Annotated in this window: 240 protein-coding genes, 5 tRNA genes, 1 other RNA gene and 5 pseudogenes (2 of these 251 running past the window's edge); 150 read left to right on the top strand and 101 right to left on the bottom strand. The window is 40.2% G+C overall.

The window, feature by feature from the left end:
* The 9 genes from ung to pyrF form a co-directional block, all read left to right on the top strand.
* A protein-coding gene (ung, locus tag MST16_RS10200) for a uracil-DNA glycosylase (RefSeq protein WP_078193660.1) crosses the window boundary here: on the top strand, positions 1 to 391 show its 3' portion. The gene continues 323 nt to the left of window position 1, outside the view; the window shows 391 of its 714 coding nt (coding positions 324–714); its start codon lies beyond the left edge, outside the window; the stop codon is at positions 389 to 391.
* Positions 388 to 1,509, top strand: coding sequence for an enoyl-CoA hydratase/isomerase family protein (locus tag MST16_RS10195; RefSeq protein ID WP_180010307.1), 1,122 nt, complete (start codon positions 388 to 390; stop codon positions 1,507 to 1,509). The genes ung and MST16_RS10195 overlap by 4 nt, the downstream gene beginning before the upstream one ends.
* Before the next feature lie 7 nt (positions 1,510 to 1,516).
* The gene (gene tadA / locus MST16_RS10190; protein ID WP_111885055.1) at positions 1,517 to 2,068 is read left to right on the top strand and encodes a tRNA adenosine(34) deaminase TadA; all 552 of its coding nucleotides are present in this window, start codon (positions 1,517 to 1,519) and stop codon (positions 2,066 to 2,068) included.
* 26 nt (positions 2,069 to 2,094) lie between these two features.
* On the top strand, positions 2,095 to 2,526 hold the full coding sequence (locus tag MST16_RS10185; protein WP_180010308.1) for an SRPBCC family protein: 432 nt from the start codon (positions 2,095 to 2,097) through the stop codon (positions 2,524 to 2,526).
* Between the two features lie 17 nt (positions 2,527 to 2,543).
* Positions 2,544 to 3,227, top strand: a complete 684-nt coding sequence (gene cmk / locus MST16_RS10180) for a (d)CMP kinase (protein WP_168378902.1) — start codon at positions 2,544 to 2,546, stop codon at positions 3,225 to 3,227.
* A gap of 107 nt (positions 3,228 to 3,334) precedes the next feature.
* Positions 3,335 to 5,014: a 30S ribosomal protein S1 gene (gene rpsA / locus MST16_RS10175; protein ID WP_078188933.1), complete on the top strand. Its 1,680-nt coding sequence runs from the start codon at positions 3,335 to 3,337 to the stop codon at positions 5,012 to 5,014.
* Positions 5,015 to 5,176: 162 nt separating this feature from the next.
* Entirely contained in the window at positions 5,177 to 5,479 is a 303-nt protein-coding gene (locus tag MST16_RS10170; RefSeq protein WP_067767464.1) for an integration host factor subunit beta, read from the top strand.
* Positions 5,480 to 5,503: 24 nt separating this feature from the next.
* Positions 5,504 to 5,869, top strand: coding sequence for a lipopolysaccharide assembly protein LapA domain-containing protein (locus MST16_RS10165; protein WP_078188931.1), 366 nt, complete (start codon positions 5,504 to 5,506; stop codon positions 5,867 to 5,869).
* 240 nt (positions 5,870 to 6,109) lie between these two features.
* A complete protein-coding gene (gene pyrF, locus MST16_RS10160) occupies positions 6,110 to 6,790 on the top strand; it encodes an orotidine-5'-phosphate decarboxylase (RefSeq protein ID WP_180010309.1) in 681 nt (226 codons plus the stop codon).
* A 79-nt stretch (positions 6,791 to 6,869) separates the two neighbouring features.
* Here pyrF and MST16_RS10155 read toward each other — a convergent pair whose 3' ends face one another.
* Positions 6,870 to 7,778: a lysine exporter LysO family protein gene (locus MST16_RS10155; RefSeq protein WP_180010310.1), complete on the bottom strand. Its 909-nt coding sequence runs from the start codon at positions 7,776 to 7,778 to the stop codon at positions 6,870 to 6,872.
* Between the two features lie 49 nt (positions 7,779 to 7,827).
* Complete coding sequence (locus tag MST16_RS10150) at positions 7,828 to 9,357, bottom strand: NAD(P)/FAD-dependent oxidoreductase (RefSeq protein WP_180092077.1); 1,530 nt, start codon at positions 9,355 to 9,357, stop codon at positions 7,828 to 7,830.
* A gap of 157 nt (positions 9,358 to 9,514) precedes the next feature.
* On the opposite strand from MST16_RS10150, the gene MST16_RS10145 reads away from it, so the two are divergent.
* The 5 genes from MST16_RS10145 to MST16_RS10125 all read left to right on the top strand — a co-directional run bounded on the left by MST16_RS10145 (position 9,515) and on the right by MST16_RS10125 (position 16,565).
* A complete protein-coding gene (locus tag MST16_RS10145; protein WP_111885051.1) occupies positions 9,515 to 10,522 on the top strand; it encodes an AraC family transcriptional regulator in 1,008 nt (335 codons plus the stop codon).
* Positions 10,523 to 10,606: 84 nt separating this feature from the next.
* On the top strand, positions 10,607 to 11,758 hold the full coding sequence (gene zapE / locus MST16_RS10140) for a cell division protein ZapE (RefSeq protein ID WP_111885050.1): 1,152 nt from the start codon (positions 10,607 to 10,609) through the stop codon (positions 11,756 to 11,758).
* 525 nt (positions 11,759 to 12,283) lie between these two features.
* Complete coding sequence (locus MST16_RS10135; protein ID WP_180010311.1) at positions 12,284 to 14,446, top strand: malate synthase G; 2,163 nt, start codon at positions 12,284 to 12,286, stop codon at positions 14,444 to 14,446.
* Positions 14,447 to 14,534: 88 nt separating this feature from the next.
* On the top strand, positions 14,535 to 15,011 hold the full coding sequence (locus MST16_RS10130) for a hypothetical protein (protein ID WP_180010312.1): 477 nt from the start codon (positions 14,535 to 14,537) through the stop codon (positions 15,009 to 15,011).
* Between the two features lie 111 nt (positions 15,012 to 15,122).
* Entirely contained in the window at positions 15,123 to 16,565 is a 1,443-nt protein-coding gene (locus tag MST16_RS10125; RefSeq protein ID WP_180010313.1) for an aldehyde dehydrogenase family protein, read from the top strand.
* An 82-nt stretch (positions 16,566 to 16,647) separates the two neighbouring features.
* Here MST16_RS10125 and MST16_RS10120 read toward each other — a convergent pair whose 3' ends face one another.
* Complete coding sequence (locus tag MST16_RS10120; protein WP_180010314.1) at positions 16,648 to 17,193, bottom strand: hypothetical protein; 546 nt, start codon at positions 17,191 to 17,193, stop codon at positions 16,648 to 16,650.
* Between the two features lie 12 nt (positions 17,194 to 17,205).
* Positions 17,206 to 17,682 (bottom strand): hypothetical protein, encoded by a 477-nt coding sequence (locus MST16_RS10115; protein WP_180010315.1) that lies wholly within the window; start codon positions 17,680 to 17,682, stop codon positions 17,206 to 17,208.
* On the opposite strand from MST16_RS10115, the gene MST16_RS10110 reads away from it, so the two are divergent.
* Positions 17,672 to 18,331, top strand: a complete 660-nt coding sequence (locus MST16_RS10110) for an SOS response-associated peptidase family protein (protein WP_180010350.1) — start codon at positions 17,672 to 17,674, stop codon at positions 18,329 to 18,331. The two genes, MST16_RS10115 and MST16_RS10110, sit on opposite strands and share 11 nt — an antisense overlap.
* Positions 18,332 to 18,352: 21 nt before the next feature.
* On the opposite strand, the gene MST16_RS10105 is transcribed toward MST16_RS10110, so the two are convergent.
* Entirely contained in the window at positions 18,353 to 18,817 is a 465-nt protein-coding gene (locus MST16_RS10105; protein WP_078193646.1) for a MarR family winged helix-turn-helix transcriptional regulator, read from the bottom strand.
* Between the two features lie 617 nt (positions 18,818 to 19,434).
* On the opposite strand from MST16_RS10105, the gene MST16_RS10100 reads away from it, so the two are divergent.
* The 4 genes from MST16_RS10100 (at position 19,435) to MST16_RS10085 (ending at position 23,477) form a co-directional block, all read left to right on the top strand.
* The gene (locus MST16_RS10100) at positions 19,435 to 20,955 is read left to right on the top strand and encodes a transporter associated domain-containing protein (protein WP_180010316.1); all 1,521 of its coding nucleotides are present in this window, start codon (positions 19,435 to 19,437) and stop codon (positions 20,953 to 20,955) included.
* Positions 20,956 to 21,335: 380 nt separating this feature from the next.
* A complete protein-coding gene (locus MST16_RS10095) occupies positions 21,336 to 22,064 on the top strand; it encodes a hypothetical protein (protein ID WP_180010317.1) in 729 nt (242 codons plus the stop codon).
* 19 nt (positions 22,065 to 22,083) lie between these two features.
* Positions 22,084 to 22,635 carry a hypothetical protein gene (locus MST16_RS10090; protein WP_180010318.1) on the top strand — a complete coding sequence of 184 codons (552 nt, stop codon included), beginning with the start codon at positions 22,084 to 22,086 and terminating at the stop codon, positions 22,633 to 22,635.
* A gap of 95 nt (positions 22,636 to 22,730) precedes the next feature.
* Positions 22,731 to 23,477, top strand: coding sequence for an IS5 family transposase (locus MST16_RS10085; RefSeq protein WP_180010319.1), 747 nt, complete (start codon positions 22,731 to 22,733; stop codon positions 23,475 to 23,477).
* A 114-nt stretch (positions 23,478 to 23,591) separates the two neighbouring features.
* Here MST16_RS10085 and thiM read toward each other — a convergent pair whose 3' ends face one another.
* The 3 genes from thiM to MST16_RS10070 form a co-directional block, all read right to left on the bottom strand.
* The gene (gene thiM / locus MST16_RS10080) at positions 23,592 to 24,461 is read right to left on the bottom strand and encodes a hydroxyethylthiazole kinase (RefSeq protein ID WP_180010320.1); all 870 of its coding nucleotides are present in this window, start codon (positions 24,459 to 24,461) and stop codon (positions 23,592 to 23,594) included.
* 11 nt (positions 24,462 to 24,472) lie between these two features.
* Positions 24,473 to 25,630 carry a hypothetical protein gene (locus MST16_RS10075; RefSeq protein ID WP_111885041.1) on the bottom strand — a complete coding sequence of 386 codons (1,158 nt, stop codon included), beginning with the start codon at positions 25,628 to 25,630 and terminating at the stop codon, positions 24,473 to 24,475.
* A gap of 149 nt (positions 25,631 to 25,779) precedes the next feature.
* Positions 25,780 to 26,043, bottom strand: coding sequence for a hypothetical protein (locus MST16_RS10070; protein ID WP_180010321.1), 264 nt, complete (start codon positions 26,041 to 26,043; stop codon positions 25,780 to 25,782).
* 494 nt (positions 26,044 to 26,537) lie between these two features.
* Between MST16_RS10070 and MST16_RS10065 the strand changes: the two genes are divergently transcribed.
* From MST16_RS10065 to MST16_RS10040, 6 genes are all read left to right on the top strand, one after another.
* Positions 26,538 to 26,813 (top strand): hypothetical protein, encoded by a 276-nt coding sequence (locus tag MST16_RS10065; RefSeq protein WP_168378916.1) that lies wholly within the window; start codon positions 26,538 to 26,540, stop codon positions 26,811 to 26,813.
* A 352-nt stretch (positions 26,814 to 27,165) separates the two neighbouring features.
* Positions 27,166 to 29,775 carry an aminopeptidase N gene (gene pepN / locus MST16_RS10060; protein ID WP_180010322.1) on the top strand — a complete coding sequence of 870 codons (2,610 nt, stop codon included), beginning with the start codon at positions 27,166 to 27,168 and terminating at the stop codon, positions 29,773 to 29,775.
* A gap of 332 nt (positions 29,776 to 30,107) precedes the next feature.
* The gene (locus tag MST16_RS10055) at positions 30,108 to 30,320 is read left to right on the top strand and encodes a hypothetical protein (RefSeq protein WP_078193638.1); all 213 of its coding nucleotides are present in this window, start codon (positions 30,108 to 30,110) and stop codon (positions 30,318 to 30,320) included.
* Between the two features lie 227 nt (positions 30,321 to 30,547).
* Positions 30,548 to 31,324 carry a Rossmann-like and DUF2520 domain-containing protein gene (locus MST16_RS10050; RefSeq protein ID WP_180010323.1) on the top strand — a complete coding sequence of 259 codons (777 nt, stop codon included), beginning with the start codon at positions 30,548 to 30,550 and terminating at the stop codon, positions 31,322 to 31,324.
* Between the two features lie 62 nt (positions 31,325 to 31,386).
* Positions 31,387 to 32,070 carry a class I SAM-dependent methyltransferase gene (locus MST16_RS10045; RefSeq protein ID WP_180010324.1) on the top strand — a complete coding sequence of 228 codons (684 nt, stop codon included), beginning with the start codon at positions 31,387 to 31,389 and terminating at the stop codon, positions 32,068 to 32,070.
* A 218-nt stretch (positions 32,071 to 32,288) separates the two neighbouring features.
* Complete coding sequence (locus MST16_RS10040) at positions 32,289 to 33,806, top strand: GMC family oxidoreductase (protein ID WP_180010325.1); 1,518 nt, start codon at positions 32,289 to 32,291, stop codon at positions 33,804 to 33,806.
* Between the two features lie 104 nt (positions 33,807 to 33,910).
* Here the strand turns inward: MST16_RS10040 and trmB are convergent, their stop codons facing one another.
* From trmB to MST16_RS10025, 3 genes are all read right to left on the bottom strand, one after another.
* Positions 33,911 to 34,627 (bottom strand): tRNA (guanosine(46)-N7)-methyltransferase TrmB, encoded by a 717-nt coding sequence (trmB, locus tag MST16_RS10035; RefSeq protein ID WP_078188891.1) that lies wholly within the window; start codon positions 34,625 to 34,627, stop codon positions 33,911 to 33,913.
* 175 nt (positions 34,628 to 34,802) lie between these two features.
* Entirely contained in the window at positions 34,803 to 36,743 is a 1,941-nt protein-coding gene (locus MST16_RS10030; protein ID WP_257224597.1) for a sensor histidine kinase, read from the bottom strand.
* A 289-nt stretch (positions 36,744 to 37,032) separates the two neighbouring features.
* A complete protein-coding gene (locus MST16_RS10025) occupies positions 37,033 to 38,475 on the bottom strand; it encodes a SulP family inorganic anion transporter (protein WP_180010327.1) in 1,443 nt (480 codons plus the stop codon).
* Positions 38,476 to 38,690: 215 nt separating this feature from the next.
* On the opposite strand from MST16_RS10025, the gene MST16_RS10020 reads away from it, so the two are divergent.
* Positions 38,691 to 39,302 carry a glutathione binding-like protein gene (locus MST16_RS10020; RefSeq protein WP_078188886.1) on the top strand — a complete coding sequence of 204 codons (612 nt, stop codon included), beginning with the start codon at positions 38,691 to 38,693 and terminating at the stop codon, positions 39,300 to 39,302.
* A 393-nt stretch (positions 39,303 to 39,695) separates the two neighbouring features.
* On the opposite strand, the gene MST16_RS10015 is transcribed toward MST16_RS10020, so the two are convergent.
* From MST16_RS10015 to MST16_RS09990, 6 genes are all read right to left on the bottom strand, one after another.
* Positions 39,696 to 40,268 (bottom strand): hypothetical protein, encoded by a 573-nt coding sequence (locus tag MST16_RS10015; RefSeq protein WP_180003022.1) that lies wholly within the window; start codon positions 40,266 to 40,268, stop codon positions 39,696 to 39,698.
* A 180-nt stretch (positions 40,269 to 40,448) separates the two neighbouring features.
* Positions 40,449 to 41,234, bottom strand: coding sequence for a thiazole synthase (locus MST16_RS10010; RefSeq protein ID WP_078193631.1), 786 nt, complete (start codon positions 41,232 to 41,234; stop codon positions 40,449 to 40,451).
* 12 nt (positions 41,235 to 41,246) lie between these two features.
* The gene (thiS, locus tag MST16_RS10005) at positions 41,247 to 41,444 is read right to left on the bottom strand and encodes a sulfur carrier protein ThiS (protein ID WP_111885686.1); all 198 of its coding nucleotides are present in this window, start codon (positions 41,442 to 41,444) and stop codon (positions 41,247 to 41,249) included.
* A gap of 57 nt (positions 41,445 to 41,501) precedes the next feature.
* Positions 41,502 to 41,867 carry a DUF423 domain-containing protein gene (locus MST16_RS10000; RefSeq protein ID WP_180010328.1) on the bottom strand — a complete coding sequence of 122 codons (366 nt, stop codon included), beginning with the start codon at positions 41,865 to 41,867 and terminating at the stop codon, positions 41,502 to 41,504.
* Between the two features lie 169 nt (positions 41,868 to 42,036).
* Entirely contained in the window at positions 42,037 to 42,906 is an 870-nt protein-coding gene (rpoH, locus tag MST16_RS09995) for an RNA polymerase sigma factor RpoH (protein WP_078188879.1), read from the bottom strand.
* 143 nt (positions 42,907 to 43,049) lie between these two features.
* On the bottom strand, positions 43,050 to 43,244 hold the full coding sequence (locus MST16_RS09990) for a sulfurtransferase TusA family protein (protein WP_168378952.1): 195 nt from the start codon (positions 43,242 to 43,244) through the stop codon (positions 43,050 to 43,052).
* A gap of 415 nt (positions 43,245 to 43,659) precedes the next feature.
* Here MST16_RS09990 and MST16_RS09985 point away from each other — a divergent pair, with 415 nt between their 5' ends.
* Entirely contained in the window at positions 43,660 to 43,872 is a 213-nt protein-coding gene (locus tag MST16_RS09985) for a cold-shock protein (protein ID WP_005014923.1), read from the top strand.
* 99 nt (positions 43,873 to 43,971) lie between these two features.
* Positions 43,972 to 45,123 carry an ATP-dependent RNA helicase RhlB gene (rhlB, locus tag MST16_RS09980; RefSeq protein WP_180003018.1) on the top strand — a complete coding sequence of 384 codons (1,152 nt, stop codon included), beginning with the start codon at positions 43,972 to 43,974 and terminating at the stop codon, positions 45,121 to 45,123.
* 129 nt (positions 45,124 to 45,252) lie between these two features.
* On the opposite strand, the gene MST16_RS09975 is transcribed toward rhlB, so the two are convergent.
* Positions 45,253 to 45,642 (bottom strand): hypothetical protein, encoded by a 390-nt coding sequence (locus tag MST16_RS09975; RefSeq protein WP_078188876.1) that lies wholly within the window; start codon positions 45,640 to 45,642, stop codon positions 45,253 to 45,255.
* 212 nt (positions 45,643 to 45,854) lie between these two features.
* On the opposite strand from MST16_RS09975, the gene MST16_RS09970 reads away from it, so the two are divergent.
* The 14 genes from MST16_RS09970 to MST16_RS09905 all read left to right on the top strand — a co-directional run bounded on the left by MST16_RS09970 (position 45,855) and on the right by MST16_RS09905 (position 59,413).
* Complete coding sequence (locus MST16_RS09970) at positions 45,855 to 46,445, top strand: nitroreductase family protein (protein WP_171525909.1); 591 nt, start codon at positions 45,855 to 45,857, stop codon at positions 46,443 to 46,445.
* A gap of 60 nt (positions 46,446 to 46,505) precedes the next feature.
* Positions 46,506 to 47,579 (top strand): NAD(P)H-dependent glycerol-3-phosphate dehydrogenase, encoded by a 1,074-nt coding sequence (locus tag MST16_RS09965; protein ID WP_180010330.1) that lies wholly within the window; start codon positions 46,506 to 46,508, stop codon positions 47,577 to 47,579.
* Between the two features lie 79 nt (positions 47,580 to 47,658).
* On the top strand, positions 47,659 to 48,114 hold the full coding sequence (locus MST16_RS09960) for a histidine phosphatase family protein (RefSeq protein WP_078193626.1): 456 nt from the start codon (positions 47,659 to 47,661) through the stop codon (positions 48,112 to 48,114).
* 27 nt (positions 48,115 to 48,141) lie between these two features.
* Positions 48,142 to 49,281, top strand: coding sequence for a type II secretion system protein GspL (gene gspL / locus MST16_RS09955; protein ID WP_180010331.1), 1,140 nt, complete (start codon positions 48,142 to 48,144; stop codon positions 49,279 to 49,281).
* The gene (gene gspM / locus MST16_RS09950) at positions 49,281 to 49,760 is read left to right on the top strand and encodes a type II secretion system protein GspM (RefSeq protein ID WP_168378926.1); all 480 of its coding nucleotides are present in this window, start codon (positions 49,281 to 49,283) and stop codon (positions 49,758 to 49,760) included. The genes gspL and gspM overlap by 1 nt, the downstream gene beginning before the upstream one ends.
* 90 nt (positions 49,761 to 49,850) lie before the next feature.
* Positions 49,851 to 50,852, top strand: a complete 1,002-nt coding sequence (locus MST16_RS09945; protein WP_180010332.1) for a quinone-dependent dihydroorotate dehydrogenase — start codon at positions 49,851 to 49,853, stop codon at positions 50,850 to 50,852.
* 5 nt (positions 50,853 to 50,857) lie between these two features.
* The gene (locus MST16_RS09940; protein WP_180010333.1) at positions 50,858 to 51,445 is read left to right on the top strand and encodes a CvpA family protein; all 588 of its coding nucleotides are present in this window, start codon (positions 50,858 to 50,860) and stop codon (positions 51,443 to 51,445) included.
* Positions 51,446 to 51,469: 24 nt separating this feature from the next.
* A complete protein-coding gene (gene purF, locus MST16_RS09935; RefSeq protein ID WP_078193623.1) occupies positions 51,470 to 53,008 on the top strand; it encodes an amidophosphoribosyltransferase in 1,539 nt (512 codons plus the stop codon).
* 91 nt (positions 53,009 to 53,099) lie between these two features.
* Positions 53,100 to 54,989, top strand: a complete 1,890-nt coding sequence (locus tag MST16_RS09930) for a M48 family metalloprotease (RefSeq protein ID WP_180003010.1) — start codon at positions 53,100 to 53,102, stop codon at positions 54,987 to 54,989.
* Positions 54,990 to 55,163: 174 nt separating this feature from the next.
* A complete protein-coding gene (locus MST16_RS09925) occupies positions 55,164 to 55,811 on the top strand; it encodes a hypothetical protein (RefSeq protein WP_180007307.1) in 648 nt (215 codons plus the stop codon).
* A gap of 20 nt (positions 55,812 to 55,831) precedes the next feature.
* A complete protein-coding gene (locus tag MST16_RS09920) occupies positions 55,832 to 56,803 on the top strand; it encodes a D-glycerate dehydrogenase (RefSeq protein WP_180010335.1) in 972 nt (323 codons plus the stop codon).
* An 85-nt stretch (positions 56,804 to 56,888) separates the two neighbouring features.
* The gene (locus tag MST16_RS09915) at positions 56,889 to 58,328 is read left to right on the top strand and encodes a M48 family metalloprotease (RefSeq protein ID WP_180010336.1); all 1,440 of its coding nucleotides are present in this window, start codon (positions 56,889 to 56,891) and stop codon (positions 58,326 to 58,328) included.
* 121 nt (positions 58,329 to 58,449) lie between these two features.
* Positions 58,450 to 58,809 carry a hypothetical protein gene (locus MST16_RS09910; RefSeq protein WP_111885700.1) on the top strand — a complete coding sequence of 120 codons (360 nt, stop codon included), beginning with the start codon at positions 58,450 to 58,452 and terminating at the stop codon, positions 58,807 to 58,809.
* 46 nt (positions 58,810 to 58,855) lie between these two features.
* Positions 58,856 to 59,413 (top strand): GNAT family N-acetyltransferase, encoded by a 558-nt coding sequence (locus tag MST16_RS09905; RefSeq protein ID WP_180007304.1) that lies wholly within the window; start codon positions 58,856 to 58,858, stop codon positions 59,411 to 59,413.
* 103 nt (positions 59,414 to 59,516) lie between these two features.
* On the opposite strand, the gene MST16_RS09900 is transcribed toward MST16_RS09905, so the two are convergent.
* Positions 59,517 to 59,963 (bottom strand): GatB/YqeY domain-containing protein, encoded by a 447-nt coding sequence (locus tag MST16_RS09900; protein WP_180010337.1) that lies wholly within the window; start codon positions 59,961 to 59,963, stop codon positions 59,517 to 59,519.
* A gap of 39 nt (positions 59,964 to 60,002) precedes the next feature.
* Positions 60,003 to 60,218, bottom strand: a complete 216-nt coding sequence (gene rpsU, locus MST16_RS09895) for a 30S ribosomal protein S21 (protein WP_001136722.1) — start codon at positions 60,216 to 60,218, stop codon at positions 60,003 to 60,005.
* Positions 60,219 to 60,364: 146 nt separating this feature from the next.
* Here rpsU and tsaD point away from each other — a divergent pair, with 146 nt between their 5' ends.
* Both tsaD and MST16_RS09885 read left to right on the top strand, forming a co-directional pair.
* Positions 60,365 to 61,381, top strand: coding sequence for a tRNA (adenosine(37)-N6)-threonylcarbamoyltransferase complex transferase subunit TsaD (tsaD, locus tag MST16_RS09890; RefSeq protein WP_180010338.1), 1,017 nt, complete (start codon positions 60,365 to 60,367; stop codon positions 61,379 to 61,381).
* A 132-nt stretch (positions 61,382 to 61,513) separates the two neighbouring features.
* Complete coding sequence (locus tag MST16_RS09885) at positions 61,514 to 61,903, top strand: hypothetical protein (RefSeq protein WP_180010339.1); 390 nt, start codon at positions 61,514 to 61,516, stop codon at positions 61,901 to 61,903.
* A gap of 249 nt (positions 61,904 to 62,152) precedes the next feature.
* Here MST16_RS09885 and MST16_RS09880 read toward each other — a convergent pair whose 3' ends face one another.
* Positions 62,153 to 63,031 carry an ATP-binding protein gene (locus MST16_RS09880; protein ID WP_180010340.1) on the bottom strand — a complete coding sequence of 293 codons (879 nt, stop codon included), beginning with the start codon at positions 63,029 to 63,031 and terminating at the stop codon, positions 62,153 to 62,155.
* A gap of 189 nt (positions 63,032 to 63,220) precedes the next feature.
* On the opposite strand from MST16_RS09880, the gene MST16_RS09875 reads away from it, so the two are divergent.
* From MST16_RS09875 to MST16_RS09850, 6 genes are all read left to right on the top strand, one after another.
* A complete protein-coding gene (locus MST16_RS09875; RefSeq protein WP_180010341.1) occupies positions 63,221 to 64,732 on the top strand; it encodes a DUF3336 domain-containing protein in 1,512 nt (503 codons plus the stop codon).
* Positions 64,710 to 65,534 (top strand): protein kinase, encoded by an 825-nt coding sequence (locus MST16_RS09870; protein WP_180010342.1) that lies wholly within the window; start codon positions 64,710 to 64,712, stop codon positions 65,532 to 65,534. The genes MST16_RS09875 and MST16_RS09870 overlap by 23 nt, the downstream gene beginning before the upstream one ends.
* Before the next feature lie 107 nt (positions 65,535 to 65,641).
* Positions 65,642 to 65,726 (top strand) — tRNA-Leu (locus tag MST16_RS09865).
* 37 nt (positions 65,727 to 65,763) lie between these two features.
* Positions 65,764 to 65,837 (top strand) — tRNA-Trp (locus MST16_RS09860).
* Positions 65,838 to 65,873: 36 nt separating this feature from the next.
* Positions 65,874 to 65,958 (top strand) — tRNA-Leu (locus MST16_RS09855).
* Between the two features lie 73 nt (positions 65,959 to 66,031).
* Positions 66,032 to 66,116 (top strand) — tRNA-Leu (locus tag MST16_RS09850).
* A 307-nt stretch (positions 66,117 to 66,423) separates the two neighbouring features.
* Here the strand turns inward: MST16_RS09850 and MST16_RS09845 are convergent.
* Positions 66,424 to 66,627 (bottom strand): hypothetical protein, encoded by a 204-nt coding sequence (locus MST16_RS09845; RefSeq protein ID WP_078188846.1) that lies wholly within the window; start codon positions 66,625 to 66,627, stop codon positions 66,424 to 66,426.
* Positions 66,628 to 67,067: 440 nt separating this feature from the next.
* Here MST16_RS09845 and MST16_RS09840 point away from each other — a divergent pair, with 440 nt between their 5' ends.
* Entirely contained in the window at positions 67,068 to 67,334 is a 267-nt protein-coding gene (locus tag MST16_RS09840) for a hypothetical protein (RefSeq protein ID WP_257222679.1), read from the top strand.
* Positions 67,335 to 67,425: 91 nt separating this feature from the next.
* On the opposite strand, the gene gloB is transcribed toward MST16_RS09840, so the two are convergent.
* Both gloB and MST16_RS09830 read right to left on the bottom strand, forming a co-directional pair.
* On the bottom strand, positions 67,426 to 68,157 hold the full coding sequence (gene gloB, locus MST16_RS09835) for a hydroxyacylglutathione hydrolase (RefSeq protein WP_180010343.1): 732 nt from the start codon (positions 68,155 to 68,157) through the stop codon (positions 67,426 to 67,428).
* A 109-nt stretch (positions 68,158 to 68,266) separates the two neighbouring features.
* The gene (locus MST16_RS09830) at positions 68,267 to 68,875 is read right to left on the bottom strand and encodes a flavin reductase family protein (protein ID WP_180010344.1); all 609 of its coding nucleotides are present in this window, start codon (positions 68,873 to 68,875) and stop codon (positions 68,267 to 68,269) included.
* Positions 68,876 to 68,979: 104 nt separating this feature from the next.
* Between MST16_RS09830 and MST16_RS09825 the strand changes: the two genes are divergently transcribed.
* Entirely contained in the window at positions 68,980 to 69,801 is an 822-nt protein-coding gene (locus tag MST16_RS09825) for a PhzF family phenazine biosynthesis protein (RefSeq protein ID WP_180010345.1), read from the top strand.
* A 149-nt stretch (positions 69,802 to 69,950) separates the two neighbouring features.
* Positions 69,951 to 72,719, top strand: coding sequence for a pitrilysin family protein (locus MST16_RS09820; RefSeq protein ID WP_180010346.1), 2,769 nt, complete (start codon positions 69,951 to 69,953; stop codon positions 72,717 to 72,719).
* 80 nt (positions 72,720 to 72,799) lie between these two features.
* Here the strand turns inward: MST16_RS09820 and MST16_RS09815 are convergent, their stop codons facing one another.
* Both MST16_RS09815 and MST16_RS09810 read right to left on the bottom strand, forming a co-directional pair.
* A complete protein-coding gene (locus tag MST16_RS09815) occupies positions 72,800 to 73,864 on the bottom strand; it encodes an amidohydrolase (protein WP_180007295.1) in 1,065 nt (354 codons plus the stop codon).
* A gap of 172 nt (positions 73,865 to 74,036) precedes the next feature.
* The gene (locus MST16_RS09810) at positions 74,037 to 74,438 is read right to left on the bottom strand and encodes a DUF3144 domain-containing protein (protein WP_078188837.1); all 402 of its coding nucleotides are present in this window, start codon (positions 74,436 to 74,438) and stop codon (positions 74,037 to 74,039) included.
* Positions 74,439 to 74,545: 107 nt separating this feature from the next.
* Between MST16_RS09810 and MST16_RS09805 the strand changes: the two genes are divergently transcribed.
* The gene (locus MST16_RS09805; protein WP_180010347.1) at positions 74,546 to 75,178 is read left to right on the top strand and encodes a hypothetical protein; all 633 of its coding nucleotides are present in this window, start codon (positions 74,546 to 74,548) and stop codon (positions 75,176 to 75,178) included.
* A 35-nt stretch (positions 75,179 to 75,213) separates the two neighbouring features.
* Here the strand turns inward: MST16_RS09805 and MST16_RS09800 are convergent.
* Positions 75,214 to 75,759 (bottom strand): annotated as a pseudogene (locus tag MST16_RS09800) (MFS transporter); the annotation flags it as partial.
* Between the two features lie 86 nt (positions 75,760 to 75,845).
* On the opposite strand from MST16_RS09800, the gene MST16_RS09795 reads away from it, so the two are divergent.
* Both MST16_RS09795 and MST16_RS09790 read left to right on the top strand, forming a co-directional pair.
* Positions 75,846 to 76,241, top strand: a complete 396-nt coding sequence (locus MST16_RS09795) for a transposase family protein (protein WP_257245628.1) — start codon at positions 75,846 to 75,848, stop codon at positions 76,239 to 76,241.
* Positions 76,189 to 76,659, top strand: coding sequence for an IS5/IS1182 family transposase (locus MST16_RS09790; RefSeq protein WP_039254797.1), 471 nt, complete (start codon positions 76,189 to 76,191; stop codon positions 76,657 to 76,659). The genes MST16_RS09795 and MST16_RS09790 overlap by 53 nt, the downstream gene beginning before the upstream one ends.
* A 7-nt stretch (positions 76,660 to 76,666) precedes the next feature.
* On the opposite strand, the pseudogene MST16_RS09785 reads toward MST16_RS09790, so the two are convergent.
* Positions 76,667 to 77,377: pseudogene (locus MST16_RS09785) on the bottom strand (MFS transporter); the annotation flags it as partial.
* Between the two features lie 120 nt (positions 77,378 to 77,497).
* Between MST16_RS09785 and MST16_RS09780 the strand changes: the two are divergent.
* Positions 77,498 to 78,184: a TetR/AcrR family transcriptional regulator gene (locus MST16_RS09780; RefSeq protein ID WP_180012257.1), complete on the top strand. Its 687-nt coding sequence runs from the start codon at positions 77,498 to 77,500 to the stop codon at positions 78,182 to 78,184.
* A gap of 67 nt (positions 78,185 to 78,251) precedes the next feature.
* Here MST16_RS09780 and MST16_RS09775 read toward each other — a convergent pair whose 3' ends face one another.
* Positions 78,252 to 78,683, bottom strand: a complete 432-nt coding sequence (locus MST16_RS09775; RefSeq protein WP_180012250.1) for a hypothetical protein — start codon at positions 78,681 to 78,683, stop codon at positions 78,252 to 78,254.
* Between the two features lie 225 nt (positions 78,684 to 78,908).
* Positions 78,909 to 80,369, bottom strand: a complete 1,461-nt coding sequence (locus MST16_RS09770; protein WP_180012259.1) for an inorganic triphosphatase — start codon at positions 80,367 to 80,369, stop codon at positions 78,909 to 78,911.
* Between the two features lie 321 nt (positions 80,370 to 80,690).
* Between MST16_RS09770 and MST16_RS09765 the strand changes: the two genes are divergently transcribed.
* The 5 genes from MST16_RS09765 (at position 80,691) to MST16_RS09745 (ending at position 85,237) form a co-directional block, all read left to right on the top strand.
* Positions 80,691 to 81,074, top strand: a complete 384-nt coding sequence (locus tag MST16_RS09765; protein ID WP_168378946.1) for a DUF962 domain-containing protein — start codon at positions 80,691 to 80,693, stop codon at positions 81,072 to 81,074.
* Positions 81,075 to 81,668: 594 nt separating this feature from the next.
* Positions 81,669 to 82,289, top strand: coding sequence for a thiamine phosphate synthase (thiE, locus tag MST16_RS09760; protein ID WP_078188828.1), 621 nt, complete (start codon positions 81,669 to 81,671; stop codon positions 82,287 to 82,289).
* A gap of 35 nt (positions 82,290 to 82,324) precedes the next feature.
* Positions 82,325 to 83,623: a glutamate-1-semialdehyde 2,1-aminomutase gene (gene hemL / locus MST16_RS09755; RefSeq protein WP_180012251.1), complete on the top strand. Its 1,299-nt coding sequence runs from the start codon at positions 82,325 to 82,327 to the stop codon at positions 83,621 to 83,623.
* Positions 83,624 to 83,726: 103 nt separating this feature from the next.
* Positions 83,727 to 84,140 carry a heme-binding protein gene (locus tag MST16_RS09750; protein ID WP_180012253.1) on the top strand — a complete coding sequence of 138 codons (414 nt, stop codon included), beginning with the start codon at positions 83,727 to 83,729 and terminating at the stop codon, positions 84,138 to 84,140.
* Positions 84,141 to 84,823: 683 nt separating this feature from the next.
* The gene (locus MST16_RS09745) at positions 84,824 to 85,237 is read left to right on the top strand and encodes a hypothetical protein (RefSeq protein ID WP_180012255.1); all 414 of its coding nucleotides are present in this window, start codon (positions 84,824 to 84,826) and stop codon (positions 85,235 to 85,237) included.
* A 93-nt stretch (positions 85,238 to 85,330) separates the two neighbouring features.
* On the opposite strand, the gene MST16_RS09740 is transcribed toward MST16_RS09745, so the two are convergent.
* Complete coding sequence (locus MST16_RS09740) at positions 85,331 to 85,801, bottom strand: IS5/IS1182 family transposase (protein WP_039254797.1); 471 nt, start codon at positions 85,799 to 85,801, stop codon at positions 85,331 to 85,333.
* Complete coding sequence (locus MST16_RS09735) at positions 85,749 to 86,144, bottom strand: transposase family protein (protein ID WP_257245627.1); 396 nt, start codon at positions 86,142 to 86,144, stop codon at positions 85,749 to 85,751. The genes MST16_RS09740 and MST16_RS09735 overlap by 53 nt, the downstream gene beginning before the upstream one ends.
* A gap of 174 nt (positions 86,145 to 86,318) precedes the next feature.
* Here MST16_RS09735 and MST16_RS09730 point away from each other — a divergent pair, with 174 nt between their 5' ends.
* From MST16_RS09730 to rapA, 5 genes are all read left to right on the top strand, one after another.
* Positions 86,319 to 86,567, top strand: a complete 249-nt coding sequence (locus tag MST16_RS09730) for an Imm41 family immunity protein (RefSeq protein WP_180012332.1) — start codon at positions 86,319 to 86,321, stop codon at positions 86,565 to 86,567.
* 127 nt (positions 86,568 to 86,694) lie between these two features.
* The gene (locus tag MST16_RS09725; protein WP_180012333.1) at positions 86,695 to 87,027 is read left to right on the top strand and encodes a hypothetical protein; all 333 of its coding nucleotides are present in this window, start codon (positions 86,695 to 86,697) and stop codon (positions 87,025 to 87,027) included.
* A gap of 161 nt (positions 87,028 to 87,188) precedes the next feature.
* Positions 87,189 to 87,893: a phosphopantetheine-binding protein gene (locus MST16_RS09720; RefSeq protein WP_180012335.1), complete on the top strand. Its 705-nt coding sequence runs from the start codon at positions 87,189 to 87,191 to the stop codon at positions 87,891 to 87,893.
* A 133-nt stretch (positions 87,894 to 88,026) separates the two neighbouring features.
* The gene (locus tag MST16_RS09715) at positions 88,027 to 88,671 is read left to right on the top strand and encodes an RluA family pseudouridine synthase (protein WP_180003800.1); all 645 of its coding nucleotides are present in this window, start codon (positions 88,027 to 88,029) and stop codon (positions 88,669 to 88,671) included.
* Between the two features lie 141 nt (positions 88,672 to 88,812).
* Complete coding sequence (gene rapA, locus MST16_RS09710; protein WP_180012337.1) at positions 88,813 to 91,650, top strand: RNA polymerase-associated protein RapA; 2,838 nt, start codon at positions 88,813 to 88,815, stop codon at positions 91,648 to 91,650.
* 112 nt (positions 91,651 to 91,762) lie between these two features.
* On the opposite strand, the gene MST16_RS09705 is transcribed toward rapA, so the two are convergent.
* Entirely contained in the window at positions 91,763 to 92,143 is a 381-nt protein-coding gene (locus MST16_RS09705) for a hypothetical protein (protein WP_180012339.1), read from the bottom strand.
* 28 nt (positions 92,144 to 92,171) lie between these two features.
* Between MST16_RS09705 and MST16_RS09700 the strand changes: the two genes are divergently transcribed.
* The 4 genes from MST16_RS09700 to MST16_RS09685 all read left to right on the top strand — a co-directional run bounded on the left by MST16_RS09700 (position 92,172) and on the right by MST16_RS09685 (position 94,759).
* On the top strand, positions 92,172 to 92,477 hold the full coding sequence (locus MST16_RS09700; RefSeq protein ID WP_180136461.1) for an IS630 transposase-related protein: 306 nt from the start codon (positions 92,172 to 92,174) through the stop codon (positions 92,475 to 92,477).
* 47 nt (positions 92,478 to 92,524) lie between these two features.
* Positions 92,525 to 93,010, top strand: a complete 486-nt coding sequence (locus MST16_RS09695) for a transposase (RefSeq protein ID WP_227554803.1) — start codon at positions 92,525 to 92,527, stop codon at positions 93,008 to 93,010.
* 581 nt (positions 93,011 to 93,591) lie between these two features.
* Positions 93,592 to 93,855, top strand: a complete 264-nt coding sequence (locus MST16_RS09690) for a PAAR domain-containing protein (RefSeq protein WP_078193592.1) — start codon at positions 93,592 to 93,594, stop codon at positions 93,853 to 93,855.
* Between the two features lie 106 nt (positions 93,856 to 93,961).
* Positions 93,962 to 94,759: an alpha/beta fold hydrolase gene (locus tag MST16_RS09685; protein WP_180012247.1), complete on the top strand. Its 798-nt coding sequence runs from the start codon at positions 93,962 to 93,964 to the stop codon at positions 94,757 to 94,759.
* Positions 94,760 to 94,823: 64 nt separating this feature from the next.
* Here the strand turns inward: MST16_RS09685 and fabR are convergent, their stop codons facing one another.
* Positions 94,824 to 95,522, bottom strand: coding sequence for an HTH-type transcriptional repressor FabR (gene fabR / locus MST16_RS09680; RefSeq protein ID WP_078188804.1), 699 nt, complete (start codon positions 95,520 to 95,522; stop codon positions 94,824 to 94,826).
* 144 nt (positions 95,523 to 95,666) lie between these two features.
* Between fabR and MST16_RS09675 the strand changes: the two genes are divergently transcribed.
* Together MST16_RS09675 and MST16_RS09670 are read left to right on the top strand one after the other, a co-directional pair.
* Complete coding sequence (locus MST16_RS09675; RefSeq protein ID WP_180003808.1) at positions 95,667 to 96,734, top strand: ferredoxin reductase; 1,068 nt, start codon at positions 95,667 to 95,669, stop codon at positions 96,732 to 96,734.
* A gap of 12 nt (positions 96,735 to 96,746) precedes the next feature.
* A complete protein-coding gene (locus MST16_RS09670; protein ID WP_180003810.1) occupies positions 96,747 to 97,841 on the top strand; it encodes an acyl-CoA desaturase in 1,095 nt (364 codons plus the stop codon).
* Positions 97,842 to 97,923: 82 nt separating this feature from the next.
* On the opposite strand, the gene MST16_RS09665 is transcribed toward MST16_RS09670, so the two are convergent.
* From MST16_RS09665 to MST16_RS09655, 3 genes are all read right to left on the bottom strand, one after another.
* Entirely contained in the window at positions 97,924 to 98,127 is a 204-nt protein-coding gene (locus tag MST16_RS09665; protein ID WP_180003812.1) for a hypothetical protein, read from the bottom strand.
* A 176-nt stretch (positions 98,128 to 98,303) separates the two neighbouring features.
* Positions 98,304 to 98,933: an HAD-IB family hydrolase gene (locus MST16_RS09660; protein WP_180003814.1), complete on the bottom strand. Its 630-nt coding sequence runs from the start codon at positions 98,931 to 98,933 to the stop codon at positions 98,304 to 98,306.
* Positions 98,900 to 100,105, bottom strand: a complete 1,206-nt coding sequence (locus MST16_RS09655) for a DUF1615 domain-containing protein (protein WP_180003816.1) — start codon at positions 100,103 to 100,105, stop codon at positions 98,900 to 98,902. Before MST16_RS09655 ends, MST16_RS09660 begins: the two co-directional genes overlap by 34 nt.
* 275 nt (positions 100,106 to 100,380) lie before the next feature.
* Here MST16_RS09655 and MST16_RS09650 point away from each other — a divergent pair, with 275 nt between their 5' ends.
* Complete coding sequence (locus MST16_RS09650; protein ID WP_168377709.1) at positions 100,381 to 100,563, top strand: hypothetical protein; 183 nt, start codon at positions 100,381 to 100,383, stop codon at positions 100,561 to 100,563.
* A gap of 93 nt (positions 100,564 to 100,656) precedes the next feature.
* A complete protein-coding gene (locus MST16_RS09645; RefSeq protein ID WP_257223033.1) occupies positions 100,657 to 100,893 on the top strand; it encodes an acyl-CoA thioesterase in 237 nt (78 codons plus the stop codon).
* 91 nt (positions 100,894 to 100,984) lie between these two features.
* Here MST16_RS09645 and MST16_RS09640 read toward each other — a convergent pair whose 3' ends face one another.
* Both MST16_RS09640 and MST16_RS09635 read right to left on the bottom strand, forming a co-directional pair.
* On the bottom strand, positions 100,985 to 101,155 hold the full coding sequence (locus MST16_RS09640; RefSeq protein ID WP_180003818.1) for a hypothetical protein: 171 nt from the start codon (positions 101,153 to 101,155) through the stop codon (positions 100,985 to 100,987).
* Positions 101,156 to 101,469: 314 nt separating this feature from the next.
* Positions 101,470 to 101,844 (bottom strand): hypothetical protein, encoded by a 375-nt coding sequence (locus MST16_RS09635; protein ID WP_180003820.1) that lies wholly within the window; start codon positions 101,842 to 101,844, stop codon positions 101,470 to 101,472.
* Positions 101,845 to 102,407: 563 nt separating this feature from the next.
* On the opposite strand from MST16_RS09635, the gene MST16_RS09630 reads away from it, so the two are divergent.
* Positions 102,408 to 102,755, top strand: a complete 348-nt coding sequence (locus MST16_RS09630) for a hypothetical protein (protein ID WP_180003822.1) — start codon at positions 102,408 to 102,410, stop codon at positions 102,753 to 102,755.
* Between the two features lie 16 nt (positions 102,756 to 102,771).
* On the opposite strand, the pseudogene MST16_RS09625 reads toward MST16_RS09630, so the two are convergent.
* Positions 102,772 to 103,127 (bottom strand): annotated as a pseudogene (locus tag MST16_RS09625) (site-specific integrase); the annotation flags it as partial.
* 172 nt (positions 103,128 to 103,299) lie between these two features.
* Between MST16_RS09625 and dusB the strand changes: the two are divergent.
* Positions 103,300 to 104,277, top strand: coding sequence for a tRNA dihydrouridine synthase DusB (gene dusB, locus MST16_RS09620; protein WP_249738736.1), 978 nt, complete (start codon positions 103,300 to 103,302; stop codon positions 104,275 to 104,277).
* Positions 104,278 to 104,496: 219 nt separating this feature from the next.
* Here dusB and MST16_RS09615 read toward each other — a convergent pair whose 3' ends face one another.
* Positions 104,497 to 105,540: a nitronate monooxygenase family protein gene (locus MST16_RS09615; protein WP_180003826.1), complete on the bottom strand. Its 1,044-nt coding sequence runs from the start codon at positions 105,538 to 105,540 to the stop codon at positions 104,497 to 104,499.
* A gap of 213 nt (positions 105,541 to 105,753) precedes the next feature.
* On the opposite strand from MST16_RS09615, the gene MST16_RS09610 reads away from it, so the two are divergent.
* The 3 genes from MST16_RS09610 to MST16_RS09600 all read left to right on the top strand — a co-directional run bounded on the left by MST16_RS09610 (position 105,754) and on the right by MST16_RS09600 (position 108,389).
* A complete protein-coding gene (locus MST16_RS09610) occupies positions 105,754 to 107,013 on the top strand; it encodes a putative DNA modification/repair radical SAM protein (protein WP_078193581.1) in 1,260 nt (419 codons plus the stop codon).
* A 9-nt stretch (positions 107,014 to 107,022) separates the two neighbouring features.
* Positions 107,023 to 107,802: a TIGR03915 family putative DNA repair protein gene (locus tag MST16_RS09605; RefSeq protein ID WP_180003828.1), complete on the top strand. Its 780-nt coding sequence runs from the start codon at positions 107,023 to 107,025 to the stop codon at positions 107,800 to 107,802.
* 65 nt (positions 107,803 to 107,867) lie between these two features.
* A complete protein-coding gene (locus MST16_RS09600) occupies positions 107,868 to 108,389 on the top strand; it encodes a hypothetical protein (RefSeq protein WP_180003830.1) in 522 nt (173 codons plus the stop codon).
* Between the two features lie 39 nt (positions 108,390 to 108,428).
* Here MST16_RS09600 and MST16_RS09595 read toward each other — a convergent pair whose 3' ends face one another.
* The 5 genes from MST16_RS09595 to metK form a co-directional block, all read right to left on the bottom strand.
* On the bottom strand, positions 108,429 to 109,640 hold the full coding sequence (locus MST16_RS09595; protein WP_180010155.1) for a YeeE/YedE family protein: 1,212 nt from the start codon (positions 109,638 to 109,640) through the stop codon (positions 108,429 to 108,431).
* 135 nt (positions 109,641 to 109,775) lie between these two features.
* A complete protein-coding gene (locus MST16_RS09590; protein WP_180010154.1) occupies positions 109,776 to 110,477 on the bottom strand; it encodes a VIT family protein in 702 nt (233 codons plus the stop codon).
* Positions 110,478 to 110,623: 146 nt separating this feature from the next.
* Positions 110,624 to 110,935, bottom strand: coding sequence for a hypothetical protein (locus MST16_RS09585; RefSeq protein ID WP_180010153.1), 312 nt, complete (start codon positions 110,933 to 110,935; stop codon positions 110,624 to 110,626).
* A gap of 151 nt (positions 110,936 to 111,086) precedes the next feature.
* Positions 111,087 to 111,527 (bottom strand): SMI1/KNR4 family protein, encoded by a 441-nt coding sequence (locus MST16_RS09580; protein WP_180010152.1) that lies wholly within the window; start codon positions 111,525 to 111,527, stop codon positions 111,087 to 111,089.
* Positions 111,528 to 111,696: 169 nt separating this feature from the next.
* Positions 111,697 to 112,863, bottom strand: coding sequence for a methionine adenosyltransferase (metK, locus tag MST16_RS09575; protein ID WP_078188779.1), 1,167 nt, complete (start codon positions 112,861 to 112,863; stop codon positions 111,697 to 111,699).
* A gap of 445 nt (positions 112,864 to 113,308) precedes the next feature.
* On the opposite strand from metK, the pseudogene MST16_RS17525 reads away from it, so the two are divergent.
* From MST16_RS17525 to MST16_RS09550, 5 genes and pseudogenes are all read left to right on the top strand, one after another.
* Positions 113,309 to 113,405: pseudogene (locus MST16_RS17525) on the top strand (prepilin-type N-terminal cleavage/methylation domain-containing protein); the annotation flags it as partial.
* A 32-nt stretch (positions 113,406 to 113,437) separates the two neighbouring features.
* Positions 113,438 to 113,734, top strand: coding sequence for a pilin (locus MST16_RS09565; protein ID WP_252725787.1), 297 nt, complete (start codon positions 113,438 to 113,440; stop codon positions 113,732 to 113,734).
* Positions 113,735 to 114,193: 459 nt separating this feature from the next.
* Entirely contained in the window at positions 114,194 to 116,182 is a 1,989-nt protein-coding gene (gene tkt, locus MST16_RS09560; RefSeq protein ID WP_180010150.1) for a transketolase, read from the top strand.
* Between the two features lie 182 nt (positions 116,183 to 116,364).
* The gene (locus tag MST16_RS09555) at positions 116,365 to 116,580 is read left to right on the top strand and encodes a hypothetical protein (protein WP_180010149.1); all 216 of its coding nucleotides are present in this window, start codon (positions 116,365 to 116,367) and stop codon (positions 116,578 to 116,580) included.
* A 178-nt stretch (positions 116,581 to 116,758) separates the two neighbouring features.
* Complete coding sequence (locus MST16_RS09550) at positions 116,759 to 117,211, top strand: N-acetyltransferase (protein WP_180010162.1); 453 nt, start codon at positions 116,759 to 116,761, stop codon at positions 117,209 to 117,211.
* 66 nt (positions 117,212 to 117,277) lie between these two features.
* Here MST16_RS09550 and MST16_RS09545 read toward each other — a convergent pair whose 3' ends face one another.
* Positions 117,278 to 117,793, bottom strand: a complete 516-nt coding sequence (locus MST16_RS09545) for a nuclear transport factor 2 family protein (RefSeq protein ID WP_257222614.1) — start codon at positions 117,791 to 117,793, stop codon at positions 117,278 to 117,280.
* A 294-nt stretch (positions 117,794 to 118,087) separates the two neighbouring features.
* Here MST16_RS09545 and MST16_RS09540 point away from each other — a divergent pair, with 294 nt between their 5' ends.
* Entirely contained in the window at positions 118,088 to 118,684 is a 597-nt protein-coding gene (locus MST16_RS09540; protein ID WP_078188771.1) for a YceI family protein, read from the top strand.
* A gap of 81 nt (positions 118,685 to 118,765) precedes the next feature.
* On the opposite strand, the gene MST16_RS09535 is transcribed toward MST16_RS09540, so the two are convergent.
* Both MST16_RS09535 and MST16_RS09530 read right to left on the bottom strand, forming a co-directional pair.
* Entirely contained in the window at positions 118,766 to 119,395 is a 630-nt protein-coding gene (locus MST16_RS09535; RefSeq protein ID WP_180010148.1) for a LysE family transporter, read from the bottom strand.
* Between the two features lie 66 nt (positions 119,396 to 119,461).
* Complete coding sequence (locus MST16_RS09530) at positions 119,462 to 120,169, bottom strand: glutamine amidotransferase (RefSeq protein WP_180010147.1); 708 nt, start codon at positions 120,167 to 120,169, stop codon at positions 119,462 to 119,464.
* A gap of 417 nt (positions 120,170 to 120,586) precedes the next feature.
* On the opposite strand from MST16_RS09530, the gene MST16_RS09525 reads away from it, so the two are divergent.
* Positions 120,587 to 120,862 carry a hypothetical protein gene (locus tag MST16_RS09525; protein ID WP_078193570.1) on the top strand — a complete coding sequence of 92 codons (276 nt, stop codon included), beginning with the start codon at positions 120,587 to 120,589 and terminating at the stop codon, positions 120,860 to 120,862.
* Between the two features lie 85 nt (positions 120,863 to 120,947).
* Here the strand turns inward: MST16_RS09525 and MST16_RS09520 are convergent, their stop codons facing one another.
* The 3 genes from MST16_RS09520 to cysS all read right to left on the bottom strand — a co-directional run bounded on the left by MST16_RS09520 (position 120,948) and on the right by cysS (position 125,194).
* Positions 120,948 to 123,047: a TonB-dependent siderophore receptor gene (locus MST16_RS09520; RefSeq protein ID WP_180010146.1), complete on the bottom strand. Its 2,100-nt coding sequence runs from the start codon at positions 123,045 to 123,047 to the stop codon at positions 120,948 to 120,950.
* A 587-nt stretch (positions 123,048 to 123,634) separates the two neighbouring features.
* Positions 123,635 to 123,710 (bottom strand) — tRNA-Gly (locus tag MST16_RS09515).
* A 62-nt stretch (positions 123,711 to 123,772) separates the two neighbouring features.
* Positions 123,773 to 125,194 carry a cysteine--tRNA ligase gene (gene cysS, locus MST16_RS09510; RefSeq protein WP_180010145.1) on the bottom strand — a complete coding sequence of 474 codons (1,422 nt, stop codon included), beginning with the start codon at positions 125,192 to 125,194 and terminating at the stop codon, positions 123,773 to 123,775.
* A gap of 355 nt (positions 125,195 to 125,549) precedes the next feature.
* On the opposite strand from cysS, the gene MST16_RS09505 reads away from it, so the two are divergent.
* The 11 genes from MST16_RS09505 (at position 125,550) to MST16_RS09455 (ending at position 136,240) form a co-directional block, all read left to right on the top strand.
* A complete protein-coding gene (locus tag MST16_RS09505; protein ID WP_168377848.1) occupies positions 125,550 to 126,527 on the top strand; it encodes an SIS domain-containing protein in 978 nt (325 codons plus the stop codon).
* A gap of 4 nt (positions 126,528 to 126,531) precedes the next feature.
* Positions 126,532 to 127,071 carry an HAD family hydrolase gene (locus MST16_RS09500; RefSeq protein ID WP_078188762.1) on the top strand — a complete coding sequence of 180 codons (540 nt, stop codon included), beginning with the start codon at positions 126,532 to 126,534 and terminating at the stop codon, positions 127,069 to 127,071.
* 35 nt (positions 127,072 to 127,106) lie between these two features.
* Positions 127,107 to 127,649: an LPS export ABC transporter periplasmic protein LptC gene (gene lptC / locus MST16_RS09495; protein WP_078188761.1), complete on the top strand. Its 543-nt coding sequence runs from the start codon at positions 127,107 to 127,109 to the stop codon at positions 127,647 to 127,649.
* A complete protein-coding gene (lptA, locus tag MST16_RS09490; protein WP_180003844.1) occupies positions 127,639 to 128,205 on the top strand; it encodes a lipopolysaccharide transport periplasmic protein LptA in 567 nt (188 codons plus the stop codon). Before lptC ends, lptA begins: the two co-directional genes overlap by 11 nt.
* Positions 128,205 to 128,948 (top strand): LPS export ABC transporter ATP-binding protein, encoded by a 744-nt coding sequence (lptB, locus tag MST16_RS09485; RefSeq protein WP_078188759.1) that lies wholly within the window; start codon positions 128,205 to 128,207, stop codon positions 128,946 to 128,948. Before lptA ends, lptB begins: the two co-directional genes overlap by 1 nt.
* A gap of 166 nt (positions 128,949 to 129,114) precedes the next feature.
* Positions 129,115 to 130,638 carry a TolC family protein gene (locus MST16_RS09480; protein ID WP_180003893.1) on the top strand — a complete coding sequence of 508 codons (1,524 nt, stop codon included), beginning with the start codon at positions 129,115 to 129,117 and terminating at the stop codon, positions 130,636 to 130,638.
* Positions 130,635 to 132,761 carry a type I secretion system permease/ATPase gene (locus MST16_RS09475; protein ID WP_180003846.1) on the top strand — a complete coding sequence of 709 codons (2,127 nt, stop codon included), beginning with the start codon at positions 130,635 to 130,637 and terminating at the stop codon, positions 132,759 to 132,761. Before MST16_RS09480 ends, MST16_RS09475 begins: the two co-directional genes overlap by 4 nt.
* Before the next feature lie 3 nt (positions 132,762 to 132,764).
* Entirely contained in the window at positions 132,765 to 133,955 is a 1,191-nt protein-coding gene (locus MST16_RS09470; RefSeq protein ID WP_180003848.1) for an HlyD family type I secretion periplasmic adaptor subunit, read from the top strand.
* A gap of 102 nt (positions 133,956 to 134,057) precedes the next feature.
* Positions 134,058 to 134,657, top strand: coding sequence for a YigZ family protein (locus MST16_RS09465; RefSeq protein WP_180010144.1), 600 nt, complete (start codon positions 134,058 to 134,060; stop codon positions 134,655 to 134,657).
* Positions 134,650 to 135,267 carry a DapH/DapD/GlmU-related protein gene (locus tag MST16_RS09460; protein WP_180010143.1) on the top strand — a complete coding sequence of 206 codons (618 nt, stop codon included), beginning with the start codon at positions 134,650 to 134,652 and terminating at the stop codon, positions 135,265 to 135,267. The genes MST16_RS09465 and MST16_RS09460 overlap by 8 nt, the downstream gene beginning before the upstream one ends.
* 130 nt (positions 135,268 to 135,397) lie before the next feature.
* On the top strand, positions 135,398 to 136,240 hold the full coding sequence (locus MST16_RS09455) for a universal stress protein (protein ID WP_078188753.1): 843 nt from the start codon (positions 135,398 to 135,400) through the stop codon (positions 136,238 to 136,240).
* 209 nt (positions 136,241 to 136,449) lie between these two features.
* Here the strand turns inward: MST16_RS09455 and MST16_RS09450 are convergent, their stop codons facing one another.
* The 16 genes from MST16_RS09450 to MST16_RS09375 form a co-directional block, all read right to left on the bottom strand.
* The gene (locus MST16_RS09450; RefSeq protein WP_180010142.1) at positions 136,450 to 137,115 is read right to left on the bottom strand and encodes an O-methyltransferase; all 666 of its coding nucleotides are present in this window, start codon (positions 137,113 to 137,115) and stop codon (positions 136,450 to 136,452) included.
* A 131-nt stretch (positions 137,116 to 137,246) separates the two neighbouring features.
* On the bottom strand, positions 137,247 to 137,969 hold the full coding sequence (locus MST16_RS09445; protein WP_078188751.1) for a D-Ala-D-Ala carboxypeptidase family metallohydrolase: 723 nt from the start codon (positions 137,967 to 137,969) through the stop codon (positions 137,247 to 137,249).
* A gap of 138 nt (positions 137,970 to 138,107) precedes the next feature.
* A complete protein-coding gene (gene fdxA, locus MST16_RS09440) occupies positions 138,108 to 138,431 on the bottom strand; it encodes a ferredoxin FdxA (RefSeq protein WP_004651686.1) in 324 nt (107 codons plus the stop codon).
* Between the two features lie 385 nt (positions 138,432 to 138,816).
* Complete coding sequence (gene mutS, locus MST16_RS09435) at positions 138,817 to 141,447, bottom strand: DNA mismatch repair protein MutS (protein WP_180010141.1); 2,631 nt, start codon at positions 141,445 to 141,447, stop codon at positions 138,817 to 138,819.
* Between the two features lie 517 nt (positions 141,448 to 141,964).
* Positions 141,965 to 142,063, bottom strand: a complete 99-nt coding sequence (locus MST16_RS09430; protein ID WP_257222568.1) for a hypothetical protein — start codon at positions 142,061 to 142,063, stop codon at positions 141,965 to 141,967.
* A 189-nt stretch (positions 142,064 to 142,252) separates the two neighbouring features.
* Entirely contained in the window at positions 142,253 to 142,468 is a 216-nt protein-coding gene (locus MST16_RS09425; protein WP_257224588.1) for a hypothetical protein, read from the bottom strand.
* A 54-nt stretch (positions 142,469 to 142,522) separates the two neighbouring features.
* Positions 142,523 to 142,735 carry a hypothetical protein gene (locus MST16_RS09420; RefSeq protein WP_257222565.1) on the bottom strand — a complete coding sequence of 71 codons (213 nt, stop codon included), beginning with the start codon at positions 142,733 to 142,735 and terminating at the stop codon, positions 142,523 to 142,525.
* A 250-nt stretch (positions 142,736 to 142,985) separates the two neighbouring features.
* Positions 142,986 to 144,953, bottom strand: a complete 1,968-nt coding sequence (locus MST16_RS09415; RefSeq protein WP_373683922.1) for an esterase/lipase family protein — start codon at positions 144,951 to 144,953, stop codon at positions 142,986 to 142,988.
* 167 nt (positions 144,954 to 145,120) lie between these two features.
* Positions 145,121 to 146,035: an ABUW_2363 family tetratricopeptide repeat lipoprotein gene (locus MST16_RS09410; RefSeq protein ID WP_180003856.1), complete on the bottom strand. Its 915-nt coding sequence runs from the start codon at positions 146,033 to 146,035 to the stop codon at positions 145,121 to 145,123.
* A 105-nt stretch (positions 146,036 to 146,140) separates the two neighbouring features.
* Positions 146,141 to 146,950, bottom strand: coding sequence for a serine O-acetyltransferase (cysE, locus tag MST16_RS09405; protein ID WP_180003858.1), 810 nt, complete (start codon positions 146,948 to 146,950; stop codon positions 146,141 to 146,143).
* Positions 146,943 to 147,785 (bottom strand): RNA methyltransferase, encoded by an 843-nt coding sequence (locus MST16_RS09400; RefSeq protein ID WP_180003859.1) that lies wholly within the window; start codon positions 147,783 to 147,785, stop codon positions 146,943 to 146,945. The genes cysE and MST16_RS09400 overlap by 8 nt, the downstream gene beginning before the upstream one ends.
* 51 nt (positions 147,786 to 147,836) lie before the next feature.
* Positions 147,837 to 151,409 carry a DNA polymerase III subunit alpha gene (gene dnaE, locus MST16_RS09395; protein ID WP_180003861.1) on the bottom strand — a complete coding sequence of 1,191 codons (3,573 nt, stop codon included), beginning with the start codon at positions 151,407 to 151,409 and terminating at the stop codon, positions 147,837 to 147,839.
* Between the two features lie 233 nt (positions 151,410 to 151,642).
* Complete coding sequence (locus tag MST16_RS09390) at positions 151,643 to 152,044, bottom strand: hypothetical protein (RefSeq protein WP_257222563.1); 402 nt, start codon at positions 152,042 to 152,044, stop codon at positions 151,643 to 151,645.
* A 364-nt stretch (positions 152,045 to 152,408) separates the two neighbouring features.
* A complete protein-coding gene (locus MST16_RS09385; RefSeq protein WP_078188742.1) occupies positions 152,409 to 153,104 on the bottom strand; it encodes a methionine ABC transporter permease in 696 nt (231 codons plus the stop codon).
* A complete protein-coding gene (locus MST16_RS09380) occupies positions 153,101 to 154,126 on the bottom strand; it encodes a methionine ABC transporter ATP-binding protein (protein WP_180003863.1) in 1,026 nt (341 codons plus the stop codon). The genes MST16_RS09385 and MST16_RS09380 overlap by 4 nt, the downstream gene beginning before the upstream one ends.
* Before the next feature lie 75 nt (positions 154,127 to 154,201).
* The gene (locus MST16_RS09375; RefSeq protein WP_168377622.1) at positions 154,202 to 155,074 is read right to left on the bottom strand and encodes a MetQ/NlpA family ABC transporter substrate-binding protein; all 873 of its coding nucleotides are present in this window, start codon (positions 155,072 to 155,074) and stop codon (positions 154,202 to 154,204) included.
* Between the two features lie 656 nt (positions 155,075 to 155,730).
* On the opposite strand from MST16_RS09375, the gene MST16_RS09370 reads away from it, so the two are divergent.
* On the top strand, positions 155,731 to 156,051 hold the full coding sequence (locus tag MST16_RS09370) for a pyrimidine/purine nucleoside phosphorylase (protein ID WP_180003865.1): 321 nt from the start codon (positions 155,731 to 155,733) through the stop codon (positions 156,049 to 156,051).
* Positions 156,052 to 156,299: 248 nt separating this feature from the next.
* Here the strand turns inward: MST16_RS09370 and MST16_RS09365 are convergent, their stop codons facing one another.
* The gene (locus MST16_RS09365) at positions 156,300 to 156,857 is read right to left on the bottom strand and encodes a GNAT family N-acetyltransferase (protein WP_180010139.1); all 558 of its coding nucleotides are present in this window, start codon (positions 156,855 to 156,857) and stop codon (positions 156,300 to 156,302) included.
* Between the two features lie 171 nt (positions 156,858 to 157,028).
* On the opposite strand from MST16_RS09365, the gene MST16_RS09360 reads away from it, so the two are divergent.
* Complete coding sequence (locus MST16_RS09360) at positions 157,029 to 158,195, top strand: hypothetical protein (RefSeq protein ID WP_180010138.1); 1,167 nt, start codon at positions 157,029 to 157,031, stop codon at positions 158,193 to 158,195.
* Positions 158,196 to 158,301: 106 nt separating this feature from the next.
* Here the strand turns inward: MST16_RS09360 and purD are convergent, their stop codons facing one another.
* The 8 genes from purD to MST16_RS09320 form a co-directional block, all read right to left on the bottom strand.
* Positions 158,302 to 159,585, bottom strand: a complete 1,284-nt coding sequence (gene purD, locus MST16_RS09355) for a phosphoribosylamine--glycine ligase (protein WP_180010137.1) — start codon at positions 159,583 to 159,585, stop codon at positions 158,302 to 158,304.
* A 132-nt stretch (positions 159,586 to 159,717) separates the two neighbouring features.
* A complete protein-coding gene (purH, locus tag MST16_RS09350) occupies positions 159,718 to 161,292 on the bottom strand; it encodes a bifunctional phosphoribosylaminoimidazolecarboxamide formyltransferase/IMP cyclohydrolase (RefSeq protein WP_180010136.1) in 1,575 nt (524 codons plus the stop codon).
* 95 nt (positions 161,293 to 161,387) lie between these two features.
* Positions 161,388 to 161,657, bottom strand: coding sequence for a DNA-binding transcriptional regulator Fis (gene fis, locus MST16_RS09345; protein WP_001086304.1), 270 nt, complete (start codon positions 161,655 to 161,657; stop codon positions 161,388 to 161,390).
* A gap of 392 nt (positions 161,658 to 162,049) precedes the next feature.
* Complete coding sequence (locus tag MST16_RS09340) at positions 162,050 to 162,934, bottom strand: DUF3426 domain-containing protein (protein ID WP_180010135.1); 885 nt, start codon at positions 162,932 to 162,934, stop codon at positions 162,050 to 162,052.
* A gap of 18 nt (positions 162,935 to 162,952) precedes the next feature.
* Complete coding sequence (gene prmA / locus MST16_RS09335) at positions 162,953 to 163,855, bottom strand: 50S ribosomal protein L11 methyltransferase (RefSeq protein ID WP_168377617.1); 903 nt, start codon at positions 163,853 to 163,855, stop codon at positions 162,953 to 162,955.
* Between the two features lie 126 nt (positions 163,856 to 163,981).
* Positions 163,982 to 164,869: a bile acid:sodium symporter family protein gene (locus MST16_RS09330; protein WP_180003877.1), complete on the bottom strand. Its 888-nt coding sequence runs from the start codon at positions 164,867 to 164,869 to the stop codon at positions 163,982 to 163,984.
* A 75-nt stretch (positions 164,870 to 164,944) separates the two neighbouring features.
* Positions 164,945 to 165,823 (bottom strand): bile acid:sodium symporter family protein, encoded by an 879-nt coding sequence (locus MST16_RS09325; RefSeq protein ID WP_180003878.1) that lies wholly within the window; start codon positions 165,821 to 165,823, stop codon positions 164,945 to 164,947.
* A gap of 147 nt (positions 165,824 to 165,970) precedes the next feature.
* Entirely contained in the window at positions 165,971 to 166,321 is a 351-nt protein-coding gene (locus MST16_RS09320; protein WP_078188731.1) for a hypothetical protein, read from the bottom strand.
* 253 nt (positions 166,322 to 166,574) lie between these two features.
* Here MST16_RS09320 and mnmG point away from each other — a divergent pair, with 253 nt between their 5' ends.
* The 3 genes from mnmG (at position 166,575) to MST16_RS09305 (ending at position 170,442) form a co-directional block, all read left to right on the top strand.
* Positions 166,575 to 168,455, top strand: coding sequence for a tRNA uridine-5-carboxymethylaminomethyl(34) synthesis enzyme MnmG (gene mnmG / locus MST16_RS09315; protein WP_180003879.1), 1,881 nt, complete (start codon positions 166,575 to 166,577; stop codon positions 168,453 to 168,455).
* A gap of 340 nt (positions 168,456 to 168,795) precedes the next feature.
* Complete coding sequence (mhpT, locus tag MST16_RS09310; RefSeq protein ID WP_180010134.1) at positions 168,796 to 170,001, top strand: 3-(3-hydroxy-phenyl)propionate transporter MhpT; 1,206 nt, start codon at positions 168,796 to 168,798, stop codon at positions 169,999 to 170,001.
* Between the two features lie 114 nt (positions 170,002 to 170,115).
* On the top strand, positions 170,116 to 170,442 hold the full coding sequence (locus MST16_RS09305) for a hypothetical protein (protein WP_078193710.1): 327 nt from the start codon (positions 170,116 to 170,118) through the stop codon (positions 170,440 to 170,442).
* A gap of 70 nt (positions 170,443 to 170,512) precedes the next feature.
* On the opposite strand, the gene glnG is transcribed toward MST16_RS09305, so the two are convergent.
* On the bottom strand, positions 170,513 to 171,988 hold the full coding sequence (gene glnG / locus MST16_RS09300) for a nitrogen regulation protein NR(I) (protein WP_168377613.1): 1,476 nt from the start codon (positions 171,986 to 171,988) through the stop codon (positions 170,513 to 170,515).
* Positions 171,978 to 173,084: a nitrogen regulation protein NR(II) gene (glnL, locus tag MST16_RS09295; RefSeq protein ID WP_078188727.1), complete on the bottom strand. Its 1,107-nt coding sequence runs from the start codon at positions 173,082 to 173,084 to the stop codon at positions 171,978 to 171,980. Before glnL ends, glnG begins: the two co-directional genes overlap by 11 nt.
* 352 nt (positions 173,085 to 173,436) lie before the next feature.
* Between glnL and rimO the strand changes: the two genes are divergently transcribed.
* The 12 genes from rimO (at position 173,437) to lpxA (ending at position 185,750) form a co-directional block, all read left to right on the top strand.
* Positions 173,437 to 174,780 carry a 30S ribosomal protein S12 methylthiotransferase RimO gene (rimO, locus tag MST16_RS09290; protein WP_078193536.1) on the top strand — a complete coding sequence of 448 codons (1,344 nt, stop codon included), beginning with the start codon at positions 173,437 to 173,439 and terminating at the stop codon, positions 174,778 to 174,780.
* Between the two features lie 45 nt (positions 174,781 to 174,825).
* Entirely contained in the window at positions 174,826 to 175,554 is a 729-nt protein-coding gene (pyrH, locus tag MST16_RS09285; RefSeq protein WP_078193535.1) for a UMP kinase, read from the top strand.
* Between the two features lie 79 nt (positions 175,555 to 175,633).
* Complete coding sequence (gene frr / locus MST16_RS09280; RefSeq protein WP_078188724.1) at positions 175,634 to 176,188, top strand: ribosome recycling factor; 555 nt, start codon at positions 175,634 to 175,636, stop codon at positions 176,186 to 176,188.
* Between the two features lie 6 nt (positions 176,189 to 176,194).
* Positions 176,195 to 176,950 (top strand): polyprenyl diphosphate synthase, encoded by a 756-nt coding sequence (uppS, locus tag MST16_RS09275; RefSeq protein ID WP_111883757.1) that lies wholly within the window; start codon positions 176,195 to 176,197, stop codon positions 176,948 to 176,950.
* Positions 176,951 to 177,775 (top strand): CDP-archaeol synthase, encoded by an 825-nt coding sequence (locus MST16_RS09270; protein ID WP_078188722.1) that lies wholly within the window; start codon positions 176,951 to 176,953, stop codon positions 177,773 to 177,775.
* Positions 177,776 to 178,972 (top strand): 1-deoxy-D-xylulose-5-phosphate reductoisomerase, encoded by a 1,197-nt coding sequence (gene ispC, locus MST16_RS09265; protein ID WP_180003881.1) that lies wholly within the window; start codon positions 177,776 to 177,778, stop codon positions 178,970 to 178,972.
* Positions 178,973 to 178,975: 3 nt separating this feature from the next.
* Positions 178,976 to 180,331, top strand: coding sequence for an RIP metalloprotease RseP (rseP, locus tag MST16_RS09260; RefSeq protein WP_078193531.1), 1,356 nt, complete (start codon positions 178,976 to 178,978; stop codon positions 180,329 to 180,331).
* Positions 180,312 to 182,858 (top strand): outer membrane protein assembly factor BamA, encoded by a 2,547-nt coding sequence (bamA, locus tag MST16_RS09255; protein WP_373683921.1) that lies wholly within the window; start codon positions 180,312 to 180,314, stop codon positions 182,856 to 182,858. Before rseP ends, bamA begins: the two co-directional genes overlap by 20 nt.
* Positions 182,859 to 182,899: 41 nt before the next feature.
* On the top strand, positions 182,900 to 183,400 hold the full coding sequence (locus MST16_RS09250) for an OmpH family outer membrane protein (RefSeq protein ID WP_180003883.1): 501 nt from the start codon (positions 182,900 to 182,902) through the stop codon (positions 183,398 to 183,400).
* Between the two features lie 3 nt (positions 183,401 to 183,403).
* A complete protein-coding gene (gene lpxD / locus MST16_RS09245) occupies positions 183,404 to 184,474 on the top strand; it encodes a UDP-3-O-(3-hydroxymyristoyl)glucosamine N-acyltransferase (protein ID WP_180003885.1) in 1,071 nt (356 codons plus the stop codon).
* A 5-nt stretch (positions 184,475 to 184,479) separates the two neighbouring features.
* The gene (fabZ, locus tag MST16_RS09240) at positions 184,480 to 184,965 is read left to right on the top strand and encodes a 3-hydroxyacyl-ACP dehydratase FabZ (RefSeq protein ID WP_180010159.1); all 486 of its coding nucleotides are present in this window, start codon (positions 184,480 to 184,482) and stop codon (positions 184,963 to 184,965) included.
* Positions 184,962 to 185,750 carry an acyl-ACP--UDP-N-acetylglucosamine O-acyltransferase gene (gene lpxA, locus MST16_RS09235; protein ID WP_180003887.1) on the top strand — a complete coding sequence of 263 codons (789 nt, stop codon included), beginning with the start codon at positions 184,962 to 184,964 and terminating at the stop codon, positions 185,748 to 185,750. The genes fabZ and lpxA overlap by 4 nt, the downstream gene beginning before the upstream one ends.
* A gap of 61 nt (positions 185,751 to 185,811) precedes the next feature.
* Here lpxA and MST16_RS09230 read toward each other — a convergent pair.
* Positions 185,812 to 186,673: pseudogene (locus MST16_RS09230) on the bottom strand (YbgF trimerization domain-containing protein).
* A gap of 291 nt (positions 186,674 to 186,964) precedes the next feature.
* Between MST16_RS09230 and ffs the strand changes: the two are divergent.
* An RNA gene (gene ffs / locus MST16_RS09225) (signal recognition particle sRNA small type) lies at positions 186,965 to 187,061 on the top strand.
* 108 nt (positions 187,062 to 187,169) lie between these two features.
* On the opposite strand, the gene MST16_RS09220 is transcribed toward ffs, so the two are convergent.
* The 4 genes from MST16_RS09220 to MST16_RS09205 all read right to left on the bottom strand — a co-directional run bounded on the left by MST16_RS09220 (position 187,170) and on the right by MST16_RS09205 (position 190,218).
* Positions 187,170 to 187,814: a regulatory protein RecX gene (locus tag MST16_RS09220; RefSeq protein WP_180004627.1), complete on the bottom strand. Its 645-nt coding sequence runs from the start codon at positions 187,812 to 187,814 to the stop codon at positions 187,170 to 187,172.
* A gap of 80 nt (positions 187,815 to 187,894) precedes the next feature.
* The gene (gene recA / locus MST16_RS09215) at positions 187,895 to 188,938 is read right to left on the bottom strand and encodes a recombinase RecA (protein ID WP_078193524.1); all 1,044 of its coding nucleotides are present in this window, start codon (positions 188,936 to 188,938) and stop codon (positions 187,895 to 187,897) included.
* A gap of 145 nt (positions 188,939 to 189,083) precedes the next feature.
* Positions 189,084 to 189,524 (bottom strand): RNA-binding S4 domain-containing protein, encoded by a 441-nt coding sequence (locus MST16_RS09210; RefSeq protein WP_168377604.1) that lies wholly within the window; start codon positions 189,522 to 189,524, stop codon positions 189,084 to 189,086.
* Positions 189,517 to 190,218 carry an HAD-IA family hydrolase gene (locus MST16_RS09205; RefSeq protein WP_180004628.1) on the bottom strand — a complete coding sequence of 234 codons (702 nt, stop codon included), beginning with the start codon at positions 190,216 to 190,218 and terminating at the stop codon, positions 189,517 to 189,519. The genes MST16_RS09210 and MST16_RS09205 overlap by 8 nt, the downstream gene beginning before the upstream one ends.
* A 13-nt stretch (positions 190,219 to 190,231) precedes the next feature.
* Here MST16_RS09205 and MST16_RS09200 point away from each other — a divergent pair, with 13 nt between their 5' ends.
* Both MST16_RS09200 and MST16_RS09195 read left to right on the top strand, forming a co-directional pair.
* The gene (locus MST16_RS09200; protein WP_180004629.1) at positions 190,232 to 191,083 is read left to right on the top strand and encodes a 3'(2'),5'-bisphosphate nucleotidase CysQ; all 852 of its coding nucleotides are present in this window, start codon (positions 190,232 to 190,234) and stop codon (positions 191,081 to 191,083) included.
* A 69-nt stretch (positions 191,084 to 191,152) separates the two neighbouring features.
* Positions 191,153 to 191,896, top strand: a complete 744-nt coding sequence (locus MST16_RS09195) for a histidine phosphatase family protein (protein WP_078188709.1) — start codon at positions 191,153 to 191,155, stop codon at positions 191,894 to 191,896.
* A gap of 88 nt (positions 191,897 to 191,984) precedes the next feature.
* On the opposite strand, the gene MST16_RS09190 is transcribed toward MST16_RS09195, so the two are convergent.
* Positions 191,985 to 192,428 (bottom strand): hypothetical protein, encoded by a 444-nt coding sequence (locus MST16_RS09190; RefSeq protein WP_180004630.1) that lies wholly within the window; start codon positions 192,426 to 192,428, stop codon positions 191,985 to 191,987.
* 444 nt (positions 192,429 to 192,872) lie between these two features.
* Between MST16_RS09190 and MST16_RS09185 the strand changes: the two genes are divergently transcribed.
* Together MST16_RS09185 and MST16_RS09180 are read left to right on the top strand one after the other, a co-directional pair.
* Positions 192,873 to 195,467: a M66 family metalloprotease gene (locus MST16_RS09185; RefSeq protein ID WP_180004666.1), complete on the top strand. Its 2,595-nt coding sequence runs from the start codon at positions 192,873 to 192,875 to the stop codon at positions 195,465 to 195,467.
* Positions 195,468 to 195,695: 228 nt separating this feature from the next.
* Positions 195,696 to 196,646, top strand: coding sequence for a site-specific integrase (locus tag MST16_RS09180; RefSeq protein ID WP_180091855.1), 951 nt, complete (start codon positions 195,696 to 195,698; stop codon positions 196,644 to 196,646).
* On the opposite strand, the gene MST16_RS09175 is transcribed toward MST16_RS09180, so the two are convergent.
* From MST16_RS09175 to MST16_RS09105, 15 genes are all read right to left on the bottom strand, one after another.
* On the bottom strand, positions 196,621 to 196,872 hold the full coding sequence (locus MST16_RS09175) for a hypothetical protein (protein ID WP_180091856.1): 252 nt from the start codon (positions 196,870 to 196,872) through the stop codon (positions 196,621 to 196,623). The genes MST16_RS09180 and MST16_RS09175 overlap by 26 nt on opposite strands.
* A gap of 58 nt (positions 196,873 to 196,930) precedes the next feature.
* Positions 196,931 to 198,325: a DEAD/DEAH box helicase gene (locus MST16_RS09170; RefSeq protein WP_180091857.1), complete on the bottom strand. Its 1,395-nt coding sequence runs from the start codon at positions 198,323 to 198,325 to the stop codon at positions 196,931 to 196,933.
* Positions 198,322 to 198,525 carry a hypothetical protein gene (locus MST16_RS09165; RefSeq protein WP_180091859.1) on the bottom strand — a complete coding sequence of 68 codons (204 nt, stop codon included), beginning with the start codon at positions 198,523 to 198,525 and terminating at the stop codon, positions 198,322 to 198,324. The genes MST16_RS09170 and MST16_RS09165 overlap by 4 nt, the downstream gene beginning before the upstream one ends.
* Positions 198,522 to 199,121 carry an HNH endonuclease signature motif containing protein gene (locus tag MST16_RS09160; protein WP_180091861.1) on the bottom strand — a complete coding sequence of 200 codons (600 nt, stop codon included), beginning with the start codon at positions 199,119 to 199,121 and terminating at the stop codon, positions 198,522 to 198,524. The genes MST16_RS09165 and MST16_RS09160 overlap by 4 nt, the downstream gene beginning before the upstream one ends.
* 3 nt (positions 199,122 to 199,124) lie before the next feature.
* A complete protein-coding gene (locus MST16_RS09155; RefSeq protein WP_180091863.1) occupies positions 199,125 to 199,376 on the bottom strand; it encodes a hypothetical protein in 252 nt (83 codons plus the stop codon).
* Positions 199,373 to 199,636, bottom strand: coding sequence for a VRR-NUC domain-containing protein (locus tag MST16_RS09150; RefSeq protein WP_180091865.1), 264 nt, complete (start codon positions 199,634 to 199,636; stop codon positions 199,373 to 199,375). The genes MST16_RS09155 and MST16_RS09150 overlap by 4 nt, the downstream gene beginning before the upstream one ends.
* Positions 199,637 to 199,638: 2 nt before the next feature.
* Positions 199,639 to 200,217, bottom strand: a complete 579-nt coding sequence (locus MST16_RS09145) for a hypothetical protein (protein ID WP_180091867.1) — start codon at positions 200,215 to 200,217, stop codon at positions 199,639 to 199,641.
* A gap of 73 nt (positions 200,218 to 200,290) precedes the next feature.
* Positions 200,291 to 202,357, bottom strand: coding sequence for a DNA polymerase (locus MST16_RS09140; RefSeq protein ID WP_180091869.1), 2,067 nt, complete (start codon positions 202,355 to 202,357; stop codon positions 200,291 to 200,293).
* Positions 202,357 to 202,656, bottom strand: coding sequence for a hypothetical protein (locus MST16_RS09135; protein WP_180091871.1), 300 nt, complete (start codon positions 202,654 to 202,656; stop codon positions 202,357 to 202,359). Before MST16_RS09135 ends, MST16_RS09140 begins: the two co-directional genes overlap by 1 nt.
* A 97-nt stretch (positions 202,657 to 202,753) precedes the next feature.
* Positions 202,754 to 203,584 (bottom strand): DUF2303 family protein, encoded by an 831-nt coding sequence (locus tag MST16_RS09130; protein ID WP_180091873.1) that lies wholly within the window; start codon positions 203,582 to 203,584, stop codon positions 202,754 to 202,756.
* A gap of 50 nt (positions 203,585 to 203,634) precedes the next feature.
* Positions 203,635 to 203,961, bottom strand: a complete 327-nt coding sequence (locus MST16_RS09125) for a hypothetical protein (RefSeq protein ID WP_180091875.1) — start codon at positions 203,959 to 203,961, stop codon at positions 203,635 to 203,637.
* Positions 203,962 to 204,023: 62 nt separating this feature from the next.
* Positions 204,024 to 204,578: a DUF2815 family protein gene (locus MST16_RS09120; protein ID WP_180091877.1), complete on the bottom strand. Its 555-nt coding sequence runs from the start codon at positions 204,576 to 204,578 to the stop codon at positions 204,024 to 204,026.
* A gap of 17 nt (positions 204,579 to 204,595) precedes the next feature.
* Complete coding sequence (locus tag MST16_RS09115) at positions 204,596 to 205,852, bottom strand: DUF2800 domain-containing protein (protein ID WP_180091879.1); 1,257 nt, start codon at positions 205,850 to 205,852, stop codon at positions 204,596 to 204,598.
* Between the two features lie 181 nt (positions 205,853 to 206,033).
* Entirely contained in the window at positions 206,034 to 206,468 is a 435-nt protein-coding gene (locus MST16_RS09110; protein WP_180091881.1) for a hypothetical protein, read from the bottom strand.
* A 179-nt stretch (positions 206,469 to 206,647) separates the two neighbouring features.
* On the bottom strand, positions 206,648 to 207,586 hold the full coding sequence (locus tag MST16_RS09105) for a LexA family transcriptional regulator (RefSeq protein WP_218951703.1): 939 nt from the start codon (positions 207,584 to 207,586) through the stop codon (positions 206,648 to 206,650).
* Positions 207,587 to 207,783: 197 nt separating this feature from the next.
* Here MST16_RS09105 and MST16_RS09100 point away from each other — a divergent pair, with 197 nt between their 5' ends.
* The 5 genes from MST16_RS09100 to MST16_RS09080 all read left to right on the top strand — a co-directional run bounded on the left by MST16_RS09100 (position 207,784) and on the right by MST16_RS09080 (position 212,273).
* Complete coding sequence (locus MST16_RS09100; protein ID WP_180091883.1) at positions 207,784 to 208,041, top strand: hypothetical protein; 258 nt, start codon at positions 207,784 to 207,786, stop codon at positions 208,039 to 208,041.
* A gap of 1 nt (position 208,042) precedes the next feature.
* Positions 208,043 to 208,450, top strand: a complete 408-nt coding sequence (locus tag MST16_RS09095; RefSeq protein ID WP_257225721.1) for a dATP/dGTP diphosphohydrolase domain-containing protein — start codon at positions 208,043 to 208,045, stop codon at positions 208,448 to 208,450.
* Positions 208,443 to 211,043 carry a phage/plasmid primase, P4 family gene (locus MST16_RS09090; protein ID WP_180091884.1) on the top strand — a complete coding sequence of 867 codons (2,601 nt, stop codon included), beginning with the start codon at positions 208,443 to 208,445 and terminating at the stop codon, positions 211,041 to 211,043. Before MST16_RS09095 ends, MST16_RS09090 begins: the two co-directional genes overlap by 8 nt.
* Before the next feature lie 207 nt (positions 211,044 to 211,250).
* The gene (locus MST16_RS09085; RefSeq protein WP_180091886.1) at positions 211,251 to 211,700 is read left to right on the top strand and encodes an antiterminator Q family protein; all 450 of its coding nucleotides are present in this window, start codon (positions 211,251 to 211,253) and stop codon (positions 211,698 to 211,700) included.
* 399 nt (positions 211,701 to 212,099) lie between these two features.
* Entirely contained in the window at positions 212,100 to 212,273 is a 174-nt protein-coding gene (locus MST16_RS09080) for a hypothetical protein (RefSeq protein ID WP_171406959.1), read from the top strand.
* On the opposite strand, the gene MST16_RS09075 is transcribed toward MST16_RS09080, so the two are convergent.
* A complete protein-coding gene (locus MST16_RS09075) occupies positions 212,250 to 212,531 on the bottom strand; it encodes a hypothetical protein (protein ID WP_257245623.1) in 282 nt (93 codons plus the stop codon). The genes MST16_RS09080 and MST16_RS09075 overlap by 24 nt on opposite strands.
* Here MST16_RS09075 and MST16_RS09070 point away from each other — a divergent pair.
* From MST16_RS09070 to MST16_RS08950, 25 genes are all read left to right on the top strand, one after another.
* Complete coding sequence (locus MST16_RS09070; RefSeq protein WP_180091890.1) at positions 212,530 to 212,838, top strand: HNH endonuclease; 309 nt, start codon at positions 212,530 to 212,532, stop codon at positions 212,836 to 212,838. The two genes, MST16_RS09075 and MST16_RS09070, sit on opposite strands and share 2 nt — an antisense overlap.
* The gene (locus MST16_RS09065; protein WP_180040758.1) at positions 212,835 to 213,107 is read left to right on the top strand and encodes a hypothetical protein; all 273 of its coding nucleotides are present in this window, start codon (positions 212,835 to 212,837) and stop codon (positions 213,105 to 213,107) included. The genes MST16_RS09070 and MST16_RS09065 overlap by 4 nt, the downstream gene beginning before the upstream one ends.
* A gap of 429 nt (positions 213,108 to 213,536) precedes the next feature.
* Positions 213,537 to 213,989: a terminase small subunit gene (locus tag MST16_RS09060; RefSeq protein WP_180091892.1), complete on the top strand. Its 453-nt coding sequence runs from the start codon at positions 213,537 to 213,539 to the stop codon at positions 213,987 to 213,989.
* A 23-nt stretch (positions 213,990 to 214,012) separates the two neighbouring features.
* Positions 214,013 to 214,372, top strand: a complete 360-nt coding sequence (locus tag MST16_RS09055) for a Gp49 family protein (protein WP_180091894.1) — start codon at positions 214,013 to 214,015, stop codon at positions 214,370 to 214,372.
* 107 nt (positions 214,373 to 214,479) lie between these two features.
* Positions 214,480 to 215,463, top strand: a complete 984-nt coding sequence (locus MST16_RS09050; RefSeq protein ID WP_180031675.1) for a GIY-YIG nuclease family protein — start codon at positions 214,480 to 214,482, stop codon at positions 215,461 to 215,463.
* Positions 215,464 to 215,494: 31 nt separating this feature from the next.
* Positions 215,495 to 217,162 carry a terminase large subunit gene (locus MST16_RS09045; RefSeq protein WP_180091896.1) on the top strand — a complete coding sequence of 556 codons (1,668 nt, stop codon included), beginning with the start codon at positions 215,495 to 215,497 and terminating at the stop codon, positions 217,160 to 217,162.
* Positions 217,163 to 217,216: 54 nt separating this feature from the next.
* A complete protein-coding gene (locus tag MST16_RS09040; RefSeq protein ID WP_180004048.1) occupies positions 217,217 to 217,834 on the top strand; it encodes an HK97 family phage prohead protease in 618 nt (205 codons plus the stop codon).
* Entirely contained in the window at positions 217,828 to 219,159 is a 1,332-nt protein-coding gene (locus tag MST16_RS09035; RefSeq protein WP_180073742.1) for a phage major capsid protein, read from the top strand. Before MST16_RS09040 ends, MST16_RS09035 begins: the two co-directional genes overlap by 7 nt.
* A gap of 76 nt (positions 219,160 to 219,235) precedes the next feature.
* Complete coding sequence (locus MST16_RS09030) at positions 219,236 to 219,403, top strand: hypothetical protein (protein WP_180091898.1); 168 nt, start codon at positions 219,236 to 219,238, stop codon at positions 219,401 to 219,403.
* Positions 219,404 to 219,413: 10 nt separating this feature from the next.
* On the top strand, positions 219,414 to 220,850 hold the full coding sequence (locus MST16_RS09025; RefSeq protein ID WP_180091900.1) for a phage portal protein: 1,437 nt from the start codon (positions 219,414 to 219,416) through the stop codon (positions 220,848 to 220,850).
* Entirely contained in the window at positions 220,847 to 221,137 is a 291-nt protein-coding gene (locus MST16_RS09020) for a head-tail connector protein (RefSeq protein WP_180091902.1), read from the top strand. Before MST16_RS09025 ends, MST16_RS09020 begins: the two co-directional genes overlap by 4 nt.
* 148 nt (positions 221,138 to 221,285) lie before the next feature.
* Positions 221,286 to 221,615, top strand: a complete 330-nt coding sequence (locus tag MST16_RS09015; RefSeq protein ID WP_180091903.1) for a phage head closure protein — start codon at positions 221,286 to 221,288, stop codon at positions 221,613 to 221,615.
* A 7-nt stretch (positions 221,616 to 221,622) separates the two neighbouring features.
* Entirely contained in the window at positions 221,623 to 222,090 is a 468-nt protein-coding gene (locus MST16_RS09010) for an HK97-gp10 family putative phage morphogenesis protein (protein ID WP_180091905.1), read from the top strand.
* Positions 222,087 to 222,443 carry a DUF3168 domain-containing protein gene (locus MST16_RS09005; protein WP_180091907.1) on the top strand — a complete coding sequence of 119 codons (357 nt, stop codon included), beginning with the start codon at positions 222,087 to 222,089 and terminating at the stop codon, positions 222,441 to 222,443. The genes MST16_RS09010 and MST16_RS09005 overlap by 4 nt, the downstream gene beginning before the upstream one ends.
* Positions 222,444 to 222,511: 68 nt before the next feature.
* Complete coding sequence (locus MST16_RS09000; protein WP_180091909.1) at positions 222,512 to 223,000, top strand: phage tail tube protein; 489 nt, start codon at positions 222,512 to 222,514, stop codon at positions 222,998 to 223,000.
* Between the two features lie 3 nt (positions 223,001 to 223,003).
* On the top strand, positions 223,004 to 223,447 hold the full coding sequence (locus MST16_RS08995; protein WP_180091911.1) for a hypothetical protein: 444 nt from the start codon (positions 223,004 to 223,006) through the stop codon (positions 223,445 to 223,447).
* 89 nt (positions 223,448 to 223,536) lie between these two features.
* Entirely contained in the window at positions 223,537 to 223,665 is a 129-nt protein-coding gene (locus MST16_RS08990) for a hypothetical protein (RefSeq protein ID WP_306669528.1), read from the top strand.
* Positions 223,666 to 223,740: 75 nt separating this feature from the next.
* Positions 223,741 to 224,406: a hypothetical protein gene (locus MST16_RS08985; protein ID WP_180091915.1), complete on the top strand. Its 666-nt coding sequence runs from the start codon at positions 223,741 to 223,743 to the stop codon at positions 224,404 to 224,406.
* Positions 224,407 to 224,486: 80 nt separating this feature from the next.
* Entirely contained in the window at positions 224,487 to 224,921 is a 435-nt protein-coding gene (locus MST16_RS08980) for a zinc ribbon domain-containing protein (protein WP_180091917.1), read from the top strand.
* 57 nt (positions 224,922 to 224,978) lie between these two features.
* Complete coding sequence (locus MST16_RS08975) at positions 224,979 to 227,471, top strand: phage tail tape measure protein (RefSeq protein ID WP_180091919.1); 2,493 nt, start codon at positions 224,979 to 224,981, stop codon at positions 227,469 to 227,471.
* 36 nt (positions 227,472 to 227,507) lie between these two features.
* Positions 227,508 to 228,650, top strand: coding sequence for a hypothetical protein (locus MST16_RS08970; RefSeq protein WP_180091921.1), 1,143 nt, complete (start codon positions 227,508 to 227,510; stop codon positions 228,648 to 228,650).
* The gene (locus tag MST16_RS08965; RefSeq protein WP_180091923.1) at positions 228,647 to 229,747 is read left to right on the top strand and encodes a phage BR0599 family protein; all 1,101 of its coding nucleotides are present in this window, start codon (positions 228,647 to 228,649) and stop codon (positions 229,745 to 229,747) included. Before MST16_RS08970 ends, MST16_RS08965 begins: the two co-directional genes overlap by 4 nt.
* Before the next feature lie 2 nt (positions 229,748 to 229,749).
* The gene (locus tag MST16_RS08960) at positions 229,750 to 229,965 is read left to right on the top strand and encodes a hypothetical protein (protein WP_180113475.1); all 216 of its coding nucleotides are present in this window, start codon (positions 229,750 to 229,752) and stop codon (positions 229,963 to 229,965) included.
* Positions 229,962 to 230,183 (top strand): hypothetical protein, encoded by a 222-nt coding sequence (locus MST16_RS08955; protein WP_180004828.1) that lies wholly within the window; start codon positions 229,962 to 229,964, stop codon positions 230,181 to 230,183. The genes MST16_RS08960 and MST16_RS08955 overlap by 4 nt, the downstream gene beginning before the upstream one ends.
* Positions 230,149 to 230,686, top strand: partial view of a phage tail protein gene (locus tag MST16_RS08950; protein WP_180091925.1) — the 5' end (the start) only. It continues 2,252 nt past the right edge of the window; only the first 538 of its 2,790 coding nucleotides appear in the window; the start codon lies at positions 230,149 to 230,151; its stop codon lies beyond the right edge, outside the window. Before MST16_RS08955 ends, MST16_RS08950 begins: the two co-directional genes overlap by 35 nt.

Genomic DNA, 230,686 nt, shown 5'->3' with positions numbered 1-230,686 from the left:
GTTAAATACCGACCTTGGGGTACCTGTGTCAAAACATGGGGACTTAACACGCTGGGCAGAACAAGGTGTTTTGCTTTTAAATGCGGTACTGACTGTTGAGGCTGGGCAACCAACTTCACATCAAAAACGTGGCTGGGAAGATTTTACAGACCATGTGATTGATGTTTTAAATGAACAACGTGAGCATATTGTCTTTATTTTATGGGGGGCATATGCACAGCGTAAGGGACAACGCATTGACCAAAATAAGCACTTGGTGCTAAAAGCCGCGCATCCATCTCCTTTGGCTGCAAACCGCGGTGGATTTTTTGGTTGTAAGGTGTTTTCAAAAAGTAATAATTATCTTAAACAAAATGGCATTGAGCCAATAGACTGGCAGCTGGACGCATGACTTATTCTCCCGTTTCAAAAAATTATCACCCGGATCTGATTGTTGAAGAAGCGAAAAAGGGCTGGCGCATTGTTCGCTTGAATCGCCCAAAATCGCTTCATGCATTAGATGAATCAATCTGCACAGCGTTGCTTGAAGTGTTTCAGGACTTTCAACACGATGATGCTGTAAAAGCGATTTGGTTAGATTCCACTACGCCGAAAGCATTTTGTGCAGGTGGTGATGTACGCAAATTGCGACAATTGGTGGTCAATGATGAAGTTGAAACGGCGAATAAATTTTTTGAACAAGAGTATGCCCTAGATTTGCTGCTGCATAATTATGCAAAGCCGATTTTGGTTTGGGGCGAAGGTTATGTGATGGGTGGTGGTCTAGGTCTATTTATGGCCGCACCTTTCCGTTTGGTGACACCTTATTCACGTTTAGCAATGCCTGAAATTAATATCGGTTTGTATCCAGATGTGGGTGCGACGCGTTTCCTTGCTGACCGTGGTGCCATTGGGTTGTTTACTGGGTTAACGGGCTCAATTATGACCGCAGCAGGTGCTTATGGTATCGGTTGGGCAACGCATATTTGTGATGCACAGCGTGATAACGTACTTGAAACTGTCATCAATATTGATTGGGATCATTATCCAGCAGGCGATTTTCGTGCCATTGATGACACTTTAAATAGTATGCATCGTCCTGTGGGGCCGGGGCCATTACAAAATTCATTGGATGTGATTCAAAGTGTGTGCCGTGGGCATAATTTTGAACATGACTATGAATCAATTATTGGTTTAAGCGATGCGCGCAGTGATTGGCTACGCCAAGCCAGTGAAAATCTACAAAAAGGTTCACCTGCAACCGCAGCATTAACATGGTTGTTGTGGCAGTGGGGCAAGCAAGTGCATTCTTGGAATGAAGTGTTTGAACTAGAAACCCAAATTTCGGATTGGAAAATTCGTCACGCGGACTTTGTTGAAGGTGTGCGCGCCCGTCTAGTCGATAAAGACCTCTCTCCAGAATGGAAAAAAGGTACAGATCTTTCCCTCAAAGGAATTCTGGCTGATGAGCCTCCTGTAACCAATATTGACAGTTGGAATGTACTGTTAAGACAGTATGGTGTAATTTAATTAATTGATGTCTGAACAAAATCTATATAGTGATGAACATTGGATGCAGCTTGCTTTCGAGCAGGCTGCACAAGCTGCCGAATTGCAAGAAATTCCTGTAGGCGCAGTCATTGTGAGTCAAAATCAAGTCATAGGTGCAGGGTTTAATGCGCCGATTTCTCTGAAAGATCCCACCGCACATGCGGAAGTACAAGCTTTGCGACAAGCTTGTTTGAATATCGATAATTACCGATTACCTGACGACGCAACTTTATATGTAACTTTAGAGCCATGCACAATGTGTGTGGGTGCTTTGGTACATTCAAGAATAAAACGAGTGGTATTTGCGACGACTGAGCCTAAAGCAGGTTCTTTGGTCAGTTCGCGTCAATTATTAAATTCAGGCTACTATAATCATATCTTTGAGTTTGAGCATGGTTGCCTACAAGAGCAATGCTCCCAACAATTAAGTGATTTTTTTAAAATGCGTCGTGAACAAAAACGACTGATGAAGTTACAGGAAAAAGCCACTTTGACTGAACTTAATTTAAAAAATCAAGTAAACTCTACTGACAATTAATATTGTCAAATAATATAGGGTACACCATGAAATCCATTCAAGTAAAAAAAGAATTTAATGCACCGGTCAAGCAAGTTTTTGACTTACTTTCAAAACATTCGACCTATAACGTGGCTTTTGCACCGATTCAAGTGGTGCGCGTCAAAGATTCTGCAGATCCTGAACGTCCTGATGGTGTGGGTTCTGTACGTCGTATGGGCTTTGGGCCAGTGAAGCCGTTACAAGAGCAAATTACCTTGTTTGAGCCAAACCAACGCATTGAATATAAGATTATTAAAAACCCACTGGTGAAACATCATTTGGGTGTGATTCAATTCGAAGCGATTGATGCTGCGCGTACTTTAGTCACTTATACGATTGAATTACAGGCGCGTGCGCCATTCGTTAGTCAATTAATCCTTGCGCAACTGAAGTCAGCGATTAAAATTGGTTTTTCAAAACTTGCAAAAACCGTATAAACAAAAGTGGAAGAGCAATGACAGTTCAAATCATTACAATTGATGGCCCAAGTGGCTCAGGTAAAGGAACATTGGCAGCAAAAATTGCGGCACATTATCAGTTCCACTTACTCGACTCAGGTGCGTTATATCGTCTGTTGGGATTGTCATTGCATAAGCAAGACTTAATTGATGCATTAGACTCAAAGCTCGATGAATGCGTAAAAATTGCAACAAATTTAGACATACAATTTGTGACAAATGAAGCAGGTGTTTCGGTGCTTTTAGATGGTGAAGATGTCTCAAAAGTTATCCGTACTGAGAGAGTCGGAGAGTTTGCCTCAAAAGTTGCTGCAATTCCTGCACTTAGAACTGCGCTTTTAGAACGTCAGCATGCCTTTGCCCAAGCACCTGGTTTGGTTGCAGATGGCCGTGATATGGCAACAACGATTTTTCCAAATGCCCAAGCCAAGATTTATTTAACGGCTTCTGCTCAGTCCCGTGCGGAGCGCCGTGTAAATCAGTTGCAGGCTATGGGCGTGGATGTTAAAATAAACGACATTTTAGCTAATATCGAAGCGCGTGATAAGCGAGATATGGAACGCACAGTCGCTCCACTCAAGCCTGCGCCAGATGCTTATTTCATTGATAGTTCAACTTTGAGTATTGATGAAGTATTCACGCTGATGACGAATTACATCGATCAGCAATTAGCAAACTAAAGAATTTTCAGCAGAAGCATAGCTTGATCAGTCTTATATGGACTATGTAGACGCTTAATTAAACCGGCCTTGTCTGATCCAAGACCGCTGACTTTACTAGGTATATCATGACCGAATCTTTTGCAGCCCTCTTTGAAGAAAGCGAATTAAACCTCAACGTTGAAAAGGGTGCTGTCATCCAAGGCGTTGTAGTAAATATCGACTCTGACTGGGTAACAGTTGACACTGGCCTTAAATCAGAAGGTATTGTTGACCGCGCTGAATTCTTAAATGAACAACGTGAACTTGAAGTTCAAGTTGGCGACACTGTTGACGTAGTTGTTGAAGCTCTTGACAACGGTATGGGTCAAACAGTTTTATCACGTGAAAAAGCGAAACGTGCTGAAACTTGGACTAAACTTGAAAAAATCTTTGAAGACGGCGAAATCGTTACTGGTGTTATCTCTGGTAAGGTTAAAGGCGGTTTCACTGTTGACATCGGTCCAGTTCGTGCGTTCCTTCCAGGTTCTTTAGTTGATACTCGTCCTATTCGTGATACTACTCACTTAGAAGGTAAAGAGTTAGAATTTAAAGTAATCAAACTTGATGCTAAACGTAACAACGTTGTTGTATCTCGTCGTGCTGTTATGGAAGCTGAATCTTCAGCTGACCGTGAAGCTCTTCTTGCTCAGCTTGAAGAAGGTCAAACAGTTACTGGTACTATTAAAAATCTTACTGACTACGGCGCGTTCGTTGACCTTGGCGGTATTGATGGTCTTCTTCACATCACTGACATGGCTTGGAAACGTATCAAGCACCCTTCAGAAGTTGTTGAAGTTGGTCAAGAAGTTACTGTTAAAGTACTTAAATTCGACCGCGAACGTAACCGCGTATCTTTAGGCCTTAAACAATTAGGCGAAGATCCATGGTTAGCGATCATGAACCGTTACCCTAAAGGTTCTATCGTTAAAGCTCGTGTAACTAACTTAACTGACTACGGTTGCTTCGCTGAAATCGCTGAAGGCGTTGAAGGCTTAGTACACGTTTCAGAAATGGACCACACTAACAAAAACATCCACCCATCTAAAGTTGTTCAGATCGGTGACGAAGTTGACGTTATGGTTCTTGAAGTTGATGAAGAGCGTCGTCGTATTTCTCTTGGTATCAAACAAACTCGTGCTAACCCATGGGAAGAGTTTGCTAAAGAACACGACAAAGGTGAAAAAGTTTCAGGTACTATCAAGTCAATCACTGACTTCGGTATCTTCATCGGTTTACCAGGCGGTATCGATGGTCTAGTTCACTTGTCTGACATTTCTTGGAACGAACAAGGCGAAGAAGCTATCCGTCGTTACAAGAAAGGTGACACAGTTGAAGCGGTTATCCTTTCAGTAGACGCTGAAGGCAACCGTATCAGCCTTGGCATCAAACAAATGAACAGCGATCCGTTCAACGATTTCTTAGCTGCTAACGAACGCGGTGCGCTTGTTAAAGGTACTGTAACTGCAGTTGACGCTAAAGGCGCTACTGTTAAGTTAGCTGACGAAGTTGAAGCGACTCTTAAAGCATCTGAAATCAACCGCGACCGCGTTGAAGATGCAACTAAGTTCCTTGAAGTTGGTCAAGAAGTTGAAGCTAAAATCATCAACGTAGACCGCAAATCACGTTCTATCAACTTGTCTATCAAAGCGAAAGACGAAGCTGAAGAAAAAGAAGCAGTAGCTAACTTGAACAAGACAGCTACAGCAACTTCAGACAATGGTCCTAAGACTATTGGTGATTTGATCAAAGCTCAAATGAACCACTAAGTAAGTGTTTGAATTGTATTATTAATGTAAATTAATTAATATATTTTACACAATTACTGTAACGGTAGCGTAGTAAGTGATTATTACGCTACCGTTTTGTATTTAAACAGGTTATTATCAGGAAACTGATCCTAGGTAGCTTGATAATTAAAGAGGTCGCAGATGACTACTGAAGCACTTAATAAGTCTGACTTAATAGAGCGTATTTCTCTTAAAAACCCACACTTAGCTGAACCCTTAGTGGAAGAGGCCGTTAAGATAATGATCGATCAAATGATCGAAGCTTTGTCTACAGACAACCGAATTGAAATCCGTGGTTTTGGTAGTTTTGCATTACATCACCGTGAACCACGTGTGGGTCGTAACCCAAAAACAGGTAAATCAGTTGAAGTGGCAGCAAAAGCTGTACCACACTTTAAACCTGGTAAAGCATTACGTGATGCGGTAAACGAATCTGCAAACTAATTCAAAACATTGTTAGGGGTGTTTATGCGTTACGTATTGGTCGTAATTCTACTGGTCCTATTTGGATACTCATTGGCTTTGGTTCTGCAAAACGGAACTGAACTTTCAGTCGATTTGTTGTTTACACAAGTGCCTGCAATGCGTTTAGGGCTTTTATTGCTATTAACCTTGTCATTAGGTTTGGTGTTAGGTCTTTTATTGGCAGTGCAAGTATTTCGAGTATTTCAAAATAACTGGGAAATTAAACGTCTACGTAAAGATATTGACCGCCTACGTAAAGAGCAAATTCAAACTGCTCAACTGGCTGCTGCTGAAGCGGCTGCACATACGCGTCATGAAAAGACAGTTTTAGATATTGATGCGAATGAGCGTCCTTCTAACCCGTTATAATTGGGTTTTAGAAGTAAATTAACTACTTTTATGAGTAGATTTAAATTTTATATTTAACACTCCGGTGGATCATCGGGGTGTTTTTTTATGGGCTGAAAAAATAATACGCTTATCTCAAATAAAATAATGAGATAGCTCAATTCAAATTAATCATTTCAAATAACATGAGTTTTATGACTTTCTGATCAAGTTGAATACATCTATAATGCACTAATTTTGTCAAAATGAAGGGTAAGTCTCTTGAGTATCATCGTTGCACTAGATGCTAAAAGCCAATATGACGCACTTACAATTGCAGAGCAGTTAGATCCTGCATTATGTCGAGTTAAGGTTGGTAAAGAGTTATTTACCCATGAGGGTCCAAGTGTCGTTAAGGCCTTGCATGATAAAGGTTTTGAAGTATTTCTAGATCTAAAATTCCATGATATTCCAAACACCACAGCGCAAGCAGTTTGTGCAGCTGCGGATATGGGTGTGTGGATGGTCAACGTTCATGCATCAGGTGGTCGTAAAATGATGGAAACCTGTGTAGAGCGCCTAAAAGCAGGCAATTACAATACTCAGCTGATTGCTGTTACTGTTTTGACCTCGATGGGTCGTGAAGATCTTGCGGATTTAGGTTTAGATGTTGAACCCTTTGAACATGTGAAACGTCTTGCGACTTTAACGAAAGAAAGTGGTTTAGATGGTGTAGTGTGTTCGGCACAAGAAGCAAAAATGCTGCGTGAGACTTTGGGTGCTGAGTTTGCTTTAGTGACACCGGGTATCCGTCCTGCGGGTTCTGCTGCTGATGATCAAAAACGAATTGTGACACCTAAACAAGCCATGCTCGATGGTTCTACACATTTGGTGATTGGTCGTCCGATTACCAAATCGGAGAATATGCGTCAGACTTTAAAAGATATTTTAGCGACACTTTAATATTTACCTTCTCTCTCTAACTCTCTCCCAGAGGGAGAGAGAAAGTCCTCTGCCTTTGGGAGAGGATTTAGGTGAGGGGTTAGATAGCCGCCAATATACTCACCAATATTGGTGCGAGTACAGAAAGGATAAAGCCACTGACCATGGCATGTGGAATAAAATCATTACCACAGGCTTGTTTGACCATAGGTAGGGTGACATCCATAGCTGTTGCACCCGCAGATGAAATTGCAGAGCGTGGGTAACGCCAGCCAATAATATACATAAACACAATCGCAAAAATTTCTCTGAATAAATCATTCATCAGCGCGATACTGCCGAGATGTGCATTTTTTAATTCTGTCACGACGATGCCTGTCATCGAATAGAAACCGTAGCCTTGTGACAGCATGATCAAATCTTTCAAACTGATTTGTGGCAATAGGTATGCAGCAGCAAAAGCGCCCAAAAGTGAACCGACGATACAACCGAGTGGAACAAGTAGAATTTTCCAATTTAACCAAGAGCGATCCAGTGGTGAGTAGGCGAGATCAAGCCCAATCAGAAACATGAAGACTAAAAGTAGATCCCAAGTACTAATATGTGGCTGAAGACTAAAATGTGCTGCCATTTCGGCAAAAGCATAACCTAAACCTAATGCAATAAAAGCATAGCTAATATTGATGAGCGAGCTTGTCACTAACTGCATGGACACTTTGCCATGACTGGGTTTATAGCCTAAAAGCTTAAATAAAATATAGCAGCAAATAAAAGCACCCACTGAGGTCAATAGTGCAATAAGTACTGATGAAGAAAGGATTTGCAGAGGTGCTGAAATAGTGTGTAATGTTTCAGAAAATTCGATCGCAATCGCAAATAACAAAATATAAGTAAAATACGGCAGCAGTTTAAAGGCGATTTTTTCAAGCCAAGTGGGTAGGCGACGTGCAAGAATAAAACCAAGCCCTAAACAGGTCAAGAGCTGGAAAATCAGCCAGAAAGATTGCATACAAAAATAGGCAGATAATGAATACCTGCCTATTATGACCTGTTATTGCTTAAGCTGCATGACTAGATTTTGTTTTACTGAGGAGTCGAAAATCGGCTGGATTTATTTTTCGAGTAGCGAGCCAATATTTCCATGTATAAGTTGGCCACAGTGCAAAATTTTTACCGCCATTTTGCTGATACCAACTCACGCAGCCTGATTGCCATACCGTACCATCAAGCATGTCTTGTACATGCGTGTTAAATTGATCTTGCACCTGATCTTTGACAGCGATGGCTTGAACATTAGATTTTGAAACCAATTGCATCATTTGTAAGATGTAATCGACTTGTGCCTCAATCATAAATACCACTGAATTATGGGCAAGTACGGTATTGGGGCCTAATAATTGGAACAGATTTGGAAAGCCTTTGGTGCAAATGCCATAAAAGCTTTCTGCGCCAGCTTGCCAAACTTGTTTGAGTTCTTGAGCATTTTCACCAATACATTCAAAGGACTTGAGATAAATACGTGGGTCAGTAATAAAGCCAGTCCCATAGATTAAGCAGTCAATTTCACGGGATTTTCCATCTTTGGTAATAATGGCATTTTCAGTGATTTCTTGTATTGCATCACTGACCAATTCCACATTCGGTCGATTAAACGTTGGAAAGTATTTATTAGAAATTAAAATGCGTTTACAGCCCATGATGTAGTTTGGGGTTAGTTTCTTGGCAAGTTCAGCATCTTTCGCTTGATACTTAATATATAGTTCTGCCAGTTTTTGCGCATATTTCATGGTGGTTGGTTTAACAATTGGCACGACACGTGATTCGTTGGTCCAATACAGGCGAGCACGGTGAATTTTTCGAAACCAATCATATTTTTTAAATAGTGATTTTTCTAAACCATGATAACTACGCTCATCTCGTGGAATGACCCAAGCCGCTGTACGCTGAAAAACATACAGTTGCTTTGTTTGTGGTGCGATTTCAGGAATGTATTGGATGGCACTGCCGCCTGTACCAATAGATGCGACTTTTTTACCTTCTAATGGATATTGATGATCCCATTGCGAAGAATGGAACACTTTACCCTTAAATTTTTCAATGCCTGGAATATGTGGAATTTGTGGGACATGTAACGGGCCAGATGCAAAAATCACATATTGAGCGGTAATTTTAACGCCATCTTTGAGTTCTAAATGCCAGTCACAGGTTGATTCATTGTATTGGCTTGAAAGCACTTCACTGTTAAAGCGACAGAATTGTTTTAAATTATATTCACGGGTAACGTGTTGGATATAGTCAAATATTTCCGGCGCTTCAGCATAACGTTTTGACCAATCTGTTTTGGGTGCAAAAGAAAGCGAATACATATGTGATTGCACATCACACGCAGCGCCAGGGTAGCGGTTTTCACGCCAGGTTCCACCAAAATCATTGGCTTTTTCGAGGATCAGAAAATCTTGATTGCCTTGTTGTAAAAGTCGTATCGCCATAGCGATACCACCAAAACCACCGCCAATGATGGCGATTTGTGTATGTATTTCAGAATTGGCGTTTGGGGTTTGCACTGTTTTTGTTTGCGCTTCCTGCATCATTTTTTTAATTCCAAGCGAGATTACAAGCTAAGCATACTTGAGTTCATGATCAGAACAATATGATTGAGATGACAGAAAAATTGATCGAAACGGCAATGTTCATAATTGCAAATTTGTAGTAAAAAAGAAGAAATTTAATGTCATTTTACGATTTATGAAACGATCCATTCTAAGCCTGATGTATCTTGTACAAGGAATGCGTAAAGCAGGCGTAGATGTCGATCAACGTTTGCAAACTATCGGGCTGCGTGTCGATGCACTCGATCCTACTTCGGTGATTCATCCGAGTTTGGAGTGGGATGTACTGAAAGTCATTGGTAAAGATGTAGAACCTGAGCAAGGGTTATTTATTGGTCAGCATTATACGTTGGCGGGTTATGGTCCGTTGCTGATGTTATTGGTCACCAGTGATACTTTACGCCAAGCTTTAAATCAGGGGATTCGATTTCAACAGTTGACGCATCTAACTGGGCGTTTGAGTTTGCAAATCAGTCAGCATAAAGTGGCCTTATGTTATCAACCCCAAGATGTGTATGCACCACTGGGTGCATTATTGGCACAGTCGGAAATTTCTGGAACGTATAAATTCATCCGTGATCTGTACAAAATGATGGGTCTATCTACACCGCAAGTTCAAATTGATTTGCCGTTTGCTGAACCCAAAGATCCTGAAAAATTAAAAATGTTTACTGATTATTATGGCTCTCAAGTTCGATTTGGTGCGCCATTTGCGGCATTTTGGTTCGATGAAGATGTTTTAGATATTCGGATCCCTTCCGCAGATATTATTACTTTTCGATTATATGAGTCGAAATGTATTGCGGAGTTAGAACGTTTAAGCGCCGATGAAGATGCGCCATCATTGGTTCAACGTGTGCAAGATTATTTGGAATTACAAAGTGGTGCGATGCCAAGTATGGCAGCAACTGCTCAAGCGTTGAACTTGCCTGAAAGAACTTTGCGTCATCAACTGCAACAGTTAAATACCAGTTATAAGCAAATTCGTGAAGATATTATTAAAGATAAAGCACTCCGTATGATTGAATATAATGAATATTCAATTGAAATGATTGCAGAATTGCTGGGCTATTCAGAACCTGCGGCGTTTAATCATGCGTTTAAACGTTGGTTTGGGCATAGTCCGAGACAATATAATAAATAGCCAATGCGCTTTACTGCCAAAGTGTTATATCTTCGAGTTTATTCTTCGTTATAATTCATTTAGCCCAAAAAAGTATTTAATGATATGTCAGATTTTCAGTCACCACACAACACCGCATTTACTCCGATTTCACCGGCTGAGCGTTATGCTCAAGCCTTAGCATCTGGTCAGTTTTTACCAGATCAGGAACAGGCGCAAGCGGTGCATGAGTTGGATCGAGTTTGGCAAGAATTAATCCAACGTTTTAAGGCTTCTAAAAAAGCGTTTCGTCGTTTCCGTCGTCAAACTGCACCGAAAGGGGTGTATATGTGGGGCGGTGTAGGACGTGGTAAAACGTGGCTGATGGATCAGTTTTATGATTCTGTGCCATTTCGACGCAAAACTCGTATGCATTTCCATCACTTTATGCAGTACGTACACCGTGAATTAAATAAGCTTTCAGGTCAGCGTAATCCACTAGACCTTGTTGCCGACCAAATTTATAAAGAAGCAGTCGTGATCTGCTTTGATGAATTCTTTGTATCCAATGTCACGGATGCAATGATTTTGAGTGATCTATTCCAAAAATTATTTACGCGTGGGATCACCCTTGTTGCAACATCTAACATCGCACCAGATGGTTTATATAAAAACGGGATCCACCGTGACCGTTTTATCCCAACCATCGAAATGGTAAAAAAGAACTGTGTGATTTTAAATGTAGACTCAGGCGTAGACTATCGTTTACGTGTATTGAAACAAGCGCAGTTGTTTAAGTCGCCTTTAACACATGAACATAAGTTGTGGATGGCACAGCGTTTTACAGCATTAACGCAAACCCAAACGGTTTCACAAGAGCCAATTATTATTAATCAGCGTATTGTAGAAACCATTGGTCATACGGAAGATGTACTGTGGTGTGAATATTCTGAGCTTTGCCTAAAACCACGTAGTCCAGCGGACTTTATTGAAATTGCCAATATTTATAATACGGTCTTGGTAAGTAATGTGCCGCACATGACCGATTATTTGTCTGAAGGGACACGTCGTTTTATCTACTTGGTTGATGAATTTTATGACCGTGGGGTGAAGTTGTTGCTTACTTCAGAAGATACGATTATTGAATTATATCAAGGTGAAAAATTGGCATTTGAAATTGAGCGTACACGTTCGCGCTTATTGGAAATGCAATCTGATGATTATCTACATACATCTCACCGTCAAATCAATGCACCAGAATCTACGGCAGAAAATTAAGCGTTTCTGTTGGAATGAAAAAAGAACGTCTTGATGGCGTTCTTTTTTTTGATTTTTAGTTTTAGAAAACATGTATAAATTAAGAAAAGCTGTGGAACGAACAATAGAAGTTAAAGCAAAGTCTCATGATAAAAGCATCATTAAATAAGAAGTATGGCTGTTTAATAATTCATCGATAAAAGCGTTAAATTTAAACTGATTGGTTGAAGTTGTAGCATCGACATTGGCAGCATTTCATGGCTTAATCGAGTGAGTTTGTTTGAGGCTTGGGTCTATTTGTTCAGTTTTAGAACAAAATTCTGCACTTAAGTCTAATTTCGACATTTCAAAAACTTTATACACTGTAAAAAGGTATTCAGGCTGATGATGACGTCGTATTTCTGATCTTTATTATGTTGAATGATGAGGGTATTTCATTACATAGAAAATGATCATTATTTAGGAATGTGATAGTACTATTCAGCAAAGTATAAATGGGTATACTAGAATCTCTTGTTATAAAAAATAGCAATATCAGGAAAGACAATGACTGCACGTATTCAAAAAGGCAAGTTAGCGATTGCTAAAGAACTTTACGATTTCATCGAAAATGAAGCACTACCGGGTTCAGGTTTAGACAGTGAAACTTACTGGAAAAACTTTGAACAAGTCGTTGTCGATCTTAGCCCAAAGAACAAAGCACTATTGGCTAAGCGTGACGACATTCAAGCGAAAATTGATGAATGGCACCGCAACAACAAATTTGAACTCGAAGCTTACAAAGCTTTCCTTACTGAAATTGGCTACTTATTACCAGAAGTAGAAGATTTCCAAATCAGCACAGAAAATGTAGACGAAGAAATCGCATTATTGGCTGGTGCGCAATTAGTAGTGCCTGTACGTAATGCACGTTACTGCTTAAACGCTGCGAACGCACGTTGGGGTTCACTCTACGATGCTCTTTACGGTTTTGACGTGATCTCTGAAGAAGACGGCGCGGAAAAAGGTAAGGGCTATAACCCAGCTCGTGGCGCAAAAGTTATCGAATTTGCTAAAAACTTCTTAAATGAGACTTTCCCGCTAGCTAATGGTTCCCATGCAGATGCAACTAAATATGCGGTAGAAGGCAAAAAGTTAGTTGTAAGCCTAAAAGATGGCTCAACTGCAACTTTAGCGAAAGAAGCTCAGTTTGTTGGTTTTAATGGTGACGAAGCTGCACCAACTGAAATCGTACTTTTAAACAATGGTTTACATGTAATCATTGAAGTTGATGCGACGAGCCCAATTGGTTCAACAGATGCTGCTGGCGTGAAAGACTTAGTTCTTGAAGCTGCGGTAACGACAATTCAAGACTTGGAAGACTCAATTGCAGCAGTTGATGCTGAAGAGAAAGTTGAAGGCTACCGTAACTGGTTAGGCTTAATGAAAGGTACGCTTTCTGAATCTATCGAGAAAAATGGTAAAACCGTTACTCGTACATTAAATAAAGATCGTACGCACAAAAACTTGATCGGTGGTGAAACTACACTTCACGGTCGTTCATTGATGTTACTTCGTAACGTGGGTCATTTGATGACAAACCCTGCGATCCTTGTAGATGGTGCTGAAATCTACGAAGGTATTATGGATGCATTGATCACACCGTTATTGACGTTTGCAGACATTAAAGGCGAAAACGAAAACAAGAACTCTCGTAAAGGTTCTATGTACATCGTTAAGCCAAAAATGCACGGTCCAGAAGAAGTTGCATTTGCAGTTGAATTATTTGAGCGTGCTGAACAAGCGCTTGGTTTGCCTGCGAAGACTTTGAAAATCGGTATCATGGACGAAGAACGTCGTACCTCTGTGAACTTGAAAAACTGTATCGCGCAAGCGAAAGATCGCACGATTTTTATTAATACAGGTTTCATGGACCGTACGGGTGACGAAATTCATACGTTCATGGAAGCAGGTCCATTCGTTCGTAAAGGCGAAGTGAAGTCTCAAATCTGGTTCCCAGCGTATGAAAACCGTAACGTGATGATCGGTCTACAAGCAGGCTTACGTGGTAAAGCGCAAATCGGTAAAGGCATGTGGCCAAAACCAGATATGTTGCTTGATATGTACAAAACTAAGATTGAGCATCCAGAAGCTGGCGCAAGCTGTGCATGGGTTCCGTCTCCATCTGGCGCTGTAATTCACGCGATTCACTATCATCAGTGCAATGTTTCTGAACGTCAAAAAGAGTTGTTGAATACTCAACCGCTATCTTTAGATGACTTGTTAACACCGCCTTTAGCGACAGATACAAACTGGTCTGAAGAAGAGAAAACCAAAGAACTCGAAAATAACCTTCAAGGTATCTTGGGTTATGTGGTTCGTTGGGTTGATTTGGGTGTAGGTTGTTCAAAAGTTCTAGACATCAACAATGTTGGTTTGATGGAAGACCGTGCAACTTTACGTATTTCTTCTCAACACGTTGCGAACTGGTTACGTCACGGTATCGTAACTGCTGAGCAGGTTGAAGAAGTATTTAAGCGCATGGCGAAAGTTGTAGATGAGCAAAATGCCAACGATCCACTTTACACGCCAATGGCACCAAGCTTTGATGGTTATGCATACAAAGCTGCTTATGACTTAGTATTCAAAGGTGGCGAGCAGCCTTCTGGTTATACAGAGCCGCTTCTTCATGCTTACCGTTTAAAATTAAAAGGTTATACAGGTGACTAATCTGTAAATCAAAAAAAGCCTCTTCGGAGGCTTTTTTTATTGCTTGAGAAAGTTAGAATGTCGACATAAAAAATCAAAAGGAAACGCCATGTATTTATGGAATGTAAATCGGTTGGTGGATGATATAAGACTGAATAAAGTCTCTGAAACCCATTATAAAAACTACTATATTGCCAGCTCAATATTGATTTTCTTTAGCTACTTAGCACTGACGTTAACCCCAGAATCCAAACCTACAGAAGCTTGGGCTTCGTTTGTTTTACAAGTTGGTCTGCTGATTAGCTGGGTGAATGCCATATTTAAAGCCAATGGCGGCGAGCAAGGCCGAGATTTTTTAAAGCGCTTTATCGCATTGTATCTACCCGTGACCATTCAGAGTTTAGTTCTCTTTATTGCCATCGGCATTGTCATCGAAGCGCTACTACCCATGTTGACCGTAAACATGGATGAGGCTGCACTTGAGCAACTCACCACAGTTAAAGATCTGAGTTTTGAAGTCGTCATTAGCTGTTATATTTATTGGCGCATCTATAAAGCGATGCGGCAGATTCATCAGCCTGTTTAAAGTATAAGGTTGTAAAAGAAATTAATTATAAAGTTTTATCCTGTTTTTCTCATAGCTTTTCAATGCTGAAGCCTTTACATTGGGATGAATGATAAAAATAGGATGGAAGCGATGTCAGCATATACAGCATTAGATTTGCAATATATTGGTGGACAGTGGAGAGCAGGGACTTCAACGCGCCACATCAAGAATATCAATCCCTTTAGCCAAGCAGAGATTTTTGAATTGCAGGCAGCCAGCAGTGTCGATGTAGACAGTGCTTATAGTGCGGCAGAAGCTGCCTTTAAATCAGAAATGACTAAGTCCATTGAAGTACGTCAGCAAGTTATCAGCAAATTAGCTCAAACCATTCAGCAGCGCAGAGAAGAAATTATTCAATGGCTGATAGATGAATCTGGTAGTACACGTTTAAAAGCCAATATTGAAGTTGATGCAGCGCTTGGCATTATCCAAGAATCGCTGAGTTTTTCTGAAAAAATGCAAACTACTCAATTGGAAAGTAAAGACCCGAGCCGAAAGAGTTTTGTACTGCGTAAACCCTTGGGTGTCATTGCGGTGATTAGCCCGTGGAATTTTCCATTTCATTTGTCGATGCGTTCTGTGGTGACTGCGATTGCCTGCGGCAATAGTGTAGTGCTGAAGCCTGCAAGTGACACGCCTGTGACAGGTGGAACGTTGCTCGGAAAATTATTTGAAGAAGCGGGTTTGCCGCATGGCGTATTAAATGTCGTTGCAGGCAGTGGCAGTGAAATTGGCGACTATTTTGTAGAGCATCCTGTACCTAAAATGATTTCATTTACAGGTTCAACTGAAGTAGGTCAACAGGTGGGGGTGAAAGCTTTGGCAAGTTCACGAATTAAGCGTTTAGCGCTGGAACTTGGCGGCAATGCGCCTTTGGTCATTTTAGATGATGCAGATTTAAATTTAGCCGTTGAACTGACCGTGATGGGGCGTTTTTTGCATCAAGGACAAATCTGCATGAGTACCAATCGAGTGATTGTGGATGAATCCTTGCACGATGCTTATGTTGAAAAATTAATTAAACGGGTAAAAAGCATTGTGGTCGGTAATCCGAATGATACTGAAACCCTGATAGGGCCTATCATCAACAAGGCACAAGTCGATAAATTAAAAACCATTATTCAAAATGCCATTCAGCAAGATGCGATTTTAGCCTATGCAGGCGGCATTGAGGGTCAATTGATTGCACCGCATATTTTCACCCATGTCGATGCGCACGCTGATATTGCATTAGAAGAAAGCTTTGGGCCAATCTTGCCAATATTAAAAGCGCGAGATGAAGCGCATGCACTTGAATTGGCGAATTCAACCCGATTTGGTTTATCGAGTACGGTATGTACGTCAAACTTAGCGCGCGGCGGAGAGTTTGCTGCCAAACTCGATATAGGCATGACGCATATCAATGGCATCAGTGTGGCGGATCATTCTAATGCACCCTTTGGTGGTGAACGTAATTCAGGCCTTGGCCGTTTTAATGGTGAGTGGATATTTGAGGAATTTACCCGCACCCATTGGCAGACTTTCCCCGCTTAAAATACACAAAATGAAGTCTATTTTATCTTGTGCAATAGACTTCACAACAGGTTCTGTTGCGCAGGAGCAGGACCTCTCTAGTTTATTTCCATGAAATATCAGGAAGTATATAGTCCCAAAAACGACTCCAACGTGTTTTGTAATACAGAAAAGCGCCAATATCCTGACTTGAACAATTATTCTGATAGTACATTTGCTGATTCATCAACAGCATAGGCTTACGTTGCAAGGTCGTTATATACAGCTTTACCTGCACTTTATAATTGTAGATTGAATAATTAGAAGAAATAGTCTCGGTTTTCATTTTTTGGATATTGTGAATATACACATCAAACTTCAAGCCATTTTTGTAATCCGTTGCCTCATGAATTGTTCGATCTTCGATTGGAATAAGCGGATTGTTATCACTAAACGCTAAATATGCATTATGTTTTTGTTTTCCTTGTTGATAATTAAACTGAAGAGCTGAATTTGCAGTAGTGAAATAGGGGAGCGCATCCAGAGGATTGATCTTAAAAGTGCCTGTACAATCTGTCCTGACACGGCCTTCATCTGCGTTCACTGTAAACCAGCCAAATTGATCTTCTAATTCTGTCGTGTGGGCTTCATCTGCGTCAGGAAGAATCACGCCAAATTGATCTCATTGTCTTTGCTGATTTTGCATCAAGCGATAACTATTTTGAGCATGTTTTGCAAAACGGATTTCAGGAAACATTTCTGGAGATGTAATTTTAAAGTCAGAGACATTGATCATTTCACCATCAGGCAAGATGACGAATGAAAATTGTTGTTCTTGAGTATTGGGATGATTTTTGACCGTAACCCAATGATGTGTACTGATCATTTGCTGATTGCGAAAATGCTTATATTGAATACGGTACTTGCCAGCAGGGATGTCACTTTCATTGATCAGGCCTTGTTTAAATGGATATTCATTGAGATAGAGCGCGTCGAGACTAAAAGGTAGAAATGAAACGGTATGTACAGAAACTTTTGCTGCTTTGCAGTTGGATATAGACTTAAACTGAGAATTAAAACGATAAAGCGACTTCGGTCTAGATTTTTCATTTATTATAAAGATTGAATTTTTGCGGATTATGGCAAATATGTGTGCCAATTTCAAACCGATTAGCTTAGCGCAATTAAAGTCTCAAAACTTGCCTGAAATCAGTTTTGAATATCCTGAGGAAGTCTATCCTAATTATGATTTGCCGCTGCTCTTTAAGTCTGAACAAGGGCTAGAGTGGCGAAAAGTGGGTTTTGGCATGGTGCCTAAATGGGCTGAAGACAAATCTATTGCACTAAAAACCTATAATGCTCGTAATGAAACTTTGTACCAAAAGCCTACGTTTATTAATGCAATCTCAAAATGTAAATTTGGTGTAATTCCCGTGTCTGAGTTTTATGAGTCAATGTATATCGACAATAAGCCACAGCGTTGGAGCGTTAAACGCAAAGATGGAGAAGCGTTTTACATCGCTGCCTTATATGACAGTTGTAGACAAGGTGATGAGATTGTACGTTCAAGTACCATGATTACGATGGACGCTATTCAGCATGAGATGATGAAACACTTTCATGAGCCGGGCAATGTAAAACGCTCAGTGATTGTGATTCCGCATGCGCGATTAGAGGAATGGTTAAGTTGGAAATCACCGAACATCCAAAGTTTTGTACAAGGTTTTCCTGTTGATGAGTTTGAATGTGCACACGCACCCAAAATAAAAATCGAAAAAATCAGTCCCCAACTGAACTTTTTCGATTGATATTTCGGTGATGCAGAATGCTTAGCGCGCTAAGTTTTTGAAAATATGCTTTAAGCTTTCCATGGTTTTTTCAATTTGTAGCGGTGTTAAGCCTTCAAAAGATTGCTCTAGAACGACATTCGTTAGATCGTTAATCTTCTGCGTCATAGCAGTGCCTTTATCGGTTAACACGACGCGGGTAATACGCGCATCATCTTCACAAGAATAGGTATCTACTAAGCCTTCATCTTTTAAACGATAAACGATCTTGGTTGTCGTCGACATTTTAGACACGACCATTTCAGATAAATCCGAAACACTCGCATGAGGTTTAGACTTGAGTGCGAGCAGGATGCGACGACGTGAATTATCAACGCCATACTTTTTTAAGGCATGGTCGACGTTTAAAACATATTGTGAATGCACCTGAGTAACCCAGTAGAAAGGAAAATTTTCTAAACTAAAGTCATCGGTGGATGGTAAAAATTTTGAATACTTTTTTGTCATGAAGGAGTCCCCTGAATATTTGTTTTAATTTTATTTAATGTTTTAACATTCTATTGAAAAATAGAGGGTAATAGCAAGAGTTCACAATAAAAAAATAGAAAGTATAAGATATCTCATTTTTAGATTATCTTAATAGATTATATTGATATTCTGTCCAAATGATTAAAAGAGAATAAAAGCAAAGTTGGGTATACAGATAGTGTAGTGAAAATAAATAAGTTTTTAATTTAAATTGAATATTAATATATTTTACCAAAAGGTTGAAATAAATAATTCATTAGATTTGTCATACAATCTCATACAACGTATTTAATTACATTTAATTAAAAGTCAGGTGAATTCAAGCTTTTTTTAAAGTGGAAGCGGATATCTCAAAAAGTAGGTTTTAACATCTAGAAGTGTATTTTATATCGGCCATTCAAACTGTAACGCATTCAGCGTTTTTTAACATTTTGTCATATTGTTGATGCGAAAAAATATGCTTGAATACATTACAAATGCGCAAGATTGTGCATAATGGAATGGTCTATAGTTACACAGGTTAAATTTATGGATCCGTCGCCGTGCGTTGGTCTGATTAAAGATATTCTTACAATCCAGAATGAGGAAGAGAGCTAATGGAATTTTTGTTAGATCCTGGAATCTGGGTTGGTTTACTTACATTAATTATTTTAGAAATTGTACTAGGGATTGATAACCTAGTCTTCATTGCCATTTTGGCAGAAAAACTCCCTCCAGAACAACGTGACAAAGCCCGTATACTTGGTCTTTCACTCGCATTGTTAATGCGATTAGGATTGTTATTTGCAATCTCTTGGTTGGTCACATTAACAAAGCCCCTGATTACCGTTTTTGATTGGACATTCTCTGGTCGAGATCTCATATTATTGTTCGGTGGATTGTTCTTAGTCTATAAGGCGGTCACAGAGCTGCATGAGAAATTAGAAGGTAAACCAGAAGTTCAAGTGACAACAAAAGTGGCTTATGCGAGCTTTACGGCAGTCGTGGCGCAAATTGTTGTCTTAGATGCAGTTTTCTCTCTTGATTCTGTTATTACAGCAATCGGTATGGTCGACAACATTTATGTCATGATGGCTGCAATGATTGTGGCAATGGCAGTGATGTTACTTGCATCTAAACCGTTAACGGCCTTTGTGAACCGACATCCAACCGTCGTGATTCTATGTTTAAGCTTCTTATTACTTATCGGTATTAGTTTGATTGCAGAAGGCTTTGGTTTCCACATTCCGAAAGGCTATATCTACTCAGGTATTGGAGTTGCGATTATCATCGAAGCCTTTAACCAGTTTAGTCAGCGTAATGCTCAAAAACACGAAGCGAAAATTCCATTACGCCACCGTACTGCGGACAGTATTTTAAAGCTGATGGGTGGGCGCTTAGAAGCCGATCAAGTCGGTAATCAAGCGCAAGAAACCTTTGCAGACGAAGAGCGTTACATGATTGGTGGTGTATTGACGCTTGCAGAGCGTTCAGTTGCATCGATCATGACTCCCCGTAATCAAATTTCTTGGGTGGATTTAAATGACACACCTGAGCAAATTCGTGAGCAAGTCCTTTCAGTGCCGCACAGTTTATTCCCTGTGTGTCGTGGTAGCTTGGATAAAGTGATTAGTATTGTCCGTGCGAAAGAGCTTATTGATGTTTTAGATAGTGAAGATGATCTAAAAGCATTGATTAAACGTCATCGTCCGATCTTTATTTTCCAAAAGATGAAGGTGATTGATGCGATTAATACCTTGCGTACCTCTAAAGGCTCTTTGGTACTGGTTACGGATGAGTTTGGTGCGGTACAAGGTCTGATTTCACCACTCGATGTGTTTGAAGCGATTGCTGGTGAATTCCCTGATGCGGATGAACAACTTGATTTGATTAAAATCGATGATGAACATTGGAAAGCTTCAGGCATGCTCGATCTGTATCAGTTAGAACTTGAATTGGAAATGCTGGATTTGATCGAAGAAGATGATGGTTACATCAGTGTTTCAGGCCTCATTTTGGATCAGACTCATGGCAATGTTGAAGTCGGAACTGTGGTTGAATTTAAAGGCATCCAATTTAAAGTTACGGCAATGGATGAAAACCGCATTAAAACGGTTGATATCTATTACCAAGCTTAATGCTTAAATCTTAAAATAACTCAAAGACAGCTTTTAGAAGCTGTCTTTTTTGTATGACTAGAAAGTATAAGAAATCCTATCCAAGGGGGCTGTAATTCACGATGTTAAAACGTATTATATTTACATGATGTAACAGTAAAAAAACGCTGCAACTTTTGAGCTTTTAGAGGGTTAAAGCGGTTCAAAAGTAAAAAATATTGATAGGGTTGATTTTAAAAAAGCATGAGGGTAAATAGCGATTCATTTTTAACTTTGGGTTTTAATCATCATTGATGATCTATGAATAATTTTATTTCATTTAAATATCGCTTCGGAAAACTTTATAACTAGGGACTTTGAAAAAACATCAAAGTTAATCCATTAAGAAAATGGGTGTTGGTATGGCGATCACTGAGAATATCATTGATTTTTGCAAACTCACGACTGAAGAAAAACATGAGTTGTTTCAACGGCTCTGGGAGTTTGATCAACGTATTTTCCCGACATCGAAAATTGAGCAACTTTATCAATACATGCATGACCCCGATATTGTAGCATTACCAATTATTCAGTATTTTGAGCAAGATAAACTGATCGGGCAAAACATTGTGCGTATATTAAAAATTATGCATAACAATCGGCCGATTTTTATTTTTAATTCACGGGCAGGGGTATTGGTAGATTACCGGCGGAAAAACCTGACCTTAAATTCGGCGATTAAAGTGGCGATGCAGCATCAGATTCGATTTCCAGCGATTCCGATGTGGTTTGTGGCTACATTGGCACAACCAAAGGTATATACATTATTTGCCTCGCGCTCTGTTAAGTTTTATCCAAGGCATGGTGTCCCGATGCCCACTGAGTATGCGGATGTTTTAAACAGTTATAAAATCCGTCAGCATGATGTGCAGCATCGGGCTGAGGATATTTTTGTTCATCGTTGTGATTTACCGAAGGTGACGCCTGAGCAATTGGTTCGGCTACGGAAAAAATCTGATGAACATGTTCAATTTTTTATGCAGCACGTGCCAGATTATTTTGATGGCATGGGTTTAATGTGTATTTGTAAATTAAATGTTTCAACTATTTTTGAAGCAAGTATGAATCTGGCAGTTGGGCGGGCAGTTTAATGATGGACATGGATGTGTTATGCGACAAATGACGATATATCGATTATTCGGTTTCGGCGCGGCGATCTTTTTAACGGCTTGTCAGCCAGCAGAGCAAAAAGTACAGGAGCAATCGCAGAAATGTGTTGCCCCCGAAAAACTGGTCAAACAAATTTATGATCAAGAGTTGAAATTGCATGCTTTGAGTAAAGATCAACTTACTGCCTATTTTGAGCCATCGTTAGCGGAACGTATGCAAGCAGAAATTAACTGTAAGCAGTCGCAACAAGCGTGTAATGTGGATTTTGATATTTTCACGGATAGCCAAGATCCGCAGCAAGATTCGAAAAAAGGTGTTCAGCCTAAACTGAGTTTTGATGAAAATAAAAACGTCGTTCGTGCTGAGTTTAAAATTGGCGATGAAGCCAAAGTATTAAATTATGAAATGAGTGATGGCGACTGTTCAAAAATCAAAAATATTGTCTATGCGGGGGACTATGACCTCGACATGATTTTGAGTAATCCAACAGAAACGATCGAAAATTCAGAAATGTTTGATGCCAATGCTGCAAGTGACAGTACGGCACAGTAAAATTTTTGTCGCATATTAGGGTCTGTTGACATTTGTTGATTAAAAAAATAGCGAGATAGTAAAATTAAATCGCCAAACCCAATTTTACACTCGCTATGCCTCGAACAATGCTAAATGATCAACACTGGTCCAAGTTACTTGCTATTTTCCGTCACTTTAATATTTATCTCAAATTAAATTTACGGAATTTTATTGAAGCGATTTTATTTCGAATTAGAACAGGCTGTCCTTGGCGAGATTTACCTCAAGAGTTTGGTAAATCAAATTCTATTTTTAAGAAATATAATCGATGGTCTAAAAATAGTAAGTTTATGAATATTTTTGAATTATTCAGCCAGCATGCTGATAAAGAGTGGATTTTTATCGATGGGAGCCATGTACGAGCGCATCAACATTCAGCTGGTATTAAGAATCAAAGTATTTCCAAAAGTATTGGTGGTAATAGTTCAAAAATACATTTAGCAATCGATTCAAATGGTAATCCTATTGAATTTATTATTTCAGATGGAACTCCACATGATATTAAGGTTGCACCTGATCTTGTATCAAAATTAGATTTAACAGAGTCAGAAATGCTATGTGCAGATAAAGGCTATGATTCAGAAAGTTTCAGAAAGAAAATTAGAGAAAGTAATACGAAAGCAAACATTCCTCGAAGATCAAATGCCAAATCTAGCAATGATGATATGGACTGGTATATATATAAAATCAGACATTTAGTTGAAAATGCATTTTGTAGATTAAAACAATTTAGAGGAATTGCCACAAGATACGATAAGCTAAAACGTAACTATCAAAGCGCTGTTGCTTTAGCTTGTATATTTATATGGTTGCCTCTTTAGCTCAATTTATCGGCTGTAAATGTCAACACACCCTAATTAGTACAAAACAGTATGAATCCCTGAACAGCTTGAGCCTTTTACTCAAGCTGTTTTTTTTCTCAAGCTATCATAGCTTCATAGTGCATAAATTTGCATGTTGGCAAGTTGATTGAAATCGTCTTCATTGAGATTATAAATTTCATCTAAAAATGCAACATTAAAACTGCCGACACTTGAGCTAATTTCATAGGCTTTTTGACCCGCAATCGCAAAGTGCAAATGTGCTGCGACCGTGCCAGCAGTTAGCGTTTCACTCACGGCGCAATAAGCCGCTGTTAACGCACCTAAAGCGCAGCCAGAAGCCGTCACTTTGGGTTGTAAGTAAGATCCACCATTAATCTGTATCACCGCATTCATTTCTTTCGATAAGATGAAATCTGATTCGCCTGAAATTGCCACACATTCACAGTGTTCTAACAAGGGCACAGCATTTAAATAAATTTCTGCACTATTGAGCGTGCTATCGACACCGCGGGATTCACCTTGGTTACCTGCAAGACCGCTAATTTCTGATGCGTTGCCGCGAATAATACTTGGCTTGTATTGGAGTAATTGGTCAACCATTTCAGATCGCCATGGCAAAACGGGGCCATAACCGACAGGGTCAAGCACCCAAGGTTTATTTAAATTTTGTGCTGTTTGTGCAGCAATTTGCATGGCCTGCATTTGTTCAGACGTTGGCGTACCTAAATTGATATTCAATGCACTGGCAATAGAGGCAAAGCTTTCGGCTTCAAAGGGATTATCAATCATTGCAGGAGAAGCACCCGCAGCTAAAAGGACATTGGCGACATAATTGCTCGCAACTGCATTGGTGAGGATATGCACCAAAGGTTGTTTGGATTGAAGTTCAATCCACGCATTAATGACGCTTTGTAAAAGCGGGCTATTTAAGTCAGTTAATTCACTGTTCATGGTCGTTTCAAAATTTTCAGATTGATTCATCGTTTTCTCCCTTAGCGGGTGAAGTAATGGTCTTGATGTTTACAATTACGGCAGAACAGGGTCACATAATCTGCGGCATCATAATCGACAGAGAGCTCTTGTGAACCACAGTACATGCAGCGCTTTGTGGAATAAAAATTTAATCGTGGTTCGATTTTTTTCCAAGCATGGCGTATCGGTTGCACAAAGATACTTTCATCGAGTCCTAAAAAGTTAAAGAGCAAAATTTCACTCATTTTACTAAACGGTAATTGTGGCGGACGAGGGAGGGTAAAGGTTTCCCATTTTTCCTGTAAGCCACGTTCACGGTATTGCTGTAAGGTCTTTTTTAACAGATTAGTATTAATGAAGTTTTCATTACGTACTTGCAGAGCTTTTTGTTTATGTAGATATTCGAGTGCTGACTGAATCATATAGTAAATCTGCCCAACCGCTAGATGGTCGAGTAGGCGATAACAGAACACTTGAAAGCTTTTATTCCCTGCAATTTGAATGCCCCATGTCTTACAGTAAAACTGCATGAATTGGACAATTTCTTGAAACAGTAGGAGATACAAGCACTCTTTCACTTCGTCAGCGCTTTTAAAAGGAACACCCAGAGCTAAATTTTCATAAAACCAATGGCGCAGTTGCTGTGCTACGCTAAAAAGGCTGGGCTCTGAATATCCATCCAAACGGACATTGATATAATACTGTTCAGCTTGTAGTGCATCATCTTTCACAATCAAAATTTGCTCATGCACGAGATGCTTTTTGAGTGATTGTTGGAAGAAATAATTCGGGCTGATGTTATGATACTTAATAGCGTCCCAGTCGATAAATTCTTGATGCGCCGTATGTTCTTGGACGTGATTATCCAATAAAGCCAGCAAAAAGAGTTTCTGTAAAAAACTCAGTTCACTTAATTCACGTTCAACGATATCTTTATTTTTGAGTTTACGCTGTTCTTGTAAACGGGTTTCTTTCAGTAGTTTTTTTCGCGCAGCCTGACAGTTTTCACAATGACAGTTGTATTGCTGTTCTGGAAATATTTGATGATGACAGTGGCTACACTGATAAAAATTAAATTCTTGCTCATCTAATTTTTCAGCATCTACCCAATACATAGATGCACGACACAACGGGCATTGCGTACTTTCATCCATTTGTTTGCGTAGAATATTGAACATGTTGCCAGCGTTTCTTGAAAGGTTAAATTGATTATACACATCTCTGTTTAAAGACGGGTTTGCAATTTCAGTTGCAGCAGCTCAGGCGAGAAGTCGACAAATAAAAAAAGCTGCATAGTGATGATGCAGCTTTTAGTCAGAATGGATTATTAATAGGCGGCTGGGCATGGGATCGATTCGTCCTCCTCTCCAAGTTGTTTGGCTTGTATTAAAGCTTGCACTTTTTTAGGCGCAACTTTTTTAGTGCCTAATGCACTATATGAGTTAAGTAATGAACTGACCTCAAAGGCTTTGAGTGGAATCCCTTCGCAGGTCATAAACATTGCAATCACCTGATGGTCGATATTTACAGCATCAAGTGCTTGCAGTGTCTTCATATTTTCAATACGGATGATGTGTTCTTTAATAAACATAATGCACCTCTTTTTGTTTTATTCTGAATATTTTGCTTTTGGCAATTAAGTAGATGCAAAACGCATGCTCAACTGTTTTGAGTAGAGATTTTAAAGCAGATAAACTGTATATTTACTTACTAAGGTATTGAAAATAAATTATTAATTTAAAAGTAACAAAATAATATTGATGAGTGTTTCTATCCCAGATGCATTCTCAAAATGCTTAAACTGTTGAAAAAGAAACATCTTGGTGCAAGGTTTAAACAGAAGTATGCAATCAAATCCAAATGAGAAGATTGATATGAATTGCTTACTAAGGTGCTTTTTGGAAGGAATCACCTAAGCGATTAGATTTGAAAAGTATATTTGTATATATTGAGCTTATAATTTTTAATGATCTAGGCTTCTCGAAATGAAACCAAGCGGAATCTACTGAACTTGATACACAGCATGATTCAGCTTGATTTCTAAAGGTTTTGATCTTTTTTATCCTTTCTTTGTATGGAATACACATGTCAGACGCACTTAAAAACAGCAATATCACTCGCATGCAATTATATAAGCAGCCACAGGGTACGGTTGGCGCGCTGATTATTGGGCATGATCAAACTTTAGAAAAGACGATCGAGTTACTGGGCCTGGCGCAGCAACATCAAGTATCTAAAATTTATGTGGCTGGTGTGACGGAAGAAATTCAGCAATTCCTCACCTCCAAAGTCACGGCATTTCAATTTTACTTTGCTGCAGACTACGACAGCGCACTCGATTTAATTTTTGCAAATCAATAATCCTCTAAATCTTAAGCTGGAAAGTTTGAGCGCAATAATTTGAACGTACAGATGGATAAAGCATTTGTACTTTCTCTTTCTAGTATATAGGTGCTTTATTTATTTGATGTAGTTAATAATTTGCATATTGCAGTAGCTGTGCTCAACTCAGGCATTTATTTTGCTTAAACATGGCGAAAATATGTGCCAGCCTTTAAATTATTCAATAAAGATGATTGAAAACAACATGCGCTGAGCCCATATATAAATCATTGTAAATGCGAAGACAGCTTATGCATCTTGTCGTATGATCAAGTCATTCACAATGTGTTCAAAAAGCTGATAAAGCAATAACTAAGGAATAGGACGAGATATGAACATTGCGGCAAATCCAGTGGTCGAAGCAGACCAAACTGTTTATTTAAAAGATTATCAAAAACCATCATTTGTCGTAGATAGTATCGATCTAGATATTCAAGTCTTTGATGACCATACCAATGTAAATGCAAAATTAGTGATGCAGCGTCAAACAGCAGGGGATTTGGTGTTATTGGGTCGTGATTTGGAACTCAAATCAATTCGCTTAAATGGTCAAGTCTTGCCGGCAGATGCCTATGTTGTAGATGCAGAACAACTGGTGATTTCAAATGCACCTGACCAAGCTGTCATTGAAACCGAAGTCGTGATTCATCCTGAAAGCAATACTCAACTCGAAGGTTTATACCAAGCGGCAGGCGATCTATTCGTCACCCAAAACGAGCCTGAAGGCTTCCGTAAAATTACCTATTATCCTGACCGTCCTGATGTGCTATCGGTATTTACCACACGTGTCGAAGCGGATAAAAAATTCCCTGTATTACTTGCCAATGGTAATTTGATTGAAGCGGGTGAAACCGGTGAAGGTCGTCATTATACCGTTTGGCAAGATCCAACCAAAAAACCATCGTATCTATTTGCCTGTGTGATTGGTGACTTGGCTGTACTCAAAGATTCTTATGTGACGTCTGAAGGTCGTAATGTTGCTTTAGAAATCTATGCAGAAGAAAAAGACATTCCAAAATGTCATATTGCGATGGAAGCTTTAAAACATTCGATGCGTTGGGACGAAGAACATTATGGTCGTCCTTATGATTTAGACAATTATATGATCGTGGCAACCAGTGCATTTAACATGGGTGCAATGGAAAACAAAGGTTTGAATATTTTCAACACCTCTTGTGTGCTTGCTGATGAAGAATATACGACTGATGCTGCGATCATGCGCGTTCAGTCTGTGATTGCACATGAATACTTCCATAACTGGACGGGTAACCGTATTACCTGTCGTGATTGGTTCCAACTCTGCTTAAAAGAAGGTTTGACAGTATTCCGTGATCAGTCGTTCTCAGAAGATTTACAATCTGCTGCGGTACAACGGATCGATGATGTTGCAGTGTTAAAAGCACATCAGTTCCCTGAAGATTCAGGCCCGCTTTCACATCCACCGCGTCCAGATCATTTTGTTGAAATTAATAACTTCTATACCGCAACAGTGTACGAAAAAGGTGCGGAAATTAACCGCATGATGGCGACATTGCTGGGCAAAGAAAAATTCCGTGCAGGTACTGACGAATATTTCAAACGCCATGATGGTCAAGCTGTGACTGTTGAAGATTGGGTGGCAGCACTAACAGCAGGTTCAGGTGTAGATTTATCGAGTTTCTTGATTTGGTATAACCAACCGGGCACACCAAAACTTGAAGCAAAAGGTGAGTACGATGCTGCAAATCAAACCTATACTTTAAGTTTGAAACAAAGCTTAAAAGCGCATCCGAAATATCCAAATTTAAAAGCAGTGCCAATTCCTGTGGCTTTGGCATTGTTTGATGCGACGAGTGGTGAACAGTTAGTTCTCAGCTCAGATGCATTGGTTGAAAATGGCATCAAAGATGGCGTGTATTTATTTGATACCGATACTGCAACGATTACATTTAGCGGTGTAAAAACCCAGCCTGTTGTGTCTTTACTGCGTAATTTCTCTGCACCTGTTAATCTTGAATTTAACTATTCAGATGAAGAGCTTGCTTTCCTGATGCAGTACGAGCCGAATGGTTTTAACCAATGGCAAGCCAGCCAAACCTTGTTAGAACGTATTTTGTTAAATGGCCATGATGCTGACATCTATGTCCAAGCTATACAAAATACATTACCAGCATTGGTTGAGCGTGATCCACTACTTGCTTCACGTTTATTCGATGTACCGACAGAGGGTTATTTAGGTAGCCGTATTGATGCCGACTACAGTCCTGCCCAAGTGCAAGAACAGCGTGAAGCACTTTTAAGTCGTGTGGCACGTGAGTTAGGTGCTTTCTTTAAAGAGACTTATGCAACTTTAGACCCTGATGCGCAGAAAGAGTTTTCACAAGCCATGGGTGTTCGTGCATTGAAAAACATCATGTTGAGCATGATGGCACGTCAAGGCGATGCATCCGTATTTGAATTGGCCTATGAACAATTTAGCTCTACAGGCAATATGTCTGAACGTCTTGGTGCTTTAAAAGTATTGGTTTGGAATGATGCACCACAAGCACAGCAAGCTTTAGAAACTTTCTACACACGCTTTAAAAATGAAGCCTTGTCGATGGACCAATGGTTTATGCTGCAAGCAGCACATCCGAAAGCAACTGCGGAAACCATCAATGCACTGACTGCTCATCCTGACTATGACTTGAAAGTACCGAACCGTATTCGTGCGGTTACAGGCGGTTTAAATAGCAATCCTGTCAACACATGGAGTTTTGGTGTGCAGCACATTGTTGAATTGGCAAAATTCCTCGATGAGAAGAATCCAATTGTCGGTTCACGTTTACTGCAAATTTTGTCCCGTTGGTACACTTTGGCAGAACCGCAGCGTAGTGAAGTCAAAGCAAAACTTGAAGCACTTAAACCTGTTGTGAAATCGAAGAATGTGTCAGAAACATTAAACAGTATGTTGAGTGTTTAATCATTCAACCTCTCTGTACGATTGATTTGAGTTAAATCAGTCCTACTAAAATGAGTCTGTTGTCATAGGTATGGCAGCAGGCTTTTTTATATCCAGTCTTTTTTATCTAAACTTTAGTTAGGATTGAAAATCAATCATGTTTAGATGACTGAAACTCAAAAAATTTCTCTGAGCATTTATTTAAATTACATAATAATTGCAATATAAATCACATAATGGCGCTACAATAAAATAGGTCTAACACATGAATGACTGTATGCGGTAAGGCATCCAAGTTCATGAATGTTTAGATTTTTTTATCTATTTCATTGTGCAAGATTTTGAGGCGGGTCATGTTAGTTAAGGTTGATGAAGGTTTTTATTTAAACTCACATCATATTATTGCAATTCGAATTAATAGAGATTTGCTTGATACCTTTGTTGTTTCGGTAGAATACACACCCAATAGTGTGCAAAACACAGGTGTATTTGAAAAGAAATTCAATGCGCGCCGCGATGCAGAACAATACCTACAGACTCTGAATCAGATCATTGGTAAATCGTAAAAGCTAAAGTGCATATCGTGGATATTGTCTAGATTGAAATGGACATGACATGAATCAGACGCAGATTGACGTCTAGCAAAAGGGATGAAGTGCATCCCTTTTTTTGTGCTTATCTGAGCGAAACTGATGCGAAGAATTGAAAATAAATCATTCTATCGATACGACTCGATTTGCACGTCGGATATTTTCCTGACATGCTGTAGCCATCCAAAATGAGTTAAAACTATATGCGAATCAGTATTGTGGGTGCAGGTCGTGTTGCACATCATTTGCTCAATGTGCTTCATCCACAACATCACATTGTGCAAGTTTATGCGCGAAATCTTGATAATGCAGAAAAACTTGCGGCAACTGTAGGTGCAGAAGCCATTCATACCCCAACTAAGTTGAATGCTGAGATTGATCTTTTGATCATTGCGGTGAGCGACCAATCGATTGCAACCGTTATTCAGCAAGTCAAAGCCTATCTGCCACAAGTTTTGATTGTGCATACGTCAGGTAGCACCAATATCACGGTACTGACCCAACAGCATTCGCGAGCAGGGGTGTTTTATCCTTTACAAACCTTTAGTTTAGATCGAGATGTGGACTGGATGTCGACACCGATCTTTGTAGAAGCGGCCGACTCTGCAGATTTGACGACACTTACAGATTTAGCAAACAGCATGAGCCAAAGGGTTTATCAATATGATTCGGCACAGCGCTTGAGTCTGCATCTTGCTGCGGTGTTTGCCTGTAATTTTAGTAATTATTGTTATGACATGGCAAAGCAGATTGTTGATGCAAAACAAGTCGAATTTAGCTTACTTTATCCTTTGATTTTAGAGACAGCCAATAAAGCTACTCAGGCTGAACCACGTAACATGCAAACAGGTCCTGCAATGCGTGGGGATCAAAATATCATGTTGATGCATGCCAATATGCTTGAGCAAGCTGATCAAGTCGATCTGAAAGCGGTCTATGAAATGTTGAGTCAGCAGATTTTTGAGCATCATCAGAAATAAACAATCCATAAAGAACAATGAATATTTATTAGCTTAGACATACATGTCAAACAGGATGTTACATGGCAAAAGATTTTAATAGCCCACAAGTGGTCGAAAGTTATGATGCACATATACGTAAATTAATTCCCGGTTATGAACTTGTCCATCAACAGATTCAGGCGGTGTTAAATTGCTATGTCGCTGAAGATGCCCATGTACTGATTATTGGATGTGGGACGGGCTATGAATTGGGCTATCTCATGGCCTTGAATCCAACATGGTCATTTACCGTTACAGAATTATCTGAAAATATGCTGAATCAAACACGGCAAAGTGTTGAAGCTGCTGGACAGTTGCATCGCGTCAAATTTGTTTTGGGCAGTCACACTACTTTTGAGCAGGCGAGTTGTTTTGATGCGGCGCTGAGTATCTTGGTGACGCACTTCATTGCGTTGTCCGAAAAAAATGAATTTTTAACAAAAGCTTTTGAATTGCTTAAACCGCAGGGCATTTTTTTAAGTTTTGACTTGATGCAAACTCATTCGAATTTTGAGCAGCGTGTCCTGCCTGAGTTTTGCCAAATGCAAGGTTTATCTGCTGCACAAGCGACAAAAATGATGCAGCGTTTAGAGGATGATTTTGAACTGATTAGCCAGCAGTATTATCAAAGCTTACTGAGGGAAATAGGCTTTGATCAAATCCATTGTTTCAGTCAAATCTTTAGCTATGCAGCTTACTGTGCTTTTAAAACGTCGATTAATTGAAAAAAATAATAGAGTCCACGATTGGGCGTATGAAGTTCATCGATCAATTTGACAGATATTGATGCCACCTTGCAAGAGTGAAGCATGAAACAAAATTTCGATCATCAGTTTCATCCTTCTTGCACGGTAGCGTGTTCATTTTTTTAAAAAAGAAACTTTTCAGTCAGCGTTAAATCACTTATTGTGCATTTATAAAAAGAATCAATTGGATGAAAATAATGTCAAAAATGGAATTTGATTATATTGTGATTGGTGGCGGAAGTGCGGGATGCGTACTGGCTGCACGCCTCAGTGAAGATCCACATATATCTGTGTGCTTACTAGAAGCAGGTGGGCAAGGTGATCAGTGGACGGTCAATATTCCAGCTGCGTGCGTCGTGAGCTTACCGACTAAAATCAATAATTGGGCCTTTGAAACTGTGCCTCAAGCTGGCTTGAATGGTCGTAAAGGCTATCAACCACGTGGAAAATGCCTTGGTGGTTCATCCAGTATTAATGCCATGATTTATATTCGTGGACATAAAAATGACTATGATCAATGGGCAGCACAGGGCAATACTGGCTGGTCATACGACGAGGTCTTGCCCTATTTTATTCGCTCAGAAAATAACAATCGAATACAGAATGAATTCCACGGTAATGACGGCCCTCTATCCGTCACAGATGTGCAAAGCGACAATATTTTCCATCAACGCTATACCGAAGCGGCTCGTGCACAAGGCCATAAAGTCCTCGATGATTTTAATGGTGCAGAACAAGAAGGCTTAGGGGTTTATCAGGTTACGCATATCAATGGAGAACGTTGTAGTGTGGCGCGTGCGTACTTATTTCCACATTTAGATCGGCCAAATTTAACTGTATTAACCAAAGCAACGACACATAAAATTACCATAGAGCATCAAGTTGCGACTGGTGTAGAAGTACAACATGCAGGGCAAATGAAACACCTAAAAGCCAGACGGGAGGTCTTATTACCGGGTGTAGGAAAGAACTTCCACGATCATCCCGATTTCATTTTTGGTTATAAAGTCAAAGAATACCAAGGCACATTTGGCGTGTCCTTACCTGGCTCAATTGATATGTTCAAGCAGATCAGTCGCTATCGTAAGGAACGACGAGGTATGATTGCTTCAAATTTTGCAGAATGTGGTGGTTTTCTAAAGTCTTCACCCGATTTAGCCATTCCAAATTTGCAATTACACTTTGTTGTGGCGTTAGTAGATGACCATGCACGTAAATTTCACGCAAGCCATGGTTTATCTTGTCATGTGTGTCTGCTCAATCCAAGAAGTCGTGGCACGATCAAACTAAGTGGTTCCAGTGTAAATGATCCATTATTGATTGATCCAAACTTTTTAGGGAATGAGCAGGATTTAGAAGATTTGGTACAAGGCTTTAAGTTGACGCAGCAATTAATGATGTCTCCGTCTTTATCGAGTCATTATCAGCAAGATTTATTTACCTCACTGGTCAAAACAAATGATGATATACGTGCAATCTTACGTCAGCGTGTGGATACAGTTTATCACCCTGTCGGTAGTTGTAAGATGGGCGTGGATGAGATGTCTGTGGTTGACCCTGAATTAAAAGTCTACGGGATTCAAAACCTTCGTGTCGTCGATGCCTCTATTATGCCTTCTGTGGTGAATGGCAATACCAATGCGCCGACAGTGATGATTGCTGAAAAAGCCGTGGATATGATTCGACAAAGTCAGCTCCAAGCGCAAGTAGCCTAGTGGTTATTCGTTTTTATGTGATTTGATACAACACAGATAAATCTCAGATCAAAAACAGCAATAAAAAACCACCGCTAACGGTGGTTTTTTATTTCATTCAAAAATTAGTTTACTTTTTTGAAGATGAAGTCATTAATTTTATGGCCTGCTTCAATTCCGCGACGTTCAAATTTAGTTTGTGGACGCCAGTCTGGACGAGGGTAGCTATTGCCTTTACCCGCAAGGTTTTCAAGACGTGGACGTTCTTCAAGAACTTCGATCATCCATTCAGCATACGGTTCCCAGTCAGTTGCTGAGTGGAATGTGCCGCCGATTTCTAATTTTTCTTCAACCAATGGCATACGGTCATGAGATACAAAACGACGTTTGAAATGACGTTTCTTCTGCCATGGATCTGGGAAGTATAATTGCACAGTATTAATACTGTTATCTGGCATTTCACGTAGCACTTGGATGGCATCAGCATCCAATACTCGAAGGTTAGTTAAACCTGCAAGACCTGCTTCATAAACACATTGAGCGATACCCGGAACATGCACTTCAATGCCGACAAAGTTTCGCTCTGGGTTTGCTTTTGCCATTAGCACCAAAGAGCGACCCATACCAAAACCGATCTCTACAGTTAATGGGCGTTCAGGGTGTTCAAAATGCTGACGCAAATCACCAACGGGGTATTCCAAAATTAGATGACCATATTGTTCCAGCGCAGTACGTTGCGAAGTATTAAGTGGCGCAGAGCGGCGCATAAACGTCACGATTTCACGGTGTTCGTTTAGGTTATCCAGATCTACTGCGTGCTGGTCTAATTGATCGTTCGACATAACTTTGGCAAATGTAAAAAATTCGAATGCGGTATTTTAAGTCCTGAGATGCACAAGTCAAATTTTTTACCGTGAATAAATCCGCTTTTTGCTCAATCTCACCGACTGAAGCCGTGCTGAGCATTTGCAATGAGCAGTCAAATGCTCAGCTCAAAAGTGATGAAATAACATTAAGCTAGGCGTTTTTATCGTCAAGATCTTCATTATCAGCACCGTCAAGCTTAAACGGCAAAATGGCCTCAAGCACGGTACAACCCGGCTGTGACTGTATTTTAAATTCACCACCAATACGATGGATTCGCGTTTGCATACTGTGAAGGCCGACATGTAGGCCTTGCTCAACTTCGTCAGGGTTGAAGCCGATACCGTTATCTTCAATACGTAAGATCAGCTGAGTCTCTGTTTCGCACAAACTGACCTGAACTTTGCTTGCTTGACTGTGCTTTAAAATATTGGTCAGGGTTTCTTCTGCGACACGAGTCAAATTGAGGCATTGGGTCGCAGAGGGTGAGTGAATCCATTCGGCAGCAAATTTCCAGCTCGAGCTCATGTCTAATTCTTCAAAGAGCTGTACAAAGCGATGGCGAATCGGCGCCGCCCATTCGATCGGGGTGTCTGGAACTTTCGTCCCTATACTTGAACCCGAATCGATAACTTGTCTTAAATCATTTCGGAACAGTTTAAGCATCGACATGATTTGTGGTTTTTCAATTTTGTCATTTTGTTCTAACAGTAAAATTGAACGGACAATAGATCCGCCTAAACCATCATGCAAGTCATGAGATAAATGAATTCGTTCTTGAAGTCGTGCATTTTCAAGTGCGAGTTGATGTTGTTGACCGAGTGAGGTAGCAAGTTTCAGTTCTGCACGTTGTACATTTTCAGTTAAGGTCTTATTAAAACGTTCAATTTGACGGGTGTGTCGAGCTAAACGCAAAGCCAGTACGCCACCCAAGACGAGGGTGGTCAGTGGCCCAGTATACGGTGAGAGCGCATGACCCTCCATGGTCATCATAAAGTGCGCATCATGTACCGCAATCGGTAAATAAATCAGATACAGCGTTGCAAGCAAATAGGTTTCGGCCATTTTGGCTTTATACGCCAAGTACGGATAGCTAATACATTTGGCCACAAAGACCAAAACAAAGAAGCTAAAACAAATTTGGATGACGGTTTTTAAATAAGCCTCTGGTGCAAAACCAATACAGAGCGCTGCGATAGTGGCAAGGCTTAATAACAGCTTTTGAATTTTTGGGAAGGGGTGGTTTGCAAAATACCACGCACCAATACAGCCAAAAACCGTATAAAAACAGAAAATAATATTTTGTAGACGATCGACCTGTACGGTGGTTAGAAATGCAATTGGCCCATTAAAAATAATACACAGGCTATAAAATACCCAAGCCATGCCTGTAATGGTTAACCATAAGTAAGCTCTTTCATTACGATTGGCGAGCCATGCTAAAAAAAAGAACACGGCCACGACGAAATTAATCATCGTATTCAGTTCGACTAATTGTCGTTGTTCGAGTAACCAAATTTTAAAGGTGTCATAGACTTGCTGGTAATCCCCAATTTGAACTGAACTGAGTCCTGATTTTTGGGTCACCGAACCATACACTTGCACCCAAATGGTATTTACACCTTGCTTTAAACTCGAGCTAGGTAAGTTCAACAGTCTAGGTTGATGTTGGCTTCGCGAAAAATGTTCTGCTGAAATGTAATCTTGCCAAAGTAGGGCTTCGTTGATATAAACCCGTCCACTTTGGGTGATGCCTTGTATAGCGATAGCAATGGGCTGATTTAACTGATGGAGGTCACAGTTCAACTTAAATTGGATTTTGTACCAAGCGATACCATGATAATCCGGCCAACGTTTATTCCAAGTGTCTGGAAGCTTTTGCAGATTTTGCCAACCTGTACGTGGGCGCTCTTGCTCGACAGCGCTTTTAGCTGTGGCAATATGGGTAATTTCAACAGGACAATGACTGCTTGAGATCTGTGGGGTGGCATTGGCAAAACTGGGTATAGCGATACAACATAGCAGGCAAAATAGACTCGCTAAGACCAGCAGCCGATTTGCTTGAATGCAGTGTCGTGACCAAAACCATACCATCAAAATTCCCCCAATTTTGTGTATCCACAATTTAAAAAAATAAATAGAAAGTCAGATCAAATCTTTGTTTTATTATTGATAGTTATAATTTTATGAGATGAATTATACAGTTAAATCGAATGAATGGTGAATTTTTCTCTTTTTTATAGGCTTGGTATTTGATGTAATGTCATTACAAATGAGACTTTGATTATTGAAACCCTTTGCTATATACATCCTGCATAGGGTTTCAATAGGTCACACTTTATTGAAAATTGATTTGATTCAAAGTGAATATTTCAAAAACCCATTAGTCACTGACACGGTCAAGTAAAGTACTACTTGCTTCATTTAAGCCAAAAACGTCTACTTGTATCTGTTTTGACTCAAATTTTTGCACGACATTTTTTAAAATATTAACGGAGGTAATATCCCAAATATGGGCATGACTCAGATCAATTCGCACATGACGAACCGTCTCCTGAAAATCAAAAAATTGATAAAAACTCTCAGAGCTACTAAAGAAAACTTGTCCATAGACCGTGTAATTACGGATATTGTCTTTAAGTTCTGATGTGACTTTTACCGAGCTTTCCAGTTGATTAATAATAAACAACGCAGAGAGGAGCACTCCAACCAATACGCCAAGAGCTAAATTATGCGTTGTAAGCACCACGATCACCACAGCAATCATCACGACATTAAAAGACATCGGATGCTTTGAAAATTGCTTGACTGAATTCCATTGGAAAGTAGTGAATGACACCATGACCATAATCGCAACTAAGGCCGCCATTGGGACATAGGCCAACCAGTCTTTTAAGAACACCACTAAGCACAACAAAAATACACCTGCAACCAAAGTGGAGAGGCGAGTTCGCGCGCCAGAGCTGACATTAATAATCGACTGACCAATCATGGCACAACCTGCCATGCCGCCCATAAAACCACTGACAATATTGGCAATCCCTTGACCACGACATTCCTGATGACGATCTCCTTCAGTTCCAGTGACTTCATTGATCACTGTCGTGGTCATCATGGTTTCTAATAGGCCAACTGTTGCTAGGGTGATGGAAAAGGGGAAAATAATCGTGAGGGTTTCAAGATTGAAAGGAATGTCAGGAATCAAGAACATGGGTAAAGTCTCTGGAAACTTGCCCAAATCACTTACAGTACGCAGGTCAGCACCCAAAAATAATGCCAAGCTACTGAGGACAATAATGCAAATCAGCGGTGATGGAATAGCTTTGCCAATTTTAGGTAGATATGGAAAAAGATAAATTATTGCAAGTCCTAAAAGCATAAAGACATAGCCCAAACTATCCATCTTTGAAATTTCAGGTAGCTGTGCGACAAAAATCAAAATCGCGAGTGCATTTAAAAAACCATACACCACTGACTGCGAGACAAAGCGCATGAGTTTTGCCACTTTAAAATAGCCAGCAATGATTTGTATGACACCAGTTAAAACCGTGGCAGCCAAAAGGTATTGCAAACCATGATCTTTGACCAATGTGATCATAAGTAAGGCCATCGCACCCGTAGCAGCTGAAATCATTGCTGTACGACCACCAAATAAGGCAATGGTGCCGGCGATACAAAACGAAGCGTACAAACCAACCTGAGGGTCAACCCCAGCAATAGCTGAAAAGGCGATCGATTCTGGAATTAGCGCCAGTCCAACTACTAAGCCAGCGAGCACATCGGTACGAATATTGGAAAACCATTGTTCTTTTTTAAGTTGTAACACGGTAACTTTTCATCAAATCTTAAACGCGGCTATGTTAAAACAACTGAGTATAAAAATGCATAACAGATTGACTTGAAATCTTCTTGATTATGGACAATAGTCAATGAGTATATGTGTTTCAGCATTTACGCTTTTTTGCAATTTACAGGTTTGATCACTTGAAAGTTTGACAGAAGAGATTTAAAACATTGAATAGTACATAACAAGGATCAGATATGAAGCTTTATTATTCTCCAGGTGCATGTTCATTAGCATCACATATAATTTTAAATGAAATTAATGTCGATTTTGATTTGGTCCGTGTTGACCTAAAAAACCATAAAACAGAAAAAGGGGTGGATTATTACGAGATCAACCCAAAAGGTTATGTACCTGCATTAGAAATCAACCCAGGTTTGATCCTGACCGAGAACGTGGCCATTTTACCGTTCCTTGCACAACATGATCCTAAACAAGACTTAATTCCTCCATCAGGTTTAGGTCGTGCCAAAGTTTTAGAATGGCTTGGCTATTTGAACTCAGAATTACATGATGCTTATGCCGTATTCTTTGGTGCTCCACTAGATGCAGACGCTAAAGAAAAAGCCTATGCAGAAATTGATCGTTTATTGACATATATCGATAAAGCGATTGGTGAATCGGATAACGACTACTTGGTCGATGATAACTTCGGCCCAGCAGATGCCTATCTCTTTGTACTGACAAATTGGTCAAATGGCATCGGACATGATTTAACGCCATATAAAAATATCATTGCATTACGCAACAAAGTTGCAGAGCGCCAATCAGTTCAAATTGCGATGCGTGATGAAGGATTGATTCCTTAAAAGATGTTTCGCCCGTAAAAGTAATTCGCATTTTTTAAATGATTTTTAAGCCGATTCGACGGAGTCTTACATTTAGCGTTTGAATAAAGGGTTTAGCCTTCGGCTGGAGGTACTTTTGTTTAGGCAAAAGTACCCAAAACCATTGTCATCCGCAAAACTCGTTCACTACCGTCTAATTTTTCAAAGTATCGCAAAAACATTTTTATTAGAAGTAGCTCTGTCTCAAACAATTACGGATGACGATACCGCGTATCATTCTTTTATTTGAATCAAATTACGTTTCTGATTTTACTGCGTAACATCAGTTCTTTAAATTCAGTTTTGAAATTGAATAAACAAACCGCCGAAATTGGCGGTTTGTTTATTGCTAGATTGGCATTGCTCAGGTTCAACTTAGTACTCGAACTGTGTATAGAAATCATCAAAGTTAATATTTTTAAGCGTCAGTTGCTGTGGTGCTTTGAAGGTTGACCATTTGGTTTGAGTTTTGGCATCTTCAAACATATTGCCGCCTACAATTTCCTTACGTTTTAAGGTCGAAAAATTATAGCTTTTCGATGTTTCTTCACCAGAAGCTCGGTGAAAGCTACTGTAGTCAAAACCAATCAGGTCAAAGCGTTGATTTTGCCAACGGAAGGTGTAACTATGTCGGGGCCATTCCCAGCCACCACAAGCCATAAAATAACTAAAATGAACGAGTAAATTGCCTTTACTGATTTGGATGTCTTCTGCTTCAGCAAGTGGATCAAGTAAGCATGAATTCGGCTGCTGAGCGACTGGGATACTATGGTTTTCAACGATACGTTGATATCCCTTTGCGGTTTTAAAAAACACGATGAGTTTTCGTGGATGGTTATGAACGACTTTTCCATCGTCATCATAGGTCACCACATCGACTTTTTGTTTTTCCACGATCATCGCAACATCTGGCATTTGATCTTTGTTTAGGTCGCCAGTCGTAGCCATCAAAATGTTCCAACCTTGCGGTGCAAGTGATTTGGCTGTGCTGGGCACTTGGGCTGACAGCCAACTAGATGCGGCACAAAGACTAAAAGTACAAAATATATGGGATATTTTCATTGTTATTAGGTTTTAAAATCAAAAAAAGGACTCTATAGAGTCCTCTTTTATACCGTGATTGAGTTCTTATTTAAAGAAGTATCCGGTTTCAGGTGAACTGGCATTTGCCATGCGTTTACGCGGCATACGTCCTGCTAGGAACGCTTCACGACCGGCTTCAACTGCTTTTTTCATCGCTGAAGCCATCAGAACAGGGTGTTGAGCTGCTGCAATTGCTGTATTCATTAATACGCCATCACAGCCCAATTCCATCGCTATCGCTGCATCACTTGCTGTACCTACACCCGCATCGACCAAGACAGGCACTTTGGCATTGTCTTTAATGATCGAAATAGTATGTGGGTTGAGAATGCCTAAACCTGAGCCAATGAGACTACCTAAAGGCATAATGGCTACACAGCCCATGCTTTCCAGTTCTTGTGCCACAATCGGGTCATCTGAGGTATAAACCATGATTTCAAAGCCATCGTCAATCAATGTACGTGCAGCTTTTAAAGTCTCGGTAATATTTGGATATAGGGTTTTCTCATCGCCTAAAACCTCAAGTTTAACCAGATTGTGACCATCTAATAGTTCACGCGCCAACATACAAGTACGAACCGCGCTGTTCGCATCGAAACAACCGGCTGTATTTGGCAAAATCGTATATTTCTCAGGTGGAACTACAGAAAGCAAGTTCGGCTGGTCTGGATGTTGACCAATATTCACACGGCGAATGGCAACGGTCACAATTTCAGCACCACTAGCTTGAATGGCCTGGTCAGTTTCCGTTAAGTCCTTGTACTTACCTGTACCAACTAAAAGTCGTGAATTAAATGTACGTGAACCAATGATTAGGGGTGTATCTTCCATGGGAGCTCCATTTTAGCCGCCACCTACGGCATGAATAATTTCAATATGATCTTGCTCTGCAATTGGGGTTTGTTCCAATTTACTTTTCGAGATGATCATTTCATTTTTTTCAACAGCGAAGCGTTTGCCTTCCAGTTGTAATTGTTGAACCAATTGCAAGAGGTTGACACATTCGGTTTGTGTAGCTTCGCCGTTTAAATAGATTTGCATTTTTGGATTCCGTTCTTGCTGCCTTACCTATTGAATAAGGCCAAAATCTGTTGTTAATTATTTTGCGTATTTAAATGCATTCCAGGCCAATATGAGCCATCCAGCAATCATCAGCGCTCCACCAATTGGGGTAATGGCACCGAGACCACGTGGTAAGCCTAGAGCCATCACATATAAAGAACCACAGAAGAAGAAAATACCAACTTGTATAAGGAGGAAACTAGCTTTAATTGGAAGTTGGGGAATGACTTTGGATAAGATCGCGAGGGCAAGTAAGCCTAGTGCATGGTAAAAGAAATAGTCCGTTGCAGTTTGCCACCAAGCCAATTGGGCTTCAGTCGCGCGCGCTTTTAATCCGTGTGCACCAAAGGCACCAAGCATCACAGCAAAAGCTAAGTTAAGTGCGGAAATGGCAATCCACATGTGCATTCACCTTAACAAAATTTGCGCATAACCATAGCATATTTAGCGCGCAGGGTTAAAGCAAAAATGCCCAAAGTTTTTGTGTTGTAGTTTGTCATTCAATACTATTCAGACATAAAAAAGAGCATCGAAATGCTCTTTTTTAGAATGACTGGGAAAAGTCTTCAACTTAGTTTGAAGACATTGCGACTTTAATTTTTTCCATCGCATTTTTTTCCAACTGACGAATACGTTCAGCAGATACATTATATTCCGCCGCCAATTCATGCAGTGTCGACTTTTCGTCATCTAACCAGCGACGTTGTAAGATGTTACGTGAACGATCATCCAGCTGATCCATGGCTTCATGTAAAGCTGAAGTGCTTTGTTCTTCGTAGTCTTCATCTTCCGCTAAACGCGCAGGGTCGTAACGGTTATCTTCGAGATAAAGGGCAGGAGCGACATGGGTCGAACCTTCATCGTCGTCATCACCTTGAGCTTCAAACGCAGCATCATAAGCGGTTAAACGGCCTTCCATTTCCAAGACTTGTTCAGGTGTCACATTTAAGTCATTGGCAATCGACTGTGCTTCAGCCAAAGTTAATTTTTTAGATGACTTTTTTAAGCTACGTAAATTAAAGAATAATTTACGCTGCGCTTTAGTGGTCGCAATTTTGACAATACGCCAGTTACGAATCACATATTCATGAATTTCTGCTTTAATCCAATGCACAGCAAAAGATACGAGACGTACGCCCATATTTGGGTCAAAACGTTTTACCGCTTTCATTAAGCCCAAGTTACCTTCTTGAATCAGGTCACCTTGTGGCAAGCCGTAGCCTGCATAGCTACGTGCGATATGCACAACAAAACGAAGATGCGACATCACCAGCATTTTAGCTGCGTCTAAATCTTGGTCGTAATAATAACGCTCGGCCAGCTCTTTTTCTTGTTCGGCCGATAAAATTGGAATCTGATTAACAGTACTAATATAAGCACCAAGATTCACCCCAGGTGCCGATAATGACAGGGGCATCAATTGATTGCTGCTGTCACTCATGTTTTCTCCTTGAGAACTAAAAATGGGTAAGCCCAATAACTAAGATTCATCTTAATCCAATATTTCCGTAAATTATGGAAAATTGGGTATAGAAATGTAAACTTTTATTCAATTATGAAGCAATTTAGTTTAACTGAATCTTTTTAAGATTCAATTAAGTAATGAAACTCAGAATCTGAAATTTTGCGCATTTCACAGTTTAACTGATGTATTTGACAGTATCGTGATACATCTTGTTGGCTGTGCGGATCCGATGACATTAACAATAAAGATTGGTCTGGACTTTTCTTTAAAGCTTTTTTGAGCATCAATAGTGGCATCGGGCAGGGTTTACCCATTGCATCTACAGTTAAAAGCGAATTTTGGCTGTCACTCACGAAGCAGATCCAACATGTTTACATTTCAATGGAAATATTAGCAAATACAGTGCCAAATCCCAACCTAAAATAGGTAAAAATCCTCTGTAATTTATAACTCAAACGATGTGAAAAAATAAGAATATTCAAAAGGAAAATAGATCAAAAAAATCTATTAATTGCGGTAAACCCGTGTTAAGCTCGTTGCGTTGTTAAGATTTTTGTTGGCTGTGAAGCCTCTTAACTCTTGATATATTTGGATGTAACCGGGATTTTGTTGATAGTTTTACAGAATGATTACAAGCTTAGAAATAAAAATATTTTTTTTAACCTTGTTTGGTCTGCTGTTTGCAACACCGGGTGGTCCTTCTTTTTTAAATACGATAAGGATTAACTTATGACAGCTCGTGAACAAGGCGTTGTTAAATGGTTCAACGACACTAAAGGCTTTGGCTTTATTCAACGTAACGGCGGCGACGACGTATTCGTTCATTTCCGCGCAATTATGGGCGAAGGCCACCGTTCACTTCGTGACGGCCAACGCGTAGAATTCAGCGTTGTTAAAGGTCAAAAAGGCTTCCAAGCTGAAGAAGTACAACCTTTAGACTAATCGTCTGAATGTACTCAAAAACGCTCCAATGTAAATTGGGGCGTTTTTTGTTTATAATGCTTCAGCAATTTTGTGATTATTCAATTAGGGCACATCTATATGTCATCAGGTTTTGAAACCTTAAATTTACATCCGAACCTTAAAAAAGCCATTGATGCTTTAGGTTTTAAGGATATGACGCCTATTCAGCAAAAGGTTTTAAAATTTACATTGGCTGGACATGACGCTATTGGTCGTGCTCAAACTGGTACTGGGAAGACTGCGGCTTTCTTGGTCAGTGTGATCAATGACTTGTTGAATAATCCAATTAAGGAACAGCGTTATCGTGGTGAACCGCGTGCATTGATTCTTGCACCAACCCGTGAGCTTGCATTGCAAATTGAAAGTGATGCTAAAGAATTAGTGAAATACACTGATCTCAATGTCATGACTTTGCTCGGTGGGGTAGATTTTGATAAGCAAAAAAATCTATTAAATCGTAATTTTGTCGACATTATGGTTGCAACCCCAGGTCGCTTAATTGACTTTGTGGAACAAAAAGAAGTTTGGCTCGATCAAATTGAATTTTTAGTGATTGATGAAGCTGACCGTTTATTAGATATGGGCTTTATCCCATCTGTAAAACGTATCGTGCGCTTTTCACCACGTAAAGAACAACGACAAACTTTGATGTTCTCTGCAACATTTAGTTATGATGTTTTAAATTTGGCACAGCAATGGTTGTTTGAACCAGTAACTGTTGAAATTGAACCTGAGAAAAAAACCAATGCAGATGTAGAGCAACGTGTCTACATGGTGGCGAAGTCTGATAAATATAAATTATTGGAAGACATCTTACGTGATGAACCAATTGAAAAGGTCATGATCTTTGCCAACCGTCGTGATCAAGTGCGTAAACTTTATGATCATCTCAAAAAAGACGGTTATAAAGTGGTGATGTTGTCAGGTGAAATCGCTCAAGATAAGCGTTTGAAAATGCTTGATCAGTTTAAAAATGGTCAACATAACATCATGATTGCAACAGACGTTGCAGGTCGTGGTATCCATGTCGATGGCGTTTCTCATGTCGTGAACTTTACACTTCCTGAACAGTCTGATGATTATGTACACCGTATCGGTCGTACAGGTCGTGCAGGAACACGTGGTGTCAGTATTAGTTTCTTGTCTGAAGATGATGCTTTTTCACTACCTGAAATTGAAAAAGCCATTGGTCAAAAATTACCTTTAACCCGTTTAGACGGTTATTGCTAATTTTTGCTTCAAAAAAAGCCTGCAGATTTGCAGGCTTTTTTTATTTCATCTCGACTATTTCATAACAATTATTTCATGACGATAATTTCATTTTGAGTTAATGACAAAACGACATCACAGACTAACGTTTTAGTTGGCACGGCAACTAAAGGTCAGTACAGTTTGGTAATCATCATCTTTGCTGATACTGCCGCTATTTCCTGTAATGGTGCCAAGTACGCCAGCCGCAGCCTGAATCATTTGACCTGTCTTTTCATCGACCACGCCTTTTAATACACCGTTGTATTCTTGCTTTTCATCTACCACGACAGGGGTCGCATTTTTACCACAGGTACTATTTGCAGCTGCAATTGCATTATTTTTTGCCGCTAAACTGGTTTTACCTACGGCGGTCACTTCATATTGATTATTTGGTTTTTGAATCGCTAAAGATTTTGTTGGCGTAGATGTACATGCAGCTAAAAGCACAGTTGCGCTTAGCGTGCTAACAATGGCAACAGTTTTGTTGAATTTTTTCATGCGGTGCCCCGAGTTAGAAATAATTTGATTTATTTGAACATAAAATTTCTTATAGAACAGGGAACTGCTGTACAAGTTATGCGGTTTTTTTATAGTAAATCTGTGAATAAAGCTGACTTAACAAATAAGCACCGAGTCTGACGTAAACATTCTAGAGTAAGTTATTGAGAATATGCTAATCTTGAGCAAACGTTTTAAAGTACAGTGTATAGATGTCAATTCTAAAATCAGCAGTTGATACAGTTCATCAAAATATTCATCAGCGTCAGTCGATTGGTCATTTAATTGAACCTGCGCCGAATGCTGAGCAATTGGAAAATGCGTTTCAAGCCGCTTTAACGGCGCCAGATCATCATCGTCTTAAGCCTACGCGTTTCGTGATTATTCCTGAAACTGAACGTGAAGCATTTGGTGAGTTGCTTTCACATGCTTTAGCCGATACTGGACAAACAGAAGAAGCGCAGTTGGAACGTGTGAAACACCATCCATTTCGTGCGCCACTCTTGGTTTTGGCTTTAACTCAATTACAAGATCATCCCAAAGTTCCGCATTTCGAACAAATTTTAAGTTCAGGCGCAGCAGTACAAAACTTTTTGCTCTCTTTACAAGCACAGGGCTTTTCAACCATGTGGCGTAGTGGGGCGGTGGTTGAATCTAAATTGTTTAAACAAGCCTTAGGCTTAACGGAAAACGATTTGATTTCAGGCATTATTTATATCGGTACAGCAGTGAAAGCAATTCCACCGCGTGCTGAAATACAGTCTGCTGACTTTGTAAGCCATTGGCATAAAGCAAACCAATAAAAGTGAAAAATAGGTCGATTGAACAAGATCGATCAGTAAAGAAATTAGGATAAAAGAACAATGTCAGAACTTGATTTTGCAAGTCTTGTTAGCCCTGTGTCAGTTGATCAAAAAACTGCACTGCGTGTTACGGTGCTGGGTGGTGGGAGTTTTGGTACTGCGATGGCTAATACTGCAGTACGTAATGGCTGTGACACCATGATATGGATTCGTGATGAGGCGGTAGCTGCGGACATCAATGCAACACATATTAATAAACGTTACTTGCCAGATTTTCAATTAGAAGCAGGTTTGCTCGCTGTTTCAGATTTAGAAGAAGCAGTATGTAATCGTGACATTATTTTGGTAGCCATTCCGAGCCATTCTTTCCGTAGTGTTTTACAGCAGATCAAGCCTTTTATCACGTCACAAGCAGTGGTGTCTTTAACCAAAGGTATTGAAGCCAATACCTTTAGCTTTATGAGCGATATTATTCGTGAAGAACTTCCTGAAGTCCCTTATGGTGTGCTTTCAGGGCCAAACTTGGCGAAGGAAATTGTTGCGGGGCAACCTGCGGGGACTGTGATTGCAAGCCAATCTGAACTGGTTCGTTATGCTGTTCAACAAGCGCTGCACAGTGCATTATTCCGTGTATTTGCAAGTGATGATGTGCATGGCGTGGAATTGGGCGGTGCTCTGAAAAATATCTATGCAGTCGCGATGGGTCTAGCTGCGGCTTATGGTGTCGGTGAAAATACCAAGAGTATGATTTTGACACGTGCTTTGGCAGAAATGAGCCGTTTTGCAGTGAAATTAGGCGCAAACCCATTAACATTCCTAGGTTTATCTGGTGTCGGTGATTTATTTGCAACTTGTAGTAGTCCGCTCAGTCGTAATTACCAAGTCGGTTTTGCACTCGGCAGTGGTAAAAGCTTAGAACAAGCGACCAAAGAACTAGGACAAACTGCGGAAGGGATTAATACTATTGTGCAAGTACGCGCACGCTCTGAAGAGCTCGGTGTGTATATGCCAATTACCAGTGCATTGTATGAAGTGATTTTTGAAGGTGCGCCGGCCCTGAACATTGCTTTGTCATTGATGAAAAATGGACATCGCAGTGACGTTGAATTTGTCTTGCCACATCAGCAAGTTTAAGTTTGCTGATTAATATGCAATACACATAGCTTTGTCATACTGGCTGTATATAATGTGCGGAATAGAATAAGGAAATTTTATGCAACTGACATTGGTTAGGCATGGCGAAGCTGCTCCGCCAGTAATGGGGAATGATGAAAAGCGTCCTTTAACAGCGCGCGGACAAACTCAAGCGGCAGAAACTGCAGCATATTTGAAAGATATAATTCAACCAGACGTTTTTGTGGTGAGTCCGCTACTGCGGGCGCAGCAAACACTTTCATCTTTGCAAAAACATTTTCCACATGTACCTGTGGTTATTTGTAATGCCATCAAACCTGAAGATGATGCCAAAGTTGCAGTGGAATGGTTGTCACATTTACCGTATGAGTCTATTGTTGTGGTGTGCCATATGAACGTTGTGGCACATATGGCCAGTGTTTTGGTCTCAGAATATTTTAATCCCTATGCTTTGGCAGAAGCGCGTATTTATGAACAAGCGGTCATTGCTCCAGGGTTATCGACACAAATTAAAACGTTTATACCATCAACATAAAAACCAATTAAAACGGCAGAAAAATTAATGTTGTATTTATGGATGCCCGAAGCCAATGGGGTTTGGCAATGGTCAGAAGGGGATTTCTGGAAGCAGTCATCGACACTTGAACAGTTGATTCAGGAAATTCAGCCGCATGCGGGAAAGGAAGCGGTTGTTTTCTTTCCGAGTCGTGATGTACAAATCATTCAGCAAAATTTTCCAAAAAACCAATATAAAAAACTTGGCCCAGACGGCGTAAAATATTTACTTGAGGAATATGTCATTTTGCCTTTGGATGCAATGAAAGTATTGCATCATTTTCAAAGTCCAGATGAATTAACGGTCATGGGGATTGCACATAGTGCAGTCGAAACGATGCAGCATGCTTTGACGCTAATTCCTGTAAAAGTTATTTCGTTATTACCTGACTTTTTGGTCTTGCCAAGTCCAGAAGCAGGGCAACATGTTTTGGCAAATGTCAGCGGTCATTTATTGGTCCGAAATAGTGAATATGTCGGTCAGTCTGTTGATGATTTGGCATTGTATTTAGATTATCAAATTGGTCAGCCGAACTATAAGATTTCAAATCTAAGTTCAGATCAGACGCATAGTCTTGAAGCCGCTGTAACGCATGATCACATTGAATCTTTTCATTATGAACTACCCAATATAAAAAAACCGAAACAACATCCACTCAATGTTTTGCCGAAAGCCAAAGCCAATAGTGGTGTGGGTGGCTATTGGAAAGCATGTGCAGCAGTTTTGGTCGCGGCTTTAATTACACAGTTTAGCTATGATACAGTTCGTTGGTATCAATACAAAAAAGTGGCTAATATCACTGCGGCACAAGCGATTGATCAGTTTAAATATTGGTTTGGGCAAAGCTATCCTGTCACTGAACAAACGCTGAAAAGCCAGTTCGAGTCACAATTGCGTCAGAGTCAAACAGGCAATGCGCAGGCGCTGTCCTTACTGAGCCGTGTTGGTCCTGTTCTAATGCAAAACCAAATTTCTGCAAATCGTGTGAGCTATGAAGCCTCGATGTTAAATATGGAGCTAAAAGCCAATTCGGCAGAAGTACTGCAAACCCTAACCAATCAATTAAAACAACAAGGTTTTAAAGTTGAATTAGGGAATATTCAACCAAGTGCCAACGGCGCGATTGGATTGGTGAAAATACAATAATGATAAAAATGGAAAACCTACAGCAACGTATAGATGGGCAAATTGAGCGCATCACTGATTATTTAGACCAACTTTCTACTCGTGAACGAGTCATGGTGATCTTTACCACGATTTTTGTTGTAGTGGCAGCGATTGGTTCGGCACTGTTTTATATGAACAAAGCTGCAAATTTTCAACAAAAGCGCGTGAATGAACTCAAGGATACTGTTGTTTGGATGCAAAGTAATGCTGTCACGATGAAACCAGCAGGTGATACACAACTGAGCGCGTTGGAAAAAGTTCAGCGTGTATCGCAACAACAGGGCTTGTCAGTAGCATCTCAACAAGTCGGCGAGCAAATACAGATTGCTGTGATGCATGAAAATTATGCAATTCTGGCCAATTTTTTGACGCAATTGGTTCAAATGGGCTTAAGTATTGAAAAGATGGAATTAAGTTCTGAAGCGGGACAGGTCAAATTAACAGCGAGTGTGCAATAATCGGTAAAAATAAAGATCTGCTAAGCATGGTGTTTTATTTGTGCTGTGCCTATAATATGCCGACTTAAAAAGCAGTAGACTTTTATAGATATGTTGTATTCTCTAGCCCGCCCTTTGTTGTTTACTTTAGCACCAGAGCGTGCACATGAGCTGACATTATCGCTGTTGAAATCTTCTCACAAGATGGGAATGATGCGTCAAAACGTGGCGTCTAAACCAGTGACATGTATGGGAATCGAATTTCCGAATCCAGTTGGTTTAGCAGCCGGTCTTGATAAAAACGGTGCTTATATCGATGCGCTGGCGAGCCAGGGCTTCGGCTTTATTGAAATTGGTACAATTACACCACTTCCACAATCAGGAAACCCTGAACCTCGTTTATTTCGTTTACCGAAAGCAAAAGCCATTATTAACCGTATGGGTTTTAACAACGATGGCGTGGATCGGCTGATCGAAAATGTCAAAGCTGCAAAATTTAAGGGTGTACTTGGGATCAATATCGGTAAAAATGCAGTCACACCTGTTGAAAAAGCAGTTGACGATTATCTGATTTGTCTAGAAAAAGTTTATAACTACGCTTCTTATATTACGGTTAATATTTCATCTCCTAACACAAAAAATCTTCGCAGCTTACAAAGCGGTGATGCTTTGACTGAACTGTTAGAGACGCTCAAGAAACGTCAACTCGAGTTGGCGGATGAAAATCAACATTATGTACCCTTAGTACTTAAAGTTGCACCAGATCTAGAACCAGAAGACATTAATTTTATTGCACAACAATTGTTAAAATTTAAAATTGATGGTCTGATTGTCACCAATACGACTTTGTCACGTGAAGGTGTTGAAGGCCTTCCATTTGGTGATGAAGCTGGTGGTCTATCCGGCGCGCCAGTCTTTGAAAAAAGTACGGCATGTTTGGCGGCTTTTGCTAAAGTATTAAACGGTCAAATTCCATTGATCGGTGTGGGTGGTATTTTGTCGGGCGCGGATGCTGTTGCGAAACAAAAAGCAGGAGCAAGCCTTGTACAAGTGTATAGTGGCCTCATATATACAGGTCCGACACTTGTAAAAGACTGCGTAGACGCATTGTAAATATCATGAATACCATTGATATCTTTATACTGATTATTTTGCTCATTGGAGGGCTTAACGGTTTGCGTCAAGGATTTGTAAAAGCCTTTGCGAACTTCATTGGATGGATTCTTGCACTTGTCATTGCGGCAAAGTATGCAACCGTCCTTGCACCTTCGATGACATCTTTAAGTACAGATCCAGTGGTACAAAAGATTGCCGCGTTCGCATTTATTGTATTGTTGATTGTAGTCATGACTTGGGTCGCTACATGGTTATTGAACAGTATTTTGAAAACATTAAAGCTCGGTCCGTTAAATCGACTGGCGGGTGGTGTTTTTGGAAGCTTAAAAGGATTGTTGGTGGTGCTGATCACTATGCAGGGACTAGGTCCTTGGGTAGAAAGTTCACCACATTGGAAACAATCTAAAATGGTTCAGTCATTATTACCATACGCGCCTTGGGCAACCGAATTGTCCAAAGATGCTGCAAATCAAGCACTTCATCATATTCAGTCTGAAGATGCTCAGAAATCTTCAGACCTCCCATCTGATTCACAGAACATGCACGGACGTTCTGGATCGGGTGATTCAACAAATAATCCTTTTTATTAACCCTAGCTTGTCTGCGAGGTTGCTATGTGTGGAGTAGTTGGTATAGCTGGTAAATCACCTGTTAACCAAATGTTGTTTGATGCGTTAACGATGTTACAACATCGTGGACAGGATGCAGCCGGGATCGTAACTTGTCAGGATGGTCGTTTATTCCTGCGTAAAGATACGGGTATGGTACGTGATGTGTTCCACACACGTCATATGCGTGCATTACAGGGTAATTATGGTATTGGCCATGTTCGTTACCCAACTGCTGGTTCTTCTAGCAGTGCTGAAGCTCAGCCATTCTATGTAAACTCACCTTATGGCATCACGCTTGCACATAACGGTAACTTAACCAATGCTGCTGAAATTCATGATGACTTGTTCAAGACTGACTTACGTCATATGAACACTGATTCAGACTCAGAAGTATTATTAAACGTATTTGCTCACGAATTGCAAAAACGCGCAAAACTTACACCAAGCGCTGAAGATGTATTCCACGTGGTTTCACGTGTGCATGAACGTTGCAAAGGTGGTTATGCGGTTGTTGCTATGATCACCGGTCAGGGCCTTGTGGGTTTCCGTGATCCAAATGGTATTCGCCCATTGATCTACGGTTCGCGTGAGACTGAAAATGGTATGGAATATATCATTGCGTCTGAATCTGTCGCAATTACAGCGCTCGGCTTTAAGGTTGAGCGTGATATTGCACCGGGTGAAGCAATTTATATTACTGCTGATGGCGTGATGTCGACCAAGCAGTGTGCAGTAGCCCCTGAATATCGTCCTTGTATCTTTGAATACGTATATTTTGCGCGTCCAGATGCAACCATTGACGGTATTTCAGTTTACAAAGCACGTTTGAAAATGGGCGAAAAACTTGCTCAGAAAATTCTACGTGAATGGGGTGATGAGCACGATATCGATGTCGTGATCCCAATTCCTGATACTTCACGTACTTCTGCGCTCGAGCTTGCAAATACCTTAGGTGTGAAATTCCGTGAAGGCTTCATGAAGAACCGTTATATCGGTCGTACCTTCATTATGCCGGGTCAGCAACTTCGTAAGAAATCTGTGCGTCAAAAGCTAAACCCTGTAGAGCTAGAGTTCCAAGGCAAAAACGTACTATTGGTCGATGACTCGATTGTACGTGGTACGACTTGTAACGAAATCATTCAAATGGCGCGTGACGCGGGTGCGAAAAAAGTATTCTTTGCGTCTGCTGCACCGATGGTGAAATATCCAAACGTGTACGGTATCGATATGCCAGCCAAATCTGAACTGATTGCGTCTGAACGAAGTGTAGAAGAAATTCGTGAAATCATTGGTGCTGATCGCCTAATTTTCCAAGATTTGGAAGATTTGAAATCTGCAGTACGCACCAAGAAAGTCCCTGAGTTACAGGACTTTGATTGCTCGGTATTTGATGGTAAATATGTGGCAGGCGGTATTGATGCTGAATATTTAGCAGCATTAGAGCGTAAGCGTAATGACTCTGCAAAAAATGAAAAGCCAGCTTATATCGATGTTAACATTGATGCAGCTTCTGTGGATTTAACAGGTGTTCGTGAAGAATAATCTGCTGAAAACATACTGAAAAAGCGGGAATTTCCCGCTTTTTTCATTTATGATGAGCAAACAAAAGACAATGTAGCTTAAGGGTATTACATTGAGACGTGTGGGTTATGATTTTATAAAAAACAAAAATATGTTTTGGCCTGTCACCATGTGTATGGCGGCAGTGTTTTTGACCGTCGCAATTATTAATGTAATTGTCGGTTTAATTGTGGATTATTATGATTCCACTCAGTCTATCTATTGGCATGTTCTTAGCCCATTTTTAGTGGCTGCTGTACTGCTGATTATGTTGGTTTCAGTTCTCTATGATTTTTACACCTTTCGCTTAGGTGGTTATTCACTTGCTAAACAGTTGGGTGCGCGTCGTCTGAGTCTGATAGAAAGTATTCCTGAAGAAAGTGTTGCACTGCGTATGACTGAGCAGCTGGCAGATACCTTTCTAATCGATACTCCTGCACTTTATGTCTTACCCGATGAAGTGGGTGTAAATGCACTCACCGCAGGTTTTAGCCCTCGAGATACATCGATCATTTTAACCTGGGGTGCCTTACAAACCTTAGATGAGATGGAAATGTATGGTTTGCTGAGCCATGAATTTAATAAAATCTTGTCAGGGGAAGCTGCGGAAAATACCCGTTTGAAAATCTTATATAGCGGTTTGACGACCTTTAGTCAGTGGGGTAGTAAAATTGCAAAACGTGGTTTCTATAAAAATGGACAAGCACGGGACAATAAGTTTGAAACCCTCTTTGTAGCGATTGGCGCGGTCATTTGGTTGATCGGAAGCTTGGGTGTATTGATTTCCCGCTTTATTAAATATATCTCTTTGGGTTCTCGAACCTATCGTAATGACCAGAAAACCAAACGTCTGATTCAAAATGATGCCAATATTCAAACCTTATTAAGGATTTATGTGCATCATTCAGGTTCGCAAATTCATAGTGAATATGCGGAATCGATTTCTCATATGTGTTTTGCAAACTCACTCAGTCCGCAAAACTGGATGAATATTCATCCGAGTATTGAACAGCGCATTTTTGAATTAAATCCAGCGCTCATTCATGATTTACAACTAGAAAATTTAAAAAAACTGCGAAACCAACCGCTATTTTATTTATTCCGTTCACTAGAAGAAGCTAATCCAGATGTTGCAACACCATGGAACTCGCCACAACCATTACCTTTACTGCGCTTGTCACCGATTAGTTTTGCGATACGAGATGCAATTAAACCGTTGAACCCCGAGATTCGTGAAAATTGGCAGCGGCCTGAATTGATCCAACGTGCCTTGCAAACAGCAACGGGTTCGCGTGAGGTGATGGTTGCTATTTTAATGATTCGTCAGTATCGAGAGTTTATTCCGACTGAAGCTGAAGTGAGTCGTGCGATTGTGGATGCCTTATTGAATCTTGATGGTCGTGTGCATATCTCAATTTTTCATGAGGCATGTAAAAATATTGGTACCATGCCAGCAACAATTTCACGGCAGTTCTTAACCAAGCTGGCCAAAATTATTCAGGAAGATGGTGAAATTGGTTTGCTCGATGCATTACTACTTGAAACAGTCAAATATGAGTTAAATCTGTTGCCTGCACATACACCTACATCTTTAGAAGATGTAAAACCGAGTATTGTGCGTTTGATTGATGCCTTGTTGCATGTGCAACAAATTAACAGTGATAACCAACTCGAAGTACGTGAAAAAATCCTCAATCGAATCTTAACGAAAGAAGAACTAGAGTTTTATCGTGATATTTCTGATGAGCCAATAGACTTGGCTGAAATCCTAAATGATATTTCAGGATTGTTGCTGCGTGAGCGTTTAAGCATCCTTGGGGTTGCAGAAGTATGTCTATGGAATGATCGAATTATCACGCAAGATGAGTTGGATGTTTTGCAGTTGCTATATTGGCGTATTGGATTTGAATCAGCTGAGATAGTTGAACTAATGCAAAAGAAAAATAGTTTGATGATCGTATAATTATTTATAGCGGCTTGATTTATGAATAAATTGTTTAATTTTAAGTCAAAATTAGTCTGAGCAATTCTAAAGAATCTTTAAAGAAATAGTATGATCTAATTGATTTATAAAAGTTCAGCAAAACAGAGTGAATCCCGTTAGAATATCAAGCCTTGAATAGGTGAAAATGAAAGCATGATTGGGCATCAGCGAAGCATAATGGCGGCAATGGGAATTGATGTATGGATTCCTCAGGCGGCACCGTGTCAGCAATTTAGCTCAAATATCTGGCGAGATCAGGCGGCTCCTGAAATAGTCTCTGAAATTCTACTCAAAAATGAGCCTCAGCCAACGCCTGTTTCATCACAGACTGAGCTTAAAAACAACGTTGATGTTGTTGTAAATCAACCTGTAGAAGCACCTAAGGATGAACCAAAGGTTTTTGAACATGTTGAAGTTCGTCCGATTGTTCAAATCCCTTCGTTTAACTTAGAAGCCATCTGTTTAATGCACTGTGTCATTGTCATTGATGCCACCGAATTAACTGCAGAGCAGCAAGTTTTGTGGAGCAATATTCAGCGCGCAGTCAGTGCCGATTTCTTTGCTTTACAGTGGCCATTTGGTTGGGTGAATTTGCAAGATGGTCGTGGTGCAGCATCTTATGTGCAGGGCTTTATTGATGCGATGAGCTTGGATAAAAATGTTATTTGCTTAGGCGATATTCCGCATTTAGAGCATGCGAAGGTGTATCCATTGGCATCTTTACAGCAAATGATTGAACAGCCTTTATTGAAAAAACGCTTATGGCAATTTATGCAAAATAAGGCAGGACAAAATACTTAAATTACGTAAATGGAAAATTTATGCAAAAAAAAGTAGTGGTTTTTAGTCAAATAGATCAAGAAATAATTCAACGTTTAGAACAGCAATTTAAAGTTTTCCAAATTAGCCCTAAATTGGGTGATGTGAATCAGCAAATTCTTGAGCATTCAAAAGATGCTGACGCCATGATCGGTGCGGGACGTTTGTTGAATGCTTCGAATTTAGAGCATGCATCACAATTAAAAGTCATCTCAAGTGTAAGTGTCGGTTATGATAACTATGATCTTACATTTTTAAACCAAAAAAATATATGGTTGAGCCATACTCCGCATGTATTGACGGAAACTACAGCAGATTTAGCCTTTACCTTGCTGATGAGTGCAGCACGGAAAGTGCCTGTATTGGATCAATGGACCAAACAAGGGCAGTGGAAGCGTACAGTGGGCCCTGAGCAATTTGGCATGGATGTCTTTGCTAAAACCATCGGAATTATTGGCTTAGGACATATTGGAGCAGCGATTGGGCGTCGTGCTCGCTACGGCTTTAATATGAATGTGCTCTATCATAATCGCCGGGAAAAAATTGAATTGGCTGAATCTTTATCAGCGCAATATTGCGATTTGGATGATTTGTTGCAACGTGCTGACTTTGTGGTCGTTGCAGTGGATTTAAATGCAGAATCCAAAGCTTTAATTGGTGAACGTGAGTTGGCCTTGATGCAATCGCATGCGGTATTGGTCAATATTTCACGGGGTTCAGTGATTGATGAAGCCGCATTAATCGATGCATTAAGTCGTGGTCAAATTTTTGCAGCAGGCTTAGATGTGTATGAGCAAGAGCCACTTCAAGAATCCCCATTATTTACATTAGCCAATGTCGTGACATTACCCCATGTGGGTTCAGCAACAGCGGCAACCCGTAAACGTATGGCAGAGTTGGCTTATCAAAATTTAGTGGATGTTTTGGTACATGAGCGCGCGCCACGCTATGTGGTTAATCCAAAATTTGAATAAACAATCACAACAGTTTTCTCCATAATTCACCAAAATTCAATGCTATATTCGATGAAGTACGAATATGAAATTTAGAGAATAGACTTTGAAAAAGATTTTACTGGCATGTGGTCTCGGGCTTTGTTCGACATTGGCGCAGACGCAGTCCGTAGATTTTAGTTCATCCCCACAATTTTCTGTGCCTGAAATTGGTAGTGGCGTCGGCTTGTTGGATCAACAAAAAGAGCGTGCCATTGGCGAGAAGGTGTATCGTGAGGTGCATCGTCAACTTCCTGTGACTGAAAATCCGTGGATGGAAGATCGTCTTTTATCTGTCTTTACGCATATTTTGAGCCAAACTCAACTTAATCAACCGGTCGGATTGTTATTAATTAATGATCCACAAATTAATGCTTTTGCTGTACCGGGTGGTTTATTTGCATTAAATGCGGGATTAATTAATTCAGCACGCAACATGGATGAAGTGGCAGGGGTGATGGCGCATGAAATTGCACATGTATCACAACGTCATTACAGTCGTTCACAAGAAGCCTTTAAAGGGCAAGGTTTATTGTCACTAGCCGGTATTTTGGTCGGAGCCTTAGTGGCCTCACAGGCAGATGGTGATGTCGGTGCGGCTGTAATGATGGGCTCACAAGCCGCTTTGATGGATAAGCAATTAACCTATAGCCGCAACCAAGAACGTGAAGCAGACCGTATCGGGATGCAGTATATGTATCGTGCTGGATACAATCCGCAGAGCATGGCTGACTTCTTTGAAGTGATGCATCGTTCTACGAGTCGAGTGAGCTTTCTGCCTGATTTTTGGTTGACGCATCCATTAACCACGGAGCGTATGAGCGAAGCGCGCTTACGCGCCAATCAGTTGCCTCAAGTTAAAACCAGTTTGGTTGATCAAGATTTTGAAATTCTGCGTTGGTATAGTCGAGTACTGTCAGGTCAGGCAACTGAATTGCAATTAAATGCGATGGTGGCGCAAAAGAATTATGCAGCTGAGTTGGCTTTAGTGAGCTTACATATTAAACAAGGTGACTTTAGTGCTGCTCAAAAGTTATTAAATGAAGCGGCAAAACAAAATTCATCGCATGCACTTTTTATTATTTTACAGACCGATGTGCTGTTGGGTCAAAACAAAGCGGCCGCTGCCGTGAACGCTGTGAAAAGTTCGGCAATCATCATGCCTGAAAATCGGGCATTAAATTATAAATATGCAGAGGCTTTGATTCGAAACAAAGAATATACGCAAGCACAACTGATTCTACAGCGATTTTTACAAGCAAATCCGCGTGACTTGAGTGGTTGGCGACTGATGTTGCAAATGGCTGATGCAGACAAAGATGCAAGCTTCCGTTCGGTCAATGTGCTGCGATATCGAGCTGAAGTAGAGTATTGGGGTGGGGATGAAGAGCGCGCGATTAAATCTTTGCTACAGGCGCAGCGCATCGCCAAAGACTCGAAAAGTCTTGCTGCGAAAATCAAGCAACGTGTAGACGAAATGCAAATTGAACGGAAATTAAAAATATAAAGATTTCAAATGTGATGCACTTATCTATGTCGATTATAAAGTGCAAATTGTAGTTTTAGTGGTTTAGATTAATCAGTGTAAACTAGCTGGATGTAAAATGTTTATGATTAAGAACTTACAAGTGAAAAATATGATTTTGGCGGCCTGTCTGTTGGGTTTAGCAACGAATATTGCAGCAGCTAGCGCAGAACAATATGTGATTGCTGTGAATGATATTAACGAAAAATATAAAACCGATGTACGCCAATTTTTTAGTCAGTTAGATCCGCAGCAACAGGGATTTAAAGCAGACCAGCAAGTGAAATACTGCGGTATTGTTCAGACTTATGTAAATGATCTATATCGTGCTGCAGACGAAAATCGTGCATTTTTAGATCGTGAGTACCGTAATATGAATAAGCAGGATGTGATTCAGCAGGTGATCGCATCAAAAGAGATGCAATTATTAAAAAAATATAATGTGCAGTGTGCCCTAAATTAAAATTGGTTTTACAAACATTTTAAATCATTGCGAGAAACTGAAAAAAATGAAACTCGATGATTTTGATATAAGTCATGGCAGAATCACGCTTCAGTTGATTCAGCGTCACGATGCAAAAGCACTTTATGAAGCGATCTGTCAAAGTATAGAGACCTTACGAATGTTTCCTGCAAGTTTGGCTTGGTCCTTACAAGAACCTAATTTAGATGCTTCATTGGCATTTTGTGATTCGAGAGTGTTGGCTGCGTTAAATCAGGAAAATTTTGTTTATGTGATTCGTGAGCAACAGTCGCATAACTTTCTAGGTGTCATGGATATTCATCAAATCAATTGGATGGAAAACCAAGCTAACGTTGGGTTTTGGGGAAATGTTGAATTTAAAGGGCAGGGTTTGATGACAGAAGCTTTGCAGTTATTTGTGGATCAATTATTGAATGATCTAGGATTTCAGCAATTAAACGCTTTTGTAGATGTAGAAAACAAGCAAGCACGACGTCTATGTGAACGAGCAAATTTTAAATTGATTGAAATCGAACAAGCTGCAATTCAAAATCCAGTAGATGGAAGTTGGCGAGATATTTGTAAGTATGAAATCGTTAGATAAGAAAGAAAATTATAAATGATGAATAAATTTGAATTTGGATAATTTGGCTATTTAAGTCATTAGCGTACTTAAATAGACCAAATCAAACAATATAGATGAAAGATTAAGAGAGTTTCGCTTTAATTTTAGCTGAAACTTGTGCAGGATCGGCACGTCCGGCTATGAGCGGACGTAGAGAGTTCATCACCTTACCCATATCTTTCATGCTAGTAGCTTCTTGCGCAGTAATTGTTTGCGCAATGATGGAATCAAGTTCTTCCTCAGTCATAGCTTCTGGTAGAAATTGAGATAACACCTCAATCTCGGCTTGTTCCTTACTAGCTAAATCATCTCGGTTTGCACCTAAAAAGGCTTTAACCGATTCTTTGCGTTGTTTGATTTGCTTTTCAATGACCGCAAGAACTTGGTTATCGTCAAGCTCTATGCGCTCATCGACTTCGATTTGCTTGATTGCTGCCTGTAGACTACGTATTACCGTTAACTTATCCATTTCTTTAGCACGCATTGTTGCTTTCAAAACTTCAGTTATTTGGTTTTTTAAAGTAGTCATTTATCTTGTCCAGGTTAGTCAATCAATCACAAATTAATCTTAGTAAAGGCGAGTAGTACGTACTGATTCGCGAGCCAATTTCTTTTGGTAGCGTTTAACAGCAGCAGCTTTTTTACGTTTACGTTCTTGAGTTGGTTTTTCGTAGAATTCACGTTTACGAACGTCAGCAAGAACACCTGCTTTTTCGCATGAACGTTTGAAACGACGGATAGCTACGTCTACTGGTTCGCCTTCTTTCAATTTAACTTGTGGCATGAAGAATCCTCATTAAGTTATGGATAAGATCTCGGGTCGAATTACCCTTGATCACAAGTGAAGGTCAGTATTTTACTCATTTACATCTCATATCACAAGTCTATAATAGGTTTCGCAATATTTTGAAATGGGCAAAAGGCAGTTTAATGATCGTTTTAGGCTTGGAAACTTCGTGTGATGAAACAGGACTCGCACTCTACGATAGTGAGCAAGGATTACGCGGACAAGTATTGTATAGCCAAATCAAACTGCATGCAGAATATGGTGGTGTGGTACCTGAATTAGCTTCACGTGATCATGTGCGCAAGTTAATTCCTCTAATAAAACAATTGCTTGAAGAAAGTCAGATAGATAAATCTGAAATTGATGCCATTGCATATACCCGCGGACCGGGCTTGATGGGTGCCTTAATGACTGGCGCATTGTTTGGTCGCACATTGGCATTTGCACTGAATAAACCTGCTATTGGCGTGCATCATATGGAAGGTCATATGTTGGCGCCTTTGTTGTCTAAAACTCCACCAGAATTTCCATTTGTGGCACTTTTAGTCTCTGGCGGACATACTCAATTGATGGCTGCTTATGGAATCGGTCAATATGAATTATTGGGTGAGTCGATTGATGATGCAGCAGGTGAGGCATTCGATAAAGTCGCTAAAATGATGGGGCTACCATACCCAGGTGGTCCAAATATTTCGAAATTGGCGATGAATGGCGACATCAATGCCTTTGAATTTCCACGTCCAATGCTACACCAAGGCTTAGATTTTTCATTTAGTGGTTTAAAAACTGCCGTTTCAGTTCAATTGAAAAAAGTTGAAGGCGAAGGTCGTGAGGCGGATATCGCTGCATCTTTCCAAGAAGCGTTGGTTGATACATTGGTGAAAAAATCAGTTAAAGCCTTAAAACAAACCGGTTTAAAACGTTTAGTTATTGCCGGTGGTGTAAGTGCGAACAAACGTTTACGTGAGCGCTTAGAAGCTGACTTGGCAAAAATCCGTGCAAATGTGTTTTATGCAGAACCTGCGCTTTGTACAGATAATGGTGCAATGATTGCGTTTGCTGGTTATCAGCGTTTAAAAGCGGGTCAGCATGATGGTTTGTCTGTTACGACTACACCGCGTTGGCCGATGACGGAATTAAGTAATCCAAACGAAGCGTAAAAATCGGTTAAAAAGGAGGCTAAATTAGCCTCTTTTTTTTGGGGAAATGAAAAAAAATTATAGTGAATGTTATGTTCATCTATCTGAGTCTTTTGTTATGCTAAGTTTTAAACTTAACTAAAAAAATTAAAGATGAATAAATTATTAGCACTAGGATTTATGGTTATTTCTTTGTCTGCTTGTAGTACGAAACAAGAAACAGCAACTGAGCTAAAGAGTACTTTTAAGAACTCTGTTGAATGTCAGACATTGTTAAAGGAAATTGTAAATCAGCATTTTAATTTACGTGGTATTCCAACAAGTGCATTGAAATTTACTGTATCAGCAAAATCTGAAAATGAAGAACAAATTCAAATAGATGTCTTGAAAAATGACGTATCAAAAGCAACCTCAATTGGGAAATTCAAAGTCTTAAAAAATGAAAAGCAAATTTTTGATTCAACTTTTGAAGATACAAATATGATTAAAGTTAATTTAAAGGAAAATATAAGTGTAATTGATATATGTTTTTCACAAGCATAGCGCAATTATAAACTCAAAATATTAGGCATCAGAACCTTATATGTGAATCGCTCAACTCAATTTAGCGCCATAAGCGGTGTGTTCTTAATGATTTTCAAGCAATTGATTTAATCAAGAGTTTGAATCGAGTTTGCTAAATTCTTAGATTAGCATTTAAAAGCAGCCAACGAGGATGTGGCTGCTTTTTTTGAAATAATCTGACTGGCTTTGCAGAACTTATATTTTCAGATCATAAAAATATTGTAGACGTTATTTTTCCAAAGCCTTTAGATTTTCAGACCCAATCCAATGCTTTGAAAACTGATAAGCAGCACGGCCTGAACGCTGCCCACGAGACTGACACCATCTTAAGGCTTCAGCACGAACTTCGCTGGTCATGGCTAAATCAGCCTTGGCAAGATAGTGTTCCACAATTTCGAGATATAAATTTTGATCCATTGGGTAAAACGACAGCCACATCCCAAAGCGGTCAGAAAGAGATATTTTTTCTTCGATCGCTTCTTGTGGATGGAGCTCAGTATATTGAGGCACATCTACCTTGGTTACAGGTGTGTTTTCATGCATGAATTCTGGCAATAAATGACGACGGTTACTGGTAGCATAAATAATAAAATTACTCGAACCTGATTGTAATGAACCATCTAAAACACTTTTTAAACTGCGATAGTTTTCATCTTCAGCATTGAATGCCAAATCATCACAATATACGATAAATTTTTCAGGGCGATGTTCAATCAACTTTTGGATTTCTGGCAAATCAGATAAATCATCACGCTCAATTTCAATTAAACGTAAACCTTGGTCTGCATAATGGGTGAGCAGAGCACGGACGATGGATGATTTACCTGTACCACGAGAGCCAGTGAGTAAAACATCGTTGGCAGGTAAGCCTTTTAAAAACTGTAAAGTGTTTTGAATCACTTTTTCTTTTTGACGCTCAATTCCTTTTAAATCTTCTAAATACATGACTTTGGGCTGTTGAATGGCTTTAAGCTGTTTATCTTGCCATTTAAAAGCGATACTCGAAAAATCGGGTGCTTGTTTAAGCTCAGGCAAACTGTGCTGTAGTTGTAAGAGTACAGTAGATAGTGATTGAAGGATGTTGTCAGGTAAATCAATTGTAGCCATGATAAGTCAGCTTGTCGTGTCTTGTTGTTGGTTAGTATATGACAGCAGTGTACATCAATAATGCAGTTATAATCGCCTAAATATGTCAAAGTTAAATGATTGTTCTGGCAGATCAGCGCTATTCGAATAACCAAAAAGTTGTTATAAATCTAGCTGAGTGAACAGTTTAAAGTGTGCTGAGGGATAGTCATGTTGTTTACAGGGTTTTCAAAAAGTATTAATCCACATCAGGCATATCGGATAAAAAAATTAAAGCGTCAGCTCGACCGTGCTGAATGTTATGAAGAATGGAAAGATATCGCACTTAAAATAGATGAAGAATCGGGTGCGCAAGAATGGAAATTCGATAATAGTTCACCGTATTTTGATGCAGAAATTATTACTCATCGTTTAGGGTTACTGAGACGATATCGTGCTCAGAAACGTACTCGAGATTTGATGTACATTTTAAGTGAAGGTTTAACTTATGATGTTGGCAATATTGCTCATCCTTTACTGTTTACAGAAGCCTACGTCGGCACCAAAAAAATTATTGAAGACTATGTTGATGAGGTGAGTAAAAGTTTGGCATTTATCACATCTGAAGAATGCGTTTGTCTTGATGCTGCACAAAAAATTGAATTCTTTGAACAAAGCCAAAAAGCCTATGGTCAACCTGTTTTGATGTTTTCAGGCGGTTCAACTTTAGGTTTGTTTCATACCGGTGTGTGTAAAGCACTGATGGAACAAGATTTGATGCCAAAAGTTCTGTCTGGTTCCAGTGCTGGCGCAATTATGACCGGGATGTTGGGTGTATCTAAACCGTCAGAGTTTACCAATTTATTAAACGGACAAAATTTCTTTAGTGAGGCATTTCATTTTCGTAAATTGACTGAGTTAGTGCAGGGTAATGGCGGTTTGGCAGATGTAAAATATCTGAAAAAGTTTTTGGTTGAAAACTTAGGTGACTTAACTTTTGCCGAAGCTTATAAGCAATCTGGTCTGCATATCAATGTGGCAGTTGCGCCTTATGATGCATCCCAAGATGCACGAATTATGAATGCGTATACATCACCCGATTTGTTGGTTTGGAGTGCAGTGTTGGCATCTTGTGCAGTGCCCATTCTATTTCCACCGGTACGACTGACCAGTAAGCGTTATGACGGGCAATTTACGCCATATATGTCGGCAACGCGTTGGGTGGATGGCAGTGTGCGCAGTGATTTCCCACAGGAGAAAATGGCGCGTTTGTATAATATTAATTACAGTATCGCTAGTCAGGTCAATCCGCATATTGTGCCGTTTATGCAGGATGATGCTTCACGCTTTCGTAAAAGCATGTTGAGTTGGCCTGAGCGGATCGTTCGTCGTCAAGGTAAGGTGATTAGTAAAGGGGTGATGGATTTTGCCCGTGAGCGTGCAGGAAGTATCCCACCTGTAAGACGTTTGCTTGATCATGGTTATGGTGTGGTGGATCAGCGTTATTATGGTGATGTCAATATTGTTGGGAAATATGGCTTAAGACACTATAGTTATATGTTGCAAAATCCGCGACCTTATCTGTTTAAGGTCTTGCAGCGTGAAGGTGAAAGAGCCACATGGCCGAAAATTTCATTAATCGAAACGCAAGCCCGCATCGGTAAGACCATTCAGCATTGTTTGGAATTATTAAATTATCAAAATGAACCCAGTCAACGACATGCAGAGTTTATTGCAGTTTAAGTCCACAGATTTAACGCAAATCATTTATGAGCCAAAAACCAAATCTAAAAGTTTGGTCTTTGGCCGTCGTCTATATCAATTTCAATTTTACCAACAACGTTATTGGCTCAAGGCACAAGTCAGTGACAGCAGCCCTGAACATGTAGCTAGTTTTGGTCGAGAAATTGAGCTGTACCAGCTATTCAATCAAGCGTCTACACAAAACAGCATCACGCTACCTTTTCAAGTGATAAAACAGTCGCATCTCAGTATTCAGCAAGAGTCTATTGACCAACTATTAATATTGCCGAATGCTGAGCCTTGGTTCGTACAGCCTGCATCGAATTTGAGCATTGAGCAGGTGAGGCAAGTGCTATGGCAAGCACTCGATGTGGTTGAACGATTAAGCTTGCACGGTTGGATACATGCAGATTTAAAACAAGAGCATTTTGTGGATTGGCAAGGGCAGTGCAGACTCATCGATTTTGAGCAAGCGCTACCTTTAGAATTTGATCAGTTAGATGCCTTAACTGCGACACCACGTTATATGGCTCCCGAACTTTTCCATGGACAAGCGAAATCTTTGCATAGTGATATCTATGCTTTGGGGATTATTTTCTTGGAATGGCTGACATCACAGCGTTTAGAGGCGAAAAACTATGAAGATTGGGCTTATTTACATTGCCAACGCTTAAAGCTTGATCTGCCAATGCAATATCAAGGGTTTACTCAGCTATTGCAACACATGTTGATGAAGCAAAAAAATGACAGATTGGTGGATTTTTATCGCTTAAAAAGCGACTTAGTTGCTGAATTTGCTTAAGAAAAATACAAAAAAAGCACTATTGTTTTTTATTTAAACAAACAAGATGCTTTTTTATAAAAAAGGCTTGTCATGTAGGGGGGATCTCTATAATATACACAGCCATCGGGGACGTGGCGAAATTGGTAGACGCACTGGATTTAGGTTCCAGCGCCGCGAGGTGTGAGAGTTCGAGTCTCTCCGTCCCCACCACTGAATTACTAAACATGAGTTTGGTAATGAAGATCACAGAGGATTGGTGTAATGGTAGCATGACGGTCTCCAAAACCGTTCGTCAAGGTTCGAATCCTTGATCCTCTGCCAAGTTTTAAAAAGTCTGACATTGTCAGCAACCCTGTTGGGGACGTGGCGAAATTGGTAGACGCACTGGATTTAGGTTCCAGCGCCGCGAGGTGTGAGAGTTCGAGTCTCTCCGTCCCCACCACTTAATTTATTAAGTTGCCAAATAAACAGGTTTTTAAAACAAATTAAAGTCTGACATTGTCAGCAATCCTGTTGGGGACGTGGCGAAATTGGTAGACGCACTGGATTTAGGTTCCAGCGCCGCGAGGTGTGAGAGTTCGAGTCTCTCCGTCCCCACCATTAGATTAAGCAAGGTTTTATACCTTGCTTTTTTGTTTTTGAAATTCGAAAAAAATCAGTGTCTCAAACGTGGTTTTTTTGAAGACATAATCTAATGAAATAAATCTAATGAAAGATGATGAACCAAGAGATACAGCAAGATGTCTAATCTTGCTTTTTTATTGTCTGAAATTTAAATCAATAAAAATGTGTCAGTAAAACAAAGGTGAAAAAAAGCCCGCATATACGGGCAAATTTAGAAATGTGGATTCGAATCAATCGAATTAAATCATTTATTTCAAATCGTTCGAATAAATTATAGAGCAGATTATGCCTTTAAATGATCTTCAAACTCTTCACCGAGCTGCATGGCCAAAGCATTACCAGACAAGTCTACAGTCACTAGACCATATTCTTTTTTAAAACTGAATGTAAATCCACGATTATCTGCCAGTGTGCGAACAGAATATCCTAACTTTTCTAACCAAAGACGGAAGGCAACTAAATTTTTTGCTTTAACCACTTTTTTCACGAGCGAACTCCTTATCAATCATTAAAATATTAAATAGGGGTGTCAAAATATTTTTTAAAGGGGAAATGGAAAACTTTTATTTAAAATATGAAATTTTGATGGATAAATAAACAGATTATCGGCTTGTAAACGGTATAAACTTATTTAACTCTCTGTTTTATAACAAGATAAACTTAATGTAAGTAAATATAACGTATTTTAAAAATTTGGGTTTTAACTGCTGGCTTAAAATCTGAACTATGTTTATAGAGAAGCTGTGCGCAAAATAAACGATTGTTTGGCTTAGAATGCACATCTGTTTGGGCATGCAATATTGATTGCAAATAAATAATTATTCACAGCCTAAATGGCTCGATAGGTGAGCATGCAAAGCTATTTCTCATCAAGATTTATCGAAAAGCTTTTATACTATGTCCCATCGATATGAATAGATTGAACGCATGCAAAACATTGAGCACGCTGTCAAAGCAAAAATTGAACAGATGCAACAAGCAGGGCAGACGCCTGTTGCGATGATGCTTGGACATGAAGATTGGTTGGTCTTTTCGGAGCAATCCAAAGTGGCATATACGCCTTTTGGCAGTGCGCGACGTTATCAGCCGGCATTAGGTGGTTTATTGATGGTACGTATCGATGAAATGCAAGCCGTTCTAGTTGTAACACAAGCTGAATTGGATGAGTTTGCTGCCACCAATCAAATTTTATAAATATAAAATGATGAATCGGCCCGAAACATTCATCACAAATAAAACAGTATATTTGTGATGAAATCTAAAATGCTTATAACTCGCAATCCAATTAAAAATTGTCTTTGAGTTCTCTTAAGCGTTGAAATGCTTCAACACTTTCTGCGCGTAAAAATGGATTGGTTTCTAGTTCTAATTCAATGCTGCTTGGCAAAGTACATTGTCCGAGCATGCGTAGGGATTCAACCTCATCAAACCGCTGTTGTATGGCAAGGTTGTCAGGTTCAACATGCCGCGCAAACTGCGCATTCGATAGGGTGTATTCGTGAGTACAATACACTTGAGTTTCAGCAGGGAATGCGGCTATACGGTTCAATGAATCGTACATTTGTTGAAAGGTGCCTTCAAAAACACGTCCACAGCCCATAGCAAATAATACATCGCCACAGAAAAGCGTATGAATGTCATCGATAAAATATACGATATGACCGAGGGTGTGGCCGGGCGTTGCTGTAATTTCAACTTCAAGCCCATGAAATTCAAAACGGTCATTATGATCGAGAGGATAATTCACCCATGGAATACGGCTTAATTCTGCACGGGGACCGTAAACGGCAATGTTTTTATCCTGAATAAGTTCTGGTACGCCACCAACGTGATCTTTATGCCAATGCGTTAGCCAAATTTGCGTAAGATTGAGCTGATGTTCCTGACAATAGCGCTCGACCAAGGCAGCTTCAGTAGGATCTACTGCAATGACATCATAACTTTCGGTGTGCTCAAGCAGCCAAATATAATTTTGCAGTGAATTTTTGACATCCAATGTATGTATTTTAAACGCCATATCCATTCATTCAATATTTTAAATTAAGTTAAAGTTAGCATGAAAATGCTCAAAAGGTATGATTATCCATTTTCAACCCTAAATAAACGACAGAGTTCATAGCGCTATTTTAGTCTGGTGTCTCATCTACAGATACAGGATTACCAATGGTATAAAAGTGCCCGCCAGCAACATGATGTAGGCTTTTCCATTCATCTTCTACTTCATGATAATACCAATGTTCGTTACGGAAGACGCGGTCGTCTGCATAGGCAGCAATGACTTCACCAATAAACAGATCGTGCGCTTGTTGATTGTGAGGTTCGGGAATAAGTTTGCACAGTAGCCAAGCAGCACAACCTTCAACCACAGGAATATCTGAGGCATTAAATTGAAATAATTCCACGCCACATTGGCGTAATTTTTCTGGCGCATCACGTTGGCTCATCATACCAAGTGCATAGACCAGTTTGAGTTGTTTCAGTGTCGGTACTTGTAAGGCGAAATAGCCTGAATTCTCAATAATCTCACGTGTTTTAGTTGATTTATCCAGTACTACCGTCACTTTTGCTGGGTTGAACTCTAAGGCGCATGCCCATGCTGCAGTCATCACACCAGTATGGGTTTGATCCTGAGCAGAGACGAGCACAGTCGGTCCATGATTTAAAAGTCGGTATGATTTTTCTAAAGGAACGGGGTGAATATGCGTTTTCAAAATTATGCCTATAGTTAAGTTCATCTATAACTTAGATGTTTTATTAAAAAGTGTAGCTACATAGCATATAACGCATGAAATATTTTCAAAAGCCTTTAATATAAATCACTAAATCAGGAGTTCTATCAATGAAAATGTATCAAGTGGACGCATTTACCCAAGTGTTATTTAAAGGCAACCCAGCGGCGGTTTTGGTGTTGGATGAATGGTTAGATGAACACTTGATGCAACAGATTGCTTTGGAAAATAATCTGTCTGAAACTGCATTTGTGAAAAAAATCGACAGCAGCAATTATGAAATTCGTTGGTTTACACCGACCACTGAAGTGGACTTTTGTGGACATGCGACATTGGCCAGTAGTTATGTGCTTTTTGAGTTTTATACGGCTGAAAAAAATATCCAATTTCATGTCAAAAATCTCGGTATTTTTAGCGTAAATAAAGCTGAAGATGGAAAAATTCTGATGAATTTCCCTGTGCGTCGGGCACAGGTCGTGAGCGAATATCCTGAAGAGCTACGTCTAGGGTTGAGTCAACCTTTTAAGCAGGTTTATCTGAATGCGCAGGCGTATATCGTAGAATACGAAACGACTCAACAAGTCTTGGACGAACAACCGAATTTTGAAATCTTAAAACGTCTTGGCAAAATTCGCACCGCAATTACAGCGCCGGGTACGATTACTGATGTTGCAATCACTGCGGCAGCCCAGCAATATGACTGCATTTCACGCTATTTTGCACCGGGCAATGGCATCAATGAAGATCCTGTTACGGGTTCTATTCATACTGGAATCGTGCCTATTTGGGCAGAACGTCTAGAAAAACGTCAAATCTTGGCGTATCAAGCATCGAGTCGTGGTGGTGAGTTACACTGTCAAATGCTTGAAAATGACCGTATAGAAATCTCAGGCTATGCGTGTTTGTATATGCAGTCTGACATTTATATCTGAACATAAATCAAATACATGCTGTCTCATTCTGCAGCATGTATTTAATAAAAAGTAACTATTAATCCAGAAAAGCTCAGCATAAAATCAAAACCAATCTGATCGACAGCACTGCGCTGATCGATGCTAAATATAGAGGACACTTGAATTACATGCGTATTAAACATTTAACGCTTTCACTTTTTTTTGCAGGTTTAAGTACAAGCCTCTTTGCTCAACCTGTATTGGTTAAAACTGAACAAGCCATTGAAGAATATAAATTAGACAACGGTTTTCGTGTGGTTTTGGCGCAAAACGATAAAGAAAGCAAAGTGTTTATGAATACGGTGTATTTCACGGGTTCATTAAATGACCCTGAGGGCAAAGGTGGTTTAGCGCATTTGCTTGAACATTTGGCCTTTAAAGGCACTGAAAATGTCAAAGGTGATGAATTTCAGCGTCGCCTAGACCAATTCACGCTGATGACCAATGCCAGTACGGATTATTATTCAACGAAATACACCAATGTGATTCGTCCTGAACAAAGTTCAATCGATCAAGTTTTGCATTTAGAAGCAGAACGGATGGATAAATTGGTACTTCAGGAAAAATTTGTACCGACAGAAATTGATATCGTTAAGCGTGAACGTGAAATTCGTTTAGATCAGCCATTTTCAGTGTTAATCGACCAAGTTTTAAAAGAAGCCTATGGCAATCAATCTTTAGGCCGCTTACCGATAGGTGATTTGAAAGAACTTCAATCCATCAATATGAACGAATTAAACCAGTTCTATCGCCGTTGGTATGCGCCAAATAATGCAGTGATGGTGATTTCTGGTAAGTTTGATAAAGCGGCTGTATTAAAACAAATTGATCAACAATTTAGCCCAATTGCCGCACGCCAAATTCCTGAACAGGCCAAAGTCCCTAAATTAGATGGAACGAAATTAAAGCAACGCGAATTTACAGTTCATAAGGGCAGTGACTTTGGTAAATTTAATATTTATTTAAATGGTGCAGTCGAACCGATTAAAACTGCTTTGGCGGTATCTCCAACTTTGTATACCTTACAGCCAAGTGGGCATTTGTATCAAAGCATGGTGGAAACAGGGACAGCAACCGCAGTTCAATCCACCACATGGTTAGATAAAGATTTTAATTTGGTGTTTATGGGGGCGATATATGGCCCAAGTCATGATGCTAACAAAGTGGCAACCAGTCTGGCACAAGGTGTAGAGCAGAATAAAGCCTTTAATGACGTCGAGCTAAACCGTGTTAAAAGCCTGACTAGAAATATGGCTGACAATGTCAAAAATAGCGCAACAGCACTTGGCGAGCGTCTTAGTTCTTATACTGTGGCTTATAACGGGGACTGGTCTCAATATTTCCGTGACTTAGATAAAGTGCAAAAGCTGAATGTAAGCGAGGTGAATCAGGTGTATAAGGACTTTCTAAAGCCTGAATACCGTGTCACAGGAAATATTCTGCCTACACCTGAAGATCAAAAGAAAGCACAGCAACAAGCCGCGTCAAAACCTGCTGAAACTTTAGATCAGCAAGCGCCTGCAGAAGAGCCATTGAAAGATGCGAGTGTTTATCGAGCTGAAGTGAAGCAATACGTTGCAGAGTCTAAGCAATATCTAAATCAGAAAGAGAAGCAGATTCAGCGGGCTAAATTTAAAAACGGCATTCAGTATGCATTGTTCCCAACCAAAACTCGTGATGACAAGACCTATGCCACGATTGCATTGGATTTTGGTACAGCACAAAGCTTAATGAATAAAGGGGAGTTGCTAGATTTAACAGCTTATCTCATGTTCCGTGCATCTAAAGATCAAAGCTTACAGCAAATTGCCGATAAAATTATTGATGTCGGTGGCGGTGCAACGGTTAGTGCAAATGATAATGGCCTCATGATTCAAGTGGTTGCTCGTAAAGAAAAATTTGCAGAATTTTTGCAATATGTCATTGATGTTATTAAAGCTCCGGCATTTGAGCAGTCACAATTTGATTTAATCAAAGCGCAAAGTTTATCGAGTTTGGATCGACCTTATACAGAGCCGGATACCGTTGCTGCAATGACGCTGTCGCGTATTGTCGAGATCTATCAGCCGGGGGATATTCGTTATCACTTCGAACCTGAACTTGCGAAAAAACAAATTGAGTCGGCTACACGTGATCAAGTGCAGCAGTTACATCAAAAATTCTTTAAAACACAGCATGCACAAATTGCGGTAACTGGTGATTTTGATACTAAGCAAATTGAAAAAATTCTGAAAAAAGAATTTGCAGATTGGAAAACCAGCGAGCCATATCAACGCTTAGAGTCTACGTTTACGGCATATCCTGCACAGAAAGTGCATGCATTGTCTGAACAGCGTGAGTTTGGTAGTTACCAAGCGATTATGACTCTACCTGTAGGTGTGGAGCATACTGATTCTCCTGCACTACAAGTATTACGCCACATACTTGGTGATTCACAGTTGTCTTCACGTTTAGCTCAAGAGTTACGTGAAAAGAATGCACTGGTTTATGGTTTTAGTGCAGACATTAATTTTGATGAATGGGTGAATTCGGGTGTACTGAGTATTGATGCAAACTACACTGCGGGTAAATCAGCACAAGTTTCTCAGTCTGTTCATAAAGTGTTGCAAAACTTATTGAAAAATGGCGTGACGGAACAGGAAGTAGAAGCGGCCAAAGCCAGTATTTTGAAAAAGCGTTTAACTGCACTTGAAGATGACCGTCGCATTCATAGCATGTTGATTCCACAGTTAGAAAAAGGTCGTGACCTAAACTATCGTGAAAAGCGTGATCAACGCATTGCTGCTTTGACCAAGGCGGATGTTGATGCTGTCATTAAAAAATATATTCAACCTGAACATTTGGTTGAAGTGATGTCTGACCAATATGGTCAAGCCGCAAAATCTACTCAAAAATAAACCGAATAAAAAAATCCTCCAGATGGAGGATTTTTTTTGAGCCGCAATGGATAGCTTGATAGCAAAATAGCTTAATGAACTTATAGGCGGTAGAACTGACGCGCATTTTGTTGGAAGACTAAAGTCAGCGCATCAGGATCATAACTCGCGACCGCATCTGAAAAGGCGTCAATAATATTCACCAAGGATGCACTCACACTATCCATCGGGAAGTTAGAGCCAAACATCACACGGTATTTCCCAAAGCATTGTAGAGCATGAGAAATAAGCGGAAAGGCGCAATCGAAAATCTCTTGTTTGGATGCAAGGCGTTGTTCTTTATGAAACTGATGACCCAGCACCGGCATGAATAATCCAGACATTTTGGTATAAACATTTGGGCAACTTGCCAGTTCAGCTAAATCATCTTTCCAACGAAACAAGATATTGTCACGTGAAGTTTGGGTTAAGCCTGTATGTGAGCCGACAGGTCCAAAGGCACCGACAGGTGTCCCAAAATGATCCAGAACGATAGATGTTTCAGGGAAAGCACGTGCTAAAGCGGTTAAATCACGAATTTGGTCTGAATAAACCCATGCATCAAAACTTAAATTCATTTGAGCAAGGGCTTCAAAACCTTTCATAAATTTTTTATTGGTATAGAGATGGGGCTCATTGGTCCATGCGTGAACTTTTGGGTCTTCATGTACAGCTGCCATTTTTCGTATGCCACGAAAATGTGGGGAGGCTTGTTTATGCATTTTAAGAATTTTCTTAAAACTACTGTCACATGGGTCTGCAGTGCCGACTATGGCGCCAAGTTTAATCTTTTGAGCATTAAAGTCTAAAGATTCAATAAACTTTGTTTCACCAACCACCCCTTTGCCTTTATGGTCATGCCAGCTCGCTTCTACATGTACGATTTGATCGACCAGATAATGTCCTGCATCTTGCTTATAATTTTCAGGCAAATACGGTGTCGTCACATGTTTGGTTAAACCAACTGTGTCAATTAACTCTTGCGGCTTAACTAAGCGCATCATTTTGTCGAGCAAGTAGGGATGTTTACCCAATAATTTCACGGCAAGTGAAGCGGCATGTGGGGTATTGTATGGATCCCATTGATGTATATGTGAATCCACGATGGCAAAATCGAGCGTCTGCATTGCTATCCTTGTCCTTAAAACCATGTCCATTTCTTGCGTATTTCATTGTATTTCCGAATACGCGAGGCACTGAAAATAGCATGAATGATGAAAATACAACGTTATGACTAAATATTAAATCAAAGCTTTGTGAAAGAGAAGTTGTATAAAAAAAGCCCCGAAGGGCTTTTGATTAATGCTGATGATCGTGGTCGTGATCATGCTTGTTTGCATGGAATTCTTCGTTATGACGGAAGCGAAGATAGTTTTCAAACTGTTCGCAATATTCATCATAATTATCTTCAAGCATCATTTGAAATTGTTGAAGAATATAAGACATCACTTGATCTTTGGCATCACGCATTTCTTTGCCATCTTTGAAGCCATTTGCAGCAACCCAAGTATTAAAGCGAGCAGTACCAAATAACATGGCAGCACTCACTTGGCCGCGCATTTCTGCAGGTTTAACTTGAGAACCTTTTTCAACACGACAAAATTCATTGGCTTGTTTAATAAATTCATCCGCACGTTCAAAGAAAGCTGCATTCAACGCTTCTTCTTCGGTTACATCAGTAGCTTCAATCTTTTGAACCATGAATGTGTCCTAGCATAAAAATCTAATGCAGTATTATAGGCAAAGCCTTGCAGAAACTAAACCTTTGACTTAATCTAAAAAATAGCCTAAGTAAAATGGAATGCTTCATGCAAGACGCAATCGCAGTGCAAAGTCTGAAAAGTGATATTGGATTACTTCGACAAAATGTTTGGCCGCCCTCAACCTTAGCCAATGTAGAAGGGCTGCCCATTTATTATGGTACACAATCTGAAGTAGCCGAATATTATGCGCAGTGGACTGGCTTAATTGAACGTGCTCAGGAATTATTTCAGCCCTTTATGGAAGATGAAGTCCTCGATGCAGTCCATTTGCCGAGTCATTTGAATCTGCCGCTTTTTTATTTTCACGTGGATCGTATTCGAATCAACAAAACACGGGCGAAAGAATCTAAAACCTTTCGTGGTATTGCTAGCTTAGTTGAAAAATGTGGGCAATTTGAAGCAGATCAAATTCAAGCGATGCGACTATGGCTAGACAGCGATGATACGGCAGCTTTGGTCGCACACCGTGAATTTATTGACCTCAGAACCTATGTATTTCAACATGGACAAAGTGAATACACCCGTACCCGTTTTTATGTGAATGGCATTGTTCTCAGTGTCGAAAACGACTTTAAATTGGTGGATGCCCGTGATAAACCACGTAAAGCCCGTAGTGATAGCTATAGCGACCCTTTAGCCGATAACAATACGTGGAAAATCTTTGGGAAATATCGTTAATCAAATGTATTGACGATATCACTTAGAGCGTGGACTTAGTTCGCTGTACAAGGAAGCTTCGGGTTATTTAATCCACGCCCTAAAGTGAATATAGCCACTATGGCAAATGCGACAAAGATCATCACCGAATACAATAAGGTATTGGCATTAAAATGATCGACAATATAGCCGCCAAACAGTGAGCCACACGCAATCATGAGTTGGAAAATACCAATAAACAGTGGCATGCCTTTTTCAACAGCTTCAGGGGCATGTACAAACATCCAGATATTGGCCGTTGTAGGAAATGCCCCAAAAGCGAATCCCCATAATGCCGTTAAAAGATATGCACCGAATAAATGAACTGCAAAGTGTGGAAAGCTAAAAAATACTACGATAAAACTGAAGGCAACAAAAGCAAGGGTATAGCGGACATTGATGTTACTGCTATAACCCGCAAATAAATTACCAAAGAAACCGGCTATACCGTAGATCAATAATAATGAACTGATGGTGGTCGCATCAAAGCCTGCATGATTCTTAAAAAATGGGGCGAGATAGCTATAAGAAGAAAAATGAGCAAAACCAATTAATAAAATAATAGATCTCTTTCATAAATCAAAAAACGATCTTATTTTTGGTTAATATTTGCACTCCGGATTTCTTAGCATTCGTGCATAATCTGCGGATGAAATACATCGATTCAAACAAGCTTTCTGATCCTCAGTTCAAGCGATACACAGGCATCTCATGGTCAACTTTCTATTTGATGGTTGAGCAATTGAAGAAACATGTCCCTGCCAAAGGCAGACCGCCCAAGTTAAGCCTGGAAGACCAGGTTCTGCTCTGTCTAAGCTATTGGCGGGAATACCGAACCTTATTTCACGTTGCGACGAGCTACGGGGGTTCAGAGCCCACAGCCTCAAGAATTGTCCATCATGTTGAAGACTGCCTGATTCGGTCCAATCTCTTTAATTTACCCAAAGATTTACCCGAGGGCGAAGGCATCGATTGGAATGTTGTGATCGTGGATGCCACAGAAATTCCAATCCAAAGGCCTAAAAAAACAGAAGAAAAGCTATAGCGGCAAGAAAAAGACCCACACTTTCAAAGTACAGGCCATCATTCATTATCAAACTCAAAAAATCCTGAGTTTATGTACGAGTCGTGGTGCCGTACATGATTTCGAACTCTTCAAACGTAACTTGAATCAGATTCCTGCAGGTGCATTTATCCTTGCGGATAAGGGTTATCAGGGAATTTATACAGTGTATCCAAATAGCTTGTTGCCATTAAAAGCAAAGAAGCGCTGTAAACTGGATTCCGAACTAAAAATCTATAATCAGGAAATCAATAAAAGAAGAATTGGAATTGAGCATGTATTTGGCAGTTTGAAAACCTTCAAAATTCTTGCTGAGCGATATCGCAATCGAGGCAAAAGACTAGCATTGAGATTCAATCTAATTGCTGGAATTTATAACTTAGAGCTGAGTGAAAAATGACTTATGAAAGAAATCTAATAATCAGTCCTTTACGTGCTTTATCATGTTGAATCAGTGCAGGTAAATCACTAAATCGAATAGCTGATGTTGGTGGAAGTTTTGGCAGGAATTTGATTTCTAAAACTAAAATGATGATTCCGATTGCTGCAATGATTTGAAATGCACTACGCCAACCTAACCAGTCACTTAGCCAAGTGCCTAATGGAACACCTAATACCGTCGCTAAAGTGACGCCCGCCATGACGATTGCAGTGGCTTTGGCTATGGCGAGATGACTGGGTGCGACACGTCCACTCAAAGCTATGGCTGTTGCCCAAAATCCACCGATAGCAATACCCAGTAGAAAACGGCTAAACAACAACAGTGCAAAGCTTTCTGCGAAGCCAGTTATAAAATTAGAAATGACCATAATCACGGTTAAAGCAATCATTAAGATACGACGGTCAAGTTGCTTCACAGCAACAGAAAGCAGGGGCGCTGCGATCGCACCCATAATGCCAGGGAGGGTAATCACCCAACCTGCGGTACCTACACTAATCTTTAAATCAAGAGCAATGGCATTTAACACACCAATAGGTAAAAACTCACTGGTGACTAGTGCGAAAGCTGTAATGGCAACTGTGAGGATTGCAAACCAATTCCCTTGATTAGGAGAAGATTCATCAGGCTGCTGCGTCAACTGTTTATCTGGTTTTAAAGCTGTAGCATGCGGATTCATAGCGTTACACCTTAATTATTTAATTTAATAGTGACTGTTATAAAAATAAACTATTTGATTAATTTATGAGCGTCAATTATTTTATTAGTGAACGTTATAAAATATAAATGTTAGCTTATGATGAATGATTCAAAGCAGGAAAATATGCACGCTAATTCAGCTGATTTGGTCAAGAAGCGTGGACGACCTAAATGTTTTAATGAACAACAAGCTTTAGAAAAAGCCATGATGTTATTTTGGCAATTTGGCTATGAAGGAACATCCATCAGTGATTTAACTCTAGCTTTGAATATCACAGCACCTAGCCTATATGGCACATTTGGCGACAAAACGGCGCTCTTTGAAAAATGCATTGAATACTACAGTGAACACGAAGTTCAACCTGCCGAAAAAATTCTACAAGCAGGTCAAACAGCTAAAATTGCGATGGAATTGTACCTATATGACAGTATTCAGCATTTGGTACAAGCCAATAAACCTAAAGGTTGTATGGTGGTGGTGGCAACAATGAATTGTTCACAGCAAAACCAAACCGTACAAGAACAGCTCAAACAACGTCGTGCCTATACCAAAACTAAAATTATGGATCGGCTCGCTATAGGCGTGCAAAATTCGGAAATTGAAAGTTTGGCTCATGCAGAACAATTGACTGATTTTTATATGACCTTATTACAAGGGATGACCATGCAAGCACGTGATGGTATGGCCTTGACACAATTACAACGCATGGTGAGTAATGCGATGAAATCATGGGGGTTGTTAGCACAAGGTCCAATCAGTATGGATCATGAATTAAACTCCCAATAGCAGCGTAGCCTTAACGCACTTTTCTTAGTTTTTTTGAATGACTGATATGCAAATACCTTGTTGAAGTTCATTTGCAAGGGTGAATTTTAATGTCACCCAATTCCATCACACTGATATAACCATCAACCGCAATCAAATTGTCGCTTTGACTCGATAGAGTTAGACATTCTCCAGACTTGACGCTGGATAGTAGCTGACCTTGTTGCGGATTTAAGTTCATGCTGTAAATACTCAGTGTGCCAGCATCGGTTTTGATTTGGTAAGACTCATCACCATAGTCCTCATTATTATTGCGCAGGACTTTAAAGGTTCGTCGTGTCTGATCAAAGTTTTGAGTTGGAGAAAGCGGCTTTTCGACTTGTAAGGATGCTGTGCGCCTTAATTCGGTACTTTGCACAGGCTTATGTTGTTCACTACAAGCACTCAGTAATGGGAAAATGATAAAAATAAGTGAAAATGAAAATAGGGGATGAATTACAGGTATGTGACTTTTCAACATAAAACCACCCTGAATCTAATTTTTCAGATAGCTTATTTTAAAAGTTTTTACCTAGAAAACAAAAATAATAGCTTCTCAAAATATTTCAATGTAACTGAGTCAAACTAAGGAAATGATGAATTGAAATTAGCCGACTTTGAATCTGAATGTTCAACAAATGAATATCTATATGACAATGTGGGATGCAAATAAAAAGGGAGAATCATTGAATCTCCCTTTTGGATTTTACTTAATGAGTTTTCGACTCACAAGGAATTGTTCTGTCGCTTCTAATAGCTTATCTGCATAAACCTCTTGTTTTGCAGTCAACCAGCCGAGAACAAACCAATCACTAGCTTCTAGCTCTGTTTGCTGAATATATTGTGCAGAAGAGGAAAGGACTTGATATTCCTGAGCCGCGACTTGTGCATCATTAAGCGCTTTACTGTATTTCTGCAAGTTTTTTACATCATAAATCGACGTCAAAACTGGGAAGCTAAATTTAAGCTCTTGTATGCGTTGAGAAAGCATGTCTAAGCTTTCAAAATTGTTAATGTCGGCATCATTTAAAGCCTCTTGGAGGGCTTTATATTGGTTTTGCAGGGTTGTTTGAGCATACCATTTAAAATCGTGTTGCTGCGGTGCATCCTCCACTTTCAAACTAAACATTAAAAGCTCAAGATAATGATGTACATTTTGAGTCGATTTAACCAAATTGCCTAACTTCTCTTTGCAATACAAAATATCTTTAGTTAAATTTTCTGAAGTCGTTGGGTTTTGTAAAAAGCCTCCCAAGGTATTTTGCATGTGTTCAAAATGGTGTAATTGTTCAAATTGCTGCTTAAATGCGCCTAATTGCACAGCCCATTTTTCAACGATATCACTGTTCCAATCTTTAAATAGCGAAATGGTTAATTGTAAATGATGGAGTGCTTTCTGAGCTTGTATAATGTGCTCAGCCTGAGCCACACCTGCAGAAATTGCGGCAATATTAGGCAGAAGATGCTGCATTTCCTGTGCAATTAAAAGTCGTAAGTTTTTTGCGGCAGTATCTTTTTTACTGAGTTGAAATTCTTTAGCCTCAACTGCTGGACTCACAGTTTGATTCAATGCCAGCAAGTTACCGATTTCCGCTTTACTGCGAACATCCAACCATAAATGATACTTTTTAACCCATTCGAAACTAAAGGCAAGGAGTGATTGAATAGAGCCACTTTTAAGCTCAAATTCAACTTCATGAACTTCTGTTTCTGTGCTGTTGCTGCGGATACAGCCGACATCTAAGCAAACTTCGATCTTGGCATCTTCAAACTCTATGACGCGATAAGTTCTGAGAATATCTGTTTCAAATTGAAGTTGTAGCGAATCTTGCTGATCGCCTAAAGTGGTTTTTAAAACCGATTGAACTTCAGCTTCATTGGCATAGACCGATAAATCTAAAGCAGGAGCTTGTTCAACTTCACCCAAATCTAAGTTATGTTCAAACCGTTCAATGTGGCTCTTACCTGCAGCTTTTAGAGTTTGAATCCAGCGCGCTCCTTCTAAACGTTGACGCAAAGCTGCATGCTGCTGTGCCATTTTTCGATCTGGGGTATCAAAATATTTAGCTTTAAGTTGAATTTGTTCCGATTTTTTTGGATCGAGTGCTTTTAATAATGCGGTTCGACGTGCTTCTGGAATCTGGAACTTTAATTCAACTTCAACCATGGTTTTCTGTCCTGATGTCACAACTTCATGATCTGGCATGAAGCGATCTTTAAATTTTTATAAAAATGAAAAACTAAAATGCGCGTAAATTTTCTATGAGCTAAACGCGTATCGATTGTAGCGAAAAACAGTTGAGAAGTAAGACTTGACGGATTTGAAAATTCTGATTTTGGACGAAGAAAAGTTTTAAAAGATGGATATTCCATCAATTGTATAATTTACTATTGCTTGAGTTACATGGGAGCAAAATAAAATTTTACGCCTTTAAAATGAGCGAGTTTTGAGCTATGTTGGTTAAAATAAGTTCAGGATGAGCACAACATGAATTCACAAGTACAACCCGAGTTTAATCGAAACTTAAAGCCCGAATTTCAGTTACCGATTCGTGACTATTCGCAATTTTATCGATTTTATTTGACTGAACATCGAAATATTATGAGTCGTCGTTTACATGCCACCGGCAGCAGTATTGGACTCTATTTCTTTGCAAAAGCAATTTTAAAAAGACAACCAAAGTATTTTGCTTATGGCCTGGTTTCAGGCTATGCCTGTGCATGGGTCGGACATTTTTTCTTTGAAAAAAATAAGCCAGCTAGTTTCAAGCAACCTTTGTACAGTTTTATTTCCGATTGGCGCATGCTGTCTGATATTGTGAAGGGGAACTTAAGCTTAAAAGACCGCAATTTAGATAAGATTGATAGTTAATTGTTTATTAATCAAACGTTTAATTTTTATGGATCTAGGTGTGATTTTTTTGAGTAAATGACTTGCAAAAATAGAGTGATTAGTCTAATAATGTTCATATTATTTATTTACTTACTATCTATAAGATGAAAAGTCGATAAACCCCAGTTTTCCAAGCCTAGAGTGACCTTCTCTAGGCTTTTTTTATGGCCTTAGAAATGGTCTATTGTTTGAAAGATTTAACCACAAAAATGTTCACAAAAAAAATAGGCTAGACTTTTTGATGCTCTGAACGCTCCCCAAAACGTTTCTTACCAAGCACCAAAAAGTCTAATAGGTTGCATATTTTATTCTTATCAAGTGTTTTGTTTTTATGCGCTGTTTTTTGTATTCTTCTGTTTCGCTATTAGATAATTTGTATCAGTTTTGTTCTATACCTAAAAATAGTGATTTTTTCCATTTTTTACAGACAATTCAATTAAACATTTATATAAGCAGTCTTGTGAAAAGGAATATAGCTTTCACAGCGGGAAAATATTAAAATTTTATGCCCCAAGCAACATTTCATAGACCTAATCGCTATAATATTCAAAAGTTTTAAGTTGTGATTGAACTATGCGTGGTTTATACCTCATTACCAATGATGATCCTATAGAATTGCTTTTAGCCAAACTTGAAGGCGCGATGGCGACTTATGAAGTCGCTGTTTTGCAATATCGCCGTAAAAAAGTGGCAAAAGAAGATCAGGCTTATGAAATTGAATACATGAAAAATATGTGTAATCAATACAAAGTGCCTTTTGTTATTAATGACGATCTCGAAACTGCAGTTCAATATGGTGTGGGTGTACATTTAGGGCAAGATGACGGTTCAATTGCTGAAGCTGTAGCACGTTTACCTAAAAATGTTTTGATCGGTCGAAGCTGTAATAATTCTTTAGAACTGGCTGAGCAGGCGATTGCAGACGGTGCAAACTATGTGGCTTTTGGCGCCATTTTTGCGACTGAAACTAAGCCTGAAGCAGGCAATATTGGCTTAGAAACGCTAAAACAAGCCAAAGCGAAACTAAATGTACCTATTTGTGCAATTGGTGGTTTAACTGTAGAAAATTCTGCTGAAGTGATTGAAGCGGGTGCTGATCTTTGTGCTGTGATTAGTGATGTATTAGGTCGTTCAATGTCTGCTGTCAGCAGTCGTGTTTATGAATGGTCTGAGCTTTTTGCTGAACAAGCTTAATTTTATTTTTTAGATTGAATAAGTAGAGAATTTTTATGAGCTTATCTGCTAAGCAAGAACAATTATTCAAACAAGCCAGCAAGCATATTCCTGGCGGCGTAAACTCTCCTGTACGCGCATTTAATGGTGTAGGCGGTACACCGGTATTTATCGAAAAAGCGCAAGGCGCATATCTCTATGACGTAGACGGAAAACGCTATGTCGACTATGTCGGCTCTTGGGGCCCAATGATTTTAGGTCATGCGCAGCCCGACATTATTAAAGCGGTTCAAGAAGCGGCTGTTGATGGTTTAAGTTTTGGTGCGCCAACCGTTCATGAAACGACTTTGGCGGATATTATTTGCGAAATTATGCCGTCTATTGAATTGGTTCGTATGACTAATTCAGGGACTGAAGCGACTATGACAGCCATTCGTCTTGCTCGTGGCTATACCGGCCGTGACAAGATTGTAAAATTTGAAGGTTGCTACCACGGTCACTCAGATTCACTCTTGGTTAAAGCGGGTTCAGGCTTACTCACTAAAGGTGAAGGCGAAGCGACTTCTGCAGGTGTTCCTGCTGATTTCGCCAAACACACTTTAACCCTGCCGTACAACGATATTGCGATGCTGAAAGAATGCTTTGCAAAATTCGGTTCAGAAATTGCAGGTGTGATTGTCGAGCCAGTTGCAGGCAACATGAACTTGGTGAAACCAATTGACGGTTTCTTGCAAGCGATCCGTGATGTATGTGATGAGCATGGTTCTGTCTTTATCATTGACGAAGTGATGACAGGTTTCCGTGTCGGTCTTGGTGGTGCGCAAGCGCATTATGGCGTAACGCCTGACTTGACCACATTAGGTAAGATCATTGGTGCTGGCTTGCCAGTCGGTGCATTTGGCGGTAAACGCGAAGTAATGGAATGCATCGCGCCGCTGGGTAAGGTGTATCAGGCAGGCACACTATCAGGCAACCCACTTGCAATGCGTGCTGGTATTGAAATGTTTAAACATTTGCGTAAACCAGGCTTCTATGAAACTTTGACTGAAAAATTGGCAGGCTTGCTTGCTGGTTTACAAGCTGCTGCAGACGAGGCGGGCATTCCGTTCTTTACGCAGCAAGTAGGTGGAATGTTTGGTATTTACTTTACAGATCAAACTGAAATCACTGGTTTTGATTCAATTTTGAAATGTGATGTAGATGCGTTTCGCACTTTCTTCCATGGCATGCTGAAACGTGGTGTTAACCTTGCACCGTCTGCATTTGAAGCCGGTTTCTTCTCAAGCGCACATAGCGATGAAGATATTGCATTTACCATTGAAATGGCGAAAGAAGTTTTTGCTGAAATGAAGTAATTTTCATTTAAATTGGTAATTTCTGCTTTAGAATAAAGCCCGCAGCCTGCTGTGGGCTTTATTTGTTGTTTTAAGTTCAGTTTTTTAAGAAAAGGATTTTTAAATGAAAACCAAGCATTATTTAACTCTGGCAGATGCAGAATTTTTACTTAACACAGCACATGCTTATGCAGTCGAAAATGGTTTTAATGTCAGCATTGCGGTAATGGATGATACAGGCAATTTATTGGCGATGAAACGTATGGATGGCGCATCGCCAATGACAGCAAATTTATGTTTAGAAAAAGCCAAATGTTCAGCCATCAGTAAGCGCCCATCTAAATTGTTTGAAGATTTGATAAAAGGTGGGCAGATGGGTTTCTTAACCATGCAGACGTTTAATGGCATGCTGGAAGGTGGTGAGCCGATTTTGTATGAAGGGCAATTGGTGGGTGCAATGGGCGTGTCTGGGGTAAAGTCATTTCAAGATGCAGAAATTGCACAAGTGGCGATTGAGAAGTTTTTATCTCAGGTATAAAATTTCTTCAGAAATTTGTAAGCTTAACTTTAGCAATATATGTCAGTTTTATAGCTAATGATACGTTGAACGTGATTAATCACAAAAAAGCCATTCCAGTGCCCTATTTACTGGAGCGGCTTTGATTAAGATATTGATGCTTATGATAAAATTTAAAGCTGTTATTCACCAATTAAAATGTCTATGCGATAAACCATTTAAAATGTCCTGTTTTTTCATATAATTAAAAAATTCACCCCCATAAAAAACAACAAGAAACCGACTTGGAAATAAGTCGATTTCTTTTTGAGAAATTTTGATACATCTTGCTAATTAATTTGATCAATATCGGATCAAATTGTCGTTTTTCTCTGCGTTATCAAGCCAGCGCTTAATTAAATTATCCACAATTTCTGCGGACAACTCTTGGAGTAAAAATCTACCAATTTTGTACCCCTGAGCACACATGACTTTAGGAATTTTGCGGATATTCACAATCTCTTGTATTCAATATTATGAAGTTATAAGAGAACAGGACGTTCCGCAGAATAAAAATAAATAATCGCACAAGGATCGGCGGAACGACAGGAGTTATGCCAAGCGAACCAATACGAAAAAGCCCGACAGGATGTTGGGCTTTTTTATGTTCTGTATATCAGCGAAACATTTGATGTAAACTGCGATTAATTACTTATAAAGTATTCATGATGAAATTTTTTTTTAAAGAAAAAATTGTCGATTTTTTTTCATTAATGGCAATTTTAATTCTGATCATCTCATGGTTTCTTCCTGTATTCGATGGCATGAAAGGATATGAACTTTTTGTATATTCATTTTTTTTACAATTTTTGATCTTTCCCATTATTTTAGTTTTTCCAATTTGGGCAAATCTATCCCTCGTTTTTACATATTTTTTATTAAATGATAATGATCCTAAATCATTTCGTTGGAGCTGTATAACTTTAGCAATGATGTGCTATGGTCTTGCCACCATTTTATTTATAGATGGTAAAAAAGGTGAACCTGTTCTCGTCGGTGCTTATGTTTGGATATTCTCAGGAGTTTTACTTTGCATCTGTGCCTATATTAAAGTGAAAAAAATATCAAAAAATGATTAATCATAGGCTAGATTTTGTATAAGAGATTTACGTTAACAGATGATTGAAAATTCCATGAATTTGGTTGTTCATATAACAGATTTCTTTCATAAGTCATTTTTCACTCAGCTCCAAGTTATAAATTCCAGCAATTAGATTGAATCTTAATGCTAGTCTTTTGCCTCGATTGCGATATCGCTCAGCAAGAATTTTGAAGGTTTTCAAACTGCCAAATACATGTTCAATTCCAATTCTTCTTTTATTGATTTCCTGATTATAGATTTTTAGTTCGGAATCCAGTTTACAGCGCTTCTTTGCTTTTAATGGCAACAAGCTATTTGGATACACTGTATAAATTCCCTGATAACCCTTATCCGCAAGGATAAATGCACCTGCAGGAATCTGATTCAAGTTACGTTTGAAGAGTTCGAAATCATGTACGGCACCACGACTCGTACATAAACTCAGGATTTTTTGAGTTTGATAATGAATGATGGCCTGTACTTTGAAAGTGTGGGTCTTTTTCTTGCCGCTATAGCTTTTCTTCTGTTTTTTTAGGCCTTTGGATTGGAATTTCTGTGGCATCCACGATCACAACATTCCAATCGATGCCTTCGCCCTCGGGTAAATCTTTGGGTAAATTAAAGAGATTGGACCGAATCAGGCAGTCTTCAACATGACGGACAATTCTTGAGGCTGTGGGCTCTGAACCCCCGTAGCTCGTCGCAACGTGAAATAAGGTTCGGTATTCCCGCCAATAGCTTAGACAGAGCAGAACCTGGTCTTCCAGGCTTAACTTGGGCGGTCTGCCTTTGGCAGGGACATGTTTCTTCAATTGCTCAACCATCAAATAGAAAGTTGACCATGAGATGCCTGTGTATCGCTTGAACTGAGGATCAGAAAGCTTGTTTGAATCGATGTATTTCATCCGCAGATTATGCACGAATGCTAAGAAATCCGGAGTGCAAATATTAACCAAAAAGAAGATCGTTTTTTGATTTATGAAAGAGATCTAACGTGTATTATGTTAATTTTAAGTTATTTAAAGAATAATCCTTATGGATGCAGAAAAAACTATCCTACGTAATTTTCCCACAATGACTTGTTTGATGATGATTCATTTTTAGGAAAACTCCATGAAGAACAATTATGGGATATTGAGGAATATTGGCTTTTAGAGTGCAGTATTTATGAACTTGAAAAAAACTCATCTGAAAAATTGCATTGGGAAATATTTAGAATTTTTAGCATAATTATGGGCAAAATTAGCTATCATTTGGATAAGAATGATTGCTTTAAAATCAAAAAATTAAAACGTCACAAACTTTATGAACTGAGAGAAAGAGTTTAATTAGTATTTGAAGGTTATTTCTCCCAAAAAATGCCTGAACAAAATATTTTTGAAGAGGTTAACCCTTTACTGATACCCTCTATTTAACAAAATGGCTGTTATACGAAACTAAAATAAAGGGAAAGCTATGGACTCAAAAGAATTAGCTCATCTGCTCAAAAAAGGAATTATTAACGAAAACCTAGAAATTTATAAAGGATTGTTCACAGACTACTCACCATCAGAAATAAAAGATCCTTATTTTATTGATGCAATAAGTTTTTTTAATAATTTGCCAGACGAACATAAGAGAATTTTTTTTTCAATCTTACGACAAGTAATGATTGATTCAATTAGTAATGTATTGGGTGTTATTGATGGCAGCTCAAGTTTAGAAGAGCACGATGGTGATTTTTCTTTGCTGTATGAGGGTAAGTCACTTGAATATTTACAAGATTATTTTTTATCCCAATTTGAATAAAACCAAAACTTAGGTTTATCTAATAAACTTAATAGAATTAAAAAAATATATAAGTTTAAAGTTGACCAAAAAGTAAATCATCAGTAGCCGAAAGTCACCTTCAGATATGATTCTGCGTTAGCATATCAATTGTTCCAACTTGAGTTATGTACCGAGTCTGTATGCTTTATCCCATGCCCAAGAAAATCCAATTTGCACCTTCTCTATCAAAATGGCAGTTGTCATCAACACAGTCTGTATTGGTGCTGGATGGTTTACAAAATCTACGCATGCAGCAGGGCATACAAGATACGCAGTTGATGGAAAATTTGATCCAGCTGACCAATAAAGCCAAAGCCTTAGAGATTCCTATTGTCGATTTATATGGTGATGATTTACTTCAAGGCATGCAGCAGCTTGGTGAATATGCAACAACACACCCGCAGCTCATCTTTGCAGGGCAAATCACACCTATGCTGAAACAGATCTTGCCGCATCTATATAGCGTAACAGAGCAAATCTGTATCGTTGATGACGCAATTGTGCTGAGTAATCAGGAACAGCATATTCAGTGGGTGGACTCCATGTCAGGCCAAGGTATACATCATATGAGTAGTTATAATTTGATGCGGCTTTGGAATCTGTCAGCACCAACTGAATTCGTTTTGTCAGCCAAAGGCATATTATTGGCTATTGCAGAGCAGCTAGATATGGACGCATTGGAAATAGATCCCTTAATCGATTTACGCAGTTATGGGCTCGATTCCATTGCCATGGTCAGCTTAATTGGGTTGTGGCGTGCCAATGGTGCAAACATCCGTTATGAAGACTTTTTAGATGGTGCAAGTTTAAAAGCATTGCTAGAAAAATTGCTCAATACAGATTAAACAAAGCCAATTGGAATTATTTTTGTTCTAAATCGGAAAATACGTCGGGAAATATAGCTTTGTGCATTGTAATTGTTGGCTAAGCTTTTTATTATTGCCGCCTTGTTTTTCGAGATCAGAACTGGATTGAACTTTGAGTAATTTTCTAACCGAACACCTGATACATCGTGATACTGACTTTATGGTGATCCATAAACCAGCAGGTTTACTCACAGTTCCGGGAAAAACAGCAGATTTACAAGACTGTGTTATCAATCGATTATTAAAAATTGAACCGAATACCTTGCTCATCCATCGTTTGGATCGTGATACCTCAGGTATTTTGGTTTTTGCATTAACCCGTCAAGGGCAAAATCGAATTTCACGCCAGTTCCAAGAACGTCAAACTTCAAAAACATATCAGGCATTGGTTGCGGGTACGCTCGAAGGTGAAGGTACTGTCGATGTACCGGTCATATATGACCCAGAACATCCGCCACTGCATATTGCCGATCCTGCACACAATAAGCCTGCGCTTACGCATTGGAAAGCCACTGAACATTTTGAGATTCAGGGGCAAGCCGTAACACGTGTAGTTTTAACTCCTATTACCGGTCGATCACATCAGCTTCGCGTTCATATGCAATATTTAGGTCATCCTATTGTAGGTGATACTTTGTATGCAACACCTGAGCAACAGCAGCTGATGCCGCGCTTATGTTTACATGCTGAGCGCTTGAGTTTTAACCATCCTGAAACTGAGCAAACAGTGGAATTTCACTGTCCTGTACCATTTTAGGAAAATCATTTAAATCCCTAAGAATTCTGCTCACTATTTAGTGGGCTTTATGTCAAAATATATTGCTTTATGGTCTAGATTTTTGCTCAAATAACGTTCACAGTTTGAGCATAATATTTTCAGACCGAACTTGAGAAAAAGGTGGAAAAATTGCAGCAGTTTGCTATTGGTCAACGTTGGTTATCAGATACAGAAACGGAACTGGGTTTAGGTGTTCTTATTGATGTTGATGAGCGATCGGTCAGCATTTTATTCCCGAAAAGTGATGAAACTCGTGTCTATGCCCGTCACAATGCACCTTTATCTCGTATTGTTTTCAATGTAAATGACGAAGTCCAAGACCAAGAAGGTCAAATTTGGATTGTCGAATCGCTTGAAGACCGTGGTGGTGTGGTTCGTTATAACGCGGTACGTAAACTGGCCGACGGTACAGAAGAACGTAAAGCACTGAATGAAACACGTATTGGTGCAAGTATTCAGTTAGCAAAACCATTAGACCGTTTACTTGCAAGCCAAGTAGACTATAAAGAATGGTATGACCTGCGTATCGAAGCATTGCTTCTTCAAGCCAATATGAAGTCTAGCCCTTTACGTGGCCTAGTGGGTTCACGTGTGGGTCTCATTCCACACCAACTGTATATTGCGCATGAAGTGGGTAAGCGTTTTGCCCCACGTGTATTACTTGCTGACGAAGTCGGTTTAGGTAAAACCATCGAAGCCGGTCTGATCATTCATCAGCAACTCAAAACGGGTCGTTCAGAACGTATCTTGGTCTTAGTACCTGATTCATTGCAATATCAATGGATGATTGAAATGCGTCGTCGTTTCAATCTTGAGTTCTCATTATTTGATCTGACACGTACAGCATCGATTAAAGAGCACGATCCAGACCTCAACCCATTTTTAACTGAACAATGCATCATTGCCAGTGTCGATTTGATGATCGACCATGATGACTTGCGTGAACAAGCCCTTGAAGCTGGTTTTGATTTGCTTGTAGTCGATGAAGCCCATCATTTAATGTGGTCAGAAGAAGAAGGCGGCAATGACCGTTATGACCTTGTTGAAGAACTTGCTGAAAAAACACCGGGTGTCTTGTTATTAACCGCAACGCCTGAACAATTAGGTGTGGAAAGTCACTTTGCACGTTTACGTTTACTTGATCCACAACGTTTTAGTTCGCTTGATCGTTTCTTGGATGAAGAAGATCAGTATCACCAAACAGCTAAAATTGCTGAAGTGCTGATGTCTGATCTGCCACTCGAAGAAGGGCATTTGGCAGCGATTGAAAGCCTATTAGGTCATCGAATTACTGACGAGCCAGAACAACGCTTTCGTGCCATTCACGAGTTGTTAGACCGTCATGGTACTGGTCGTATTTTATTCCGTAATACACGTGAAGCGATTCAAGGCTTCCCAGGTCGTGACTGTCAGCCTGCGCCATTACCTGCACCTGAAAACTGGTCTAAAGATGGCAAGCTACGTGAACAAATGTGGCCTGAAGAAGCGCAGCTTGATGGCTCGTGGATGGAAACCGACCCACGTGTGATGTGGTTGATGGAACGTCTGCGTACAGACCTAAAACACAAAAAAGTGTTATTGATTGCACGTAGTGGTCCAGTCGTTGAGTCTTTAGAAAATGTACTTCGTTTGCATGCGGGTATTCGCACAGCGATGTTCCATGAAGGCATGAGCCTATTAGAGCGTGACCAAGCAGCAGCTTATTTTGCGGAAGAGTCATACGGTGCGCAAATTTTACTATGTTCAGAAATTGGTTCTGAAGGTCGTAACTTCCAGTTTGCATCGGACTTAGTTTTGTTTGACTTGCCTGCAAACCCAGACGTACTTGAACAACGTATTGGTCGTTTAGACCGTATTGGTCAAGAAAATCGTATTCAAATTCATGTGCCTTATCTGGTTGGCACTGCGCAAGAGCGTATGTTCCGTTGGTATAACGAAGCATTAAATATTTTCTGTAATATCTCGCCGACTGCACAAACCTTACAAGAAAACTTTATCGTCAATCTGAAAGATTGTTTATTGGCAGATAAAGGCCAAGAGTTTGAAGATTTGCTCGAAGCGGTGAGTGTACAACGTGAAGCACTTGAAGCTGAACTTCAAGAAGGTCGTGACCGTTTACTTGAGTACAACTCTTGCCGTCCAATCGTGGCACAAGAAATTGTGACTGCACTTGAAGACTACGACGACAATACAACCTTGCCAATGTTTATGAAGCGCTTCATGGCGTCTACAAACATTGATTTTGATGAGCAAAGTAACGGTACTGTGATCATCAAGCCAACGGATCAAATGCAAGTTCAAGGTCTGACTTTGGACGAAGAAGGCATGACGGCGACGTTCTATCGTGACCAAGCACAGATCCGTGAAGATGCTCAATATTTAACACTTGAGCATCCATTCACTGAAAGTGTGATGGAAATGATTAATACACAAAGTTTTGGTAGTACCAACGTTGCTGTATTGAAATCAGCAGCTTTACCACAAGGTTCTGTGTTAATGGAAGTGTGGTTTAAAGTCGATGTCGTTGCACCGAAAGCATTGAATTTGCCGTCAAGTTTGCCTCAACAGTTGGTTCGTGTATTACTGAGCGAAAAAGGTCAGGATTTATCGCAAAAAATTGCACCTGAAATTTTACGTCCTTATTTACATCATCTTGATGGTAACAGTTGCCGCCAAGTGGTTAAGGCGCGTCGTGATGTTATTGAACAGCGTTATACGCAAGCGCTGGAAATTGCACGTGGCGCATTACCGGGCTTTAAACAACAAGCCAAAGAAATCTATGGTAGCAAATGGCAATATGAAATTGACCGCTTGACTTATTTGAAGCAGTTCAACCCAAGTATTCGTGAAGATGAAATTGCACGTTTACAAAAACTGCAAAAAGAAGGTTTAACACTGCTTGATGGTCTGGCGGTTACACCAGAAGCAATTCAAATTATGGTAGTGGTTAAGCCATAATTTTAAATTCTCAAAAAAGCACCTTCGGGTGCTTTTTTTCATGGCTAAAATTATAACTGTAAAATTAATCACGACAGATTTACGCTAAATCAAAGTTTTGTATTGTTTATTTTTAATCTAAATTGTCGACATCGGCATAAAAAAAGTAACTATTCTTCAGCAATTCTACAGCTTGATCAAAATCTTCATGTTCATCCAACATATAAAATATGCCATCAAGCTTTGTATAGTCAGGATGATTTTTTGCTAACTGAATTTGGATCGTACATCGGTCTGCTTGGCTGCGTGTTGCATAATGAGCAGTAAGTAAATCAAAATTGATGTCAATGCATAGCGGCTGTTTTAAGGCAATGGCACCACAATAAGCATGTATTTCAGGTAATAAACGTAAGACTAAATCAGCCTCTTTGCTTTCCGCCACGATGAGCTCTGGGTCTGCGGTCTTACACAAAGCGAGTACTTCAGTTAACAGGGTTGAGTCATCTATAGCCAAATCCTAAAAACTATAGAACAATAGAGATATGGGATATTCAAAAGATTTTAAAGACAAAGTCATAGAAATTATGATTCGAGATGAAATGTCTGTGCGAAAAGCAGCACAGCATTTTAACATCTGTATACAAACGATTCAGAACTGGAAAAAGTCCACTACAAACAAACCTATTCCTGGCCGTCCAGTTAAAATTAGCAGAGAGCAAATATTGAAGGATGTTGAACAATATCCTGATGATTATCAGTATGAGCGAGCTGAACGTTTAGGAGTAAGCACTCATGCGGTATTTAATGCATTACATGCCGCAGGAATATCGCGTAAAAAAAGACGTTAAAGCATCCTAAAGCAGATCAAAATCAACGTCAGCAATTTCAAAATCTCATAGAGTGTTTAGAAGGGAAATTGCCTCTGATTTACATAGATGAAAGTGGTTTTCAAAGTGAAAGTACCAGAACTCATAGTTATAGCCTTCAAGGAACACGTGCTGAAGGTGAATTTAACTGGCAGTTGAAGAATTGCAGTAATGCGATCGGTGCAATTATCGAAAATAGATTGTTGACAGTTGGTGTGTTTAATTGTTCTGTGAATACAGAAGTATTTGAATGTTGGATTGAACAGGATTTATTACCTAAGTTGAAAGAAAGCAGTGTTTTGATTATGGACAATGCGACCTTTCACAAAGGGAAAAGACTTCAGGAGTTGATACGTTGTGCAGGCCATTACATTGTGTGGCTTCCTAAATATAGTCCAGATTTAAATCCAATAGAAAATATGTGGTCACGAGTCAAGGCGATTCGAACTAAGTTTAGAGTTAAAGATATTGATAAATTATTTAAAGATTACTGTAATGATTTATTTGGTATTTAGCTATAGTGTATGGTCTAACACGATGACTTTTTGCGGTTGGGTTAAATCGAAGTCATTTATTAAAATCATAAAACCTCCTGAAAATAGAATGGTTATGCTTTATATATCTGCGTTATAAAATGAAAAGGTGCTACGTTTCGAATCTAAAATTTTCTAAAAATGGTTTTGGATAATGTGTTCAGTCTATGAACGTTCTAAAGTTAATCATGGCGTAGAAATGCAACATTTTTTGATTCGTAGCTCAGTTAAATACTGAAATTGTAAAATAGGCTGCTACGCTTCATGCTCATTGCTAGACCCAATATACATGTTTTGATTAGTAAAAGAATCGGCGTTGCGACATAAACTGTCGTTGTTGATATCAATTGAATTATGAAAGTGAAATGATTAAATGTATTAGGACATATAGCGATAGCATCATAATCAAATGATTGTTCACGAACTGCCTTAATGTCGTGTTTTAATGCTTTAGTTAAGTAAAGTTTTGGCTTGATTAAATTTATACGTCGATGCTAGCGAGTTGTGGGTAGTTCCGTTAAAATGCTTTAAATTTCAGCAGTTCGTTAGAAGAAAATAAAAATATGAAATCTTTAATTACCTTAGGTAGTAAAACGTCACACGGTGGTGTGGTTTCAGAATGTGAACCTTCATTTGTGATTAATGGTATTGCGGTGCATTTAAACGGCATGAAACATTATTGCCCGAAATGTAATTCGACTGTGGCTGCGATCGCGGCAGATCAAAGTACAACGGTAAAGGGGCGCGGTGTTGTGGTTGCTGGGGATAAAACCACTTGTGGCGCAACATTTTTACCGAATCAATCAATGGTCGGTTCACAAAAATAATCTGCAAACTGACTTTGAGGTCATCTAGATAAACTCATTGAGTCCTGTTTAAATCGTATTGATCTCTTTATGATGTGGCATCATCAGCTGATTAGATGAGTTTTAGATGAAAAGCGCGATCCATTTTACCCATGCCAATGGTATTCCTGCTGCAAGTTATCGAAAGTTTTTATCCTACTTTGCACCGCAATTTGATGTGAAGGTGATTCCGCTTATTGGTATGGATGAGCGCTATCCGATCACCAAAGATTGGCGATATTTGGTCGATCAAGTCATAGCAGATATTGAGCACCAATTTCCAAAGCAACAAGTGATTGGGCTAGGGCATTCTTTTGGCTCTTTAGTCACCCTGATGGCGGCTTATAAACGTCCAGATTTGTTTTCACAACTGATTATTATGGATCCACCTTTTGTAATCGGTCCTAAGTCCGCCATTTTTGAAGGCATGCAAAAATTAAAGCTCAAAACTGTCGATAAAATCACGCCTGCAGCAATTACACTGAAGCGCAATGATCATTGGTCAAATTTGGATGAAGCCTATACGGCTCTGCGGAATAATCGTTTATTTAAAAGTTTTGATTCGCAGTGTTTTGAGGATTACTTTGCACAAGGCATTCAAGCTGATGAAAAACGCGGTGGCGTGACCCTCAGCATTCCAAAAGCCGTCGAAGCACAAATTTTCCGTACAGTGCCTGCATGGTGGTGGCGTACCCCACGGAAAGCCCCTCAAATGCCTGTACACCTTATCACCGCAAATGACAGCCATTTTTATAAACAAGGTTTGCCTGACGGAATGAAGAAAACCTATGGTATAGATTATAGTGTGGTTGATGGTGGGCACATGTTTCCACTTGAGCAGCCGAAACAGACAGCGCTACACGTCATGCAGTACTTACAGCATTAGAAAAATATATTTTGCTCATAAAAAAGGAGACCTGAACGTCTTCTTTTTTTCTCACCGTTAATTTTTAGCGAATTTGGGCTTCGTCTAGATGGCGAGCACCTTCCAATATCATACGAATCATAATCATGGTTTGTTCGGCAACTTCTTTGCGTTGTTCTGTCGGTAGATCAATGACTTTCGCACCCATGTTAAACACCAATTGGGTAATACCACGTGCCACGATGTCAGGATGAGCCAACTTGCTCTGATTTAAACGCTCTAGGACGATTAAATCTTCTCTTAATTCTTGTTGGAAATAGTTGAGTTGACGCTCAACTGCATTTTTATAAGAATGCGAACCAGTATAGCCTTCACGAAGTAAAAGGCTTAAGTTGCCTTCATCGGCATCTAGCTGCTGAATAAATACTTCAACTGAACTACGAATAATACTGCTTTGGCGTGATGCCTGAAGGCGTGCTTCATGCAAAATTTGACGTAACACACCGCCAGCTCGATCAATCAACTCAATGGCTAATTCATCAATATCTTTGAAATGACGATAGAAACTATTTGGAGCAATGCCAGCTTCACGTGCAACTTCACGCAAACTCAGTGATGAAATACTTTTTTGTGGACCAATTAAATTAAGCGCTGCCTGAAACAGTTCTTCCTTGGTAATTGTTGCTTTACGACCTACAGTGCGAACTGTAAGTGGAGTTTCAGCTTCAGAATGTAAATCTTCCTGGTACATGTTAACCATATTCGTCTGTGCAGACTGAGTCATATTTTTTAATAGATTAAAAACATTAACATATTATAGCGTCTGCTAATAGCTTTTGTGAAAATGTCGATTAAATGCACAAGCGTATATACAAATATATATACATGTGTATAATAATTAAAAACCTCCCATGAGTTGTATTTGATTATGCATGTACTCGAAAAAGCGAAAAAGCCTTTAAACGCAATCAAAGACAGTGTTGTAGACGTCAATGCGGTAAATTTCTGGTTGCAGAAATTTAATCCGTTATGGTCTGGTAATCAGGCACTCGGCAAAATTGTACAAAAAGAAAATGCAGCAAATGAGATGGTCAGCCTAACCATACAGGTGAACCGTTTATTTAAAATTGGCGAAGCTGGTCAGCATCATCCTGTTTTTGCTCGCGTAAATGGTATTCGTTACGAACGTACTTATAGTTTGACTCAGTTAGATGATCAACACGTATTGCTTAGTGTAAAAAAAGTGAATACGGGTATTGTGAGTACTTGGCTCGTAGAACAAGCGCAAGTGGGCGATATCTTAGAATTTGGTCAGCCTTTTGGTGATATGACTTTGGTGTCAAATTCTGCGCCGTTGCTACTATTGGCTGCGGGTAGTGGTATTACGCCAATGTTAAGTTTGTTGAAAACGATGAGCAAAACCAAGCAAATTGCGGAGCAACCAATTCAGTTAATGTATTGGGTTAAGTATCACGATGATGCCGCATTCAAATTACGCTTCGAAGCTTTGGCAAATCAATATCCAAACTTTAAATTTCAAATTTTCTTTACCCAAGAAGATGTTCCCGATCCACGATTAAATGCCGCTCACGCTGCTCAAATTGACGACATTGAGTACAGTACAGTGTTTGCATGTGGTCCATCAGGTTTCGTCACTCAGGCCGAAGCATTATTTGATCATGCACAGTGCTTTATGAGTGAAGCATTTAGCATGAGTCCAATTGCAACGGATGACATTGGCTTTGTGAATGTCACGCTTACACAATCCAATAAAACCGTCAGTATTCCAAAAGGCCAATCAATTCTAGCCAGTCTTGAACAGCAAAATATCAAACCAAATCACGGTTGCCGTATGGGCATTTGTAATAAATGTGCCTGCAACAAAGTAGAAGGTTCGACTAAAAATATGGTCAATGGTAGCCAAAATACAGAGCCGGGTAATTTACTCAAAATTTGTGTGAACTCAGCACAGTCAGATCTTGTTATTGATTTATAAGGTAGAAAAAATATGAACATGCCTGTAAAAATTGAATATTTTAAAAATCCTAAAAACCGTGAGTTAACCCAATCGCAATTAGATGAACTTGCGCGTGAGCTTGACGCAATTAAGCAAGAAGTTTTAGATGACTTAGGTGAAAAGGATACGAAATACATTCGCCGTGTATATTCGACTATTCGATATTCATCTATGGCGGGTCGTGCATTATTGTTTGCAGGTTGGTTTCCGCCAGCGTGGATTTTAGGCACAGGTCTTTTAGGTTTTGCCAAAATCATGGAAAACATGGAATTAGGTCATAATGTCATGCATGGTCAATATGACTGGATGAATGATCCTAAATTCAATGGTCAGACTTATGAATGGGATATCGTGGGTACTGCAGATAACTGGCGCCAAACTCACAATTTTAAACATCATACCTATACCAACATTAAAGGTATGGATGATGATATTGGTTATGGTCTCGTTCGTTTGTTCCCAGAACAGCGTTGGAAGCCGGGCTATCTATTACAACCGATTTATAGCATTCCATTTTGCTTATTGTTCCAATGGGGTGTTGCCATTCAAAACCTTGAATTGGGTAAATACTTTAAAGGTCGCAAAACAAAACAGCAGACCAAAGAAGAATGGAAGCCAATGCAAGCCAAAATCGGCAAGCAATTATTTAAAGACTATGTGTTCTTCCCGCTTATTGCAGGGCCTGCAGCATTACCTGTGCTCACAGGGAACCTCGTTGCGAATGGTCTTCGTAATATTTGGACATTTAGTATTATTTTCTGTGGTCACTTCACCAAAGATGTTGAAGTTTTCCCGAAAAAAGTACTTGAAAATGAAAGCCGTGGACATTGGTACATGCGTCAAATCCGTGGTTCTTCAAACCTTACTGGTTCAGAAGCATTTCACATTTTGACAGGGCATTTAAGCCATCAGATCGAACACCATTTATACCCTGACGTTCCTGCGCGTCGTTATCGTAAAATGGCGCCAAAAGTGCAGGCGGTCTGTGAAAAATATGGTTTGAACTATAACAACGCAAGTTTAGTGAAACAGTACGGCAGTGTACTAAAACGTATTGTGAAATATGCGTTTCCATTTAAAAAGTAATAAACGCTACACTAAATTTACGGGAAAAAAAGCCATGCAATTGCATGGCTTTTTTATATTAACTTTGGGGAAAATATTTATTTCAATTTTTGATATGTAATTTGAGGATCTTAATCAAATTCATATAATTTCCTTTTTTAGCCATACGAATGACCAATTCAATTTCTTCTTTCGTCCACATCTGGCGAGTGGCTGAGAAGGCAAATTGAGCAAGGAGTACAAATGGATTTTCGCCAAATTTAATATGGAGGCCTTTGACATATTTCGGTGGATTGAATTGATTCATATTCTTTTCCCGCTTTTAATATTTGACCGCATTATTTCTAATTAATGAGAAAAATAGCACACTATAAAGTCAAAATAAAAGCAGAATTTTCAAAATTTAATCATATATTAGAGCGACTTAAATTTAAGTTTGTGATTGTTAACTTTGATTAATAAACCAAACTAAATCACTCGACTTTAGTCGAGTTCAGGTAGGCGTTTATCCTTTCCATTCATGAAATGGTGGGTGGCCAATTCGAACATAGCGAGGTCTTCATCGCTATTTCCATAGGCATAAACATGCTCATAGTCTTGAAGGTTAAATTGCTCCAAAACGCGATTTTTCTTTTGCTCACCACTACAGTCTAAGGTTTCATATAAACCAGTCAGTTTTTGGTTATTGGTTGCAGTTTCAGTACAGATCAGTTTGACCCCGAGCTTTTCCGCCACAGGTTTAAGATATAAATCGACGGATGCAGAAACCAATACGACTTCATGACCGCGTTTTTGGTGTTGCTGTAATTGTTCATACAGTGAAGGATTGAGTTCTGACATCAAATGTTCAGCATATTGTGCTGCTTGATTTAAAACCTGCTCATGATTGGCTTGGCTAAACATTGCAGCATAAAGGCGAGGACGCATTGCATGTGCAGGATATAGCTTGAGATAATAGCCTTGAATCCAAGGGAGAATTTTAATCCCTTGGCGCACGATATGCCGTTTAGGCAGGGAATAGAAGATGAACCCTGTAAAACTGTCTTTGTTACACAGGGTTCCGTCAAAATCAAATAAGGCTAGAGTTTTAGATTTTTGATGCGGCGCATGCATGTTTGATAACGTCCATCGACTCGTGTGGCAAACCAATTGGTATTGTAATCACGGCTTAATTTCGGCCCCGAAATTACGACTTCAGGCATCATGGCATAAAACGGTTCTTTACCAGTCTTTTCTTGGTACAACTTTTTGACCGCTTTATACGTCAAAGTATCTTCAAAGTCCTGATCTTTTTCTTTTTTAAGATCTGAACGAATTTGACGTGGCGTCGCGATCACATTGTTTTCTGCAAAAACGGCAATCAGCGCGGTTTCAGACTGGCTTTTTGCTGAACGTGGAGAACCATCTTTATTATAAAGCAAGAGGTCACCATCTAAGCCGAGCTCAGCAGGGGTTAAGTCATTTAACATGCTTTGGAATGCCGCATTACGACTCGAATAACGACCCGAGTTATAATCTGCAAAACGATAAATTGGTTTGTCATATTCAGCTGGATACATCATTAAACGGTGGATGCCATAATACAAACCGCCATATTGGCTATACATGTCTGTACGCAGTGCAGCAATATTTCCACCTTGGCGTTTGTGGTCTTTGGCATAGCCTATATGGACTTGCATCGAACCCAAAGTGGTAATTGGGTTGAGCTTTTCACCAATATCTTGTCCAACCAGTTTCGCTGCGCCTGTTAATGCACTCACGTGATAATGTTTAGACATATAGTCAAAAATTTCACGATATAGTTCGTCTAGTTCACGTTCAGTTTGAACACGGCGCATTTGGCTCAAATAGTTATCTTCTGGACTTGGCTGATTTTTTAACACATCTTGGAAATAGCCAGCGACTGTACCACCGATGCCATCACCCAATTTATCTTTAAACTTTTCTTCAAGACGATCTTGAACTTCTTTAACGGCTTTTTCACCGAGTCCCGGCACATGTGGGTCAGCAACAAAATTGGACTCTTGATCGACCACAGCAACAATCGTACAGACATTTTCTTTCGTGGTCGGAATACCGAGCTGATCACTAATGTCATAGATATCATTGGCCCATGAAAGACGTTCATTCACGCGAGGTGGAATGGCTTTTTTAATCTGTTCTGCTTCCATAGTGGGTTCATCTTTGCTCCACCATGAACCATTACCACAGGCAGCCAAGCCAATGGATAAAGCCAGTACAGAAAGGGATTTAAAGCATAATGTGGTCGAAAAAGTTTTGTTCATATTTTCCAATAAACTCAGCCATATGGGGGCGACAAAGCAGGAGCAGTATACTATGCAAAATACATAAGTAATGAATAAATATGTATATGCCTCATAGGGGACTGTCAATCTATTTATGGAGATCTACGCGTGTAAAAACAAGCAGTTCTGTCAGGATGATTGGAAAAAGAATGCTTTTTGAGCTAAATAGATGAATATTCCAATATCATTTTCAACAGATTATAAAAATGAAGGTATATACTAGCTGAAATCCATAATTTTTTAAGGGAATTATTATGCCAGCTAAATTTTTCAGTCGTTTCTTGGGTTTGATTGCGTTAGTTATGGTATTGGGGGCAATCATTATTAACTTTGTTGTGGCTAAACCGATGGTGGAATATTGGATCTTACTCTTATTACCTTGTTTTGCTGTTCCAATTTTAACCTCAGTGATGATCACGAAGGATGAAAATCTTTAACATCATCGTTCAGTAAATCTATTTTTCAATCCAATAGATGATGAATACACAGTCTTTGCAAAAAGCTCACATCGGGTGGGCTTTTTTGTCGATATGTCTAAAGTCTTTTATACTGAGCAAATGAGAAAGTTAAAACGCCAGCACAAATTAACGGTATCAACCGTGGTTTGGTCAACTGAACAAGATGCCGTGTTGATCGAACATGCAGATTTAGCTATGTCTGAATTAATCCAGCGCTTGGGATTTAGTGAAGAAGACATTTTACAAAGAAAAGAAGTATTAGGTTTAAACCGGCGGGCACGTCAAATTCAACGTTTATATTTTAAATAATTGAAGTCAAATTCATTGAAAACTGCGAAAGACTTAAAATGTCTGTGAATTTAAAAACCCACAATCTGTGGGCTTTTAAATTTTTGCTCAATTATTTTGCAACAGCTTCAGAAGCAGGAGCCGCTTCAGTTGCGTCTTGAGCAACTTCAGTTGTTTGAGCTTCAGATGCAGCAGCTTCAACTTTTTGTTCTTCAGCAGCAAATGTAGTTGCAGCAGCAGCAGAGATAAGTGTAGCGAAAAGTAATTTGTTTAAAGTTTTCATGATTCAATCTTCAGTCTATTTTTTTGGAAAAAACAACTTAATGTATTAATCATGATAAAAGTGTAATTAAAATGGGTTGTTATGTGTCTAGCTTGTGAACACTTACGAAAAACTTATCAAAATAAATCAATAGTTTGAAATTTATCACAAAATAATATGTGTCTTTAAATTGTCGTTTATTATTTGAAAGGCTTTAAAAAGAAAAACCCGAATAAATCGGGAAGTGTATTTTACGTTGTTATTACAGCGAAACTTACACACTTTCGCTTAATAACAATTTAGCGCTCAATTATGACGCCATGATGAAAAGGAGGTTATTCAGCAGGGCATTCAATTTTGAGTTTTTCTTTGTAATAGTCCTGTGCAATCTTCAAATCATTCAACATTTTATCTTGAGTATAGTCTTGGGCTGCGAGTTTGAGCATGGCAGGCATATAGTTGGTTTTATATTCATGAGGGTAGTCATGACATAAGACTTGTGTTTTTTCCTTGATAGATGTGCTTGGGGCATCTAAAACATCAAGGTATTGACTGATTTGCGCATCTGACTGCTCAAATTGTTGAGTCGCTTGTTCCGTTGTTAAATCAGCGTTTTGGCTTTCAGCTGCAGCCACCTCGTCATTGGGTTGTTGGCAGGCAGTAAGAATGGTAGCGAAAAATATAAAAGAGAGAATTTTCAATTTTTTCATAAAGTTCAACTCACTGATGTGAATTTATAGATTTAAGTTTTCAATGATTTTAGCAGTATCCCTCTATAGTAACACCTGTACAGGCAGATCTGCTGAAAGTCTGATGTTGAATCGATAGTGTGTTAACTACATGGCTGATGCATAAGTTTCAACGACTCTTAAGCAAAAGCGTAGAAATTTTTGTTTGGAATTACTAAACTATCGCATTGCAAATTTGCCGTCCAATTCCGAAGCTTCAAATTCCTCAATTCAATCGTTGAGCAATGTTGATATTCATTGTCATCATTCAATTGCATAATCATTGCCATGAAACGTTTTTACGCTCAACAGATTTTGCGAACATACATTTGAATTTAGCATTGTAAAAGTGGCTTGGAAGATTTCGAATGTGGTTCGGGCATCATTTGCTAAATATAGCTAGAGGTTAAAACATTGAGTCAACATCCTGTCATTCAAGAATTATTCGATCGTCCCATCGAGAGAAAACTGTGGGTGGCACCTATGGCAGGTGGGTTAGATTACGTTACTATTTACAATAACATCCAATTTAATGAGTATAAATAGTGCATTATCTAACCAAAATTATTAACGGACTAACAATTTGCTTCCTAGCATCAGTGAATTGCTATGCTAAAGATGAACCATCAAATGCTCATAATGTAATTGAATTTAAATGGTACGAAGCCAAAAATTATTACAACAGAATAATGAGAGAGTCTAGAGAAGCCAAAAGGAATGATAGTGATTGTGAGAAAAAACTGGATAGCTGTGATAAAGATATGAAAAGCTATCTTTATTACCCGAAAGCATTAGCTGACGCAAAAGCTCGCTTAGAAGCAGCTGAAAGTAAACTATATGAGAAAATATCATTAGAATTTAATGCAGAGAATGCTGGGGTTCAGAAAGATTAATACTTTTATAAGAAGCGGCGTAATCAGAAAAGTCTTGTCGCGTTAAATAATAGATATTCTTTTCAGAAATATCTAAACTAGCGATATGCTGTAGTGCTCCTGTTTTTGTCCTAGCAAAACTGTCCGCCTCATCCAAATACTGAAATATGAATTCTCTGAGTGTTTTTGCTTAAGTTGCACCTCAGGGTTCAACATTTTTTCAGGGTGCAATTCAATTTCTGCCTCTGCGCGTTTAATCCACTCATCAGCCAAAGACTTTTAGCTAAATGTTTTGGATTGCTTGAATTCTGGGTAGCCTTGAAGTTGTACGCGGACTTGAGCTCTATACCGAGTTGTACCGTCTTTTGTTTGTCGCTTAGTGACTGTACCTATAAATTTGCAACATTGAAATTTCGTGGTGCAAATAGGTTGCAACTAAAGAGCATTAAAAGTCAATACGAAGCGACTAAACGAAGTTAAACGAGGTTAAAAGATTTTGAGTAAAAACAATGTCATTCAAGAATTATTCGATCGTCCCATCGAGAGAAAACTGTGGGTGGCACCTATGGCAGGGGTTACAGATCGCCCATTTCGTACACTTTGCAAATACTTTGGCGCAGGTCATGCTGTTAGTGAAATGATGACGGCAGATAAGACCTTACGCATGAGTAAAAAGAGTCTTTATCGTGCGAATTTTGATGGTGAAATAGCACCTATCTCAGCTCAAATTGCAGGATCAGATCCAGCTGAACTGGCTGAAGCCGCTCGCTATCAAGTGGCAAATGGTGCACAAATTGTCGACATTAATATGGGATGTCCGGCGAAGAAAGTTTGTAATAAGTTGGCAGGTTCTGCGCTGCTCAAAGATGAAGATTTGGTGGCCCGCATTTTAGATGCTGTGGTCGAAGCAGTTGATGTGCCTGTGACCTTAAAAACCCGTTTGGGCTATCTCAATGGTCATGAAAACATTATGCGCGTTGCGAAGCGTGCCGAAGAAGCTGGGATTGCTGCGTTGGCGCTTCATGGTCGTACACGTGAAGATATGTATCTGAATACGGCGCGTTATAGCTTAATTAAAGATGTGAAATCGTTGATCAATATTCCTGTGATTGCCAATGGTGATATTGATACACCTGAAAAAGCCAAATATGTACTGGATTATACTGGTGCTGATGCAGTCATGATTGGTCGTGCAGCTCAAGGTCGCCCATGGATATTCCGTGAAATAGGACATTACCTGACGACAGGTGAGCATATGGCGGCGCCAAGTATTATGGAAGTCCGTGACGTATTGCTTGGACACTTGTCTGAATTATATGGTTTTTATGGCGAATATTCAGGTTGTCGAATTTCACGCAAACATATTGCTTGGTACACCAAGGGTCTACGCTCTAGTAATGAATTCCGCCAAAATATGTATAAAGTTGAATCTACAGCAGATCAATATAAAGTCGTCGAGAACTATTTTAATCACTTACTTGATCATGGTCAGATCATGAGTGATGTTCAAGTTGATCAGGTCAACTTGCTTGAAACCAAATAATTTAAAGCCAAACGAAATGGATCTGCACAATTTGATGCAAAGTAGGCTGCTTTAAGTTAGTTAGATTGATTTGAAATAGATTTAACTAACTTGATTCAAATGATCTGAAACAATTCTTGAATTGTGCATCGATGATGGCCTAAATTACATATAAAAAGCCCTCAATGTTGAGGGCTTTTTATTAGGCATTCATGTTTGAATGACCCGTTGAGCGAGGTCTTAGTTAAAGCGCATTTCTAAAACCAATTGATTGATCAAGTCGGGTGCTTCCAATTCACGTATTTGAGAGACATTAGTTCCTGCCCAAAATGCACCATATTCATGTACGCCATGCTTGCTGGCTGCTGCATGTAATTGTTTGCCTAAATCATAGCTATATGGGTAAGCCGGAACGGTTGGGCGAGTCGGCGTATCAATATCTGTGTGCCAGTTATTGATAATGCCACGTGCAGGCCGGCCTGAAATACTTGATGTAATCTGCGTGATGGGCGCATCAAATAGTGCTTTGCGATAAGCCTCATTTGCATTTGATGTTTTGCATTGCACAAAAGCAGTGCCCAGTTGAACAGCATCTGCACCCAACTCCATAATTTGATAGGCCTGATGTCCATTCATAATGCCACCAGCTGCAACAACGGGGCATTGAATATGGCGTTTCAAGAGCTGAACTAAGTCACGAGTTTTAACGCTGCTATCGAAGTTTTCATTGAAAATGCCACGGTGACCACCAGCTTCAATACCTTGAGCAATCACGATATCAATACCCGCAGCTTCGATCAGTTTAGCTTCTGCTAAGTTGGTTGCAGAAACTAGAGTCAAAATACCCGCTTGTTTCAAGGCCTGGATTTGATGTGGATGTGGAATACCAAAATGGAAGCTTACCGCTTTAGGGCGCGTTTCCAGTAAGAGGTTTAGAAAATGGTCATTATCTTTAAAGCTTGGATAAATACAGTTCAGTGCTTCTGGAGCTTCTGCATTATATTGAGCAAAGCGTGATTTAAATTGCATGATCCATTTGGCAGCAACTTGTTCATCGAGTTCTACTGTATCATGACAAAAGAAATTCACCTGAAAAGGTTGGTCAGTAAGTTCTTGAGTTTGTAAAATTTGCTGACGTGCATTCTCAACACTGCTTGCACCTAAACCCAGTGAACCAAGTCCACCTTGATTTGACACTTCTGCAGCAAGCTCAGGTGTAGAAACACCTGCCATTGGGGCAAGAAATATAGGGTGTTTGATGCCAAGTTTTTCTAATAAAGTCATGTGCATACTCCAATCACTCTAATTACTTTGCCCAAGCGAGTGAAATTAAGCAAATAATATTCGTTATTTCATATCAAAATGGTCTTATGCTTACACGAAAGTTGTACTTGAAATTAAGCGACACCTCGTGTCGTAGTAATGATGTATGACCCGACTTTTGAGGTGGATCCTTTTAAAATAATGCTGTGTTCACTTTAAATTTATAATTCTCCCATGTCTGAACGTATCCGTGAAAAACTGCAAATTTTAGCCGATGCTGCCAAATATGATGTCTCATGTTCTTCGAGTGGTAGTAAGCGCCAAAATAAAGACAAAGGTCTGGGTAATACTGGAAACGGCATTTGCCATAGCTATACCGAAGATGGTCGCTGTGTTTCGTTATTAAAAATTCTATTTTCCAATGTCTGTATTTTTGACTGCGCATATTGTGTGTCCCGTCGAAGTAACGACGTAAAGCGCGCAGCATTTACGGTACAGGAAGTGGTCGATTTGACCATGAATTTTTATCGTCGGAACTATATTGAGGGGCTATTTTTAAGTTCGGGAATTTTTAAATCAGCAGATTACACCATGGAGCGCATGTTGCAAGTGGTGAAAAAGCTGCGTTTAGAAGAAAATTTCAATGGTTATATTCATCTGAAGACCATTCCGGGGGCATCTCAGGAAATCATTACCGAAGCAGGTTTATATGTCGACCGTATGAGTATTAATTTGGAAATGCCGACAGAAGATGGTTTAAAAAAATTTGCACCTGAAAAAAGTCATGTTGAAGTCCAAAAAGACTTAGGTATCGTGCGAGATCGTTTGATTCAATTCAAAGATGAACGAAAAATAATACGCACAGTTCCTAAATTTGTACCCGCAGGACAAACGACGCAAATGGTGGTGGGCGCACATCAAGAGTCTGACCGTGATGTCATACTGATGGCAGACCGTCATTACAAAGAGTTTAAGCTCAAGCGTGTGTATTACTCGGGCTATATTCCAATTAATGAAGAGGAGCGTGCGCTGCCAGCTGTGGGGTCTGCGCCACCTTTATTACGAGAAAATCGGCTGTATCAAAGTGACTGGTTAATGCGTTTTTATGGGTTTGAAGCGACGGAATTGGTCGATGAAGAGCATCCAAATTTAGAATTGGATATTGACCCTAAATTAGCGTGGGCACTGCGTCATCCCGAGCAATTTCCCGTGGATATCAATCGTGCTGAATATCAAATGATCTTACGTGTGCCGGGCATCGGTGTGCGTTCTGCTAAAAAAATTGTTCAAGCACGACGTTTTGGTAAAATTCATATCGACCAATTAAAACGTATGGGTATTTCCTACAACAGAGCACAACATTTTATACGCTGTGAAGATTCACCTAAATTTATTCGTGAACAACAGCCTCATCAAATAAGACAGCAGATTTTGCAAAGTGGCCAGTCGAAATATACGCAGCAAATTTCTCCACAATTGAACTTCGGTTTTTAGGATACAGTCGTGAGTATTTATGTCTTTGATGGCACGATGACAGGATTGTTAAGTTGTGTTTTTCGGGCCTTTCAATTTAAGCAATTTGACATTCAGATTTGTACAGATGGGCAAGTGCAGGCAGGTCTTTTCGCCGAAGTCATTGATGTGGCTAGTCACGATGAACAAGCACAGCGGGTATGGCAAGGATTAAAGCTTAAAGCATCTGAAAGTGCTTTGAAGCAGTTTTATTATGCGTTTTTATCCGAGCAGCAGCAGGCTTTTCAACATTGTTTTAATTTTGCGATTTATGTGTTCCAGCAACAGCGTGATGTGTCTAAAAACTATGGTCATGCTGATGTATTAGGGATGAGCCAATGGGCGAAGCAAGTGGGGCGTGAAAAGCACCGAATGGAAGCTTTTGTGCGCTTTAAAAAATGTCAGGATGGCTTGTTTATCAGTTTAGTCTCACCTGACTTTAATGTATTGCCTTTGATCGAACGGCATTTCAAATCACGCTATCAAGATCAACGTTGGCTGATTTACGATGAAAAACGCAATTATGGCATTTATTATGATTTAAAACTGGTGCATCAAGTGGATATGGATGCCACAACCATAGATAGGCAAATACAATCAGGCCATAGTCAATCCTTTAATATCGAACTGGATGATGATGAGGTTTTGTATGATCAGCTTTGGAAAGATTATTTTAGAAGTGTCAATATTGAAGCCCGACGTAATATGAAATTACATGTGCAGTATGTGCCACGTCGTTATTGGCGTTATATGAATGAGAAAGCGATTTAATTTCAAATCATTTGAAGAATTTCGGGCATAATGATTGCGCTTTTGATTGTTTAAGTGAGACTTTGATGAAATTATTTCTTGTTACGACCATTTTGACGACAATGGCATTAACGGCGTGTTCTGCAAATGAACAAGAAAAGAAAACATTCGATCCAAAAAGTTATCAAGTTGCTGATACTGCTGGATTACAACGACGCTTTGAACAATTAAATCAAACTCTAGCTATAGATTTTAGCCAACTGAAAAAAGTAGAAAGTTTGGCTTTTTCAGACCAATCCGCTTTAGATGTTCATAACTTAAAAACTTTAAATCAGCATTTTGTTGCCAACACCGCTTTAAAAAGCTCAAAAATTGCCTATTGCGAAGTAATGAATCATTATTTTTCTGAAATGTATCATCTCGGACATGTGAACTTAGCCTTGGTGAAAGACGTTAAACTGCCAAATGCCGCAAACGAAGATTTGAGTCAGGTATTTGCGAATGCAGACCAATTTTATGATTTTATTATCAACCGCTATACCACATACAAACAGGCACAAGAAACCATGCAATATGGTTGTAATCTAAAAGCAGCTCTGACAGATTAAAAAAAGCCCCTCATTTGAGGGGCTTTTTATTTACTGAAATTAGCAGCCTGTTAGTTTTTCCGGTTGTGGACGTTCACCAGGGAAGAAGATTGGACGTAGTTTGACGCCAATACCGTTCCCAATGAAGGCAAATACTAACCATAACCAACCGTGTAAACTACCTGAAGCGATACCGCTGAAATATGCACCAATGTTACAGCCGTATGCTAAACGTGCGCCATAACCTAACATCAAACCACCGATCACAGCCGCTAGCAGTGAGCGTTTTGGGATATTAAAGTTCGGTGCAAATTTGCCTGCTAGGCTCGCTGCGAGTAATGCACCGAGCATGATGCCGAAATTCATCATCGACGTGATATCAAACCATAATGATTCGGTCAGTGCTTTGGCATTTGCAGGTTGCTGCCAATATGCCCAAGATGCAACATCGATCCCCATGATACTTGCTGATTTTGCTGCCCAAACAGCTAAGGCAGAGGTCACGCCCCAAGGACGGCCTGCAAGTGCAAGTGTGGCAAAGTTCAGTAAAGTCAGGATAATTCCGCCCCAAACCAATGGCCATGGACCACGTAGAAAACGTTTCCAGCCGTGTTGCATGGCTTGTGGTTCAACTTCAAGCTGACCATGGCGCTTCTTTTCAAAGTAAACTGTTGCTGCTGCAATGATTGCAAAAAGCACAAAGTTTAATGCCAGTGCAGGAACTACACCAAAGCTTTTGACTAAAGAAATCGGCTCAAAGTGGGGAAGGTCAAACCACCATTGAATATGTGAAGTTGCAATTAATGAACCTGTACAGAAGAAGATCAGCGTTACAATCATGCGTGCACTACCTGCGCCCACAGTGTACAGGGTGCCTGATGCACAACCGCCGCCGAGTTGCATACCAATACCAAAAATAAAGGCACCGATCATCACGGACATTGAAACAGGATTAACGTTACCTTTGACTGGGTTGCCAAATAATTCGCCCGCACCTAAGGCAGGGAAAAAGAGTAATACAGCCAAAGCCAACATGATCATTTGTGCACGCAAGCCACGACCACGACGCTCTTTAATGAAGACACGCCAACTCGAGGTGAAACCAAAAGACGCATGATAAAGCGTCATACCCAAAGCACCACCAATTAAAAATAGCAATGCTTGGTTAACGCCCACAACCAGATAAGCACCAATGGTACCTAAAATTAATAAAACAAAAGCCACCCAAATCGATACATTGGATCGATTAGCTGGCGCAGCAATAACAGACATGGAGAAAAAAGCTTAAAAAATGTAGCTTTATTTTACGGTTTTTATATATTGTAAAAGTAAATATTGTTGAAAAATCACACAACCATTACTGTGTATAATTGATTTCATATATTTGTAAAACTGATAAAAGAAACATTAAACTGGATTTACATTAAATAAAGAACCAATCCAGCTAGAAAATAGCATGGCTGCAATGCCCCAAAGCGCAACACGTAGACTGCCTTTCAACATAGAAGTACCTGCTGCATAACTGGCTAATGCACCAAGGAGTGCTAGGGAAATCACACCAACGGCCATAACAGTTTTTTCAATATGCATGTCAGCACTGATCAAGATCGCAACCATCGGAAATATTGCACCAATTGAAAAGGCTAAAGCCGATGATAGCGCTGCTTGAACGGGTTTTGCTGCTGTATTGTCATGGATTCCAATTTCATCTCGGGCGTGGGCTTCAAGTGCATCATGTGCAGTTAATTGGACTGCGACTTCATGGGCCAGTGTAGGCTCTAAACCACGTTGAATATAAATTTGGGTAAGTTCTTTAAGTTCTAGCTCAGGGTTCTTTTGTAGTTCTTTATGCTCCATGTGAAGATCTGCTTTTTCGACGTCTTCTTGAGATTTCACAGAGATATATTCGCCCGCCGCCATAGAGGTTGCACCAGATATGAGTCCTGCAATGCATGTAATGAGTAAGGTATGGCTAGAAGCACCACTTGCAGCCATGCCCATAATTAAACTAGTGACGGAGATAATGCCATCATTTGCACCGAGTACAGATGCACGTAGCCAACCCGTACGTTCCATAAAATGTTTTTCGGCATGATGTGAGTAAGACATTATTTTCTCTAAGTTTGTTATTTATATGACCTCATAAGATTGACCTGACATCAGTTAAATTTCAAGTTAAAAATAGATTGAAACAGTAAGTTGAATAAAATACAGATATAAAAAAAGCACCCGAAGGTGCTTTTTTTTAAAAATGCTTATTGTTGAGCTTTTTCTTTCACGTTTGCTGCACCTTGCTCAACAGCACCTGCAGTTGCAGCAGTCGCGTCTTTAGCTGCTTCTTTTGCATTGTGTGCAGCAGCTTCAGCATTTTCTGCAGCATTATCTACAGCAGTAGCTGTCGCAGTTGCCGCTTCTGAAGTTGCATCAGCAATGTCATGGCCTGCTTGGTCAGCAGCGTTTTCTAGGTGTTCACCAGTTGTTGCACCTGTTTCTGGCGCTTTGTCTTTATTACAGCCAACAAGTGCAACAGTTGCAGCCAAACCTAAAGCAACAAGTAATTTATTCATTTTGATCTTTCCTTTTTTTGTTATGCCCGTAGCATGGGCTGAATTTATATTAGCTGAAAAAATATTCAAAAATCGATCAAAAATTGTTGATTTAGTGTAATTTTATCCAGCTTATTTTGTAGTTTGAAAGGCTTTATATCTGCTTATGGCGTTAAGGGTTTTGACTAAATAATTCTTTAATTGAAGTCACAAGTAGATAGATAAATTCACTGTCTTCATGGCGCCATAAATATATTTCTTCCCCTAATTGCGTATCGTCTACCGTGCGCATCAATAAATAATCGCCATCGCCGTTATGCGCAATAGCAATGCTGTTTTCAGGGAAGTCTTCAATTTTACTTATGGATTGATGTTCTGCGGCTAGATGATTCGTTGTACGTTTTATTCTTTTCACATTGCTGGTGTCTTGGAAGGGAAAAAGCCACCAAGCTTCGATATCATCACCATCTTTAAATTCATCCGCGCTAGAAAAGCTAATGCCGAATTCGCCACCATTTTCAATTTGCATTTTGGCTTTATATTTTTCTGGAAACTTAAATCCTAATTGTTCTTCAGTTGCAGTAATAAATTTTAAGTCTAATGGAAAAGGCATGATGTTGTTCTTAAATTATTTTGGTGTTTTATGAAAAAGCTAGGCGTAAATTTTAGTCAATATTTTTTACACTCGTTATTTTTATCCTAGATGTTTTAGTTATGGACATACGGGCCATAAAAAAGCCTGCAATCAATGCAGGCTTTTTTGAGAAATTAATCTATTAAGATTAAAGACCAGCAGATGCTTTAAGCGCTTCCACTTTGTCAGTTTTTTCCCATGTAAATGCGGTATCAGAACCTTCACGACCAAAGTGACCATACGCAGCAGTTTGTTGGTACATCGGTTGGATTAAGTTCAACATACGAGTAATACCGTATGGACGTAAGTCAAAGTGTTCACGTACAAGTGCAATAATCAAATCTTCAGATACTTTTGCAGTATTGAATGTGTTGATCGAGATAGATGTTGGTTCTGCAACACCAATCGCATAAGACACTTGAATTTCACATTTGTCAGCCAAACCAGCAGCCACAATGTTTTTAGCAACATAACGACCTGCATAAGCAGCAGAACGGTCAACTTTTGATGGGTCTTTACCAGAGAACGCGCCACCACCGTGACGAGCCATACCACCGTAAGTATCTACAATGATTTTACGGCCTGTTAAACCACAGTCACCTACAGGGCCGCCAATGACGAACATACCTGTTGGGTTGATGTGGAATTTAGTGTCTGCATGGAACATTTCAGCAGGAATCACTTTTTTCACGATTTCTTCAATTACCGCTTCTTTCAATTGAGCTTGAGTAATTTTTGGATCGTGCTGAGTCGAAAGTACAACTGCGTCTAAGCGAACTGGCATGCCATTTTCATAAGCAAATGTTACTTGGCTTTTTGCATCGGGACGTAACCAAGCAAGTTTGCCTTGTTTACGTAGTTCAGCTTGTTTTTCCATTAAGCGATGCGCATATGAAATCGGTGCTGGCATAAGCACATCAGTTTCACGGCTTGCATATCCAAACATTAAACCTTGGTCGCCCGCACCTTGATCTTCTGGTTTTTGACGGTCAACACCCTGAGCAATTTCAGGTGATTGCTTACCGATCATGTTGATCACGGCACAAGTTGAACCATCAAAGCCAAGATCTGAATGGTGGTATCCGATACCATTTACGGTATTACGAACAATCGCTTCAAAGTCAACATTTGCAGTTGTTGTGATTTCACCGGCAAGTACAACCGCACCCGTTTTTACAAGCGTTTCACAAGCAACCCGTGCATATGGGTCTTCTTTTAAGATTGCATCCAAAATAGCATCACTGATTTGGTCAGCCATTTTATCCGGATGGCCTTCGCTTACAGATTCCGAGGTAAATACAGCGTACTCGCGCATAAGTCCTATCACAGTTAAATTTAAAGACGCAATATGTTACATCGAGAATGCGTTTAGGACTAGCTCAACATGACCAAATTGGATGAAATTAATTCATTTCAATGACTTTTTAATTGATATAGGCATCTAAAAAATTGATATGAGCTATGGATTTCTCAATTTAATTTTTTATGATGAGATAAAACAGAGATATTGGGCTTTGGCACAAGCAACAATGTGATTAGGCGTTCAATTGCCTAAATTGTTTTTTTAAGTGAATCAATTATAAGAAAAAATCAAATCAGTATCCTGTGATTTATCAATGATGAATGTCATGAACTGTCAGAATATGACTGTTCATGACAATTAATCGTTTAATTTGAAAAATAAAACACAATAAATGCGGGCTTTTGAGACTTGGTATGCAAATTGCCTATTTGTCATTACGTTGAATGGGGGAAACGTAATGAAACAGTCTGGTTTTACACTCATTGAAATTATGATCGTTGTGGCAATCATCGGTATTTTGGCTGCAATTGCTACTGTATCTTACAATGGCTATGTTGCTCGGGCGCAAGTGGCTGAAGTATTAACAATGATTTCACCCTATAAATTAAAACTGATTGAAAATTATTCAGCGGAACAAAGCTGTGTAGATTTGAATACAGCGCTAAATGAAAGTATCAGTACCAAGTATATTGCGAGTAGTGAAATTACTGATGTGGCAGGAACGTGTTCAGTGGTTTTTACGTTTAAATCAACAGATGTCAATTTTGCTCTTCGCTCAAAGCAGATCTATTTTAGTATTCCAGATGGTTTAAATGGTGCTTGGAATTGTCAATCGGATGATATTTCGCAGCGAAATTTACCTGCTACATGTCGTGGTATATAAATATTGAATGTGAAACCGTGAGTATATTGGATAAGTGCTGATTTCAAAGGGATGAGTTTGCTGTTTGAGTTACCCAAACCGTAGAGGGTGTATTTTATATGAAATCAAATTTCAAATGGTCATTTATCTGGATCGGCTTTGGCTGCTATTTATATTCACGATTTCCATTCGATGTATTGGACTTTTATCAATTACGAAGCGTTTGCTTTCACCACTAAACTCTAAATATGCATTGCGCTGTCATTGATTCGCCATATAAAAGCGTCACTGTATACAAAATAAACGACATGCATAGGCTTGAAATTGTGCAATAAGCGCCCAAAATACAGGTGGTGCAGGAATAATTAGCGAAAATTTGCCCCTGAGGCTTTACCCATTCCGCTTTTTTTAAGACAATATGCGCATCTTTGAATTCTTATTCATCTTACTCTTTTAAACCATTTGTTTGGACTCTGACCTATGACAACCCCGCTTAACGAACGTCGTATTGCAAACGCAATTCGTGTATTGGCAATGGATGCTGTGCAAAAAGCAAATTCAGGACATCCAGGTGCTCCAATGGGGATGGCAGATATTGCTGATGTGGTATGGCGTGAATTCCTCAACCACAACCCTGCAAACCCACAATGGGCAAACCGTGACCGTTTCGTATTGTCAAACGGCCATGGCTCTATGTTGCAATATGCGCTATTGCACTTAACAGGTTATGACCTGTCTATTGAAGATTTAAAATCTTTCCGTCAATTGCATTCTAAAACTCCAGGTCACCCAGAATTGGGCTATGCACCGGGTATCGAAACAACTACGGGTCCATTGGGTCAAGGTATTGCAAACGCTGTAGGTTTTGCACTTGCTGAAAAAACTTTAGCGGCTCAATTCAACAAAGAAGACATCACAGTTGTAGATCACAACACATACTGTTTCTTAGGTGATGGCTGTTTAATGGAAGGTGTTTCTCACGAAGCATGTTCATTGGCTGGTACTTTGGGTCTAGGTAAATTAGTTGTTTACTACGATGACAACGGCATCTCGATTGACGGTGAAGTAGAAGGCTGGTTCTCTGATGATACAGAACAGCGTTTCCTTGCATACGGCTGGCAAGTACTTAAAGTTGACGGCCATGATGCAGACGCAATCCGTGCGGCAACTGTTGAAGCAAAAGCTGAAACTGCGAAACCAACCTTAATTATCTGTAAAACCATTATTGGTTTAGGTTCACCAAACAAACAAGGTAAAGAAGATTGCCACGGTGCGCCGCTTGGTAATGATGAAATCGCTTTAACTCGTGAAGCTTTGGGCTGGGCAGAAGGTCCATTTGAAATTCCTGCTGATGTTTATGCAGCTTGGGATGCAAAAGCCAAAGGTACTGCTTCTGAATCTGCTTGGAACGACACATTTGCTGCGTATGCTGCTAAATATCCAGCAGAAGCAGCTGAACTAAAACGTCGTCTTTCTGGTGACCTTCCTCCTGACTTCGCAGCAAAAGCGGATGCTTATATTGCTGAAGTAAATGCTAAAGCTGAAACAATCGCTACTCGTAAAGCTAGCCAAAATGCCATTCAAGCATTTGCACCACAGCTTCCAGAAATTCTAGGTGGTTCTGCTGACCTTGCAGGCTCTAACCTGACTTTATGGAAAGGAGCAGAAGGCGTTGAATCTAACCCAGCCGGTAACTACGTTCATTACGGCGTACGTGAATTCGGTATGACTGCGATTGCTAATGGTGTAGCGCTGCATGGCGGATTCGTTCCTTATGTAGCAACATTCTTAATGTTCATGGAATATGCGCGTAATGCAGTACGTATGTCTGCATTGATGAAACAACGTGTGATCCATGTTTATACACATGATTCGATCGGGTTGGGTGAAGATGGACCTACACACCAACCTGTAGAGCAAATTGCATCTTTACGTGGTACACCAAACCTAAACACTTGGCGTCCATGTGACACTGTAGAAGCGTCTATTTCTTGGAAATCTGCGCTGCTTCGTTCAGAAGGCCCTACAGCGTTAATCTTCTCTCGTCAAAACTTGCCATTCCAAACACGTACAGCAGATCAAATTGCTGATGTTGCGAAAGGCGGTTATGTACTTGCAAAAGAAAAAGGCGAATTGAAAGCAATCATCATTGCGACTGGTTCAGAAGTTTCATTGGCAATGGATGCTTATGCACAGCTTGAAGGTGTACGTGTTGTTTCTATGCCATGTGCTGAAGAATTCGTAAAACAAGACGCTGCTTACCGTGAAGCGGTTCTTCCTGCTGCGGTCCGTGCGCGTGTTGCGGTTGAAGCTGCGCATGTAGACTACTGGTGGAAATTTGTAGGTCTTGATGGCCGTGTAATCGGTATGACGACTTACGGTGAATCAGCTCCAGCAAAAGACCTGTACCAACACTTTGGTATTACTGTTGATGCTGTTGTTGCTGCTGTGAAAGAAATTACCGCTTAATTTATAAAGATTAACCTTAATAAAGACGCCCCAGAGAAGGGGCGTTTTTTATTGCAGAGATTAAATTTATTTTTAATTGTGAAATAACGATTTGTAACGAATGAATTAAAGCATTGGTTTAAAATTAATTCATTCATGCAGTATTCAGCCACGGGTGCAATGTTGCCCCAAGTGAGGAAACGATGAGCCTTTACGATCAGATAAATGATGAAATTGTACTGATGGATGCTGGTGAACAGAAATGGATAGGCACGGACTTAGCGCTTGAAGCCATGGTTGCAGTAGAATTGATGCTGCAAGATTTGCAAGAAGACAAAGTGATTAAGATTCGCCGTAAGAACCATGAAAAGCATACAGGCTTGAAGCAAGTTGACCGCATTTTGGTTGAGAAGCTATAAGCTAAATGGTTAAAAAGTCCGATTGTTCGGGCTTTTTATTTGCCTATCGTATTTATAAAACGGATAAGAAAAAGTCCATCCAAGACTTATCAAGACTAAAAAAGAGCGCATTAAATACAGTGTTTTCAACACAAAAAGCTTTATTTCAGTTATAAAAATCCAGTGCTCATTTAAAAAGATATCGAACGTGCAAATACAGATTAAAAATTTAACAGAAATATCAAAAAACCAATGGCTGCCGCTTTGGGAGCTGTATTTAGAATTTTATAAAAGTCAGGTGGCGGATGCAGTGACCAAGCGAACGTGGCACAGGTTACATGCTGCTGACTGCGAACATATGTATGGCTTTGCAGCTGTGATTGATCATCAAGTGGTTGGGATCGTGCATGTCATTGAACATGAGAGCTGCTGGACATTGCAGCCTTATGCCTATTTGCAGGACTTATATACCCTTGAGGATTATCGCGGGCAGGGCATTGGCAAAGCGCTGATCGCCAAAGTGAAAGAATATTGTGATCAGCGGCAGTGTGACCGTGTGTATTGGCTCACGCATCAGGACAATGAAACTGCACAAAAGCTGTATGATCAAATCGCGAGAAAAACCGGATTTATCCAATACCGCTGTCATTAACTCAATGTAAAAGGCCATTCCAAATCAACAGTAGCTTTTGCGTGAAGAGCTGCTGGGCCTGAGCATTTAAGCTGAAACTTTAAAGTTTTTAGCTGAGTCTGCTTCTTGCTGAATGATCCATTCGCCACCTACGCGGAACGATGATGCTGAGGCATAGGTATCTTCCATAAATTGGAAAAAGCTGATTAAACCGTTTTGAACTTTGGCTTTGATTGAAAAAGGCGAGGTGAAAGTATTTTTTGCATAGACTGAGGTGTAGGTGAATTGACCAAATACAGCTACAGTTTCATCTTCAGCGATCATATCGGTGATTTGAAAGTCGTCGATGTTCCAGTAGGTGCCGACGTTGGCAAAGGTATAAATATAGATGGCTCTGCCTGTGCCAGACCCAGCCCACGGCTCAATTTGTTTAAGTTCTGGGTTGCTGAAGTTTAAGGAAACATACGCCGCGTCTTCTGCAACCAGCAGCTGAGTTGCATTTTCGACGAGTTCTTTTGAAGTATTCATAAGAAATGCCAAAACGACATCTTTGGGAGTTTTAGTGTTTAAGGCTTTTTCAATAGCCAGCGATTGTTCTGTCATTTTTGGGTACTCAGATTTTTATGATGTCTAAAAATCTTAAGTGGATTTGTTTTGAAAACCTACGACTCAGATAGGTTAATGTTTCCTAAATTTAGGATAAATCGTCGGGGAGTAGCTTGAAAAGAATAATTATTTGAAATATATGGAAAATTTAATAATTGAGAGTGGTTGTAGATGCTGCTACAGATTTTACAAAACTATCGTTCTAAACATGCAACAAAACGTTTTATCTTTAAAGCTGTAATACGGCTAAAAATCTATAGACTTAATGGTATTCGAAAGTGAGATAAAAACATGAACTTTAAAGCATTAACAATCGGTTTGGCGGTAGCATCAGTTACAACAATTTCTATGGCAAAACCTGTTGCCTATCAAATTGATCCTACTCATACAGCAACAGTATTTACTTGGAATCATTTTGGTTTCTCAACGCCTTCTGCAAATTTTAGTGACATTCAAGGGACAATTAATGTCGATAATGCAAAACCTGCAAATTCGTCTGTGAATGTGACGATTCCATTATCAAGCTTAAATACCAATGTCAAAGCATTAGATGATCATTTAAAAACTGCTGATTTCTTTGATGCTGAAAAATATCCAAATATCACGTTTAAAAGCACAAAAGTTCAAGCGATCAGCAAAACTAAATACAAAATCACGGGTGATTTAACAGTTAAAAATGTGACTAAACCAGTGGTATTGGACGCTGTATTGAACAAGCAAGCCGTTCACCCAATGACTAAGGCGGAAACGATTGGTTTCAATGCAACGACTTCTTTTGATCGTTCAGCATTTGGTGTAGGTGCATATGTACCGAATGTAGGCGACAAAATTACGGTAAATATTACGACTGAAGCGGCTGTGTCTACAGCAAAGGCAGCAGCGAAATAAGATTTAGCTCCCTCAGCTAAGTTAGGAAAGCACCCATTTGGGTGCTTTTTTATGTTTGGCAGATATTTAATTGGTGCTTGATTAATCGCGATTGAGCAGTAATAGGCAGCCAAAACTGATGAAGATTCCACCGGTAATTGCGTCAATTTTTTTACTAAATTTTTGATAGTAATGCGTCATTTTAGGTGCTGAGAATAAGACTGCAACCAATGCAAACCAAATCAAACTTTCAATAAAGACTAAAGCTAATAAAGAGCTTTGATCAAAAATACTGACCTTTGCACTGATTCCAATGGAAAATACACTACTGAAATAAACCAATGCTTTAGGATTGGCCATATTGGTCAAGAAACCTTGGAATAATAGCGTCAAAGGCGATTTTTTCTGTACAGCTTGCTCGGTTGGTTTTGTTATTGTGCCGAGGTCTTTACTCCACGCAGACTTTAATAACTGAGTGCCTAAATATAAAAGATATAGGCCACCCAAAATCATGAGGCATTGTTGTAACCAAGCCATTTTTTGAAATAGAAAATGTAAGCCACTTATTGCACAAATTGACCAAACTAGAATACTGAGTGATATACCTAATGCGGCAAATAATGCATGTGATCTGGATTGTCGAATAGCACTTTGAGTGACAAAAAAGAAGTCTGGGCCTGGGCTGATGAGAGCAAAAAAGTGGATGAGCGCAATGCTGAGTAAGGGAGTCATTCTAATGGCTTATACGTTTTGAAGTGCAACCGTTATAAGCCATTTAGCATTAAATTAATAGCTGTTTTAAAGCTCAAGCTGTTGTAAAAATTGTTGCAAAATAAGGGGAGCAACACGTTCTAAATGAGGTGCTTGTTGTTGGCTTTGCATGCGCAAATTTGGAATGTTAATTTGTGCTTTATGTAATTCACATGTATGCCCAATCAGCCATTTTTCCATGGCCTGTGCTTCTGCTTCAATATGAAACTGTAGGGCTAAAATATTGGGCCCATAGCTAAACGCTTGATTTGGATAAATTGCCGAGCTGGCGAGTAGCTGTGCATTTGCAGGTAAATCAAAGGTATCGCCATGCCAATGCAGTACCGGTACTTGATCTAATGGCGCTAAAATATTGTGAGTAATGGCTTCAAGCGCTAGGGAACTCCAACCGATTTCTTTGCTATGACCTGCATAAACTTTAGCGCCCAATGCATACGCAATAAGCTGAGCACCTAAGCAAATGCCTAAAGTCGGTAAGTTACTCTCTAAACGTACTTTAAGTAAGTCTATTTCTTTTTGTAGGAATGGGTAGTCATCAGTTTCATAGACTCCGATCGGGCCACCCAAAATGATGGTAAGCCCTGTATGTTGAATAGCTTTACTCAGGTCATCGACTCCAGCTTCGAAGTATCTCACCCGATAACCCAGTTGGTAAAATACATCTTCCAATGAACCCAAATCTTCAAATGCAAGGTGTTGAATGACGTAGATGGTTTCGTTTAATGCAGTACTCATAGGAATTTTTCAGGATTAAGATTTCAAAATAGAATGTAGCTTGAATTCTCTGAGAATAAAAAGGAAAACTGTAAATTTTTCACAATTACGAAAAGAGATAAATATAGAAGTTGGTTGAAGCGGATTGTTTTTTCTTTGAGTGATTATGTTCGACGATAGAACTTAGCATTTAAAACTTTGGTGCTGTGAATTAAGGGATCCCGCAAGGCTTTATTGGTAAAATTTATGAGAAAAAGTGCATGAAATTTTGATAAAGCTTTGGTTTAGTATAAAAAAAAGATGAAAAACCAATGGAAAAGCGTTTAGAGATGCGTATGATGAAATCTTCGACAAACAACAGTTCATTTTTCTTTTAATATCATCACATAATTAGATAACTGATTTTAAAAGTAAAAAAATATAAGCCAGGGAACTTGTATGCAGTCAAAACATAATCGAGATGCCAGTCTCTTGCATGCGATACATAAAATTTTATTAAAGGAATGGGACCCGTTAGGGATTCGCCGTATTCCTGCTTTACGTGATGAGTATGATGATTATTTGCCCAATATTTTTAAATTAATTCAAGAGGATTCAAGTGAATCAGAAATTTTTGAATATTTATGGTGGGTTGAGCAAAAAGTCTTAGAGAAAAAAGGACAGAAGGAACATACCCTAAAAATTGCGAAAATGCTGAAGGCAATTGAGCGCTAGTTTGCGGTCGTGTACGCATAAAAAACCGATACATATCCGTATCGGTTTTTTATATTGAATCTCTTAGAAGTCTATTAGAAACGGTTTAGAATTTCTTTTCTAAGGTAAACATAAAGCTTGGAATTGCTTCATTGATACGAGATTGGTATAGCGCGCCAGAACTTTGTTCTTTTAACACTTCTTTATAATCTGAGCTGAGGATATTACGTGCATTCACCGATGCAGACCAATTTTGATCAAAGCGTTTAGTAAAACTCACATCCATGTTAACACGTTCATTGCTGGTGCGATTGTACGGTTCGTTACTCAGTGCACGTGTATATTCAGGGGTGTAATTGAGGTTCACACTTGTTGCAATACGCCACGGTTGATAGTTATAAGATAAACCTGCACTAGCGGTATAAGGTGCAACATCGCTTGCCAAACGATCAGAGCCGTCAGCTTCTTCAATCTTTGCACGTACAGTTGAAAGCTGAGCATTCAACATAAATGAATGGCCATTCTCCGTTTGCTTCAGTGCATAACGTCCAGCAATTTCTACACCATAAGTAGTTGCACTGTCTTGGTTATATGGGCGTTCGACAAAACGGCAATCGGTATTTCCTGTTTCGCAACGATCGCCTGTAGCATTTTCTGACAGGATCGATTTTTCGATATAGTCATTAATTTCTCGATAATAGGCAGTGATATTTACGCCGCCAGCAGGGGTGTTATAGCCTATGGTTGTTTCGTAAGCATTGATGGTTTCAGGTCGTAAGTCAGGATTACCCCCACGGTCAGGGTTGTTTAGTGTCCCTGCATCGCTATCTGTAGAAACTGAAACAGTCGGCATCAATTGATTGCTACGTGGGTTTTTAAAAGCCTGACTCAAGTTGGTTTGGAGTGACCATTGCTCATTAAAGTCAAAACGGTGTGCTAATACAGGACTCAAATGCTGATCTTGATAATCCACTAAACCGGAACGATCAATCCACTCTTGGCGTACACCTAAAGTTAAGGTTTGGCGCGGCGTATATTTCCAACTTCCTTCAACATAGGCAGCATACAATTGTTCATCTAAGGTCTCTGCAATATTGCTTTCAAGTTCATTGCTACGTAGATCAGTACCAAATTTTATTTGGCGTTTTGAGTCAAACTTACGGACACCGTCGTAGCCTAAACCATATTCATTAATTTGTTCATCAATATATGATTGGGAATCTCTATATTCTGTAAATTCCGTTTCATTTTGCTGCTCGATTGATAAGCGAATTTTGTCTGAATTTCCTTGGTCTTTACGCTCATATCGTGTGTTGAGTCGAATGCTGTCATTTTTATCTTTTTGGACTTGGGTGCCACTTGTGCCTTCGCTTTCATTGTTGCGATAAAACATTTCAGCGACCAATTTTTGTTGATCATCAAGTTGATATTCAACACGTGGGGTGAGCATTTGCGACGTACGATTGGTGATGCGTTTTTGAGTTTTCGTTCCTGTTACATCTTGTATACGGGTGAGCGTATCTGAGTCATTCCACATTTGGCTCCCAGATAAACTATAGATCCAAGGGTCTGAACGACCATCCATTTGAAAGTTTAAATTGGTGCGTTCTTCTTCACGTGTATTTGACTTGGTTAGGCCATAACCAGCACGTACAGATCCACTCAAACGCGTGCCATTCAATGGTTCTTTTAAAATAATGTTGATGACTGCAGATGAAGCAACCGAGCCTTGAGCGACGCTCGGTTGTTTGGTGATTTCAAGGCGTTCGATCATTTCGGGCGTAATGCTATCAACAACTGACATGCCACCACGAGGACCACCTTGTACAGGTTCACCATTGATTAAGAACACGGGTGCACCACCACCACGGAAACGCATGCCGCCAGCACCTGCACCACCACGTGGACCACCGCCAGCACCAGGGAGTTGAAATCCTGCAGCACGACGCAGCGCATCATTGATTGACTGATTGCCAAATTTCAACATTTCATCACGGCTTATAATAGTTTTTGCGACAGCACTGATATCTGGGTCTTTGGGCTTAGTGCTTGCTGTCGGAACTTCAAATGTTAAAGCTTCCATTTGCTGAACTGCTACAGATTCTTGCGGATTTTGAACAGTATCTGCGGCCCAAATTGATGTTGAGATCGTAAGTAATGCGTAACTTAAGCTGGTCAGTTTGAGTGTAGTGTGCGCGCCGTGCATTATTTGGTTGTCCAAATGTAATTTTGGCAAAGAATAACGGAAAATTATGGAGAAAAATTTAGGAAAATTGGCGAGATGAGCATTTCATCAGATTATTTTTTAACAGGTAGGTGAAAGGTCGTGTGGCAATAGGGGAAGCCTTATTCGTTGGGGAAAATTAAGGCCTATTAACGTCGCTACAATATAATAAATAACTGAGGTGACGCAGTAACATCAGAAGCGTACTTTGCTTCAAATAATAAAGATACGCGGTAATGTCATGCGCAATTGTTTGAGACAGGACGACTTCTAATCAAAAATGTTTTTGCGATACGTTGAATAATTTGACGGTAGTGAACGAGTTTTGTTGGTGAGGTGCATTGCACCGCAAGATGGTTTCCTTGCGAAGCTTCGCATCTCATTTTGCCGAATGAAAAACAACGTTTCGTAAGAGTACCTCCAGCCGAAGGCTAATCTCTTTATTCAATCCCTAAATGCGAAATTACTTTTATGTGCATAACATGAGTAAATAAATCTAAAAATAAGCCGTTGAAGAAAAATTGAGACATAAAAAAACCCTCATCTTTCGATGAGGGTTTTTCGTATTCTGGAGCGGGAAAGGAGACTCGAACTCCCGACCCCAACCTTGGCAAGGTTATGCTCTACCAACTGAGCTATTCCCGCAATGAGGTGAATTATAGAGAATTTCACACAACTGTCAACTCTCTATGCTTCTGTTTGCTTAATTAATCAGCACGGCGCCAAATAGTACCTTGACGAGTATCTTCAAGGACAACACCTTGATCTAATAAAGATTGACGAATTTCATCTGCTTTGGCAAATTCTTTGGCTTTTTTCGCATCTTTACGTTGTTGAATTAAATCTTCAATTTGCTCTTCAGAGAGACCTAGAGCTTCCTGACCAATATCTGATTTTAAGAATTCATCAACATTATGCTGAACCAAACCTAAAATATTGGTTAAGTGACGCAATGTCGAATAATACACAGCCGCTTGTTCAGCATTTTCATCTTTTACGGCACGGTTCAATTCTTTGTTGACTTCAAACAATACCGCAATTGCTTCTGCGGTGTTGAAATCATCACGCATAGCGGCATTAAAGCTCTCAACTAAATCATCATCCAAAGTTTCTACGGTTTTTTCACCATAGACTTGCTGATAAGCTTTAAATGAATGATAGAAACGGGAAAGGGTATTTTTCGCTTCTTTTAAAGCAGTGTCAGAGAAGTTTACTGGGCTACGGTAATGTGATGACACAATAAAGAAGCGAATCACTTCAGGGTGGAATTTATCCATCACATCACGAATAGTGAAGAAGTTACCTAAAGACTTCGACATTTTTTCGCCATCGACATTAATAAAGCCGACGTGCATCCAGTAATTAACATACTGTTCGCCAGTAGATGCCTCAGATTGCGCAATTTCATTTTCATGATGCGGGAAAGTTAAGTCTGAACCGCCACCATGAATATCAAAATGGTTGCCTAAGCAGCAGGTCGACATCGCTGAACATTCAATATGCCAGCCCGGACGGCCATTGCCCCAAGGCGAAGCCCAAGAAGGTTCATTTTCTTTGGCATGTTTCCAAAGCACGAAGTCAAAAGGATGTTTCTTTTCTACTTCTACATCAACGCGTTCAGAAGCACCAGCCTGCATATCGTCAAGTTTACGACCCGAAAGACGACCATATTTGGCAAACTTTTCAACTTCAAAATAAACATCGCCATTTGCAGATGGATATGCTGTACCTTTGTTGACTAAGTTACCAATCATATTCTGCATTTGATCGATATAGTCTGTTGCACGTGGTGCTTCATCAGGTGCTGCACAACCTAAATTGGCAGCATCTTCGTTCATGGCCTTGATAAAGCGATCGGTTAAAGCAGTAATGCTTTCGCCATTTTCATTGGCACGGGCAATGATTTTGTCGTCAATATCGGTAATGTTGCGAACGTATTTAACGTTCCAGCCCTGACTGCGCAGGAAACGGATAATGTAGTCGAATGCAACCATAACTCGAGCATGACCAATATGACAGTAGTCATACACGGTCATTCCACAGACATACATATCGATATGTCCTTCTTTGCGAGGTACGAATTCTACTTTTTTACGTTGCTCTGAGTTATATAGAACAAAAGGTTGCATAGGTCTTCAAATTGTTTCTACCAAAAGATGGCTCATCTTAACCTAAGCATTTTTTTTCATAAAGTTAAAACCCAAAAAAGCAGATATTTTTTAATGCTTGATGTCTTTGCGTTGCTAAAAATAGCGTAGAAGGTTAATTGGATTCAGTCTGAATCTCATTCGAGTGCTGAATTCAATTTATCTGTCCGGAAGATAAAAATGAAGAAATGCATCTTTTCTGCATAATTCATGAATTCTTATACATTTGGAAACGTGCTATTTGCATAGATATGATAAAATTGTGAAAATTTTTTATTTTGAAAGTGAGAGCGCACCTCTCACGGCTTAAGGTATAACAACTTTGAATCCACCAAATATGCCGAATCAAGTCGATTTTCAGAAAGTCGCATTAGAAACTTTGCGTATTGAAGAGCATGCTTTACAAGTATTAGCGACGCAAATAGATGATCGTTTTAGCCAAGCCTGCGAAATCATTTTACAGTGCAAAGGGCGTTTAGTGATTACTGGTATGGGCAAATCGGGTCATATCGGTCGTAAAATGGCCGCTACGTTTGCCTCGACAGGTACACCATCTTTCTTCATGCATCCGGGTGAAGCTGGACATGGTGATTTGGGCATGTTGGTAAAAGGTGATGTGCTCATTGCAATTTCAAACTCAGGTAAGAGTGATGAAATTATGATGCTCATGCCATTGATCAAACATTTGGGCATTCCTCTAATTACCATGAGTGGCGACAATAAAGGCCCAATGCCACAAAATGCTGATGTCGCATTGACCTTGGGTAATATTCAAGAAGCATGCCCTTTGGGTCTAGCGCCGACTTCAAGTACCACTGCAACATTAGCCTTAGGTGATGCCCTTGCAGTTGCATTATTGGATGCACGTGGCTTTACCTCAGATGATTTCGCACGTTCTCATCCTGCTGGAGCGTTGGGTAAGCGTTTGTTATTGCATGTAAAACATCTTATGCATACAGGTGAAGACTTACCCAAAGTGTCGCCAGAGACACCAATGAATAAAGTCCTGTACGAAATTTCAAATAAACGTTTGGGTCTCACCACGATCGTCGATGAAAACGATACCTTATTGGGCATTTTTACCGATGGTGATTTACGTCGTTTGATTGATAAACAGCAAGGCTTTGATGTGAATATGAAAGTCTCAGAAGTGATGATTAAAAATCCTTTGACGATTTCACAAGAAGAACGTGCGGTACATGCTTTAGAACGTATGAACGAAAAGAAAATTACACAATTTGTAGTTGTTGATGATGCCAATAAAGTGATTGGGATTATCAGCATGCATGATTTGATTCAGGCTGGGGTAAATTAAGAAAATGGCATCGTATGTATTGCTAGAACAAGCGCGTCACATAGAAGCACTAGTACTGGATGTAGATGGAATTTTAAGTGATGGATTTGTAACGTTGACCAATAGCGGCGATGAAATCAAATCCTTTGATATTCGAGATGGCTTGGGCATGAAGTTGGTGCAAAAAGCGGGTATCAAAGTCATCATTATTACTGGCCGTAAAAGTAATATTGTTGAAAAACGCATGTCTGACTTAGGTGTCGATTTGGTCTTTCAAGGACGTGAAGACAAAGGTGTTGCCTTGACTGAAGCCTGTGCACAGTTTGGTATTGATCCTTCAGATTGCCTATATATGGGTGATGATTGGCCCGATCTTTCAGCCTTTGCTATTGCGGGGATGAAAGTGACCGTACCAAATGGACATTTAGAAGTACGTCGCCGTGCAGATCTTGTTACGCAGGCGATGGGTGGACGTGGTGCTGTTCGTGAAATCTGCGATATGCTTTTAGTTTCTAAAGGTGTATACCAGGAACTACTTGAAAAATATGCAAGTGCACCTTATTAATAAATTGATGCAGTCATTGGATTGAATCTCCGCTTATGGATACTAAAGTTTTATACGTGACAGCTGTGGTCATTGCTGCAGTAAGCGGTGGTTTTTATTATTTCGGTGGAAAGGGTAATAAGCTTCAGGCGGACTCTTCGAAAAGTATGACTTACTCAGCTGAAAACATTAACCTGACGCAGACTGATGAGCAGGGAAAATTGCATATTCGTGCGCAAGTCGATCGACTTGAGCAGGATTTGCAAAAGCAAACGTCTCATTTGGTCAATCTGAAAGCATCGACCTATCAAGATGGTGCTGTCGATGCCACGTTTTTTGCCAAACAAGCCAATGGTATGGACGATAACCAAAAAGTCGTGCTGAGTGACAATGTGGTTGCAACAAAATTGATGCGTGAAGGGCAAATGGAGTTTCGTACTGAGGAACTAACTGCTTTTCCAAAACAGCGTGAAATAGAAACGGACAAGACTGTAACGGTGATTTCACCACAAGCCGAATTTGTCAGCCAAGGTTTAAAAGCAAATTTAAACGACGGTCAATACGAATTTTTTAATATTCGAGGAAAGTATGAACCATAATTTTAATCGAAAAACTGCAAAAACTTTCCTAAAACGTACAGTGCTACTCGGTTCACTGGCGATATGTTCGGTTGCAGCTTTTGCTTTGCCTTCAGATCGTAATCAACCGATTTCATTGGTTGCCGATCGTGCAACATTTAATGAAAAAACTGGGATTACGACGTATACCGGTAATGTCATCATTGAACAGGGTTCGATGAAGCTTCAGGCAAACTCAATCGTTGCGAATTTAAACAGCAAAAAAGAGATCAGTACGATTACAGCAACGGGTGGGCCAGCACATTTCCAACAAAAAACTGATCCTACCAAAGGCTATGCAAAAGGCCAAGCACAGAAGATTGTCTACAATGCTGAAACAGGTATTATCACCATGACGGGTGGTGCTTTGTTGCAACAAGATGGTGCAAGTATTCGGGGTAATAGCCTGAAATACAGTATGAATAAAGGCGATATCGTTGCTGAAGGTACACCAAATAAATCTGGATCTTCTTCAGGTCGTGTACAAATCGTGATTCCGCCGTCAAGCACTAAGTCCTTCCCAGGAGCACGTGATTAATGGAGCAGACCTCGCAAGTTCAAACTTTATGTATTAAGCATTTAGCCAAAAACTACAGTAAGCGTTGGGTGGTAAAGGATGTGTCCTTTAGCATGCAAAGTGGTCAAATTGTGGGTTTACTTGGTCCAAATGGTGCAGGTAAAACCACAAGCTTCTATATGGTTGTTGGCTTAGTTCGTATGGATAAAGGTGAGATTCATTTAGATGATCTTGATTTGTCTGACTTGGCAATGCATGAGCGCGCACGTAAAGGTATTGGTTATCTACCTCAAGAAGCATCTATTTTTAGAAAATTAACCATTTCTGAAAATATCATGTCGATTTTAGAAACCCGTAAAGATCTAAATAAGCAACAACGTCAGCAACGTTTAACGGAATTGCTTGCTGACTTTAAAATCACACACATCAAAGATTCTCTTGGTATGAGTGTGTCGGGTGGTGAGCGACGCCGTGCGGAAATCGCGCGCGCGTTAGCTGCAGACCCTAAATTTATGTTGCTAGATGAACCTTTTGCAGGGGTCGATCCTATTTCAGTGGGTGATATCAAAGACATTATCCGAACATTGAAAGATCGTGGTATTGGTGTATTAATTACCGACCATAATGTGCGAGAAACCCTTGCGATTTGTGAGCATGCCTATATCGTGAGCGAAGGCTCAGTGATTGCAGAAGGTACTCCAGAAGAAGTCCTTGCAGATGAGACGGTACGTAAAGTTTATCTTGGTGATGATTTTACTGTTTAATTGAATAAAATAAGAAATTTCCCGTTGAGTGGCGCTAGTTTCATTCAGCGGGTTTATGTTATTGTCTGAAATGACAAAAACTGAGCGATTAATCTAAAAAATTAACAAGAATTCAGTATATTTTAAACTAAAAATACGACCTGCAAAAATCATGCGATTACGAAAGATGAATGGTCCAAAAGTTGGGCGTCCGCGTAAAAATAAGTGCAATTTCTTTTGTATATTATTATTACCCTTTTCCATTGGTTCAGTGTATGCAGCAGATACTAGCACTGCACAAAGTACCATTCAAAAGACATTAGATAAGATTTTTTTACCTAATAAGCCTAAACCTTCTGCCGAAAAAATTAACATCACCGAACTCAGTAAATATAATTTAGATACCTCACGTGTCCAAGAAATGCCCGCCGTTGCTTATGGTCGAACGCAACAAGGCAACTATAATCCAAACACAGTAGCGAAGAATCTAAGTTTTATTGATGCGATACATATCGCCGTCCAAAGACGTCCAGAAATCACACAAAGTATTGCTACAGTCGCATCGCAAAACGCTAATATTGACCTAGCGAATGCTGCATATTATCCCCAAATTTCAGGTGGATTGAGCACTGCAGATCTGACTAAAGGCGAGCGTGGACGTCAGTTGGTATCTTTAAATGCGACGCAGATGTTATATGACTTTGGTAAAACCAAAAGTGCTGTCGGTATAGAAGAAGCAAAAATGTTACAAGAGCAGGCCAATGTGCTTGTAAATTTAGATGAAGTTTCTTTTGATGTTGCAAATGCCATTATCAACATTAAACGATATCAAGAAGTTGCTAAAATTGCGCAGCAACAAATTGCCGGTGTGAGTCGGATTGCTGAAATTGCCAACCTACGTGCAACCGCAGGGATCAGTAGTCAAGCAGACCCTATTCAAGCCAAGTCAAATTTAGAAGCTGCGGAATCAAATTTAATCGTGCAAGAAACTCAGCTTCGACAGTACCAACAGCGACTTCGTACCTTGTTAGGTTTTGATGTAAGTCAGATCAATTGGGTGATACCCGATCGGATCTTAACTGCAGCGGCTTTATACGAGGATCCGGACTTCAAGATGATTCCGAGCATGATGCAAGCACAGGCTGGGGTTGAAATTGCCAAATTGCAAAAGCAACAGTCAAAATTAAGTGCTTATCCAACAATAAATGTCAAAGGCAGTCTGAGTCAGGCGGTGAATGGCCGTAATCCAAATAATGATGAAGATGATGGTTTATATAATTCAATCATGTTGGAAGCTACCAGTAATTTTTACCAAGGTGGTGCAATTGCAGCGCAAACACGTGCCGCAAGCTATGCTGAAGAAGCAGCTAAAGCACAAGTGAATACAGTATATTTGGATGTGATTGATCAAGTCCGAATGATTCGAGAACAAATCGAAAATAAAAAGCGTCAAATGTCGATATTGGTGCAGCGTCGTGAAACAACGGTAAGAACCAAAGAACTGTATCAAGAACAATATAAATTAGGAACTCGAACGGTTGTCGATCTACTGAATGCAGAGCAAGCCATACATAGTGCCGCACAAGAAATTGTGACATCACAATATGATATCTACTCAGCACTTGCGCAGTACATCCAAGTGACAGGACGTTCACGAAATATTTATGAACTTAATAATATATCTATTCAGGGGTTTGAAGTTCAGCCATGAGTAATACAATAAATTATCAACCGTGGCTACAAGCGGTTCTGAATATTGCAAAGCATTATCGAATTGAACCCTCTGAAGAACGTATACGGTTGCAGTTGGATTGGGATCAACACAAAAATGCCGATGAACTGGTTGCAGTCATGGCACGCCAAATTGGATTAAGTGTTCGAAAAAATAAATATGACATAAATCTGCTTAATCCATGGCGCTTACCGGTATTGGTTGAGTTTATTAGTGGTGAAGTGGGTGTGGTAGAACGCATCGACGTAGACGGTAATGCCAGTGTCCAATTGAGCGGAGATGAAGGCCTATCTCAAGTCTTCTCTATTGAACGATTGAGCCATGGCGTTCGCAATATTTATATTCTGCGTCCAGAGTCATCTGTACCCGATGCACGTGTTGATGAATACATCAAGCCGTTTGAAAAAAATTGGTTCTGGTCGATTGTTTTAAAAGACTGGAAACGCTACATCGACATTATGTTTGCTTCATTAATGGCGAATATTTTGGCCCTAGCCACTATTTTGTTCTCAATGAACGTGTACGACCGCGTCATTCCATCTCAATCTGTACCGACTTTATGGGTACTTGCCGGTGGGGTGTTAATTGCAGCGATATTTGAGTTTGCACTACGTGTTTCACGAATTTATTTATCGGATATTATTGGTAAACGTGCCGATTTGAAAATTTCCGATCGTGTATTTGGTCATGCATTAAGAATTAAAAATAGTGAACGTTCAAAATCAACAGGTACTTTTATTTCACAGATTCGTGAATTAGAAGGTGTGCGCGAGATGGTCACCTCGACGACTGTTACCGCGATTGCCGATTTACCGTTTTTCTTCCTATTCTTGTTCATCTTCTGGTTAATTGGTGGCAATCTATTTTGGGTCATGCTGTTGGTTGTTCCTTTGATGATTATTCCAGGGATTTTGGCGCAAAAACCATTGGCTAAACTTGCACAAATGGGTATGCGCGAGTCTTCGATTCGTAATGCCTTATTGGTTGAATCTGTGCAAGGCATGGAAGATATCAAATTACTTCGTGCGGAATCACGCTTCCAAAACCAATGGAACCACATGAATGAAGTGTCTGCTGATGTCAGTATGCGTCAACGTAAAATCGTGGGCTTAATGTCGGCATGGACACAAAAAATTCAGGGTCTAACATTTGCAATCGTTGTACTCGTCGGCTGTTTTGCTGTGATGAAAGGTGAAATGACCACAGGTGCATTGGTGGCTTGTTCGATTTTATCCTCTCGAATGTTGGCACCGATTTCTGCACTGGCAGGGGTATTAGGTCGTTTACAACAGGCTAAAGTGGCGAAAGCAGGTCTTGATGAACTCATGAAGAAACCTGTCGATCAACCGGATTATTCTCACCTCATTCATCGACCATCAATCAACGGTCATTATGAACTCAATGGAGTCTTATTTAAGTATGGTGAAGATGATCCACGTCCAAGTCTTTTAATTCCAAAACTGGAAATTAAGGCTGGAGAAAAGATCGCAATTTTAGGCCGTAATGGTGCTGGTAAATCGACGCTTCTTCAGTTGTTATCAGGTATGCAAACGCCTGTACAAGGAAAAGTTAAATTAGATGGAATCGAACTGTCTTTAATAGACCCTGCAGATGTACGTCGTGATATGGGGCTATTGAACCAAAATGCACAGTTATTCTACGGTACGATTCGTGAAAACTTGACCTTGGGTGCTCCGTTGGCGACGGATGAACAATTGATTGAAGTACTGAAAATTACGGGTGCAATTCACTTTGTTCAAGAGAAAAAAGAAGGGCTAGACCATATCATTTTAGAAGGTGGTGTAGGCTTCTCTGGCGGTCAACGCCAAGCCTTGCTGCTTGCACGTTTATTGATTCGTCAACCAAATATTCTATTACTTGATGAACCTACAGCGGCCATTGATGACGTATCTGAGAAGCAGTTGATCGATCATTTAAAAGGTTATTTACAAAATCGAACTATGGTGGTGGCAACACACCGTCGTGCGGTACTTGAGTTGGTTGACCGCATTATTGTGGTGAACGAAGGTAAAATTGTCATGGATGGGCCACGTGATCAAATTCTGAATCAGAATGCTCAGAAAAAAGTAGCTGGGGCTTAAATCATGAGTGAAAATAAACAAGAAATACAACGCTCGACCAAAGTTAGCTTTAAAGAGCCACCATTACCGAAATCGAGTTTAATCATTTGGATTATTACGATTGGTTTGGCAATCCTTTTAGTTTGGGCTTGGTTATTCAAATTAGAGGAAGTCTCTACAGGTACAGGTAAAGTGATTCCATCTTCGAAAGAACAAATTGTTCAGTCGCTTGAAGGGGGGATTTTAACTAAGTTGAATGTGAAGGAAGGTCAAATTGTTGAACAAGGACAAGTTCTTGCGCAACTAGATCCAACACGTTTCGCATCAAATGTTGGTGAAACTGAGTCTTTACTTGTGGCATCTCGTGCAACAGCAGCGCGTTTACGTGCAGAAGTAAACGGTACGCCATTAAGCTTCCCTGAAGATGTTCAAAAAATTCCTGCCTTAGTGAATGAAGAGACTGCTTTATATCGTTCACGTCGTGCAAACTTGGAAGAATCCGTTGCAGGCTTAAAACAAGCTTTGGTATTGGTTCAACAAGAATTGGCCATGACTGAGCCGCTCGTTGCCAAAGGTGCAGCGAGTGAAGTTGAAGTGCTTCGATTAAAACGTTCAGCAAATGACTTACAAAATCAGTTAAATGATGTCCGTAACCAATATTTGGTGAAATCACGGGAAGAATTGTCGAAAGCCAATACTGATATTGAATCACAGCAACAAGTGGTGAAAGGCAAATCGGATACGCTGAGTCGCACCGTGTTTAAATCTCCAGTTCGTGGTGTGGTCAAAGAAATTGATGTGATGACATTGGGCGGTGTGATTCCGCAAAATGGTAAATTGATGACCATTGTACCTTTGGATGAACAACTTTTGGTTGAAGCACGTATTTCACCGCGAGATATTGCTTTTATTCGTCCGGGTCAAGAAGCCTTAGTTAAAATTACGGCTTATGATTATTCGATCTATGGCGGGTTAAAAGGTAAAGTGACCGTCATTTCACCAGATACGCTACGTGATGAAGTGAAACAAGATCAGTTCTATTATCGTGTTTATATCCGTACAGATAGCGATAAATTAAGCAATAAAGAAGGTAAAAGTTTTAGTATCACACCGGGTATGGTGGCAACGGTCGATATCCGCACAGGCTCGAAAACTGTACTTGAATACTTAATTAAGCCATTCAATAAAGCAAAAGAAGCACTTCGCGAACGTTAATAACGCAGTGCCAAGCAAGCCTCCAGTATTGGGGGCTTTTTTGTGGATGTAAGTCTTTCAAAAAACGCTATAATATCCGCTGATAGAGGATCTAAAGACGTTATGCCATTTACACTCGCCGCACAGTTTGAATATGAAGAAGACATTAAAAAAAGTCGTTTTCAAGCCATCGCAGTTCCTGTGGAAAATGAACAAGCCGTTAAAGAATTTCTCGAAGCCCATAAAGATATCTCAACAACACATCAGTGCTGGGCATGGAAAATTGGACATACCGTACGTTTCAATGACGATGGTGAGCCTTCAGGCACAGCAGGTCGGCCCATTCTAGCAACCATAGAAGGGAATGATCTAACCAACGTATTGGTCTTGGTTAATCGTTGGTATGGTGGAATTAAGCTCGGCACAGGGGGCTTGGTACGTGCCTATGGTGGCTGTGCCGGTCAATGTCTGCTGCAGGCTGAAAAAATTGAACTCATTGAGAAGAAAAAAGTGCAATTTAGTTGTCAGTTTAATGAGTGGGCAATTTTCCAATATGAACTCAATCAGCAGCAAATTGAATTTCAGGAAGACTACACAGTGGAAGGTGTAAATGTACTTGCATCATTGCAAATTCATCAAATCCAACCACTGCAGTTAAAGATACAAGATGTAACTCGCGGACGTGAACAACTGCATATCGTCGAGGCTGATGAAGATGAATGAACAAGATCCATTATTGAAATATCGAGAGCAACATAAGCATCGTCTGAATTATATGCCTTGGTTGTATTGGTCACTTAAACCGAAAAATCGTGGTTGGGCCGAAGCTTGGCAACAGGAATATCAAGACTATCTCAAATCGATGGAAACCGTTGAAATTGGTGAAAACTGTTTTATATCGCCATTGGCTCATATTTTTGCCGAACCGGGACGTAAGATTGTTATTGGAGATAACAGCTTTATTGCGGCGGATTGCACTTTGCATGGCCCAATAGAAATAGGCAATGAAGTGGCGATCAATCATCACTGTATTATAGATGGTGGGCGAGTGGGCATCAAAATTCACGATCAGGTTCGTATGGCGGCATATTGCCATTTATACGCTTTTGATCATGGAATGGATGTCAATCAACCGATCTATCAACAAGCTGTACGTTCACAAGGGATTGAGATAGAGCGTGATGTTTGGCTAGGTGCGCATGTTGGAATCAAGGATGGCATTCACATTGCTGAGCAGGCTGTGGTCGGCATGAACAGTATGGTGACGAAAAATGTCGAAGCGCGTGCAATCATTGCGGGAAATCCTGCAAAACTCATTCGATATCGTGAATAAATAATCGCCAAATAGGTCATAAATCGTTTTTATGCTTACACAAATGCATGCACAGTGAAACAGAGTTGTGATAAGTTAAAAATAACAAACAACATTTTATAGCCAAGCAATAATAAAACGAGGGCTAATCATGAAACGAGTTATCGCCTGTATCGACTCTTCTCCATGCATTAATGCACTAGCTGATGCTGCTGCTTGGGTTGCTAAACAAACTCACCGTGAGTTGGTTTTACTGCAAATACTTGATTACTATCCGGCAAGTTATCACTTAGGTGAAATCAGTGGAGTGATTGGGTTTGAAAGTAATGCTATGCTCTTGAAAGAACTCGCGGAGTTAGAACAAAAACAAAGTGATTTAGCGTTAGATTATAGTAATAACTTGCTCAAACACATTTCTGAAATGATCCAAGATAAGCATGGTATTCAAACCACCCATATTCAGGAAAAGGGCGACTTCTTAGAGCAAAGTTTTAATGTGTTGCAAGATGACGATATTGTTTTAATTGGTCGCGTGGGTGAACGTTCAGCAGAGCGCAATAAGCCGCTTGGTAGTAATGTTGAAAACTTTATACGTGGTGCAAGTTGTACAGTTATGACTGTAGGGCCAACGTTTAAACCACCGACTCGTTTTATTTTTGCCTATGAATATTCGCCTAAATGCGTTGAGTTAATGAAGCGTGTGGCACAAAGTGATCTACTCAAACTCTTACAATGTCATTTGGTCTATGTTGGAGATCACCCACAAATCTTGGATGATCCAAAAAATTATTTAACCAATGCCGGTCTCGATGTGGTGACAGAATACCGTTATGGCGATGTTTCGGAAAATATTCTGGACTATCAACAAGAGCATGGCATTCAGTTAATCGTACTTGGCGCTTTTAGCCACAGTAAAATCCATCAGTTCTTCTTGGGCAGTATTACCACCAGTATTTTCAGAAATTCGAGTGTTCCACTGTTGGTTGTAAAATAAGTTGAGACAATGAATAGGTGATTAAATAGACAGAGAAATGCGAGTAAATAAATAATAAGTTGTTGTGTTAAAAATAATCAGAGTTATCCTCATAAATTGTGGATAACTCTGTGTGCAGTGTTTGTAAGTAATTGTTTTAAAAATAAAATATTGTATTGATTATTTTTTATACCTTTATCCAGTGTGTCTAAAAAACACCTCGATTTAGATTATTTAACGATTGCAATCGCAAAACCATCATGACCTTTGCAACCAACAGTTTGAAGTGCTGTGCAAGATAAAATTTTTGGATGATTTTGCATAGCTTTGAACATATCACGAATACCTTCAATGCTTGGTTTGTGGTTTTCAGCATTCAGAATCTCACCTGCACGAATCACATTGTCTAAAACAATGACTGTACCTGAATGAGATAAATTTAGGCTTAATTCTAAATATTCAGGGTAGCTCTGTTTGTCTGCATCGACAAAAATAAAGTCAAAAGCTTCTGTGTCGTCAGGAAGGGCACGTAAAATATCTGCCGCACGACCACATTTTAATTCAATCGTTTGTGCAAGCTTTGCATTATCAATATTTTCTTGACCGAGGGCCGCGTGTGTATCACGACCTTCAATGGTCAGAATATAACCATCTTCAGGTAATGCGCGTGCTAACCACATAGTGCTGTAGGCTGCAAAAGTTCCAAGTTCTAAAACGCGTTTACACTTGTTCATTTGGATTAACATTTGTAGCAGCATGCCTTGATTGGCCGCTACAGCAAGATGATCAGGAAAGCCACGTTCATCTGTATGTTGAAGTGTTTGGGTCAGTATTGGATCTTCAGGAATTAAATGTGAATCGATGTAAGCATCAATGTCTGTCCACATTTGTTGCATGTTGTCGCACCTCGTGATTGATGCAAGCATTTTAAACCTTTCCACTAACATCGCAATTTATTGTTCTGTATTTGCATATTTTATGCACAAAAAAGACCTCCGAAGAGGTCTTGATATGACGATGTAATGTTTTAGTAATTACACATTGATGAGCGGCTTGAGTGATCAGGCCCCCAAGTACGGTAGCCTTGAGTATCAATATGAATTTGTCCGCTGGCATATAAACCAAGACCCATATTGAGACTTTGCCCATGTTGTGACCAAAACTGGCATAAACGGAACTTGGTGTTTTCAATATAACTATAGTCTTCGGGCTGCGGGTACGCAGGTCCAATACGGAAATCAATCGCAGAGTTGTATAAGTGACGAGATGAACTTGCACCACCGGCACACTGGTTCAAAGGCAAATCACGATAAACCGATGTCACTTCAAAGTCCGTTAAGATATTGGCAGCTACTAAATATTTAAAGACACGTAAGGTTGCAATTTGGTTTTGCCATAATTCACGGTTAGGTACCATATATTCTGAGCGACCACATTTTTGCCAGTCACGTGCAGTACGCATCAACTCAAATGATGGAATGATATTGCCTACACCATTTTTCTCTAAAAAGACTTCATAGTCTCGAACGCGACGTAAATTATCGACAGACGCGACCCACGAATTGTAGGCATAAGGCACCACTTTAGGCGGGGCTTGTCTGATGGTCGTCACTTTTTCTTGAGGTATGTAAATACGTTTACCGTCGGGAGTTGTAATAGTGTGACCTTGTTTTTGTGGTGTAGTTGTACAACCAATGAAAACAAGAGGGAATATTGCAACGGACAATAATCCCTTGAGTAAATGCTTCATTATAGAAATCAATTATTTATAAACTCGTTCTATTTTAATCCAATTTGATTGAGAAAATTTGAATAATTTGCAATGAAATGTGTGCTTTAAGTATAAAAAAAGATCAGCATGTGCTGATCTTTTCATGAAAGCGTAAAATTACTTTTCAAGATATTGTAATTTATCAGCTTTACCGTTCCATTCTTCACGGTCGGCAGGTTGATCACCAATTTGAGTGATGTTCGGCCATTTTTGAGAAAGTTCAGTATTAAGTTCGATAAATACTTCTTGACCTTCAGGTAACTCATCTTCAGAGAAAATCGCGTTAGCTGGACACTCAGGTTCACATAGCGCACAGTCGATACATTCATCTGGATTAATAACAAGGAAGTTTGGACCTTCATAGAAACAGTCAACAGGGCAAACTTCTACGCAGTCTTGATATTTACATTTAATACAGTTTTCAGTGACAACAAAGGTCATGGCGACAGCTACCTAAAAAATATGGTTCTAATAAACTAATGGTGTATTTTAGGCAAAAAATAGGGTAACTAACAATTCCTTTTATTGATAATTATTATATGCAGTGCTGTTAAAATCACTAAAAACTGAACAATTTATGTAAATTTCACAATGAATGAGAATCATACTCAAAAACTAATTAAATTACATCTGTTTATCGAACAATATTTTTATGTGCATTTTAAGCATGAAACATTTTAGAACATTAATTTTTTATCAATTTATTGCTGAATAGCCGCAGTAGTAGATAGCAAACATTCACTAATTTACGCGTTTGAATGGTGTCAATGCAAAGAACACCTTCATTGGTGTTCTTTGCATATCTCATCTATCGCTTCTGCTCAATTTAGATCTTAAGTAAATCCTTTAAAGCGTAAAGCTGTTGTAATGCTTCACGTGGACTTAAGTTATCGATATCAATATCTGCTAAGGCATCAAGTACGGGCGATGTTTTTTCAACTTCAACTACGCGTTCAATGACTTCAGGCTCTGCGAGTGCCGAGAATAGATCGGTTTGTACAGCCGTATTGAGTTGCTGTTTTTGCTGAGTTTCTAATATATGAAGGCGATTTTGCGCTTCTTTGATCACAGCTGCAGGAATACCTGCAAGCTTTGCCACCTGTAGACCATGACTTTGACTCGCTGGGCCTTGTTGAACTTTATGCAGTAAGATCAGGTTGCCATTTAGCTCACGAGCAGTCACATGATAGTTATCTATATTGGCGTCTTTGCCTAACTCGGTGAGCTCAAAATAATGCGTTGCAAATAGGCATAAACATTTAATGCGACGGGTGAGATCGAGCACACATGCCCACGCCAAAGATAAGCCATCATAGGTACTCGTACCACGTCCGACTTCATCCATCAGTACCAATGATTGATTGGTCGCATGATGTAGAATCTGTGAGGTTTCAGTCATTTCCACCATGAAGGTTGATTTACCAGTAGACAAGTCGTCTGCAGATCCGATACGGGTAAATATCCGATCGATCGGCCCTAATACGGCAGATTGGGCAGGGACAAAGCTACCACAGTAGGCTAATAAGCTGATTAAGGCAGTTTGGCGCATAAAGGTCGATTTACCGCCCATATTTGGCCCTGTGATAATCGCCATACGGTGATTAAAGTCCAAACTGGTATCATTTGGGGTAAATGCCGATTTGCTCAGAGATTCCACAACAGGGTGACGTCCGGCTTTGATTTTGATCCCAACTTCAGGGCTATATTCAGGACGTGACCAATTGCGTAATCGAGCTTGATGGGCAAAATTGGCCAATAAATCTATTTGCGCTATAGCGGCGCTCATCATTTGTAAGTTGCCAATATCTGCACGTAACTCATCAAGTAATAGCTCAAAGAGCATTTTTTCGCGCGCTAATGCACGTGACTCACTCGAAAGCACCTTATCTTCAAAAGATTTCAGCTCAGGGGTAATGTAGCGTTCCGCATTTTTTAGGGTTTGGCGGCGAATATAATGATCAGGTGCTTGCTCAGCCTGCGCTCGAGTGAGTTCAATATAGTAGCCACTGACACGGTTATAGCCAATTTTTAAGGTTGAAATTCCGGTTTGTTCACGCTCTTTGATTTCGAGATCGATGAGGAATTGTCCTGCATGGTCACGAATTTTACGCAGTTCATCGAGTTCAGTGTCGAAACCCTCGGCAATCACATTACCATCACGTAAAAGCACTGGCGGGTTTTCTACGATGGCAGACATGAGACGCTCATGTAAGCCGTGAAAATCACCCATTTCATCATTTAACTGAGCAATGAGCTTAGATTGGTGTGACTGAATGATCGGTTCAAGTGCATGTCGAAGATAGGGAATTTGTGCACAAGTTTGACGTAACTGAACTAGGTCTCGTGGACGAGCACTGCCGAGAGCTACACGAGATAGCACACGTTCAATATCACCAATTTCTTTGAGAACTAAGCGGATCGGAGACTCATGATAGCCTTGCAGCATCGCTTGTGATGCATCTAAACGTGCATCCAATAAAGCGGTATCTCGTAAAGGCTGCATTAAGGTACGACTTAATAGACGGCCACCCATCGCAGTTTGGCAATCATTGATCAGTTGGAACAGGGAAGTGCCATGTTCAAATAAAGGATCAATCAGTTCTAAGTTACGACGAGTGACGGGATCGAGCGCCACGAAATCACTACTTTGTTCGAGTTGAATGCTGCGAATATGGGGTAAAGCGGTTTTTTGAGTGACTTTTGCATAGTGAATCAAAGCCGCCGCGGCAGCTTTCGCCAAAGGCAAATGGTCAATACCAAAACCTGAAAGTGTGGCTACGGCAAATTGATCACATAGGGTTTTTTGCGCATTATTTAAATTGAAGTCGACGTTTGGACGCTTGGTAACAGGGCAGTCTAATTGACGTTTAATTTGCTCAACAATATTCGGGTCAATAAGATCTTCATCAATCAAAATTTCGCTCGGCATTAAGCGAGAAAGTTCGATTGCCAATTGTTCCAGTTGATAGTCCATTTGCTGAACTTTGAAAATACCTGCACTGAGGTCCAGTAAAGCAATCCCGATTTGATTTTGTTGTAAGCAGATTGCGACTAAATTAGAACTTTGATGAGAGGCAATCAGTGCATCATCCGTTAATGTCCCTGGGGTAATGATACGGACAATACCGCGCTCAACCGGCCCTTTGCCTGTCACCTCACCAATTTGCTCGCAGATCACCACTGTTTCACCTTTTTTTACAAGGCGGGCTAAATAGCCTTCAGCAGCATGGTATGGGACACCTGCCATTGGAATAGGCTCACCATTGGCTTTACCACGATGTGTCAGTGTAATTCCTAAGAGTTTTGCTGCTTTATGCGCATCTTCAAAAAAGAGCTCATAAAAATCACCCATCCGATAAAACATCAGTGAATGCGGATTTTGCATTTTGACTGACATGTACTGTTGCATCATCGGGGTCAGGGTTGAAAGGTCAACTTTGGAATTATCAGCTTGCATGAAACGAAATACCTTAAAATAAAAATTTGTGCGCTGCTAAACGAAAAACACTGTTTTGATGAAAATTGGATTTAGAAAAAGTCCTTATATTATTTTGTCTCTTCATTCAAAACCACAGGTGTACGTTAACAAATCGTGTTGCTGATTCTAGCAAAAAAAGTGGTAGGAAAATGCCAGAAAAGGTTTGTCTGCATGTAAAAAAAGCAGTCAAAATATTATTTATAAACGCTAAAAAGTCTGTGTGTAAATTCAACAATGGATACATTTACAAAGCGATAAACTGACTCAAACATCAAGCTGCGCTTCAGCCTGAGCTAATCGATATTGGTTGCGACAGCTACCTTTTGCAAGGTAAAGTGCACGATCGGCAGCCTATATAAATTTCTGAATTTGATAAGATTTGGATGGAATGATCGTTTCCGTACCGATGCTAATCTTCACAAATTTAGACATATGGCTGGCTGGATGTGGAAGTTCGAGTGATTAAATTCTGCGTAATAAATCGGCTGCCAAAGGTTCAATTTTCAGCTTCAGTTAACACCCTAAAGAGGAGTAAAAACTCTTCGCTGCCATAGTGTGCAGCTAACTCACCATTTCGATTAGTGATTTGAGACAAAACCTCTGCAATTTGGGTCAGGCAGATGTCACCCGCCTGATGACCTAAATGATCATTTTAATTTTCAAAAATTCGATATCGATCACTATGATGCTTAAAGGCTGTTGATGGCGTAGGGCATAATGCCATAGCTGTTCTAAAGCTCCTTATAACGGACAACGGTTTGCTAGCCCAGTCAGTGGTCATGTTCTACCAACCCGCAACCATGGCAATATAAAAACGCATACCAACAAAGGCATAGATGATGACCAAGGCATACTTCATGGCTGCATGTAATAGCGCATCATTGTGATCATTACCAATCACAGTAAAGATGATAAATATGATTGCAACAGCGCACATCGAGCCTAGACAAGTATAAACATTAAAATAAGGGGTTAATGCGGAAAAAAAGAAAAATCCCATGCAATCAGAATGATAAACACTACCCAAATATACAAAGGAATCTACAAAACTGCGTTATGGAATCACTTGATAAATCCCCGAACATAACAGGGCATACAGGAGAAAAATAATGATCCCGCGAAAACGAAATTCTTTCGCCGCTTCATCACGGTAGAGCGGCTGATAAATGGATTCTAAATTTGGCGTAAAATAAACTTTATTTAATCTATTTTTGATTAAACTCTCTATTTCATCCCGATGAAGTAACTTTGAGCCTTTTAATTTCATAATTCGATATGCTCATAAAAAATTTAGGATATGTGCACAACTTTTTTGTCTATATTTAACCCGTATTTATCTCTAATATAAGATTTGTATAAAATTTAACAAGTGATTTTGAGTTTTAAAATGATTAAAAAATAAAGGCTTATATAATAATTATGTGAATAATGGCATATTCAAGTAAATGCAGAAATGAAAAAAACCGATCCTGAGATCGGTTTTAAAATATGTAGATCGAATTAAATGTTGTATTGCATTATGGTTTATAGAGGCCAAGTTCAATCAAATGCAGTCGTAGTATACGGCGCAGTTCAAGTACAGCTTCTGGGGTTTCTTGAATCGAATGACCACCTTTAATGATCTTTTCTGAAACAGCACCCTCTAAATGCGCACTGGTGTATGGCACGACATCATCCGAGATTACATTTTTATCTTGGCTATTGGTGTTATTTCCCATAATTGAATGAAACTTCAAACCTTTACGTGGCTGAATATCTTCAGTGAGCGCAATAAATTTGGATTGGTGGCTTAAGTCACTTGGTCCATTTTGGATTAAGCCGTGGTCGATTTCACGGAATAAATCTTTCAGGTCTTCTTCCTGAGTTAACACATCACCCATGGCTGATAAGAAAGCGCCCGGAAGTTTAATGATTTTTCGAGCAGCTTTGGTAAACCAACGATCTGCGTATTCAGTACCACGATGCGGTGCAGCCAAGAAAATCGCACGGCTGAAATTTGGAATATCGTCAATTACCATACGCTGCTTCACGACTGGAATATTGCGGTACTGATTTAATTGACGTGAGTTCATCATTTTCAAAGCAGATTGTGTGGTATCGGCTTGGCTAACCAGTAGTCGTGCAATAATTCCGCCCATACTATGACCAACTAAAACCGCATCTTTTTTAGCTGCAGCATTGGCGTCGACTTTATTAAAAGTTTGAGTCAATATGGAATAAATTTGGAAGCGGCTTTCAATAATCGGCATGTTGGTTGAGTAGAACACTTGCCACACTTGATAGTGCTCACGTAGCACTGAATCGCCCATAATATCGTTGGTGAGACGAATCCATGCTTCAGGGCTACTAGCAAGACCATGTACCAAAACGATGACTTTTTTGTCAGGATTATATGGTTCAAGCATGTATAAATGTGGCATCGTGAGTTTTTCATCACGGTCAATCAGGGATAAATACGCTGCCTTGCCCAAGTTGTTTTGTGCTAACCAAAGACCATAAGGTGCAGAAAAATTGGCTGCAAGGGCATAGTTTTTATTGGCAATATTGACCTGTTCATATTTGTACGGGTCGTAAGCCTTAATTTGAAACTCATGCTGATTTAAAATTTGATCAACTGAAGTTGTGGTGCTTACAGGTTCCGCTGTTAAGGTTGCAGCTAAATAGCGCGCTTGATGGATATTAGGGTTTGAACCAGACGGATATTTAAAATCTATTGGGTTGATAATGTATTTGGCTTTGCCTGTTTCAACTGTATGTTCTTCGGGTAAAACCACAAGGAATTCGGAACCAAAACCATCTCGGCGGGTAATTGAACGTAAACCTGAGAAGTTGAGGTTATAGGTTGACATCAATAGTTCAATTTTACGATTTTTGAGTTCTGGGTAATGGCTGAAGTCAATATGATAGGTGGTTTGTCCGACTTTGATCTGTTGGGTGACTTCTTGCGGTTTATAACGTAGTGCATAGCTGCTAACCAGTTTAGCAATCCCTTGATTATAGAAATCTCGGATTTGAACTTGGCGGTTATCAAAAATACGGTCAGCAGGCGCACGTTTGGTTTTAAACATATAGGCATAGCTATAGCGAATACTTTTATCCAGTAGCGTCAGCTGTTGATCTAAACATTTGTTATAAGTGTCTTGTTCAATTTTTTGTTTTTCTTCTGATTTGTGGCTACTCAGTAAACCTAATTTACAGGCAGAAGAAGACTCATATTCAATGGCTTTTGCTAAATATAATTCACTTGCCGTAGACAGTAACTGTTCGTCTTGAATTTGTGGGATTTGTTGTAGTTCATCAACACAGGCTTTCGGGTCTTCTATACACGCTTTGGCTTCACGACCTGTCATCGACAAGACATTTAAACTGGCTTCGCTGAGTTTGTTTCGAGAAATAATACTTTCACGTTCATTGGCAATAGAAACGTTGAGTTTTTGGTTTTTGACACTGACGACCTGACATCCACTCAGGACGCTGGTACTCATGATTCCAAGGAGCAGTATTGTTTTAGTATTTAGCTGCATAAAGGGGTCGCACATTGGGTTAAATATTTTCAAATCATACGATAATTGTCAGGATTTTCAATTCGCCATAAATGAAAAAAGACCGTTAAAACGGTCTTTTTTCAAAAGTATTTTCTAAATCGTTACAATTAAGACGCAGCTTTAGGCGGATTTAAAACTTGCCAAACATTCCAACGGCCTTGCTTTTCAATTTCTTGAATTAAGCGGTCAGCGACTTCGCCTTCTTGTGGGTATTTCACTTTGTAGTTCTTTAAGACCTGAATCGCGTTCTTTTTTTGTTCCATCGCAATATAGTTATTTGCTGCAGAAAGATAGGCTTCTTGAACACCTGCTTTCATCGCTTTGTCTAAGTATGGAATCGCTTCACGTTGACCACCACCTTCAGATAAACCAAAACCGAACCAGAAGTTTGCTTCAGCATCATCTTGGTTGATTTTTAAAATACGTTGTGCGTAAGTTAATGATTTAGTTGTGTACACAGAACCTAAGTCGAGGTTACGTGCCATCACACTGGCTTTAAATGCACGAACTAAAATATCAAAAGAAGCATTGTCTTTAGACGCAAGCGTATCTAATTTTTGCGTCACTTCTTTAAGTTTAAGCTCAAACCCTTTGCGTTCTTGGCGTTGAACAAAACGTGGTGGATAGTGACGTGCTTTACCTTCAACAAGCTGTAAGAAATCATCAATTTCAGTAATGTCGATTTCATTGTCACCTGCTAAAGCAGCAAATTTCATCGAACGTTCTTTGCTGTCAACAGTGGGGATAATCAGGCGGTTTTCTTCAAGAGTTAATTGCTTAGATGGGTCGGTTGGGCTAGTTACCACCATCTTAGTCACAGGCTGTGCTGCAGCTTTTTGTAAATTTAATTCAAAAGGAGGTGGTGCATCGTAGTTAAATGGGTTGAGTGCGTAGAAAGGTGGAGTCAGTTCAGGCTCTACAAAAATCATGGCATCTTTAGGAGCATTATTTTTAGTTGGGGCGCTTCCACAAGCGGCAAGGGTTAAAGCAATACAAGCAACTGCCAAGGGCTTAAGCGTCATATGATTCATCCATTAATTTATTTTATACAAAAAAGCATGTTGGTCAGTCTAAAAAAACTCTGAACAACATGCAAGTTAAAGGCAACTTATTATGATTGCTTTTGGTTAAGCTTTAGATTGATTACTTTGAGCTTCGCATTCGCGGCGCACATCTTCAATGATTTTAAGTTCTTCCTGACTAAAAGGTTGTTCATTAAGCTGTTGCTTTTTGAACGTTGGGTCAAGGAGAGACAAACGCTGACACAAATTATTCATACGTTTTTCATTGTGCTGAATACGATCTAACAACACACGCATACCTTCTAACATTGGGTCAGTTTGGTCTTGTGTTGCAGCATACGGTTGGAAACCAATACTTTCTGCATAATCGCGACGACGGCTTTCAGCTTCATCTTTTGGCTTATCTTTCGTGATAAAGCGTGCTGGATTACCTACAGCGGTAGTATCCGCAGGAACTTCTTTGGTCACCACGGCATTTGAGCCGACTTTGGCATTTTTACCTACCGTAAATGGGCCTAAGATCTTTGCACCAGCGCCAACCACTACGCCATCTTCCAAGGTGGGGTGACGTTTGCCTTTATTCCAAGTTGTGCCCCCTAAGGTCACACCATGGTAAAGGGTGACATCATCACCAATTTCAGCTGTTTCACCAATCACCACACCCATACCATGGTCAATGAAGAAACGACGACCGATTTTCGCACCCGGATGAATCTCAATGCCTGTGGCAAAGCGGCTAAAAGAAGACAATAGACGAGCTGAGCCTTTACACTCTTTTTTCCAAAGTTCATGTGCCATACGATGCATGATTAAGGCATGAATTCCTGGATAAGTCGTTAAGACTTCGAGCGTATTTCGTGCAGCAGGATCGCGCGCGAATACAGCCTGTATATCTTCTTTGAGCTGCTTAAGCATTAGATTGATCCTCATTGTCTGTAGATTTTTTCCATGTTCCGTTATTTAAAGCCTGTACTCGGCTAAAGATGCCACGTAATAAGTGGTATTCCATACGATCTAATTGTATACGTCCAAATAGGCGACGCAAGCGTAAAGGTAATAATCTTGGATTTTTTGGATCCATAAATTCAATCTCTGCCAGCATTTTTTCAATATGCGGGTAGAACTGTTCCATCATTTCATGGGTCACCAAAGGTTCATCCCATTCCATATCGATGTCATCGGTAACATGCATATTGGCATCAGGATTTGCAGTTAACTCAGTATGTGCAAGGGCGGCCATGCGCATTTCATAGCAAATGACTTGAATCGCTTGGGCAACGTTTAAGACGCCATATTCAGTATTCACTGGAATAGTGACATGGTAGTTGGCCATTGCCAATTCTTCATTGGTCAAACCACGGTCTTCACGGCCAAACACCACGGCAATTTCTTGCTGTTGTTCGCAGACCGCTTTGAGAGACATTTCGGCAGCAGGGCGAGCGTCAAGTAATGGCCATGGGATGGTACGACTACGCGCACTAGTACCAAAGATAATATGACAATCTTTAATGGCTTCTTCTAATGATTCAACGATTTCAATTTGATCAATTAAATCGACAGCACCGGCAGCCAAAGCATTAATGTCAGGATGCGGGTAAGTCTTCGGTGCAACTAAGACCAGCTTTGAAAGTCCCATGGTTTTCATGGCACGTAATGCACTACCAATATTTGCGGGTAATGTTGTATTCACCATGACAATACGCACATGGGAGAGATGTGCTGAAACCGCAGCATTGTCAGTTTGATTCATGATATTTCCAATATGTTTATTTAAAAAAGCAGTTCAAACAGCGTTTAAACTTTAAGAAAATTGATTGGCTTCTGCTTGGTATAAATCCATGGCATCATCCATGCTCATCCCATCTGGCGGTGGCGGAACCTGCGCAGGAATAGAGGCTTGTTCATAACTTACCGCTTTGGCAGCTTTGGATTTGACATGATATTCGACATGCAAAGATTCTTTACCGAAGTAGTCACGCAGCTTAGACAGTAATTCATCTAGTGGGGCAACTTTCCAGTTTAAGCCCAAATGAATGTCGGCCGTCGCATATGGATAGTCAATATATAACTGCACAGGTATATGCGTACACATATCGACATTGCAAAAAGGCAGTAAAATATTTTGGATGTCGCGTGATAGCGTTTTACTAAAATGTTCAGGTGTTAATTTAATTTGAATGGCATTGGCACGTTTTTGACGGATTTCATTCAAACTGAAGGCTTTAGTTAAGCGACCCATTGGCCGATCAAAACCTTCACGTTCGTAAATTTCACCTTCAATGACCACCACTTTTTCGTTTTGAATCACGTCTTTGAAGCGGTTAAAACGTTCGTGATTCGCAGACACTTCAATACGTGCTGTACCATCATCGAGTGTCACCATCATACGGTTCGGGAAGTTGGCTACATCGACGACTAGGCCTGCAAATACTGTAGTGACACCGCGACGTGTAGGCGTAAGTTCATTAATACGCTGTGAAATAAAGGCTTTTAACTCTGATCGATACACATCGATCGGATGACCTGTTAGATAAAGCCCAAGAGTATCTTTTTCACCTTTAAGACGAACTTCATCTGACCACGGTTTAACAGGTTTAGAAGGTTTACGCTGAACTTCTTCAACTTCACCAAATAAATCCATCATCCCTGTTTCGCGGTTAGTGCGGGCTTGGTCAGCCGCTTGTACAGCTTCTGGCAATTGCGCCATCAAGTCAGCGCGTTCTAATCCTAAACAATCCAGTGCGCCACCACGAATCAATGCTTCAAGCGTGCGCTTATTGATTTTTTTTAGGTCAATACGATGGCAGAAGTCAAACAGATCTTTATATGGGCCATCTTGGATACGTGAGTCAATCACAGACTGCATGGCAGCTTCACCGACACCCTTGATCGCACCTAAACCATAGACGATGGTTTTTGGATCGCTGGCATGGAAATTATATAAAGACATATTGACCGAAGGTGGTAAGACTTCAAGACCATTAATACGACAGTCATCGATTAAGAACACCACGTTGTCCGTGTTCTGCATTTCCGAGGTCATCACTGCTGACATAAATTCAGCAGGGAAATGTGCTTTTAACCAAGCAGTTTGATATGCAACAAGGGCATAGGCAGCGGCATGGGATTTGTTAAAACCATAGCCTGCGAATTTTTCCATATAGTCGAAGATATGGTTGGCCGTATCTGCATCAATACCTTTGGTTGCAGCACCCTCAGTAAAGATCTGACGGTGCTTAATCATTTCTTCGACTTTCTTTTTACCCATAGCACGACGAAGTAAATCCGCGCCACCCAAGCTATAGCCAGCACAGAACTGCGCTGCCTGCATTACCTGTTCCTGATACACCATAATACCGTATGTCGGTTCAAGGACACTTTCTAGTAATGGATGTAAGTATTCAAACTCGCCACCATGCATACGGTAAATAAAGTCAGGAATCAGATCCATCGGGCCTGGACGGTATAAAGACACGAAAGCAATAATTTCTTCGAACTTACTTGGACGTGCCTCTTTCAGCATTTTTTTCATGCCGACGGATTCAAACTGGAAGACCGCTGTGGTATTCGCATCTGCGAACACAGCATAGGCAGGTTTGTCATCCAAAGGAATCAGGGAAATATCGACAGGTGTAGTGATATCTGGACGGGTATTAATGTGCTTAATGGCATCTTCAATTACCGTTAAGTTACGTAAGCCCAAGAAGTCGAATTTAACTAGACCTGCAGCTTCCACATCGTCTTTATCGAATTGGGCGACACGGTTAGTTCCATCTGCATCACATAGGACAGCCGAATAGTCAGTTAACTTAGTTGGTGCAATAACCACACCACCGGCATGTTTACCTGTGTTACGGGTAATGCCTTCAAGTTTGAGTGCCATTTCCCAAATTTCGGCTGCATCGTCGTTATCTGGGTTAGATGGGTTAGTGACAATGTCTTTTAGCTGTGGTTCGGCCTCAATGGATTCTTCCAAACTTAAACCTAAAGGCTTGGTCGGAATCATTTTAGAAATACGGTCAGCTAAACCATAAGATTTACCCAAGACACGGGCTACGTCACGAATCGCACCTTTTGCCGCCATGGTACCGAAAGTTGCAATCTGAGAGACCGCATCTCGACCATAAGTGCGTGCAACATAGTCAATAACACGGTCACGACCTGCAATACAGAAATCGACGTCAAAGTCGGGCATTGATACACGTTCAGGGTTTAAGAAACGTTCGAACAGTAGGTCATAACGCAGTGGATCTAGGTCGGTAATTTTTAAACTATAGGCAACCAAGGAACCTGCACCCGAACCACGGCCTGGACCAACAGGGACGCCATTACCTTTAGACCATTGAATAAAGTCCATGACAATCAGGAAGTAACCTGGGAATTGCATGGTCAGGATGATCCCAACTTCATAAGCCAAACGTTCATCATAAGGCTTACGAATTTCTGGCCAGTCGTCACCACGTTGTTCGACAGGATATAAATGCGCTAAACGTTCTTCTAAACCTTCTTTTGATAAATGTTCAAAATAGGTGTCAATTGTATGACCTTCAGGAATTGGATAATCGGGAAGGTCGTGGAAGCCTAAACGTAATGACACATTACAGCGTCGCGCAATGTGATAGGTATTTTCTATAGCCGTTGGAATGTCTGCAAACAGCTCCGTCATTTCCTCGGCAGTTTTAAAATACTGTTCAGGACTGTAATTTTTAGGGCGACGATTGTCACCGAGGACATAGCCATCGGCAATACAAACGCGTGCTTCATGTGCCTCGAAATCTTCTTTACGTATAAAATGCACATCGTTATGAGCAACCACACCAATGTTAAATTTCTTCGCAAGTTTTACTGCTTCGTGAATAAAGTCTTCTTCACCCGAGCGCTCAGTTCGTGTAATCGCTAGATAAACACGATTGCCAAATTTTTCGACCCATTCAGCTAACAGGGGTTCAGCTTTTTGCGGGTTAGAAGAGCAAAGCATTTTGCCGACATCACTTTGCATACCCAGTAAAACAATCAAATCTTGGTGTTGATTTAAAATCCAATCTTTTTTTACGCAAGGAATATCAAGCTGTTGACCTGAAATATAACCTTCAGAAACCAACTCTGTTAGACTGCGCCAACCTTTATTGGTCATCGCTAGAAGAGTAGCTTTGTGTTCAGCATCATTCAAACGAATGGTTGAACCAAATATGGGTTTAATGCCTTTATCTAAGCACTTTTTATAGAATTTTACAGCAGCATGTAGATTTGAAAGGTCAGTAATGGCCAGAGCGGGCATTTCATCTGCAGCTGCAGCTTTTACAAGATCAGGTATACGTACAATAGATTCAGTAATGGAAAATTCTGTAAAAATACCAAGATGTACAAAGTGCATAGATGAGTCCCTGCGAAAACAGCTGCTGATTTTAGCATGCTCTGAGATCAAACTTGCGTTTATTGCATGGCTTTATGCAGATTTATAAACTCACTGTTTAATCAATAAACGCTGTATGACAAACACCATTTAGCAAGCAATACCTTGATTAACTGAAAAAGCTATTAATTTGCTATTTTTAAAGTTGAAGGCTAGATTGCCAATATAGGGTAAATCATAGTTATGCGGCTCTTTCAGTACGGATTTTGCATGAGTGGTGAGAGTAAAATCACATAAGCCACTTCATTTGGATTGGCCAATTTTGCACTTTTGGTAAAGTCTTTTACAAATTGTTGATAGTCATTTTGGCTTATCAGATGTTTTGACCCAATTTGAATTTTAACGCGTATTTGAGTGGATTTATCCCATTCCATCCAAACATTCCCTTTGGTTTGTCCAAGTTGGGCGAAGCTGCTTTTATTTTTATAGAATGAATCATTTTTAACTTGAGAATTGTCCTCAGCATAAATTTCAAATTTTAGAAATTTACCTTTTGATGTGACATGAAATTCAGTATTGCCGGCACATTCTGAATATTCATATTTAAGCTTTACTGGATTTTTGCTGATTAATGCATTTGCTTTTGATGCAGGCAAGGGTCAGGCTAAGTCAACATCATTTACCTTAATACTAGTGACATAGTCATAATCAGCAATGGATGCAGATACTGCTGAAGTGATGAATATCCACGTTGTGAAAAAAGTTAAGCGTAAAATTTGTGTTAGCAGTATTGTTTGCATGGGGAATATAAAATCCTGTTCTTTTGATATTTTGTACTCAATCAAGTTTTTGTAAACGTAATATTGAAGGTTATATTTTAAATTTTATGGTGTTGCTAATTTGCCGTCAAAATAATTTAAAACTAAAAAAAATTTTGGTTTAATTTTAGCTTAAAAAAAACCAAATCTTAAACATTAAAAAGCCCTCCGAAGAGAGCTTAAATATATGAATTATGCAGGCTTAGCGCAGTTTTGATAACCAGTCTCCCAGACTTTGAACAATTTGCACCAAAATCAACAAGACAATCACGGTCATGATGACCACGCTACTATCAAAACGTTGATAACCATAAGAAATGGCAAGATCACCGATACCGCCTGCACCTACTGCACCCGCCATGGCTGTTGCACCAATTAAGCTAATGGTTGCAGTCGTTAAGTTTAAAATTAAAGAGCTACGAGACTCTGGTAGGACAAATTTAGTAATGATTTGCAGCGGAGATGCACCCATCGCTTGAGCAGACTCAATGATGCCGTCATTCACTTCAAGCAACGAAGTTTCAATCAGACGACCAATGTAAGGACCAACATAGATTGTGAGGGGAACAATTGCAGCCCAAGTACCAATTGAAGTACCCACAATGACTTTGGTCAAAGGGATGACCGCAATCAAGAGGATAATAAATGGCAATGAACGCAGCGCATTCACAATCGGGTTCAAACCATGGTAGATGACACGATTAGGCAAAATGCCTTGTGGACGTGAGACATATAAAATCACGGCCTGGATAAAACCCCAAATACAGCCGAAGAGCATGGCGAAGAACACCATGTGAAAAGTTTCTTGTAGGGCAGTGACGAACTGATCCATAGACAAAGAACTTTTCCAAAAGGGTGCTGTAATTTGAGTCAGCCATTGAACAATTAAATCTCTCATTGCTGAACTCCTGCTTGAGTGACTTCAACCCCATGGTGTTCTAAGAACGCCACTGATTGTTGAATCAATGCTGCATCACCTAATAGCTGAACGAACATTTGACCAATTACCGCACCATTAATTTCAGTCATATTGGCAAACAAAATATTCAGGCTAATATCAAACTGTTTAATTACCGCTTGAATGACGGTTTCCTGTGCCGAACTGCCCAGAAATTTTAAACAATAAATACTGTTATGGTTTTGATTTTCTAGATTATTTAAAATATTAACAGGAAGCTGTTGCTGCAATACAGTTTGAATAAAGTTTTTGGTTGTATTGTGTTTTGGCTGACTAAAAATCTCTAAGGTTGAGCCGTGTTCGATGATTTTCCCTTGTTCCATCACCGCAACATAATCACAAACAGATTCAATCACATCCATTTCATGGGTGACCATGACAATAGTAATGCCTTGTTCTTGATTGATTTTCTTTAATAACGCCAATACCGAGTTAGTGGTTTGCGGATCGAGAGCAGATGTTGCTTCATCACACAGTAAAATTTTAGGATGATTGGCAAGCGCACGGGCAATCCCGACACGTTGTTTTTGACCACCAGAGAGCTCATCTGGATAGGCATTTTTCTTATGTTTTAGGTCAATAAATTCGAGCAACTCTTCTAAACGTTTTTGGCGTTCAGCTTTAGACACACCTAAAAGTTTAAGCGGCATTTCAATATTTTCTGCAACTGTTTTGGTTTGCAGTAAATTGAAGTGCTGGAAGATCATGCCAATATTGGTTCTTTCTTGACGCAGCTCTGCCGAATTTAAAGCAGTAAAGTCTTTATCATGAATAATAATTTGCCCTTCACTCGGACGTTCTAGCAAATTAATTAAACGGATTAAGGTACTTTTGCCTGCACCACTGTAGCCAATTAAACCGAAAATACAGCCATCTGGAATGTCCAGATTAATCTGATCCAGTGCTGTAACGGTTTGGCCTTTTAGCTCAAAATGCTTGGAGATATTTTTAAATTGGATCATAGCGTCAAAAAAGGGTTCAGAAATGAAAAAACAGGCAAAGTAAACTTTGCCTGTTTATTTGAAGAAATTATATTACTATTTTGCTTCAGTGAGGTAGCTAGTTGGTTTGTTTACATCAATTTTAGTACCACCAAAATGTTCATCGATGTAAGCTTTAACAGCTGGAGTGTGATAAAGCGCGCCTACTTTTTGTAGTACTGGGTCATTTTGACGGTCAGCAGCAACAGCAAGAATGTTCACGTTCATTTTTGTACTTTGATCGATTGGCTCATAGTAAACCGCATCTTTCAGTACGTTTAAACCACCTTCCATTGCAAGGGTATTACCCAAAACAATCGCATCAACTTCGTCTTTAACACGAACCGCAGTCGCCATTTGAATTGGTTTAATTACGATTTTCTTCGCATTTTCAGTTACGTCAGCAGGTGTGCCTTTTACATCGTCAAAATCTGCTTTAAGTTTGATTAAGCCAGCAGATTGAAGTAGTAACAATGCACGTGATTCGTTTGCGCCATCATTTGGAATCGCAATGGTTGCACCTGTTTTAAACTCTTCAAGTTTTTTAACTTTGCTTGAATAGATACCCATGGGTTCTAAATAAGTTGTCGAAAGCGGTGCAATTTTATCTTTATTGTTGTCATTGAACGCAACCATATAGGCATATGATTGGAATGCGTTAACATCAATTTCTTTATTCGCTACAGCAGTGTTCATAGACACATAGTCAGTGAAGTTTTTCACTTCAAGTTTAATGCCAGCTTCTTTGGTTTCAGGAAGCGAAGCAATGTAGCGCCAAATATCAGCATCCGAACCAGTCGAAGCCATAGTGACGGTTTGCACTTCTGCAGTGTCTTTTTGTTGTGCTGCGTCAGTTGCAGGAGCTTCTTGTTTACCACAGCCTGAAAGGCCAACAGATAAACCGAGAACTAATCCTAGGAGCTTTTTCATATATTCACCCGAGTAAATTTATAAAATTAATAAATTCACAAATCATATTATGGAGAGATTTACTTAAGTCTTTTATCAGACAGGCTGATAGATGCTTAATAATTTAAAATGCTACACAGACTTATACAATTAGATCTGAGTCTATTTCCAAATGGGAAAAGATAGCCATTGCAAGCTGCTGTAAACAAAAGATTTAATAAAGCAAATCTCTATATTTCGCTAGGCATCATATCAATTTTTTATTATTCAATATAGTGATTTAAAAAGTTATGCTTAGCACCAAAAATGTAAATGGAATATGTTTAATTAAATAATTTAATAAGTAAAAACAATATATTATTTATAATTAAACTATTTAAGTACGTCATTTGTATATGTTTAGGTCTATATAACAAATTTTAAAATGTATTGCTGAAAAAATGATAAAAATGAAATAAGTCCTGTCATACACAAAATTGGTAACATTCATATGTGAAAATAACGGAGAGTTTCAATCTAAGCTGAGTTGAAATATTTATTGGTATATTTGAAGTTCAACTCTGATTCATGGTTTTTCAAAATTTTAGATCTAAATCTGAGGAAGATTGAATCCGCAATATTGTTTAATATAAGCTGCTTAATAATTGATCATAATAAATTGCTATGTGAGGCACGCTATGTCAAATCAGTTTGATTTCGTCTCAGTTGTAAAAAAGCCTACGGTTCATTATGGCGGTAGATCTGTGAACCATGTATTAAAAATGGAAGATGGTAGTCAAAAAACCATCGGTGTATTTTTGCCATCAGAGCAACCCATGACGTTTGAGGCGCATGTGAAAGAACGTGTTGAAATCACATCGGGGCAGTGTGTTGTGCAAATTGGAGAGCAGGGCGAGTTTGTTCAATATACGTCTGGCGAAAGCTTTATTGTTCCACAAGATTCTATTTTCAAAGTGCAATGTACCGATGTTGTTGATTATGTATGCCATTTTGATTAAGTATGCTTAGACAGGTTTGCAGTTGCTTCAGCTTTACACCTTATGATTTTTTTATTTCTAAGTTATAGCAATTGATATTTTTATTGCTTAAACCCCGCACTTAGCGAGGTTTCTTATATGATTACATGAATGATTTTGCTGTCTTATAGGAAATCCTGTAGTAACTAAAATTAAGGTTTTTAACATCTTCTATAGCCACTGTTTGGCAGAGTTAATGTACTTTAGTTTTGCCGTGAATAATTATTCAATTAGCAAAAGGGGATGTGCAAGTAATCACTACGCTGTATTTCATACAGGATATGTTTATTTAAAGGATGCTCTAGTGGTACAAGTGGATGATTAAATTCACGGACTTTTTGCATACCAATGCGTTGCATGACATGTTCTGATGGTGTGTTTAAGCTTGCTGTAAAGGAAATAACTTTATCTAATCTTAAGTTTCGAAAAGCATGTTTAAGTACAGCTTTTGCACCTTCGGTGGCATAACCTTGATGCCAATATTGCGGTAGTAGTCGCCAGCCGATTTCAGGTGCATCGGCTATTTCAAACTCAGGTGGGTGTACGTGTAAGCCGATAAAGCCAATAAATTCGCCTGTGGCTTTAAGCTCGACGGCATATAAACCCCAACCACGTGTTTCTATTGCATCGCGTAGGCGTTGCATAAATGCAGTGGCTTCGGACGCATCAAGTTTGTTAGGGAAATAGCGCATGACGTCGTCGTCTGCACACATTTGGATGAATGGAGCAGTATCGGAGTCTTGCCATTGGCAGAGGATAAGGCGAGGGGTTTGGATAAAAATATGCATATTAAATATTAATTTGTATGGGTGTTTTCTTACTGAGACTAATGTAAATAATTTATAGTGTACATGATGATGGAATTGATATAAGTGAATAGTATTTGGGGGAGATGTCATTTGATTTGATGAACTAATCTTAATAGGCTTTTACATATATTTAGTTGATAAGGAGTAAATATGGAGTTGCAATACAAATTTTCAGAGGATGAATTTCTCGTATTATGCCAAGAAAATCTTGGGCGGGAAAAAACAACAGTTTTTGAAGATTTATATGAAGCTCTTATTCACTTTTTTAGTACTCCGGATTCAATCTCAATAACTGAAATAAAGCAGAATTACACATTTGGATACTATGATGATCACTTATCACTGAAAGAGTATATAGATAAAGGGAAAATGATAATCCCTTATCTTCAATTTGAGCTAATCAGTGATAAGGACATAGATCTGGATGTTACGGAAGTTAAACTACCTTCATTTATTATATTGTGTGATTTCCTTTATGGAGGAGGAATAACTAGGAAGTACAATATTAAAAATACAAAAATGAAAACCAAAAACAAAACATCAATACAGCTTCTTTCCGTTGAATTTCCACAAGCATTATTAACTAAGCTTTATTCACGAATGACACCACCAAAAAGTTTATTACCATCAAAATTAGGCTTTTATGAGTGGCGGCAGACTTTCTATAACAAAATGACAGGAGAAAGTTTCTTTTGCTCATGTTTTAAGGATGCTCTTGCCCAAAATCAGATTGGGTTGGCTGTACGCCACACTCACCTTAAAAATGCGTTAGAACATAAATCTGTTAAAGTTTCGATTTGCCATATCTGCACCAATACCAATTCAGATTTAATCTATTGCCACAAAATGTATGGCTCGGCTTTTAAAGCTAAATATGGCGCTTACATTGCTAAATACGCATTTCAGGAAGGTATCAGTGAAAGGGATGCGGAAAACCATATTAGAGAGTTAAAAGGTGTTGCACGTATAGGTGAAAGGTGGGTTAATGAAACCTTATTATTTAACTATATCAATCTGCTATTTCCTCAATACACGGTTCAAAGAGAAGCATCACCAAGTTGGTTGAATAGACAAAGGTTTGATGTCTATATCCCTGAGCTAAATTTAGCGATTGAGTACCAAGGGCAACAACACTATCTTGCTGTCAACTTATTTGGTGGAGAAGAAGGTTTAAAAAGAACAAAGCAAAGGGATAAGGAAAAGCTTCAACTCAGTAAAGCAAATGGAGTGGATATTATCTATTTTAGCTACAAAGATAATTTAACTGAAAAATTAGTACAAAATAGACTTAAAAACTATCTTAAAGAACCTCTATAAACGTGTATTTTTAATCATGGATATAGATGATAAAAGCCGTTATTTGAGCTATTTATTTATAAAAAACCCCGCACTTAGCGGGGTTTTTATTTAATCAAATGAATGATTAAGCATTTTCACGTGCAATCGCACGGTAACCAATATCTTTACGGTATTGAACACCATCAAAAGTCACTTTTTGGCAAAGTTCTAAAGCTTTCGCTTGCGCTTCACCAATCGTATCACCTAGCGCAGTCACACAAAGAACACGACCACCAGCAGTCACAATATCACCATTCTCAAGTGCTTTAGTGCCTGCATGGAAAACTTTAGCATCAGCCATTTCAGTGTCTAAACCTGAAATTACATCACCATTGCTAGATGTTTCAGGGTAGCCCTTAGATGCAAGTACGATACCTACAGTCTTACGCTCATCCCAATCTGCTTCTTTTGGTAAGTTACCTGCAATACCAGCTTCAACAAGGTCAACTAAAGATGATTTTAAACGCATCATAATTGGCTGAGTTTCAGGGTCACCAAAACGGCAGTTGAACTCGATCACTTTAGGTTGACCTTGTTCATCAATCATTAAGCCTGCATATAAGAAACCTGTGTACACGTGACCGTCTTTTTTCATACCTTCAACGGTAGGACGCATCACTTCATTCATGGTTTTTTCAAATACGTCAGCAGTCACAACAGGAGCAGGAGAGTAAGCACCCATACCGCCCGTGTTCGGGCCTTGGTCGCCTTCAAAGATACGCTTGTGATCTTGAGACGTTGCCATTGGCAAAATGTTGTCGCCATCAATCATACAAATGAAAGAAGCTTCTTCACCTGCAAGAAATTCTTCGATTACTACACGTGAGCCAGCATCACCAAATTTGTTGCCTGCAAGCATGTCATCAATCGCATCAAATGCTTCTTGATTCGTCATTGCAACGATTACGCCTTTACCTGCAGCAAGACCATCAGCCTTGATTACAATTGGCGCACCATTTTTTTCAACAAATGCTTTAGCCGCATCTACTTCTGTAAATACATCATAGAAAGCAGTTGGAATGTTGTGGCGTTTTAAGAAGTGCTTTGCAAATGCTTTAGAGCCTTCAAGCTGTGCAGCAAATTGAGTTGGACCCCAAATTTTTACACCTGCTTCACGGCAAGCATCCACAACGCCATTTACAAGCGGTGCTTCAGGACCAACCACGATTAAATCAACTGCATTGTTTTTAGCAAAGTCGATAATCGCTGCGTTGTCTAAAATGTTAAGCGCAACATTTTCGCATTTATTTTCAGTTGCAGAACCCGCATTACCCGGTGCAACAAATACTTTTGCGACTTTGTCATCTTGTGCGATTTTCCATGCAAGCGCATGTTCACGACCGCCATTACCCAAAACTAAAATATTCATCGGTTCATACTCCATGAATCGAAAATGACATAAAGTCCTCAACCTGAAAGCAGGAGAGGACTTTATGCAAGATTAGAAATCTAGTGTATTAAGCAAAAGACTGTGCTTAATTGCCATGATCAAGCCGCCAACTTAGTGACGGAAATGACGCATGCCAGTGAAGACCATTGCAATGCCAGCTTCATCAGCAGCAGCAATTGTTTCTTCATCACGCATAGAACCACCCGGTTGGATAATGCATTTGATACCTGCTTTCGCAGCATTATCAATACCATCACGGAATGGGAAGAATGCGTCAGATGCCATTACAGCGCCTTCAACCACTAAACCAGCATGTTCAGCTTTAATTGCTGCAATACGTGCAGAGTTAACGCGGCTCATTTGACCTGCGCCGATACCAATCGTTTGACGGCCTTTCGCATAAACAATCGCGTTAGATTTAACGTATTTCGCAACTTTCCAAGCAAAGATTAAATCATCAATTTCTGCTTCAGTTGGTGCACGTTTAGTCACAACTTTAAGGTCATCTTTCGTGATCATGCCTAAGTCTTGGTCTTGAACCAGTAAGCCGCCGTTTACACGTTTGTAGTCAAGTTGCGCTTTACGTTCTGTAATTGCAGGAAGCTCGCCGCATACGAGTACACGTACGTTTTTCTTCGCGCCAGTCACTTCAAGCACGCCTTCAGCAACGCTTGGAGCAATGATCACTTCAACAAATTGACGGTCAACAATGGCTTGCGCAGTTGCAACATCTAATTCACGGTTAAATGCAATGATGCCGCCGAATGCAGATTCAGGGTCAGTTGCATAAGCAAGGTCATAAGCCGCTTGGATGCCGTCTAGAGATACTGCTACACCACATGGGTTTGCGTGTTTAACGATTACACAAGCAGGCTTAGCAAATGATTTTACACATTCAAGTGCTGCGTCAGTGTCTGCGATGTTGTTATAAGATAATTCTTTACCTTGAAGTTGTTTCGCAGTAGAAACAGATGCTTCAGTTGCTGTGTCTTCTACATAGAAAGCAGCAGATTGATGCGGGTTTTCACCGTAACGTAAGTCTTGAACTTTGTTCAATTGAGTATTGAAAGTACGCGCAAATTTATCTGCTTGACCATCTTCCTTACCTACGCGAGCGCCTAAGTAAGATGCAATCATGCCGTCATACTGTGCAGTATGTTCAAATGCTTTAACCGCAAGGTCAAAACGAGTTGCATGTGAAAGTGAACCTTCAGCTTTTAACTCTTCAACAACAGTTCCATAGTCAGATGCATTTACCACGATACCAACCGATGCATGGTTTTTCGCAGCAGCACGAACCATAGTCGGACCACCGATGTCGATGTTTTCAATCGCATCAGCAAGTGAGCAGTTTGGTTTTGCAACAGTTGCAGCAAACGGATAAAGGTTAACAACTACAAGATCGATTGCATCGATGTTGTGTTCAGCCATCACAGCTTCGTCTAGACCGCGACGAGCTAAGATACCACCATGAATTTTCGGATGTAGCGTTTTTACACGGCCGTCCATCATCTCTGGGAAACCTGTGTGCTCTGAAACTTCAACTACGGCAACATTATTGTCTTTCAACAATTTGTATGTTCCGCCAGTAGATAAAATTTCTACCCCTAGAGCAGCAAGTTCTTGTGCAAATTCAACAATTCCAGTCTTGTCAGACACAGAGATTAAAGCGCGTTTAATAGTCATGATCTTCGTCACAGTTTTCAAGGAACAGATTAAAACAAAATTAGCAAAATGCAGGTTAAAAAAAATGCCTGCGGAAGCCGCAAGCATTTTATCATTTATTCACTCATTAAACCGTGAGCTTTCAACTTTTTACGTAAAGTACCACGGTTTAAGCCGAGAATCTCAGCAGCGCGGGTTTGATTACCACGCGTATATTCAAGAACTACAGATAGAAGAGGCTTCTCCATTTCCGCCAGCACCATATCGTATACCTGAGATGGTTGCTCGCCTTGCAATTGTGCAAAGTAATGGCGAACTGCGCGATCTACGTGAATACGAAGAGCGACATCAGATTGTGCAGTAAAAATAGGAGATTTGCTATTCATGCGAATTAATCCGAAAAATCAAATATCACTTGGGTAAAGTGATTTGTTAAAAGTGGTCTATAAACTTGAATGAACTCCGTTTTAGTTCCTAATGCGGAGTTCTAAAACTTGTACATTACTTGTAGCTTGACACAACTCGCAAAATTGTTCGAAAAATAAGCGTAACAATAGATTAATAATTGTTACAGCCTAAAAAACAAACAAAAAATCTACTCAATACGCAATAAATATTAAAGCGCACGGTTGGGATTGTATTTGTTGTGAAAAATTAGCGAGGAGTTTGCAGCACAAAGCTTTCGTGGCGCGTATCATACCATTGTCTAGGAAAAAGTGAGCAAGAAAACTGCATTTTTTTTATGTTTTTTTTAGTTTTTTAATAGTTTTTTCCAATATTAGGGGCGAATCAACTCAATTGAATAATTATCGAAGCTTTTGCGTGCAATAGGCAAGTTAAATTGGAATTTAAAAGGACTACTTTTTGGGATCCGTTGGATGCCATGCAGACTTTTGTCCAAATACTCTTCAGGTAAAAGCGTATAGTTTGCTATTTCAGTACCATTTTCTTTTAGTGAAATTTTCATATTGGGTAAGGCAAGGCTACGGTCATGAAAATTGATCATTTCACCTGTAAAACGTGTTTCATTATTTCCAATGCTACGAATTTTGACTTTTTTGGTACTAATTAAACTGTAATGTTCCTCTAGACGTGAACAATTGAATACATCACAGACCGCAGTAAATGCAGCACCCATCACTGGACTATTTTTTAAATATTGTGGATTGAACCAGAAAAACTGGAATATAAGTGCACCAAATAAGAAGGCATTAATACAGAACCACATAAAATAGTTGAGTGGTGTACGTTTTTTATCCTTTTCAGCCTGTTCTGCCCAATTTACTGCAGGAAGGTTGCCGATAGGCTCGGTACTGAAATAATTTAAGTTATTTAAATAAGTTTTTAGATCGATATTAGAGTTTTCGACTTTTTGATCAAATAGTTTTAATAAATGGTGGGTTGGTGTTTCTTCAACAGTCACTGGTGTAAGCGTATTATTAAATTCGCTGACATTAATAATAGTATTGGAGTTTTTTTGCGGTGCATTTTCTTGCTCAGGGGTAGAAAAAGACAACGCTTTATCTACCACCAAATGAGACAGTGCATTAAAAGATGTAGAGCACTTTGGGCAACAAACCATGCCCTGAGCGACAGTAAGCTGCGGAACAGTTACTTTATATGTTGTAAAACAAGTAGGGCAGTTAGTTAATTTGTCGCTCATAAGTACACATTTTAAATTTTAATACTGTTGGCGTTTACCCGAAATTCGGCACCATGTTTCGTCACGTTTTTCTACGTCTAATATATCAAAAAATTCAGAATAAACACTAGAAACATCAGAAACTTGCTCTTCAATCACACCTGCAAGTGCGAACTCTCCCTCAGATTTAATTAAAGTTGAGAATTCTGCAGCCAAGGCCATTAGAGGGCCTGCAAGAATATTGGCAACAAATACATCGGCTTTTTGTCCAGCGAGCTCTTGGTTGAACTCTTCAGGTAGGCCTACATACAGATTTTCCAGTACACCATTCAATTCGGCATTTTGTTGTGTTGCTAAAACGGCTTGTGGGTCAATATCAGTGGCATAAACTTTTTTGGCACCCAAAAGTAAAGCGGCAACACCTAAAATACCAGAACCACAACCATAGTCGATTACGATTTTATCCTTAAGATCAACTTTACCTAACCATTGTAGGCATAAGAATGTTGATGCATGGTTACCAGTACCAAATGCCAGACCTGGGTCTAGTTTGATGTTTACGGCGTCTGCTTCTGGCGCTTCCATCCATTCTGGTACGATCCAGTATTTTTCACCAATTTTAATAGGCTCGTAAGCATCCATCCATGTGCGTTCCCATTCTTGGTCTTCAATGAATTCGCTACGCATTAGTGCTTCAGGAAGTTGAGCTTTAATAAATGTTTTTAATGCAGCAACATCAATTTCTTCATCATCTTCTTGTGCATAGATACCAGTAACGATCACTTTATTCCAAAGTGGTGTTTCACCTGGAAGTGGTTCAAGTAAATCCTGATTTTCTGCATCATCTAGCGTGACACTGACTGCACCTAAAGAACTGAGCAGCGTTTCAGTGTAATCAACTTGAGCTTTTTCAACAGTAATATGAATTTGTAACCACTTCACGGACATAACCTAAATGAGTTTTATAAAAAGCTATTGTAACGGAACTCGGCAACTTGCAGCTAGCGATTATCAAAATTGACAAAAAATAAAAGGATGCACGTAGCATCCTTTTAATTTTTCAATGACTTAACTTTTAATTGTTTCGGTTGTAGTTGTCGAGATTGGTGCAAAACGCGTAATTAGGAAGCCAAATACAGCGGCAAAGATGTACATAAAGATTGAATATACCGCCGCAGGCATTGCTACAGCAGAGCTTGCCATCACCGTTAAGGCGATGGTCATGGCTAACGTACTGTTATGAATACCGATTTCAAATGCACAAGCACGTGCCTGAGCACTATTGATGCCGAACAGTCTTGGAACAAAATAACCGATACATAAGCTGAAAATACAGAATAGAACCGTAGCTAAGCCAACTTGGGTTAGATAAGCCGCAATATTATGTCGTTCAGAGTAAATAGCACCGATAATAATTAAGATGAGAAAGACCACAGCAAAGATGCGGAGTGGTTTATGCAGTTTCTCAGTCAGTTTAGGTGCATAGTGACGAAGCAGCATGCCTATACAGACGGGGATGATAATGATGCCGAAAACTTGGAGGATTTTTCCAAACTGCAGACTGATTTGTTGCCCTTCTTGCATGAAGTGCATGATCGAAAAATTCACGATCAATGGAAGGGTTAATGCTGCAATGACTGAGTTGATGGCGGTCAGGGTAATATTTAAAGCCAAGTCACCTTTAAATAGATAGCTAAATAAGTTAGCTGTGCTACCACCGGGTGAGGCTGCGAGTAGCATCAATCCGACAGCAAGCAGTGGTGGTAATGCTAGCAGTTTACATAGTAGAAAGGCGATACCAACAAGCAACACGAGCTGGCAAAATAATGCGATCAACACGGCTTTAGGGTGCTTGGTGACACGTGCGAAATCTTTGGGGGTAAGTTCTAACCCAAGCCCGATCATAATAAAGGCCAGTGCTAATGGCAAAAGAACCGTAATAATTCCAGAATCCATCTTATTTATTCTCCTTGAGCATATTTAATGGTTTTTCACCAAAGTCCTTATGGTGATTGCGTTAGAAAAAATAGTTTAGGTTTTCACTTGTTGAATCAAGTGACTGCCACGGCGCGTCAAAATAAAACCAAATAAGGTCGCCAATAAATACATAAAAATAGAATAAACACCGGCAGGTATCGCCACTGTGGTGTTTTCAAGCACACTCAGTGCGATGGTTAGGGCGATACTGGTGTTATGAATACCAATCTCAAAGGTACACGCACGAGCCTGTTTTTCAGGCACACCCGAGAGGAATGGAATTAAGTAACCCAAAAATAGTCCACTGAAACAGAGTAAACAGGTTGCAATGCCGACGCTGGCAAAATACGTAATAATGTTGGATTGTTCGCGCAAAACTGCGAGTGTAAAGATAAGAATTAATAAAAAAATAGATAACATTCGCATCGGTTTGTTGATGTGATATGCAATGGTCGGAAAGGAGTTACGAATAAACATACCGAAACATACCGGTATCAAAATAATCAGAAATACATGGGTGATCTTATCGATAGGCATGCCAATACTGGTACTTTCACCAACAAAATGCAAAATGGAAAGGTTGACAATAAAAGGCAATGTAAAGCACGAAACAACTGAGTTAATGGCCGTTAAGCTAATATTTAATGCAACATCACCTTTATATAGGTAGCTATAAAGGTTTGCTGTGGGGCCACCGGGTGAAGCCGCAAGCAACATGAGCCCGACCGCGAGTAAAGGGGGTAACTCAAGCAACTTACACAGGAAAAACGCAATGCTGGTCAGTAGAATAAGCTGAGTAAATAAAGCGATGAAAATAACTTTTGGATAGCGTCCAACGCGTAAAAAGTCTTTGACTGAAAGTTCAAGTCCCAAACCCATCATCATAATGGCTAAAGCAATGGGTAGAAAAAATGCAAATAATCCCGAATCCATGGAATTTCCTGATATTTTTATCCTTATAGTGTTTTTGAGTTTATCTCAGTTTGATAAATAAGCAATAAATAAAAGCGAGTAAAAACTGATGTTTTACCCGCTTTATTTTTGATCTGTTAATTGGTCGATATTTTTATCGACAACTGTTTATTTAGGACGAGGAGGAGTGAACCCTAAAGCACATTTTCCTTTAATTTCTTGTCCATTAATCGTTGCAGTAGTGGCTTTTGCATCTGCACTACATGTGCTTAATAATTCGGCTTCTTCGCCATGAAGATTTGCATTTTTGGAAGAACTAAAAAATTGTGGTTCGCAAGTACCATTCCAGATAATACCGCGATAGGCAAATGAAACTTGAGCGCCTTGGCTTTTACCTTTACAGACTTGTTGATATCGCTGTGCATCATACACTTTCTCAACTTTATCATTGGCTGAGGCAGCAAGTGGTGATAAACATAAACCGCATAAAACCGTGGATAGCAAAATATTCTTATTCATGCTTATAGTCCTTATGATTCTCATGGGATCTATAACAGAATAAAAAATCATGAGAATAAAACAACAATCTTCGAGTAACATTTGCTTGAGAAATGTATATTTTTATGTGGAATATGCAAAGTATGTATGTTCATAAAGAAATATATAGGCATAAAACAGTAGCCAATAACAATAAAATCGAGTTAATCAGTCAACTTATCGGTGAATTTTTGCTATAATCTTCCGTCATCCTTTTTTAATCTCCTTTACCACTATGCATTATCCTAAAGTTTACGATGTCATTGTTATCGGCGGCGGTCACGCGGGTACTGAGGCAGCTCTTGCTGCGGCACGTATGGGTCGACAGACTTTACTCTTAACTCATAATATTGAGACTTTAGGGCAGATGAGCTGTAATCCAGCCATTGGTGGTATTGGTAAATCACATTTAGTACGCGAAATTGATGCGCTTGGCGGTGCAATGGCATTGGCTGCCGACAAAGGCGGTATTCAATTCCGTATTTTAAACTCACGTAAAGGTGCGGCTGTTCGTGCGACTCGCGCACAGGCTGACCGTATTCGTTATAAAGCTGCGATTCGTGAAACCTTAGAAAATCAAGCGAACTTGGATATTTTCCAACAAGCAGCTGATGACCTTATTGTTGAAGGCGATACTGTTAAAGGTGTAGTCACCCAAATGGGTATTCGCTTTGATGCGAAAACTGTTGTATTGACTACAGGTACATTCTTGGGTGGTGTGATCCACGTAGGTCTAAATAATGCTTCAGGCGGTCGTGCGGGCGATCCTCCTTCAATTTCATTGGCTGCGCGCCTTCGTGAATTGAACTTACCTGTAGGTCGTTTAAAAACTGGTACACCACCACGTATCGATGCACGATCAGTTGATTTCTCTGTGATGACGCCACAGCCGGGTGATTTCCCATCTCCAACTATGTCGTTCATGGGTGATGCGTCGATGCATCCTGAGCAAATCAATTGCTATATCACACATACCAATGAAAAAACTCACGATATCATTCGTGGCGGCTTAGACCGTTCACCAATGTATACCGGTGTGATTGAAGGTGTGGGTCCACGTTACTGCCCATCGATTGAAGATAAAATTCATAAATTTGCCGATAAAGATTCGCATCAAGTGTTCTTGGAACCTGAAGGTCTGGACACACATGAGCTTTATCCAAACGGTATTTCGACTTCTTTACCATTCGACGTTCAGTTTGAATTGGTTCGTTCGATTCGTGGTATGGAAAATGCGCACATTTTGCGTCCGGGTTATGCAATTGAGTATGATTATTTCAACCCACAATCATTGAAATTCTCGTTAGAAACCAAATCGATTAATAACCTGTATTTTGCGGGTCAAATTAACGGTACAACAGGTTATGAAGAAGCGGGTGCACAAGGTTTGCTTGCAGGCTTAAACGCAGCACGTCGTGCATGGGATCAAGAGCAATGGACACCAAAACGTGATGAAGCGTACATGGGTGTATTGGTTGATGACTTGATTACTTTGGGTACTAAAGAACCGTACCGTATGTTTACTTCGCGTGCGGAATACCGTTTGATGTTGCGTGAAGACAATGCGGATCAGCGTTTAACTGCGATTGGCCGTGAAATGGGTCTGGTGGATGATGCGCGTTGGGATTCGTTCTGCCAAAAAATGGAAGCAGTTGAAACTGAAAAAGGACGTTTACAACACCTTTGGGCAGCGCCAAACAATCCACTAGGCAAAAAATTCGTTGAAATGACTGGTGATGACCTGTCTAAAGAAACCAATGCAATTGATTTGTTAAAACGTCCAAATATCAACTTTGCGCAAATTGCTGAATTGACGGGTTCAGAAGTTTCAGCATTTGTGGGTGAGCAAATTGAAATTGCAGTGAAATATGCGGGTTATATTAACCGTCAGCAAGAAGACGTTGCGCAAATGAAGCGTTTGGAAGATACACGTATTCCTGCTGATTTTGATTATGATGTCGTTTCTGGTCTTTCACGTGAAATCACCATGAAGCTGAAAAATGTATTGCCTGAAACATTGGCACAAGCAAGCCGTATTCCGGGTGTTACACCTGCGGCTGTTCAATTGGTGATGATTACGATTCGTAAGAATAACCAAGCGAAAAAATCTGCATAATTTTTCAGCTGAAAGAAAAACCCGCTAGATGCGGGTTTTTTATTGCTTAAAAATTATTGGCTGTTGGTATTTGATCGGATTAAATGAATATTTTGATCATCATTAGTTTTAGCTATGGTTTGATTATTAAAATCTTCCATAAACCTAAGTGATTGATAATGAATTATAAATGCAAAAAATAAGATCTAAAACTATTGATATACAAAGTTTTAAGTCTTAATGGTGGGCTTTTGGTCGTGTGAATTCCGACCTTTGTAGTGGTATTTATTCTACCCAATAAAGCCGAAACTTCAGGGCATGGCGTACAAGTGGGTTTACGCTACATGAATGGAGTTCGATTATGGCAAATCAACAATCGGGAAAAATGCAAAAATTTCTAACGGTATTTTTGTGTTTCTGGGTGGCATTTTTTGAAGGTTTTGACCTACAAGCACCCGGTATCGCAGCAAAGGGAATCGCAGCGACATTTTCCTTAGATCAGGTACAAATGGGCTATGTGTTTAGCTTAGGTGTGTTTGGTATGTTATTTGGCGCGTTCTTTGGGGGGCGTGTCGCTGACTATTTGGGACAGAAGAAAGTCCTGATGTTGTCGATTTTTATCTTCGGTGTATTTATGTCTATCACGGCAGTTGCACCAAGCATTGAAATTTTATATATCGCACGATTCTTTACAGGTTTAGGTTTGGGTGCTGCGATGCCAACGATGATCTCGGTGGTGGGTGATGAAGCGACGGATGCTAACCGTGGGCGCTTAAATAGTTTGATGTACTGTGGCTTACCCGTAGGTGCAATCTTTGTTGCTGGCTTGGGTATTGTCTTTAAAGATATCTCATGGCATACACTATTTTTAATTGGTGGTTTAACGCCTTTAATCTTGATTCCATTCATGGCGATTATCTTAAAAGATAAGCGTACAGAAAAAGTTCAGGCAGAAACCAAGGAAACGGTTCCACCGATGGGGCAAATCCTTTTTGCTGAACAGCGTTATAAGTATACATTGCCGCTCTGGCTGAGTTTCTTCTTTACCTTAATGGTGAACTATATTCTGATCAGTTGGTTGCCTAACTTGCTTATGGAACAAGGGTTGGAAAAGCAACAAGCTTTTATGATCATGTTGATGTTCCAAGTGGGCGCAGTGATTGGTACGCTGGGTTTAGGCTACTTGCTGGATCGCCTAAAATTATGGCAAATGGCAGTGATTATCTATTCAGGTTTGTTTGTGGCATTGTTTGTGCTGTTTACAACAAATTCCATTCCTGTACTCATTGCTGCAGGCATCATGGGCGGAATTTTCTCTACAGGTGGTCAATCGATTTTGTATGGGATCTCTCCAATTTTCTATACACCAGCTGGGAAAGTGACAGGTGTGGGAAGTGCAATTTCATGGGGACGTTTGGGTGCAATGACAGGTCCATTACTTACAGGCAAGATTTTGGCGCTAGGTCTAGGAACGACAGGTATTTTAATTGCAAGTGCGCCGGGTATTGCTTTGTCGGCTATCGCGGTGGCTGCATTATCTGCCTATAAATCATCCCTCAAGAAATAATCGAAATCAGTCATATTTAAAGGAGCTACGGCTCCTTTTTTATTGAATAAATATCTTTAGCTGAAACTAAGTTTTGTTAGAATAAATCTAATATTCATGAATAAATTTACTTCTATGTCTTATCAATTGATCGAACTTGATATTTCTCCTTCAGATAACATTCAGTGTCCACATTGTCAGCAGCAAGTGATTGATTGGTCAGAAGAGCAGTATGTACAGCCATGTGAGCATGTGCTGTTTATTGCAATGGATATTGGTTTTGAGTTTATTACCGATGAATTTGAGCAAACTATGCAGCATACAGTCGATGACTTGCATGCCAATGATGATCAATATCATATGTTTACTGAAATTACCGCCTCAAGTTTCCCTGAGTTTCTGATATATAAGTCTGATTTAGGGGTGGAAGGTTATTCACGTTATGTCGGCTTTACGGCATAAAATATTGCTAAAAAATCTCAAAATAAAAAAGCCAGTTAAGTGACTGGCTTTTTTAATGAAAATCAGAAAATTAACTTTCTAATTCTTCTTCGACATCATCTTCGGCACTGTCCATACCGAGTTCTTTAAGTTTACGGGTTAAGGTATTACGACCCCAACCTAAAAGTTCTGCAGCATGGCGCTTACGCCCACGTGTTTGCTGTAGTGCTGCATTGATGAGGGTGCGTTCAAACATTGGTGTGGCAATGTCGAGAATTTTCATCTCACCATTTTTAAGTTTTTGTACGGCCCATTGACCAAGTAACTCATCCCAGTGATGCACACCAATACGATCAATCCCTTGAGCAGCAGGGTTGCCATCTGTGCCTTGAATTGGAATCTGTTTTAATTCAGACGGTAAATCTTCTGGATAAACTTCACGGCCTGTGATCATAACCGTTAACCAACGACAGGTATTTTCAAGCTGACGCACATTACCTTGCCATGGCAGTTTTTGCATGTATTCTTGCGTTTCAGGACGCAGAATCTTCGGACTTACCCCAAGTTCTTTGCCTGCACTTGCAAGGAAATGCTGTGCAAGCATCGGAATATCTTCACTACGATGTGCAAGTTTTGGAATATGAATACGAATCACGTTTAGACGGTGGTACAAGTCTTCACGGAAGCGACCTTCATGTACTAACTTTTCTAAGTCTTGGTGCGTTGCAGCAACGATACGGACATCCACCTTGACTGGGATGTGACCACCGACACGGTAGAATTCGCCATCCGCTAAAACACGCAGTAAACGTGTTTGAGTTTCAAATGGCATGTCGCCAATTTCATCAAGGAAAAGAGTCCCGCCATTGGCTTGTTCGAAACGCCCTTGACGCTGTGTGTTAGCACCGGTGAATGCGCCTTTTTCATGACCAAATAATTCAGTTTCGATCAAATCTTTTGGAATTGCTGCCATATTGAGCGCAATAAAAGGTTTGTTGCCACGTGGTGAATGCTTATGCAGCGCATGCGCAACCAATTCTTTCCCTGTGCCTGATTCACCATTAATTAATACAGTAATGTGTGATTGAGAAAGACGACCAATGGCACGGAAGACTTCCTGCATAGCAGGAGATTCACCAATAATCTCTGTAGATTGAATCGGTTGAACGGTTTTAGCAGATTCTTGTTGTTGTAATTTGGCGATATGTAAAATTGCACGGTTTACAAGGGCTAAGGCTTCATCAATATCAAAAGGTTTTGGTAGATATTCAAATGCACCCGTTTGATAGCTCGACACAGCAGATTCTAAATCTGAATGTGCGGTCATGATGATCACAGGTAAGTCAGGGTAGTTGCCTTTGACTTTACCTAAAAAGGTCAGTCCATCAATACCTGGCATACGGATGTCCGTCAAAATAACATCTGGCGCATCGACACTTAACTGATCTAAAGCGGATTGTGCTTCTTCAAAACTGGTAACATCAAAACCTTCTTCTTTGAATGTTTTTTCCAGCACCCAACGCATGGCGCGATCATCATCGATGACCCAAATCTTATTACGCGACATGATCTGACTCCCAAGGTAAATATAGGCTAAATACTGTTTTTCCTGGAACTGATTGGCATTCAATCATTCCGTTATGTTGATGCATAATATTTTGTGCAATGCTAAGGCCGAGACCTGTGCCTTTCGCTCGTCCTGTCACTAAAGGATAAAATACGGATTCTAATATTTCTTGTGGGACACCCGGTCCATTGTCCTCGATGTCAATGCGTACCGCAGAACGTTTTAATACACCATTGATGGTGACTAAGCGTTGAATACGTGTGCGCAAGGTCAGTTCTGGTTGATGCTCAACAAAGAACTCTTTATTTTCAGTCATCGCCTGAACAGCATTAACACTGATATTCAGCATGACCTGAATTAATTGATCACGATCTGCCAGTACATCTGGTAAAGAAAGGTCGTAATCACGGGTGATTTTAATTTTCTTTTTAGTTTGGTTGACGATCAGTGAACGAACACGTTCAAGGGGTTCATGGACATTGACTGGTTCGTAACTTGGTAATTGTCTTGAACCAAGCATAGTGTCAGCAAGATTACGTAATCGGTCTACTTCACTAATAATAATGTCGGTGAATTCGCTGTACTTCGGATCATTTAAACTACGCGCTAAAAGTTGTGTCGCCCCACGGATACCACCAAGTGGATTTTTAATTTCATGAGCAACACCACGAATCAGTTGTCGTGCAACTTGATGTTGTTGAATCAGGTTTTCTTCTTTAGAGATTTTTAACATTCGGTCGATTTGATTCAGCTCAATCAATAGCAAAGGGTGGTAGGGTTTACCTGAGTTGAGCTGTGACACGGTGTAATCAACATGAATGTCTTTAAAGTTGACATTAATCGTTGCTTCTCGGCGCGTATAGTGCTGACCGGAAGTTAGTGTATTCATTAATGCATCATGCGTATTGAACTCATCATCGGGCATATGGAGTAAATTTAATACAGGCTGACCTGATGCACGAAGTAAGCTGATGTCAAAAAGCGCTTCACAAGATGAATTTAAATAAAAAATATTCAGGTTGCTATCGACCAATAAAATGGCAGTGGTTAAATTATCCACTAAAAGCCGGTAATCAATCGTCATAGTCTGATCCATTAGCGAGAGGTTCCTGTCTTAAAATGGCGCAATGGCATCTTCATAAAGCAAATCGTTCAATCTAATAAGGTTCGAATTGATGCAAGTTATGCAAGATATAAGCCAACTATTTCAGAAATACGCTAAGTTTTGATGCTTATTTGAATAAATGCGCTTATTTAAGACTTTAAATAAAGTGTATAGCTGATTAAAAACAGGCTGTAAATCTAAAATGCATTAAAATGGTGCAAATGAAATTATATGGATGAATTTATAGCATTATTTTGGTGCGTGATATAAAGAGTGGCCTTTTCACCTGTTTTTATGTTTTGAAAAGACATACAATACGCGGATTATAGTGGAGCGCAGATTCATGAAATCCCCCAAAGTCGGTTTTGTTTCTTTAGGTTGTCCTAAGGCATTGGTAGATTCCGAACGAATTTTAACTCAGTTAAAGACTGAAGGTTATGATGTAGCATCAGATTATGATGGTGCCGATTTAGTAGTTGTAAATACATGTGGTTTTATTGAATCTGCAGTACAAGAGTCGCTAGATGCCATTGGTGAAGCGATGAGTTCAAACGGTCGCGTAATTGTGACTGGTTGTTTAGGTAAAGACGAAGACAAAATTCGCCAAATGCACCCAAATGTCTTAAAAGTGACAGGTGCTGCGGCATATCAAGAAGTGATGGAAGCTGTGCACGAATACGTGCCTGAGCCACCGAAACACAATCCGTTTATTGATCTAGTACCTGAACAAGGTATTCGATTAACACCAAAACATTATGCTTATTTGAAGATTTCAGAAGGTTGTAACCATCGTTGCACATTCTGCATTATTCCGAGCATGCGTGGTGATTTGGTTTCTCGTCCAGTAGGTTCAGTATTGACTGAAGCTCAAGCGCTGAAAAAAGCAGGCGTAAAAGAAGTCCTTGTGATTTCTCAAGATACATCGGCTTATGGCGTAGACACCAAATACAAATTGGACTTCTGGAACGGTCAGCCCGTTAAAACCAAATTCTATGACATGTGTGAAGCATTGGGTCAATTGGGTATCTGGGTGCGTCTGCACTATGTATATCCATATCCACATGTAGACGCTGTGATTGACTTAATGGCACAAGGCAAAATTTTGCCGTATTTGGATATTCCATTCCAACACGCAAGTCCTAAGATTCTAAAACTCATGAAGCGTCCTGCGCACAGTGAAAATACACTAGAGCGTTTAAAAGTTTGGCGTGAGAAATGTCCTGATCTTGTGATTCGTTCTACATTTGTTGTGGGCTTCCCGGGTGAAACTGAAGAAGACTTCCAAATGTTGCTTGATTGGTTAAAAGAAGCGCAGCTTGATCGTGTGGGTTGTTTTACTTACTCACCAGTTGAAGGCGCGACTGCAAATGATTTGCCAGATCATGTGTCTGAGGAAATCAAACAAGAGCGTTATGAACGTTTCATGCAAGTTCAGCAAGAAATCTCTGCTGCGAAATTGCAAAGCCGTATCGGTCAGAAAATGACAGTACTGGTGGATGATCTTGAAGAAGAGTTCCCAGTTGCTGTTGCACGTTCTTATGCAGATGCACCTGAAATTGACGGTAATGTTTTTGTTGAAGATATCGATAAGTCAGTGATTAAAGCAGGTGATTTACTTGAAGTAGAAATCACAGATGCAGATGAATATGACTTATTTGCAAAACTAATCTCGGTTAAGTCTGCTTAAACGATTCATTAAAAATAATTGAAATTAAATAATTCGGAGTTGATGATGCTTGATTCTAAAAAACCACGTTTTGGTCGCATCCTGCTTAAGCTTTCAGGTGAAGCTTTAGCGGGCAATAAAGAGATGGGTATCGATGCACAAGTGCTCGATCAAATGTCACTCGCAATTGCGCACCTTGTTGGTTTGGGTGTTCAAGTGGGTATCGTTGTCGGTGGTGGTAACCTTTACCGTGGCAGCCAGTTACAAAAAGATGGTTTGGTTGGCCGTGTAACAGGTGATCAAATGGGTATGTTGGCCACTGTAATGAACGGTTTGGCACTTCGTGATGCTTTGGTACGTCGTAATATCAAAACTCGTCTAATGTCAGCTTTACCCATTGGTGCTGTAGTTGAATCATATTCTAGCCGTGATGCAATTCGTCATTTAACTCGTGGCGAAGTTTGTGTATTTGTTGCAGGTACGGGTAACCCATTCTTTACGACAGATACAGCAGCATGCTTACGCGGTATCGAGATTGAAGCCAATCTTATCCTTAAAGCGACGAAGGTTGATGGTGTTTACAATAAAGATCCAAGCAAATATGAAGATGCAGTGAAATACGATGCATTAACATTTGACCAAGTTTTAGATGAAAAACTGGGTGTGATGGATTTAACTGCGATCTGCTTGTGCCGTGACCACAACGTTCCACTTCAAGTATTTGATATGAACAAATCTGGTTCATTACTTTCAGTGGTAATGGGTGAAAAAGAGGGTACTCACGTTACGAACTAATGTACGTGGGCCCTAAAGCTCTTTATACTACAAGCTATTTTAGAATTTACATCTTTTCGAATTAAGTAAGGAAGATCACATGATTAACGATCTTAAAAAAGACGCAGAAGACCGTATGAACAAATCTCTAGATTCTCTAGAGCATGGTTTTGCCAAAGTTCGTACAGGGCGCGCGCACCCATCAATTTTAAATGGTGTTATGGTTCCTTACTATGGCTCTGATGTGCCATTAAACCAAGTGGCGAACGTAGGCGTAGAAGATTCACGTACGTTACTTGTTCAGCCTTTTGAACGTTCAATGGTTGCTGCAATTGATAAAGCAATCCGTGAATCTGACTTGGGCTTAAACCCGATTACTGCTGATGCCATTCGTGTTCCTATGGCTGCATTAACAGAAGAAACACGTAAAGACATGCAGAAAGTTGCACGTAACGAAGCTGAAAATGCAAAAGTTGCGATCCGTAACATCCGTCGTGATGTTTTGGGTGATATCAAAGCATTGTTGAAAGAAAAAGAAATTTCTGAAGATGATGAGCGTCGTGCGGGTGATGACATTCAAAAAATCACAGACAAATTCGTTGCTGAAGTTGAAAAACGTCTGGCTGCAAAAGAAGCTGAATTGATGAAGGTCTAAGTTTTAATGACCTCATCTGAAGAAACTTCCCGTCTTCCAAAACATGTTGCCATCATTATGGATGGCAACAATCGTTTTGCCAAAAAGAATCAAATGCAAAAAGGTGAAGGGCATCGTTCTGGAAAGGACATCCTAGATCCCATCGTTGAACATTGTCGTAAAAGAAATATCCAAGCACTGACCGTTTTTGCTTTTTCGAGTGAAAATTGGAATCGTCCTCAGTTTGAGGTTGATCTGTTGATGGCTCTTCTCGAAGAAACCATTCATGAGCAGTTGCCGCGTATGGAAAAATTTAACATTTCCCTACGTTTTATTGGTGATCGTTCTCGTTTATCTCCTAACTTACGTGACTTAATGTTGCAAGCCGAACAAAGGACTGCTAATTTCGACAGCATGACTTTAACTATTGCAATTAGTTACGGTGGTATGTGGGATATGGCACAGGCTGCAAAACAAATCGCAGCAGATGTTTTAACTAACAAAATAAATCTTGAAGCAGTGGATGCTGAAGTCTTTGGTCAATATGTCAGTTTAAGTGATCTACCTCCGGTAGATTTGTTAATTCGTACAGGTGGTGATTTCCGTCTTTCGAACTTCTTGCTTTGGCAAGCTGCTTATGCAGAACTTTATTTTACCCAGACATTATGGCCTGAATTTACCATTGAAGAATTTGACGATGCACTAGCGGTATTTGGTGGTCGTGAACGTCGTTTTGGTAAGACCTCAGAGCAGATTCAACAAGAGCAGTTTGAGAATAAATAAATGTTAGAGCGGATAATAACCGCATTGGTACTGGTTTCAGTTGTATTGAGTTGCATGTTTGCAACCGAGTCTAAATACCCAATGCTTGTGCTGATGATTATTGCATCAGCTGTCGCGGGTTATGAGTGGTTTAAACTCATGCCGCGTAATACACAAAATGTGATTAAACCTTTCGCTTGGGGCTATGGTCTAGTCACTGCTATTCTTTCAGCACTAGCATTGCATTTTACTGATGTTGCATTACTGCTTTGGGCAGCTTCAATCTTTACTTGGATCTTAAGTGTCTATTGGGTGAAGTCTTATCCTGAATACGACAACTGGTATAACCCAAGTCTGAGTGGTATAGGCTTAGTCTTGGTTCCTGCTGCGGTAACTGCTATTTTTTCTGTGTGGATGAACTCACCTTGGTGGCTCATGTATCTGTTCCTGTTGGTATGGGGTGCAGACAGTGGTGCATACTTCGTGGGACGTAAATTTGGTAAGAAAAAACTTGCACCAGATGTGAGCCCAAATAAATCGATCGAAGGTTTATATGGCGGTCTATTCACTGCAATGCTAATTGTTATTGTTGTTGAAATTATTTATCTTGATTTAAGCATCGCTGAACATATTTTATTTTTAATACTTTCAGTAATAACGGTATTTAGTTCAGTACTTGGTGATTTATTTGAATCGATGATCAAGCGTCGTGCAGGGATCAAAGATTCTGGTCGTATTCTTCCGGGACATGGTGGTGTGCTGGACCGTATCGACTCGTTGCTTGCTGCAGCACCTATCTTTGCAGCAGGTATGTATGTTTTAAAATTAATTGGCGTAGATTTATAGATGTCACAATCTGTTTGTATATTGGGTGTAACAGGATCCATTGGTCAAAGTACTTTAAAGATTCTGCAACAGCACCCCGAAGAGTATTCAGTTTTTGCAGTCACTGCACATAGCCGAATTGTAGAACTTGTCGAAATATGCAAACAATATCGACCGAAAATCGCAGTTGTTCCATTCAATAAAGTGGATGAACTGCGCCAATTACTCGTAGCTGAAAAATTAACTGATATTGAAATCCTGCATGATGAAGCCGGATTAATCGCAGTAGCAGAACATCCACAGGTTGATGTGGTCATGGCAGCTATTGTGGGTGCGGCAGGGTTGCTACCTACATTGGCTGCTGCGAAAGCAGGTAAACGCGTGTTGCTTGCAAATAAAGAAGCGCTCGTGATGTCGGGTGACATCATGATTCAGACCGCACGTGAAAATAATGCTTTGTTGTTGCCAGTCGATTCTGAACACAATGCAATCTTCCAATGCTTGCCTGAAGCTTATCTACAAGGTGAACGTCATGGTCAGCCAAAACTAGGTGTCAAACAAATTTTACTCACCGCGTCTGGTGGTCCATTTTTACATCATAGTTTAGAACAATTACAAAGTGTGACGCCTGCACAAGCCTGTAAGCATCCAAATTGGTCGATGGGGCAAAAAATTTCTGTTGATTCTGCAACGCTGATGAATAAAGGCTTGGAATTGATCGAAGCCTGTCATCTTTTTGCAGTTGAAGAACAATTTGTAACAGTTGTTGTCCATCCACAGAGTATCATTCATTCAATGGTTCAATATGTAGATGGTTCGACTTTGGCGCAAATGGGTAATCCTGATATGTGTACGCCTATTGCTCATGCATTAGCATGGCCGAAGCGTATTCAAACACATGTGCCTCCATTAGATTTATTTATTCATTCTCAGTTAAATTTTGAACAGCCTGATATACAGCGATTCCCAGCGCTAAAATTAGCACGTCAAGCCATGAAGGCTGGAGGCTTAGCTCCTACGATTTTAAATGCAGCCAATGAAATCGCCGTGGCAGCATTTTTGCATGAGAAAATTGGCTTTACTCAAATCCCTCAAATTGTTGAACATGTGTTGGGGCAAGTTGAAAACTCAGCTGCAAATAATATTGATGTTATTTTGCATGCAGATAAATCGGCACGTATGGTTGCTGAAAAAGCAGTATTGAATTCAGGAAGTTAAGACATGAATGCCTTGTTTATGATTATTGCAGCAATATTGCTACTTGGACCGCTGATAGCGATTCATGAATTTGGGCATTATTTCGTTGCACGTAAACTGGGCGTAAAGGTTTTGGTGTATTCGATTGGTTTTGGCCCAACACTACTTAAGTGGACGTCAAAGAAGTCGGGTATTCAATATCAACTGTCTGCATTACCACTGGGTGGTTATGTCAAAATGTTGGATGAACGAGAAGGTGATGTCGCAGCAGAAGACTTACCAAAAGCATTTAACCGACAACACCCTTGGAAACGTATTGCAATTGTTGCGGCAGGGCCACTCATCAACTTGGCTTTTGCAGTAGTGTTGTTTTGGATTTTATTTTTACCAGCTCAGGAACAGCTGAATACGCGCGTAGGTAAAATTTTACCGAATACGCCTGCAGCAGCTGCGCAAATGCAGTCTGGTGATAAAATTACTGCCGTAGATGGCACTCAAGTATCCACTTGGGAGCGCTTGAATTATGCCTTGGTTGATCGTGTAGGTGAAACTGGCAATATTCAAATTCAAGCTGAACGAGCAGGGCAAATTCAAAACTTCAGTTTACCTATTCAAAGTTTCTTACGTGATCAAACTCAGTCACCACTCGATGTTCTAGGTTTTACACCGTATCGTCCTGAAATTCCTGCAGTGGTTTCAAAACTCAGTGAAGATGGCGCAGCGATTCGCCAAGGGATGCAAGTGGGTGATCGAATTGTTTCGATTGATGGCGTAAAAATGAAAGACTGGTTTGATGTTGTACAAGTTGTACAAGCTTCTCCAGAAAAGTTACTTAAAATTGATGTTTTACGACAAAATAAAATTGTGCATTTAAGCGTGATGCCGCAAGGTAAGCGTGACCAAATGGGTAAAGTCACAGGGCTTTTAGGTGTACAAAGTGATCCGGGTAAAGTCAATATTCCAGCCGAATACAAACAAACCATTCAATACACGCCTGTAGAGGCGATGGGCAAAGCGGTAGAAAAAACAGGTCAAATATCTAGTATGATCCTGAATTCTATTGTAAAAATGGTGCGTGGTTTGGTTGGTTTAGATAATTTATCTGGTCCGATTACTATTGCGAAAGTGGCTGGACAAAGTGCTGAGATGGGGTGGCAAACCTTCATTTCATTTATGGCACTGATGAGTGTAAGTTTGGGTATTTTAAATTTACTACCGATTCCTATGCTCGATGGCGGTCATTTAATTTACTATTTTATTGAATTAATTCGTGGTAAACCTGTTTCTGAACAAATACAATTGGTTGGATTAAAAATTGGTATGGTATTGCTGGGTAGCATGATGCTACTGGCTCTATTCAATGACATTATGCGTTTATAAGAACGTTATACGAAATAAATTAACAGCGGAAAAGACTGGCATGCAGCACAAACATTTATTTATGCCATTGGCACTGGTTAGTGCTATGGCCGTAGCACAACAAGTATATGCAGCAGATGATTTTGTAGTACAAGATATTCGTGTTGATGGCTTAGTGCGTTTAACTCCTGACAATGTAGCCGGAATGATCCCATTCTCCGCTGGTGATCGTGTCAATGATCAAATCATTTCAAACTCAATTCGTAGCATGTTTGCATCGGGTTTGTTTGATGATGTGAAGTCTACACAAGTCGGTAATACCCTTGTATATACAGTGGTTGAACGTCCAGTTATTTCTAAAGTTGAGCTAAAAGGCAATAAACTTATTCCTAAAGAAGCCTTGGAAGAAGGCTTAAAGAAAATGGGTCTGTCCGAAGGTGAAGTTTTAAAGAAATCATCTTTGCAAACGGTTGAAACTGAATTAGAACAACAGTACATGCAGCAAGGTCGTTATGATGCTGATGTCAAAGTTATTACAACCGCTCAACCAAACAACCGTGTTAATGTCTTAATCGAGTTTGAAGAAGGCCAATCTGCCAAAGTATTTGATATCAATATCATTGGTAATACGGTCTTTAAAGAAAGCGAAATTAAACAAATTTTTGCATTAAAAGAAAGTGGTTGGAACTCGATCATTTCTCGTAATGACCGTTATGCACGTGAAAAGATGGCTGCGAGTTTAGAAGCTTTACGTGCGATGTATCTCAACAAAGGTTACATCAACTTTAACATTACCAATTCAAGTCTGAATTTGAGTGAAGATAAAAAACACGTCTTTATCGAAGTTTCGGTGGATGAAGGTGAACAATTTAAGTTTGGTAAAACTCATTTCTTAGGTGATACGCTTTATACGCAAACTGATTTAAACGCTTTAAAACTCTATAAAGATGGCGACTTATATTCACAAGAAAAAGTGAATGGTGTGAAACAACTTTTACTTCGTAAATACGGTAACGCAGGTTACTACTTTGCAGAAGTGAACATTGTTCCTGAAATCAATAAAGACACCAAATTGGTCGATTTAAATTACTATGTGAATCCGGGTCAGCAAGTCACTGTTCGCCGCATTAATTTTACAGGTAACTCGAAAACAGCTGATGAAGTTCTACGTCGTGAAATGCGTCAAATGGAAGGCGCATTAGCAAGTAACGAAAAAATTGATTTGTCTAAAGTGCGTTTAGAGCGTACAGGCTTCTTTAAAACCGTTGATGTTAAACCTGCACGTATTCCGGGTACGCCAGATCAAATTGATTTAAATGTGAATGTTGAAGAACAGCATTCAGGTACAAGTACTTTGGCTGTTGGTTTCTCACAAAGTGGCGGTGTAACTTTCCAAGCAGGTTTGAGTCAAACCAACTTCTTGGGTACAGGTAATGCAGTTTCTATCGATTTGTCACGTTCTGAGACTCAAGATTACTACAACCTCAGTGTAACTGACCCGTATTTCACTATTGATGGTGTACGTCGTGGTTATAATATGTACTACCGTAAAACCAAGTTAGATGACGACTATAACGTTAACAACTACGTCACTGACAGTTTTGGTGGTGGTATCAACTTTGGTTATCCGATCGATGAAAACCAAAGTATCAGTATGGGTTTAAATGTAGATCAAACCAAGGTAACAACAGGTGAGTATGTATCTACATATGTGCGTGATTATTTGAAGGCAAATGGTGGTAAAACCATTGATTCTAATTCATTTAATACATGTTCAATTGTAAATCCTGATCCTAGCAATCTTGAATGGACATGTCCTGAAGCGAACATAGTTAATAATGATTACGAAAGTGCGTTTGAAGGAAAGTTTTTAACCTATAACTTAAACCTAGGTTGGTCGTATAACACGCTTAACCGTCCTGTATTCCCAACATCAGGTATGTCGCATCGCGTAAATACTGAAATTGCTTTACCAGGTAGTGATGTTGAGTATCAAAAAGTCACTTACGATGCACAAGCTTATTTCCCACTAGGTAAAGACTTTGTGCTCCGTGGCTATGGTAAGTTGGGTTATGGTAATGATTTACCGTTCTATAAAAACTTCTATGCAGGTGGTTTTGGTTCGGTACGTGGTTATGACAACAGCACCTTAGGTCCAAAATATGACGGTGTCTATTATGATGCTCGTGGTGAAAAAGATTATGACCCAGAAGAAGTCGGTGGTAATGCTTTAATTCAATTTGGTACTGAATTAGCTTTACCTGTGCCATTTAAAGGCGATTGGGCGCGTCAAGTTCGTCCAGTATTATTTGCTGAAGGCGCACAAGTATTTGATACCCAATGTGACGTTCCTAAATCTAGTGAAGACCGTCAATACTGTAAAGATAACTACGGCTTTGATATGAATAACATGCGTTATAGCGTTGGTGCAGGCTTTACTTGGATCACGATGATTGGTCCAATTTCACTGAGTTATGCATTCCCGCTTAATGACAAAGCTGGCGATGAAACAAAAGAAATTCAATTCGAGATTGGTCGTACCTTCTAAGTACGACCCTTCTGGGAATAACAAAATTACAGGTTGATAAGATGAATAAATTATTTACTGGTTTGGCGGTATTGGGTATGTCATGTTCTGCTGTGGTACATGCAGCAGGTTACGGTGTGGTTGATTTAGAAAAGGTGGTGGATCAAAGCACTTATATAAAACAACAAAATGCTCAAATTCAACAGCAATTGAAACCACAAACCACTAAAATTGAATCACTGGCTAAAGAGCTGGAAGCAATGCAGCAAAAAGCTCAGCAGGGTGGTGATAAGTTGACTGCTGCGCAAAAGCAGCAAATGGGTCAACAGTATCAAACTAAACTTAAAGAGCTGACTGATTTACAGCAAAAAGTTCAAGCTTCGGTTCAAGGGAATATTCAGTCTTTAAATCGCACGATGGATACACGAATCAAGCAAGTTGCAGAACAATTGCGCACAGAAAATAAGTTAGATGTTGTTTTGAATAAAAATTCAGCACTTGCGTATGACCCTAAGTTTGATTTAACTGATAAAATGATTCAAAAGGTTAATGCAATTAAATAATCAATGAATTCTCAAAAATTCAGTTTAGAAAAGCTTGCTCAACTTGTTCAAGGTCAATGTATTGGCCAGCTAGATTTGCTATTCAGTGGAATGGCAAGTTTAGAGAGTGCTCAACCGCATCAGCTTGCATTTTTAAACGCAGATAAGTATCTGAATGAAGCTCAACAGTCTCAGGCTGGTGCGCTGATTGTGACTGCAGAGATGCAGTCACAAATCCCTTCACAGCAAAACTTCATTGTTGTACCCAATCCGTATCTGGCTTTCGCTATTCTGACGCATGTTTTTGAAAAAAAATCTGTAGAAACAGGAATTGAAAGTACTGCCCAAATTCATCCTTCAGCAATCATTTCTGATACTGCTTATATTGGGCATTATGTGGTGATTGGTGCGAATAGCGTGGTGGGTGAAGGAACTCGCATTGAATCACAAGTGAAGATTGATCATGGTGTTGAAATTGGTAAAGATTGTTTTATCGATTCGCATGTGACGATTACTGGTGAAGCTAAGTTAGGTGATCATGTACGTATCCATGCAAATACGGTGATCGGTGGTGAAGGGTTTGGTTTTGCGCCTTATCAAGGGAAATGGCATCGTATTGCTCAATTAGGTTCTGTACGCATCGGGAATGATGTGCGTATTGGCTCAAATTGTAGTATCGACCGTGGTGCTTTAGATGACACAATTTTGGAAGATGGTGTCATTATTGATAACCTTGTGCAAATCGCGCATAACGTCAAAGTTGGTGCAAATACAGCAATGGCTGCGAAATGTGGCATTGCAGGTAGTACAACTATTGGCAAAAATTGTGTGCTAGCAGGGGCTGTTGGTATCGTAGGTCACATTAATATTGCAGATAATGTGACAATTACTGGTATGTCAATGGTCACAAAAAGTATTTCCGTTGCTGGGAGTTATTCTTCAGGTACGCCAATGCTTGAAAGTGGTTCTTGGAAAAAGGCAGCAATCCGCTTTAAACAATTAGCAGATGTGCCATTGACCCAATTGGTCAAACGACTTGATCATATGCAGTCTCAAATTGAGTCCCTTGAATCAACATTTAAATTGCGTAAATAATTATGATGACAGAGTCGAATACCCCAGCTTTCACAAAACCTGAATTACCAATGACTATTCAGACTATTCGTGAATATTTGCCACATCGTTATCCGTTTTTATTGGTTGATCGTGTTGTTGAAGTGACTGACAACGGGATTGTAGGCTATAAAAATGTAACGATTAACGAAGAATTTTTACAGGGTCATTTCCCTGAATACCCAATTATGCCGGGTGTGCTGATTGTTGAAGCATTGGCGCAAGTGTCGGGTATCTTAGGTTTCATCATGAATAATGAGAAACCTTCAGCGGGTTCGTTGTTCTTATTTGCTGGTGCAGAAAAGATCCGATTTAAAAAACAAGTCGTTGCAGGCGATCAACTTGTATTAAAATCAGAATTAGTGATGCAAAAGCGTGGCATTTACAAATATAATTGTGTTGCCACTGTAGATGGCGTAGTCGCAGCAACCGCGGAAATTATGGTTTCGCATCAGAAAACAGAGACAGCATGAGCAATAACGAATTAATTCATCCTACCGCCATTATTGACTCATCAGCAGTAATTGCTCCGGATGTGCAAATTGGACCATATTGTATTATTGGTCCTCATGTCACAATTGGAGCGGGTACTAAACTGCATTCACATGTTGTGGTGGGTGGTTATACCCGTATTGGTCAACATAACGAAATTTTTCAATTTGCCAGTGTTGGTGAAGTTTGCCAAGACTTGAAATATGCTGGTGAAGAAACGTGGTTAGAAATCGGGGATCATAACTCGATTCGTGAACACTGTAGTTTACACCGTGGTACTGTTCAAGATCAGGGTCTAACTAAAGTTGGAAGTCATAATTTATTGATGGTCAATACACATATTGCACATGACTGTGTGGTAGGTGATCACAATATCTTTGCTAATAACGTCGGCGTTGCAGGCCATGTCCACATCGGTGATTATGTCATCGTAGGTGGTAACTCTGGTATTCATCAATTCTGTAAAATCGATTCTTACAGTATGATTGGTGGTGCATCTCTTATTTTGAAAGATGTACCTGCTTATGTCATGGTATCTGGTAATCCAGCCCATGCTTTTGCCATGAACATTGAAGGAATGCGTCGTAAAGGTTGGTCTAAAAATGTGATTCAAGGTTTACGTGAATCCTTTAAATTGATCTATAAAGATGGATTAACGACGAATGAAGCGATTGAACGTATTCGTACTGAAATTTTGCCTGAAGTGGCAGAAGCGCAATTGTTGATCGACTCACTTGAGCAGTCTAAGCGCGGTATCGTACGCTAAATGCTGCGAATAAAAAAAGACACCTTATAAGGTGTCTTTTTTTTTGCGTTAAAAAAAAGTCCTATTTTTTAACAAAGCCTGCTTCTTCAGATTTTGGATACTTTTGGGTAAGCTTGGTTTTGAGCTGCGTTGCTAAACTGCTGTTTCGATCTACGTCTTTTGCAATGCTATACAGTTGATATAACGCTCTAGGCGCGCGGGTCGACTCAGGGTATTGATTTACCACGATACTATAGTTCTTTTTCGCTTCTGCGTAGTTGGTCGGTTCAACAGCAAGGTTGAACTCAGCTAACCAAAAATATGCATTGCTGATGTAGACGCTATTAGGATTATTCTTAATAAAGTTTTTCATTGGTGCAATGGCTTTTTTCGCACCACCTTGTTTATATGCATCTAAAGCAACGGTATAAGCTGCTTTCTCAAGCTCAAGTGAGTCACCACCTGCATTTACAGGTTGTTTTGCAGATGAGCTTAATGTTGCTTGGGTCGTAGGTTGTTTAGCTGGTGTAGGGGTTGTATTAGCTGCTGCTGGGTGCAGTACCTTGTTGGTTATCCTCCGCAGCTTCTGTGTCTTCACTCGGATCTACTTTTTGTTGGAGTAGCTCTAAACGTTGATCTAAATCTGCATAGCGGTTTGTAAGTTCACTTTTTAATTGTTCGATAATATTGTCTTGCTCTTCCATTTTACCGCGTAAGCTACGCAATTCATTTTCGAGCTGTTGGTTCTTCTGCATGAGCTGCCAATTTAAATTTGTTGGCGTAGGGGTAGAGCCAGCACCTGTTTGAATGGCTGTATTATTTGCTGTATACACAGTGCCATTATCTGCGCCACTCAAACCGCGAGATTCAATTGGAATATTGGCAAATAGCGTACCTGAGCAAGTCAATGTAAGGGCACACAATACATGCTGTTTAAACATCATAAAAATTCCATGTAGTTGCAAGCATGTCCGTATTGAATAGTTTTATTACAGACTGCTTTAGATAAAACGATAAGCACATTAAAAACGCCAAAGTTCTGAATTGCAATAAGCTTTTACAATCTTGTTGTGTATTAAAGTAAAAATATAGTGATGATGTTTCACGTTTTCTACATCATCGACCATCATATTGATTTATAAATAATCAAACAGTGTTTTCTACTCAGGAATTCTTGGTTTTAGTCTTGCATGTTTATCAAAAATCTCTATACTCTGTTCTTGCAATGGTAGCCCTGCCGGTTACTTCGCAATTGTACTCTACAAACCCCGCCAGGACCGGAAGGTAGCAACGGTAGTAGAAATATGATGTGCCGAAGTCTTGCTGGTAGGGTTGCCACCAGTTTCAATCATAATAAATTAAACGTCCTCTCATTTTTTTTAATCCTAGATTCTTCTTTATTTTAGTTTTATTAATTCTTTATTTAGATCTATATCTTTGTTATTCGGCATCAAATTCTTTACGTGCAATCACTTTAAAAATCGTATCGAGATCGAATCCTCGATATTGTAAAAAACGTATTTGTTTGGCTTTTTGTTTTGGATCACGTTCAACAGCTTTGCCAAATTTTTTGATCTTGAGCTGGTAGGCTTCGGCGACCCAATCTGTTTCTTTTAATTCATCCTGAATTAATTCACTGTCTACTTTTTTATTTTTTAAAGCGAGCTTTATACGGTTGGGACCTTTACCTTTACGCTTTTGACTCGACAACAGCATTTCTGCTACACGCTGATCGCTTTGATAGTTCTCACGTGCGAGTTCTTCCACCAAGTGTATGACTTCTTCACGACTATCCGCATACAGTGCTAATTTCTCGATTAAATCCGCTTTTGAGTATTCTTTACGTGTGAGTACTGCAAAGGCGTAGGAGCGTAAACGAGAGCCGCGCAGTCCTGGTTTTTTTTCAGCATGAACATCTTTACCATTGGCATCAAAATGCAACGCAGAGTGATCGGTCACCGAAGTATTGTCATGTGAAATGTCAGTTTGTGCAGTATGATTTGCGCAGGTAGGTTCTTCAGCTTCTGCGAACTGTTGTTTTAGTGCTTCGTAGTCGAGCAAGAGTGGAAAATGGTCTTTAGTCATGGGGTCATTTTAATACAAATTTTGAGTGCAAAACAAAACGCCCCGTAGGGCGTTTCGTCTACTATTAAAGTATGCTGTAATTAAGCATCTAAAAAGTCTGGTTCTTCTTCGTCTTTGTCTTCTACAGGTGCTGTACCCGTAGTCAGAAGTTGTTCACGAATCAGTTTTTCGATAGTTTGCACAAGTTCAGGGTGTTCTTCTAAGTGGCGAATGGTATTGTTTTTACCTTGCCCAATCTTGTCACCTTGGTATGAATACCAAGCACCTGCTTTTTGAACAATTTCTTGTTGTACTGCGAGGTCAACAAGCTCACCTAAATGGTTCACGCCTTTACCATAAAGAATTTGGAAAATCGCTTCACGGAATGGAGGAGCCATTTTGTTTTTCACAACTTTCACTTTGGTTTCTGAACCAATGATTTCGTCGCCTTCTTTCACTTGACCAATACGGCGGATATCTAAACGTACAGATGCATAGAATTTAAGTGCATTACCACCAGTTGTGGTTTCTGGGCTACCAAACATTACACCAATCTTCATACGGATTTGGTTAATGAAGATCACCATACAGTTCGAACGTTTCGCATTACCGGTAATTTTACGCAGTGCTTGGCTCATCAGGCGAGCTTGTAAGCCCATGTGTGAGTCACCCATTTCGCCTTCAATTTCGGCGCGAGGGGTCAGTGCAGCTACAGAGTCGACAACGATCAGGTCAATGGCACCTGAACGTACCAGCATGTCTGCAATTTCAAGTGCTTGTTCACCATTGTCTGGCTGTGAAACAAGTAAGTTATCAATATCTACGCCAAGTTTACGTGCGTATTGAGGGTCTAATGCATGTTCAGCATCGATGAATGCACAAGTACCGCCAGCTTTCTGACATTGTGCAATAGCTTGTAATGTCATAGTCGTTTTACCAGAAGATTCAGGACCGTAGATTTCTACGATACGACCTTTAGGCAAACCACCAATACCTAGTGCGATATCTAATGTTAAAGAACCTGTAGAGACAGCTTCAACTGCCTGTACGGTATTATCACCAAGACGCATAACGGTGTTTTTACCAAACTGCTTTTCAATTTGGCTTAAGGCCGCATTTAACGCCTTGCTTTTATTATCATCCATCTTACAACCTCAATACGATGTCACGAAACAATATACTCAAGTGGATGTATTCAGTTTAAATCTGTTCCACGAGTGTATAGTGACAGAAATCATCCTTTTGTTCTATGAAAATCACAACAGGTGCGACATGTTGTGACGCTTTAACTTAATCATCATTATAAGACCATTGCTGGTCAAACTGTTGATCATTTTCTCTTTTAAATTTACCAATATCTCGACGATCTTTTTTACTTGGTCGATGATCTGGCCGAGCTAGATTATGCAATTTTCTTTGTGATGCGAGCAATTCCCGTTTTGCAATACTGACCTCAGTTTCATCATAAAGCAGCTGAGCGGTTGGGGCAGGCCCACGAACATCCGACAGTGCTTTCACCACCACAGTTTTTTTCTCAAGGCCTTGTGCAATGGTTAATTCCATGCCTACACGAACTTCACGAGAAACTTTAACGCGTTCGCCATTATGATGAACTTTACCGCCTTCAATCGCATTTTTGGCAATAGAGCGGGTTTTAAAAAAACGTGCAGCCCACAACCATTTGTCTATACGCATACCAACCGCATCTTCGGCTAGATTTGATTTACGCATATTTTTTCTGTTCCTCGGCTTGCTCAATCATTTGAGCTTCTAAAATAGGGATTAAATCTGTTAATGCGGACAGCATTGGGTAATTGCAAGTCTCGCGAGGCGCTTTGGCAGATGAAGGCTGCTGAATCGAATAGAGCTGTTCGATCCCAAAAAGTTTTGCACCATTGAGCACTTTTTCAGTGTCATCAATGAAATAACAGTTTTTTGCATCGAAGGAATGTTTGCTTGCTAATATTTGCCAAAACTCAATAAACTCTTTGGCATGACCGAGCGTTTCTGAACTGACGATCACATCGAAAAAATCACGAAGACCGGTTTCTTCAAGTTTGAATTGTAAGCCAGCATAGTCGGCATTGGTCGCAAGCCAAATAGGATAGCCATTTTCTTTTAGATAGGTAAGCAGCTCAATGCAACCTTCACGTTTAGCCACTTTGGCTTTTTGTTCTATTTGCATTTCCAGAACATCAACGCCAACTTGTGACGTCCAAAAGCGAGAGGAGTACCATTTTAGGGTATGATTATGCTGTTGATAAAAACTAAATAGCGTTTGCTTGCTTTGTTCGAGTGAGCACTGATGCTGTTCAGCATAGCGAATTGGCAGCAGCTCATTCCAAATGAAATCATCATAGGCAAGATCGAGTAAAGTACCGTCCATATCAAAAATGATCGTCGGCTTTTCTGAGTAATTTGGCATATAAAGGTATTCTATGTTTAAAACAACAACAGCACCGCAAGACCCACTGATTTTGCAGTTGGTTCCCATTGTGACACAAGCTTGCGAAATTTTGCGAGAAGAATATCAGCGTTATTGCTCAGGTGCGGATTTTGATGTGGAACGTAAAAGTGATGATTCACCTGTAACGCAAGCTGACTATCGTGCAAATAGCTATATTACTCAAGCATTATCCAAAGTTTCTAACTTGCCTGTATTGTCAGAAGAAGGTGACAAGTCTGAACGTATGCAATGGCAAAAATTTTGGCTCCTTGATCCCTTGGATGGTACCAAAGAGTTTTTACATAAAAGACCTGAATTTACCATTAATCTGAGTTTGGTAGATGGGGCCAATACCACTTTTGCCATATTGGCGATCCCGGGGGAATATAGCGTATATATTTGCCCCTTTGCGGGACTGCCGCTGAAATATGATAGCCAGTCCACTACATGGTATGAATATGTTCAAACCTCTGCAGAGAGTGTCGTACACGTTGGCTTGAGTCAAAGTGCCAAAAATAAGCCGATTTATACGGACTATCTAGACGCTTTAGAAAAACTCACTCCTTTTCAGGCCTACCATGCTGGTAGTGCATATAAGTTTTGTATGATGTTAGAAGATCGAGTGGATATTTATCCGCGTTTTCATCCGACTTGTGAATGGGATACGAGCGCTGGACAATGTTTAATCGAGCGTATTGGTGGTGGTTTGGTTGATTTTAAAGGTCGCGCATTTCTATATAACCAACGCACGACTTTATTAAATGGTGGATTTATTGCATTTAAAAATGCCGAAATGAAAGAATTGGCCTTAAATGCTTTGGCAAACATGCCTGACAAAACTTGAGCTAAATCGGGTTCATGCTATAGTGTCAGCACACTCCGTTAAATCTCCTGCATTTAAGAACTGTCAATTATGGCCCTAGATTTGCTCCCTCCTAGTATGCTGAAAGCAATAGACTTATTGCCGGATGAAAAGACGCCTGTAACATTGTTTACACGTCATTCCATTCGTGAAGTTGTACAAGGACAAGGCTTGGCCGGTTATGACTTGCAACTGACCCATCAAGGACGTGATTTAGCCGAAGCGTGGGGCAGCTATTTGGTTGAAAATACCGATCGTGTTATTCAGCACTGTATTTCGAGTCCAATTCAGCGCTGTGTGGATACGGCGGCATTGATGATTCAAGGTGCAGATAATGTCACGATTGAACCGAATACCCACCATATCGAGATCATTGAACAAGGATTATTGGTCGAGCCGGGAAGTTTTGTGCTCGATATTAAAAAAGCAGGACCATACTTTCAAAAGCAAGGTGCTTTAGGCTTTATCAATAGTTTTGTGAATAATGCTTTGCCGGGTATGAAACAGCCCATTCATGGGGTGGTAGATGTTTTGGAGTTGATTTACAACACTCATCCAACCAATGATTATGGTCTGAGTCTAGCGGTGAGTCATGATACGATTTTGGCTGCAATTCTTGCCATTATTTCAGGTAAAAATATCGTGACACGCGAAGACTGGCCGAAAATGATGGAAGGTTTATTTGTTTGGTTTGAAGGAGATGTATTCCTTGAGTCAAAACTGAAATGGATTTGGCGTGGAGAACTAAATGAATTAAATATTCGTGAATTTCAGCAGGCTGAGCAGCAACTCTAAGTATTTTTGCGCATACAAAATATTTAAAAAAGGCATCCATGTACGGGATGCCTTTTTTATCTGCTTCAATATTTCATTAAATAAAAGATTAAATATTGGCTTTAATTCGTGCAGGATACTGATTTAAATCAATACTTGAACCGTCGTCACTATAAGGCCAGCGGCTAGTATTGACAGGGAGATGTTGTTGGTGGATTCGACTGTATTTGTCTGCGGCAATCAATGTGGCAATGTCATGATCTTTAATGCTATACGCTTGTACGAGTTCAACTGGATATTGTGTGCGTTCAAAAAATGCAGCTTCCGTTTCCCCTTGATGCAGCGCAAAGATGCGTTCTACAGCCGGTAAATACACGCCATATGCTAACCATGAGTCTACGCCTTGAGAGGCTTGAATCTCAGCGGTTGATTTCATATTTGAAATGACTTTACCTAAAATGTCTTTTTCACCTTTCGATGTAAAATATTCAATATATTGATTTTCTGCTTCTGCAAATTTTTCTAATGATGGCAAAAATTGGTTAATCGACATTTTTATCCCTCTTTTCATTTGTACAGCAATGGCTGCCTAGGATGAAAATTAAAATACCATAAAAAATATATGGGATTAAACCATTTCTAAAAATTTTTATTTACAAAGTTTCTAAAAATATCCTGACAATTTTTGTCGGGAATATACGATTGTATTTAAAGGCCTACATCTTAATTTTAGTTGAAAAGTGAAGTACCTGTCACACCAATCGTGATTCAGACAATACTAAATATTTAGATTTTATTTGAATTGTTAAAAAGTGACAAAACACGGCAATTGAATAATTAAATAAAAGAAAATAGCATTAACTTTTTTATAAATTATTGATTTATATATTTTATATAAGTCTCTTTATTGGATTTTATTGTGGCTAATTGGGGAGTGGTAGTGAAAATTGTGATAGGTTTTTCATATAACAAGTTATCAATTTGTATTGTGTCATTGATGTTAGTTGCTTGTGGCGGCGGAGGCGGTGGTGATAGTTCAAGTGGTTCTGCATCAACTTCAAGTTATCCAGAACCGACCCAAGACATAGTCGATGATACCAGTATTGGCTTTTATGACTACGATGCAAATGATGCTGTTCGTGAAATACGAAATGATTTAGTCGGCAACTTTTCAGCGCAAGTTCAATTTGGTCAAAGTCATGTCGTCGATCCGAATGCGAACGAATCCAAGAAAATGCCACGGTTAACCAGTGAAAAAGAAGCGCTGCTTATCGTGATGCCAACACTTGATATGCAAAACATCAAGCAACTCAAAGTAGAAATCTATCAAAACAACCGCTTAATTCGTACCGCGACATTGGATGATCCGACGCAAATGCCTGTTTCAGACCAGAGTGGGCAAAGAGGTCGTCCAGATGTTTGGTACAGTAAACGCGCGTGGACCACGAAGCTCAATTGGGATGAAGTTAAACCCGGTCTAAGATTAAAATTTATTGACGCAAATAAAGTCAGCGGTGAATTGGCTGAGGATAAAATCGATTTTGCTGCACCAGGTGAATTGGTTTTAAATAATATCCGTGTTGGTATGTTGGCAGATAAGCCAAATTCTACCGGCCACTATATGCTACTAGAGCCTGAAAAAGCGGGCACAGATTATTTCCAAACCATTCCTGCAGCAGAAATGACGGTTGCACAATATGATGATATTCAGTTAACACGTGCAATGGTATCTTCAGGTGTTATTTATGACAGTAAAAGTGCCGGAGATGGTGGTGTTTATGCAGGAGACATGCGTGAGGATGTCGGTAAATCAACCTTTAGTGTTGGTATAAACCTTGCTAACTGGGGTATTACCAGTGCATCTATGGCCAACCAAAGTCAGCCACAATTAACCCAAACAGTAGTTGTCCATCATACGAAGGGGAACTATGCCAATGGTGTGCATACTCATGGACTGAGTGGTGGTAATGGCATGCTCACGCTTTATGATTCTGTAGGGAATGAATTTAGCCATGAAATTGGCCATCACTATGGTTTAGGACATTACCCTGGTCAGGTAGGTGACAATCTATTTTGGGCTGCACATCATGCGGACAGTGGATGGGGTTATATTGCCAATCGCAATATGATGCGCGGAAATCTATCATGGACGGCGACATGGAAGTGGGATGGAGCGAATGGTATCCCAAATTTTAAAAATTTGTTTCCGTACGGAAAAGATGCCATGTCCGGCGGGTATCCTGATAGTAATGTATCACGCTACACACACTATACGGGTTACAGCACATTCCTGAAAATTCAACCACACTTTGACCGTTATGTCTGGGATGAAACTTCGCCTACCGGCTACAAAAAGTGGAACAAAACCACTCGTGAAATGGAAGTCGCTCAACCGAAGATGCCAAATTCTACGGCTCCGGTTTGGTATAACGCAGATCAAAATTATCCACGACCACGGGTCTTTGGTCAGCCTGTTATTACCATTTTAGGGGGCTATGATCCAGTCAATCAAGTTGGTTTGTTGTATCCTGCTGCACGTTCAAACTGGGGCAATGTGTATGACTTAACTGCTGCCAATACCACTTTAGACCAAGCGGCATGTTGGTTGAATGTGCAATACACGAATAAAGTCAACAATATTGCTTTAGCACCTGCACGATTAGGTAGTAATGCCAATAAACTGCATGTCAATTTAGCTTTGGCAGATCAACCACAGAAGGTCAATTTATACTGTAAAAAAGCAGGTGAAGAAGCCAAGTTATTAGCAAATATTGATATTCCAGTTTACAGCACAGCGATCAAGCCGGCTGTCAAAATTGGACGTCAGCATGGTTATAGTGCATTGCGTGCTATCGAACTTCCTCAATTAGAAAGTGCTTTGGAAGCGCAAGCTGCAAATGCTGTTGTTGCACTAAATCCAACTGAAAAAATGCTGTATGAGTCCTATAAAAATGACAAGTCATTGATGAATAGTGTGGCGCGTCAGCAATTAACCCGTTATGAGTCGCAACAAAACACAGCATACCGACTAAATCGTTGGATGAATGTGTATGCACAAGACCTAACCAATCAAGTTCCTGAGGCACAAAGCGCACTCGAAGCATTTATGACAAAGCTTTCAGTATCTCAGGAAGGTTTGTTTGATCAGGCAACATTGATCAAAAATGGTAATAACTGTTTGAAAGCAGAAACATTAACCGATGGAAAATTAAACTTATATATTAGTGGTCCAAGCGGATGTACTGCGGACGAATCGGAACAGTGGGTATATGATGCGATTGGTCGGATACACAGCAAGTCAAATCCAGATCAATGCGTAACAGGCAACGGTGGTTCAGCTAAAGTGACGCTAGAACGTTGCGTGTTAAACCAAACCAACCAAATTTGGACCATGGACCCTGCGACTACAACGATTCGTCAAAGTGGTCAATGTATGGATTTAAATACGGGACGTTTGCAAAATAACCGTGCGGATTTAATTCGATATAGCTGTACCAATGGTGGCAATCAACGTTGGACAAATTTGACAGCAAGCCAAAACTTATTATGGACATATTTATCAGCGACGAACATGAAACTGATTAATAAATAATCTGTAAATAGAAAATAAGGTCCAATAAGGACCTTATTTTTTTGCTTTTAAAAATCGATAGGCACAAAAAAAGCCCTAAGAAGGGCTTTTTTCATTAAATCCTGTTATACTTGTTGAATAATCAGTAATTTAAAAATCAATAAGATATGATATTTTTATAAAATATTGCAATTCGATTTAAAAGCTTTTTAAAATATAGTGCAACAGAAGTGCAACAGGATTTACGATATGGCGACCTTCCAAAAGCGTAACGGCAGAGTGACCGCTACCGTAAGAATAAAACCCCATCCTCCCAAAAATAAAACATTTGATACTATGCGGGACGCCAAAGCTTGGGCGCAGGAGACGGAAGTAAGGCTTAAAAATGAAAGAGCTCAAGTATTTGACCACGTTAGATTCAGGGATGCGCTACAGGAATACAGAGACACCGTAACAGTCAAGAAAAAAGGTGCAGTCCAAGAGGTTGATAAAATTAATTTCATCTTGAAGCACATGGATTGTGATATCTCCCTACAAGATGTATCTAAAGAATTCTTAGTAGAATGGCGCGAAAGCCGTTTAACAAAAGTGAAGAGCGCTACTGTACGAAGAGAGTTTATTGTGCTGGCCGCTTTCTTCTCATGGTGTAGGGATGTAAAACTATGGATTCCTAAAACCCCGTTGGAAGGTGTAAAAATTCCGAAGGACTCTGACCATCGAGAGCGAGTGATTTCAGACGACGAAATTGAAGTAATGTGCGCAAAACTTCCTGAAGGATTGAAGCATATTTTTCTCTTTGCGCTTGAAACGGGGATGCGACAAAGTGAAATTACTGGATTGACTTGGGATCGTGTCTATTTAGATAAAAAGTTCGTGAAATTAATCGCTACAAAAAACGGCAGGCCTAGAGAGGTTCCGTTAAGTAAAGTTGCTTCAGAAATTCTACTTAGCTTAGGGGATAGAAAATCAGGGTCTGTGTTTGGTATGAAATCACAAGAGGTAAGCTCGGCTTTTATGAACGAGAGGATCGAAGCTGGTCTCGAAGGTTTTACTTTTCACGACACTCGACATACAGCGGCTACGCGAATCGCTCAGAAAATTCCTGTGTTAGACCTATGTAAAATGTTCGGGTGGTCGAACCCGAAAAGAGCGATGGTGTACTACAATCCCACCGCTAGTGAGATTGCAGAGCGCCTTTAACTTCATTCAATGAGTATTTGCCACGTACATTTTTTAAATCGGCTTTCTTAATAAGATTTTTAAAAAGGTGGCGAGTTAGCCCTGGTATCTTTTGGCAGAGCTGTTCAATATTGAGCAGCTCATCCTCTCTTTGAGAAAAAGCGTCTAGAACTGCTTTACGACAAACTCGGTCTAGTAAAGTCTCTAGTTCAGTTTCTGACATAGTTATGATTTTTACTTCATTCATGATACTTCTCCCAAACTCAAAATAACGTCTTCAGGCAGTTCGCCAATTTCTTCTTTAATTACGATGCACATTTCTTTTTCATTGCTTCCATAAGTAGATCTTGAACTTCGCGCTTTGAGTCTCTGCGCTGCATAACGACTGAATCCATTGTGTCCTTTGCCACTATGTGGTGGATAAAGACAGGGCGGTCGTGTCCCGCTTGCGCTTGGCGGGTAGGCCCAATACGTTCGATGATTTGCTGGAACTCTTCTAGGTTCCACCAGTGAGAGAAGAAAACCAAAATATTGCCGCCGTCTTGCAAATTCAGTCCGTGACCTGCACTTTGCGGATGGGCAAACATCACAGGGATTTTTCCTTTATTCCAATCGCTGATTGTTTTTGGACTTTTATCAAGTTGCTTGCCTTGGGGGAAAGCTTTCAATAAGCGCTCAAGGTCGCTTTTCCAATGGTAAGAAACCAAAACAGGCATGCCCGCAGCTTCTTCGATAATGGATTCCAAAGCCTGAATTTTTAGATCATGGATTGTTTCCCATGCGCCATTTTCATCTGTGTATAAAGCGCCACTGGCAATCTGTAAGCACTTCATAGTTTTTGATGCTGCGTTAAATGCTTCAACTTCTACAGATTCAGAAAGCTCAATGAACATTTCATTTTCCATTTCGTCATAAACAGTACGTGCTTTGCCTTTAAGCTCGATCTCAATGACATTCACAATTGGCTCGTCAATATCGAAGTGATCTTTTGCTTCAAGCGAAATGCAAATATCTTTGAGCTTGCCTTGTATCTCAGATTGAGAATGGTCATAAGGCACAAGCTGAATGGCATTGCGATCCGCACCAACTTGAATTGAACGGAACCAACGAGAAGTAAAAGCATTGAAACTTGTACCGAGTCTTTGGCCACGGTCTAAAAACCAAGTTTGACCCCATAAATCTTTTAGGCCATTTGGTGCGGGTGTGCCTGTCAATTCGATAAAGCGTTCAACATATTTATGCGCAACCTTACCCAGTGCTTTGGCGCGTTTTGAACCTTGGCTTACGCGAAAGCCTTTTAGCTTTGTACTTTCATCAGCAACTACTTTGCTGAATTTCCAATTGCTGCCAAGGTATTCAACGAGCCATGGCAAGTTTTCATAATTGATTGTGTACACATGGGCTTTTTGGCGAAGTGCAGCTTCACGCCCCTTAGGCGTTCCGATAATCGCAACGACCTTAAGTTTTTCTAGGTGCTGCCACTTCTTCGCTTCATCGGGCCAAGTGCTTGCTGCAACTCGTAACGGGGCAATGACCAATGCAGGACCTGGTTCAAGCACTTCAAGAATTTCCAAAGCGGTTAGGGTAGAGGAAGTTTTCCCCATACCCATACCTGCGAACACACCGCAGCGCGGATTATCGAGAATATGCTCGATAATCGCATGTTGATATGGGCGAGCTGTAAAAGGTTTAGCTGTCATTCTGCTACCTCGATTTCAATAGGTTTACCATCAACAAGAATTTGGATTGAAATAACGCCTTGAGTGCGGTCCTCCTTTAGCTTTTTAAACAATGCAGAGGCAATCATTAAATCTTTTTGGTTTACATCACCAGGGCGAACTGCAATTTTTTCAACTGCTTTAAGAAGTTCTCGTACTTCTGGCATTGTTATTGGATTCATTCTGCATTTTCCTTTTCATAAATTTTTTGATCAATTTGCGCCATAGTGATTAGCAGAGGCTTTAGCTCGGCATCTGCTGCGCCGTGTTTGTATTGCTTATTCAGACGGGCGTTTGCTCCAAGGGAGATACAGGCCAAGTTGTCTAAATTAAAATTTGTTTTATTGCCGTCTTTGAAGCGGATAACGTGCTTATCAGGCACTGGCCCATTTGCGTTTTCCCAAATAAAAACGTGTTTGAGTTTGAACTTATTCGGTTCAGCAACTTTCACCATTACGTACCCGTCAATGTGAAAGCGCTCATACCCAATCGGTTTGCGGTTCCATTCTAAGTGGTTCGTTTTAGTCCATGATCCTGAGTTGGCTTTCATCACGCCGACAGTGCCCTTATTCCAAGGTTGGCTGTCTTTCCCAAATCTGCCGTTACGGCCCGTAAACCATCCTTTGCGTTTGCACAAAGTACGAAGCACTTGTTTGTCATAAGAAGTTCCAAACTTTGCATTAAAAGCATCCGTCAATTCCTGACGAGGCATCTCCTTGTTAGCTTCTAAATATCCAAGTTGTTCAACGGTGTATTTGTTTGGAACGCCTTTAGCCATGCTCTAACCCTCGATAGCATCAAATTGCGTAGGTAACAGTGCACGTTGTTCTGGTGTTTTAAGTTTTTGAGCCTCAAGAACCAAGGTGTTTAAAGCTACGATAGATTGGGCAGTAGCATTAATAGCTTTGGCGCGGTTGAATTCGCGTTGTACTAAGTCAGGAGAAATGGGATTTCCATCCTTATCTGTTAGATCGTTAAGGCGATCAAGCTGCTCAATTAAAATGTTGTGTACGTCTGATATTTTGTTTTTCATTTCAATATTTCCTGTATTCGTTCTATGGAGTCGATCACTTCAATTCGCTGCCCAGTCTTACGCATACGATCATGCTCACGGCTTTGGGCGGGGGTAGGTTTCTCACCTGGTGCTTTTAACTCCGCCCAAAACGTATTGCCTTTAAGCATCACCAGTCTGTCTGGAGCACTGTTTCGACCGATCCATTTAACCTTTCTAACTTCACCGCCCATTGCTTTGACTTGCTGCACTAGGGCTTTTTCAATTTGAGATTCGCGCATGGTTATGCACGTAAAGGCATAATTACTGCTTTGGCATGGTGGTCGAATAGAGTGCCGTCAAAGTCCACCAATGCGACTTCGTTTGTCGATTTCGGGCGTAATCCGACTTGGGTACCGTTACCGCCTAATGCTTTATGGATTTTTTGAAAATCAACCATATAGGCCCAGTTAAAAGTCGGGTAATATCCTTGGTACTCACTTGGCACATCTTTTGGAAAAATGCGTTGCCAGTCGGGAAATTTACCGTCGATTGGGATAAAAAGTTCATGTACCTGCAACGGAAAGTTAGAGATTTTTCCTTGCTTTGCCTTTAGGTCCAGCGAAATAACGCAATGTCCTTTACGGTTTTTGCTCGGCACTTTTTTAATAAAAGCTTTGATTGCTTCGGTTGGAATGATCAGTGCAAGGTCCTCGTCCAATCCGTCAATTGTGCATGCAAATGCACGATGCCCATCGGTTGAAACAACGTGCCCTTTATTAATCGCAACTCCGTTTAAGTAAAAACGCACATCGTTTTTAGCAGCGCAGAATGTTGCGGCATCCAGTACCTGCATTGGCACTTCGATTTCAATATTTTCCATTGTGTTATTTCCTAAGTGGTATTCAATAAGTGCTACCGGTGTAGCGGTAATTCGATTTCTATAACTAGCCATATCAATCTTTTTTGTAGCGATAAGATTCAAAACCTGCTGCTGCCAATGGCAAATCAATCGCCCATTCGGGATTGGCAGCAAGCAGTTTTGATAAGTGTTCATGGTTCCAAGACGGGTTATCGATCGCTTCTGTAATCACTTCATCGTGAACAGACAAAACGATTTCATAGCCTTTGGATTCAATAGTCGGCATGTTGAAAGCCAAAACGTCACGCGAGAAAGCTTGCGTAATGTTCTCGGCAAGTTTTCCGCCGTATGTGTATAGGCGTTCCCATTTACGTGTGTATTGGTTGTTGCCCATGTAAGAAATGCGACCGTCAGTTTCAGCACGAGCACCCGGATAGCAGAGGAAACGACCGCTTGGTAATTTGATCAAAAGCCAAGAGCCTTTTTTCATCATTACGACTTTGCGGCATGGGTACGCATGGTCTGGATTGGTCAAAGCTTTAATTGCAGTGAGCTTTAACTCTGACCACCATGCAGAAATATTCGGGTGTGCATACCGCCATGAGCGCTTAAACGAGTCGCATACAAGCCAAGTATTTTTCTTAAGGCCAAAGGTGTTGCGGCGCTCTTTCTTGTGCCATTCCCAAGCGCGGATTGCTTCGTTCATTACGCTGCGATCAATGCCGTTGAATGCTTGTTCTGCCATTGCATCTAGGTCTAAGTTGTAGGCAACTGCGAATGTTAAGAATGCACCGACACCGCCTTCGTATCCCAAAGCCAATTCTTGAACTTTACCGACTTGGCGCTGATCTTTATCAACTGTCTCAGGCGGTACGTTGAACGATTTTGAATATGCAACCTTATAAAGGTCATGGCCTGTACCATTGTCAAAATCACGAAAAGCTTGGTTTTTCCATTCTTCACCAGCAAGCCAAGCTAAACCACGGCCTTCGATATTGGATAAGTCGGTGATTACCAACTTTTTACCTTCGGGCGCAATGATGCAACCGCGGATCGCAGAAGAAGTTAGTTCCATGACATTGTTTGTAAATAGGTCGGCGCATTCGATTTTTAAGGCTTCGATTCCGAAATCAATGTCTTCTTGTTTAAGAGATGGTCTCGGTAAGTTTTGTGGCTGAAATAACCGACCTGCCCAACGTCCAGTGCGCGACGCTCCGTTGAATTGTAAAGTCCCGCGTAAACGCCCATCGGAGTTAGTGCCAAGAGCAAGCGCTTTGTATTTGGCTGTACTCGTAGTCGAGGCTTGCAAACGGATTGCAATAAGTTCTCGCACAGCAAGAGGGAGTGAATCGTCATTAAGTCTTCGCTCAAGAGTTGATTTCTGCATATCTGGCAACGACACGCCATGTGCGTTAAGGATGTGCTTGAGCATTGCATCTCGTTGGGTTGCTGCTTCAACTTCGCCATTGGTCATGTCCTGTGTTTGTTTTGCCAATACCTTTTGTTCTTTTTCCACGGCTTCCATTGCGGAACGCACAAGGTCGGTATCGATACATACGCCACGGTCATTAATTTTCTGATCAAGATGCCAGAGGGCAAGTTCGCCATTGCGATAATTCCATTTCGGCATTTTTTTACGGATTTCGCGCATTGCCAAAATATCGTTTTTTGCATACGACAAGAACTCAGCCCATTTTTCAGGATGTGTTTTGCTTGTAGCACGACGCTCTTTGCTTGTCTTTGGACGCGGTTTGCAAAAAAGCTGAATTAACTGTTTGCCGGCTTTATCTTTTGCAACGTCAGTTTCCAATCCGAAAATTTCAGAAAGTGAACCTAATGCACCTGGCAGCGAATGGCTCAGGGCTTGAACCATTGTGTCTTCCCAGCGTTCGATTTTTAAATCAAGAAAAGGACGTGCATAGCGTAAAACAGTACGGTCGAATCCAGAGTTGTGAGCAATGAGCTTTACAGATGGGTTGTGCAAAAGCGCAACTAGCTCTTTGCTCATCGGTGCTGCTGTTAAATCTTCAACGTGTACCTCACCATCGTTTAAAGCCCATGCGAAAATCATCACTTCCGCATTTTCAGCATAGGTGTGTGTACCGTTTTTGATTGGTGTTTCGCTGTATGTTTCGAGGTCGAGAAATAGTTCGTTTTGCATTACTGGCAAGCCTCCACGTCTGCGATGGCTTGTTTTAAAGGTAGAGTGTTGAAAATAGCTAGTGGATTATTTGCGATTCTTTTTGCTTCCTCTAATCCACCAAACTTTTCCACCGATTCGTGACTTTCAAGAACTCGTTTCAACTCTTGAATAGAAACGTGATTGTCTGTTTCCCCATGAGCAGAATATTCAAGACAGCAAGGGCAGTAGTAATTTTCCTCACCGTCATTGGATGCGCTTTTTACAACAATTTTGCAAAAATCCAATCCGAGGTCCTTAACCAAAGTGGTCGCTTTCATATCTGTATTTCCTTTTTGCTTTGGTGAAATAAACGCAGAGGGTCAGCTATACATTTATTTCTCAAAGCAACCGCCGAAGCGGATGCTGTTGTTTGAGTTATGCGGTGAAAGCACCTTGGAAAATTTGTCCTTGGCCTTTTAGGCGATCCGTCAAAATGTCTTTGAATTCTGATGCCAGTGCTTCGTTCAAGGCTTCTTCACCAACGATTCGAAGAATGAAGCCCGGTGCTTCGTCGTTATTCGCAGAAACACGAAGTGAAAGTTTTACTTCGCGTGGATTTAAACCGTGGAAGCATTCAGTGTTCAGGATGAAGTAATGCGGTAGGTTTTCATCTACGCCGGTAGCTTCGAGTTTTTCCATTGCGCTTACTTGGTGTCCAAAATCACGTACTTGGCTGTCCAGTTCAGAGCCTTTAGTAATTTTGACTTTACGCAATGCGCGGATTGCTTTATCTAAATTAACTTCGCCAGACTCGTTGTGAACAGTTAGGAAATCTGCCCAATCATCAACAAAGTCGATTAGTTGCTGTTGGCGTAAGCGATTGCCATTCAGCAATTCAACACGTGCAAATTCAGCTTTCTTTTCCAAGGTTAAAATTGCCGTGTCATCGCCGTGACCGGGGTCAATTTCATCGCCGAGGTTCAGGAAGGTTTGGGCGCTTAAACCGCGTTCCGTGCTGATATATGTTTGAACATTTTCGTCAGCACCATTGTTACGGTATTCGATGTACTCAGCGAAAGAAGAAATCGCACTTGTGCGGTAGTCGCCACGGTAACGGTCACGCTGCGCATTGAATTTTTCAGTGCTATGAAGCTTAAAACCTTCAGGCAAAATAGCGATTGAAGCTGCTGCATCTACTTGAACTGGCATTTTGCCTTGAGCTGCAATTGCAAGGTCTGCGATTTGTTGAACTGCTTGTTGTTCCATGTTTTTTACTCTTAGTTGGGTTTTAGTTAGAAAGTGGTAAGGGGACTACATCAATCGATGTAGTCGTGTGCTTTTGCAGTGTTTGGCATGATTGAAATGCCGCCGCCGTGCAGTACGTGCATAGGAGTCGCACCTTCTACCAATTCGGCACGATGGCCTTTAGAAGTAGGGGTTTTGTAGTCCAGTGAATGTGAAATGTTCACTTGGTTTGTGTCCGAAATTTGCTTTAGTTTCAGCTTGACGGTTACTTCACCTTGTTTACCGTTAGCGATAACACCAGCGGCAACATCCGTAAGGATTGCCCCGAGTTGCTTTTCAAATACACCAGCGTTAAGTTCGCCAATGAAATCTGCTACATCAGTTGGTTTTGCAGTCATTTTTATTACTCACTATTTTGTTTATTAGAAAAGGTTGCCCCGATTGCTCAGGGCAGTTTGATTTACGCCATTAATGGATCTTCTTCGAACTCATCGGCAGCCAAGTCGTCAAATTCATCAGCAGAAGCAACACCGCCACCTGCAAATTCTTCGCCATCTTTAAGGAATTGAACGCCACGCAATGAAGCATTAATGCGTTTGCCGTAATTGTTGTCTTGTGCCCAGAGTTCAATCGAAGCATTCACATAGCAGCCTGCGTATGGTTTGCCGTCCGATTCAACAAGTGGAGTTTTGTCACGGTCTAAAACAACAGGACGGATTTTGTTACGTGCAGAGATAAAGAAGTTACCTTCATAACCTTCGTATTCGGCTTTCGAGTCGCCGTTGTGAAGTGCAAAAGCGTCTTTAGCTTCGATAGTTTTTTTAATGGTCGGCCATTTAGCACCCCATTTTTCTTGGCCCATTTTTTCAAATGCTGCCTGCAATTCTTTAATTGCTGGGTGGTCAGGTGTTAATAAGAAAGATGCAGAGAACGCTGGGGCACCTTCGCCATTTACGGTTTTTGCTTCGAAAAGAGCAGGGAACGCTAGACGTACGTTAGCTAATTTAATTTTCATGAGTTACTTCCTTAGTTTTAAACAGTTTCAAAATCGTTTAGGGGGTTAATTTCAAGCGCTGGGCGCTTATCAGATTCAGGTGCGACAGTTGGTTTTCCATCTGGGCGCACAATTAGGTTTTCTACTTTTGTCCATTGGCGTGGGCCAATCGTTCCTGCTTTTTGCAGCTTCTCTGCATTAGTCGGTGAAATGAGTTTCAGGTCATACATTTCTTCAACTTTCAAACGCATGGACTTAAGAACTTGTTCAGCTTCTTCGGCATTTGCCCAAGAGCGATTGCCTGCACGGCCTTGTACAAGTTTGAATCCAAGTACTTTTTCACCGTTATGCAGTTTTTCAGTCACAGCAATTGATACTGCTTTTGACCATTGTTCGATTAACGGTAACGATGCGTAGAGCTTTCCAAGAGTTTCATTTTCTTGACTTGGTACGCTTTCGATTGCTTGCTTTAATTCAACGTCCAGATTGCAGGTAGACAGGTCGTCAAATTCACCGGCAACAGTCGTCAGCACAGCCTTGGAAAGAGCAGGGCAAGTCGCTTTTGCTTTACACCAGTGGCATTGTTTTTCACCCGGATTGAGCATGTCTGTTTCATTAAAAAGAGATTGCCCAAGGTCAATCGCTTTAATCATTTGCACTGTGTTTTTTGCACGGTGCGCAAACTCATATAGATCTTCTACTGAAGCAACTTCTTCAGATACGTGACCAATACGCGGTTGGTGGATAACAAGGCGAACTTGTTTAAAGTCACCAAACAATCCGAATTGAGCCAAAGCGCCTAGGCCGTATAGACGTAATTGCTCATTGCCTTGAGCATCAACTTTTGTGCGACCGTATTTAAGGTCATGCACTTGGATTTCATTTTGGCAAATGATGATCGCATCGCTTGTACCGAAAGCATTTTCAGATCCAATGAATTCAGAGAAGTCGACACGCTGTTCTACAAGTAGTTCATTGCCGTCGGCCTGTGAGCGTATTGCATCGATATACTTTTGAACGTATTCGGCCATTTCAAGATCAACAATAAATCCCGAACGTGTTTCGCTGGCTTCTTGATCCCAAGATGCGTTGCCTTTTTTAATCACAATAAAGCAGTTCAAAAAGTCAGTTGCATTGCGATTTTGTTCCAAGCATTCAGACGCCAAAAAATGTGCTGCAGTACCTTCGTCAGCTTGTACTGATGAATTGTTTGGTAAATCCTTTTCCATTACCAAGCTGCCCGGGCATGAAATCCAGCGGTGTGCAGCAGAAGGGCTAAACTTTGCATGTGACATTTACTATTTCCCTTATTCAAAATAAGCCCGGTAAACATTTACCGCTAACAGGACTACAGTGAAAATTACGAGTAAAAGAATTAAAGATTTTTCTAGACTACTTGTAGGCATGTATTCGTCACGTTCTTGCGCAAAATCCTTAGACTTCAGTCGCTTTAGACATACCTGATCAATTTTTTGATTACCCATTTGCAGTCTCCAAAATGCTATCTGCCATTGAAACCACTGCAGAGAAGTCTTTTTCTTGGATTGCGGAAAGGTTTGCAGCACCGAAATGGTTGAGAATGTCCTGAAGCTCGGAACGAGATTTCTTTGCAACTTGCATGAGTGCTGCTTTGACATCATCAAAGGTGGCAGTCTGTGCTTCATCTTCGATTGCAACTTTCTTAACGGCTTCAGTTTGCTTTTCTTCAGCAGGAGCTTTCTGAGTTTCCGCAAGAATTACCTTTGGCTCTTCAACCATTCCATCGTGTGATCCAGCGGTTTTGTATTCGCCGAAGATGAACTGCTCAAGAGTAGTTACTTCCCCGATAATTGATTTAGCGTCGGTTTTACCCGCCGCGATTAGGGCTTGGCACAATTGTGTGCGGAGTGATGATTGAGTTGCTGCATTCATTGTATTAAACCTTTATTTTCATCTTTGGTTGAGATGAAGATTAAAATAAAGGTTTAATTAATGCAACACAAAATTAAAATATTAATTTAATTTTGTTTTAATGCTATGAAATATATTAAATTTAATTTTTAAAATGGCATTAAAAAACCGCCCGTAGGCGGTGATTTCTTGAAAAATAATTAAGTATGTCTACGTCTTAATGCCCGAATATGCTCGACGACCGTGCCAATAATTCGAATTTCTTGGTCGCTGGAGTTTAATATCGGGTAGTCTGGATTTAATGGTGTAAGTTCAAAAATAACTTCGCCTGCAGTGTCATACCCTCGTGGACGATACTTTTTAAAAGTTGCCTCGTGTTCACCGTTTTGTGCAATCACATAGTCGCCGGGATTAGGTTGAACATCGGGGTCTACAATAATCTTATCTCCCGTTCTAAATTCGGGGGACATGCTTTCGCCTTGGACTTCAAGAGCAAATGAATTATCTCCAAGGTTATCCATGTAAGAAGCAATGAAATTATCTTGCTCATTTAAAATCGCTTCTTTGAATGCTCCTGCTTGCACGTAACTAATTATGGGTACGAGCTTTACTTTTTTAGCTCCAAACTGAACGTTGGTTTGTCTATCAATTAATTCCAAATTATCGTGTACTTTGAAGTTTTTATCTTTTAGTTCAGATTTAGGATATACATGATTTAACTCATATTTTTTCGACGGATCTAGCGGCAGGAATACGCCTTCACCGTCTTTGTACGCTTCAGCCTGCTCTTTGAACATCTCATATATTTGAGCGTCAACTTCAGCGATATTAAAATCAGGATTGAACCCATCAATGTGTGGATTTGTTATTCGGATTCGACCATTACCTGGGACTTTTAAAATGAGGTCGTCGTGTGCGCTACCGTACATTAGCCAAGTAGGGTCAGCACCTAGAAACGTAGCGATTTGCTCAAGTACTTTAAAACTGATTTTTCCTTTTTTCCAATTGGTGGGTGCTTGAGGCGTGTAGCCTATGCTCTTTGCGAGACTAGCCCAAGATATGCGTTGGCCCTTGATTATTGTGTAGCCTTTAATCGCAGTTTCAATCCGTAAAGCAACTTTATCAGTAATTTCGCTCATAAGTTTTCCTTATTGGGAGAGCACACAAAGTGTGATTTGTTTCACATTGAAACCTTAAGTTTAATTATTATACCTTTAATTTAATATTACAAAAGCGTCTTTCGTCAGACTGATCAATTCAAAAATTAAAATTAAAAAGTTGCAAAATTAAAATAAAGATTTAATAATTAAAAAATAGGTTTAATTTTGAGATTGTTATGTTTTTAGATGAAACGCCATTAGCACGAGTTGTTCGTGCTGTCGGAGGCCAAGTTAAAGCCGGTGAGGCATGTGGAGTTTCTGCAGCAATGGTGGGTAAATGGATCCGACAAAAGCATTTACCTCGGACGGAGTACACGAAAGAAACAGAATACGCTGATGCCCTTTCAAAAGCATGCGCTGAACGGTTCACAAAAGAATGGATTCTTGAAGAAGCACACCCTTTGAAAGTTAAAGTAAAAAAAGAGAGTACTTAAAATGGTTGGACAAAAATTTGATAACGGTAAACGTCGTTTTTCACTTATTCCAAGTGGTGTATTGACTCCAATTACTAATGTACTTGAATTTGGGGCTAAGAAATATTCAGAGGGTAATTGGCGTAATGTTCCTAATGCACGCACCCGATACTTTGATGCTGCGCATCGGCATTTAGATGCTTGGTGGTCTGGGGAATCAATTGATGATGAAACAGGTGAGTCCCATCTTGCTCATGCTATTTGCTGTCTCATGTTTCTATTGTCTGCTGAAAAATCATCTCTTTTAAACGTTTGTGAACATAGCTGGAATGAAATAACAGCCGGTGGCGATGATCACAGAACGTTTGTTTGTTCTAAATGCCCAGCGCAGAAAATAGAACCTATCGGGGAGCATTCTTTTAATGAATAATTTCTTTCGTGAGCAAGGAAAAGCTCTTCTTGCTTACAACTACCTGATTGTCCCGATTAAACAGGGCGAAAAACGCCCTATGTTAAAAGAATGGCAGGATTTGCGCATTACTTCGGCTGACATCAATAAATACGCAAATTGTGGCGTTGGTGTGTTAACAGGACAAGGTCAATTTCCTATATGCGCTGTTGATATTGATGTACTCGACGAAGACTTGGCAAATGAGTATGCAGAATGGTGCCGAGACAATTTAGGTGTCAGTTGCGAACGTATTGGCAAAGCACCGAAAATGCTCCTTGTATACCGTGCTGAAGATGCCAATTGGGGTAAGTCTATGTCGGGGTGGTTTGCCACTCCGGATGAGGCAATCAAACCCTTCAAGGAAATGAAAAAACAGCGCCTTGAAATTCTTGGTAAGGGGCAGCAATTTGTTGCGTACCACATCCACCCCGATACTCAGAAACCTTATGAATGGGTTGATTTCTTTGGTGGGCTTACTTCGATGGAAGCCAATATCTTACCAGTTATTACAAAAGAGCAGGTTTCGTTAGCCGTTGAGACTTTCGAAATAATGGCACTAAAACACGGATTACTCCGAGTTAAAAACAGCCAAGCTAAGGTAGGAAATTTAACTTCAAGCGAGATCGATGACGATGATCCGCTAATGACCATGACAGCAACGATTGGATGGTCATTAGACGATGCTAAAAAATATTTGGATTACATAGACAATGAAGATTTTGAAACTTGGCTTCGTGTTGGGATGTCTTTGCATCATGAGTTTGCAGGCAGTGCCGAAGGGCTTGAATTATGGAATGAATGGTCTTCAACGGCTTCAAACTATTCAAGTGTTGAAGATATCGAATATAGATGGGCCTCGTTTAGTCAAACTGGATCAAACATCATTACCGCGCACTGGCTACTTAAAACAGGTCGTGAATCTAAACAAGAAAAAGTCAGAGCTGAAAAGCGTAATGCATTAAGCAGTATCAAGGATTCAATTAACAAGTGTGAAGATACGCAGGACTTGCTACAGATTGTTGCTAAAGAAGCAGGGAAGGTTGCCGGTACTGATTTAGCCCTTCGTGCTGAACTTAGCGGTTTAATCAAAAAGCGCTTCAAGCAAATTTCTGATATTGGTTTAACGGTACGTGAAATCAACATTGCCATGGGTGGTAAGAAGATTCAACTTGCGTTTGATGATTCTAAAAAGTTACCTATGACCGAGTTTGGTAATGCTGCACGCATGCTTGAACAATACGGCAGTGAAATCATGTTTGTTGCGGAAACAGGAAATTGGTATCGCTGGAACTCAGTTTATTGGGAGCCTTGTGTATCAGTTGCGATAGAACAATACGCAAAACAGACAGTGCTTAAATTGGCAGATGAAGCTAGAAAAATTGATGATGATGCCCAGCGAGCGGAATTCTTTATTTTTTGTGCAAATAGCCAAAAGGCTTTTATGGTTCGGAATATGGTGTCGTTAGCACAGTCTGATCCTCGCGTACTTGTACCAATTAAAGAGCTCGATTCTGACCTGTTTTTATTGGGTTGTGCTAATGGTGCAGTTGATCTGCGCACGGGCGACTTAGTCCCTCCTGCTCAAGACTTACTTATAACGAATAGCACTGGTGTTGAATACAACCCTAAAGCTAAATGTCCTTTATTTCAAAAAACTGTCCTTGATGCTTTTTTTGGCGACCAAGAAATGGCGGATTTTTTCCAACGTTTGATGGGTTATGCCATTCTGGGCAATCCAAAGGAAAACTTAATTGTGATTCCGTTCGGGGATGGTTCCAATGGTAAATCCACTGTACTGACCACTATTTTCAAAGCGCTTGGCGATTACGCCAAGATGACTCCAGCTGAAACTTTTTTAGGTGATGGTAAGTCAAATGCAGGTGGTGCTCGTGAGGATTTACTTCGTTTACGAGGCGCTCGGTTCGTGTACGTTGGCGAGCCAGATGAAAACAAAGAATTAAAGGAAGGTCTTGTTAAATCAATGACAGGTGGTGAATCTATTATTGCCCGCGGCCTGTATTCCAAGGTTTCTGTTGAGTTCATTCCTACGTGGACAGTAGTCATGCCTACCAACCATAAACCTATCATCAAAGGCGGTGATCACGGTATTTGGCGTCGATTAATGATGGTCCCTTTCACTCGAAATTACGATAAAGATGGGACGGTAAAGAAAGACCCAAGCCGTACTGAGAAGCTCAAAAACGAATTACAAGGTGTTCTTTCTTGGCTGGTTCAAGGCGCTTTGACATACCAGGAATATGGTCTTAAAGAACCTCAAAAAACTAAAGAGGCTCGTGATGAGTATAAAGAAGACATGGATCTACTTTCTGATTGGATTCGCGAGTGCTGTGAAGAAGGTGACTTTCGGGAAACGTCTCAAAATCTTTGGTTAAGTTGGCAGCAATATGCTGAAGCACGTAAAGAATTACGCTACATACCGACTGCACGAGCACTTGGTCGTCGTTTAGCAAGTCGCTTTAAGTCTATAAAAGGAACAGGCGGAAAAAGGATGATTAGTGGTTTACGTGTCGTTGGTGGGGATGTTTCCGCAGAATTTGCAGGAATTAATTAAGGGTTAGTACGTAATTCTTTGCGTATACGCAGTTTTTTACGTGTTTGTTGTGGTTAAGAGAATGAAAAAGTGGCGTTTGTGGCGTTTCAGTGGCGTTTTTCAGGAAGTATCTATTATATATATTAGCTATTTCCTGAAAAATGACTAAATAAAGCCACTTACGCCACTCGAAGGCGAAACATACAATTTAGAGTGGATTTTTGAAAAATGATTATGACAAAAGAGAGACCCCACTTTTCAGTGGCGATAGACTGGAAGCAGAGAGATATCGAGCAGTGGCTTGAGCAATACGGCTCTTGGTTATTGACGGATTACAGATATGAGGACTTAGGTGCCAATAGCGTAATGGGTAAACTATTGGACATGGCACAAGGCGTCGCATCGAACCATCGCAGAAGAGCTTTGCCTAAGTGCAAAATCTCAGATCGTGAAGCAGAAGCAATTGAAGATTTGCTTAAGCACGTTACCCAGACGGAAACAACAAAAGCAAAGAAGTGGATAAAAGTCGTGATTGCTTATTACGTTGAGGGCATGTCTGAAGAAACAATCGCAGAGGCGTTTAATATGTCTCGGTTTGGAGTGACCAGAGATAAGATGCATGGCCTAATTAGATTAGTCTCTAAGCAATCTTGTTTAACCAGTAGATTAATTGACTAACGCTTGACTGCCGGCAGTAATATGCTAAATTACAGATATAGTGGTTGAACTGCGTAAGCAGCAACCTAGAAAGGCTCACTGATAAGTGGGCTTTTTTATTGCCTTGAGAAATCTTTTTTTGTGTAAGCAATATCAAGGCGACTATGGCGGCTAACTTTTATTCTTAGTGGTTTAAATTTTTATGCCGCCTCTCAAATTCTAAGGAGATTAACATGCTCCAATTCTTAAAAAGACTGTTCTGCATGCACCACTTCGATTATGAGTCTGATGTATTCGCTCAAGTTGAGTGTAGAAAGTGTGGAAAGTACAAAGACAAATAATTTCTCCTTGCCGGAAGTATTACGGCACAAAAAACCCTGTCATTTGACAGGGCTTTTTCTTTTCATATTTGGAGGTTTTATGACAGACAAAGTGCAAGCGAAACGCGACTTAGAATTTTGTAGTGCTGAATTGTCAAAATACCAAAACCTCAGTCGTTCAGGTCTAACAAGAAGTGAAATGTTGGCGATAGACGGCATCATGATTAAGTTGAAAGAGCGTATCAAGAATTTACGCGGAGCTCTTTACGCATAAGGTAATAACTATGGCATGTGCAGGATGTGAACAACGCAGACAGAAACTAAAGGCAATGTATGACAACTCAAAAGAATCCATCACAAAAGCAATTGCTCGACTTACTAGCCGAGATCGTAAAGCAGAACAACCAAGTGTTGCAGCAGAACAGTCAGTTGATTCAGATAGTGGTGACACAGAGCAGTCAGATACAGGAGTTGTTGCTTCAGTTAAATCCCGACGAGGACGAGCCAAGTCAACATGAGTACCTTGATTCATGAAACTCCCAAGACTTCAAACCAAACTGCAGGCGATGACGCCGCAGCAACCAAGACTTGCACCTAAAAAGAATTGGGGTAGTGGTCGAGGTGGTAGACCTTGGCGCAGACTGAAGCAGAAGATCCACACTCGTGATGAGTGGACATGCCAGTGCTGTGGTCGTGTGACTATGGAGCTTGAGTTAGATCACATCAAGAACAAGGCGAAAGGCGGAACGGATGACATGGACAACCTGCAGTCGTTATGCAAGCAATGCCATGACCAGAAGACACAGCGAGAAAGCAAACAAGGGATGCAACGCAAATGACCAAGATAGCAAAGCTCATAGTACCTGGTGGTATAGGTGTGATGGGAACTCATGTTGAACTTGAAGATGGAACACGCTTGAAGGGTGTTCAGTCAATCAAATTGGTGGGTGGTGTTGATAACCCTATTTGGCGTATGACTGTTGAAGTCACGCCAGAGTTTATTGACCAGTTGCCAATTGATGCTGAATTGACCACAGACATTGGCAAGCTTAATGACTTGACCGATGACCAGCTTGCCCAGATCGGACTGAAACGAATCAAAGATTAATAGAACATACAGAACCGGCACACGTTAGCTTGGTTCAATGTTGGCAGCTCGGAATAGACGGCACGTTCATGTGTAAGCAAACTCATGAATGATTCTATGTCTCAGCAGGATGCTGAGAGGACAGAGTGGGTAGTGAAAGGATTCATACCTTGGTGACGGCAAGCCATTAACACATCAATTGGCCATCGTGGACGACTCTAATCCCTGTCAGAAATGGCAGGGATTTTTAATTCGTGGAACATATATCGTGATTCATTTTATTAAAGTTTTCGTGGAACATTTTAATAAAATGAATGACTTGCATCATATTGGTGCGCATTTAACCCCGTGGGGGGTATCAAAATTTAAAAATTTCGGTCCCAGCGGACACCGCCCCCGATCTCATTTATAAAAAAATTTCCCTTTTGAGAAAATGTTAAAGGAGGGCATATGGCTTTAACAGCTAAAAAGAAGGCATTTGCCCAATCTAAACATGATGGTGCAGATAACAAGCAGGCCGCTATTTTCGCGGGTTACAGTCCAGAATCAGCTTCACAAGCTGGATCGAGATTAGCCAAAGACCCTGATGTGATTGCACACATTGAAAGGCTTAAGATTAACACCGAAGTTAAAGCTGATGCCAAACCAGAACAGCGACCAATTATCACCAAAAAAGACATTGAAACTGCTGGCAATCGTGCTGACCCGCTCAAATTTTTAGAAGAGATTTGGACTGATCCGGTTGAAGATATGAAATTGCGAATGGATGCAGCAAAAGCAGCCCTTCCATATTTCCACGGCAAGGTTGCTGAGAAAGGCAAGAAAGAAACCAAAGCCGATGAAGCTAAAAAAGCCACTCAAGGTGGAAAGTTTGGAACACTGGGTTCGCAACTAAGAAGTTAATTTAAATAGAAAAGGAAAAATGCATGTCAAACGAAAAACAAATTGAACAAGAAATTCAAGATAAGGGTTTAAATGCTCCACGTCTAACACCTGATCATATCGATTCAAAAATTAAAGCTATTCGTTACTTAAGTGGTGATGTGGCTCCAGCTTTTTCACATGAAGATTATTTTGCGAAAGAAGATAAAGGCACACCTTGCTTAACAATCTGTATTTTAACTTTAGAAAATGGTTTCACAGTTACAGGTGAATTTGCATGCGCAAGTCCTGAAAACTTTGACAAGCTGATCGGGCAAAAAATTGCGTATGAAAATGCACGTAATAAAATCTGGCAGTTAGAAGGTTACTTGCTTAAAGAAAAGTTAAGTCAAAAAAATATTTGATTAATTAAAACAATATCATATGCAAAGAAATGGTATAATTATTAGACAAAAAGCCTAGTCGCTGGAAACAACTAGGCTTTTCTAATCAACCTGTTAATTCGAGTAACATGATGACTTCTGATAATTCTAAAGTTATAGCTAAGGCTATGCAATCAAAGTCTGAGCTATTTGTTCAGAAAGCCGTAATGAAACATGGAAATCTTTATGATTATTCTAATGTGTCTCTTAAATCCAATCACGATAATGTAAAGATTATCTGCAAAAAGCACGGTGAGTTCACACAAAGAGCTACCAATCATTTGCAAGGGCGTGGTTGTAGAAAATGTAGTGCCGAGAAAGTAAGTCAAGCCAATAGAACAACATTTGATGAGTTTGTTGCGAAGGCAAAACTAGTACATGGTGATTTTTATCTTTACCCAAAACAAGATATCAAAAGATTGGATGACAAGCTAAAGATCGAATGCCCGACCCATGGCGAATTTCTCCAGATAGGTCTCAGTCATCTGCAAGGTAAAAGATGCATTAGGTGTGCAAAAATAGCCAAACTAGATACCAAGCAATTTATAGAAAGAGCGAATAATATACATGGCGGTGCCTATGGGTACGATCTTGTTGAATATAGAAATAGTCATAGCTCAGTAAAAATTAGGTGCCCTATTCATGGTGTGTTTGAGCAAGCTGCAAACCATCACCTTGAAGGACATGGCTGTAAACAGTGTTCGTTGCAGAATACACATAGGCGTTCGATATACGAGCAAGTTTGTAAGGGTAAATCAAGTCTTTACGTGATTAAATGTAGTGATACATCTGAAGTTTTTTATAAGATAGGCATTACAAAGCAGAAAATTAAAAGGCGATTCAGTGCCAACAATCTGCCGTACAGCCTTGAGGTGGTGAGTCTTATCGAAGAGGATGCGGGGATTGTGTGGGATTTAGAGAAAAAACTTCACTCAATGTGTCGAGAATATAAATACTCACCAAGGAAACGATTTAGCGGCTCTAAACATGAATGTTTTAAAAGAGTGCCAAATGAAGTTTACAAGCTGATAAAGCACTTACAATCTTCGCCACAAACACAACTAGTCATATAGCACCTTCGGGTGCTTTTTTAATAGGTGCAATATGACTGAAAAATTATGGACAACATCCTGCCCGGACTGGGAGGAGCGTATTGTCGCAAAAAAATCCCTGATGCCATGTGCTCCACTTTTTCCCGAAGTGGCGGACGTAGCAGAGCGGATTTTTAAAGAATTAATTTTGGTCGATGTGATGGGTAGCCCGAAAATGGGCGAGGTCACATTGCCATGGGTGATTGAATTTGTCCGGGCAATTTTTGGTGCTTACGATCCGGTGCAGAAGAAGCGTTTAATTCGCGAATTCTTCCTGCTGATCTCCAAGAAAAACACCAAGTCTACGATTGCAGCTGGAATTATGATGGTGGCCTTGATCTTAAACGATCGTATGTCGGCTGAGCTCATCATTCTGGCACCAACAAAAGAAGTTGCCGATAACTCATTCAACCCAATCCGAGACTTTATCAAAGCAGATCCTGAGCTTCAGGAGATGTTCAATATTTCAGAGCACACCAAAACAGTCACTCACTTGGGCACTAATGCGACCTTGAAAGTGATTGCTGCTGAAAGTAATGCTGCTGCGGGTAAAAAGGCTTCAATCATCCTAATTGACGAGGTTTGGTTGTTTGGGAAACGATCAAATGCTGAATCAATGTTTCGTGAAGCAAAAGGTGGTCTGGCATCACGGCCTGAAGGTTGTGTTATTTACCTGTCTACCATGTCAGATGAAACGCCATGCGGTGTGTTCAAGCAACTGCTGGATTATGCGCGTGATATTCGGGATGGTGTAAAGGTCAATCCTCAGTTTTTACCGCTGATTTACGAGTTTCCAGAATGGATGCTTGAGGCAGGTGAGCACTTAAAGCCTGAAAACTTCTATGTCACCAATCCAAACTTGGGTGCATCGGTTGATCTTGATTACCTGATTAATGAGTTTGAAAAGGTCAAAGATGCAGGCGAAGAATCGCTGCGTGACTTCCTTGCGAAACACTTAAATGTACCAATTGGCCTAAACCTTCGTGCTAACCGTTGGGCTGGTGCTGAATATTGGCTACAACAAGCCAAAGAATTCACTCTGGATAAACTGATTGAGCAGTCGGACGTTATCACCTGCGGTATTGATGGTGGTGGTCTTGATGACTTGCTCGGCTTTGCTGTACTTGGTCGGCATAACAAAAGCCGTAAATGGTGGCTCTGGAATCATGCTTGGTGTAATAAAACTGCAGTTGAGCGACGTAAAGAGAATGCGCCCAAGTACGCTGACTATGAAAAGGAAAAAAGCCTGACCATTGTTGAGCGTATCGGTGATGACATTGACCAACTAGCCGCCATTGCAAAGAAATGCTTTGACTCAGGAAAGCTCGACAAAATTGGACTCGATCCATTGGGTTTGGGTGGCCTTTTAGATGGCCTACTTGATGCAGGCATTCCTGAAGATAAGCTCACCGCCGTACCTCAAGGTTTTAAATTAATGGGGTACATCCTCACCGCAGAACGAAAGCTTGCTGAAGGTAATCTTTACCATGCAGGACAAGGGTTAATGGCTTGGTGTGTAGGGAATGCGCGTGCTGTCGTAAAAGGAAACGGCATGATGATCAGCAAACAGGAGTCAGGTGTCGGGAAGATCGATCCATTGATTGCTACGTTCAACGCGGTGGCCTTGATGTCAATGAATCCAGAACAGGCCGAAAAAGATTACAACGTCTTCTTTATCTAACCAAATCTTTTAACCAAAGCTCGCATTAAGCGGGCTTTTTTATTGGGGAATCCAATGAAAAAAGCTTACAGCTTGCTACAGGTCAAGTCGTTTGATGCTGAGCAACGAATTATTAAGGGAATTGCTTCAACTCCAAGCCCGGATCGAGCCGACGATATTGTGGATCCACAAGGTGCCAAGTTTGCTTTACCTATTCCTTTCCTTTGGCAGCACATGCATTCACAGCCAATTGGTGAAGTCACTGAAGCAGTAGTGACAGACAAAGGCATTGAGGTGACCGTTCAGATCGCCAAGATCGAAGAAGAAGGCAAGTTGAAAGACCGCATTGATGAGGCTTGGCAGTCCATTAAGTCAGGGCTGGTTAAAGGTCTATCTATTGGCTTTCGCGGTCTCACAGTTGAAGACATCCCGCGTTCATGGGGTCTGCATTTTAAAGAGTGGGAGTGGTTTGAATTATCAGCTGTAACCATCCCAGCAAATGCAGAAGCATCCATCACAGAAGTTAAATCGATTTCTAAATCTTTCGAGCAGCAAGAAAAAACCGCGATTGGTGACGAGCCGCAAAACCCGAAAGTAGAAAACCCTCCTGTCAGCGATGTGACAGAAAAAAAACAAGGCATCCAGCCTATTCAATTAGTTAATCCAAATGAAGGAAGTATTCCGCTATGTTAAAAGCACAATTAGCGAAAGTTAAAGCCACCATCGCTGAGAAACAGAAGGCTATGGAAGCGCTACATAAAGCAGCTCATGAAAAGGGCTTAACGCTCAATGCTGAGCAGAACACCCAGTATGATTCACTGGAAAAAGAAGTAGGGCAGCTGGAAAAAGAAGCTCAGCGCATTGAAAAGCTAATCGCTGCTACCGAAAAAGCTGCAAAATCTGCTACAGCTGCAAAAGGTGAGTCTGAGCAGGAAGCAAAAGACACGGCTGAAAGTAAAAAAGAAGTGCCACGCATTCAGGTGGAATCAAACCTGCCTAAAGGTATTGGCTTCGCACAATATGCACGTGCAAAGCTTTGCTCACAATTGGCAGCCAAAAACGGCAACTTCATTTCACCAGTAGACATGGCTAAGCAAATGGGCTTTGGTGGTGAAGTTCAGGACTTAGTGACAAAAGCCACACTTGGTACTACAACAGACGTTGGTTTTGCATCTGCATTAGTGCAAGAAAACCGCTTGGTTGGTGAATTTGTTGACATGCTCCGTGCTGCAACCGTATTTGACCAACTTACAGGCTTCCGTAATGTACCGTTCAACTCAAAAATCCCAAGCCAATTAACAGGCGGCACTGCTGCTTGGGTGGGTGAAGGTGCGGCTAAGCCATTAACCAACCCAACCTATGGCGAAGTGGAAATTAAAGAACACAAGCTTGCGGCGATTACTGTTTATACGCAGGAATTAATGCGACGTTCTGATCCGGCGGTAGATGTTTTGGTACGTGATGATCTTATTGAAGCATCAAAAACGCTTATTGATAATACTTTCCTTGATGCGGTGGCTGCATCAACTACGCGCCCAGCAGGTGTTTTAAATGGCGTTGTAGCAACCCCGAACACGGGCACAACTGCGGCAGCATATGAAGCTGACCTATTAGCTCTTATTAATAGCTTTGTGACAGCCAACCTTTCATTGGATGGCTCATATTTCTTAATGTCTGAAACGCGCGCCGCACAAATCAGTTTGTTGCGTGATGCGTTAGGCAATAGCTATTTCACAGGTATGGCGCTTCGCGGCACCCGTACATTAATGGGTATCCCAGTCATCACATCGCAGGCAGTAGGCGACAAGATCATTCTTGTGAAGACTTCTGAAATCCTGCTTGCTCAGGATGGTGGTGTGGATGTGTCTTACTCTGATCAAGCAACCTTGGTTGATGGTGGTACGACTCACCACTTATGGCAAGAAAACAAATTTGCGGTACGTGTTGAGAAGTTCATCACTTGGGCTAAACGTCGTCCGATTGCTGCAGCATTTCTTAACTATGCAACAGGTGGTTAATCGACCTAAAACAGCTCCTTAATTGGGGCTGTTTTTATATCTAAGCATCACAATTGTTTAGCTATAGGAACAGTCTATGAAGATTAAATACTTGAAGGTTATGCACAACGCCAATCCGGGTGATGTGCTTGATGTAACCGAGTTTGAAGCAAACATTTTGATTAAAACAGGTGTAGCGGAAGATTACGAAGAACCTAAAAAGACGACTCGCAAGACCAAAACAGATACCACAGAGCAAAAATAAGGCGGTTTAGATGGGCATTTTTGACAGACTTTTCCGAAAAAAATCACTGCAAAGTGTCCAATCAAACCAAGGATGGACGTCTTTGTTTGTGCAAGAGCCATACTCAGGTGCTTGGCAGAAAAACGATGAGTTAACTCGTGAAGATTTGGCAGCACATCCTGCAGTTTTCTCGTGTATTTCTTTAATCTCCCAAGATATTGGGAAAATGGGTGTTTTGCTTAAAAAGCAGAAAGGCGGAATTTTAGTTGATGCGCCCATTCCTGAGGATCTGGTGGTTCTTAAGCGGCCAAACCATTACCAAAACTGGCAGCAGTTTTTAGAGTTTTGGATGATCTGTCGAAAGCTCCGTGGTAATGCATACGGATTTAAGGTGCGTGATGTATTTGGGCAGGTAGTTAAAATTGTTATTTTAAATCCAGATCAAACAAAACCACTGATTAGTGATGATGGGCAAGTCTTTTACCAGCTTGGGATTGATCGGCTGAATGGCACAGAGTCTGTTGTTGTTCCAGCCTCCGAGATTATCCATGATCGTGAAAACTGTCTCTATCATCCATTGGTTGGTATTCCTGCTATTACTGCTTATGGAATTTCAGCGGGATTAGGTTTAAATATTCTGAAAAATTCCAAAACTTCTTTTGGAAATATGAGTCGACCAAGCGGCATTCTGGTTGCACCTGGTGCGATTTCAGAAGATAAAGCACGTGCCATCGGTGCAGCATGGAATGCGAACTATACAGGCCAAAACATCGGTAAAACTGCGGTACTGGGTGATGATTTGAAATATCAGCCAATCAGCATGACAGCTTCGGATACTCAAACGATTGAGCAGCTGAAAATGTCGAATGAAATTATTTGCTCAGTGTTACATGTGCCAGCGTTTAAAGTTGGGTATGGAACAATTCCGGCAGGGCAGAAGGTTGGCGATTTGAATGAAATCTATTTTTCTGACTGTCTACAAAGCCCGGTAGAGGCTATTGAAAACCTGCTTGATGATGCATTTGACTTAAAGGCGCGTGGCCTTGAAATATTCCTTGATGTTGATTCTCTACTCCGCATGGATAAAGAAACAAAAATGGGCATTCAGGAACGCGGAGTTAAGGCTTCAATCTTTACTCCAAATGAAGCGCGTCAGCAGTTTAATTTAGAGCCTTTGGTGGGTGGTGACACGGTTTACATGCAGCAGCAGAACTATTCGTTGGAAGCATTGTCTAAGCGTGACCAGTTGGATGACCCTTTTGGCAAAGCTGCACCAAATACGCCTCAAAATACCGAAAATCCAGACCAAAAAGGCCAATACCAAGGCGTTTTTAAGTCAGAAAATCAGTACAAAAAAGGCTGTTTTGTGACACATAAAGGCTCGTTATGGCACTGTGAAAAAGACCATTTAGGTGAATTTAGCCATGAAAACTTTAAATTAGCGCAAAAGAAGTGGGGTGATGAATGAGCATTGTTGATTTAGACATCCTTAAACTTCATCTCCGATATGACGATGATTCAAACGACACGATGTTACAGGGATATTTGGACGCAGCTGATAGTGCTGTTAAAAATTACATCACAGATGAATTTGAGTCTGAATATCCGAAAGCGATCCACCAAGCAATTTTAATGCTTTGTGGGTATTGGGATAAATATCGAAATGCTGAATCAGATGCACCTTTAAACGGTAATTATCTACCTATGCCGGTACAAGCCTTGCTATACCCATATCGCAAGCCAACTGCGGTTTAGGAGACATTATGAAATGGTTGAAAAAGTTAATTGGATGCCAGTGTTGGGCTTGTAAGAATGTTCGCTTAGGTGGAGGCTATCAACCCTGTCATAACATGAAAAAAACTGGTGAGCTAAAAACGCCACCACGAAAACGGTAGGAGATGCTATGACCCAAAACGCTGGCGAACTCCGCCATAGAATCACAGTTCAAAAACTCACATCAGGTCGTGATGAAGATGGTTATCCAATTCCTGAGCAATGGGTTGATTACATGCCTTTGTGGGCTAAAGTCACCCATTTATCGGGTAAGGACCTAATTGCCGCACAAGCAAGTAATTCCAAAGTCGTCGCACGTGTAAAGATCCGCTATCGAGAAGATATCGACACGACCATGCGCGTGATTTACAAAGGCAAAACCTACGCTATTGATAGTCAAGCGCTTGAAGATACAAACACAGGTTACGAGTCGGTGACGTTCTTGCTTTCAACTATGTGAGGTGCTTATGTCACTTGATGTGCAAATACATGGCATTGATGAGCTAAATCGAAAGCTTACGAAGTTAGCAAATACCAAAATTGCAAAGCGCATAGCACGCAAAGCAGCACGCCAAGCAATGAATATTGTTCGTGATGCAGCGCGAGTGAATGCCAAAGCGATCGATGATCCTGAAACAGTAGAGAAGATTTGGAAAAATATCGCAGTATCTGGTGGTAAAACTCGAAGCCAAAATGAAATTGTGATGCGTGTTGGTGTGCGTGGCGGTGCTGCACAGAATGCAAATACTGATCGCGCAGCCTTATCTAAATTATCTGGTGGAATCACGACCTATTGGAGATATTTGGAGTTTGGCAGTGCCAACATGCCTGCCACGCCTTTTATGAGACCCGCAATGAGCAATAATATTCAAAAAGTGACTGATAAATTCTCACAAGTTTTCAGTGTTGAATTAGATAAGGAACTCGCAAAATGACAGCTCCAATTGCTCGAACCATTAAAGCCGATACCTATTTAGCATCAAAATTCGGAGATCGAATCTTTTTAAGCCAAGCAGACATTGGCACAGCGGTTCCATATTTAGTTTTTCAAGGCATAGGCTCAGAACCTGAAAACACTATTGATTGTGGTGCGATTAATGAAAACGATACATATCAAATGGTGATTTGGCATTCAAGCCCAAAAGAAGCTGAAGCACTGCGTTTGAAAGTGCGCACTTTGCTTGAAAAAGCAGGGTTCTACTACAACGGAAAGCATCCAGACACCATCGATCCTGAGACTAAATTGCATGGCAGAGGTTGGGATATGAACTGGTGGTCTGAAACTTAATTTAAAATTTTTACATAGCGTCCAAAAGGGCGCTTTTTTTATGCCAAAAATTTGAGGAGTAGCTACTCATGGCGCGTATTAAAGTTCAAAAATCACAGTTGTATTACCACGAAGAAGGTGCGACCGCAGTTGAATCGGTTCAGTGTGCAAAAGAGCTGGAATTGGGTACAGACACTGAAGAAGATATTGATGTGACTTGTCTTGACGACGAAGAAGATAACTTCGATCCGGGTAAGAAAACACCGGGTGAAGGGTCGCTATCAATTGATCTTGATGATGAAAACTCATCTCACTTAAAACTGATTGCACTTTCAAAAACCACACCACGTAAAAAAGTCACTTGGTATTTAGGCTCAAGCAATTCGGATGCTCCCCCAGAGGTCGCAGGCGGTGCGGTTACATTGCCACCTTCTCGCACTTGGTGGGTTTGGGAGGGGTATCTTAAGTTAGCTGAAAAGACTTTCGTAAAAGGGCAATTTGTTGGCTACAAATTCCCAATGAAGAAAACTTCTATTGTGAATGAAACAATTCGCACACTCCCACCTGTAGGACCTTAAAACATGGCTAAAAAAAATAAATTAACACTTGCCTCTGTCCGCAAAGCGGCAGGGGTTGGGGTGCTGGTTGAACGAACAATCAGTTTTGTTGGGAATGATGGTGAAAAGTTTGAAGGCGAGATTCTTATTAAGCGCCTTTCGCATCAAGAGCGATTAGAAGCTATAGACGCTTGGGGCCTAGAGGATAAATCCAAGGCGACTGTAGATCAGTATTCAAAGGCAATGCTTTTTGCTGCTGTCTATTCATCAGAAGATGAAAAGTTCTTTTCAGTTATTGAGGACACAGGCCTCGTGAACTCGGAAATCATCGCATCTATGAGTGAGGCAGTAGAAGATGTGAATGACTTCATGGGAAAGAAGTGGATCTTGAATCAGAAGAATTCTGGTGCGAGCTCGTCATCAACGGAATCGGCGGAAGAACCATTGAAGAAGCAAAACAGCGAGTAAGTTCTGAGGAATTTGCGATCTGGTGGGCTTATCGTATGCGGAGAGGCTCTTTGTTTATCGGTCGAAGGGTTGAGCAGGGTTTTGGAAATTTGGCGGCAACATACTTGGCATCTAAAGGTGCCAAAGATATTGAAGCAGTTTCTTTTATGCCGCACGAAGACCAGCCTGAAGATGAAATTTTGACGGTAGATGAAATGATGATGAAGGGGCTGGCTTAGGTCGGCCTTTTATTAACTGTGTAGACTTTTTTTAAATAATTGAGTAATTTATCACCTTACTTTTAAGGGGGTAGTATGAAAAAATTATTAGCAATCGGAACATTATCTTTAATTTCATCACTTGCTTTGGCTGATCGAGCAATAATTCTTCAATCCGGCGAGCCATTACCTATGGGTTCAAAAGCAGAAACCACGTACAACAAATCAACCACCAGTGGTGTCGGATTTAATGGGCAGATGTCACTTGCAGGTGGTTATGCGGGTTCGAAAATTGGTTCAAATGAATTCGGCGGTGATGAAACATTTAATGGCTTCTTTTTGAATGCATCTGCAGATATCACTCAAAAAACGGATGTTTATGCAGAATATGCATTTCAAAATGCATCGGATATGGATTTTCACGAAATATCGGTTGGGTTGCAGTATAAGGTCTTAGAAAATAAAAACAACTATGCTGCGGTTGGTGCTGGCATTGGGTATGCGTGGCTAGATGAGAGCGCTTACGATGCTGATTTTGACGCCAATGTATCAATAGATCTTACTTATGTAACCCTACCAATTCACTTTGAGTTGGGGCATAAAGTTAACAATAATCTAGATGTTTTTGGGAATATGGGCTACAAGTGGCTTATTAATGAGGACGCAGAAGCTTGTGTCGCTGGGCAGTGTATCTCAAGCAATAGCTCGGATTTAAATGTTGATGGCGTAACTTATAAGGCCGGCATTCGTTATAATTTTTAAATAAGATAGCCGCCTTCGGGCGGTTTCTTTTTGACCGTAAAATTAGTATCTTGTCCTAAATTAATAATTTGGGGTGAGGTATGGGCATTAAGCCTTGTAAAGAATGTGGATCACCAGTAAGCGACAAGGCGGAAAGTTGTCCACGTTGTGGGGCGAAGCAACCAAAGAAAACCAGTGTGTTAACTTGGATTTGCGTTGTAATGTTGGGGTTGGCAGCTCTCACTTGGATGTACTCGGATAAAACAACAAGCGAGCCTGTGGAGTTGAGTGTTGAGCAGAAGGCGTTACGAGCTAAAGCATCTACAATGCGCGCTATTTCAGAGGTTTTAAAAGATCCAGATTCAGCTAAATTTGAATTCCTAAATGAAAATTGCGGTACCGTTAATTCTAAAAACAGCTTTGGTGGTTACGTCGGAGCAAAAAGGTTTGTATCAGTAAAAGATATTGTTGATTTAGAAGGGCATACTATTTCCAAAAAAGAAATGGATAGCCTTTGGAAAAAACATTGCAGTTAAAAATATTAAGCATACAAAGCACCCAGTAGGGTGCTTTTTTATTGTCTGAGGTTTTGTATGAGTACCAAGCTTGGAACGTTGACATTAGATTTGGTTGCCAGGATTGGCAGCTTTGTTGGGCCAATTAAAGACGCAGAAAAACAAACTAAGCAAAGTTTTGAAAGTATGCGCAAGCATGTCAATAGTTTTGGCTCAGTTGCAGTGGCGGGTGCTGCTGCAGCGGGGGCAGCCGCATTTGCAATGGCTAAGAACTATGCTGATGCAGCGCAAGAACTGCGTATTTTTTCAAGTATTGCGAATGCCAGCAATCAAGAATTTCAAGCAATGGCAGTTGGTGCTCAAACAATGGGTATCAGCCAAGAAAAGCTCGCAGACCAGTTAAAAGATTTCAATGAAAAGCTAGGGGAATTCATCACAATTGGTTCTGGTGGTGCTGTAGATTTTTTTGAACAAATTGCCATTAAAACAGAAGGTAGTGCTGAAGGAGCAAGAAAACTTGCTTTAGAAATGCAAAACCTATCTGGACCAAAAGCACTTCAATTGTATGTAGATAAGCTTGAGGAAGCGGGTGTCACTCAGCAACAAATGTCTTTCTATTTGGAAAGCATGGCTTCGGACACAACTAATTTAATCCCGTTGCTTAAACAAGGAGGTGAGGGATTTAAGTTTTGGGCAGATGCGGCTGAACGCGCCGGTGTTATCATGGATGAATCAGCCATCGCCAAGGCTGCAGAACTAAAAGTTCAGCTTGGATTATTAGATCTGCAGGTTCAAGGGGCAACAAACCAATTTATCCAGGGTTTAATACCAGCGCTTGTTTCTGTGGGGGATGCCATGTCTGATGCCACTGTGAATACAAACATGATGGCAGATGCAGGTGGATTGCTTGGCGAGGTATTTAAGGGTGTTGCAGCAACAGGTATGGGTGTTTATGCAACAATTAGACTTCTATCCAATTCAATTGCAGGATTGGCTTACGATGCAAATGTGGCTAAAAAGCACATGGAGGTCGAATCTGGTTGGAAGAAGTGGACGGGTATAAATTTCTTTAAGAGCGCAATACTCGGCACTGCTGCCGCAAGAACTTCTGAAAACAGTGGTATTGCAATGGCTGCTCAAGATAATAATAAAGTTATCGAGGATGTAGCAAACTACATTAACAGACTGTATTCAGATACTGCTAGTGCCGCTACTAAACAAATGGCTAAGATTCAGAGCAGCCAAGCGGGTGTTACAAAGGGCTCTCAGGAATGGGTGAAGAAGCAAAATGATGTAGCGAAAGCAGCTAACGACAGCAATAAGGTGCTCCGCGAGCAAAATCGCATTCTAGAAGAGCAACAGCGAATTATTTACGACTATGCAAGTGGGCCTCTGCAAAAAGAAATCGAACTGGAAGAAGAGATTAAGCGACTACGCAAAAATGGCATGTCTGAATATATCTCTATGGCTGAGGCACGATTTGAGCAAGAAAAGAAACTTGCAGAAATGCAGATAGGTTTTGAGGTGTCTGAACATAAACTAACCGCAAAAAGAAGGCTTGAATACTCGTTCAATATACGCCATCAGGAAGTAATGGCTGATGCGAAGCTCACCAAAGAACAGCGAGATGGAAAAATCCAAGCGTTAAATGAGCAGTATAGAATTGAGTCTGAAATGCTGCGAATCGCCCAATCAAAACAACTCCTCGAAGCAAAACGCCACTGGATATCTGCTGCTGACTACGCCAAAGAATATTACGCATTAGTACGAGAAGAAATTCTTAATACTGCTGAATATTCACCTGAAATGAAGCAAAGTCTTGTTAAAGAGGCGAACTTTAATCAAGGGCTTGATTCTAACGCAGACCGTGAAAATGTTTGGGGCGATTACAAGTCTATGATGGGCTTGGATAAATCGCCATACCAAGAAGATATGGATCTGCTTGCTGAAGCACGTGCTCAGATGCTGATTACTGAGGAAGAGTACCAGAACGCAAGGTTGCAACTTCAAGCTAAATCAACTGCTAGTTATATGGAGGGTATGCTTGGAGGTTTTGCAAGCCTAGTTGATGAAAACTCTAAAACGTACGCCGTATTATTTGCTGCACAAAAAGCTTTTGCTGTTGCGCAAGCAATGCTAAACATCCCAGCTGCTTATTCAAAAGCTTATGATGCTGTTGTTGGGACGCCTTATATTGGCCCGTATATTGCGCCCGCAATTGGAGCGGCAGCGGCAGCATTACAGGTTGCTCAAGCTGCAAGCATTAGGTCGGTAAATATTACAGGTATGGCCCATGACGGTATAGATAATATTCCGAAAGAGGGAACATGGCTTCTGGATGGCGGTGAGCGGGTATTGAATCCTGAACAGAATAAAGACTTGACTAGATATTTGAACGATAAACAGACACAAGCTGCTCCAGCTCAGGGGCAGCAGCTCACAATCGTAAACCAGATTGAGCAGGATGATTTGGTTGGTAATTACATGCGTGGTGCTGCTGGAGGACAGATTTTAATTAACCAAATTAAAGCGAATCCGTCTGACTTTAAAGCAGCGATGGGTATCGCATAAGCTCACTTCGGTGAGCTTTATTTTTTAAGAGGCAATATGAAAATCCAAACGACACTTTTTGGCGAACTTGTATTGCTCACTGAATGCACGCTGGTCGGATCGTCTGAATCACTGGCATTCAGTACATATATGTTTGAATCTCACAACGGCACAGAGCAGCGCACCGCGTTGCGTGAAACTGCAGCCCAGTTGCTCAATATCGATTATGTGGCATTAAGAAAAGCCATGGTTCAGAATTTTAATGTGCTTTATGGCGGCCTGCGCTTAAAGTGGGCTGTGCCAGTGGACATAGAATGGCAGCGCATACCCGCCGCATCGGGTGATTTTATTGCCTGTAATACTGGAATTTATGATTATCGACCCGATTCGCTTGCATTAATCAAAAAAGGCAATGAGCGTATTGTTGTTGAAATTCAAGAGGTGCGTAGCGATGGACTCAAGCTATATCAAGCAATAGACCTGCAAAACTTCACAATATGCCCACTTCGAGTGGGCTTTTTGTTGGGCGACGTTTCAGCACCGATCAATGCGGTTTGGAGTCAGCCTAAACTGCAATTTCAGGTGCTGGATGCTCCTTATAAAAATGCTCCGGCGCCAGCGCAGTTTCTGGGTAAAGATATATATTTTAAACGTCTTCTTCTTGAAGGGGATTCGCTGAATGTCACTGTGTTGCAGCACCAGACAGTTGTTGATTTTGGCCTTGGACCAATTGATCGGCATACGAATTGGCTGCATGCAAAATATGGTAAGCCGATGCGCTCAGTAATGAAAACGCAAGCTGAGCTGTATGAATATCGCCAGTTTCTGTTTAGACGGCTCGGCATGTTTAGACCATTCTGGCTTCCGACTTTTGAGCGCAATTTCTATGTAAAAAGCACAGGCAATGTAGCTGCTGTACTGGATGTTGAATCTAACCAGTATTTGGAGTTTGCTGCGCATCGCAAGCATATCGCAATCAAAGCAAATAATGTCTGGTCTGCGCACACAATCACTGCTGCAGTAAAAAATGGTGTTAATACGAGACTGACCATTTCACCAGCTCTGAATAAGCCTGCAGCAAGCATTCAAATGATCAGTTATTTGGGCCTGCATCGCCTTAATAATGATTCTACTGATATTCAGTACAAGGGCGGAAATATCACTGAATCTTCAGTTTCAATTTTGGAGATAGAGCCATGATGCAATTTTTTAAGCGAGTGCTGGGCAATGGTCGCGAAACGATTGCCCGACGTGAGCTTTATCTGTTTAAAACCGGTGCTGTGGTTCGTGCTTATACCAATGGTGACGCATTTATTGAACACCTGGGCTATTCATTTGAGCCGCATGTCATCAAGCGTGGTCGGCACAAATCAGGCACAACACTTGAAAAAGAAGTCATGGATGTTGAATTTTCTTTACAGTCAGAGCTTGCACAAAATCTCTCACGCTCTGAACTTGAAGAGTTGACGACTGTTGAAATGTTTGCGTATGAAGGCACGCAATTTAATCAGTTCTGGTCGGGTCGTCTTGTCAAAGTAAAGCCGAAAAGTGAAGGCATCACACTGCAGTTTGAAACCGAATACACGAAAGTGGGTCGAAATGCTGTTACACGTAAAATTCAAGGGCCGTGTCCGTATCGCGTATTCAGTGATGAGTGTCGACTGAATAAAGATGATTATGCAGTAAAAACTACAATCAAAAGCGTTGATAAGTTGAGTGTTGTGCTGCGTGATCTTGAGTTGTACGCAGACAATTACTTCAAGATTGGAATGATTGAAGATCCAACCGGTGTCTTGATTACTATTGATGAAAGTAAGCAGAATTCGCTGATTCTGAAGCGCCGTTATGACAGCTTCTCTAAATATGTGATCGAAGATGTTCAGCTTGCAGCTTTGTTTGCAGCCATTGATGAAAAACAATTGGCTTTTGATACGGCTCAAACTGAATTGATTAACGCACAAGCAGATTTAGTAATCAAAACACAAGCTGAAATTGACGCACAAACCGTAGTTGATAACGCTGGTCTTGATGATCCAAATTATCAAGATTTGATAGATGTGCTAGCACTGGCGCAAGCTGAAAAACTGCAAGCCGAAACGGTAGTTTCAGACAAAACTGCAACGCTTTCTATGGCTGAAACCGAATTACAATCCGCAAAAGATGCAATTCCATATGTAACGCTCTACCCCGGCTGCATGCGCACACCGACAGCCTGCAAGGCCTACGGAAACATGCCAAATTATGGCGGCTTCCCTTTTGTACCGACCGACAACCCACTTGAGCGGCAGGTGATCTAGCGATGAATTTACTGATTTATGCAGCAGTTGCCATGGTTGTTTCGCTGATTGTCAGCTTTGCGATGATGCGTGGCCAGCAAAACAGAATGTCAGCACAAGATGTGGAGGTTACTACTGCCGAGGAGGGGGTGACCAATAAAGTAGTGCTAGGTACGCGTGATGTGAAGGGTAGTGTGGTGTGGTTTGGTGATCAAAAAAGTCAGGCGATTAAGAAATGAGAATTTATATTCGACATATGCGAGCAGCTGGGTATTGCAGGAAAGAGGGCGTTAAGCCCTTTTTTAATGCCAGAAATTGGGATTGGCAAGACTTTTTAGCAAACGGAATTGAGGCGCAAAAATTGATTGACACAAATGATGCGATGGCTTTAAGAGTCGTAGAGATAGCAAAGGTGGAAGAAAATGAGCAGCGGAAAGAAACAGACAGTTGGGTATAAATATTCTGTCGGATTCCATGCCGTGCTTGCACATGCGGGCGCATATCTGCGCAGAATTTGGGTGGAAGACAAAGAAGCATGGTACGGCGGGGTGGGTAATGAATCTAGTAGAATTTCAAAGCCTCACTTGTTTGGTGGTGATGACTCTGGTGGTGGTGTTGCAGGCAATTTTAACTATTACATCGGCACACCAGATCAGCAGCCTGATCCATACCTTGAGTCGGTCTTAGGCGTGGGCAATGTGCCGGCATACCGTGGCGTTAGTTCTTTTGTTTGGAAGCAGGGATATATCGGCAATCAAAACTACATGAAGGATTGGAAATACCGTATTTCACATGTTGGCGGCATTAACTCCAATATTACCAACACTCCTTCAAATTTTGTATTTGCTTTTGACTGCTCAAAATCATTATCAATGCAAGACTTTGTGCGCTTAAAGAATACACTTTCAAGCATTGTTAATACCTTAGTTTTTTTTAAAGAAACTTACTACAACTGTGTTT

It is taken from the genome of Acinetobacter sp. YH16040_T (assembly GCF_024605785.1).
In the GTDB taxonomy this organism is placed as follows: Bacteria; Pseudomonadota; Gammaproteobacteria; order Pseudomonadales; family Moraxellaceae; genus Acinetobacter; species Acinetobacter amyesii.
Note: the sequence above shows the minus strand (reverse complement) of the source record. Positions and strands in the feature narration are given on the sequence as shown.

Coding starts and splice junctions, on each gene's coding strand:
- MST16_RS10195 (WP_180010307.1), top strand. CDS start 388: ATGACTTATTCTCCCGTTTCAAAAAATTATCACCCGGATCTGATTGTT.
- tadA (WP_111885055.1), top strand. CDS start 1,517: ATGTCTGAACAAAATCTATATAGTGATGAACATTGGATGCAGCTTGCT.
- MST16_RS10185 (WP_180010308.1), top strand. CDS start 2,095: ATGAAATCCATTCAAGTAAAAAAAGAATTTAATGCACCGGTCAAGCAA.
- cmk (WP_168378902.1), top strand. CDS start 2,544: ATGACAGTTCAAATCATTACAATTGATGGCCCAAGTGGCTCAGGTAAA.
- rpsA (WP_078188933.1), top strand. CDS start 3,335: ATGACCGAATCTTTTGCAGCCCTCTTTGAAGAAAGCGAATTAAACCTC.
- MST16_RS10170 (WP_067767464.1), top strand. CDS start 5,177: ATGACTACTGAAGCACTTAATAAGTCTGACTTAATAGAGCGTATTTCT.
- MST16_RS10165 (WP_078188931.1), top strand. CDS start 5,504: ATGCGTTACGTATTGGTCGTAATTCTACTGGTCCTATTTGGATACTCA.
- MST16_RS10155 (WP_180010310.1), bottom strand. CDS start 7,778: ATGCAATCTTTCTGGCTGATTTTCCAGCTCTTGACCTGTTTAGGGCTT.
- MST16_RS10150 (WP_180092077.1), bottom strand. CDS start 9,357: ATGCAGGAAGCGCAAACAAAAACAGTGCAAACCCCAAACGCCAATTCT.
- MST16_RS10145 (WP_111885051.1), top strand. CDS start 9,515: ATGAAACGATCCATTCTAAGCCTGATGTATCTTGTACAAGGAATGCGT.
- zapE (WP_111885050.1), top strand. CDS start 10,607: ATGTCAGATTTTCAGTCACCACACAACACCGCATTTACTCCGATTTCA.
- MST16_RS10135 (WP_180010311.1), top strand. CDS start 12,284: ATGACTGCACGTATTCAAAAAGGCAAGTTAGCGATTGCTAAAGAACTT.
- MST16_RS10130 (WP_180010312.1), top strand. CDS start 14,535: ATGTATTTATGGAATGTAAATCGGTTGGTGGATGATATAAGACTGAAT.
- MST16_RS10125 (WP_180010313.1), top strand. CDS start 15,123: ATGTCAGCATATACAGCATTAGATTTGCAATATATTGGTGGACAGTGG.
- MST16_RS10110 (WP_180010350.1), top strand. CDS start 17,672: ATGTGTGCCAATTTCAAACCGATTAGCTTAGCGCAATTAAAGTCTCAA.
- MST16_RS10105 (WP_078193646.1), bottom strand. CDS start 18,817: ATGACAAAAAAGTATTCAAAATTTTTACCATCCACCGATGACTTTAGT.
- MST16_RS10100 (WP_180010316.1), top strand. CDS start 19,435: ATGGAATTTTTGTTAGATCCTGGAATCTGGGTTGGTTTACTTACATTA.
- MST16_RS10095 (WP_180010317.1), top strand. CDS start 21,336: ATGGCGATCACTGAGAATATCATTGATTTTTGCAAACTCACGACTGAA.
- MST16_RS10090 (WP_180010318.1), top strand. CDS start 22,084: ATGCGACAAATGACGATATATCGATTATTCGGTTTCGGCGCGGCGATC.
- MST16_RS10085 (WP_180010319.1), top strand. CDS start 22,731: ATGCCTCGAACAATGCTAAATGATCAACACTGGTCCAAGTTACTTGCT.
- thiM (WP_180010320.1), bottom strand. CDS start 24,461: ATGAATCAATCTGAAAATTTTGAAACGACCATGAACAGTGAATTAACT.
- MST16_RS10075 (WP_111885041.1), bottom strand. CDS start 25,630: ATGTTCAATATTCTACGCAAACAAATGGATGAAAGTACGCAATGCCCG.
- MST16_RS10070 (WP_180010321.1), bottom strand. CDS start 26,043: ATGTTTATTAAAGAACACATCATCCGTATTGAAAATATGAAGACACTG.
- MST16_RS10065 (WP_168378916.1), top strand. CDS start 26,538: ATGTCAGACGCACTTAAAAACAGCAATATCACTCGCATGCAATTATAT.
- pepN (WP_180010322.1), top strand. CDS start 27,166: ATGAACATTGCGGCAAATCCAGTGGTCGAAGCAGACCAAACTGTTTAT.
- MST16_RS10055 (WP_078193638.1), top strand. CDS start 30,108: ATGTTAGTTAAGGTTGATGAAGGTTTTTATTTAAACTCACATCATATT.
- MST16_RS10050 (WP_180010323.1), top strand. CDS start 30,548: ATGCGAATCAGTATTGTGGGTGCAGGTCGTGTTGCACATCATTTGCTC.
- MST16_RS10045 (WP_180010324.1), top strand. CDS start 31,387: ATGGCAAAAGATTTTAATAGCCCACAAGTGGTCGAAAGTTATGATGCA.
- MST16_RS10040 (WP_180010325.1), top strand. CDS start 32,289: ATGTCAAAAATGGAATTTGATTATATTGTGATTGGTGGCGGAAGTGCG.
- trmB (WP_078188891.1), bottom strand. CDS start 34,627: ATGTCGAACGATCAATTAGACCAGCACGCAGTAGATCTGGATAACCTA.
- MST16_RS10030 (WP_257224597.1), bottom strand. CDS start 36,743: ATGGTATGGTTTTGGTCACGACACTGCATTCAAGCAAATCGGCTGCTG.
- MST16_RS10020 (WP_078188886.1), top strand. CDS start 38,691: ATGAAGCTTTATTATTCTCCAGGTGCATGTTCATTAGCATCACATATA.
- MST16_RS10015 (WP_180003022.1), bottom strand. CDS start 40,268: ATGGCTACGACTGGCGACCTAAACAAAGATCAAATGCCAGATGTTGCG.
- MST16_RS10010 (WP_078193631.1), bottom strand. CDS start 41,234: ATGGAAGATACACCCCTAATCATTGGTTCACGTACATTTAATTCACGA.
- thiS (WP_111885686.1), bottom strand. CDS start 41,444: ATGCAAATCTATTTAAACGGCGAAGCTACACAAACCGAATGTGTCAAC.
- MST16_RS10000 (WP_180010328.1), bottom strand. CDS start 41,867: ATGTGGATTGCCATTTCCGCACTTAACTTAGCTTTTGCTGTGATGCTT.
- rpoH (WP_078188879.1), bottom strand. CDS start 42,906: ATGAGTGACAGCAGCAATCAATTGATGCCCCTGTCATTATCGGCACCT.
- MST16_RS09990 (WP_168378952.1), bottom strand. CDS start 43,244: ATGGGTAAACCCTGCCCGATGCCACTATTGATGCTCAAAAAAGCTTTA.
- MST16_RS09985 (WP_005014923.1), top strand. CDS start 43,660: ATGACAGCTCGTGAACAAGGCGTTGTTAAATGGTTCAACGACACTAAA.
- rhlB (WP_180003018.1), top strand. CDS start 43,972: ATGTCATCAGGTTTTGAAACCTTAAATTTACATCCGAACCTTAAAAAA.
- MST16_RS09975 (WP_078188876.1), bottom strand. CDS start 45,642: ATGAAAAAATTCAACAAAACTGTTGCCATTGTTAGCACGCTAAGCGCA.
- MST16_RS09970 (WP_171525909.1), top strand. CDS start 45,855: ATGTCAATTCTAAAATCAGCAGTTGATACAGTTCATCAAAATATTCAT.
- MST16_RS09965 (WP_180010330.1), top strand. CDS start 46,506: ATGTCAGAACTTGATTTTGCAAGTCTTGTTAGCCCTGTGTCAGTTGAT.
- MST16_RS09960 (WP_078193626.1), top strand. CDS start 47,659: ATGCAACTGACATTGGTTAGGCATGGCGAAGCTGCTCCGCCAGTAATG.
- gspL (WP_180010331.1), top strand. CDS start 48,142: ATGTTGTATTTATGGATGCCCGAAGCCAATGGGGTTTGGCAATGGTCA.
- gspM (WP_168378926.1), top strand. CDS start 49,281: ATGATAAAAATGGAAAACCTACAGCAACGTATAGATGGGCAAATTGAG.
- MST16_RS09945 (WP_180010332.1), top strand. CDS start 49,851: ATGTTGTATTCTCTAGCCCGCCCTTTGTTGTTTACTTTAGCACCAGAG.
- MST16_RS09940 (WP_180010333.1), top strand. CDS start 50,858: ATGAATACCATTGATATCTTTATACTGATTATTTTGCTCATTGGAGGG.
- purF (WP_078193623.1), top strand. CDS start 51,470: ATGTGTGGAGTAGTTGGTATAGCTGGTAAATCACCTGTTAACCAAATG.
- MST16_RS09925 (WP_180007307.1), top strand. CDS start 55,164: ATGATTGGGCATCAGCGAAGCATAATGGCGGCAATGGGAATTGATGTA.
- MST16_RS09920 (WP_180010335.1), top strand. CDS start 55,832: ATGCAAAAAAAAGTAGTGGTTTTTAGTCAAATAGATCAAGAAATAATT.
- MST16_RS09905 (WP_180007304.1), top strand. CDS start 58,856: ATGAAACTCGATGATTTTGATATAAGTCATGGCAGAATCACGCTTCAG.
- MST16_RS09900 (WP_180010337.1), bottom strand. CDS start 59,963: ATGACTACTTTAAAAAACCAAATAACTGAAGTTTTGAAAGCAACAATG.
- rpsU (WP_001136722.1), bottom strand. CDS start 60,218: ATGCCACAAGTTAAATTGAAAGAAGGCGAACCAGTAGACGTAGCTATC.
- tsaD (WP_180010338.1), top strand. CDS start 60,365: ATGATCGTTTTAGGCTTGGAAACTTCGTGTGATGAAACAGGACTCGCA.
- MST16_RS09885 (WP_180010339.1), top strand. CDS start 61,514: ATGAATAAATTATTAGCACTAGGATTTATGGTTATTTCTTTGTCTGCT.
- MST16_RS09880 (WP_180010340.1), bottom strand. CDS start 63,031: ATGGCTACAATTGATTTACCTGACAACATCCTTCAATCACTATCTACT.
- MST16_RS09875 (WP_180010341.1), top strand. CDS start 63,221: ATGTTGTTTACAGGGTTTTCAAAAAGTATTAATCCACATCAGGCATAT.
- MST16_RS09870 (WP_180010342.1), top strand. CDS start 64,710: ATGCAGAGTTTATTGCAGTTTAAGTCCACAGATTTAACGCAAATCATT.
- MST16_RS09840 (WP_257222679.1), top strand. CDS start 67,068: ATGCAAAACATTGAGCACGCTGTCAAAGCAAAAATTGAACAGATGCAA.
- gloB (WP_180010343.1), bottom strand. CDS start 68,157: ATGGCGTTTAAAATACATACATTGGATGTCAAAAATTCACTGCAAAAT.
- MST16_RS09830 (WP_180010344.1), bottom strand. CDS start 68,875: ATGAACTTAACTATAGGCATAATTTTGAAAACGCATATTCACCCCGTT.
- MST16_RS09825 (WP_180010345.1), top strand. CDS start 68,980: ATGAAAATGTATCAAGTGGACGCATTTACCCAAGTGTTATTTAAAGGC.
- MST16_RS09820 (WP_180010346.1), top strand. CDS start 69,951: ATGCGTATTAAACATTTAACGCTTTCACTTTTTTTTGCAGGTTTAAGT.
- MST16_RS09815 (WP_180007295.1), bottom strand. CDS start 73,864: ATGCAGACGCTCGATTTTGCCATCGTGGATTCACATATACATCAATGG.
- MST16_RS09810 (WP_078188837.1), bottom strand. CDS start 74,438: ATGGTTCAAAAGATTGAAGCTACTGATGTAACCGAAGAAGAAGCGTTG.
- MST16_RS09805 (WP_180010347.1), top strand. CDS start 74,546: ATGCAAGACGCAATCGCAGTGCAAAGTCTGAAAAGTGATATTGGATTA.
- MST16_RS09795 (WP_257245628.1), top strand. CDS start 75,846: ATGAAATACATCGATTCAAACAAGCTTTCTGATCCTCAGTTCAAGCGA.
- MST16_RS09790 (WP_039254797.1), top strand. CDS start 76,189: ATGCCACAGAAATTCCAATCCAAAGGCCTAAAAAAACAGAAGAAAAGC.
- MST16_RS09780 (WP_180012257.1), top strand. CDS start 77,498: ATGAATGATTCAAAGCAGGAAAATATGCACGCTAATTCAGCTGATTTG.
- MST16_RS09775 (WP_180012250.1), bottom strand. CDS start 78,683: ATGTTGAAAAGTCACATACCTGTAATTCATCCCCTATTTTCATTTTCA.
- MST16_RS09770 (WP_180012259.1), bottom strand. CDS start 80,369: ATGGTTGAAGTTGAATTAAAGTTCCAGATTCCAGAAGCACGTCGAACC.
- MST16_RS09765 (WP_168378946.1), top strand. CDS start 80,691: ATGAATTCACAAGTACAACCCGAGTTTAATCGAAACTTAAAGCCCGAA.
- thiE (WP_078188828.1), top strand. CDS start 81,669: ATGCGTGGTTTATACCTCATTACCAATGATGATCCTATAGAATTGCTT.
- hemL (WP_180012251.1), top strand. CDS start 82,325: ATGAGCTTATCTGCTAAGCAAGAACAATTATTCAAACAAGCCAGCAAG.
- MST16_RS09750 (WP_180012253.1), top strand. CDS start 83,727: ATGAAAACCAAGCATTATTTAACTCTGGCAGATGCAGAATTTTTACTT.
- MST16_RS09745 (WP_180012255.1), top strand. CDS start 84,824: ATGATGAAATTTTTTTTTAAAGAAAAAATTGTCGATTTTTTTTCATTA.
- MST16_RS09740 (WP_039254797.1), bottom strand. CDS start 85,801: ATGCCACAGAAATTCCAATCCAAAGGCCTAAAAAAACAGAAGAAAAGC.
- MST16_RS09735 (WP_257245627.1), bottom strand. CDS start 86,144: ATGAAATACATCGATTCAAACAAGCTTTCTGATCCTCAGTTCAAGCGA.
- MST16_RS09725 (WP_180012333.1), top strand. CDS start 86,695: ATGGACTCAAAAGAATTAGCTCATCTGCTCAAAAAAGGAATTATTAAC.
- MST16_RS09720 (WP_180012335.1), top strand. CDS start 87,189: ATGCTTTATCCCATGCCCAAGAAAATCCAATTTGCACCTTCTCTATCA.
- MST16_RS09700 (WP_180136461.1), top strand. CDS start 92,172: ATGGGATATTCAAAAGATTTTAAAGACAAAGTCATAGAAATTATGATT.
- MST16_RS09690 (WP_078193592.1), top strand. CDS start 93,592: ATGAAATCTTTAATTACCTTAGGTAGTAAAACGTCACACGGTGGTGTG.
- MST16_RS09685 (WP_180012247.1), top strand. CDS start 93,962: ATGAAAAGCGCGATCCATTTTACCCATGCCAATGGTATTCCTGCTGCA.
- fabR (WP_078188804.1), bottom strand. CDS start 95,522: ATGACTCAGTCTGCACAGACGAATATGGTTAACATGTACCAGGAAGAT.
- MST16_RS09675 (WP_180003808.1), top strand. CDS start 95,667: ATGCATGTACTCGAAAAAGCGAAAAAGCCTTTAAACGCAATCAAAGAC.
- MST16_RS09670 (WP_180003810.1), top strand. CDS start 96,747: ATGAACATGCCTGTAAAAATTGAATATTTTAAAAATCCTAAAAACCGT.
- MST16_RS09665 (WP_180003812.1), bottom strand. CDS start 98,127: ATGAATCAATTCAATCCACCGAAATATGTCAAAGGCCTCCATATTAAA.
- MST16_RS09660 (WP_180003814.1), bottom strand. CDS start 98,933: ATGCATGCGCCGCATCAAAAATCTAAAACTCTAGCCTTATTTGATTTT.
- MST16_RS09655 (WP_180003816.1), bottom strand. CDS start 100,105: ATGAACAAAACTTTTTCGACCACATTATGCTTTAAATCCCTTTCTGTA.
- MST16_RS09650 (WP_168377709.1), top strand. CDS start 100,381: ATGCCAGCTAAATTTTTCAGTCGTTTCTTGGGTTTGATTGCGTTAGTT.
- MST16_RS09645 (WP_257223033.1), top strand. CDS start 100,657: ATGTCTAAAGTCTTTTATACTGAGCAAATGAGAAAGTTAAAACGCCAG.
- MST16_RS09640 (WP_180003818.1), bottom strand. CDS start 101,155: ATGAAAACTTTAAACAAATTACTTTTCGCTACACTTATCTCTGCTGCT.
- MST16_RS09635 (WP_180003820.1), bottom strand. CDS start 101,844: ATGAAAAAATTGAAAATTCTCTCTTTTATATTTTTCGCTACCATTCTT.
- dusB (WP_249738736.1), top strand. CDS start 103,300: ATGGCAGGGGTTACAGATCGCCCATTTCGTACACTTTGCAAATACTTT.
- MST16_RS09615 (WP_180003826.1), bottom strand. CDS start 105,540: ATGACTTTATTAGAAAAACTTGGCATCAAACACCCTATATTTCTTGCC.
- MST16_RS09610 (WP_078193581.1), top strand. CDS start 105,754: ATGTCTGAACGTATCCGTGAAAAACTGCAAATTTTAGCCGATGCTGCC.
- MST16_RS09600 (WP_180003830.1), top strand. CDS start 107,868: ATGAAATTATTTCTTGTTACGACCATTTTGACGACAATGGCATTAACG.
- MST16_RS09595 (WP_180010155.1), bottom strand. CDS start 109,640: ATGTCTGTTATTGCTGCGCCAGCTAATCGATCCAATGTATCGATTTGG.
- MST16_RS09590 (WP_180010154.1), bottom strand. CDS start 110,477: ATGTCTTACTCACATCATGCCGAAAAACATTTTATGGAACGTACGGGT.
- MST16_RS09585 (WP_180010153.1), bottom strand. CDS start 110,935: ATGAATAAATTACTTGTTGCTTTAGGTTTGGCTGCAACTGTTGCACTT.
- MST16_RS09580 (WP_180010152.1), bottom strand. CDS start 111,527: ATGCCTTTTCCATTAGACTTAAAATTTATTACTGCAACTGAAGAACAA.
- metK (WP_078188779.1), bottom strand. CDS start 112,863: ATGCGCGAGTACGCTGTATTTACCTCGGAATCTGTAAGCGAAGGCCAT.
- MST16_RS09565 (WP_252725787.1), top strand. CDS start 113,438: ATGATTTCACCCTATAAATTAAAACTGATTGAAAATTATTCAGCGGAA.
- tkt (WP_180010150.1), top strand. CDS start 114,194: ATGACAACCCCGCTTAACGAACGTCGTATTGCAAACGCAATTCGTGTA.
- MST16_RS09555 (WP_180010149.1), top strand. CDS start 116,365: ATGAGCCTTTACGATCAGATAAATGATGAAATTGTACTGATGGATGCT.
- MST16_RS09545 (WP_257222614.1), bottom strand. CDS start 117,793: ATGACAGAACAATCGCTGGCTATTGAAAAAGCCTTAAACACTAAAACT.
- MST16_RS09540 (WP_078188771.1), top strand. CDS start 118,088: ATGAACTTTAAAGCATTAACAATCGGTTTGGCGGTAGCATCAGTTACA.
- MST16_RS09535 (WP_180010148.1), bottom strand. CDS start 119,395: ATGACTCCCTTACTCAGCATTGCGCTCATCCACTTTTTTGCTCTCATC.
- MST16_RS09530 (WP_180010147.1), bottom strand. CDS start 120,169: ATGAGTACTGCATTAAACGAAACCATCTACGTCATTCAACACCTTGCA.
- MST16_RS09525 (WP_078193570.1), top strand. CDS start 120,587: ATGCAGTCAAAACATAATCGAGATGCCAGTCTCTTGCATGCGATACAT.
- MST16_RS09520 (WP_180010146.1), bottom strand. CDS start 123,047: ATGCACGGCGCGCACACTACACTCAAACTGACCAGCTTAAGTTACGCA.
- cysS (WP_180010145.1), bottom strand. CDS start 125,194: ATGCAACCTTTTGTTCTATATAACTCAGAGCAACGTAAAAAAGTAGAA.
- MST16_RS09505 (WP_168377848.1), top strand. CDS start 125,550: ATGCCGAATCAAGTCGATTTTCAGAAAGTCGCATTAGAAACTTTGCGT.
- MST16_RS09500 (WP_078188762.1), top strand. CDS start 126,532: ATGGCATCGTATGTATTGCTAGAACAAGCGCGTCACATAGAAGCACTA.
- lptC (WP_078188761.1), top strand. CDS start 127,107: ATGGATACTAAAGTTTTATACGTGACAGCTGTGGTCATTGCTGCAGTA.
- lptA (WP_180003844.1), top strand. CDS start 127,639: ATGAACCATAATTTTAATCGAAAAACTGCAAAAACTTTCCTAAAACGT.
- lptB (WP_078188759.1), top strand. CDS start 128,205: ATGGAGCAGACCTCGCAAGTTCAAACTTTATGTATTAAGCATTTAGCC.
- MST16_RS09480 (WP_180003893.1), top strand. CDS start 129,115: ATGAATGGTCCAAAAGTTGGGCGTCCGCGTAAAAATAAGTGCAATTTC.
- MST16_RS09475 (WP_180003846.1), top strand. CDS start 130,635: ATGAGTAATACAATAAATTATCAACCGTGGCTACAAGCGGTTCTGAAT.
- MST16_RS09470 (WP_180003848.1), top strand. CDS start 132,765: ATGAGTGAAAATAAACAAGAAATACAACGCTCGACCAAAGTTAGCTTT.
- MST16_RS09465 (WP_180010144.1), top strand. CDS start 134,058: ATGCCATTTACACTCGCCGCACAGTTTGAATATGAAGAAGACATTAAA.
- MST16_RS09460 (WP_180010143.1), top strand. CDS start 134,650: ATGAATGAACAAGATCCATTATTGAAATATCGAGAGCAACATAAGCAT.
- MST16_RS09455 (WP_078188753.1), top strand. CDS start 135,398: ATGAAACGAGTTATCGCCTGTATCGACTCTTCTCCATGCATTAATGCA.
- MST16_RS09450 (WP_180010142.1), bottom strand. CDS start 137,115: ATGCAACAAATGTGGACAGACATTGATGCTTACATCGATTCACATTTA.
- MST16_RS09445 (WP_078188751.1), bottom strand. CDS start 137,969: ATGAAGCATTTACTCAAGGGATTATTGTCCGTTGCAATATTCCCTCTT.
- fdxA (WP_004651686.1), bottom strand. CDS start 138,431: ATGACCTTTGTTGTCACTGAAAACTGTATTAAATGTAAATATCAAGAC.
- mutS (WP_180010141.1), bottom strand. CDS start 141,447: ATGCAAGCTGATAATTCCAAAGTTGACCTTTCAACCCTGACCCCGATG.
- MST16_RS09425 (WP_257224588.1), bottom strand. CDS start 142,468: ATGGGATTTTTCTTTTTTTCCGCATTAACCCCTTATTTTAATGTTTAT.
- MST16_RS09420 (WP_257222565.1), bottom strand. CDS start 142,735: ATGAAATTAAAAGGCTCAAAGTTACTTCATCGGGATGAAATAGAGAGT.
- MST16_RS09415 (WP_373683922.1), bottom strand. CDS start 144,953: ATGAGTACCAGCGTCCTGAGTGGATGTCAGGTCGTCAGTGTCAAAAAC.
- MST16_RS09410 (WP_180003856.1), bottom strand. CDS start 146,035: ATGACGCTTAAGCCCTTGGCAGTTGCTTGTATTGCTTTAACCCTTGCC.
- cysE (WP_180003858.1), bottom strand. CDS start 146,950: ATGCTTAAGCAGCTCAAAGAAGATATACAGGCTGTATTCGCGCGCGAT.
- MST16_RS09400 (WP_180003859.1), bottom strand. CDS start 147,785: ATGAATCAAACTGACAATGCTGCGGTTTCAGCACATCTCTCCCATGTG.
- dnaE (WP_180003861.1), bottom strand. CDS start 151,409: ATGCACTTTGTACATCTTGGTATTTTTACAGAATTTTCCATTACTGAA.
- MST16_RS09385 (WP_078188742.1), bottom strand. CDS start 153,104: ATGAGAGATTTAATTGTTCAATGGCTGACTCAAATTACAGCACCCTTT.
- MST16_RS09380 (WP_180003863.1), bottom strand. CDS start 154,126: ATGATCCAATTTAAAAATATCTCCAAGCATTTTGAGCTAAAAGGCCAA.
- MST16_RS09375 (WP_168377622.1), bottom strand. CDS start 155,074: ATGAAAAAGCTCCTAGGATTAGTTCTCGGTTTATCTGTTGGCCTTTCA.
- MST16_RS09370 (WP_180003865.1), top strand. CDS start 155,731: ATGTCAAATCAGTTTGATTTCGTCTCAGTTGTAAAAAAGCCTACGGTT.
- MST16_RS09365 (WP_180010139.1), bottom strand. CDS start 156,857: ATGCATATTTTTATCCAAACCCCTCGCCTTATCCTCTGCCAATGGCAA.
- MST16_RS09360 (WP_180010138.1), top strand. CDS start 157,029: ATGGAGTTGCAATACAAATTTTCAGAGGATGAATTTCTCGTATTATGC.
- purD (WP_180010137.1), bottom strand. CDS start 159,585: ATGAATATTTTAGTTTTGGGTAATGGCGGTCGTGAACATGCGCTTGCA.
- purH (WP_180010136.1), bottom strand. CDS start 161,292: ATGACTATTAAACGCGCTTTAATCTCTGTGTCTGACAAGACTGGAATT.
- fis (WP_001086304.1), bottom strand. CDS start 161,657: ATGAATAGCAAATCTCCTATTTTTACTGCACAATCTGATGTCGCTCTT.
- MST16_RS09340 (WP_180010135.1), bottom strand. CDS start 162,934: ATGAGCGACAAATTAACTAACTGCCCTACTTGTTTTACAACATATAAA.
- MST16_RS09330 (WP_180003877.1), bottom strand. CDS start 164,869: ATGGATTCTGGAATTATTACGGTTCTTTTGCCATTAGCACTGGCCTTT.
- MST16_RS09325 (WP_180003878.1), bottom strand. CDS start 165,823: ATGGATTCGGGATTATTTGCATTTTTTCTACCCATTGCTTTAGCCATT.
- MST16_RS09320 (WP_078188731.1), bottom strand. CDS start 166,321: ATGAATAAGAATATTTTGCTATCCACGGTTTTATGCGGTTTATGTTTA.
- mnmG (WP_180003879.1), top strand. CDS start 166,575: ATGCATTATCCTAAAGTTTACGATGTCATTGTTATCGGCGGCGGTCAC.
- mhpT (WP_180010134.1), top strand. CDS start 168,796: ATGGCAAATCAACAATCGGGAAAAATGCAAAAATTTCTAACGGTATTT.
- MST16_RS09305 (WP_078193710.1), top strand. CDS start 170,116: ATGTCTTATCAATTGATCGAACTTGATATTTCTCCTTCAGATAACATT.
- glnG (WP_168377613.1), bottom strand. CDS start 171,988: ATGTCGCGTAATAAGATTTGGGTCATCGATGATGATCGCGCCATGCGT.
- glnL (WP_078188727.1), bottom strand. CDS start 173,084: ATGGATCAGACTATGACGATTGATTACCGGCTTTTAGTGGATAATTTA.
- rimO (WP_078193536.1), top strand. CDS start 173,437: ATGAAATCCCCCAAAGTCGGTTTTGTTTCTTTAGGTTGTCCTAAGGCA.
- pyrH (WP_078193535.1), top strand. CDS start 174,826: ATGCTTGATTCTAAAAAACCACGTTTTGGTCGCATCCTGCTTAAGCTT.
- frr (WP_078188724.1), top strand. CDS start 175,634: ATGATTAACGATCTTAAAAAAGACGCAGAAGACCGTATGAACAAATCT.
- uppS (WP_111883757.1), top strand. CDS start 176,195: ATGACCTCATCTGAAGAAACTTCCCGTCTTCCAAAACATGTTGCCATC.
- MST16_RS09270 (WP_078188722.1), top strand. CDS start 176,951: ATGTTAGAGCGGATAATAACCGCATTGGTACTGGTTTCAGTTGTATTG.
- ispC (WP_180003881.1), top strand. CDS start 177,776: ATGTCACAATCTGTTTGTATATTGGGTGTAACAGGATCCATTGGTCAA.
- rseP (WP_078193531.1), top strand. CDS start 178,976: ATGAATGCCTTGTTTATGATTATTGCAGCAATATTGCTACTTGGACCG.
- bamA (WP_373683921.1), top strand. CDS start 180,312: ATGACATTATGCGTTTATAAGAACGTTATACGAAATAAATTAACAGCG.
- MST16_RS09250 (WP_180003883.1), top strand. CDS start 182,900: ATGAATAAATTATTTACTGGTTTGGCGGTATTGGGTATGTCATGTTCT.
- lpxD (WP_180003885.1), top strand. CDS start 183,404: ATGAATTCTCAAAAATTCAGTTTAGAAAAGCTTGCTCAACTTGTTCAA.
- fabZ (WP_180010159.1), top strand. CDS start 184,480: ATGACAGAGTCGAATACCCCAGCTTTCACAAAACCTGAATTACCAATG.
- lpxA (WP_180003887.1), top strand. CDS start 184,962: ATGAGCAATAACGAATTAATTCATCCTACCGCCATTATTGACTCATCA.
- MST16_RS09220 (WP_180004627.1), bottom strand. CDS start 187,814: ATGACTAAAGACCATTTTCCACTCTTGCTCGACTACGAAGCACTAAAA.
- recA (WP_078193524.1), bottom strand. CDS start 188,938: ATGGATGATAATAAAAGCAAGGCGTTAAATGCGGCCTTAAGCCAAATT.
- MST16_RS09210 (WP_168377604.1), bottom strand. CDS start 189,524: ATGCGTAAATCAAATCTAGCCGAAGATGCGGTTGGTATGCGTATAGAC.
- MST16_RS09205 (WP_180004628.1), bottom strand. CDS start 190,218: ATGCCAAATTACTCAGAAAAGCCGACGATCATTTTTGATATGGACGGT.
- MST16_RS09200 (WP_180004629.1), top strand. CDS start 190,232: ATGTTTAAAACAACAACAGCACCGCAAGACCCACTGATTTTGCAGTTG.
- MST16_RS09195 (WP_078188709.1), top strand. CDS start 191,153: ATGGCCCTAGATTTGCTCCCTCCTAGTATGCTGAAAGCAATAGACTTA.
- MST16_RS09190 (WP_180004630.1), bottom strand. CDS start 192,428: ATGTCGATTAACCAATTTTTGCCATCATTAGAAAAATTTGCAGAAGCA.
- MST16_RS09185 (WP_180004666.1), top strand. CDS start 192,873: ATGTTAGTTGCTTGTGGCGGCGGAGGCGGTGGTGATAGTTCAAGTGGT.
- MST16_RS09180 (WP_180091855.1), top strand. CDS start 195,696: ATGGCGACCTTCCAAAAGCGTAACGGCAGAGTGACCGCTACCGTAAGA.
- MST16_RS09175 (WP_180091856.1), bottom strand. CDS start 196,872: ATGAATGAAGTAAAAATCATAACTATGTCAGAAACTGAACTAGAGACT.
- MST16_RS09170 (WP_180091857.1), bottom strand. CDS start 198,325: ATGACAGCTAAACCTTTTACAGCTCGCCCATATCAACATGCGATTATC.
- MST16_RS09165 (WP_180091859.1), bottom strand. CDS start 198,525: ATGAATCCAATAACAATGCCAGAAGTACGAGAACTTCTTAAAGCAGTT.
- MST16_RS09160 (WP_180091861.1), bottom strand. CDS start 199,121: ATGGCTAAAGGCGTTCCAAACAAATACACCGTTGAACAACTTGGATAT.
- MST16_RS09155 (WP_180091863.1), bottom strand. CDS start 199,376: ATGAAAAACAAAATATCAGACGTACACAACATTTTAATTGAGCAGCTT.
- MST16_RS09150 (WP_180091865.1), bottom strand. CDS start 199,636: ATGCGCGAATCTCAAATTGAAAAAGCCCTAGTGCAGCAAGTCAAAGCA.
- MST16_RS09145 (WP_180091867.1), bottom strand. CDS start 200,217: ATGGAAAATATTGAAATCGAAGTGCCAATGCAGGTACTGGATGCCGCA.
- MST16_RS09140 (WP_180091869.1), bottom strand. CDS start 202,357: ATGCAAAACGAACTATTTCTCGACCTCGAAACATACAGCGAAACACCA.
- MST16_RS09135 (WP_180091871.1), bottom strand. CDS start 202,656: ATGAAAGCGACCACTTTGGTTAAGGACCTCGGATTGGATTTTTGCAAA.
- MST16_RS09130 (WP_180091873.1), bottom strand. CDS start 203,584: ATGGAACAACAAGCAGTTCAACAAATCGCAGACCTTGCAATTGCAGCT.
- MST16_RS09125 (WP_180091875.1), bottom strand. CDS start 203,961: ATGACTGCAAAACCAACTGATGTAGCAGATTTCATTGGCGAACTTAAC.
- MST16_RS09120 (WP_180091877.1), bottom strand. CDS start 204,578: ATGAAAATTAAATTAGCTAACGTACGTCTAGCGTTCCCTGCTCTTTTC.
- MST16_RS09115 (WP_180091879.1), bottom strand. CDS start 205,852: ATGTCACATGCAAAGTTTAGCCCTTCTGCTGCACACCGCTGGATTTCA.
- MST16_RS09110 (WP_180091881.1), bottom strand. CDS start 206,468: ATGAATGCAGCAACTCAATCATCACTCCGCACACAATTGTGCCAAGCC.
- MST16_RS09105 (WP_218951703.1), bottom strand. CDS start 207,586: ATGAGCGAAATTACTGATAAAGTTGCTTTACGGATTGAAACTGCGATT.
- MST16_RS09100 (WP_180091883.1), top strand. CDS start 207,784: ATGTTTTTAGATGAAACGCCATTAGCACGAGTTGTTCGTGCTGTCGGA.
- MST16_RS09095 (WP_257225721.1), top strand. CDS start 208,043: ATGGTTGGACAAAAATTTGATAACGGTAAACGTCGTTTTTCACTTATT.
- MST16_RS09090 (WP_180091884.1), top strand. CDS start 208,443: ATGAATAATTTCTTTCGTGAGCAAGGAAAAGCTCTTCTTGCTTACAAC.
- MST16_RS09085 (WP_180091886.1), top strand. CDS start 211,251: ATGATTATGACAAAAGAGAGACCCCACTTTTCAGTGGCGATAGACTGG.
- MST16_RS09080 (WP_171406959.1), top strand. CDS start 212,100: ATGACAGACAAAGTGCAAGCGAAACGCGACTTAGAATTTTGTAGTGCT.
- MST16_RS09070 (WP_180091890.1), top strand. CDS start 212,530: ATGAAACTCCCAAGACTTCAAACCAAACTGCAGGCGATGACGCCGCAG.
- MST16_RS09075 (WP_257245623.1), bottom strand. CDS start 212,531: ATGAATCAAGGTACTCATGTTGACTTGGCTCGTCCTCGTCGGGATTTA.
- MST16_RS09065 (WP_180040758.1), top strand. CDS start 212,835: ATGACCAAGATAGCAAAGCTCATAGTACCTGGTGGTATAGGTGTGATG.
- MST16_RS09060 (WP_180091892.1), top strand. CDS start 213,537: ATGGCTTTAACAGCTAAAAAGAAGGCATTTGCCCAATCTAAACATGAT.
- MST16_RS09055 (WP_180091894.1), top strand. CDS start 214,013: ATGTCAAACGAAAAACAAATTGAACAAGAAATTCAAGATAAGGGTTTA.
- MST16_RS09050 (WP_180031675.1), top strand. CDS start 214,480: ATGATGACTTCTGATAATTCTAAAGTTATAGCTAAGGCTATGCAATCA.
- MST16_RS09045 (WP_180091896.1), top strand. CDS start 215,495: ATGACTGAAAAATTATGGACAACATCCTGCCCGGACTGGGAGGAGCGT.
- MST16_RS09040 (WP_180004048.1), top strand. CDS start 217,217: ATGAAAAAAGCTTACAGCTTGCTACAGGTCAAGTCGTTTGATGCTGAG.
- MST16_RS09035 (WP_180073742.1), top strand. CDS start 217,828: ATGTTAAAAGCACAATTAGCGAAAGTTAAAGCCACCATCGCTGAGAAA.
- MST16_RS09030 (WP_180091898.1), top strand. CDS start 219,236: ATGAAGATTAAATACTTGAAGGTTATGCACAACGCCAATCCGGGTGAT.
- MST16_RS09025 (WP_180091900.1), top strand. CDS start 219,414: ATGGGCATTTTTGACAGACTTTTCCGAAAAAAATCACTGCAAAGTGTC.
- MST16_RS09020 (WP_180091902.1), top strand. CDS start 220,847: ATGAGCATTGTTGATTTAGACATCCTTAAACTTCATCTCCGATATGAC.
- MST16_RS09015 (WP_180091903.1), top strand. CDS start 221,286: ATGACCCAAAACGCTGGCGAACTCCGCCATAGAATCACAGTTCAAAAA.
- MST16_RS09010 (WP_180091905.1), top strand. CDS start 221,623: ATGTCACTTGATGTGCAAATACATGGCATTGATGAGCTAAATCGAAAG.
- MST16_RS09005 (WP_180091907.1), top strand. CDS start 222,087: ATGACAGCTCCAATTGCTCGAACCATTAAAGCCGATACCTATTTAGCA.
- MST16_RS09000 (WP_180091909.1), top strand. CDS start 222,512: ATGGCGCGTATTAAAGTTCAAAAATCACAGTTGTATTACCACGAAGAA.
- MST16_RS08995 (WP_180091911.1), top strand. CDS start 223,004: ATGGCTAAAAAAAATAAATTAACACTTGCCTCTGTCCGCAAAGCGGCA.
- MST16_RS08985 (WP_180091915.1), top strand. CDS start 223,741: ATGAAAAAATTATTAGCAATCGGAACATTATCTTTAATTTCATCACTT.
- MST16_RS08980 (WP_180091917.1), top strand. CDS start 224,487: ATGGGCATTAAGCCTTGTAAAGAATGTGGATCACCAGTAAGCGACAAG.
- MST16_RS08975 (WP_180091919.1), top strand. CDS start 224,979: ATGAGTACCAAGCTTGGAACGTTGACATTAGATTTGGTTGCCAGGATT.
- MST16_RS08970 (WP_180091921.1), top strand. CDS start 227,508: ATGAAAATCCAAACGACACTTTTTGGCGAACTTGTATTGCTCACTGAA.
- MST16_RS08965 (WP_180091923.1), top strand. CDS start 228,647: ATGATGCAATTTTTTAAGCGAGTGCTGGGCAATGGTCGCGAAACGATT.
- MST16_RS08960 (WP_180113475.1), top strand. CDS start 229,750: ATGAATTTACTGATTTATGCAGCAGTTGCCATGGTTGTTTCGCTGATT.
- MST16_RS08955 (WP_180004828.1), top strand. CDS start 229,962: ATGAGAATTTATATTCGACATATGCGAGCAGCTGGGTATTGCAGGAAA.